Below are 230686 nucleotides of genomic sequence, written 5' to 3' on the forward strand. Positions count from 1 at the left end.
GGGACGCCACGGCCGGGCAGGTCTGGTTCGTCGACATCAAGGGCCGGCGCATCCACCGCTGTGACGCCGACGGCGGCGGGCAGCGCAGCTGGGACGCCCCCGGCCAGGTCAGCTTCATCGTGCGCGCCGAAGACGGCAGCATGGTGTGCTCGCTGGACGACGGCCTGTATCGCTTCATCGAAGCGACCGGCGCCTTCGAGCCCCTGCTGGACGTCGAGGCCGAGGTTCCGGGCAACCGCTTCAATGACGGCCACGTGGACGCGCAGGGCATCCTGTGGTTCGGCTCGATGGACGACGCGGAAGAGGCGCCGACCGGCGCCCTGTACCGCTTCGACGGCGCCGGGGCTGACCGGATGGATGCGGACTACATCATCACCAATGGCCCGGCCGTCAGCCCTGACGGACGCACGCTGTACCACACCGACACCCTGGCGAAGCGCGTCTACGCCTTCGACCTTGCGGCGGACGGCAGCCTGTCCAGCAAGCGCCCCTTCGTGGAGCTGAAGGACGGCGGCTACCCGGACGGGATGGCAGTCGATGCGGAAGGGCACCTGTGGGTGGCCACCTTCGGCGGGTGGCGCATCGACCGCTTCGACGCGCTTGGCGCCAAGGTCGGCGAAGTACGATTCCCCTGCGCCAACGTCACCAAGCTGGCCTTCGGCGGGGAAGACCTGCGCACGGTCTACGCCACCACGGCCCGCAAGGGCTTGTCGAGCGAGGAGCTGAAAGCGCAGCCGCTGGCCGGCGGCCTGTTCACCTTCCGGGCCGAGGCGCCCGGACTGCCGCAGCGCCTGCTGCGCCTTAGGAAATGACACCATGAATCACGACGACCAACAACAGAAGCCACGCCGTTTCCGGTCCCAGGACTGGTTCGACAACCCGGAGCGGATCGACATGACCGCGCTCTACCTGGAGCGCTTCATGAACTACGGGATCACCCCGGACGAACTGCGCTCGGGCAAGCCGATCATCGGCATCGCCCAGAGCGGCAGCGACATCGCACCCTGCAACCGCATCCACCTGGACCTGGCCAAGCGTGTGCGCGACGGCATCCGCGATGCCGGCGGCATCCCGATGGAATTCCCGCTGCACCCGATCTTCGAGAACTGCCGCCGCCCGACCGCGGCACTGGACCGCAACCTGGCCTATCTGGGCCTGGTCGAGATCCTGCACGGCTACCCGATCGACGCGGTGGTGCTCACCACCGGCTGCGACAAGACCACCCCGGCCCAGCTGATGGCGGCCGCCACGGTCGACATCCCGGCCATCGTGCTGTCGGGCGGCCCGATGCTCGACGGCTGGTTCGAGGGCGAGCTGGTCGGCTCGGGCGCCGCGATCTGGAAGGGCCGGCGCCGTCTGGCTGCCGGGGAAATCGATGAAGACAAGTTCATCCAGATCGCCACCGCCTCGGCGCCGTCCGCGGGACACTGCAACACCATGGGCACCGCTTCGACCATGAACGCCGTGGCCGAGGCGCTCGGCATGTCGCTCACTGGCTGCTCGGCGATTCCGGCGCCCTACCGCGAGCGCGGCCAGATGGCCTACGACACCGGCCGGCGCATCGTCGAGATGGCGCATGAAGACCTGCGTCCGTCGAGCATCCTGACGCGCGAGGCCTTCCTCGACGCGATCGTGGTCAACGCGGCGATCGGCGGCTCCAGCAATGCCCAGCCCCACATCGTGGCGATGGCGCGCCATGCCGGCGTCGAAATCACGCCCGAGGACTGGATGGAATACGGCTACGACGTGCCGCTGCTGCTCAACATGCAGCCGGCCGGCAAATACCTGGGCGAGCGCTTCCATCGCGCCGGCGGCGTGCCGGCCATCATGTGGGAACTGGAGCAGCAGGGCCTGCTGCGCTCGAAGCGCTTGAGCGTCACCGGCAAGACCATGGCCGAGAACCTCGTAGGCAAGGAAAGCAGTGATCGCGAGATGATCCGCCCGTTCGCGGATCCGCTCAAGCACAGCGCCGGCTTCCTGGTCCTGAAGGGGAACCTGTTCGACTTCGCCATCATGAAGACCAGTGTGATTTCGCCGGCTTTCCGCGAGCGCTACCTGTCGGAACCGGGCGCGGAAAACCGCTTCGACTGCCGCGTGGTCGTCTTCGACGGCTCGGACGACTACCACCACCGCATCAACGACCCGTCCCTGGAGATCGACGAGCGCACCATGCTGGTGATCCGCGGTTCCGGCCCGCTTGGCTGGCCCGGCTCGGCCGAGGTGGTGAACATGCAGCCGCCCGATGCCTTGATCAAGCGCGGCATCACGGCCCTGCCGACCCTGGGCGACGGCCGCCAGTCCGGCACCTCGGACAGCCCGTCGATCCTGAACGCGTCGCCCGAGAGCGCGGCCGGCGGCAACCTGGCGCTGCTGCGTACCGGCGACGTCGTCCGCGTGGACCTGAACGCGGGGCGCTGCGACGTCCTCGTCTCGGACGAGGAGCTGGAAGCGCGCCGCAAGGACGACCCGCCCGCGATCCCGCCGAACCAGACCCCGTGGCAGCAGATCTACCGCGCCACCGTCGGCCAGCTGCATACCGGGGCCTGCATGGAGCTGGCGCTGCCTTACCGCGGCGTGGGACACGACATGCCGCGGCATAACCACTGATAGACGGAGCGGACTGGCGCGGCGGCGGGATCTTGATCGGAATGGCAGAGCCGCTGCAGCGTTGGACCGCTAGACAACATAAGAAATCAACAGGAGACGCAAGAATGAAAAAGATGATCAAGGCAGTCAGCCTGGCCTGCGCCATGCTGTTCACCGGCGGTGTCGGGGTGGCGCACGCGGATGCCACCAACCCCAAGATCGGCTTCTCGATCGACGACCTGCGCCTGGAGCGCTGGGCGCGCGACCGCGACTACTTCACCGCGGCGGCCCAGAAGCTGGGCGCCAAGGTGTACGTACAATCGGCCGACGCCAGCGAGCAGCGCCAGATCGCCCAGATCGAAAACCTGATCTCGCGCGGCGTGGACGTGCTGGTGATCGTGCCCTACAACGCCACGGTGCTGAACAACGCCATCCGCGAGGCCAAGAAGGCCAAGATCAAGGTGGTCTCGTACGACCGCCTGATCCTGAATGCCGACGTCGACGCCTATGTCTCGTTCGACAACAAGGCGGTCGGCGAGCTGCAGGCGCAGTCGCTGGTGAACCTGAAGCCGAAGGGCAACTACTACCTGCTGGGCGGCGCCCCGACCGACAACAACGCCAAGATCCTGCGCGAAGGCCAGATGAAGGTGCTGCAGCCCCTGGTCGACAAGGGCGACATCAAGATCGTCGGCAAGCAGTGGGTCAAGGACTGGAGCGCTTCCGAGGCGATGGCCATCGTCGAGAACGTGCTGACTGCGAGCGGCAACAAGATCGACGCCGTGGTCGCCTCCAACGACGGCACCGCAGGCGGTGCAATCCAGGCACTGTCGGCCCAGAAGCTGGCTGGCAAGGTGGTGGTATCTGGCCAGGATGCCGACCTGGCGGCGGTGCGCCGCGTGATCGCCGGCACCCAGACCATGACGGTCTACAAGCCGCTGCGCGCACTGGCCTCGAATGCGGCCAACGTCGCGGTGCAACTGGTGCGCAACCAGAAGCCGGGCTACAACGCCCAGATGCACAACGGCTTCAAGAATGTCGACAGCCTGCTGCTCAAGCCGGTCCTGCTGAACAAGTCGAACGTCGACCTGCTGGTCAAGGACGGCTTCTACACCCAGTCCCAGCTGGCCGGCAAGTAAAACATCCGAGACCCCGGCAGGCGCCCGCACCCGGGTCCGTCCTCGAGGTCGGCCGGGGCGGGGGGCGCCTGCGCGCTCCAACACGTGAAACAGAGTACCGAATGTCCGGCTATCTCCTCCAAATGAAGGGCATCGCGAAGCGATTCGACGGTGTTCCGGCCCTCGACGGGATCGATCTGGCGATCCGTCCCGGCGAGTGCATCGGCCTGTGCGGCGAGAACGGCGCCGGCAAGTCCACCCTGATGAAAGTCCTGTCGGCGGTCTACCCGCACGGCAGCTGGGACGGCGAGATCCTGCTCGACGGCCAGCCGCTGCGCGCCCGCTCGGTGCGCGAGACCGAAGAGGCGGGCATCATCATCATCCACCAGGAACTGATGCTCGTGCCCGAGCTGTCGGTCGCCGAGAACATCTTCCTGGGTAACGAGCCGACCCTGCCGGGCGGCCGCCTCGATTACCCGGCCATGAACCGTCGTGCCGAGGAAATCCTGCGCGAGCTGAAGCTCCCCGACGTGAACGTGGTGCTGCCGGTGAAGAACTACGGCGGTGGCCACCAGCAGCTGATCGAGATCGGCAAGGCGCTCAACAAGCAGGCGCGCCTCCTGATCCTGGACGAACCCTCGGCCTCGCTGACGGCAAGCGAGATCGAGGTCCTGCTCGAGATCATCCGCGACCTCAAGGCCAAGGGCGTGGCCTGCGTCTACATCTCCCACAAGCTGGAAGAGGTCGCGGCCATCTGCGACACCATCGTGGTGATCCGCGACGGCAAGCACATCGCCACCACCCCGATGGGCCAGATGAACGTCGAACGCATCATCGCCCAGATGTGCGGGCGCGAGATGAACCAGCTGTATCCGTCGCTTCCGCACGAGGTGGGCGAGGTGGTGATGGAAGCGCGCCACGTCACCTGCTGGGACCCGGACCAGCCGCAGCGGAAAAAAGTCGACGACGTCTCCTTCCAGCTGCGCCGCGGCGAGATCCTCGGCGTCGCCGGCCTGGTGGGCGCGGGCCGCACGGAACTGGTGACCGCCATCTACGGTTCCTACGAGGGGACCTACGAGGGCGAGGTCTGGCTGGAAGGCCGGCGCGTCGACACTTCCACGCCGCTGAAGTCGATCGAGGCCGGCTTCGCGCTGGTGCCGGAAGACCGCAAGCAGCACGGCATCGTGCGCGACCTCTCGGTGGGCGAGAACATCACGCTGTCGGTGCTGCACCGCTTTTCGAAGCTGACCCGCATCGACGACGGCCTGGAGGCGCGCGAAGTGGGCGAGCAGATCCGCCGCCTGGCGCTGAAGACGGCCAGCCCGGCGCTGCCGATCACGGCGCTCTCGGGCGGCAACCAGCAGAAGGCCGTGCTGGCCAAGATGCTGCTGACGAATCCGAAAGTCCTCATCCTGGATGAGCCTACGCGAGGCGTGGACGTCGGCGCCAAGTTCGAGATCTACAAGCTGATGCTCGAACTGGCTGCGCAAGGGATCTCGATCATCATGGTCTCGTCCGAGCTGGCCGAGGTGCTCGGGGTTTCCGACCGCGTGCTGGTGATGGGCGAGGGCAAGCTGCGGGGCGATTTTGTTAATCAAGGCCTGACCCAGGAAATGGTGCTGGCCGCTGCAATTGGACAGGTGAAATGATGCTAGACAAGGTACATGCTCCGGTGGCGGCCCAAGGGGGGCCGGCACGATTGAGCACCAACACGGGAATCAGCTTCAAGCAGATTTTCACGCAGTATAAAATCCTGGCCCTGCTGGTCGCGATCGCCATCATCTGGGCCTTCTTCAGCTGGAAGACCGACGGCGGCTTCACTTCCGCCCGCAACCTGTCCAACCTGATGCGCCAGATGTCGGTCACCGGCATCCTCGCCTGCGGCATGGTGTTCGTCATCATCGCCGGCGAGATCGACCTGTCGATCGGCTCGCTCCTCGGCCTATTGGGCGGGCTGGCGGCCGTGCTCGACGTCGTCCACCACCTGCCCTTGCCGATCTCGATGGCGATCGTGCTCGCGGGCGGCATGCTGCTCGGCTTCCTGAACGGCTACCTGACAGCCTACGCGGGGATACCTTCATTCATTGTCGGGCTAGGGGGGATGCTGGCCTACCGCGGCATCGTGCTGGGGCTGACCGACGGCACCACCATCGCACCGATTTCGCCGGAATTCGAGCAGCTCGGCCAGGCCTACCTGCCGCCCGCGTTCGGCGTGGCGCTCGGCGTCGGTTTGTTCGTATTGGCCTGCGTGCTGGCCTGGCGCCAGCGGGCCGCCCAGGCCCGCCACAAGCTGCCCGTGCTGCCGCTGTGGCGCAGCGTGGCGCGTGTGGCGATCGTCGGCGTGGTGCTGGCCGGCCTGATCAGCACCTTCAACAGCTATGAAGGGATTCCACTGCCGGTACTGGTCCTGCTGGTGCTGCTGGGCGTGTTCAGCTACATCGCACGCCAGACCGTGTTCGGGCGCCGCATCTACGCGGTCGGCAGCAACATGGAAGCGACGCGCCTGTCGGGCATCAACGTGCGCGCCGTGAAGCTGTGGATCTTCGGCCTGATGGGCCTGATGTGCGCGCTGGCCGGCCTGATCAATACCGCGCGCCTGGCGGCCGGCTCGCCCTCGGCCGGCATGTCGGCCGAGCTGGACGTCATCGCCGCCTGCTTCATCGGCGGTACCTCGATGCGCGGCGGCGCCGGCACCGTGCACGGCGCCCTGGTCGGCGCACTGGTGATGGCGAGCCTGGACAACGGCATGTCGATGCTGGACGTCGACACCTACTGGCAGATGATCGTCAAGGGCCTGATCCTGACCCTGGCGGTGTGGCTGGACGTGGCGACCCGTACGGGCCGCCGATAAGAAACGGACGGCGCCCCTACGTCGTCTTCGAACAAAAAGAAGCCAGGCGCGCAAGCGCCTGGCTTCTTTTCATTTACCGCCGGGCGCTCAGCCGGCTAATGCCGGTCACCTAAGAGCCACCGCTCATCCGTAGGGTGGGCGGGTTTCCCGCCCACGCGGTCAGATCACAGTGCTGCAGCCCGTGCGACTGTTCGTATCCCAACTACGACCGCGTGGGCGTACGTCAATGAGGCCGCTGACCTCATTGACCCCGCCCACCCTACAATTCCGACTAACTGACTTGCATTACTCAGCCGACGGTCTTCAGCACGCCGTCGACCACGCGGGCCAGGCCCAGGGGATTGTCGTCGCGCAGCGCTTCCGGCAGGAGCTCTGCCGGCACGGCCTGGTAGCACACCGGGCGCAGGAAGCGGTCGATCGCGGTGGCGCCGACCGAGGTGGTGCGGCTGTCCGAGGTGGCCGGGAAGGGGCCGCCGTGCACCATCGCGTGCGATACCTCGACGCCGGTCGGGAAGCCGTTGAACAGGATGCGGCCGGCCTTGCGCTCGAGCAGGGGCAGCAGGGCTCCCGCCAGCCGGTTGTCCGCCGCCGTCGCATGCACGGTCGCCGTCAGCTGGCCTTCCACGTGTTCCGCCATCGCCAGCAGTTCGGCTTCGTCGCGGCAGCGCACCATCACCGCCGCCGGGCCGAAGATTTCTTCTTCCAGCGCCGGGGTGGCGAGGAAGGTGGCCGCATCGCAGCCATACAGGGCCGGCTGCGCGGCGCACGCGGGGCCTTCCGAATCAGCCGCAGCGCCGCGCGCCAGCAATTGCAGGCCGGAGATTGCGGAGCGGCGTTCGATCGCCTCGACATAGGCCTGATGGATGCCGGGGGTCAGCATGGTGCCGGACGCCTTCTGTTGCAGGGCCTCGGCGGCCGCCACCGAGAAGGCATTGAGCGCCTCTCCTTCCAGCCCGATCACCAGGCCCGGGTTGGTGCAGAACTGGCCGACGCCGAGCGTGAGCGAGTCGACGAAGCCCTGGCCGAGCTTGGCCGCGCCGCCTTCGAGCGCGCCCGGCAGCAGGAAGAAGGGATTGATGCTGCTCATCTCCGCATAGACAGGGATCGGTTCCGGACGTCCTGCCGCGATGCGCATCAGGGACAGGCCGCCCTGGCGCGAGCCGGTAAAGCCCACCGCCTTGATCGCCGGATGCGCCACCAGCTCGGCGCCGATGGTCCTGCCTTCGCCGATCAGCATCGAGAACACGCCTTCCGGCATGTCGCAGTCGATCGCGGCCTGCTGCACCGCGCGCGCCACCAGCTCGGAGGTGCCGAGGTGGGCATTGTGGGCCTTGACCACGACCGGGCAGCCGGCCGCCAGGGCGGAGGCGGTATCGCCGCCGGCCACCGAGAAGGCGAGCGGGAAGTTGCTGGCACCGAAGACCGCGACCGGCCCCAGCGGGATCTTGCGCAGGCGCAGGTCCGGGCGCGGCGGGGTCCGCTCGGGCAGGGCGGAATCGAGGGCCGCTCCGAGGAAGTGGCCGTCGCGAACCACCTTGGCGAACAGGCGCAGCTGGTTGACCGTCCGCATGCGCTCGCCTTCGAGGCGTAGCTGCGGCAGGCCCGATTCGAGGCCGGCGCGCTCGATCAGGGCCGGGCCGATGTCAAGGATGCGGGCCGCGATGGCTTCGAGGAAGGCGGCGCGCCGCTCGAGCGGGAGGGCGCGGTAGCTGTCGAAGGCTTGCTCGGCCAGCGCGCAGGCCGCCGCCAGCTCGGCGCCGGACGCCAGGCCGAAGGCGGGTTCGAGGGTGGCATGGCGCGCCGGGTCGACGGCGTGTACGACGCCTGCGGCGCCGCGCACGCTCTGCCTACCGATGATCATGTCGCCGTGGATGTACATGGAATGCTCCTTGTCTGGTGAAAAAACGGATGAAGGGAGAAAAAAAAGCCGCGGTCCGCATGACGGAGCCGCGACTTCAAGAGAGACGATCTTGCCTGCTGCTTACATCAGAAGTCGTACGACGCGCGGACGCCGAAGCTGCGGCCGGTCTTGAACCAGGCGCGACCCAGCATGCCGATGTGCTGCTGCATCAGCTGCTTGACCGTGGTGTCGGTCAGGTTGGTCGCTTCCACGCCGATGCGCAGCTTCGGGGTGACGTTGTAGAAGAACGAACCATCCAGCTGGCCGTAGTCGTCCATCCAGAGCGGCAGGCCGTAGGCCTGGTTGTTGTCGCCGTTGTAGGTGCCGTAGGCCGGGCTGGCAGGGTTCATGTCGCGCGCGTCGGTGCCGCGGGTGCCCCACTGGTTGACGCCCAGCAGGTAGCGCGAACGCCAGTTGTAGGCGAGGCGCGCCTGGACCGGGCCGCGTTCGTACATCAGCGCCACGTTGATGGTCCGCTTCGACAGGCCCTGCAGAGGCAGGTTGCCGAACGAGCGCATGTCGACGTCGCAACCGTTGATCGAGAGGTTCAGGTTGTCCGCGCCTTCGCCGCCGCTGCACCATTCCGAGTACACCGGATTGTTCAGCTTGCGTTCGCTGTCGACGAAGGTGAAGCTCAGCTGAGTGCCCAGGCCCTTGAGCCAGTCCGGCACGAAGTCGAAGTACTGCTGGTAGGCGACCTCGACGCCGCGGGCGTAGCCGTGCGCGCCGTTGGTCGGGCCGGTGACCAGGAACTGGCGATCCGTTCCGGCGGCATCCTTCACCGCATACTGGTAGTTCTGGTTGACGATGATGTTCTTGATGTCCTTGTTGAACATCGCGAAGGTCAGCGAGCCGGCCTTGGCGAAGTACCACTCGGCGGTCAGGTCGACCGAGGTGGCGGTGGCCGGACGCAGGTTCGGATTGCCCTGGCCGGTGCCGGTCAGGCTCACGCCGTTGAAGGTCACCGTGGTCGGCAGGCCGGTATCGCCGCCGCCGGTCGTGGTCGAACGCACCGACTGCGACAGCGAGGTGTAGGCGGCCAGCTGGCCGAAGTCCGGGCGCGACATCGACTTGGCGACGGCGAAGCGGAACTGCAGGTTGTCCGCGGCCTTGTAGCGCAGGTTCAGGCTCGGCAGCCAATTGTGGTAGGTGTTCTCGTAATCCTGGCGCTTCGAGAAGGCCGGGATGTTCGGGATCAGGTTCGCGCCCACCACGCTGGCGCCTTCCGGGATGGTCGGCAGGTTCGGGGCGAACACGGTGTAGCCGAAGGCGTTCGACGTGGTTTTCACGTAGCGCACGCCGATGTTGCCGTCGATCGGATAGCCCCAGTCGTCAAAGCTGAAGCGTGCCTGGGTGTAGAAGGCGCGGGTCTTCTCGCTCTGCTGGTTGATGCTGGCCGGGTCGTCGGCGAAGCCGGCGGGCTTCCAGGCGACGCAATCGCCCCAGCCCTGGGCCGCTTTCTGCTGCTCGCACAGGGCCAGGCTATAGCCGTGCAGCTTGGCATAGCTGTTGGGGTAGCCGCGCGCCACGGCGTCGTCCGGGAACCACACGCCCGGAATGGTCACGTCGCCGCCGAAGAAGTTCGGCTGGCCGACCAGCGAGGCGCCGCCGGCGAAGCGCGGGTCGCTCAGGAAGGCTTCGTGCGGGATGCGCCAGCCCACCATCCACGGCTGGGTCACACCCTGCCAGTTGTAGCTCGGATTGGTGTTCTGGTTGAGGGTGTCGCGGTTCTGCAGGCGCACGCCGAAACGGATGTCGCGCAGCACCGGATGGTCGAAGTCGTACTTGACGTCGGTCTTCCAGGCCTTGCTGTCCGCCGTGGAGTTGTCGAGGTGCTCCATCGTGTACGCCCAGTAGTAATTCTTGGGGTCGGCAAAGTAGGCCAGGTCGGCCGGGGTGAAGCTGAATACCGGGCGGTCGCCGCGGAAGTCGACGGCTTGGCTGGGCACGCGGATGCCGGTCGCCACGTCCGAATCGAAGCCCTGGGTGCGGGCCTTGATGCGCTGGAAATCGGAGACCACGGTCCAGGCAGGGGACACGCGCCAGTTGATGTTCAGGGCGATGTCCTGGGTGCTCGAGTGGCGGTCGGAGACGCGGCGGTCGGAGTTGTAGTTGACGCCGCCGTTTTCCGGATTCGACCAGGTGCCGGCCAGCAAGGCGCCGGTATTGGACCATACGCCGTTCTGGACCTGCATCTCGTACGGGTTCGTCTCCTGGGTCAGCAAGGCCTGTTCGGACCAGTCTTCGCGGTAGCGCGAGCGGAAGTAGGTCAGGCCGGCGGTCAGGTCGCGCACCGGGCGCCACTGGAAGGCCGCGTAATCGCCCTTGCGGTTGCGGTTGAAGGTCTGCGAGCGCCATTCCGCGCCTTTCGGTACCCACATGGTCTTGCCCGGCACGATGTCGTTCACGTGCGGATAGTAGGGCGAGATGTTCATCGCGTCGTTGCGGGTATTGGTCTTGGAGGACGCCAGGTCGATCAGGGCGCCGACTTCGCCGAGCGGGGTGGTCCAGCGGTTCGAGAACAGCACCGAGCCACTCGGGTCGGAGCGCTTCTTCAGCAGCTCGGAGTAGCTGGTGTTGACCGTGGCGGCGCCCTTGAAGCCCTTGAAGTCGAAAGGCATGGCAGTGCGCAGGTTGACGATGCCGGAGATGCCGCCTTCGATGTGCTCGGCCGACGGGTTCTTGTACACGTCGACGCCGGCCATCAACTCGGGCGGAACGTCGCTGAAGCTGAGCGAGCGGCCGCCGTTGGCCGAGAAGGCTTCGCGGCCGTTCAGCTCCGAGAGGACGTAGGTCAGGCCGCGGATCGCGATGCCCGAACCTTCCACGGCGTAGTGCTGCGGATCGTTCGGCGCGCTGCGGTCCATGGTCACGCCGACCACGCGGCTCAGGACTTCGGTAATCGAACGGTCCGGCAGCTTGCCGATGTCCTCGGCGACGATCGAGTCGACGACTTCATCGGCCTCCTGCTTGAGCTTCTGGGCCGATTGGATCGCGGCGCGCTGGCCGGTCACGGTGACGACGGCCGCCTTGGATGCGGCGGGATCGGCGGAGGTGGTGTCGGTGGTCTGGGCCCAAGCTGCGCCGCCATAGATGACGGCAATCTGCGCGACCGCTGCAGCGATCGCTGTTTTCTGGAACTTCCTCACGTTGTCTCCTGATATAGGTAATTTTTTTATGTGTTACACCATCATGCGTCAGCGCTGCTTCGGGCCGCCGCTAACACTGATTGTCATGCGCTACCATACACTGTCGCAACAAACTTTACAAACTTGCGGGTTTTGTTTATGCACAACAGTCAATGGGCCCGGAGACCGTTGCGGTGACAGTCGGATTCAGCCTTCGTCCCTGCATTCAAGGGAGCTTGGCGTCGAAAACAGAGGGAATTGCTGCCACCGACCTCACTGATTCTCTACAGTACGCAATAGATTGTGCAAGGTCAAGAAATCGATTTCATAGCGTTGTAGTTTTTTGTTTTGGAAGTGTTGGTGCAGTCACGTCATTGTAATTCGACGCGTATCGGGTCCCCTAGCAGATTGGACATGCGCGGGCAGCCCGGGACGATGGTGGACCGGCGAATCGGACGGTGCAAGCCTTTCGCTACCGGCGGGTGACTTCCCGCGGCGGACGGGGCCGGGCGCCGGTACAGCCGCATGTTAGCGCGAACATTTCCCTTGCAATGACGCGTCCTGCTGGCTTACGATGCAGGCGAGAAGTGCCGAGACCACCGACACCAACAACAAGCAGCAGGAGACCATGCGCCTTCCTTCCCGCCGCCGCGGCATGCGGCGTCTTGCCCTCGTCGTCCCTATGCTGCTGGTGCAGCCTGCACAGGCGGTGCCGGCCGGCGCCGGCGAACCGGCACTGCCGCGCGTCGTCGAGCGCGAGGGCCGCCACGCCTTGCTGGTCGACGGCGCACCCTTCCTGGTGCTGGGCGGCCAGGCCCACAACTCCAGCAACTACCCGGCGGCCCTGCCCAAGGTGTGGGCCGCGCTCGAGGACGCGCACGCGAACACCCTGGCAATCCCGGTGGCGTGGGAACAGCTCGAGCCGAGCGAGGGCAGGTTCGATTTCAGCTACGTGGACACCCTCGTGGCGCAGGCGCGCGAGCATGGCAAGCGCCTGGTCCTGCTGTGGTTCGGCACCTGGAAGAACACCGGCCCGGCCTACACGCCGGAATGGGTGAAGTTCGATAACGGGCGCTTTCCGCGCATGCGCGACAAGGACGGCCAGGCCAGCTACTGCCTGTCGCCCTTCGGAGAAGCCACGCTGGCGGCCGACAAGGCGGCCTTCGTGGCCCTGATGCGGCACATCCGCAAGATCGACGCCGGCAAGCGCACCGTGATCATGGTGCAGGTGGAGAACGAGGTCGGCACCTACGGCCTGGTGCGCGACTACGGCGCGCGGGCCGAGGCCGCCTTCCGCCAGCGGGTGCCGGCGGCCGTGCTGGCACGCCAGCCCGCGCCTGCGGGGCACCCGGCGCAGGGGAGTTGGGGCGAGGTATACGGCGGCTATGCCGAGCAGTATTTCCATAGCTGGGCAATCGCCAGCTATATCGAGGAAATCGCAAAGGCCGGACGCGCAGAGTACGACCTGCCGATGTTCGTCAATAACGCGCTGCGCGAACCCGGCCAGCCCGGCCAAGCCGCCACGGCCTGGCGCGGAGACTTTGCCAGCGGCGGCCCGACCTGGGACGTGATCGGTATCTACAAGGCAGCCGCGCCCCATATCGATTTCGCGGCGCCCGACATCTACATGCCGGAATCCGGCAAGGTCAGCGCCGTGCTGGCGGGTTTCCAGCGCCCGGACAACGCCTTGATGGTGGCGGAGATGGGCAATGCGGCCGGCTATGCGCGCTATGTGTACCAGATCGTCGGCAAGGGCGCGCTCGGCGTCGTCCCCTTCGGCATCGACTATGCCAGCTACAGCAACTATCCGCTCGGCTCCCGATACACCGACCGGCGCATGGTCGAGCCCTTCGCCCAGGTGTACGCCACGTTTGCGCCGATGTCGCGGCTGTGGGCACGCTGGGCCTTCGAAGGCCGTACCCACGGTGTGGCCGAGGGCGACGACCGGATGCCGCAAACGGTCGCGATGGATGGCTGGAAGGCGACGGTTTCCTTTCGCGAGTTCCAGTTCGGCGAGCGTCGGTACCTACGCGACAAGAGCGAGTACGCCGAGGGCACCGAACTGCCCGGCGGCGGGGTAGCGATCGCGCAGATCGGCCCCGGCGAATTCGTGCTGGTCGGCCAGCGGGCGCGCGTCAAGCTGGCGCCAAGCGCCGACGCGCCCGCCATGTACGCGCGGGTGGAGGAGGGACGCTTCGACGCTGCCGGCAAATGGGTCATGGAACGCAACTGGAACGGCGACCAGACCGACTACGGCCTGAACCTGCCCGCCGCGCCGACCGTGCTCAAGGTCAGGATGCGCACCTACGAACATTAAGCAGACACACAACAAGACCGGGAGACCCAGCAATGCAAATCACACGAATGGCGAGCGCCGTCCTGCTGCTGTGCGCAGCCACCCAGGCCCTTGCCGGCAGCTACCAGAAGACCGCCACCGGCATCGAAGTCCGGCCCGACGGCGGGGCCGCGAAGCTGGTGCGCCTCAACCTGATGAGCGACAACATCATCCAGGTCCTGAAGTTCGATACGCCCGGCAAGGCGCTCACGCCCTCCTTGATGACCGTTGCCACGCCTTGCGCCTGCAGCTTCAGCGTGGATGACACCCGGGCCGGCAAGGACCAGGCGGTGCTGCTCAAGGCGGGGAAAATTTCGGCCACGGTGTCGCTGAAGGATGGGCGGATTGCCTTCTTCGACGCGTCCGGCAAGCCGATCCTGCGCCAGGACGCGGAGAGCATGAAGCCGGTTACGGTCGGCGGCAAGCCCTTCTTCGCGATCACCCAAGGTTTCAACCATGGCACCCGCGACGCCTATTACGGCCTGGGCCAGCACCAGAACTCGCAGATGAACTACAACGGCGAAGACGTGCTGCTGGCCCAGCACAACATGATCGCCTCGGTACCTTTCGTTGTCTCCGACAAGAACTATGGCCTGCTGTGGGATAACAACAGCATCTCGCGCTTCGGCGATCCGACGCCCTACGCCTGGATGTCGCGCGACCTGACCCTGCTCGATGCACAGGGCAAGCCCGGCGGCCTGACCGCCCGCTACTACATCGACGGCCAGCTGGCGTTGACCCGGCGGGAAAAGGACATCGCCTACCAGTACCTGAAGGACGTGGCGGAAAACTGGCCGAAGGAGCTGCCGCCGCTGAAGGAGATCAAGGACGCCCGGGTGGTCTGGGAAGGCAGCATGGTGAGCGACAAGCCGGGCGTGCACAAGATGCAGCTGTATTCGTCCGACTACGCGCGCCTCTCCATCGACGGCAGGCAGGTGATGGATGTCTGGCGCATGGGCTGGAACCCCTGGTACCACAACTTCGAAGTGAAGTTCGAGAAGAACAAGCCCGTCAAGCTGCACCTCGACTGGAAGGTTTCCAGCGGGATGATCGCCATCACCCACAACAATCCGCTGCCGACGCCGCAGCGCCACTCGCTGACCATGTCGTCGGAAATCGCGGAGGCGATCAACTACTACGTCATCAGCGCCGACAGCATGGACCGGGTCATCGCCGGCTACCGCCACCTGACCGGGCAGCAGCCGATGATGCCCAAGTGGGCCTATGGTTACTGGCAGTCGCGCCAGCGCTACGAGACCCAGCAGCAGCTGCTCGACACCGTGGCGGAATACCGCAAGCGCGGCTGGCCGCTGGATAACATCGTGCAGGACTGGTTCTACTGGCCGGAAGACGGCTGGGGCTCGCACGACTGGGACAAGGCCCGCTTCCCGGACCCGAAAGGCATGGTGGACGCGGTGCACAAGCAGAACGCGCGCATCATGCTGTCCATCTGGGGCAAATTCTACGCCAATACCGACAACTACAAGGAACTGGCCGCCAAGGGCCATATGTGGACCAGGAACGTCGAGAACGGCGACCTCGACTGGGTCGGCCCCGGCTACAAGAACAGCCACTACGACCCGTACACGAAGGAAGCGCGCGACATCTACTACCGCCAGATGAAGCACAAGCTGGTCGACCTGGGCTTCGACGCGTGGTGGATGGACAATACCGAGCCGGACATCCTGTCGAATGCGCGGCTGGAGGACTTCAAGCAGCTGATCGGCCCGACCGTCTACGGCGCCGGCGAGATTACCTTCAATCCCTATAGCCTGGTGCACTCGCAAGGCTTTGCCGAGAACCTGCGCCGCGACCAGCCGGACAAGCGCCAGTTCATCCTGTCGCGCTCGGGCTTTGCCGGCATCCAGCGCAATTCGGTGGCGGTGTGGAGCGGCGACACCGTGGGCCGCTGGAACAACCTGGCCGACCAGATCGCCTCGGGCGTGAACTTCTCGATGTCGGGCATTCCGCACTGGACGCATGACATCGGCGGCTATGCCCAGGAGACCCGGTACCAGGCAGGCGACGTCGGCTCGGCCCAGGAAAACCGCGCGACCGGCACGAATCGCGCCAATCCGGAAGACATGAAGGAATGGCGCGAGCTGAACCTGCGCTGGTTCCAGTTCGGGGCTTTTTCTCCGCTGTTCCGCTCGCACGGCGAGGTGGTCAAGCGCGAGATCTACAACCTGTCGCTCGGGGACGACGCAATGCGCGACGCCATGGTCGGCTACCTGAAGCTGCGCTACCGCCTGATGCCGTATATTTACACGATGGCGGCTGACACCCACTACCATTCCGGGACGATGATGCGCGGCCTGGCGATGGACTTCCCGCAGGACGAGCGCGTGAAGAACATCAAGGACCAGTACATGTTCGGCCCCAGCCTGTTGGTCGCCCCGGTCACCGTCTACGGCGCCCGTTCGCGCCAGGTCTACCTGCCGGCGGGCAGCGACTGGGTCGACTTCGATACCGGAGAACGCTACAAGGGCGGCAAGACCATCACCGTGCAGGCGCCGCGCGAGCGCATGCCGCTGTTCCTGCGCGCCGGCGCGCTGATCACGACCGGACCGGTCACCCAGTACGTGGACGAAAGGCCGGACGCGCCGCTGGTGCTGCAGGTGGTCGCCGGGGCCGACGGCCAGGCCAGCCTCTACGAGGACGACGGCGTGAGCAATGCCTATGCGCGCGGCGAGTACAGCCGCATCCCGTTCAGCTACGACGACCGCAAGGGCACGGTGACGATCGGCGCGCGCCAGGGCAAGTACCAGGGCATGCCGGTGCAGCGCGAGTTCCGCGTGCGCGTGCTGCGCCCTGGCACCGCCGCTGCGCAGGACCTGGATGCCTACGACAAGTCGGTCAGCTACGATGGCCGTCCGGTGACGATCAAGCTGTGATCTCGGGCAGCAAGCCGCCAAAGGGGATGGCCGCCTTGTCGGGGGCGGCGGCCAGCCTGCCGCTGTTCGCGGCGCCCCGGCGCAACGCCGGCTCCGGCGCGGCCGACAAGAGCAAGTTCTGGACCGGCGACGATTACAATACGGCCGAGCACAAGAACAGGGTCTATCACCATCCGAAGGTCATCACGCTGGACGCGCCGCCGGTATTCCTGAAAGCTCCGCAATGAGACCACTTTCCTTTTCCCTGGGCCTGGCCCTGGTAGGCCTGCTGCACGCCGGCCCGGCCATCGCCGCCACGCCAGTCTCGCCCGACGATGCGAAGCTGCAGTACACGGGCCGCGTCGACTTTTCGCAGCCGGCCGCGCCCGTGATCTCCTGGCCCAACACCTCGATCGCCGGGCGCTTCACTGGCACCTCCTTGGCCATCAAGCTGGACGACCAGCGCGGACGGAACTACTTCAACGTCTTCCTGGACGGCGACCTGTCCGCGCCCCTGGTCGTGGAAGCGAAGCAGGGCGAGGCGACGTACGTGGTGGCGCAAAAGCTCGCGCCCGGCACGCACAGCTTCCTGATCACCAAGCGCACCGAGGGCGAGGAGGGCGCGACGGTGTTCCGCGGCCTGGAACTGGACCACGGTGCCCAATTGCTGCCGCCACCGCCGCGGCCGAAGCGCAGGATCGAGTTCTTCGGCGACTCGATCACCAGCGGCATGGGCAACGAGGGCGCAGTGAACGGCCGCGACGACGCGGGCAAGGACAAGAACAGCTTCCTGTCCTATGCCGCCATCGCCGCCCGGCAGCTGAACGCGGAGGTGCACATGACTTCGCAGAGCGGCATCGGCGTGATGATCAGCTGGTTCCCCTTCACCATGCCGGACTTCTACGACCAGCTGAGCGCGGTCGGCGACAACGACAGCCAGTGGGATTTCAAGCGCTGGACGCCGGACGTGGTGGTCGTCAACCTGCTGCAGAACGACAGCTGGCTGATCGGCCGCGACCACAAGCTGCAGCCGGAACCGGATGATGCCCAGCGCGTCGAGGCCTACAAGAACTTCGTGCAGCGGATCCGCCGCCTCTACCCGCAGGCCTATATCGTCTGCGCGCTCGGCAGCATGGACGCGACCCGGCCCGGCTCGCCCTGGCCGGGCTACGTCATGGCTGCGGTGGAGCGCATGCGCAAGGAAGACGGCGACAAGCGGATCGACACGCTGTTCTTCGACTATACAGGCTACGGCCAGCATCCGCGGGTGCATCACCATCGGGCGAATGCGGCGAAGCTGACCGCCCTGGTCCGGGCGCGGATGGGCTGGTAAGCCCAGGCACCGCTCAGGCGGCGCGTGGACTCGCCCCCTTGACCTGGCCCGCGATATAGGCGTCGTGCGCGGGCATGCGGTTCACGCCCTGCGCGATCATGTCGCGCACGCCGGCGAAGTGCCCGTGCACCTGGCGGATGTCCACGCCGTCCACGAACGGATCGTAGCGCTTGGGTACCACGCCCAGCCCCATCAGCATGGCAACGAAAGAAGGCTCGGCAAAGCCGTCGCGGTCCAGGATGGCGACCCGTCCGGTCTCGCGGAACAGCTCGATCTGGTGGCGCAGTGAATCCGGAATCGGCATGTTGGCGCAATAGCGCCAGAATTCCGAGTCGTCGCGTTCGGTCAGCTTGTAGTGCAGGATGATGAAGTCGCGCACCGATTCATAGCGTACGCCCATGGCCCGGTTGAATTCATCCGCCAGTTCGGGACGGCATTCCCGGTCCGGGAACAGCTCGACCAGCTTGCCCACGGCGGTCTCGATCAGGTGGATGCTGGTCGATTCCAGGGGCTCGACGAAGCCGGCGGACAAGCCCACTGCAACGCAGTTCTTGACCCAGGACTTCTTCCTCCGGCCCGTGACGAAACGCAGCTGGCGCGGCTCATCGAGCGCGTCGCCGTCGAGGGAGTCGAGCAATACCTCGCGTGCCCGCTCGTCACTGGTGAAGGCATTGCTGTACACGTGGCCGTTGCCGGTGCGGTGCTGCAGCGGGATGCGCCAGGTCCAGCCGGCCTCCTTTGCGCTGGAGCGGGTGTAGGGTGTCAGCGCCGCCGCGCTGGCGCAGGGCACGGCGAGCGCGCTGTTGCAGGGCAGCTGCTCGCTCCAGTCCTCGTAGCCCGCCTTCAAGGCGCCTTCGATCAAGAGGCCGCGGAACCCCGAGCAGTCGACGAACAGGTCGCCCTCGATCCGGCGTCCGTCGCGCAGCTTGAGCGCCGTGATGTAACCGCTTTCCGGGTGCTGTTCGACTTCCACCACCATGCCCTCGATGCGCTGGGCGCCGCGTGCGATCGCGTAGTCGCGCAGGTGGTTGGCGTACAGGCCGGCATCGAAATGGTAGCCGTAGGAGTAGGTGTCGAGGACGGGGGAGGGCGTGCGCTCGTCCGGCGGCACGAACTTGTTCGTTCGCGCCATCATCGACGACACCGACCAGTTCTCCAGTGCCGGCATGTTGTTGAACTGCGCGGCCATGCGCAGCCAGTACATGTAGGTAGGATGCTTGCCGAGCGAAGGGCCGAAGTCGCCGAAACCATGGAAGAAGCGGTTGCCGACGCGCCCCCAGTCCGTGAACTCGATGCCGAGCTTGTAGCTGGCTTTGGTCTGGCGCACGAAGTTGTCGGGATCGAGCCCGAGCGCGGCATTGTAGAAGCGGATGGTCGGCAGGGTCGCCTCGCCGACCCCGATGGTGCCGATCTCGGGCGACTCCACCAGGATCACCTCGCAGGGGGCGTCGGCGCGGCGCGCCAGGCGCTGGGCCAGCGGGGCCGCCGTCATCCAGCCGGCGGTGCCGCCCCCCACGATCACGATCCGGCGGATCGGCTTGTCATTCATAGTGTCTCCCGTTCCTGTTCCTGTCGTATGCCCGCCCGAGACGCGTCAATACGACAGGAAGTGTAGAGCAGGTCCCGATTGCCGGGCAATGAAAATGTTTGCGTACAACAACTGGTGTTGCTTTGCTGTTTCAGCGCTGCAGCGACTCCACCGCGGCGGCCACGTACACCAGCGGGGCGTTCCAGTTGATCGCGATCTCGTTGCTGGCGTAGCTGCACACGTGGTCGAGGTAGGACAGCGCCGGCAACTTCGATGGATAGGGAGCCGGGCAGTCCTTGGCGTCCTGCTGGCCGGGGTTGGGGCCGCCCACCAGCATGCCGGGCACCGGCGCCTCGATGCCGTCCGCTTCGGACGGGCGGTGGTGCGGGTGCATCGGAGAGCGCTGGCCGAAGCCGGTGACGAAGGACATGCCGGGTCCGTTGCGGCCGAGGACGTAGTCGAGCGCCGACTGCGCCGCGTCCAGGTAGTCGGGCTTCGGCTCGACGCGGTAGGCCGCCACCAGCATCATGGCCTGGTTCAGGATCACCGAGCTGCTGCCCCAGACGAAGTCCTTGCTACCCATGGTGACGCGGTAGGGCGAGGCGCGCCAGCGCTCGACCAGGCGGTCGCCGTTTGCGAGCAGCTGCTTGCGCACGGGAGCGGCATCGACGCCCGCAGGCAGGCGCTTGCCGTGCTGAGCGAGCGAGATCCAGCCCAGCATGCCGACATCGGCCCAACCCGGCTCGGTGCCCTTGGCGGCGGCGCCCGCATGCGCGAAGGCGTGGGTGCGGTAGGCCGCCTTGCCGGTGCTGATCAGGAGCTCGGCGGCCGCCCAGGCGAATTCGTCGTCCACGCTCCCGTCGCCGTAGGCGCCGGTCTGGATGTCGGCCGGCTGCGCGTACAGGACCTTCGGGTTGGCCTCGGCCCAGCGCCAGGCGCTTTCGGCCGCGGCCAGGTAGCGTGCAGAACGGCCCGGCTGCTGGCTGTCGAAGGGCGCCAGCACGCGACTGGCGGCGGCCATCACGGCCGCGAAGTCGAGCGTCGCCGCGGTGGTCTTCTGCACCACGTAGCGCGGCGCCGTCGCCTTTTCCGGCATGACCATGCCGTCGAAGGACTTGTTGGTCAGCTTGTGGTAGACCCCGCCGTCGTTCGGATCCTGCATGGTGAGCATCCAGTCGAGGTTCCACAGCGTCTCGTTGAGGAGGTCGGGCAGGCCGTTGCCGGATTCCGGCAGGTTCAGGGGGAGCTTAGCGAACCACTCCGGAAAATGTTCGTAGGCGGCCAGCAGGGTGTAGGTGCTGATGCCGGAATTGACGATGTATTTGTTGTAGTCGCCGGCGTCGTACCAGCCTTTCGGACTCGAGAGCACGGTGCCGGCGGGACGCGCTTTCGACGCGGCCGAGGCGTGCACCAGGACCCCCGTGTCCGGGTGGGCCAGCGGGCGCGCATAGGGGCCGGCCACGGCCGGGGTGAGGGCGATGCCGCTGCGGTTCAGCGTATAGTTGCGAAGGGCGGCGATGTCCAGCTCGCGGTAGACGCCGGGCTTGATGGCAAAGGGCGCCGACTCGGGCAGGCCGGCGACGCGCAGGCGGTAGTTGCCGGGGGCGCGCAGTGCCGAGAAGTCGGCCAGGCGCACGCGCTCGCCCGAGGCGTCCCAGGTGCCGGCGCCGGCCAGGCTACCCTCGAACACCTGCTTGCCGCTGGCCGCATCGACCACCTCGAAGCGCGCCTGAGCATCGCCGGCCACGACCGCCAGCTTTTGGGCCGCAGGCAAGAAGCCGACCTGGTTGAGCTTGATGGTCCCCTGCGCGGCGCCGGCGCTACCGGCAAGCAGGAGCGCAGCCCAGGCGGCGGCGAGGCGGAGCCGATGCGGTGGCACGTAAGTTGCCGACGGGTACGCGGGGTGGTGCATGCTGTCTCCTGTTTGTCGTGAAATCGATTTCATCATACCGTTCGGCGTCAGGCGGCGTCAACGTCGATTGCGCGCGCCCTGATCGTCGCGGATAATGGCATCGTCGACGTCACCGCGGCAGGTGGCAGCAGCAGTTCGACAGTAGGCGGTTTAGTGAGAGGCCCTGTTCTTACAGGGCTTTGTTATTTGGATGGTCGGGCGGGCGCCCAGTCGCAGAAAACATCAGCGTTGGCCATGTCACCCAGCAGGTATTGAGGATTTATTATGGAAATCAAGGTCAACTTTCTCGACAAGCTTCGTCTCGAAGCCAAGTTCGACGACTTCACGGTGATCGCCGACCAGCCGATCCGCTACAAGGGCGACGGCTCCGCGCCCGGTCCCTTCGACTACTTCCTGGCCTCGTCGGCCCTGTGCGCGGCCTACTTCGTCAAGCTGTACTGCAACACCCGCGACATCCCGACCGAGAACATCCGCCTGTCGCAGAACAACATCGTCGACCCGGAGAACCGCTACAAGCAGATCTTCAAGATCCAGGTCGAGCTGCCGCCGGACATTTCCGAGAAGGACCGCCAGGGCATCCTGCGCTCGATCGAGCGCTGCACGGTCAAGAAGGTCGTCCAGCAGGGCCCCGAATTCGTGATCGAAGAAGTAGAGAGCCTCGATGCCGACGCGCAGGCCCTGCTGGCGCTGCAGCCGGATGCGCAGGCGCGCACCTACATCCCGGGCAAGGACCTGCCCCTGGAGCAGACCATCGCCAACATGTCCGCCATGCTGGCCTCCTGGGGCATCAAGATCGAGATCGCCTCGTGGCGCAACATCGTGCCGAACGTGTGGTCGCTGCATATCCGCGATGCGCACTCGCCGATGTGCTTCACCAATGGAAAAGGCGCGACCAAGGAAAGCGCGCTGGCCTCGGCCCTGGGCGAATATATCGAGCGCCTGAACAACAATCACTTCTACGCCGGCGCGTTCTGGGGCGAGGATATCGCCAACGCGCCTTTTGTCCACTATCCGAACGAGCGCTGGTTCAAGCCCGGCCCGGACGATGCGCTCCCCGAGGAAATCCTCGACGAATACTGCCTGGATATCTACGATCCCGACGGCGAGCTGCGCGGTTCGCACCTGGTCGATACCAATTCCGGCAAGGTGGAGCGCGGCATCGTCTCGCTGCCATTCGTGCGGCAGTCGGATGGCGAAACCGTGTATTTCCCGTCCAACCTGGTAGAAAACCTGTACGCCAGTAATGGCATGAGCGCCGGTAATACCCTGGCCGAAGCCCAGGTGCAGTGCCTGTCCGAGATTTTCGAGCGCGCCGTCAAGCGCGAGATCCTGGAAGGCGAGATCGCACTGCCCGACGTTCCGCAGGAAGTGCTGGCGAAATACCCCGGCATCCTGGCCGGCATCCAGGGCCTGGAAGAGCAGGGCTTCCCGGTACTGGTCAAGGACGCCTCGCTGGGCGGCGCCTACCCGGTCATGTGCGTCACCCTGATGAACCCGCGCACCGGCGGCGTGTTCGCTTCCTTCGGCGCGCATCCGAGCTTCGAGGTCGCGCTCGAGCGCAGCCTGACCGAGCTGCTGCAGGGACGCAGCTTCGAGGGCCTGAACGACCTGCCGCAGCCGACCTTTGCCAGCGAGGCCGTGACGGAGCCCTATAACTTCGTCGAGCACTTCATCGATTCCAGCGGCCTGGTGTCGTGGCGCTTCTTCAGCGCCAGGTCGGACTACGATTTCGTCGAATGGGACTTCTCGGCCCAGGGCGCGGATTCGAATGCCGAAGAAGCCGCGACCCTGCTCGGCATCCTGGCAAGCATGGGCAAGGAGGTCTATACCGCGGTGTATGACCAGCTGGGCAGCAATGCCTGCCGCATCCTGGTGCCCGGCTATTCGGAAATCTACCCGGTGGAAGACCTGGTCTGGGATAACACGAACAAGTCGCTGCTGTTCCGCGAAGACATCCTGAATATCCACCGCCTCGACGACGACGCCCTCGCCGCGCTGCTCGACCGCCTGGAAAACAACGAGCTGGACGAATACTCGGACATCGCCACCCTGATCGGTATCGAGTTCGACGAGAACACGGACTGGGGCCAGCTGACCGTCCTCGAACTGCGGCTCTTGATCAACCTGGCGCTGAAACGCTTCGACGAAGCGCATGAACTGGTCGGCGCCTTCCTGCAGTACAACGACAATACCGTCGAGCGCAAGCTGTTCTACCAGGCGATGGATGCGGTGCTGTCGGTGGTGCTGGACGAGGAGCTGGCGCTGGACGACTACGTGGCGAACTTCCGCCGCATGTTCGGCAATCCGCGCATGGATGCGGTGATCGGCTCGGTGGAGGGCAGCGTGCGCTTCTTCGGGCTGACCCCGACCAGCATGCAGCTGGAAGGGCTGGAGCGGCACCAGCGCCTGATCGACAGCTACCGGAAACTGCACAAGGCGCGGGCCAATGCCGCGCGCGCGGCCGCCTAAGCCGCTAGCTCCGCAAGCGCTTCCTGCGGCGAGTCACTCCAGCAGGAAGCCGCGCACGCGCATGATGCCGCCGATTTGCAGGCAGGGTGGCCGAGGAGTATGCTGGATCTACAACAAAGCATACTAGCGGAGACAATCATGAAACTTCGACTGGCATCCCCGCACCTGGCGGCACGGTTCCATGGTCCCTTGCGTTTCGGGCGGGCCTGGCGGGGGCACGAACTGGCACTGCGGATCGTCCAGCTGGCCGCGATCATCGTGCTGGCTGCGGTCGGCGCGAAACTGATCGCCTCGGGCGTGGCGCTGCTGACCCGTACGATTGCCGGGTTCGTCGCCTGATCCTGTCCGGCGCTCGCGAATGCGGCGCGCGCACGACCGGCCACATCAGAGTGGCCGCACCCAGATGTTCCGGAAGCTCACCGGGTCGCCGTGGTCTTGCAGCTTGATCGGCGCGGGTCCGTGCTTGCGGTACGACGGCTTGCCCGCGTACACGGTTTCGCCCGGCAGGGCGACGTGGTTCTGTACCACGAGGCCATTGTGCAAGGCGGTGACGTAGGCGGGCGAGACCAGTGCGCCGTCGGCGGCGAAGCGCGGCGCCGTCCAGATGACGTCATAAGTCTGCCATTCTCCGGGGGCAGCGCAGGCGTTCACGAGGGGGACGTGCTGCTTGTAGATGCTGCCCGCCTGCCCGTTGACGTAGGTCTTGTTGTCGGCGCAGTCGAGGATCTGGATTTCGTAGCCGCTGCCGCTGCCCGTCGAAGCAAGGAACAGGCCGCTGTTCCCTCTGGCCTGGCCGGTACCGGGGAGCGATGCGGGCACGCGCCATTCGAGGTGGATCTGGAAGTCCGTGAACAGGCGCCTGGTCTGGATGTCGCCGCTTCCGCCACGTACGGTGAACGTGCCGCCGTCCACGGACCAGCCGGCGGGCTTGTGGGCATCCGCCGCCGAGACCCATTCGCGCAGGTCCTTCCTGTCGAACAGCACGATCGCGTCCGAAGGTGCGGAAGCCGACGAGCCCGGAACGACGCGCCTGGGCTCCGGTGCCCATACTTCCGTTGCCTTGGGATCCGGCTGTGGCCGGTCCTGCGCCATCGATGGAAATAGCATCGACAATCCAGCCACCGCCACGCCCAGTCTTGCAATCATGCTCCGCTCCATGGATAAACAGGCATGGAGCTTAGCATGCCGATCCGGCAACCGAAACGCCTTCGACCCTCGGCAAATCCTTGCATTCCTGTCAGGTGCACTCACCGGATCCTTGGGACATAATGCTCGTGTTATCCGAGGAGACACCAGATGCGCGACGCGATCATCATCGGGGGCGGCCACAATGGCCTGGTATGTGCCTTCTACCTGGCCCGTGCCGGCCTGAAGGTGACCGTGCTGGAGCGGCGCGCGGTCGTCGGCGGCGCCGCGGTCACCGAAGAATTCCACCCCGGTTTCCGCAACTCGGTGGCCGCGTACACGGTGTCGCTGCTCAACCCCAAGGTCGTCAAGGACATGAACCTGGCCGCGCATGGCCTGCGTGTCGTCGAGCGGCCCCTCTCGAACTTCCTTCCCCTCGACGACACGCGCTACCTGAAACTGGGCGCCGGCAAGACTGCGCTGGAAGTGGCCAGGTTCTCGCAGCGCGATGCGGACCGCCTCGAGGACTACCACCGCCACCTCGACAGCGCGGCCGACCTGCTGCGCGACCTGGTGCTCCAGACCCCGCCGAACCGGGTGCAGGGCAGCTGGCTCACGGTACTGCCCGAGCTCATCAAGGCCGGCAGGCTCGGCAACCGGATGCGCGGACTATCCCTGGCCAGCCAGCGCGAGCTGCTCGACCTCTTCACCAAATCGGCCGGCGACTACCTGGACGGCTGGTTCGAAAGCGCGCCGATCAAGGCGGCCTATGGTTTCGACAGCGTGGTGGGCAACTACGCCAGCCCTTACACCCCGGGCTCCGCCTATGTGCTGCTGCACCATGTGTTCGGCGAGGTGAACGGCAAGAAGGGCGCCTGGGGCCACGCCATTGGCGGCATGGGCGCCATCACCCAGGCAATGGCGAAGGCGGCGCAGGCGCTGGGCGTGGAGATCCGCACCGGTTGCGCCGTGGAGGAGGTGTTGCTGGACAAGGGGCGCGCCCGCGGCGTGGTCACCGCCGGCGGCGAGCGTCTTGACGCCCGCGTGCTCGTGTCGAACCTGAATCCGCGCCTGCTGTACACCCGGCTGGTCGACCCGGCGGCGCTGCCGGACGACTTCCTGCGGCGCATGCAGGCCTGGCGCTGCGGTTCCGGCACCTTCCGCATGAACGTGGCGCTGTCGGAACTGCCGAGCTTCAGCTGCCTGCCCGGCACGGCAGCAGCCGAGCACCACGGCAGCGGCATCATCATCGCGCCGAGCCTGCAGTACATGGAGCGCGCCTATCTCGACGCCCGCACCCACGGCTGGTCGCGCGAACCCATCATCGAAATCCTGATCCCATCCACGCTCGATCCGACCCTCGCGCCCGAGGGTCAGCATGTGGCCAGCCTGTTCTGCCAGCATGTGGCGCCCCAGCTGCCCGACGGCGCGAGCTGGGACGCGCACCGCGAGGAGGTGGCCGACCTGATGGTCGATACCGTCGACCGCTACGCGCCCAACTTCAAGCGCGCGGTGCTCGGCCGGCAGATCATGAGTCCGCTGGACCTGGAGCGCACCTTCGGCCTGGTGGGAGGCGATATCTTCCACGGCGCGCTGGGCCTCGACCAGCTGTTCGCGGCGCGTCCGATGCTGGGGTATGCCGATTACCGCGGCCCGGTTGCCGGCCTGTACACCTGCGGGTCGGGTACCCATCCCGGCGGCGGGGTGACCGGCGCCCCGGGCCACAACGCGGCGCGCGAGGTGCTGCGTGATTTCGCGCGGGGCCGCCGGATGCACCACGTGGCCTAGGCCCGATCAGCTCACTCATATAAGCCCGGCGAATACCTTGCATTCGGGAGAACAAGGGCTGTGATGTTGAGATATTATGAATATTTATCGTTGAGATGTAAAAACTAAATTGGATATATATCTCATGCTGGCCTAAGCTGTCACCATCGCTAAACGCACGATGAATAAGGAACCAGCATGAACACCATCGCCATCAACGCCACCCGTCCGGACGCATCCGACGCCTTCGGCTACCTGGTCCGCCGCCTCGGCGCTTTCCTGCGCCGCGCCATGGAACTGTCGGGCGCCCCGTACAGCGACATCGGCTACCGCTACCTGTAAAAAAAGTGCGCCCCGCGGGGCGCACCAAAGGAGACTGCGTTCGCACGCAGTGATGAAAGCTTCAGAACTTGTAGTTCGCCCCCAGCACATAGGTCCGCCCGGACTTCCCGTACAGGAGCGTATCGTCGCGCTCCGTGTCCTTGCCGTAGCGTAGCGGCTCGTCGGTCAGGTTCTGCGCCTCGAACGACACCCGCAGATGCGGCGTCACGTTGTACGACATCGACAGACCCACGCGCGTCATCGGCACGGCGAAGGAATGGTCGCTGCCGTTCGCATTGCGCAGTACGTCGCGGATGAAACTCGAGCGGTGCGTCGCGGAGACGCGTGCGCTGAACTTCTTGTCCTCGTAATACACCGTCAGGTTGTAGGCATCCGGCGACAGGCCGATGAAGTTGGCTTCCTGGGTCAGCTGCTCGTTGGCCGGTGTACGCGGGTTGTCCACCCGCGTGATGTAGGTGATGCGCGACTTCACGTGGGTGTAATTAGCCAGCGCGCCGAAATTGCTCCAGAAGCCCGGCAGGAAGGTAAACGGCAGCTGCCAGTTTACTTCCACGCCGTCCAGCGGTCCCCCCTTCGTGTTCACCATGCGGCTGACGCTCACCTGGGTGTCGGGCTGGATGGCGCATGCCGGGGTGCCGCCGGTGATCGAGCAGCCGGTGGCGGTCAGGTAGGCGTTCGACAGGCCCGTCTCCGTGTAGGGCATCAACTCGTTGGTACGCTGGATGAAGGTCTTGATGTCCTTGTGGAAGTACCCCACCGAGATCATCGCGTTCTTCGCGTAGTACCACTCGGCCTGCAGGTCGAAGGTATTGGCGCGGATCGGGTCGAGGGTCGGGTTGCCGACCGAGACCGACTGCGCGGTCATGTTGATCGAGGCCGAGGGTGACAGGTCGACGTACTCTGCGCGCGACAGGTTCTTGCTGGCCGAGAAGCGCACCAAGAGATCTTTCGGCAGCGTGGCCGTGATGTTAAAGGCCGGCAGCCAGTCGCGGTAGGAATGATCGACCACGCGCGGCACCAGCTGTCCGGCCGGGTCACGAATCAGCTGCATGGCGCGCGTCGAGGTATCGGCGCCGCGCACGCCCACATTGCCGCGCAGCGGAATGCCCCAGGCATCGAACTTGAAGTCGCCCGACAGGTAGAGCGCATCGATGCTCTCGTCGACCTGGCGCTTCACCTGGCTCGCCAGCACGTATTCCGACAGCGGCACCTCGCCGCAGTGGCATTCGATGTTGTAGACGCTCAGGAACTTGTCGAGGTCGATGGCGGTCCAGGAGGCGGGCGCGCCGTCGAAGCCGGGGAGCTGGCGCGTGAGGCTGGCCAGGCTCACGCCAGCTGGCAGTCCCTTGGTCGGGATGCCGCCCGAGGGAACCTCGTAGTTGAACCAGCTGTTGCGGCGCGCCGACAGGCCGGTACGCACGGTGAAATTGTCGCTCAGCTGGTAGCTCAGGTTCACCGCGCTGGTCTTCAGTCGGTTCGAGGTACGCAGGTAGCGGCCGACGAAGTTGCCGTGCACGGTGCCGTCGGCATCCTGCGGGCCGAAGGAGAAGCGGTTCGGGTCGGAGACATCCATGCCGAAGTCCAGCACCGGCAGTCCCCCTTTCGAGAAGTCCCAGGCAAAGCCGTTGACGTTGGGTGCGTCGATCTGCACCGTGGTGCGCTGCGGGTTGTTCAGGCGCGAGTCGGATACGCCGACCATGGCATCCACCGTGAGGCGCTCGCCGATCTCGCGCCGCGCCGACAGCACGCCCTGGCGGAACAGGGTGGTGTAGACGTCGAGCAGGCCCTCGCTGCGGATGTCGACCCCGTTGAACTTGCCGTAGGTCCAGCTGCCCTTGTCGTCGAAGCGCGCGTCCACGATCGAGGTCTGGCCCTTGCCGTTTTCGACCATGTCGCGCCCGAAGGAGATCGCCTGGATGTAGTTGTCGTAGCGCTTGTTACTGTAGCGGCCGCCCATCAGGTCGAGATTAAGCTCGGTGTCGCGGTCCGGGCGCCATTGCAGGGTGCCGGTGAGGCCGGCGCGTTCGTAGTCGGTCTGCGAGCGGCGGTAGCGCGGAATGCGCGGATGGAAGGCGCCGGAGCCGGCCAGCGGGTTGGCCACCGTGCCGCCGAAGTCGTCGCGCCGCCCGAGGATGCCGTTGTAGACGCCCAGGTCGCCCGAGCGCGGCACCCCGAAGCCGCAGTTGCGCGCGTCAATGCCCTTGGCGGGATTGTTGGCCGGGTACTGGGTGGCGGCGCCGACCGGCGAGCAGAAGCCGCCGTTGACGGTCGAAGCGACGATGTCCACGGCCTCGTAGCCTTCCTCGATCGCGGCGCGCTTGGCGTAGGCCACCGAGACCAGGGCGCCGACTTTGCCGATGCCGGTATCCCAGCGGTTCGAGTACAGGGCGGTCAGGCGCGGCTGGGCTTTTTCCGAGACCGTGTTGTACAGCCCCTCGGCGCCGAAGCTCACCGTCCGGTCCTTGAAGTCGAAGGGGCGGGCGGTGCGCAGGTCGACGGTGGCGCCGAGCGAACCTTCTTCCACGCTCGCTTCGGACGTCTTGCGCACGGCCAGGCTGTTGAACAGTTCGGCCGAGAAGACGCTGAAGTCGAAGGCGCGGCCGCGGTTGGTGCTGCCGTTGATGTCGGAGGCGCCCGTGGCGGTGGTGCCTTCGATGCCGTTGATGCGCACCCGGGTGAAGCCGGCGTTCAGCCCTCGCACGGTGATCTGCTTGCCTTCGCCGCCATCGCCCTGGGCCACCGACACGCCGGGCACGCGCTGCATCGACTCGGCCAGGTTCGCGTCCGGGAACTTGCCGATGTCCTCGGCCTTGATGATGTCGATGATGCCGTCGGAATTCTTCTTGATGTTCAGCGCGCTGTTCAGGCTTTCGCGAAAACCGGTGACGACGACGGTGTTCTCGGCCGCAGGCTCCGTGTTGGCAGTCTGGGTCTGGGCCTGTGCGTGGGCCGCGGCGGCGAGGGTGGCCGCGGCCAGGGCGATACGGCGCACCCGGCCGGGTGTTACGGTTGCATCCATGTCTCCTCCTGGTTCTTATGAATTGGCCAGTGTCGCGTCGACCGCGTACACGTGCTGGGCGCCGTGCATGTTGGACGCGAAGACCAGCCATTTGCCGTCCGGCGTGAAGCGCAGGTTCGGCTCCAACCGGTAATCATGGTTTGAGAGGTCGACCAGCCGTGTCGACTTGAATTTCTCGACCGTGATCAGCTTGTCGTCGTAAGAGGGGCGGTCGGCGTCGACGATGTCTTCCGCCTGCAGCAGCGAAATCCACTTGCCGTCAGCGGCGTGCGCCACCATGTCCACATCGCCTCCGTCGCTGGCGAAGGTCTTGTTGTCCGGCGCGATGTTGAAGTGTACACCCCAGTCGTTCGCCTCCATGCGCTTCCAGATGCGCCGGCCGGTGGCGAGCTCCAGGCCCGCGATCCAGAACACCTGGCCGCGCGGGGTCTGCAGGTCGTACCACAGCCACTTGCCGTCATGGCTGAAGAACTCGTGGCCCCAGATCTCGAAGTTCATGGTGCGGGTATGGGCGCTGCGCAGGCCGCTGCCGTCCGCCTGGACCAGCTTGATGCGGTCGACGCGGTGCCACGGCCCCTCCATGCAGAAGCGGATCAGATTCGGATCGGTCGGCGAGAACTGGGCGTGGCCGATCCATTCCTCGGTCTTGTACAGCACTTTCCGCTCGCCACTGCGCAGGTCGATGGTGAACAGTTCCGCCGGCACCCGCGCCGACCAGCGCTCCAGCATGCGCACACCCTTGGCCTTGGCGAAATTCAGCGGCTTGCCGTCCGGGCCGAGGGCGGCATATTCGGTATTGCCGAACTTCGCGACGCTGGCCGGGTCTTTCGGCTGCAGCGGTTTGGCTCCATAGGCGACCTGGCCGAGCAGCAGGCTGTCGTCGGCATTCGAGGCGGTGACGCCGCCGGCAGCGATGCGTGCCAGCCGGCGTACCTTTTTTGTGTCGACATGGACGGCGTAGATGGTTTTCGGACGGTCGGCCGCTTCGCCCGGGCCCGGATCAGTCACCGAATACACGGCCTCGCGTGTGGTGCGCAGCATGAACAGCAGGTCGTTCTCGCGGCCCGGCACCAGCAGCGTCCTGTTCCAGTCCTTCAGGCGCACGCCGGTGATGCCGGACGGCGACTTGATCACCATGACGTCGCCCTCAGGGGTAAAGGCATGGCGATAGAAGTACAGCACGCCCGAACCGGCTTCTTCCGAAATGCGCACGATGCGGCGCCCGGTCCTGGGATCGGTCCATTCCTTCGGGACGGGCCCGGTGAAGGGTTTGGGGGCGGCAGGCGCAGGCCCCTGGGCCTGGGCGGAGGAGATCCCCAAGGGGAGCAGGGCGGAAGCGCCCCACAGGCCTTTGAGGACGGCGCGGCGGCTGGTCGGGGCGCTCATTTGCCGCTCCCTGCGGGTGCTTCCAGCGTGGCCGGGTCGTAGGCCAGCACCCGCGAGGCGCGCACCTCCTGCTCGCGGCGGGCCTTTTCGGCTTCGCCGACGATGGTCTTCGGCGGTGGCGGCGTCGGCGTGGTGGCGGCGATGGTGGTCTCGTCGTCCCTGGGCTGGGCAGGCTCGGGCAGCGCTTGCACCGGGCCGTGCAGGTCCATCACTTCCAGGCCGGCCAGCAGGTAGGCACCGGTGGCATAAGGGCCGACGTCGTCCGGTTTGGTCGGCACCGGACGGTCGCCCGTCTTCTGGGCCGCGCCGACCAGGCCATTCGGCAGGATATGGCGGTTCAGCGCCGCCCAGCCGCGGGTCACGGCAGGCAGGTAGGTGCCGCGGTCCAGCAGCCCATGGTTGATGCCCCAGGCCAGCGCATATACGAAGAAGCCGGAGCCCGAGGTCTCCGGTTCCGGGAAACTCTTCGGGTCGTTCAGGTCGCTGCGCCACAGGCCGTCCGGCTGCTGCAGTTCGATGACGCGGCTGGCCATCTTGCGGAAGATGTCGACGTAGAAGGCGCGCCCTTCGAAATTGGCCGGCATGTACTCGAGCGTGCGCGCGAGGCCCCCCATCACCCAGCCGTTCCCGCGCGCCCAGTAGACCGATTTCCCGCCGGCGCCCAGGTGGCTCCCGTCCTTGAAGCGCTCGTCGCGCAGGAACAGGCGGTCCTGTTCAACCCAGAGGCGGGCCGCGACGCGGCGCCATTCCTTGTCCATCGCCGCCAGGTAAGCCGGATTGCCGCTCAGGCTGGCCTGGCGGGCCAGCACCGGCGGCGCCATGAACAGGGCGTCGCACCACCACCAGACCAGGGCCTTGGTCTCCTGCGGGCGGTTCAGGTGCGGGAGGCTGAAGTCGAGGCGCTGCTGCAGCGGCATGAGCACGCCGCGCTGGCCGCGCCGGGTGTAGAGCTCCTGGTACAGGTCGCCGATGGCCACCTCGTCGGCATTGAGCAGGGTGCGTTCCGAGCGTGCGCCACGCAGCGAGTAATTGTAGTGCTCGCCGACGGCGGTCAGGAAGCGCAGGATCTCCCGGTTCTGCGAGACCCGCGCCAGCCGGGCCGCACCCACATAGAAGGTAGCCGCCACCCAGTTGGACGAGATTTCGGACAGGTTCGAACCGGTGGCCAGCTGGATCGGCCGGCGGCTCATGTCGGCGATCTGCGACATGGCGACATAGTCGAGCACCGGGAGCACTGAGGCGCGCGCGGGCAGCCGGTCGGGCGCGAAGTTCAGGTCGGGGCGGGGCGGCGGCGTGAGCCAGCTGGCTTCGATGCCGGCCACCTGGGACGGCTCGGCCGCCGTCGAGGGCAGGGCCAGCAGGCTGCAGAAGGCGCCCAGCAGGGCGGTCTTGCGTAATGGGGGGTAGCACATGAATGAATATCCTGGAAGTTGTGGCATGGCGGTTCAGGGCTTGCCGGTAACGTTTTGTGCGCTTTCAAGTGCGGCGGCGCCGCGCGCGCCTGCGCTGAGCTTCCCTGTGCGCGACCATTCGGCATAAGCGTCGAGCGCCTTCTGCGGCGCGTTGGTGTACCAGGAATAGCCGTTGCGGCGCCCCTTCGAGATGAAATTGACGTCGTCGTGGATCGACTTGTCGCGGTCGCCGAAGATCGGCTTGCCGGTCTGGATGTCGTAATTGCGGGACCAGATCGGTCCGGCGCCCGGACGGTCGACCAGCTTGCGGCCCTCTTCCTCGCTCAGCTTGGTGAAGGCCTTGCCGTAGATGGCGCTCGCCTTCAGCCAGGCGATGCCGGCTTCGATCGCGGCCCGGATCTCGGGCGTCTGCCCGGGCTGGCGCATCAGGAACATCAGCACTTCCGCGCTCTCGGCGCTGGCCAGCGAGCGCATCTCGTAGTTGCGCGCGGAGATCGGCTTGAGGGTGATGGCATCGGCCTGCTGCGGCCAGACCGTCTTCCTGCCGTTCACGACCACCTGGGCGTCGAGGATGGGCCGCACCGCGCGAGCGCTGGCGGCGCCGGCCTGCTGGCGCAGCGCCTGGGGCACGAAGGCGAAGTCCGAGTGCCCCTCGGCGATGTCTTCCAGGATCATGGCGGCTTCGGCAACGGCGTTGTCGTTGAAGGTGATCCCGTCGTGGAAGCCGCCTTCGAGCGGGTAGTTCTGCGGCCAGCCGCCGTTCGGGTATTGCGCCATCAGGAGGTACTGGATGGCCTTGGCGATGCTGGCGCGGTAGGCGTCGCCTTCCTTGCCGGGGATTTGCGCCTGCACCCGGCCCAGGAAACGCATCTCGGTGGTGGTGGCGCCGTTGTCGAGGGTGCCGACGAAGGTCCAGAAGCGGTCCTGCGGCACGTCGAAGTTGGTCGGGTCGGCGACCATGGTCTCGGCGTCGTTGGCATAGCGCTGCCCGCGCAGGCGCGGCGGCTTGGTGCGGTCCTGGTTCTTGCTCCAGCCTCCGGAGGGGGTCTGGAAGCTGACGATGGTGTCGGCGATGGCGCGCGCCTCGGGCGTACCGTACCAGGCGGCGTCTTTGTCGAGCGGCATCTTGCCGCTGCCGGCGGTCGGCGCCGGCGGGGCGGTTTCGCCCGGCTTCAGCTCGGCGGCCAGGGTGTCGCGGTCGTACTGGCGCTGCTTCTGCGAGCGGGCGATGTACTCGACCCAGGCAGCACGCTGCGCCGCCGGCAGCTCATTGAGCCGTTCCAGGCTGACGTCAAGCGCGGGCGTGTTGGTGCCGATGACCGCGGCGTAAGCGGGCGTGGCGGATGCGGCGAGCGCGAGACAGACGGCGCCGAGCAGGGCCGTCCTCTTGGTAGTGTTCATGCTGTCTCCATCATCGTTGGTGTTATCGGGACTGCGCTGTCCCGTAAAGACTATGACTGTTGACGAGGCGGTTTCCTCAGGCCGGATCGGTAAAAACCAAAAACGCGCAAGCGGATGATTGAATGGGAGCGCCGGGCATGGAATGCGTCGCTTTTTGGCGCTGCGTATGGTTGAATTTCCCGCCACGCCATTCAACGAAGGGGAGTTCACCGCCATGGGTCCGATTCTGTTTTCCCGCCGCCGCATGATGCTCGCCACGGCCGCCACCGGCGCGGCGCTCGCGGTCCCTGGTTTCACGCTCGCGGCAGACCGGATCGATCGCAAGGCGCTCGTGCGGCGGCACAATCCGGTCCTGACGCAGGTCGACCCGCACGCGCCGCTCATGCTGGGCAACGGGAACATCGGCTTCACCGCCGACATCACCGGGCTGCAGACTTTCACTGAGCCGTACAGCAAGATCGCCCCGCTGCTGACCGAGGCGCAATGGGCCTGGCACAGCTTCCCGAACCCGGACGGGCATACGGTCCGCGACACCCAGGTGGAGATCGCGGTAGCCGGCTATCCCCGCCGCTACGGCTACATCAAGGACTGGGCCGACGCGGCAAAGAACCCGGCGGTCGCCTGGATCCGCGAGAACCCGCACCGCTTCTCGCTGGGCCGCCTGGCGCTCGACCTGCGCGCCCGCGACGGTTCGCCTGCCCGCTTCGAAGACATCCGCGACACGCGGCAAACGCTCGACTTGTGGACCGGCACCCTCACCAGCCGCTTCGTGTACGACGGCGTGCCGGTCACCGTGGTCACTCGTGTGCTGCCGGACCAGGATACGGTCATGGCCGAGCTGAGTTCCGCGCTGCTGGCGCAGGGGCGCCTGGGCGTGGCGGTGCGCTTCCCCGGGGTCTCGAAGACCCTCAATCCCGACCCCTCGGACTGGAGCAATCCCGGTGCGCACGCGACCACCGAGCTGTCGCGCAAGGCGGGGGAACTGCGCCTGCGGCGGCAGATCGATACGACGACTTATCAGGCGGCCATCGGGGCGCCGGGCGCGACGATCGAGCTGGCCGGCCCGCATGCCTACCGCGTCGCGACGAAAGCTGCCTCCCTGAGCGTCATGCTGCAGTTCTCGGAACGAGCCGGCGCCACGCTGCCGACACCGGCGGCCGGCGCCGCAGCTGTGGCGCGTCACTGGACCGGCTATTGGACCCAGGGAGGCATGGTCGATTTCTCGGGTTCCCTCGATACGCGTGCGGCGGAACTCGAGCGCCGCGTAATCCTGTCACAGTACCTGATGGCGGTGAACGCTGCCGGCAGCTTCGCGCCGCAGGAAGAGGGCTTGTTCTCGAACAGCTGGAACGGCAAGTCGCACCTCGAGATGCACCCCTGGCACGCGGCGCATTTTGCCCTGTGGGGCCGGCCCCAGCTGCTGGAACGCAGCCTTGGCTGGTATGTCGGCTTCCTCCCGAAAGCCAAGGCAAGGGCGGCGGAGCAGGGCGTCAAGGGCGCATGGTGGCCCAAGATGATAGGCCCGGATGGCGTCGACAGCCCCTCCAAGGTCTCGCCCTTCATCATGTGGCAGCAGCCGCACCCGATCTACATGAGCGAGCTCTTGTGGCGCGCGGGCGGAGGCGCGCGCGTACTGAAGACCTACGGCGAACTGGTCGAGGAGACCGCCGACCTGCTGGCCTCGTTTCCGCAGCTTGATGCGGCAAGCGGCAAGGTCCGCCTAGGCCCGCCCATCATCCCGGTGCAGGAGAACTTCGCGCCCCTCAGCACCTTCGACCCGGCCTTCGAGCTCGCCTATTACCGCTGGGGCATCGAGACGGCCCAGTCCTGGCGCGAGCGCGCCGGCAAGGGACGCCGTGCCGACTGGGACGCGCTGCTGGCGAAGTGGCCGGCGCTGCCGCAGAAGGATGGCCTGTACCTGCCGGTGCGCTCCGTGCCGGCCTTCTGGGACAATGCCGCCGGCAGCTGCCGCGCGAACGCGCTGGACGACGGCTGCCAGAACCGCGACCACATGTCCTTCCTGATGCCGCTCGGCTGGCTGCCGGGCCGGGATGTCGACCGGGCGACCATGCGCCGGACGCTGGACCGGATGAAGCGCGACTGGGACCTGCGCCAGACCTGGGGCTGGGACTATCCGATGATGGCCATGACCGCCGCCCGGCTGGGCGCGCCGGAGGAAGCCGTCGGCTGGCTGTTCTTCGATGCCAGGAACAACCAGTTCGGCAAGACCGGCATGACCCCGCGCGTGCACCTGGACGCCCACGCTGCCCACTTCGTGCCGACCGCGACCGGGGCAGGCGCAAGGGTCGAGAACGGCGCCGGCCCGGACGGTCCGGGCTACCAGCGCGCGGCCGAAACCTACTTCCCGTCGAACGGCGGCCTGCTGCTGGCGGTGGCGCTGATGGCGGCCGGCTGGGACGGGCAGGCCGGCGGCGCGCCGGGCTTCCCGAAAACCGGGTGGAAGGTAAAGGTCGAAGGTGTCCTGCCTTCGCTGTGACGCGTAGGGTGGGCGGCTTCGAGGCTGGGTGTGAATCGTCTTCCAGAGTGGAGCCGCCCACCCTACGAAAAAGCAGCCATTCCGGCTCGCGCGGGAATGGCTGTTCTTGCATGGCGAGGCTTACATCGTGCGGAAGTTCACCCCGAACATGATGCGGCGGCCCGAATACGAGTAGTCCAGGATGTTCGGCGTGCCGTCGGCGAACGGCGCGTACGGACCCTGGCTGTGCGAGACGATCGCATTGCCGAGGTTGCGCCCTTCGACGAACACCTCGATCTGCGGCGAATACCTGTACGAGATCTTGGCGTCGATGAAGCGCGTGGCGTCCGTGAAGTTCGGCGACCCGGGGTTGTAGGTCGCGCCGGTGCGGCCGCCGCCCACGTTCGGGTAGTTGAACATGCTGGTGGTCCTGCCGCAGGCCGCGATGCAGTTGAAGTACGAGCCCACGGCTTGCAGGGCGACCCTCGCCGACAGCTTGCCATCGTCGTACCACAAGGCTGCGTTGTAGGTGTACTTCGGCTCGTTCTGCGGCGGCAGCGGCGTGCCGGTCAGCAGGTCGACGATGTTCGCCGTCGACGTGGTCGAGTGCATCTTCGAGTAGTTCGCGTCGAAGCCCGTGTAGCGCAGCAGCCAGGGCAGGAAGGTGAACGCCGTCTTGCCGCTGAACTCGACGCCGCGGCGCCCCGTCGTGGCGCCGTTCATCCAGGTCGAGTAGTTGAACAGCTGGTCGGCCAGCGAGGCGCCGGTCGCCGGATTGGTCATGTCCGAGTTGGCGAACAGCGGCGACTGCGACACGCCCTGCGCGATCGCGCCGCCGATCTTGCCGTCCTGGCGAAAGCCCGTCGCCGTCAGCATCGTGTCGCGGTTCGGATACCATTCGATCGACAGGTTCTGGTTGAAGTTCTTCTGCGCGGCCAGTTCCGGATTGCCGACCGTGCCCGAGCACGACTGCGCGTCCTCGCCCAGGTCGTCCTGCACCTGGTTGTAGGTGCACGAACCCGAGGCCAGCAGGCGCGAGACCGGCGGCCGGGCCACCGTCTTGGCGCCGCTGTAGCGCAGCACCAGCTTGTCCGGGACCAGCCAGGTGGCCAGGTTCAGGCTCGGCAGGATATCGGTGGTCTTCGCACTGGTGGCCGTGGCCTGCTGCACCCGCATCGTGGTCGTGCCACCCACGGCATCGGGGAAGTTCGGGTCGAAGCTGGGCGTCTTGGTGATGGCCGTGAAGCTCATCATGCCGGTGCCGTGCACCTTGGTGCGCACGTAGCGGACGCCTACGTTGCCTTCCAGTTCCAGGCCGAAGGGCAGGGAACGGTCCGTGAACGGCAGGTGGTCGAGGCCGAAGTCGCCCATCAGGTAAAAGGCGTCGGTGCGCTCCTTCAGGTGCTGGGCCGGCTGCTTGTAGACCTTGCCGTCATTGGCAGTGCACTCCTTCACGCAATTGAAGTTGGTGTTGCCGACCTGGGAAATTGCGAACAGCTTTTCGACGTCGACCTGGGTCCAGTTCTCGATCAGCCCGGAGGGTCGGTCCTTGGCGCCATGGAAGAACTGGGTCGGCGTGGCTTTCAGCGTCATGACCTGGTTCAGCATGTCGACGAACTGGGGCACGGTGTAGACCATCGAGCCGTCCAGCGACTGGCGGATGTCGCCCTTCGGGATCCAGCCGTACACGCACTTGTTGCCGCCCGGCGCCAGCGAGCCCGGCGTGTCGGCGCAGGCATACATGGTGCTGCGCAAGGTCGGCGAGGGCATCACGATCGGCGCAACGAAACCCGGCGTGCCGAAGCTGCCTTGCGGGTCGCGCAGGTTGTAGCCGCCGTTGTTGATGTTCCAGTTGTCGTTGCGATTGTCTCGCATGTTGTAGCCGGCCTTGAAGCGCTTGAAGAAGGGGACGGCGTCCGGCGTGATCCAGGTCGCGTCCACCTTCGCGGTGCGCTCGGAGGTATGGTACTCGGTCGGCACCCAGGTCAGGTTCGGCGACGAGGTGCCGGCATTCTGCTGGGCCGCCGTGTAGGCGGGCGCGGAGTTCGTCGTGTACACGGTCGGCACGATGGCGGCGCTGGCGCCGCGCGGGAACAGTGCGGCGAAGCGCGAGGCGTCGGCTGCGGTGATCGGATTGACCCCCGGGAAGCTGTAGGTCCACAGGCCGTTCGGCATGACGCTCAGCGTGCCGCTGCCGTAGTAGTCGTTCAGCGAGAGCTCCTTGATGCCCTTCCTGAAGTCGGACTGGGCGTCGCCCGCGAAGAAGTCGACGTTGAAGCCGCCGCGCTTGAAGTTGCCGCCCAGTTGCAGGTAGCGCGCGGTGGTCTCGCCGATACCATGGCTCTGGTTGGTCCTTGCGACGCCATTGCTGTTGGTATTGTCGAAGGTGTACGACAAGACGTGGTGGTTGGCGTCGACCACGGCGGAACCGGGGCGCACGTTCGCACTGCCGTTCTGCACCGAGAAATTACCCAGCGAGTAGGCCAGCGTATTGATGTCGTTGTGGCGCTTGTTGTAGCTGCCTTTCGAGTAGACGGTCAGTTCGTTGGTGAGCTTGTAGTCGGCGCGCAGGTCGAGGTTCTTGCGGCGGTCGATTTCGCGCCGGATCACGTAGCGCGGACCGGACGGGGTGTAGTCGTTCCACTGGTTCAGGCAGGTGTTCAGCTCGTTGGTACGCTGGTTCTGCGCGGCGGTTCGTGCCGACGCCGAAATCTGATTCAGCTGGGTCGACGAAATCGGTGCGAAGATCGCGCGGCATTCGTCCTTGCTCCGCGCACCGCCCGAGCGGGTGACCAGTTCCAGCGGCGTGGATGCATTGAAGAAGCCGCCGTTCGTCAGGGGCGAGCGCAGCAGCGGAGTCGTGCTGGTCGCGTCGGCCGTGTTGACGGTGCCCGGCTGGAAGCTGAAGGTCTTCTCCGGCGAGTTGTCGAAGTCGAACAGGCGGTAGTAACCCTGCCAGCCGTTGTTGCCGCCGCCCGAGACCTCGGTCTTGTGGCCTTCGTTGTCCAGCGTGGTGGTCGATGCGTTCAGCAGCAGGCCCAGGCGCCCGTTCATGTACTTGTTCGCCAGGATCAGGTTGGCGTCCGGCTGCCACTTCTTGTTCAGGCTGTTCTGGCTGCCGGCCAGGCGCAGCGAGGCGAACGGCTTCTTGAAGTCGAGGCCGGTACGGGTCTTGATCTGGATGCCGCCGCCGAGCGATCCCTCGGTCATGTCGGCGGTCGAGCCCTTCACGACGTCGACGCTCTTGATCAGGTCCGCGGACAGCTGGCGGAATTCGACGGCGCGGCCGTCGCCGCCGCCGGCCATGTCGCTGCCGCCGGCAGATTGCACGGCCTGGCCGTCCAGTTCGACGCGCGTCAGGTCCGGGCCGTTGCCGCGCACGGACACGGTGACGCCTTCGCCGAAGTCGCCGCGGTCCAGCGCGATGCCGGCGATGCGCGAGATCGCCTCGCCCACATTGCGGTCCGGCAGGCTGCCGACGTCCTCGGCGACGATCGAATCGATCGCGGTGGCGGCATTCTTCTTGCGGTCGATGCTCGATTGCTGCGATGCGCGGGTGGCGACCACCTTCACCTGCTGCACGCTGTCGCCGGCTTTCCCGTTTGCTGCGGGCGCCGTCTGCCCGGCTGCCTGGGCCTTCGCCTCCGGTATCTGCACCTGCGTGCCGGCCGTCTGTTCCTGTGCATTCGACAGCGGCGCGCCCATCATGAGTACGGCTGCCGACACCGCGACGCATGTCGCCTTGCGCCGGCCAGGGAGGGTATTTTTGGTCATTGTCTCTTCCGATATTTTCGAGTCATTGGGTTTCCCAGGTAACCCGGGCGCTTGCGCCAGGATCACCACGGTGCCGCCGGAGCTGACCCGTCCGACCAGATTAGTGCAGGCGAGAAGTCGATCGACCGCCTCGGAGATGACGAATGTGCCGTTCAATGCCTCGGTATTCACGCCATCCAGGATGTCCGCCGAGGTCAATATGTTGATGCCGGCCTGGCGCGCGAATTCCGGAATGGATTCCGTCGCAGGGCCTGCAGGAATATTGAAGGGCCGCGGCAATTCCTGGGCGCTGGAGGCGCCCGCGTGCGCAGCCATGCTCACGGCCAGGATGATTCCGGCCGCGCTGGCGTATGGGTGCATGGGGTTCATGCACGTCTCCTCTAATCTGTTTTCGTCGGAACTATGCTGCTCCGTGTATGTAAAGACTGCCGGCGACGGCGTCTTCCTCAGGCTGCTTTATGCAAATACCCAATCGCTCAAAAATATGACCGAAGCTGAATGTTCCTCCAAATATCAAGCCGTGCCGCCCTTAGCCTTAATTACTCAAGAAACTGACTGAACGGGGGCACCCCTACGAATGAACAGGTGCGCCATGCCGGCTTCCGTGCTATGTGTGGTCGGTGATGCGGGATGAATGAAAAAAAACCGGACGCGCTCTCGGAAGCGCATCCGGTTCGATGGGACAGGGTCGGGGCGGCGTGATGTCGGCCGGCCGGCATCAGCTTCCGTCCGGGACCGCGCCTTCCTTGCGGCCGATGAAGATCGTGTCGGCCGTGATGGCCACCGGCACGTCCAGCACCGTGCTGACATCGCGGGCAAACAGCTCGGGGGCGTCCAGCTTGTACTGGCCGAACAAGCGCTTTTCCCTGAGCGCCGCGTCGACGATCACGATCGTCTTCGGGCTGTAGCGGTTGAAGTCGGCCACCGCGTCGTCCAGGGTTTGGTTCTTGAGGATCACTTTGCCTTCTCTCCATGCCAGTTTGCGATGTACTTCGACAGGCTGGCGGCTCACGGTGATCGCGCCGGCGTCCTGCGCCAGGAAAGCGCGATCGCCTTCGACCAGCAGGCGCCGCTGGGCCGTGCGCTCCTTGCCCCAGACCTCGACCTTGCCTTCGGTGACCAGCACCTCGGTGCCGTTCGCGAAGCGCCGCACGGAGAATGCCGTGCCGACCGCGCGGATGCGCGCTTCGCCGGCTTCGACGACAAAAGGCTTGGACTTGTCCTTGGCGACCTCGAACCAGGCTTCGCCTTTGCGCAGGTTGACCGTGCGCTGCTTCTCGGTGAAGGCGACTTCGATCTGGCTGCCGCTGTTGATCGTGGCGATCGACTTGTCCTGCAGCGGCACCTTGCGGAACTCGCCCTTGGCCGTGGTCAGGACCCGGTCTTCGCGCAGGGCCGTGAGGCTCACGGCGCCGACCGCCGCTACCACACAGGCGGCCATGGCGCCAAATTTGAACCATCCGCGCCGGCTCGAGGGCTGTTCGCCCGCGATGGAGGCTTGGGGCGCCAGCGATTGCGGGGCGGTCGCGAGGTTGATCGCATTGTAGATTGCCATGGCGCGCGCATAGGCGCCCTGGTGCCGCACGTCGGCGGCATACCATGCGTCAAACTCCACGCTCTCGGGGGCGCCCAGGCCGCGCGCGTATTTTCGCGCCACCCACTCGAAGGCTTCGTTATCGATCGTTGACATTGTTCTTTTTGATAAGGCGTTTCGTACCAGGGCGTTTTCTTGCGGTGGATGGGATGTCGGCGGTTTCCTGGTTCATGCCATGACTGGCAATCATCTCCGACATCAATCGCATCCCTTTCATCATCTCGTGTTCGACGACGCCGTCGGTCAGGCCCAGGCTTTCCGCCGTTTCCTGCTGCGACAGGCCGTGTATCCTGCGCGCCCGGAACACGGCCTTGCAGCGGTCGGGCAGTTGCGAGACGAGTCCGATCACCCATTTCAGTTCCGAGCGGGCGAAGACCACGCGTTCCGGCGAGGGCGCCGAGTCGGCGATGTCCAGGTCTTCAAGATTGGCCATGGCTTCGATCCTGACTACCGCGTCGCGCTTGATGCGGTCGAGGACCAGGTTCTTGGCCGTGCGGAAGACAAAGGGCTTCGGGTCGCGTATCCCGTCCAGGCTGGGCATCGACAGGATCCGGTAACAGGTCTCCTGCACGACGTCGTCGATCTCGGCGGGGCCGCTGCAGACGCGGCGCAGCATCCTGCGCAACTCCGCCTCGTGCGGCAGAAAATTTATTGTCAGCCAATCAACTACTTCAGTGTCCATAAGCTCGCCCATTCGTGCTTCCCCTTGTTAAGACGAGCACGAAATTTTTTTCCTCAAGATTCAGCGATTTATTTCTCGGTTATTTCTCACTCACTCACGCCATTGAGAATTTGCCGCCGCCCCGCGATGGAAGTGATTGCCTTCTCTATATTATCTGCCGAAGTAATGCTTGAGGGACGACCACATGAGGAAGATTCGTATGCCCATCCTGCCCGCCGCCGTGCTGCTGACGCTCGGTTCTTTGTCGGCCGGCGGCCATGCTTCCGAGGCCGCAGCGTATAAACCAGGCGTGGAGGTGGCGCGCCCGAACCTGGCCGGGCAGGTGGCGCGCCCGCTGCGCTATCGTCCCGAGGGCGAGGACTTCGTCATCGAGAATGGCGGCGAATTCTTCAACCGGCCCCTGTATGGCGGGAACACCGCCTTCCGTGTCGACGGCGGTGACCGCCCCGAATTTTTGCTCTACCTGCCCGGACGCGGCGGCAATGTCCGCCTCGGGCTCAAGACGCCGGCGGGGGTCCTGTGGCTGCACGCGGCCCGCAGCATCGTCACCCGTTACCGGCCCGGCGAGCTGCATTACGAGATCGCCGATCCGCTGCTGGGAACGGCCGGCCGCATCCACCTGGCCGCAGTCGCCTACGCGAGCGTGGAAGGCCTCGGCCTGCAAGTGCGCGGGCAGGACCTGCCGGAGGCGGCCGAGCTGGTGTTCGCTTTTGCCCCCGGCAACGGGGCGCAGGGCCGCCGCGGCGGCGACATTGGTACCGAGACCGTGCCGATCAGCCAGTATTTTCAGTTCGCGCCGGAGTACGCACGCGGCAGCACGGTCGACTTGCACGCCTATGGTTTCACCGTCAGCAACGACAGGGCGGCGATCACGGCGACGGCGGCGCAGCCCGTTACCGTGCGCAGCGCCGACGCAGCCGCGTGGAATGACCTGCCCGCATTGCTGGGCGCCGGCATGGATGGCCAGGTCGCGGTCGGCCGCTTGCCGCTGGGCGGGGAGCCCATCCACCTGGCCTTCCAGGTCACCCGGAGCAGGAAGGCGCCCGAACTGGCGGTGTACCGCGAGGCCGGCAGCACCCTCGACGCCCGGCCTGCACCCGAATGCAGCGGTGCTGCCGCCTTCCGGCCCGATGAACTGGCCGAGCGCTTCGCCGCGGCCGGGCGGCATTTCGCGCAGCTGCGCGGCCAGGTCAGGATCGACACGCCCGATCCATACCTGAATGCTGCCATGGGCGCGCTGAACGTCGCAGCCGACGCAGTCTGGGACGAGGAGCAGGGCGCCATCATGCACGGCGCGATCGCCTGGCGGACCAAGCTGCTGGGCTGGCGCGGCCCGTACGCGCTCGATGCGCTGGGCTGGCACGATCGCGCGCGCCGCAACCTGATGGAATGGACCGCGCGCCAAAACACGTCCCCGGTGCCGGCACGGCTGCCTCCCGCCGACCAGGCCACCAACCTGGCGCGCAACGAAGCCGGCCTGCACAGCAACGGCGACATGAGCAAGTCGCACTACGACATGAACATCGGCTTCATCGACGCGATGTTGCGCCACCTGCTCTGGACCGGCGACCTCGATTACGCGAAAGCCGTGTGGCCGGTGCTGGAGCGCCACCTGGCCTGGGAGCGGCGCCTGTTCCGGCGCGAGTACGGGCCAAGCAAGCTGCCCCTGTACGAAGGCTATGCCGCGATCTGGGCCAGCGACGACCTGTACTACAACGGCGGCGGCGCCACCCATACCTCGGCCTACAACGCCTGGCACAACGACATGGCCGCGCGCATCGCCGGCCTGATCGGCAAGGACGCGGCGCCTTACCGGCTCGAGGCCGGGCGTATCCGGGCCGCCATGCGCCGCTACCTGTGGATGCCGGAGCGCGGCGCCTTCGGCGAATACCGCGACCTGCTCGGCGGCCAGCTGCTGCACCCCAGCTACGGCTTGTGGAGCTTCTACCATGCGGTGGATTCGCGCGTGCCGGATCGCCTGGAGGCGGCGCGCATGGTGCTCGACCTCGAGCGCCAGCGGCGGCCGATCCCGATTGCGGGACCCGGCGTGCCCGCAGACCGGCCCTACCGCGTGCTGCCGACCACGGACTGGATGCCGTATTCCTGGTCCATCAACAACGTGGTGATGGGCGAGGTGCTGCACACGGCGCTCGCGGCATGGCAGGCGGGGCGCAGCGACAGTGCCTTCGAGCTGGCCAAGGGGGCGTTGCTGGCCAGCCTGTACATGGGAATCTCGCCAGGGAACATCGGCAGCATGAACTACCTCGACGTCTACCGGCGCGAGGCCCAGCGCGACTTTGCCGACGGCTCCGGCGTGATGGCGCGCACGCTGGTGGAAGGTTTATTTGGTGTGCGGCCGGACGCCCTCGCCGGGACGCTGCTGGTTCGTCCTGGCTTTCCGCGCGACTGGCGGCACGCGCGCCTGCAGCATCCGGGCGTGACGCTGGCCTTCCGCCGCGATGGCGCGATCGAAAGCTGGACGGTCGAACAGCCGGCGGCGCGCTTCGGTCGCCTGGTGCTCGAGCTGCCCGCGGCGAGCGACGCCGTCGCATCCGTCCTCGCCGACGGCAAGCCGGCGCGCTGGAGCGCGAGCAGCGACGAAGCGTTTGCGCCGCGCCTGCGGGTCGAACTGCCGTTCGGCAGGCAGACCAAGGTCACCGTCCGGTGGCGCGGCCGGCCGATCGGCGCGCAGGCGCAGGCCGTTGCGACGTCGCCGGCCCAAGAAGGCTTGCGGCGCGTCCGCCAGGGCGCGTTCACGTGGTGGGAGGCGTCGAGCGTGCCACAGGCTGCCCCGCAGCCGGCGTGCAGTCTGCAGCCCGCGTCGTGGACCACGGGTGCACCGGTGAAGCCGCGCCACGTGGACCTGGGGCCCTGGTTCAACGACCGCGTCACCGAGCTGTTCAAGCCGGGCAAGTATTTGTCACCGCGCTCGCCCTATGTTTCGCTGTCCCTGCCGTCTCAGGGCATCGGCGCCTGGGCCGGGCACGTGAACGCCATGGCCACGGTCGACGACGGCGGCTTGCGTGCGCAGGGCGGCGTCCTGCGCCTGCCGAACGGCTTGAGCTTTGCCACGCCATCGGGTCCGCAAGCGGCCAATGTGCTGTTCACCTCGCAGTGGGACAATTATCCGAAGCAGGCCAGCGTGCCGCTGCAGGGCAGGGCCGGGCGGGCGTTCCTGTTGCTGGTCGGTTCCAGCAACGCCATGCAGAGCCGGATCGACAACGGCGAGGTGCTCGTCACTTACGCGGACGGCACCCGCACCCGCCTGGCGCTGCACAATCCCGACAGCTGGTGGCCGGTCGAGCAGGATTACTTCATCGACGACTACCAGTTCCCGTATTGCGGACGCCTGCCGGTGCGCGTCGACCTGAAGACTGCCCGGGCGCGGGTGCCGGACCCGGCGACGCTTGCGCAGGACTTGCGTGGGAAGATCGACGGCGGCTCCGCCACCGTGCTCGAGATGCCGCTTGAGCGCGGCAAGACCTTGAAGAGCCTGGAATTGCGGACCCTGGCTAATGATGTCGTGATGGGTCTGATGGGGGTGACGCTCGACTGAGCCGTCGGCGCTGGGTGGTTGCATCGTTCACGGTCCATTGCGGACACCGCTTCGGCGCTACAATGCGCCGATGACTACATTGATGACTCCCGAATGCATCTGGGCCGCAGGCGCCCACCTGGGCGAGGGCGCGCTCTGGCATGCCGCCACCCGCTCGGTGTACTTTGTCGACATCAAGGGCCGGCGCATCCACCGCTGCGCTGCCGACGGCAGCGAGCGACACAGCTGGGATGCGCCCGGCCAGGTCGGTTTCGTCGTCCCCGCGTCCTGCGGCGCCATGGTCTGCGCGCTGGAAGACGGCTTGTACCGGTTCGACGAGACGAGCGGCGAGTTCGCGCCGCTGCGCAAGGTCAAGGAAGATTTGCCGGGTAACCGCTTCAATGACGGCCATGTCGACGCAGGCGGCAACCTGTGGTTCGGATCGATGGACGATGCGCAGGTACAGGCGACTGGCTCGCTGTACCGCCTCGGGCGGGACGGCAGCCTGGCGCGCGCCGACAGTGGCTACTTCATCACCAACGGACCGGCGACCAGCCCGGATGGCAGGACCCTGTATCACACGGATACGCCGTTGCGCCGCGTGTACTCATTCGACCTGCGCGACGACGGCGTGCTCGCCAACAAGCGCGTCTTCCTGCAGCTGCCGGAAGGCAGCCGCCCGGACGGCATGGCGGTCGACAGTGACGGCCACCTGTGGATCGCCCTGTTCGGCGCCGGCCGGATCGAACGCTACACGGCCGCGGGACGCCTGGTGGGCACTGTCCAATTCCCATGCACGAACATCACCAAGCTGGCTTTCGGCGGCGAGGACCTGTGCACGGCGTATGTGACCACGGCCTGGAAGGGACTGACGCCCGCACAGCGTCACGAACAGCCCCTGGCCGGCGGCCTGTTCGCCTTCCGTGTCGATACGCCAGGACTGCCCCATACGGTGCTGGCGCTGCCATAGCCGTCCCGGTTCGCTTTCCGCTTTGCGTTACAGGCGGATCGTTATCTCAATCTTCTCGGAAGCTATGCCCAGGGATTCGGCCAGCTTGCTCTTGGCCTCGGCGATCGTGTTGGAAAAGCTCGGCGCTTTTCCCCGGTCGGGAGCCGGTGCCGCCGCGTAGGAAACGGCCGGCTCTGCGACCTGCAGGGAGACCGGATCGCCCGTCAGCTGCTGCCAGACCAGTTCGTCCTGCTTCAGTTGCAGCCTGCGGAAGAGTTCGTCGGTTTCGAGGTAAGCCACGGGAAAGCGCTGACCCTTGGCGAGGAGTTGCCAGGCATCGGCAATATCGAGCATGGCATAGCTGCTGAATTCAATCGTAATCCTGGCGGCATGCGTCGAGGGCTTGGTACGGGTGATCTGCGCGATGAGGAAAGCGACGCCATGGGGGTAGTCCATCGCGGCCCATTGCTCGCGACGGTTCCTGACACAGACGAGGTATTCGGCCGCTTCGACGCGGATCGGGCTGGCGGTCCAATGGCCGCAGCCGCCTTCCTCCCGCATGCGGCGCAAATCCTTCCCCGTATAGACGATGACGCTTTTCATTGGCTTTTCGACATTCTTTGGCTCGACATTACCGCTCCAAGGATTGTATGGAATCAAACGCACCGAGTTTCGCTGTCTTTGCGTCCACTTGAGCTCCATCACCTGTCGTCTGTCTCTTTCCTCATTTCTAACGCTAGGTACCTAGGACCTATACCTAGTACCGTTGATAAGCCTCAGCAAGCAAGCAAACCTCCCAAACTGCTGAGCCCGGTGCGTGTCGAATGACTGCCTCCCAAGAAAAGGCTGGCCTGATCCCTGCGGGGGAGGGACAGCGACAGGCGCACATGCATATTCGACAGGAGACATTCATGCAAACCATCGAAGTTCTTACCCAGTTTCTGACGGTTCTGAACAGCAATCATTTCGCAGCTGTCGTGTTACTGATGCTTGTTCTAATCAACAATGGACATCCACCCAAGCGATAGGAACAGGGGCTGGTCGTTCGATTCCTTACCGGAATCACCAGCAGCTATCCGATGGATGTGCCGATTCATGGCCCGACCGTGTGCGAGCAGGAAGCCCGCTCCGGCGGGCTTTCTTGTTGGCCGATGCGCACGGAGGACCTGGCGCCCCGGCAAGGCCCGCGCCTGTGCCAGCCTGCAGTGTACGCAAACAACGGTTATGATCATGATTTACGATCCATTCAACACAGGACTTGAGGCTCCATGACGACTTCCAGCTACCCCGATACCCGACTCCTCATCGCCAACGAATGGCAAGACGCCACGGGCGGCAAGACGATCCCGGTGGTGAATCCCGCCACCGGCCAGACGATCGGCACCGTGGCCCACGCCAGCACCGAAGACCTGGACCGCGCCCTGGCGGCCGCCCAAAAGGGCTTCGAGACCTGGCGCAAGGTCACGGCCGCCGAGCGCGCCGCCACCATGCGGCGCGCCGCCAACCTGCTGCGCGAGCGCGCCGGCGACATCGCCCGCCTGCTGACCCAGGAACAGGGCAAGCCGCTGGCCGAAGCCAAGATGGAAGCCATGGCCGGCGCCGAGATCATCGACTGGTTCGCCGCGGAAGGCATGCGCGTCTACGGCCGTATCGTGCCGTCGCGCAATCCGGCTGCCCAGCAGCTGGTGCTGAAGGAGCCGGTCGGCCCGGTTGCCGCCTTCACCCCGTGGAACTTCCCGATCAACCAGGTCGTCCGCAAGCTGGCTGCGGCCCTGGCCACCGGCTGCTCGTTCCTGTGCAAGGCGCCGGAAGAAACCCCGGCCTCGCCGGCGGCCCTGTTCCAGTGCTTCGTCGATGCCGGCGTGCCACCGGGCGTCGTCGGCCTGGTGTTCGGCGACCCGGCCGAGATTTCGGGCTACCTGATCCCGCACCCGATCATCCGCAAGGTGACTTTCACCGGTTCGACCCCGGTCGGCAAGCAGCTGGCCGCCCTGGCCGGCGCCCACATGAAGCGCGTCACGATGGAGCTGGGCGGCCATGCGCCGGTGATCATCGCCGAGGACGCCGACGTGGCCCTGGCCGTCAAGGCGGCAGGCGCGGCCAAGTTCCGCAATGCCGGCCAGGTGTGCATCTCGCCGACCCGCTTCCTGGTGCACAACGCGATCAAGGACGAATTCACCCGCGCGCTGGTGGCGCACGCCGAAGGCCTGAAGCTGGGCGACGGCCTGGCGGAAGGGACGACCCTCGGCCCGCTGGCCAATCCGCGCCGCCTGAGCGCCATGGCCCAGTTCGTTGAAGATGCCCGTGCCAAGGGTGCGGTCGTCGCCACCGGCGGCGAGCGTGTCGGTGACGCCGGCAACTTCTTCGCGCCGACGGTCCTGGCCGACGTGCCTTTGGGGGCGAGCGTGTTCAACGACGAGCCGTTCGGCCCGGTGGCGGCGGTGCGCGGCTTCGCCAGCCTGGAGGAGGCGATCGCGGAAGCCAACCGCCTGCCGTACGGCCTGGCCGGCTATGCCTTCACCCGTTCGATCAAGAATGCCCAGCTCCTGATGAACAGCGTGGAAGTCGGCATGCTGTGGATCAACCAGCCGGCCACCCCGAGCGCCGAGCTGCCTTTCGGCGGCATCAAGGATTCCGGCTACGGTTCGGAAGGTGGTCCGGAAGCCCTGGAGTCCTACCTCAACACCAAGGCCATTTCCATGGTCGGCGTGTAAGGGCAGGATTGCCGCATACGGATGCCCGCTCCGGCGGGCATTTTTTATGCGCATCTGTTTTCCATTGCACTGTCCGGTATTGATCGTTGGGGCAAACTGCGTCGACGCGAGCTCGCGGGCTCATTGAGGGGAAACGACGATGTCCACCATGACGGCGACGGTAGAGCAGGGCCTTCAGGCGGCCGGCGTCGGCCGGTTCCAGTACCGGCTGTTCGCCATCTTCGGGCTGGTCTGGATGGCCGACGCCATGCAGGTGCTGTCGATCGGCTTCAGCGCCCCATCCATTGCCAGTACCTTCGGCGTGCCCTTGCCGGAAGCGCTCCAGACCGGCACCTGGTTTTTCGTGGGGATGCTGGTCGGCGCCTTCGGCTTCGGCCGTCTGGCGGACCGGATCGGGCGGCGCCCGGTGCTGATGGCGGCGGTGCTGGTCGATGCCTGCTTCGGTGTCGCATCCGCGTTCGCGCCGGACCTGGCCTGGCTGCTGGTCCTGCGCTTCCTGACCGGTGTCGGCGTGGGCGGCACCTTGCCCGTCGATTACACGATGATGGCAGAATTCCTGCCCAGCGACCGGCGCGGCCGCTGGCTGGTGCTGCTCGAATCCTTCTGGGCCGTCGGCACCATCCTGCTGGCGGTGCTGGCCCTGGTGGCGCTGCGCTGGGGAGACGATGCCTGGCGCGTCATCTTCCTGGTGACCGGCCTGCCGGCGCTCATCGGCGTCGTGCTGCGCCTGTTCGTGCCCGAGTCGCCGATGTACCTGAACCGGAGCGGCATGGGGCAGCAGGCCCGGGCGGTGCTGGCGCGCGTGGCCGCGGTCAACGGCCGCCAGGTCGAGATTCCGCAACTGGAGCCGGACACCGGCGGCAAGCAGCCGATGTCCGCGCTGTTCGCCGGCAAGCTGCGCCGCCGCAGCATCGCCCTGTTCGTGGCCTGGATGCTGATCTCGGTCGCCTACTACGGCGTCTTCGTCTACCTGCCGGTGAAGTTGAGTGCCGAGGGGTTCGGCTTCATGCGCGGGCAGGAATTCCTGATCCTGCTGGCGCTGGTGCAGCTGCCCGGCTTCGCGCTGTCGGCCTACGGCGTGGAGCGCTGGGGACGCAAGCCGACCCTGGTCGGCTTCCTGCTGCTGAGCGCCGCCGGCTGCATGGCCTATAGCCTGGGCAACGCCACCTGGCTGGTGGTCGGGTCGACGCTGTTGATGAGCTTTGCGCTGCTGGGCACCTGGGGCGCGCTGTATGCGTTCACGCCCGAGGTCTACCCGACCGATTTGCGCGCGAGCGGGATGGGCACGGCCGGCGCCGTGGCCCGGTTCGGCGGCCTGTTCGCCCCGAGCATCGTGGCGCCGGTGATGGCGACGCACTTCACGCTGGCGCTGGCGATGCTGGCAGGCTTCCTGGTGATCGGCGCGATCGCGATCGCGTGCGTCGACCTGGAGTCGCGCCGGCGTGCACTCGAGTAACTGCAGGACACGGAGGGTTCTCGCGTGCCGGGGCCGTGCTTGCGCGAAGGCCCCGTCAACACGCCTTGCGCAGGCCCTAGCGGTATTCGCCGCGTTTCTGGTCTTTCGCCTCCTCTTCCGCCTGCTCAGGATGGCGGGCGGTGGGCAGGTGCCAGCCGAAGCGGATCGCCGCCAGGCGCAGGCCGAAGCACAGGGCGGCACCGGCGCAGGCGGTGGCCGTGGTGGGCAGTCGCAGGGCGTCGCCGAGGACGACGACGCTGGCGCCGGCCAGTGCGGCGAGCGCATAGATGTCGGAACGAAACACCGCGGGTACGTCGTTCAGCAGCACGTCGCGCGCGACACCGCCGCCGATGCCGGTGAGCATGCCGAGCAGGGCGGCGGCCCATGGATCGGCGCCGAACACCAGCGCCTTCTGCGCGCCGGCGACGCAAAACAAGGCCAGGCCGGCGCCGTCGAAGATGAGGACCGCATTGCGCAGCCGGTTGATGACGGGATACCAGAAGAAGATCACCAGGCCCGCCAGGATCGACACGGCCAGGTAGCGCCAGTCGCTGATGGCCGCCGGCGGGGTGGCGCCGATCAGGAGGTCGCGCACGATGCCGCCCGAATTGGCGGCGACAAAAGACAGCACCAGCACGCCGAAGATGTCGAGGCGGCGCCGGGCGCCGGCGGTGGCGCCGCTGAGGGCGAACACGAAGGTGCCGACCAGGTCGAGGGTCAGCACCAGGGTTTTCATGGCAGCTCCCATGTCGAGAGCGAGTACGGCGAACACGTGGATCCTTGATTCCAGATGGGAGAGAAACCCGGCATGGTACCGCAGATCGCGGCATGCCGCCGCCGTGGACCAGCCTGCCGCCCGGCGGATATACTGTGAGGCAAACTCTATCGATCCCAGTCACCATGTCGCTTGCCGCCCTTCACATCCGTCCCGCCGAGCCGTCCGACCAGCCCTTCTTCGCCGACCTGTATCGCTCCACGCGTGACGACTTGCTGGGCCTGCTTGCCGATCCGCGCTACGTCGATGGGCTCATCGCCATGCAGCAACAGATGCAGGTGGCCGGCTACCGCAGCAGCTATCCCGAGGCGCTGTACGAGGTGCTGGAACTGGACCGCAGGCCGGTGGGCCGGCTGGTGACGGCTGCCGTGGCCGGCGCAGTCCGGGTGGTCGATATCGCCGTATTGCCGCAGGCGCGCAAGCAGGGTGTCGCAGGCGAGGCCCTGCGCCGCCTGCAGCGCCAGGCCGCGCTCGACGGGCGCGATGTGACATTGGCGGTGCGCAGGGACAATGCCGGCGCGCGCCGGCTGTACGCGGCACTGGGTTTTGCCGTCGAGGCGGAGGACGCCGTGGTCCTGCAGCTGCGCTGGCGTGCGGGCCCACACCGGTCTGCTGCACCCGCCGTCTCAGGCACTGCGATCCGGGCTGTCGGTCATCCGTGCCAGTAGCGTGTCGAGCTTGCGCTCGAGCGCGTCGAGGCGCCCGGCGGACGGCTCCGGGCTGGCGTCCATGGGAATGATCGAGATCGCGCCCGAGGTTTCCATGACTGCGTACTTGACCTGCTCCAGGCTTTCCAGGCCCTGGGTCTCGCGCGCGGTCTGCAGGATGTCGCTGAGGGTGATGCGCGACTTCGTCGCATTCTCTTCGAGCACCTTGCCGCGCTCCACCAGCAGCAGCGGCGTGCCTTCGGTCAGGCGCTCGAAGCCGCTGTAGCGGCGCTTCAGTGCCGACAGGCCGCGGTCCAGCAGCAGGAAGGTGAGGATCACCGTCAGGCCCATGACGACCGATTTGTCTTCGTCCACCAGTGCATTCTGGATGGCTTCGCTGACGATCAGGAACAGGACCAGGTCGAACGCCGACAACTGGGCCAGCGAGCGCTTGCCCAGCACGCGGAACAGTACCAGCAGCACGATGTAGATGGCGGCGGCGCGCAGGATGAGTTCCATGGCGGGCTCCTCAGGGATAGCTCAGGGATAGCTCAGGGATAGCTCAGGGATAGGTAAGCTGGCGGATCGGCACGCGTGGTCCGCGGCCGGCGGCAGCCCAGCCTTCGAGGGGCCCGTAGTGCTGGGAAGCAAAGTGGAAGGTGGCGCGCAGCCGGGCGCCCGGCGTCGTGTGAAAGACGAAACGCAGTGCGCCGCCTTCGCTGACGACCTGTGCCGGCTCGGGCGTCACCCGCTCGATCTGGATCTGGCCGGCGTACTGCGCATCCAGCCATATGCTCGTCTCCTGGCCCTGTGCGAGAACGCTCACGGTCAATTCGTCGGGCGAGTGGTAGCGGATGAAGCGCTGGTAGCCGAGCGCCAGCGATCCGTCGGGAGCGGCAAGCTCCACATCGCTCAGCGGCCCGCCGCGGCCGAACAGGCCCAGCGCGACCGCGGCAAGCAGGACGCTCAGCAGGATCCATGCTGCGCGCTGCAGCGTCGCGTCGGCGCCGAGCTCGCGCGACACTTCTTCGATTCCGGGCGCGCGCCCGGGCGGTCCTGCGGCGTCTTCCCTGTTCAATGCTCTTCCCTCGCGCTGGTCCCGGTCGGAGGACTGGTGTGCGATGATCGCAGGCCGGTGTGCGGCCGGCGACGGCGTCACCGCAAAACTCTGTCGCCAATATTGTTTCCCGTCGGCGGCCCCACCGGGATCACGACGCACCGAGCTTAGTGCCGGGCGCCTGCAAGCCAGTCGAAGATCGCGGGCCAAATGCGGGCATGGGCGCTGGCGCCGACCAGCACGCCCACGTGCTGCAGGTTGACCCCGACATCGCCCGCATAGTGCAGCAGGCATTTGCGTTCGCTCGCCGCGGCCTCGTGGAAGGGGCGCAGCGCCGCCTCCGGAATGACCTTGCTGCGCGGGTCGACCACGCTCACCAGCGGCGCGCGCAGGTCTTGCGGGCCGATGCGGCGGCCCCCGATGGCCAGCTTTCCCTGCATGAATTCATCGTTGCGGTAGAGCTGCTCGACCAGCTCGGTGAACAGCCGGCCCGGCAGGGGGAACTCGTCGTGGGTCCAGCGCTCGACCCGCATGTGGGTGGTCAGCAGCTGCGGGTTGCCCAGCGACAGGTAGCGGTCCATCATGCGCTCCCACTGGAAGGCATGGGGCTCGGCGATGGCGCTCATCATGTTGAGGAACACGCCGGGCACCTGGTGGAACGCATCCGCGATCGGCCGTGCATGGGGCGTGGAGTCGATCAGCGGCGTGAAGCAGCAGGACTTCCTCTCGAAATGCAGGGGCGATTCGAGCAGGATGGTCGCCTCGACCTTGTCCGGGTGCAGGCAGCTGTAGATCGCGGCCAGGATGCCGCCGAGCGAATGGCCGGCGATCGTGAGCGTCGTCTTGCCGCTGTCGGCCTCGATCGCACGCTGGCTGGCGGCCAGCAGGCGGTCGCCGTAGTCGTCCAGGCCGAAGTCGTCGTCTTCGCCATCGTCCGGGAGGGGCGTCCACTCGGCCTGGTAGACCTGGTAGCCACGCTCCATCCAGCGCTGCACGACGCTGATTTCGGGCGACAGGTCCCAGATGTAGGAGCGCTTGATGGGTGCGGGAACGAGCAGCACGGCGGGACCGTCGGCGTTGGAACCGCCGAAGCGGCGCAGGTTCAGGCCCGGTTCGCTATGGAGGACGGTGAAAGGGGTTTCCTGCGGACCGTAACCGGCCCGCTCCAGCATCTTGCCGCGCGCCTGGCGGCTGCGGTCCATGTTCTTGAGTGCAATTGCTCCAAGCGAAGCAAACGAAGGCAGGGCAAAGGCGTGCGGAGTCGGTGCGTCCATGGCGTTCTCATCGGGTTCGAAGACAGCTACTGTACGCCCCCCGGCCCCGGGCTTCAATCGTGCGTGGGGCGTATGGCGCGGGATTTTGCGACGTATTAAACTGGTGCTTCCAGTCGTTTCCTGCAAGACCGTTCAGGCATGGTCTATCGTTTCCTAGCGGATGCCGTGCTGCTCCTGCACCTCGGCTTCATCCTGTTCGTCGTGTTCGGCGCCTTGCTCGTGCTGCGCCGGCCGCGCCTGCTGCCCCTGCACCTCCTTGCCGCGGCCTGGGGCTTCGGCATCGAGGTGCTCGGCGCCATCTGCCCGCTCACCTACGTGGAAAACCACATGCGCCTGCTCGCAGGCGGGTCCGGCTACAGCGGCGGCTTCATCGACCATTACCTGTTGCCCCTGATTTATCCGGGAGAGATGACGCGCGGCCTGCAGCTGGGGCTGGCGGCCGGCGTGCTCATCATCAACGGTGTGCTGTACGCCTGGATCCTGCGCACGCGGCGCAGGACCTTGGCTTCGTAACAGGATTACTCGACCCAGGCGAAGCCGTCGCGCGCCAGCAGCGCGAACGATTCCGCCGGACCCCAGGAACCGGCCGCGTACGGGTGTGGCTTCTCGTCCAGCAGCCCCCAGCCTTCGATGATCGGATCGGCCCAGGCCCAGGCCGCCTCGAGCTCGTCGCGGCGCATGAAGTGGGTCAGGCGGCCGCGCACCACGTCGATCAGGAGGCGCTCGTAAGCTTCGGCGCGGCGCTGCTGGAAGGCCGACTGCAGGTCGAGGTTCAGGGCCACCTGCTGCATCTGCATGCCGCTGCCGGGCTGCTTGGCCATGATCTGCAGCTTGATCGCTTCTTCCGGCTGCAACTCGATCACGAGGCGGTTGGCGACGCCGCCCGGCATATCCGGAAATAACGGGAACGGCGGATTGGCGAATTCCACCACGATCTTGGACGAGCGGCGCGCCATGCGCTTGCCGGTGCGCAGGTAGAACGGCACCTTCGACCAGCGCCAGGTGTCGATGTGGGCGCGCAGGGCCACGAAGGTCTCGGTCTTGCTGTCCGGCGGAACGTTCTTTTCTTCGAGGTAGCCGTTCACCTCCTGGTTGCCGCTGACGCCATGGACGTACTGGCCGCGGACGGTATCGCGCGCGATGTCGGCCAGCTTGAGGCGGCGCAGCGAGCGCAGCACCTTGAGCTTCTCGTCGCGCACCGCGTCCGGGGACAGCGAGGTGGGCGGCTCCATGGCGACGATGCACAGCAGCTGCAGCAGGTGGTTCTGGACCATGTCGCGCATGGCGCCGGTGCTGTCGTAGAAGCCGGCGCGGCTGCCGACGCCGACTTCCTCGGCCACCGTGATCTGCACGCTCGAGATGTTCGGCGCGCGCCACAGCGGTTCCAGGATCGAGTTCCCAAAGCGCAGCACCATCAGGTTCTGCACGGTCTCCTTGCCGAGGTAATGGTCGATGCGGTAGATCTGCGATTCGGCGAAGTGCTTGCCGACCGCTTCGTTGATCTCGATGGCGGAGGCGAGGTCGTGGCCCAGCGGCTTTTCCAGCACCACGCGCGCGTTGGCATCGACCAGGCCGGCGCCGGCCAGTTTCTCGCAGATGGTGGTGAACAGGCTAGGGGAGGTGGAGAGGTAGAACACGCGCTGCGCGCCCGGCTCCGACGCCTTGGCCAGGGCACTGAAGTCGGGTGCGGCCTGGACGTCGAGGCGCACGAATTCGAGCAGCTGCAGGAAGCCGTCCCAGGTCTTCTCGTTGAAGTTGGCGCCCGCGATGAAGGAACGCGAGTTGTCTTCGACGAAGCGGAGGTAGGCTTCACGGTCGAACTCCTGGCGCCCGGTCGAGATGATGCGGGTGTGGGACGGCAGGTTGCCGTGCAGGAAGGCCATGTAAAGCGCGGGAAGCAGCTTGCGCATCGCCAGGTCGCCCATGCCGCCGAAGATGATCATGTCGAGGGGGAGACCGGTATCAGTATCTGTCGAAGGGGTCATTTTGCCAGCCAAAGTAAAAAGCCAAATAAGTTAAAGAGGTCGCTGCTGCACCGGCACGGGATGCTCCGCCGTGGCCGCCCTCGATACGGTAGCAGAATGACAGCGGATGCGCACGGGACGTCCTGCTCGTGGCCAGACGGGAGCGCCCGCGGCAGGGATGGGCCGCGGGCGTCGCCAGCGCTCGCGCTGGGCCCTGTAGCTTACATCCTTAGCAATAATAAGGAAATGGCAAAATGCGCGATGGCCCTCCGGGCCAGGCTGTACCGGGTACGCGGCGTGGCACAGGAAATTTGCTCTTATTGCCGTTTGTGCAAATAGAATTTGCAAGTTGCGCCTCCGGGTCATATTTTCTTTGCACGCTTCCGGGCCGCTCTGATACTGCGCCGGATGCGCCGCACCCGATGCCTTATACTCGGCGTTTTCAATCTTCCCGCGTCTTTCATGCGATATCTCGCCCGCGTTGCCGTACCGAGCATCGTCATTGCCGCCTCCCTGCTCCAAGGCTGCGCGCATGTCAATCCCTACTATGACCCGGGCCAACCGCACCACCGGCCGGAAGGCTTTGCCAACAACTACCCGCCGAATCCGGCCTACCAGCGGCCGAAAACCGGCTTCTTCGAGGGCTGGGCCGCTCGGATCAGGAACTGGACCTCGGACGGCGCCGAGCGCGCGCCGCTGGCGCCGGTGCCGACCGTGCGGCCCGACCTGAGCTATATCCATGCGAACAGGACCGAGCCGGCCCTCACCTGGATCGGCCACGCGACCTTCCTCCTGCAGACCGGCGACGGCGTCAACATCCTCACCGATCCGGTCTTCGACGAGCGGGCCTCGCCGCTGTCCTTCGCCGGCCCGAAACGCCTGCAGGCGCCCGGCGTGGCCATGGAGGATCTGCCGCACATCGACGCCATCCTGATCAGCCATTCGCACTACGACCACCTGTCGCGCGATTCGCTGCGCGCCCTGTACCGCCAGAAGGGCGGGGCGCCGATGCTGTATGCGCCGCTGGGCATCGACCTGTGGCTGGCGGAGAACGTGACGGATGGCGAGCGCTCGCGCATTACCAGGCTCGACTGGTGGGACAAGACCAGCTTGCGCGGGCTGCAGCTGCAGCTGCTGCCGGTCCACCACTGGTCCGCACGCGGACTCTACGACCGCAACCGGACCCTGTGGGGCGCGTGGGCGGTGACGCGTCCCGGCTTCTCCTTCTTCTTCTCGGGCGACCTGGGCTACTCGAAGGACATCCAGGACATCGCTGCGCGTTATGAAGGCGGCTTCGACCTGGCCGCGATCGGCATCGGCGCCTACCAGCCGGTGTGGTACCGCAATTCCCACGTCAGCCCGGACGAGGCCGTGCGCATCCACCGCGAGCTGCGCGTGCGGCACAGTGTCGGTATGCATTGGGGTACGTTCCCGATGGGTCGGGAACGCATCGACCAGGCGCCACGCGACCTGGCCGTGGCGCGCCGGGCCCAAGGCGTGGCGGAGGAGGCCTTCCGCGTGCTGCGCATCGGCGAGACCTACCGTGTGCCGCCGCAGGCTGTGGCAAGTCCGGCGCAGGCGGGTGCGCCGGTTGCGGCAGGCGCAACTGCGGGCGCCGCAGCTTCGCGCCCCTGACCGAGGGGTGCGCGGCCGCTCAGGCCTGCACGGCTTTCTTGTTGGCCTGGGTGATGGTCCAGTAGTAGATGGTGCGGCCGTCGACGTCTTCCTTCTTCTCGGGCGGCCATTCCGGACCCATGTCGAAGGCGTGCGACACCACGCGGGTGCCGACCTTGAGCTGCTGCCACAGGCGCGGGCGCAGCTTGACGTTCACCGAGGGCAGCAGGTAGAGCGTGACCACCGTGGCCGGCGACACGTCGGCCTGGAACAGGTCGCCGACCTTGAAGTTGACCCGGTCGGCCACCCCGGCCGTCTTGGCGTTCTCCTTCGCCTCGGCGATGCGCACCGGGTTCAGGTCGATGCCGGTGCCGCGCGCACCGCGCACCTTGGCGGCAGTCACCACGATGCGGCCGTCGCCGCAGCCGAGGTCGTACAGCACGTCGTTCTTGCCGACCTTGCCCATCTCGAGCATGCGGTCGACGACTTCCTGGGGCGTGGGCACGTAGGGCACGTCCAGGCGGGAAGGCTCGGCCAGGTCCTGCGCCAGCGCGCGGGTCGGGAGCAGGATGGAGCCCGCCGCGGCGGCGGCGGACAGCAGCAGGGTACGGCGGCGTTCGTCGGTATGCATGTGCACTCCTTCAGGTGGCTCGGGTTGGTTAGAGAACGGACCTTGTTGCTGCAGGATCGGCGCCGTCCTTCCGGTCGAGGAAGAACAGCAGCAGCAATCCGCTGGCGAGGACGGCAACTCCGATCCAGGCCGCGTTCAGCCCGCCGAGCGACTGGCTGTACACGTAGGACAGGCTGGACCAGAGCATATAGGCGCAGGTGGCGCAGAACAGCAGGGGCAGCAGGGGGTACAGCGGCACGCGGAACGGGCGCGGGAGGTCGGGCTCGCGCCGCCGCAGCACGAACAGCGATACCCCGCTGAGCAGGAAGAACAGCCAGAACACCGGCGCCGTGAATTCCACCATGGCCTTGAAGCCGCCGCCAAAGGCCGCCCCGACGCCGACCAGCAGCAGGGCGGCGGCGCACTGGATCGACATCGCCACCGTCGGGGTGCCGTTTTCGTCGTTCCATTGGCCGAGCTTGCGCAGCGAGCGCCAGTCGCGGCCCATCGCGAAGCCGGTACGGGCGCCGACGATCATGGTGGCGTTGATCGAGGTCAGGGCCGAGATGGCGACCAGCACCGAGATCACTTTCTGGCCGGAGGCGCCGAAGGCGACGCCCATGACGTCGGCCGCCAGCGCCTCGGACTTGGCCATGCCCTGCATGCCGAGTACATGCAGGCAGGCCCAGGTGACCATCAGGTAGAGGGTCGTGATGATCAGGATCGAGAAAGTGAGGGCGCGCACCATGCTGGCGGCGCCGCCGCGGATCTCGGCGCTGATGTAGGCCGCTTCGTTCCAGCCGCCATAGGTGAGCAGCACGAAGACCATGGCCATGCCGAAGGAGGTCGGTGCGAGGGTGCCGGCCTGCGCCGCGGCGCTCTGGACGGGCGCCGCGGCCGGCGCGGCCTCGGTGAAGAAGGCGGCGGCCACGACCAGCAGCAGCAGGCCGCCGATCTCGGCCAGCGTCAGCCACATCTGGGTGCCGGCCCCGGTGCGCAGGCCCTGCAGGTTGACCAGCGACAGGATGACGATCACCCCACAGGCGTAGGCGGTGCTGCCCCAGCCGTCGGGCAGCATGCTGAGCGGCACGGCCTGCTGCATGTAGTCGCCGAACACGAAGGCCAGCAGGGCGATCGAGCCGGTGGTGATCACCGCGAAGCGCGCCCAGCCGAACAGGAAGGCGGTGGAGCGGCCGTAGGCACGGTGCAGGAAATGGTAGTCGCCGCCGGGATGGGGATAGGCGGTGGTGAGTTCGGAATAGCACAGCGCGCCGACCAGCGAGACCAGGCCCCCGAGGATCCACATGGCAAACATCCACTCGGCACTACCACTGAGGCCGGCGACGATGGAGGGAGACTTGAAAATCCCGGCGCCAATGACGACGCCAACGATCAGGGCCACGGCCTGGCGCAGGCCGAGGAGCCGGCGCGGCTCGCTGTCCTTGCCGCCGCCCTTGCCGTTTAATGCAAACACTTCCTCATCGGTACGGTCCATATGGTGCCGATCAACGTGATAGAGGGAACTTTGCCGGCGAAGCGCGTACCGGCCCGTGGAGCATCGTGTACAGGGCCGCGTCGCTGGGCGAGTGGTCCTGCGGCGTGGATTATATGGAAGCGGTATCGAGCGTGGCGCGCGCCTGAAACGGCGGGTCTGCCTGGTTATCCGGCCGCGCCGCCGGCCATCTTTCGCGACATTACTTGGAGGCGAGGCCGGCCATGCGGTCGTCCTGGAACGTGTCCTCCAGCAGGAATGGCAGCGCGCGCGCCAGCAGTGCCTCGGGCGCTTCTTCCGGGATGTAGTGGCCGCAGTCCAGGGCCTCGCCTTCGGCCTGCGTGGCAACCTTGCGCCATTCATGCAGCGGATCGAAGCAGCGCCGCACCACGCCCTGTTCGCCCCACAAGGCCAGCAAGGGCATGTCGACGCGGTGCCCCGCGTCGCGGTCGGCGCGGTCGTGTTCCAGGTCGATGCCTGCGGCGGCCCGGTAGTCCTCGCAGATGCCGTGGGCGGTGCCGGGCAGGGCCAGGCATCGCGCGTACTCGGCGAGTGCACGCGCATCGAACGGCGCCAGGCCTGCGCTGCGCCGGCCCATGACGTCGCGGACATAGGCGGCCGGGTCGGCCTCGATCAGCCGTTCGGGCAAGGGCGCCGGCTGGATCAGGAAGAACCAGTGCCAGTAGGCGCGCGCAAACGCCTCGCCGGTCCCTTCGTACATGGCCAGGGTCGGCGCGATGTCCAGCAGTACCGCGCGCTCAACCGCCTGCGGGTGGTCGGCCATCAGGCGGTGCGCCACGCGCGCGCCGCGGTCATGGGCCATCACCCGAAAGCGGTCGAAGCCGAGCCCGCACATCGTTGCGAGCATGTCGGCGGCCATGGTCCGCTTGCTGTAGTTCGCGTGGTCGGGTGCGCCGGCGGGCTTGGACGAGTCGCCGTAGCCGCGCAGGTCGCAGGCCACCACCGCGAAGTGCTGCGCCAGGGTCGGCGCGACCTTGTGCCAGATCGCATGGGTCTGCGGGTGGCCGTGCAGCAGCAGGAGCGGCGGGCCGGCGCCGCCGATCACGCCTGCGATCGTGACGCCGTCGGCGGGCTCGGTGCTGAAGGCGCGGAAGCCGGGAAACAGGGAGTCATCCATACGAGGATACGGGCTGGTGAAGCGGAAAGTGTAGCAGCCTGCGCCATCCGTGGCTTACACGAGCCTGACGGCGGACCCTGGCGTGCGCCGTTTGTTGTAAATATGCCCAAGTGCAAGTTTTACGAATTGACATCGAATTGTGCGCCCAGCAGTATCGAACGGTAACAAGCGTGGCGCCCTTTCACCCAGGCGCGGAACAACAACAAGAGGAAACCCAAGATGCAGAAACACCTAACGCAAAAGACGGTCCTGGCACTTGCCATCGCGTCGCTGTTCTCCAGCGCGCATGCACAGGACACCGCGGCGAACGCGACTCCCGCCACCGACCCGGCGGCCTCCGCCACGGTGGTGGTGACCGGCACCCGCGTCGCCAACCGCACCGCCCTGGATACTGCGGCGCCGGTCGACATCATCTCGTCGGAAACGCTGAAGAACGTCGGCACGACCGAGATGAACCAGGCCCTGTCGATCGCGCTGCCCTCGCTGAACTTCCCGCGCCCGGCAATCACCGACGGCACCGACACCATCCGTCCCGCCACCCTGCGCGGCATGGCGCCGGACCAGACCCTGGTGCTGGTGAACTCGAAGCGCCGCCACGCATCCTCGCTGGTCAACGTCAACGGCTCGATCGGGCGCGGCTCGGCGGCGGTGGACATGAACACCATCCCGACCGCCATCGTGAAGAGCGTCGAGGTGCTGCGCGACGGCGCCGCCGCCCAGTACGGCTCCGACGCCATCTCGGGCGTGGTCAACCTGCGCCTGCGCACCGACCGCGAGGGCGGCGAGGCCAGCGTCACCTACGGCGCGCGCAAGACCGAATACGACCTGTGGAACGACGTGGGCCCGGCCGGCTCGACCTGGACCGCCCCCGCCAAGCGCGAACGCACCGACGGCCAGACCGGCACCCTCGGCATCTGGAAAGGCCTGGCCCTGGGCGAGACCGGCTACCTGACCGTCGCCGGCGAATACAAGAAGCAGGAGCGCACCGAGCGCAGCGGCTACGACATGCGCCAGCAGTACCCGCGCCTGGCCAATGGCGCCTTCGATCCGCGCGAGCTCACCATCAACCGTTTCAATGCCTGGTACGGCGAGCCGGAGATGGAGCAGGTGACCTTCTTCGCCAACGCCGGCAATGACCTTGGCGGCGGCGTCAAGCTGTACGGCTGGGCCAGCTACCAGAACCGCTTCGCGCGTTCGGGTGGCTTCTTCCGCCCGGCCCAGGATGCCCGCAACATCATCTCGATCTACCCGAACGGCTTCCTGCCGATCATCGCGCCGACCGTGAACGACTTTTCCGCCACCGGGGGCGTGACCTGGCTGGCTGGCAGCTGGGACATGGATGCTTCGCTCGGCTACGGCAGGAACAAGATGGAGTACGACATCGAGAACACGCTGAACCGCTCGATCGGCCCGAGCAGCAAGCGCAAGTTCTATGCCGGCGGCTACGCCTACGACCAGCTGGTGTTCAACCTGACCGGGGTGCGTACGCTCGACGTGGCGGGCTTCTCCTCGCCGCTGAACATCGCCATCGGAACCGAGGCGCGCCGCGAAGGCTACGAGCTGTTCGCGGGCGAGTCGGACTCCTGGCGCGCCGGCCCGGAGATCTTGCCGAACGGCACCCCGGCGGCGCCGGGCGCCCAGGTGTTCCCGGGCTTCCGTCCCACCAATGAAGTCGACGCGCACCGCAGCGCGATCGGCGCCTTCGTCGACCTGGAAGCGAACATCACGCCCCAGTTCCTGGCCTCGGTGGCCGTGCGCGGCGAGCACTATACGGACTTCGGCAACAGCCTGGCCGGCAAGCTGTCGGGCCGCTACGACTTCAGCAAGGCCTTCGCCCTGCGCGGCGCGATCCAGAACGGTTTCCGCGCCCCGTCGCCGCAGCAGCAGAACTTCACCGCGACCTCGACCAACTTCATCAACGGCATCCCCTTCGAGATCACCACCTTCCGCCCGACCGACCGGGTGGCGGTGGCGCTCGGCGCCAAGCCGCTGGAAGCGGAGAAATCGGTGAACGCCTCGCTGGGCGCGGTGATGCGCTTCGATCCCTTCAGCATCACGATCGACGCCTACCGTATCGACATCGAGGACCGGATCATCCTGTCCGAGAACCTGACCCAGGCTAACGTCCGCAACTACATCATCTCGCAAGGCATCACCGGCGTGGGCGGCGGGCGCTTCTTCATCAACGGCGTCGATACCCGCACCCAGGGCGTGGACGTGGTGGTGAGCTGGCCGATGAAGACCGCCGGCGCGGGCAACTTCGACTTCACGGTGGCCGGCAACTTCACCGACACGAAGGTAACGAAGGTGCCGGTGACGGCGCAGCTCAGCGCGCTGAATCCGGCGCCGGTGCTGTTCGACCGCCTCAACGTGCTGTCGCTCGAGAAGGGCCAGCCGGAGAGCAAGATCAGCGCGAACGTGAACTGGAAACTCGGACAGTGGGGCGCGACCTTCCGTGCGACCCGCTATGGAAAGACCCTGTCGCCGGGCACCACGGCGGCGCTGGACTTCTGGATGAGCCCCAAGACGCTGGTCGATATCGAAGCCCGCTATGCCTTTACGCCGAAGCTGAGCCTGGCGCTGGGGGCGGACAACCTGTTCGACCAGTATCCGGAGACCCAGCCGCCGGTGCTGAACACGACCGGCAATACGCCGTTCGCGAACTATGCGCCGTTCGGTCGTGCCGGCCGCTTTATCTATGCCCGGATGAACTACGGGTTCTGATGGGGGTAGGCGGAACTGCCGCCTGGATCATGTCGGGTGGTCGGCTGAGCCGACCACCCGACAGTTTATTTGACGACGGCGCCGGCGCCGGCGCTCAGCATCCACCCGTTCAGCAGCAGGAACAGCATCCACAGCGCGAACAGCTTCGACAGCCGCGCGATGTCGGCCGGATTCTCGAACAGCGTCGCGCGCCTGTAGGCCACGCCCGCGTAGTAGGCGCCGAACACGGTCGCCATGTAGTGCACGGCGCCGAACAGCTCGCCCAGCTCGCCCTTGCGCGGGTGGTCGATCAGGATATGCGACAGCGCGACCAGCACCAGGTAAGGCACCGAGGCCGATAGCGGCGGCAGGTACAGGCCCAGTTTCTCGACCCAGTCCTGCACGCCCGGCTTGAAGCGGGCCACCAGCGGCAGGATCAGGTTGTGGGTGATGCCGGTGATGAAGATCAGCTTCAGCAGCACGTTCTTGTGCAGGCTGCCGTCGCCCATGGCGAGGTTATGGATGTTGGTCTCGCCCTGCCGGTTATTCTGCAGGAAGAATTCCGAGGACTGGATGTTCAGGACGCGCTGGAACCAGCTGATCTCCTCGAGTGCGGCGAGCGCACACAGCAGGCTCAGGCCGGCCAGGGCCAGCAGTTCCAGCACGCCGCGGTCGCTTCGCTTGAGCCGCTCGAAGAACGCAAAGCCGAGCAGGCCGGCAATCGCGCTGAAGCAGAGGAACTGCATCCATTCGACGATGCCGTCTTCGACCAGCAGGCGGTCCAGCCCGGCCGGGTTGCCCGACCAGGCCACCGCGAGCAGCAGGATGAACGCATTGATGACGATCCCGGTGGCGATTGCGGGATGGAGATACCACTTCTTGTTTGCCAAAGACTACTCCTTGTTTGATGAAATCTGTTCGGCGCCGGCCGGCTGCAGCGCCGGCAGCTCCGCTTCGCCGGCCGCTGCAGCCCGGTCCGCAGGACGCAACAGCCGGATGCGCAGGACGCGCAGGGCGGCGCCGGCGAGCGCGACGAGGGCCCAGCCCCACAGCAGCGGGTCGATCAGCGCATCCCACAGGTTCCCGCTCGGCAGGCGGGCGAACGAGAACAGGGCCAGCGCGCCGAGGATGGCGCCGGCCTGCAAGCTGAAGCGGCCGCGTGCGGCGGCAACCGCGCAGGCGCCGGCCAGCAGTACCGCAGCCAGCGCCGCGCGTCCGCCGAAGCCGCCGTAATAATACCCGCCCGCGATCAGGCCGAAGGCGTCGAGGTAGAGCAGCACGCCGGCGACGGCAAGCAGCGCGGCCAGCGGGACCGGCAGCGCGGCCGGCACGGGACCCGGGGCACGGCGCCAGCGGGCATGCAGCATGACCACGCAGAGACCGGCCAGCAGCCCGCTCGGATACTGGAAGGCCAGGCCCAGGTGCCACGCCGGCGAGGCCGCGCCCGGCAGTGCCATCAACAGCAGGCAGGCGGCAACGATGGCGCCCAACGCACGCCGGGGCAGGCGCCAGGACGCCGGCCACAGGCCGATGACGAGGGCGGCCAGCACCAGCGCCCAGGCCAGGCGGGCATACACGAACTGCAGCGAAAGCTCAGGCAGGGCCATCAGATCTTCTCTCCAAACTTGACGAGGTACCGGTGATGCGCGATCGCCTGGCGCTGGAAGGTATAGGTGACGTGCAGCTCCTCGCCGACCTGCTGCATGGTGGGGTACGAGAATTCGTCGCTTTTCCCCCCGCTGGCCACGTCGGCCACGGTGCGCCAGGTGTGGCCGTCCCTGGACAGCGACAGGCGCAGGAGGCTGCGCGAGCCGCCGCCCTCGACGATGTGGTTGTGCAGCATCAGGAACTCGCCATTGGCCAGGCGCAGCACGGCCATCGAGGTGTTCTCGTTGTTCAGTTCCAGCGCCGGCAGGTCTTCCCAGCTGGTGCCGCCGTCGCGGCTCAGGGCGTGCTGCACGCGACGCTCCCCGCTGGCATCGCGCATCCAGGCGCGCACTTCCCGGCTGGAGACCGGGACGATCGCCGGCTGCAGGGTGGTGGTGCGGCTGCCGATCCGTCCCAGGCCGGTAGGCTCGCCGTCCGGGCCGAAGGCCATCATCATCGGGTACTTGATGCCGATCTCGAAATAGACCGGCAACCACCAGCCGCCGTCGACCAGGCCGACTGCATTGGTGCGCACCAGCACGCTCGTATTGAACAACGGCGACATCGGCAGCACGCGCTTCATGGCGAAGCTGGCGCCCTCGTCGGAAGAGACCATGTGGGCGACGCGCGACGCCGCCCATCCGCCGAGGCCGGTGGCGACCACGTACAGGTGGATCTTGCCGTCCGGGCCGGTCCAGGCGACCGGGTTGCCGATGCGGCGCACGCCGAAGCCCAATGCCTTGCCGAGCGTTTCGCGGCTGGCCACCATCCAGGGAGCGCCCCATTTGCCGTTGCGCCATTGGGAGGCGTAGACCTTGACATCCGGCCCGCTCTCGCGGCTGCCGGCCCACCAGAAGGTGAGCATGCGGTCGCCCGGCAGCGTCGCCATCGCGCTGGCATGGGCCGAGGGCGTATTGCGGGGCATGGGAATCAGCGAGCGGGACAGTTCGGACAGGGCCACGCTTCCCGGCAGGACGGCCTGCACCGTGGTCGGGGCTGCGGCGGCGCGGGCCCGCGTCCAGCGCACGGTCTCGGCGGCGGCGATGCCAAGCACCACGGCGGCACAGGCAATCGCGCTACGGCTGCGCGCAAGATGACGCGCTTGCGGGGAACGTTCCATAAACTCCGGGCGAGCCGGACAAGGCCGGTCCGCGACTCTGATTGTTATCGTGACGAGCTGCAGGGCAGGGCCGCCGGCGGGGAATCGCGATTCCGCCATCTCTTTCAAGAGGGAACCAGCTGGGCTGTTACCGAGCAAAGGCGTTATCCTACAGCAAAGGGACGCCGCTGACACATCCTTGGGCGGTCCAGCGACGCCTGCGCCACAATCCGGTCGACCTGCACGCCGGTTCACGGCCACGAAATGCGGGTTCATCGCTACCGGCTTGCCGAGGCGACATCGGCTGGGCAGAATGCTGGCCATCCTAGCAACAAACATCAGCGAGACCGCATGAGCAGCCTGACCCATCCCGCGATTTCTCCGCCGCAGGTATCTGCTGCGTCTTTCCTGGCCACCTGGCTGCGCGACCTGCGCCTCGCGGCGCTGGCCAGCGTGCTCGCCGCCGTCACGATCGTGCTGACGATCGCCCGTCCCGAGACCTTGCTCGAGCAGCTGGTGTATTCGCTGTGCATCGGCGTGCCCGGCTTCGCCGTGGTGGATGCGGCGCGGCTGCGCCTCTGCCCTGTGCTCGACGGGCATCCACGGCACTGGCTGGCCCTGGTCGCCCTGATGCTGCTGGTCGCGGGCCCGGCCCACTTCATCGGCATCCACATCGGCGCGGCGGTGCTGGGCCAGACGGCGCCATCCCTGGCCGCCTATCCGACGGTGGGCCGGGTCAGCTACATCCTGTTCACCTTCCTCGGCATGGTTGCCATGACGCTCATGGTGCTGCAGCGCGAACGGGTGCAGCGCATGGAGCAGGTGCACAACGAAGCACGTCTGCGCGCCGAGACCGTCGAGCGCCAGGCCCTGCAGGCACAGTTGCGCCTGTTGCAGGCCCAGATCGAGCCGCACATGCTGTTCAATACGCTGGCCAACCTGCAGGGGCTGATCGCCATCGACCCTGAACGTGCCAATGCGATGCTTGACCAGCTGATCCAGTACCTGCGCGCCACGCTGGGCGCTTCGCGCTCGGAGAGCACCACGCTGGCCGAGGAATTCGCCGCCATGGAAGCCTACCTCGGCCTGATGGGCGTGCGCATGGGCGAGCGCCTGGCCTATCGCCTGGAGCTGCCGGCGGCCCTGCGCCAGGTGAAGCTGCCGCCGATGCTGCTGCAGCCCCTGGTCGAGAACGCGATCGTGCATGGGCTCGAGCCGAAGATCGAGGGCGGCGAAGTCCATATCGCGGCCGAAGCACGCGACGGCCTGCTCGACATCCGCATCTGCGACACCGGCCTGGGGCTCGGGCAGGCCAGCCGCAGCACCGGCGGCGGCGTCGGCGTCGCCACCACCCGCGAGCGCCTGCGCGTGCTGTACGGCGAGCGCGCCAGTGTCCTGCTCGCGCCCGCGCAGCCGCAAGGCACGCTCGTCCGCCTCACTTTACCTTTGGAGACCGCATGAACATCCGCGCCCTGATTGCAGAAGACGAACCGATCCTGGCGGCGACCCTGGCGCGCCTGCTCACCAAGCTGTGGCCCGGCCTGGAGATCGTCGCGACCGCCCCGAACGGCATGGCCGCCGTCGAGCAGGCACTGTCGGCCCGGCCTGACGTGCTGTTCATGGACATCAAGATGCCCGGCCAGACCGGCATCGAGGCGGCGGAGGAACTGGCCGAGCGCTGGGAAGGTCCGGCGCCGTTCCCGCATGTGGTGTTCGTGACCGCCTACGACGACTATGCCGTGCAGGCCTTCGAGCAAGCGGCGGCCGACTACGTGCTCAAGCCAGTGAACGAGACACGCCTGGCCCGCACGGTCGAGCGCTTGCAGGGGTTGCTGGAGCACCGACAAAGTGCGGAGCAGGGGGGCAGCGACCCCCTGGCCGACCTGGTCGGCCGCCTGCAAGCCCTGTTGCCGGCAGCGCCCAACCCGGAACGCCTGAGCATTGTGCGCGCGGCGGTGGGGAACATGGTGCGCATGATTCCGGTGACCGATGTCGTGTTCTTCCAGGCGGCCGACAAGTACGTCAACGTCGTCACGGCCGAGAGCGAAGCGCTGATCCGGGTGCCGCTCAAGGAATTGCTGCCCCAGCTCGACCCAGTCCAGTTCCGCCAGGTCAACCGCAGCACCGTCGTGAACATGGGCTGCGTGGCCAGCGCTGGCCGCGACACGACGGGCAAGGTGATGCTCAACCTGCGCAACCGGTCCGAGAAACCGCGCGTCAGTCCGGTCTACGCCCACCTGTTCCGGCAGATGTAAGCCGGTTGCCCGTGTTGAGACAGCTTTACAAGTGCCCTAGCTAGTCCTAAAAGCGACAAGGCGTCAAACTGAGCCAATCGGACCGTCTGTTCTCAGCGATGCGGGGCACTTTTTTACTGCACAAGCCAAGATTTCACGCGCATGCCGCGTCCATTTCCGAAACGGTCGTGCACGGTTGCGTAATCTAGTTGTGTTCCACAGAATTAGCCATGCTCAGACCGTCTCGGCGTACGCGCTCATGTCGGCCGTGATGTAGGCGCACACTCGGTCGCGGCCGCCCTGCTTGGCGCGGTACAGCTCCGCGTCGGCTTGCTTGATGACGACGCCGACCTCGTCGCGTTCATGATGCTGCGCCACGCCGAATGAGGCGGTGACATGCAGGCCGACTGGCCACGTCTCCCGGTGCAACGCATGGCGCAGATTCTCCGCGAGAATCCGTCCTTGGTACACGTTGGTCATTGGGCAGACGATAAGGAATTCCTCACCACCCCAGCGCACGAGGCGGTCCGACGAGCGGATGCCGGACGCGATGACTTTGGCGAATTGTCGCAGGACTTCGTCGCCCGCGTCATGGCCATGCGTGTCGTTGATCGACTTGAAATGGTCGATGTCGATAAAGATCACGGTCATCGGATCGGCCAACAGGCTCGACGTGCTCATCAGCGCCGCACGCAGGCCCTGCCGGTTCAGGACACCCGTGAGCGGATCGATGTGCGCCTGCCCGGCTAGATCACGCGCTTCCAGTTCGAGCGCCTTGTTGACCGTCCTGAGCAGCGCGACGGCCGTGCGGCTGTACCGGAGCTGCGAACGCAGCGACAGCGTGAGGATCGCCAGCCAACCGACGGCGCACAGTACCCACGTGGTGACCAGCCCCGACAGCAACGCATCCAGGGTAACCAGCTTGCCGTGCAAGCGCATGCGGTGCAGAGTAAAAACATGGTTGCCTTCCTTGGCTCCACCGCTGATCACCACCTCGGTACGGGCCACGTTGTCGACATTGACGGCAGAATGCTCCAGCGCTGGCTTGGCCATATCCTTCCACCACTGCGCCACCCCGAACCATTTAAGGGGAACCATGAGCTCGCCGCCGTCGGGTGGGAGGTCGAGCGCGTCGATCTGGTTGATCTTGTAGGTCTGCCATTGGTCGAGCCGCGTCAGGCCTTCCTCTGCCTGGGCAAGTACCAGCGCGAAGCGCGACGTTCCTGGGCCGGCATAGCGCCCTTCGATGGTCATGTAGTCGAAGCGGGACATGTCGAGCCCCGTCGCCCCCTTGAGAAGACTGAAGCCGAGCTTGCAGTAAGGCCACTCGATCTTCCGCGAAATGTGACAGTGCACGATCAGGTCTTCCCCGCGCCGCTCGATCGACCCAACGGAAGCGCCACCACTGTTGCGGTCGTCTTCAATAAATACGGGGAACTGATCGCCAGTCAGATCGATTACCCTTTCCATGCCGTAATGCTGCCAGCCGAGCAAGGCCGCGGTGATGATCAGCAGCCCGCCGAAGAAATAGTGAGCATAGCCAAGCAGCCGGACAAGAGGCTGGAATGAAGTTTCCGAAGAGGACGCTGACATAATTAACAAAAAACAACATTTATTACAATCCAGAAATTTACCTTGCCATCTTGGTGACTGCAAGAAATGTTGAGTCTGTTATTGCAACATGTTGTTTTTCAGTAAGTGGCCAAACGATGCGATCGGCATGTCGGATGGCCGTTCGCTCTGGGTCGAGCGCTGCCGGCAGCCAGGCCAATCGTCGGCCACAGGCCGGCGGCCGCCGTGTCGGACGAGTTGATTCGGGCCTACGGTAGGCCGGCCCCGCGCGCCCGGCCGCCGCGCGTCAGGCGCATGGCCGCGCCGAACAGCAGGTGGACGGCGAACGCGCATGCAGCGATGGTCGAGGCCACCAGCACCGGCAGTACGGCGCCGAAGGTGAGGGTCATGCCGAGCGCGAAGCCGAGAACGTATTCGGCACGCCAGGCGCCTGCAATCAGGGCCGCGGCGAAGGCGCCGAAGAAGATCCAGGTAACGGCCGGATGCCCGAAGGTGAAGGCCAGCGCAAGTGCCGCCGCCCACAGGAAGGCTACGGCGAAGCGGGTCTGGGCGAGGGTGCGGAATCGTTCCCGGCTGCCGGTCTGCACCAGGGTGGCGGCGCGGCGCTGGATGCGTCCCACCAGGAACCAGACCAGCAGCGGCACGACCAGCAGCCCCCACCAGTTGGAGACGGCGGGCAGGTCGGGATTGTTCAGCAGGTGGTGCGCAGGCACGCCGCCCTGGGTATATTCCCACCCGAGGTGGAGGACTTCGGCGGCGAAGGCGGAGGTGGCGAGGATGAGGCGGGACTGCAGGTCAGGACGGGCGAACATGGCACGGTTCCTTTGCGGTGGGCCTGGCGATGGAGGAAAAGTCCGGCCGACCAGTGTAGCAAGCCTGCCCATGTTGCCACAATGTTAAACGGGTAGAGTGTGGTACGGACGACTCAACCCAGCAGACGGAGGGCACCGGCTGTCGTGACGACCTCCGCGTACTCGCCAGCGAGGTTCGCCAGCGACATCGCATGCACCTCGTCGGCGCTGCGCGGCGCGCCCGCATGGTCGCGGCGTGCGAAGGCGAAGCAGGCGTCCCCGGCCACGCTCACCTGGAAGCCGAGGTTGCCGGCGCTGCGCACGCTGCATTCGACCGAGATGTTGGTGCTGACGCCGACCACGACCAGGCGCTCGATGCTGCGCACCCGTAGCCAGCGTTCCAGCCCCGACAGGATGAAGGCATCCGGAACGTTCTTTTCCACCACGTGCTCCCCCGGGCGCGGCGTGAACACCGGCTGGAAACCGGCGCCCGGCTGCCCGGGAGCGAAGCCGGAATCCGGCGACCGCGAGATGTGGCGCACGTGGACCACCGGCGCGCCGCGTGCACGCCATGCGTCGAGCAGCGTATCGATGTTGGCTTCCGCCTGCGGGTTGTTGCGTGCGCCCGCGTCCGGGCGGGCCATGCACTGCTGCATGTCGATGATCAGGAGGGCAGGGTGGTCGGGTCGCATCGGTGCTTGAGTGGATGGCAATGCCATCATGGTAACCCAGCCCATGCGAGCGTGCCGGCTTTGGTACACTAGCGCTTTTCGAATCACCGAAGGCTTGATGATGGCGCAACCGCTGGAGCTTCGCGCATGCGCTCTGCAATCCCTGCTTGAAACCGATCCTGCCGCCAAGAGCGCGGGGGTGGCGGCAATGAGCGCTGCGCATCGCGCCGGCGCGTGGCGCGTCGACCTCGACGCGGCGCCCGATGCGCCTGCCGGCATTCCCGGCCGTCCCGCTCGGCCGGAGTTGGTGCCGCCGCGGCTGGTCGGCCGCCGCTCGATGGCGACCGTCGAGGGCCGCGCCATGCTGGTCCACGCGCTCGCCCACATCGAATTCAACGCGGTCAACCTGGCGCTCGACGCGCTGTGGCGCTTCCCCGGCATGCCGCAGGACTATTACACGGACTGGCTGCGCGTAGCAAGCGAGGAAGCGCTGCATTTCAACATGCTGTGCGCCCACCTGGGCACGCTCGGCTTTGCCTACGGCGACTTCCCGGGCCACGACAGCCTGTGGGAGATGGTCGAGAAGACCCGCGGCGACGTGCTGGCGCGCATGGCGCTGGTGCCCCGCACGCTGGAGGCGCGCGGGCTCGACGCGATCCCGCCGCTGCGCGCCAAGCTGGCCCAGGCCGGCGACACGGAGGCAGCCGCCATCCTCGACGTGCTGCTGCGCGACGAAGTGGGGCACGTCGAGATCGGCAACCGCTGGTACCTCCACCTGTGCGGCCTGCGCGGGCTGGAGCCGGTGTCCACCTACGGCGAGCTGACGGTGCAGTACAAGGCGCCGGTACTGAAAGGGCCCTTCAACATCGAGGCGCGGCGCCAGGCCGGTTTCAGCGAAGCGGAGCTGGCGCGCTTTTCCTGACCCCCGCATGGATACCGCACCGATACAGGGCTTCCTGCTGACGCGCCATTGGCGTGACACGGACACTGGCACCGAAGTCGAATTCTGGATCGCCACGGCCGCAGGACCGCGCCGGGTGCGCCTGCCGGCGCAGACGCCGGTCGCCTTCCTTCCCCTCGAACAGCGCGACGCGGCCGAGCTGGCCCTGCATGGCGAGAAGAGCGGCTGGGAACTGCGCGAACTGGGGCTTTGCGATTTCCATCACCGGCCCGTGCTGGGCCTGTACTGCCGCCAGTACCGCCAGCTGCTGCGCCTGGAAAAGCGCCTGCGCGAGTTCGGCGTCGACGTCTACGAAGCCGACGTCCGCCCGCCGGAGCGCTACCTGATGGAGCGCTTCATCACCGCGCCGGTGCTGGTGCATGGCACGCCGGACCCGCAGGACCCGGTACTGATCCGCGACGCGCAACTCAAGCCGGACGGCGCCTACCGTCCGCAGCTGAGGATGGTCTCGCTCGACATCGAGACCAACCAGCACGGGGAGTTGTACTGCATCGGCCTGGAAGGCTGCGGCCAGCGCCAGGTCTACATGCTGGGCGAGCCGAACGGCGCCGTGCGCGAGATGGACTTCGCGCTGGAGTACTGCGCGAGCCGCGCCCAACTGCTGGACCGGCTGGAAGAATGGGTCCGCGTACACGACCCGGACGCCATCATCGGCTGGAACGTGGTCCAGTTCGACCTGCGCATGCTGGTGCAGGCCGCCGAACGCCTGGGACGTTCCTTGCGGCTGGGGCGCGACGGCAGCGCCATCGAGACCCGCGAGCACGGACGCTCGGAGCACTTCTTCGTGTCCATCGCGGGCCGGCTGGTCATCGACGGCATCGAGGCGCTGCGCTCGGCCACCTACAGCTTTCCATCCTTCAGCCTGGAATCGGTGTCGCAGACCTTGCTGGGCGAAGGCAAGGCGATCGACAACCCCTACAGCCGGATGGACGAGATCAACCGCATGTTCGCGGAGGACAAGCCGGCGCTGGCCTTCTACAACCTGAAGGATTGCGAGCTCGTCACCCGCATCTTCGAGAAGACCGAACTGATGCGCTTCCTGCTGGAGCGTGCCAGCGTCACCGGGCTGGCCGTGGACCGCAGCGGCGGCTCGGTGGCGGCGTTCGAGCATCGCTACATGCCGCTGATGCACCGGCAGGGTTTTGTCGCGCCCAACATCGGCGACGTGGCAGCGGCCGACAGCCCGGGCGGCTTCGTGATGGACTCTCGCTCCGGCCTGTACGACTCGGTCGTGGTGCTGGACTACAAAAGCCTGTACCCCTCGATCATCCGTACCTTCCTGATCGACCCGGTCGGCCTGGTGGCGGGCCTGGCCGAACCGGAGGAATCGACCGTGCCGGGCTTTCGCGGCGCGCGCTTCTCGCGTACCCGCCACTGCCTGCCGGGCATCGTGCGCCAGGTGTGGGAAGGGCGCGAGGCCGCCAAGCGCGAACGCAATGCACCGCTGTCGCAGTCGCTCAAGATCATCATGAACGCCTTCTACGGCGTACTGGGGACCACCGCCTGCCGCTTCTTCGACCCGCGCCTGGCGTCCTCGATCACGATGCGCGGGCACGAGATCATGCACCGCACCCGGGCGCTGATCGAGGAGCAGGGCTACCAGGTGATCTATGGCGACACGGATTCTACTTTTGTGTGGCTCGGGCGCGCGCATCCGCAGGCGGAAGCGGAGCGCATCGGGCACGCCCTGGTCGATCGCGTCAACCGCTGGTGGCGCGATTGCCTGCAGTCCGAGTACGGCCTCGATTCGGCGCTGGAACTGGAGTTCGACACGCACTACAGCCGCTTCCTGATGCCGACCGTGCGCGGCTCCGACGAAGGCAGCAAGAAGCGCTACGCCGGCATGGTGCTGAATGTGGACGGTAGCGAGGAGGTCGTGTACAAGGGCCTGGAGACGGTGCGCACCGACTGGTCGCCGCTGGCGCAGCAGTTCCAGCAGGCGCTCTACCTGCGCGTGTTCAAGGGGCAGCCGTATGAAGCCTGGGTGGCCGACTACGTGGCGCGCACCCTGCGCGGGGAACTGGACGAACTGCTGGTCTATCGCAAGCGCCTGCGCCGCCCGCTCGACGACTACGAGCGCAATGTGCCGCCGCACGTGCGCGCCGCGCGCATGGCCGATGCCTTCCACACCGGGCAGGGGCGGCCACCCCAGTACCGCCATGGCGGCTGGATCCGCTACGTGATGACGACCGCCGGGCCCGAACCCCTCGAACTGCGCCGCGCGCCCATCGACTACGAGCACTACCTGACGAAGCAGCTGGAACCGATTGCCGATGCGATCCTGCCCTTCCTGGGTGACAGCTTTGCCCGCTTGACGAGCCCCCAGGGCGCGCTGTTCTGATACAAGCCCCACGCGCCGGGCTGTCGCGTCGTGACAGTGCGTGATTTTTGAAAGTGTGTAAGCTGTTATGCTGGCCTCAACGGTCAGGTTCTGCCGGCGGCAAGCGTTGGCCCGCTAGTCCTGCAGGCCGGTGCCGAGAACGGTTGCGCCAGAACCGCTCAGGCGCTATCGAGTTTTTCCAAGGCATCATCGGTTCCGTATCTTCATGAAAGGACGATGTTGAAAACACTTCTCAGTTATTTCAAGCAATCTTTTGGGCGGCGTCCGCCTGCAGTGTTGCTCGATCCTGTGGCGGGACAGCATGCGGACAGCACCGAGCAAATCGGCGGCCTCGGCGGGTCTCGACACATCGTCACAGATATTGGGGGAAAGAAATACAACATCGCGTCGGATGACGACTATCTCGAACATATCCGTGGCGTGTTCGAGCCACATATGGTGGAGCTGTTCGACTCCTTGATCAAGCCGGCGGATACCGTGCTCGACATCGGTGCGAATATCGGTTGCACGGCTATCCTCTTCGGTAGTCGTGCCAACAAGGTTGTATCCTTCGAGCCCTCGCCAAGCACCTATCGCTTTCTCGAGAAAAACGTCCAGGCATCGGGGCTGAACAATGTCGAACTCAAGAACGTCGGACTAGGCAAGAGCGCGGGTCGGTTTGAACTGACGTTCGCCGCGAACAACCGCGCAGGCGGCTTCGTATCGAACAAGATGCAGGCATCGGCCGGCCATCAGGTGGAGTCCATCGAGATTGTACAAGGTGACGCTTTCCTTGAGGAACTGGGCATCACCAGGGTTGATTTTATCAAGATCGATGTCGAAGGCTTCGAACGCGATGTCATCGAAGGACTTGGCAAGACCATTTCAACATCGAGACCGATCGTGACGCTCGAACTGAACCACTGGTGCCTTAACGTATTCCAGCGAACCTCGGTGCCTGATTTCTTCGATTTCCTTCGCAGTGTTTTTCCCTACCTGTATGCTGTCGGAGCAGACGACGTCTGTAATCTGCACGACCCGAGCGATTCCTACCATGTCATGTTCCGTCACGTCGCCAGCGGACACGAATATCAAAATATTGTCGGCGCTTTCGAGTCGGATCAACTGCAAGCATTCAACGCCAAATTCAGACAGCGCGGAGCATGACAGTAGTATCTCGGGAGCACTGTTGAGTTGACCGGCCGGGATCGGCCTGTTCTGTCGAACAACTCGCGCTTCCACTACGTTCAGCGGCGATGTCCACGGCATTCCTCCCGCCGCGCGGAAGAGATGATCGATCCTCCCTGGCCAGCAGCGCGGGGGGCGGCGTCCAGCGCTGCGCCGGTATGCTCAAGCCGCCAGGCGGGGCGCAGTTCCGTAGGCGCGCATTCACTATCTGGAGGCGATCATGCAAGCGAGAGCAAGGCTGATTGCTGCGGCCCTGGCGACTATCCTGTCGTGTGGTGCAGGCCCCGGTGCAAATGCAGGCCATGCCGGCCCGCTGCCCCGGTTGGACGATGCCGAAACCTTCAGGGTCTGGCGCATCGACGCGCTGGCCGGCGATGCGGCCAAACAGGAAGGGCTTGCGGCGCTTCTTCTTGACCCGCATGCGCGTGCGAACAAAGCCGGCCGGTCCGAAGGCAGCCATTTCCTGGTCCGCGCAGCCATCAGCGGACGAAGCAAGTCCATGCTGCAGTTGGCGGACCTGTTGGGCCGGGGCGCCTTCGGGTTCAAGAGGAGTCCCGCTGCTGCCCGCTGCTGGTCGGCTACGCCCGATGATTTCGACAGCCGTCTTGCATGCCTGAGCCTGACCGATTTCAGGGATCCCCGGGCCCGGGTTCCCTGCAGCGATTTGACGGTCATGAGAGAAGGGGTTCCCGCCGACAGGAAGACGGGTGCCGCCATGGCCAGGCTCTGCCTGGCGAACAAGACGCCGGCCTTGTTGGTCCCGGGGCCGCCGCCAGGCAAGGAGGCCATCGAGCGCGTACGTTTGTACGCACGGCACGGCATCGAGTGGGTGATTACCGGGGACGTCTACGAACACGCGTTCGAACGATACCGCGCCGAGTTCAACGAGACCGTCGTCACGCGCATCGAGTCCAAGCGTGGCAAGGGCTACATGGAGAGTCTGTCCAGGGATATCGCATTGCGTATTTCAAAACGATACCGAGGCAAGAGTAAAGGGTGAGCGTATGTGGTACCGCCCAGCAGCCGAAGCGCGCCAGCCGCACCGCGGTGTCGACAGGGCGCCACTGCCGTGTCGGACACGGTGCGACCAAGGAGACGGTCACGGCGTGTCGCCGGCATGACCGGCATGCCGTCCCACATTCCAGGACGGGACACGTACGAAAAAAAAGCCGCCCGTCGAAGGGCGGCTTTCGGCATGCAAGCCTCGAGATCATGTGAGCCGGCAGCTGACCTGGTCGTGCCTGCCGGGCACGTTTACTCCTCCTCGTGGAAGGCCTCTTCCCGCTTCTTGCGCAGGGACGGCAAGAGCACCACGATCAGGCACAGGGCCGCCATGCCCAGCAGGGTGGCGCTGATCGGACGGGTGACGAACACCGTCGGGTCGCTGTGCGACAGCAGCAGCGCGCGGCGCAGGTGTTCTTCCATCATCGGGCCGATGATGTAGCCGAGCAGCATCGGCGCCGGTTCCGCGCCCAGCTTGGCGCAGATGTAGCCGAACAGCCCGAACAGCGCCATCAGGTAGACGTCGAACTGGTTGTTGTTCAGGCTGAACACACCGATCGCGCAGAACATCAGGATGGCCGGGAACAGGCGGTGGTAGGGCACCATGATCATCTTGATCCACAGGCCGATCATCGGCAGGTTCAGGACCACCAGGAACAGGTTGCCGAACCACATCGAGACGATCAGGCCCCAGAACAGGGCCGGCTGTTCGGTCATGACGGCCGGGCCAGGCTGGATGCCCTGGATGATCATGGCGCCGATCATCAGTGCCATCACCGGGTTCGATGGAATACCCAATGTCAACATCGGGATGAACGAAGTCTGGGCGCCGGCATTGTTGGCGGCCTCGGGGGCCGCCACGCCTTCGATCGCGCCCTTGCCGAATTGCGCGGCATTGGGCGAGACCTTCTTCTCGATCGAATAGGATGCGAACGAGGCCAGCATGGCACCGCCGCCCGGCAGGATGCCGAGGGCGGAGCCGAGCGCGGTGCCGCGCAGCGTCGGCGCCGCGATGCGCTTGAGGTCGGCCATGCTCGGCATCAGTCCCGTGACCTTCTTCATCATGAGGCTGCGGTCTTCGTCGTGCTCCAGGTTGCGGATGATCTCGCCGATACCGAACATGCCCATCGCCACGATCACGAAGTTGATGCCGTCCGCCAGTTCCGGCAGGTCGAAGGTGTAGCGCTGGGCGCCCGAATTGACGTCGGTGCCGACCAGGCCGAGCAGAAGGCCGAGCAGCACCATGCCGATCGCGTTGAGCAGCGAGCCGCTGGCCAGCACCACGGCGGCCACCAGGCCGAGCACCATGAGCGAGAAGTATTCCGCGGAGCCGAACTTGAGCGCGAGTTCGGCCAGAGGAGGCGCGAACAAGGCGAGCAGGACCGTGGCGACGCTGCCGGCAAAGAAGGACGCCAGCGCGGCGGTGGCGAGCGCCTTTCCGGCGTTGCCGCTGCGTGCCATCTGGTGGCCGTCGAGGGCGGTGACCACCGAGGATGATTCTCCCGGAAGGTTGACCAGGATGGCCGTGGTCGAGCCGCCGTATTGGGCGCCGTAGTAGATACCGGCCAGCATGATCAGCGACGAGGTCGGCGGCAGGCCGAAGGTGGCCGGCAGCAGCATCGCGATGGTCGCGATCGGGCCCAGGCCCGGCAGCACGCCGACGGCGGTGCCGACGAAGACGCCGACCAGGCAGTAGAACAGGTTGTTGAGGGTAAAGGCCGTTTCGAGGCCCAGGGCGAGGTTGGCAAAGATCTCCATGTGCTCACTCTCCGGTCAGCCAGGGGCCGATGATCGGCATCGGCAAGCCGAGCAGCTTGACGAAGAGGAGCACGGCGAACAGTGTCAGGCCGACCGCGAGCAGCAGCGTGCTGCCGAGCCGGAACTTGGGGCTGGCATACGCGCTCAGCATGATCAGCACGAAGGCGGCGATGGCGAGCCCGGCGCCGCGCATCAGCACGCCGAACAGCAGTACCGACCCCAGGATGATGGCGATGTCCTTGATATGGAAGGTGCCGATCTCGTCACGGGCGCCGGTTGTGCGGCCGATGAAGGCACGCACGATGGCGACCAGGCCGATCAGGGCCAGCAGGTAACCGAGCACGGTCGGAAAATAGCCTGCCCCCATGCGGCCGGTAGTACCCATGCCGAGCTCGCGGCCGAAATACACGGCGGCCAGCCCGAAGGTAACGAAGATGATGCCGATCCAGAAATTCTTCGGATGGCGAACGATGGAAGTCACGGCGAACCCCTTGTTGCTTGTTGTTGTCAGGTATTGAAACAGGCTGCGCGTCGCTTGGAGCGCGCAGCCGGCAGCATCGGTGCTGCGGAATCAGTCGGCGTACTGACCGGCCTTGGTGATGATCGGCCCCCAGCGATCGATTTCCGCCTTCACGTGGGCGCGCAGCGCTTCCGGACGGGCGCGGTTTTCAGCCACCGGTTCGGTGCCGAGGTCGGCGAAGCGCTGCTTGACGGTCGGGTCCTTCAAGGCCACGCGCAGGGCGTTCGACAGGGTCTCCACGACCGGCTTCGGGGTGCCCTTCGGTGCGTACATGCCGTGCCACACGGCGATCTCGAAGCCAGGCAGGCCGGCTTCGGCCATGGTCGGCACGTTCGGCATCGAGGCCAGGCGCTGCTTGGTGGTCACGCCGTAGACCTTGACCTTGTTGCTCTTGATCTGGCTGGTGGTGTTGGTGGTCTGGTCGCACATCAGGTCCACCTGGCCGCCGAGCATGTCGTTCATGGCCGGTCCGGTGCCCTTGTAGGGCACGGTGGTCAGGTCCACGCCGATGGCGGTCTGGAACAGCATGCCGCACAGGTGCGAGGCCGAGCCGAGGCCGGCATTGGCGTACGTGACCTTGGTCTTGTTGGCCTTCACGTAGGCCAGCAGTTCCTGGAAGTTCTTGGCCGGAAAGTCCGCCTTGGCGATCAGGGTCATGGGCACGTCGGTGACCAGGCCGATCGGCTCGAAGTCGGTCATCGCGTTGTAGCTCAGCTTGCGGTACAGGGCCGGCGCGGTCGAGTGGCCGATATGGTGCAGGAAGATCGTGTAGCCGTCCGGCGCCGCCTTGGCCACGCGCGCGGCGCCGATGGTGCCGCCGGCGCCGCCGACGTTCTCGACGATGATCTGCTGTTTCAGGGTCTTGCCCATCGACTGGGCCACCAAACGCGCCACGGTGTCGGTCGGCCCGCCGGCGGCGAAGGGCACGATCATCGTGACGGTCTTGGTGGGGTAATTCTGGGCTGAAGCGCTGAAGGCGGTGCCGGCAAGGGCGATGGCCGCGACGGAGCGCAGGAATGTGGTTTTCATCGGTGTCTTCCTCTAACCTCGTTGGTTTCGATTTATCAGTATGGGCGACGCAAGGACAACCACGATGCAGGCCACGACGAATCCAGCCAGCTCCCATGGAGCGCGTGCATACGCAGGACCCGTTGTACCAGTAAATATACAGGTTTGCAACTACGTGGAAACCCGTATGGCGTAGCGAAAAAGATGCTGAACAATGCGGAGATTTCCCAGCCATGCGTCTCCGGCCGCAATGCGTGTCGCATGGCTTTGCCGGTGGGCGAGAACAGTGTCGACAAAAACGTACGGTGGCCGCTGGCGCTGCCGGCGCCCGTGGGGAGGCGGGCGCCAGGCAGTCTTACCGCGTTTGCCCCGGCTCCGGCACCGGGATCTCGTGTTCGCCCAGCAGGATCTTGTCCGGCGTGATGGGCGTGCTGCGCAGCCGCCTGCCGGTGGCATGGAAGATCGCATTGCTGATCGCGGCCGCCACCGACACGATGCCGATCTCGCCCACGCCCTTGGCGCCCAGCTGCGCGCTGACGACGCGGTCGTCCTCGTCGGCGAAGATCACCTCGATGTCGTGGACGTCGGCATTGGTCGCCACGTGGTACTCGGCGTAGTTGTGGTTCATGAAGCGCCCGAAGCGGTGGTCGGTGTAGCTCTCCTCGTGCAGCGCCTGGCTGATGCCCCAGACCACGCCGCCGATCACCTGGCTGGCCGCGGTCTTGGCGCTGATGATGCGGCCCGCCGCCACGGCATTCACGACACGGGTCACGCGCACGATGCCCAGCTTCTCGTTGACCCGCACCTCGCAGAACACCGCCGAGTGCACGGCGCGGGTGTACTTGCGCTGCCTGAGCAGCGAAGGCTTCATGAAGAACTTTTCCTCGACCCGGTCGAGGCCGGCGGCGGCCAGCACCTCGCGCAACTGCATCGCGGTCTCCGGGCGGTTGCGCAGGCGCACCGTACCATCGGCGAATTCCAGGTCCTGGGTGCGTGCCTTGGCGAGAAGCGAGCCCGGCATCTTGCTCGCCATCTCGATGAGGGTTTTCTTCAGCTTGTCGCAGGCGCCGTGCACGCCGCTGCCCACCGTCGACACGTGCGAGGAGCCGCCTTCGACCGGCGCGAAAGGCAGGGTCGAGTCGCCCAGCTGGAAGGTGACACGCTCCATCGGCAGGCCCAGGCTTTCGGCGGCGATCATCGACATGACGGTATAGGTGCCGGTGCCGATGTCCGAGGCGGCGCTGCTCACCACCAGGCGCCCGTCCGCGTGGAACACGGCGCTCACGCGCGCCAGCATGACCAGCGAATCCCACATGCCGGTGGCCATGCCCCAGCCGACCAGCTCCTCGCCGTCGCGCATCGAACGCGGCTCGATGGGACGGTCCTTCCAGCCGAAGCGCGCGGCGCCCTTGTCGTAGCACTGGCTCAGCTCCTTGGAGGAGTAGGGCTTGTCTTCGAGCGGATTGCGGTCGGCGTAGTTCAGGCGCCGGAACTCCAGCGGGTCCATCCGCAACTTGTAGGCCAGCTCGTCCATCGCCACTTCCAGCGCATGCAGGCCATGGGCGGCGCCGGGGGCGCGCATGTCGATCGGCGAATGGCGGTCGTGCGCAACCAGCTTGTAGCCCAGCTTGATGTTGTCGCAGGCGTACAGCTGGCCGGACCAGTTGACCACCACCTCGACATAGTCTTCCAGGCGCGAGGTCTCCTGGATCGCCTCGTGGACGATGGCGGCAAGCTTGCCGTCCCGGTTGGCGGCAAGTTTCACCTTTTGCCAGGTTTCCGGGCGGTGGCCGAAGGTGAACATCTGCTGGCGCGTCAGCATGACCCGCACCGAACATTTCAACTTGAGCGCCGCCATTACCGCCAGCGGCAACTGGTACTGCGGGCGCAGGCCGGAACCGAAGGCGCCGCCGACATAGGGGTTGCGCACCGTGACCTTTTCCTTCTTAATGCCGAAGGCGCGCGAGACGTACCAGCGGTTGTTCTGCGAACTCTGGGTCTTTTCGTAGATCGTCAGGTGGCCATCCTCGCCATAAACCACGGTGGTGGCGTGCATCTCCATCGGGTTGTGGTGCTCGACGCCGTGGTAGAACTGCGATTCGATCTTGACCTCGGCCTGTTCATACGCCTTGTCGGCGTCGCCGGTGGAGCTCGGCGGCGTGAAGCCGGCCTTCAGCGGACGCGGCTTGTAGGCCTGGTCGAGCGAGGCCAGCAGGTTGGTCTCGTGCGCTTCTTCCTCATAGCTGACTTCCACCAGCTGGGCCGCATGGCGCGCGGCCTCGAAGGTCTCGGCCACGACCAGCGCGACCGGTTGTCCGCTGTAGAAGATGCGGTCGCTGAACAGGGGCCGGAAGGGCGAGCCGGCGGGAGCCGTCATGTCCTTGTAGGCCAGGTCCCAGCCGCGCACCTTGGGCCGGTTGAGGTGGGTGAGGACGTCGACCACGCCCGGCGTGGCCAGCGCCGCGCGGGTGTCGATGGCCTTGATGCGCCCCCTGGGCGCGGTGCCGCTGACGACCACGCCGTAGCGCAGCCCCTCGGCCGGGTGTTCGGCTGCGTATCTCGCTTCGCCGGTCACCTTGGCGCGGCCGTCGACGCGCGAGACCGGCATGCCGATGCGTACCCGGCCGGTGCCGTCGGGTGCGGTCGGGGTGCGCAGCTCCGGGATCAGGTCGGTCATGGTCGTTCTCCCTTCGCGTATTCAAGGCCGCGCGCGGCGGTGGTCAAGGCCTGCGCGATCGCATTGCGCGCCAGCGTGAGCTTGAAGTCGTTCTGGCCGTAGCCTTTGGCGCCGTGCAGCATGATGTCGGCGGCGGCGCCGAAGGCGTCCGGGCCGGGCGCCTTGCCCTCCAGCGAAGCCTCGGCTTCCTCGACCCGCCAAGGCTTGTGGGCGACGCCGCCCAGCGCGATGCGGGCGGCACGGATGGTGCCGCCCTCCATGTCGAGCGCCGCGGCCACCGACACCAGCGCGAACGCGTACGACAGTCGCTCGCGCACCTTCAGGTAGGTGGAGTGGGCGGCGAAGCGGCTGGCATCGGGCAGCGTGATGTGGGTGACCAGTTCGCCCGGTTCGAGGGTGCTGTCCAGCTCGGGGCGGTCGCCCGGCAGGCGGTGGAAGTCGGCAAAGGGAATCTCGCGCGTGCCGCGCGCCGAGCGCACGTGCACCACGGCGTCGAGGGCGCGCAGGGCCACGCACATGTCCGAAGGGTGGGTGGCGATGCAATGCTCGCTGGTGCCGAGGATCGCATGCAGTCGGTTCAGACCGTCCTTTGCGGGGCAGCCGCTGCCCGGTTCGCGCTTGTTGCAGGGCGTGCCGACGTCGTAGAAGTAATAGCAGCGGGTGCGCTGCAGCAGGTTGCCGCCGTTGGTGGCCATGTTGCGCAGCTGCGGCGAGGCGCCGGCCAGGATGGCGGCGCTCAGCAGCGGGTAGCGCTCGGCTACCTTCGGGTGGTAGGCGGTATCGGCGTTGCGGGCCAGCGCTCCCAGGCGCAGGCCGCCGCCCGGCCCATCCTCGATCTGGTCGAGCCCGAGCCCGTTGATGTCCACCAGCTCGCCCGGTTGCATCACGCCTTCCTTCATCAGGTCGAGCAGGTTGGTGCCGCCCGCGATCGGGCGCGCGCCCGGCGCGGCCAGGCGGGCCAGCGCGGCGTCCACGTCGCTGGCCTGGATAAAGGTGAACGGGTTCATGCGAGCACCGGACCGGTCGTAAAGGGTTTCTGCCCCTCTCCTGGCTTGCCTTCGATGCCCATCACCTGCATCACCGCCCGGGTGATCTGCGGATAGGCGCCGCAGCGGCACAGGTTGCCGCTCATGAGCTCGCGCACGTCGTCGACGCTCTTCGCCTGGCCTTCGGCAATCAGCCCGGCCGCGGAGCACAGCTGGCCCGGCGTACAGTAGCCGCACTGGAAGGCATCGCATTCGATGAAGGCCTGCTGCAGCGGATGCAGCTCGTCGCCCTTGGCCAGGCCCTCGACCGTGGTCACCGCACGGCCGTTGTGCATCACCGCGAGCGTCAGACAGGAATTGATGCGCTTACCGTCCAGCAAGACGGTACAGGCGCCGCACTGGCCGTGGTCGCAGCCCTTCTTGGTGCCGGTGAGGCCCGCGCGCTCGCGCAGCAGGTCGAGCAGCGTCACCCAGGCGCCGACCGCGAATTCGCGGTCTTGCCCGTTGATGCGCATCCGGATCGGGTATTCCTGGTAGTGGTCCATGGCCGTCCTTTTCGTCAGAATGCGTGAGCGAAGCCACTACCTTAACCGCCAGTCCCAAGCTGTTCGGTTAGTTTACACACGTACGATCGAGCTCGACGAGGTCAATCGACGGTCAGCGTCCTGGCCTGCGGGTCCACCATGCGGACCAGACGCAGCACGGCGTCGGTACTGACGGTATCGATCTGCCCGGCCATGCGGCGGTCGAAGGGGTGATCGTCGAAGGCCACGTTGGCGCGGAACATGCGGGCGCCCAGGCGCACTGCCGCCGGGACTTCCACGGTCGGCGGCTGGAAGCCGATCGAGCGCAGCCATTTCTGGGCCTCCTGCCGGGTCTCGACCTGGCCTGCCGGAGCGGCCGCGGCGGCGAGCGTCTCCAGCACCCACTGGTTCGAGTTCTGGTACCTGGTCGAATACACGTAGGACAGCATGCTGTAGTTCGGCTCGTGCAGGCGGATCGGTGTGCGGCTGGACGCCACCCTGGCCAGCCTGGCCTGCAGTTCGGAACCGGGGATCACCAGCTGCGCTTCGTGCCGGTAGAGGTCGGTCAGGAAGAAGTTGCCCATGCCTTCGTCGTACAGGTTCGATACGGCAGTGCCGCAGTCGTTCAGGGCATGCACGACGGTCCAGCGCCCTTTGGGGTGGTCGCGCACCACGATGCCCATGTGCGAGTAGCGCAGGCGGTAGCGGCTCAGGTCCTGGCCGGCGCGCGAGAGCAGGGCGACCTGGGCGCCGCTGGCGTCGAGCGCCTGTACCGTGCGCTGGGCCAGGTCCATCGACAGCACGACTTCGTGCGGGGCGAGGGGGCGTTCCTCGCAGGGCCGGCCTGCCATGGCCGGCGTGCTGCCGGCACAGGCCAGAGCCAAGGCGGCCGCACCCAGGAAGCAGCGATCCATCAGCCCGCCCTCGAATGGTGCAGCAGGGCCTTGCCCGCTTCGTTCGGCAGGAAGGCCAGGGCCTTGCCCGACATGACCAGCACGTAGCCGGTCGATGCGGTCACGACTGCGAGCGTGGTGCCGGCGGCGATCGAGACGCCGCCTGCAGCCTGGCCGGACAGGCGTACCGTGGCGCGGCTGGCGTCGGCTGCGCCCACCAGCACGATCTCGATGCCATCGGCCACCGTCCTGACGCTGGCGACCACCACGCTGCCGGCAGCCGCCAGGGTGAGGATCGAACCGCCCACGACGACGCCGGACAGGTTGGCGCTGGCATTGGACAGTTCCGACTGGCCGGCGTGGCCGTTCGCCTGGCTGGTGGTGCAGGCCAGGCCGAGCAGCGCGGAAAGGATCATCCGTTTCATGGTGAGCTCCGTTGTGAATGTGCAGGCATCATCCGCAGCCCGCGCCAAGGGTGCAAGAATGGCCGACGGAGTAGCATCGGATTGACGCCGCGGTATCGGTTCCCGATACCTAAGCGGCGGCGGCCATGCCATGCGCATGAAGCGCCAGGGCCTCGACGCGGTCGCGCCCGTTGCGCTTGGCGGCGTACATGAGCTTGTCGGCGGCGTCGATCAGGATGGCGAGGGACGCGTCCGCGCCGCTCGCCACGCCGAAGCTGGCCGTGGCAAAGACCGATGTGCCTTCGGCGCCGGTATCGATGGGTGTCGCGCCGAAGCGCGCGCGCAGCCATTCCGCCAGGTGGACCGCGGCATCGAGCCCCGTAGCGGGAAGCACCAGCAGGAATTCCTCGCCGCCGTAGCGCACCACGCTGTCGTGGCCCTCTCGCGCCACGGCCTGCAGCAGCTTCGAGAGCTGGAGCAGCACGGCATCGCCGGCCGCGTGGCCATGCGTGTCGTTGACCTGCTTGAAGTTGTCGATGTCGCACAGGATCACGGCAACGGGCCCGGCCTGGTGCGAGCCGGCTCCCATCAGGCGCTCGTGCAGGTAGCGCCGGTTGTAGCAGCCGCTGAGGTAGTCGCGCTCGGCCGCGTGCTGCAGGACCCGCTGGGCGCGGTATTCCTCGCGCGCCACGATGTGGTAGCGGCGCGCCGCCAGTGCCCCGAAGGTATTCACAAGCGCGAGCAGCATGCCCATGGTCAGCAGGTCGGCGAACCCCATGTCCGCATGGGCCAGGGTCAGCGCCAGGAAGCCCGCGGTCGCCGCCGCGGCGATGCCCAGGGCGTGGGCGAAGCGGTTGGGGATATACAGGTAGATTACCAGCAGCATGACGCCCAGCGACATCGCGTGCCAATGGAACTCGCCGGGACGGTGGAAGGCGATGAACATGAAGCAGGCCAGGGCCACGGCTTCCGCCACGGTGGCCGCCCGCCAGGCCGCTCCGGTAGAGAGGGGACTGCGCCAGGCCAGCCAGGCGCAGCTACCCGCGGTCACGGCTACCAAGAGGCGCGCACCCAGCAGCAGCGCCGCGTCCGCAACCATGCCGAGCGCCGCCAGGTCGGTCGCGAAGAATCCGAGGAAGTACAGGCTACAGAACAGCAAGGTAGAGGCCAGCTGTACGCGGGTGCGTTCGCGGTGGTAGGCGTGATAGGCGGTTTCGGTGCTGCGGTCGGTGAACTCGGCGCTGAGCGGGGCGATGGACAGGGAGTTGGGAGCGGAGGGATGAAGCACGGTGATCTCTTGCGGGTTGCAAACTGCACAATTCGATTGTCGCATTTGCAAGGCTCCAACATAGTCACGCAATGTAACTCAAGGAAATTTTTTTTGTTGGTCGGAACGATGCGGGTCGATGTCGGCGCGGCGGAAATTGAACGTTGCTCGCCTGTGCCGGGTCCAATCGCCAAGGTGTTCAGGAGACGCAGCGATGGCAGGCAGTAGCGAAGAAGCGGGGCATGGCGGCCGCATCAGCGCCGAGCTGTGGCAGGTGCTGGAGCGCCACCGCTGGCGCATCGCGGGGGCGGTGGTCCTGCTGCTGGTTGCCAAGCTCGCCACGGTCGCGGTGCCGCTGCTGCTCAAGCGGATCATCGACGCCTTTTCCCAGGCAAGCCTGCCCGCCGCGTTGCCGCTCTACCTGCTGGTGGGCTATGCGCTGCTGCGCTTCTCGTCCACCCTGTTCAACGAGTGGCGCGACCTGCTGTTCGTGCGGGTTACCCTTGCCGCGGTATCGGCCTATGCTCAAAAGACATTCTCGCACCTCCACGCGCTGGGCCCGCGCTTCCATGCGCAGCGCAAGCTCGGCAGCCTGCTGCCGGACATCGACCGGGGAACCGGCGGCATCGCCTTCCTGCTTGGCGTGGGCCTGTTCACGATCGTGCCGACCCTGGTCGAAATCGGGCTGGTGCTGGCCATCATGCTCAACCGTTATGCCGCAGGCTTTGCAGGAATTATCCTGGCGACCTTCCTGGTCTACGCCGGCTTCACGCTGGTGTTCACGGCGCGCCGCGTGGTTTACCAGCGGCGCGTGAACAAGCTCGATTCCACCGCCAAGGGTCGGTTGGCGGACAGCCTGATCAACTACGACACGGTCAAGTATTTCAACGGCGAGGCGCGCGAGACGCAGCGCTTCGGCGCCATCATGGCCGACTGGGCCGATGCCGGCCGGGCCAACCAGCGCGCCCTGTTCACCCTGCATGTCGGGCAGAGCGCGATCATCGCGTTGGGCGTGGCCGCCATCATGGTGCTGGCGGGCCAGGCGGTGCTGGCGCGCAGCATGAGTGTGGGCGACCTGGTCCTGATCAATGCCTATGCGCTGCAGGTCTGCCTGCCGCTCAACGCGCTGGGTTTCGTCTACCGGGAGGCGCGCGACGCCTGGGTGAATGCGGAGCGCCTGTTCGAACTGCTGCGCGAGCGTCCCGAGATCGCCGACGCGCCGGGCGCGCCGCCATTGCGGGCCACCGCGGGCGAAGTGGTATTCGAGCATGTCAGCTTCCATTACGAGGCGGCCCGTCCGGTGCTGGTCGACGTCAGCCTGCGCATCGCGCCGGGGACGACGCTGGCCGTGGTCGGGCGCAGCGGCTCGGGCAAGTCGACGCTGGCGCGCCTGCTGCTGCGCTACTACGACCCCGCCAACGGGCGCATCCTGGTGGACGGCCAGGACATCCGACAGTGCCTTGTGGCCAGCGTGCGCATGGCCATCGGCGTGGTGCCGCAGGAAACGGCGCTGTTCAACGACACGATCGGCAGCAACATCGCCTACGGGCGCAGCGGTAGCACGCGCGAGGACGTGGAGGCGGCCTGCCGCGCCGCCCACCTGCACCAGGTGATCGACTCGCTGCCGGACAAGTACGAGACGCCGGTGGGCGAGCGCGGGGTAAACCTGTCGGGCGGCGAAAAGCAGCGCATCGCCATCGCGCGCGCGGTGCTCAAGAATCCGCCGATTTTGATCTTCGATGAAGCCACCTCGGCGCTCGACGCCGACTCGGAGCATGCGATCACGCGCGAGCTCGACCGGCTTTCGCGGAACCGCACCACGCTCGTGATCGCGCACCGTCTGTCGACCATCGTCAACGCGCACACGATCGTGGTGATGGACCGTGGCCGCATCGTCGAGCAGGGCAACCACGCCGAGCTGCTGCGCCGCAAGGGGGCGTATGCACGACTGTGGCTGCTGCAGCAGCGCATGGACAAGGATGCTGGGCGGTAGACTTACGGACCTCTGAAAACGATGGTCTTGTTCCCATGCAGGAAGACCCTGCGCTCGATGTGGAACTTCACCGCCGCGGCCAGGGCCATGCATTCGTTGTCGCGTCCCACGCGCACCAGCTGCTCCGGCCGGAAATTGTGGTCGACCCGGGTGACCATCTGTTCGATGATCGGGCCTTCGTCGAGGTCCGGCGTCACGTAGTGGGCGGTGGCGCCGATCAGCTTAACGCCCCGGTCGAAGGCCTGGTGGTAGGGCTTGGCGCCCTTGAAGCCGGGCAGGAAGGAGTGGTGGATGTTGATGCAGCGTCCCGCCAGGCGGCGCGCCAGTTCGTCGGACAGGATTTGCATGTAGCGTGCCAGGATCACCAGTTCGGCGCCGGTTTCCTCGACCACTTCCAGCAGCCGGGCTTCCTGCTGCGCCTTGTTCTCCTTCGTGACCGGCAGGAAGATGAAGCGGATGCCTTCGCGCTCGACCATCGGGCGCAGGTCGAGGTGGTTCGACACCACCGCCGTGATCGACATGTTGAGCTCGCCGTTGCGGCGGCGGTAGAGCAGGTCGTCGAGGCAGTGGTCGTCCTTCGACACCATGATCACGGTCTTCACCGCGTCGGCCGGGTCGTGGATCTTCCACTGCATCTCGAGGCGGGCGGCGCAGCCCTCGCCGAACTGCTCGCGGATGTTTGCAATACTGGGGGAGCCCGCCTGCAGGCGGAACACGGCGCGCATGTAGAAGCGCTCGGTGGAATCGTCGTCGAACTGTTCCAGCGCGCAGATGTAGCAGTCGCGCTCGGCCAGGAAGGTGGCGACGGCGGCCACGATGCCGATGCCGGCGCGGCAGCTGGCGTTGAGGATGTACTCGGTCGGCGCGTGCGGCGCCCTGGCGCTTTCGTTCGGAGTCGAGTTCGGGGTCAAGTGCGGGGTCATGCGTCGTCCTGTCTTTGCGTGCAATGAAGCGATCGGTAGGTGTGACGCCTGCGCTGTAGCCGGTGGCGGGGAACGGCAGTGCGATGGGTGGCCGCATGCCGGTGGCGCCGCCGTGCAAGCCTTGTGGACGATGCAGACGTTGCTATTCTATCAGCATGGCAAATACGGTCGTCCCCGTCAAGGAGCGCACGACTGATGAGCGAGGGGGAAACGAGCGCCGTTCGCGCAGGGCATTCCGGACTTCTTCCAGAGTGTGCGGATCGGCCTGCTCGCCCTGCAGGAAGCGGCAGTTGCGGCCCAGCACCTGTTCTTCCTCGTAGCCGGGGCGCGAGGTCTGACTGGCCTGCCAGTGGCGGACGCCGGACTCGCCGAGCGGATGGTAGCTGTTGCCCTCGACCGAACCGGCGCTGGGCACGCCCTGGACTTGACCGTGGCTGTCCGCGTCGTCGCGCGGGAGGCGATCCCGCACCTCCTTGTTGCTGCCAGTTGTCATATGGCTTTCTGTCCGAAAATAGGCGGACGCCCAAGGACGGATCCCTTTTGTGTGAATTATATAACAGAGGCAATTTCACAAGCTCCGGAATGACGGAATCGCGTGTTGGCTTACCAGCGCCGGAAAATCCGGATCGCATCGTCAGCTTGCATGCGCCATCCCGGGCGAACGTTCAGGCAGGCAGCCAAGGCCTGCCAGTGTCGTTTCGATTGCCTTCTCCAACGGTGTATGCGGCTCGTAGCCGAGCGTCGCCAGCAGGCGGGAATTGTCCAGACGTAGCGGCTGTTGCCACAGGTAGCGCATCTCCAGCAGTTCGCGCATGGTCTCATTGAACGGCGCAAGAAGGCGCACCAGGTACCAGGGAAAGGCGCGGACCGGCGCCTCCAGCCCGTGGCGCGCGGCGACGCGCTGGAGCGCGGCTACCATCGCCGTGCCGTCCGGATCCCAGTGCCCGCCGAAGTGAAAGCGCGCGAACGGAGCGAGCGCGTCGCGCCGGCTGACGAGGGCAATCATGGCGGCGGCGACATCAGGCAGGTAGGCCCACTGGTGGCCGATACCGGCCGTACCCGGATTGGCGATGCGTGCGAGCGGGCGGCCGGGCTTGACCAGACCCTGGGCAAGCCAGCTGTTGCCGGAACGCGGCCCGAAGTAATCGCCGGCGCGCAGCACCACCGCGTGGCCGCCGCGCCGGCACCAGGCTTCCAGTTCGGCCTCCATCTGCATCCGCAGGGTTCCTTTGCGGGTCTGCGGTTGCTGCGGTGCGTCCTCGGCCACGCTGGGGAAGGCATCCGGGCCGTAGTTGTAGACGGTACCCGGCAGGAGCACCGTGGCGCCGGCCGCGTCCGCCGCGGCGATCGTATTGCGCAGCATTGGCAGGACCTGGCCAGCCCAGTTGCGGTAGCCGGGCGGGTTGACCGCGTGGACGATCAGGGCGCAACCGCGCGCGGCGGCCAGCACGTCGGCGGCCGATAGCGCGTCGCCGCGCAGCCAGTCGAGGCCCCCGGGCGCGGTGTGCGACGCCGGACGGCGCGTCAGTGCCCGCACTTTCCAGCCTGCATCCCTCAACTGCCGCGCGACCTCGCCGCCAATCCCCCCGTTTGCGCCGAGAACCAGCGCCGTTTCCGTTTTTTCCATGTTTGCCTCCTGTGTTGACCATGTCAACATCCTCGTTCAAGCTAGGGCAAAATGGAATTGCATAACGTGACGTAGCGGCTATGCATTTATGTATAGGGGGCGGATGATCGAATGGGAGCTGTACAGGTCTTTTCTGGCGGTGCTGCGCGAGGGCTCGCTGTCAGGCGCGGCGCGCGTGCTCGGCATGGCCCAGCCGACCGTCGGGCGGCACATTGCCACGCTCGAGGCGGCGCTCGGGCTCGTCCTGTTCACGCGCTCGCAGAGCGGCCTGCTGCCGACCGAAGCGGCACTGGCGCTGCAGCCGCACGCCCGGGCTCTGGAGAGCACGGTGGCCGCGCTGGAACGTACCGCGGCGAGCTATGGCGATGGCGTGCGCGGGGTGGTTCGCGTCACCGCGAGCGAAGTGATCGGCCTGGAAGTGATGCCGGCGGTGCTGGCGGACTTGCGGCGCCGCTATCCGGAGTTGAAGGTCGAGCTCCTGCTGTCGAACGAGATCCAGGACCTGCTGCAGCGCGAAGCGGACGTCGCGGTACGGATGGCGCGCCCGAGCCAGGGGCAGCTGGTGGCGCGCCGCGTCGGCGCGGTCGATCTTGGCCTGTACGCCAGCGCGGGCTACGTCGCGCGCCACGGCATGCCTGCCAGCGTCGAGGAGCTGTCCGGGCATGCGCTGATCGGCTACGACCGCCCGTCACCCTTCGTACGCGCCGGACTGAAGCGCTGGCCGCAATTCGCACACGCGCGCCTGGCGCTGCGTACCGACAGTGATGCGGCCCAGCTGGCGCTGATCCGCGTCGGCGCCGGCATCGGCATCTGCCAGGTGCCGCTGGCGCGCCGTGCGCCCGGGCTGGTACGGGTGCTGGCAGACGATTTCACGTTGCCGCTCGAGACCTGGGTGACGATGCATGAGGATCTACGCCACAGCCCGCGCTGCCGCGTCACCTTCGACGCGCTGGTGCAGGCCTTGAGCGCCCATGCAGGGAACGCACCGGAATGACGCCGGCTTTCAGTCCCCGAACAGGTGCGTGAAGGTCCGGCTCACCGGCAGCTTTTCGGCGCATCCGCGCAGCAGCACCTGCATGCGCTCGGCGTCCAGGCGCTCGACGGCGGCGATGGTGCCGACGTTGACCAGTGTCGTCCGGTGGATCTGCCCGAAACGGTCGCGGTCGAGCCCTCCCAGCAGGTCCTTCAGCGGGATGCGCACCAGCGCTTCCGGACCGGGCAGCACCACCCGCGTGTACTTGCTGTCCGACGGGAAGTACAGTACCTCGTCGACGTCGATCAGGCGGATCTGCTTGCCGACCGTCGCCTTGATCCACTTCATCTTCCCGGCACGGACGCCCGGCAGGGCGTTCTTCAGGTGACGCAGCAGGTCGCCCAGGTCGGCCGGCGCCTCTCGGAATTTGGCGCGGATGCGCGCAACGGCCCGCTCCATGCGGTCCAGCTGCTCCGGCTTGAGGAGATAGTCGACCGCACCGGCGTCGAGCGCGTCGAGCGCGTCGACGGCGTACTGGTCGTAGGCCGTGACGAAGACCACATGGGCGCAATGGCCGATGCGTTCGGCCACTTCCAGGCCCGACGGGCCCGGCATGCGGATGTCGAGGAATACACGTCCGGCTCGTGTTCCAGGAAGCCATCCCAGGCATCGTTGCCGTTCTCGGCTTGCAGCACGACCTGCGCTTCGGGCCAGCACCTGGCCAGCATGCCGCGCAGCATGCGCAACTTCGATTCGCTCAGCTCGCGCGCCAGGCGCTCGCGCTCGGCATCCCGCTTCAGCAGCTCCATGAGTGCCGCATGCCGGCGGCGCCGGTAGAGCCCGAGGATCAGTAGCGGCACGGCAACCAGCAGGCCGACGATTGCCACTAGCGGGACGATGCGCATGAGTATGGGCATCTGTTCTGCCGAGGGCCGCGCGTCGCCTGGCGCGATGCCGGCAAATGCGCCCAGCACACCGAATAGCGCTCCGAGCAAGAAGCGGCGCATGTTCTTGAAGGACCGACCCGAATCGAACCAGACACCTACACCGCCTACTAGCAGGCCGAATCTGAAACGCCGGGCATCAACGACGAAGGCGGCCGCCGGCGTGCTACCATCCCGTCCTTTGTCCGTCCGAATCATGCAGCGTGCGTACGCCCACCACATCCGCGCCATGCGCCCCGACGACCTCGATGCCATCCTCGCCGTGCAGGCGGCCTGCTACCCGCCGGCGATGCAGGAAGCGGCCGAGGTGCTACTGGCGCGCATGCGAGCCGCCGGAGAAACCTGTGTCATCGTGGAGGATGGGGAGGGCCTATGCGGCTACCTGTTCGCCTGCCCCAGCAGGCGGGGCCATGTGACACCGCTCGGCGCGGAATTCGACGCTGCGCCCGATGCGGACACGCTCTACCTGCACGACCTGGCGCTTGCGCCGCGTGCGCATGGACGCGGGCTGGCGCGCTGGCTGGTCGGCCACCTGCTGGCGCAGGCGCGCGAACAGGGCCTGAACGCGTCGGCGCTGGTCTCGGTGCAGGATACCGCCGGCTTCTGGACGGCGCTCGGCTACGAAGCCGCCGGGACCAGCTGCCCGGAGGCGCGCGCCGCCCTGGCGAGTTATGCGGGCGGGGCGCGTTATATGGTGAGCGTGCTCACTGCACCCGGCGCACCTTCGCAGAGCTGTTAGTCCCTTCGACCTTCAGGAACAGGGTGCCGAACATGTTGCGCTCGATGGTGACCTTCGGGTTGCGCATGGGCGGGAGCACCGCTTCGCTGCCGTCCACGATGCGCCATACCTGGCCGTTGGCGAGGCGGATCTGCGAGGACGGCCCCCAGCCCTGGAAGTCGCCCGCGACGGTCGAGGTAATCGACTTCGGCTCGTCCTCGCGCTGCTTCTTCAGTTCGATGCCGAAGTTCTCTTCCCTGGTGCGCAGCGGCGCGGCCGGCGGCGCCGCCGCGGTGGCCGCCAGCTGCGGACTGGCTCGGAGCTGGATCGCGTCGTAGCAGGCCAGGCGTGCGCCGGTATCGGCAAGTGCGCGGCATTTCAGGATAGCGTGGTCCGGCGTGCCGGAATCGTCGGCCACGGCGGCATGCGACAGCAGGAACAGCGGCAGGAACAGCGGCAAAAACAGGGGCAAGGCTTTCATCGTCATCCTTCGGGTTGGTTACGCAACCGCAGGATTATATCGGCAAGCCTGGCGCGTTCATGCCTCGGCCCGGCAGGCAGGCAATCCGAAGCCCGGGCCGGCCGCGTACTGTCGGATGAAGCCAGCGCAATCGGCCGCCGCCAACGGCCGGGAATAGTAATAGCCCTGGATCTGGTCGCAATCGGCCTTGCGCAGGGCGGCCACCTGGTCGGCCGTCTCGACGCCTTCGGCAATCACGGCCAGTTGCAGGCGGTGCGCCATCGCGACGATCGCCTGCACGATCGCGGACGACTCCGCGCTGTGCGCCATGTCCTGCACGAAGGACTTGTCGATCTTGAGCTTGTCGAGCGGCAGGCGGCGCAGGTAGCCGAAGCTCGAATAGCCCGTGCCGAAGTCGTCGATGCTCAGCATCACGCCAAGGCTGCCCAGCCCGCGCATCACGACCACGCTGCGTTCCGGGTCGGCCATCGACACGCTTTCGGTCAGCTCGAGTTCCAGCAGCCCCGGCGCCAACGCCGACTGTTCGAGCAGCGCGCCGACCGTCGCGATCACGTCGCTTTGCAGGAACTGGCGGGCCGACAGGTTGACCGCGACCGGGGCCAGCGTCAGGCCCTCGGCGCGCCAGGCGGCCAGCTGGGTCACCGCGCTGCGCAGCACCCACTCGCCGATCGGCACAATCATGCCGCTTTCCTCGGCAATGGGAATGAACTCGTCGGGCGGGATGACGCCGAATTCCGGATGGCGCCAGCGCACCAGGGCCTCGAAGCCGGCCAGCAACCCGCTGCGCAGGTCGACCTTGGGCTGGTATTGCACGAACAGCTCGTCCTGGGCGATGGCGCGCCGCAAGTGGCTTTCCAGAGTAAGGCGGCGTCCGTGCTCGGTACGCAGGTCGGGCGTGAAGCGCTGGATGGCGCCGCGGCCCTGGGCCTTGGCGTGGCGCATCGCGGTGACGGCATTGTTGAGCAGGGCGTCGGCATCGTCCCCGTCCAGCGGAAGCTGGGTGGTGCCGATGCTGCAAGTCAAGGCGATCTCGCCGTCGGGCGTCGGCACCGCACGGTTGGCCGCCGCCATGATGCGATCCAGTGCGCGTGGGAGGGTAGTTTCGGGCTCGGGATGTTCGCCGCGCGCATGCAGCAGCAGCAGGAATTCGTCGCTGCCGGCGCGTGCCAGCATGTCGCCTTCGCGCAGCAGCGACTGCAGGCTGGTCGCAAGGCCCACCAGGATGTCGTCGCCGGCACGATGGCCGAGCGTTTCGTTGAAGCGCTTGAAGCGGTCGACGTTGATGCAGGCGACCAGCGCCGGCGTGCCATCGGTACGCCATCCGGCAATGCTGCCCTGAATAGCGCGCAGCATGGCCTGCCGGTTCGGCAGCCCGGTCAGGAGGTCGTGGGCGACCAGCCAGGCCAGTTCACCGTTGGCAGGGGCGCTGCCGCCCGGCGTCCGGGGCGCGTCGTGCAGTCGCTCGCTGAGCGACTGCGCCGCCATGGCGAGCTGGCGGTGGTAGACCAGCTGCTCGACCATACGGGCCAGGTCGCGCAGGGCGTCGAGGTCGCCGGAGCCGAGCTGGCGCGGCTTGCTGTCGATGACGCACAGGGTACCGATCTTCTTGCGGTCCACCGAATACAGCTGCACGCCCGCGTAGAAGCGCAGGTGCATGGAGCCGGTCACGAGCGGATTGTCGTGGAAGCGCACGTCCTGGGCCGCGTCCGGCACGACGAAGGGCTCATCGGTGAGGATCGCATGGCCGCAGAAGGAAATCTCGCGCGTGGTCTCGCACGCGTCCAAGCCGGTACGCGACTTGAACCACTGGCGGTCCTTGTCGATCAGGGACACCAGGGCGATCGGCACACCGAGCAGGCGCGCCGCCGTGCGGGTGATGCGGTCGAAAGTCTCTTCGGGTGCGCTGCCGAGCAGCCGGGTGGCGTGCAGGGCGGCGAGACGCTGTGCTTCGTCGAGCGGAATGCGGGGTCGTTCCATGTGTGTTTGCCTTGCCGAACCGATGGGTTCCTAGAAGGTATTACGCCAGAACCACGACTAGTTTGCAACGTTGCTGCGAGCAAACGAACGGCGCAAGCCTCAGGCCAGGCCGGCCAGTAAGGCCACCGTATCCTGTGCACCCATGCGCCGGGCCGCCGCCAGGGCGCTGACGCCGTCCGCATCGAGCGCATGCGGATCGGCGCCGCGTTCCAGCAATAGCCGGGCGATCTCGGTGCGGTTGAACATGGCGGCGAACATCAGGGCATTCTTGCCGTTCGGGCCGGCCGTGGCGACACCGGCGCCATGGTCCAGCAGCATGGTTGCGATCGCCAGGTCGCCCTTGAAGGCGGCACCGGCCAGCGGTGTCTGGCCGGCATCGTTCATCAGTTCCGGGTCGGCGCCGTGCTCGAGGAGCACGCGTGCAGTGTCGGCGTGGCCATGGTAGCAGGCCAGCATCAGCAAGCTGTCGCCCCGTTCGTTGCGCAGGTTCGGTGGCAGGCCCTGCGCCAGCAGCGAGGCCAGCGCCGCAGTCTCGCCGGCGCGCGCATGCTGGAAGACCGTGCGCACGAAGGCAAGCGTTGCTTCGTCCAGCGTGCTCGGGTCGGGCGGGACAGGCTGCATTGTCGGCTCCATCACTTGTGCTCCCCGCGATTAGACCATAGGGCGCGAACATGGGGAGCACGCGCCGGCGATTGATGTTCGAAAATTTCGATGAATAAGCGGTAAATTACTCGTTTTTTGATGCTGCAGCCGGCGCGCATAATGGCTCCATCGCATCGAACGACGGCGACGCAACAGTGAGCAAGAAGGCATGCGCGAAGTTCGAAACGTTCGATGTTAATTCATTACAAGGAGAACACGATGTTGGACGTACGTAAAAGCAATGAACGCGGCGCCGCCAGCTTCGGCTGGCTGAAATCCCAGCACAGCTTCTCGTTTGGCCATTACTACGATCTGAAGCACATGGGTTTCGGTCCGCTGCGCGTCATCAACGAGGACCGGGTCGCGCCGGGCCGCGGCTTCGACTCGCACGGCCACCGCAACATGGAGATCATCTCGTATGTCCTGGAAGGCGCGCTGGAGCACAAGGACAGCATGGGCAACGGTTCGGTGCTGCGCTACGGCGACGTGCAGCGCATGAGCGCCGGCAGCGGCGTGGTCCACAGCGAGTACAACCACTCGAAGGAGGAGGGCGTACACTTCCTGCAGATCTGGATCGAGCCGTACACCACCAACGAGCCGCCGGGCTATGAAGAGAAGCATTTCGACACCGCCTCGAAGCAGGGCCGCCTGCGCCTGATCGCCTCGAACGACGGACGCGAGGGTTCGGTGTCGATGCGCCAGGACGCGTCGATCTACGCCACGATCATGAACGGCGACGACGCGCTGACCCATCCGCTGGCAACGGGCCGCCAGGCCTACGTCCACGTGGTCCGCGGCGGCGCCACGGTCAACGGCGTCGATCTGCGGGGCGGCGACGCGCTGAAGATCACCGAGGAGGAAGCGGTACGCCTGGAGCGGGCGGATGCGGCCGAAATCCTGCTTTTCGATCTGCCGCAGTAAATCCGGGCAGCCAGGAACAAGGCGCGGGGAACCCGCGCCACCAGAGACAAGGGGAATGCGATGGAGGTGACCGCACAAAAAGGCAGCGGCAAACTGCAGCAGGTGATCACGATCGGCCGGCACCGGCTGCTGAGCGACGCGCCGGAGGCCTTCGGCGGCGAGGACACGGGTGCGGAGCCGCACGACCTGCTGGCCGCTGCGCTGGCAGCATGCACCACGCTGACGGTGACGATGTATGCAAGGCGCAAGGGCATGCCGCTGGATGACGTGCGGGTGCGCATCACCCATGGTCCGGAAGGGGGCGGCTACGCTTTCCGGCGCTACATCGACTACGTTGGGGCACTCGGGCCTGACGACCGCCAGCGCCTTACCGACATTGCCAGCAAGTGTCCTGTCCACAAGACCCTGTCGGGCAGCATCGCGATCGTGACCGAGGCGGTCTGAACTACCCGGGCACGACCTTGTATCCGGGGAGCACCTTCGATGACGTTGCGCGCCCCGCCTGAACCAGCTGTGCCTCGTGGCAGTGGCGGGTGATCATGCGTTCGAAGGGCGCGCTTTCGCGCATGCGTTTCAGCCACCAGGCCAGGCCGGCGCCTTCCTCGCCGCTGCGCCAGGCCAGGTAGAAGGTCTCGTCCGGCTTCGGCTCGACGACTTCCTTCTCCACCAACAGCCCGGCTTCGATGGCGGGCCGCGCCCAGGCTTCGGGCAGGAAGCCGAACCCGATGCCGCGCAGCTGGAAAGCGTACTTGGTTTCCATGTCCGGCACCGCCAGCGTGTCCTGGCCGGACAGCAGACCCACCGTGCGGGCACCGAGCTGACGCGCCGAGTCCGATACCGCGACGGCACGATAGTCGAGCAGGTCGGCCTTCTCCAGCGGACGGTCGATGGCGGCCAGCGGGTGCCCGGGCGCCACTGCGAACACGAAGCGGCTGCTACCGAGGGGCTCGGCGGTATAGCCGCCCCCCGACGGGCCTTCGCCGGCAGCGCCCACCAGCAGGTCGACCCGGCGGTCGAGCAGCGCGTCCCAGGTGCCGGACAGCACTTCGCTCACCAGGCGCAGCCGGGTGTGGTCTGCCGCTTCGTAGAAGGCTTCGATATCGGACTGCAGACCGCTTGGTGCCAGCATCGAATCCATGCCGATCGCCAACTCGGTCTCCCAGCCGGAGGCGACACGGCGCACGCGCGATTCCAGGTCGCCCGCGGCGCGCAGCAGGTAGCGGCCCTCCTTGAGCAGTTCCTTGCCGGCCGCCGTCAGGGCCACCTTCGGGCCGAATCGGTCGAACAGGCGCACGCCGAGGTCGTCTTCGAGCTTGGAGACCGTGTACGAAATGGTGGACGGCACGCGGAACAGCTCCTTCGCAGCGCCCGCGAAGGAACCCTTGCGGGCGATGGTGTCGACGATTTCGAGTGCGTCCAGGCTGAGCTTCAGCATTGCGTTCCTTTTCCCTGTTGTCGGAATTTCAATGACGGGTTTCCGCATGGTACCGGAGCGGCGCGCCCGCCGCCACGTCGGACCCAGGTATCGCAGGCGAGCGCTAGCGTTCTTGACAACATGGTAAGGTGGAATCGCTACCGTCAATCGTGATCGCCATGTTCGAGTTCATCACCAGCTTCCTGGAAAAGAGCGGCTATATCGGCGTTTTCCTGCTGATGGCGCTTGAGAACATCTTTCCGCCGATCCCGTCCGAGCTGATCATGCCTTTTGCCGGCTTCGTCGTCGCACGTGGCGACCTGAATCTGGTCGGCGTGCTGGCCGCGGGCACGGCTGGCTCGATCTCGGGCGCCTTGCCCTGGTACTGGGGCGCACGCAAGTACGGCAAGGAACGCCTGAAGGCATTCGCCGACCGTCACGCGCGCTGGATGACGGTCGGCAGCGCGGACATCGACCAGGCGATCGCCGCCTTCGACCGGCATGGCCGCTCGGTGGTGCTGTTCGGGCGCCTGATCCCGGCCATCCGTACCCTGATCTCGGTGCCGGCCGGGCTGGCGTGCATGTCATGGGGCCAGTTCCTGTTGTACTCGACGATCGGCTCGCTGGCCTGGACCGGGGTCCTCACGGGCGCCGGTTTCCTTCTTGAAAGCAATTATGAACAGGTGGGCAGGTACGTCGATCCGGTGTCGAAGGGGATCTTCGGGATCCTGCTGGCCTGGTATATCTACCGGGTCGTCACCCACCGTCCTGCCAAGGCCTGAGTCAAGTCGCAGGTGCCGCTGTGGTGCGCGTGGCGCACCGCAGCACGCAGGTTTTCGGCGATTCGGCTAAACTCGTTCTGTCCGTCAGCAGGTCCCACCCATGAAGAACCGATTGTTGGAAGACATCGGCGACAGCCAGTCCGGTCTGCCCGTGCCTCCGGTACGCCGCGTCCAGGCTGCTCCGCCGCAGCCGCAGGCCGGCCTTGCGCCACCCCATTCGACAACGCCGGCCGATGTGCAGGAGGCGCCCGTGCGCCAGCGTGCCGGCGTCTGGCGCAGCCGGCCGCCGGTTGTGACACCTGCGCCCCCGCGCACCGCCCAACAGCCTTGGCCGTCCGTCCCGCCCCATGTCGCGCCTCGCATGGCACCATCGCCTGCGCCCGAGACGCCGCGCGCGGAACCACGTATCGCTCCCGGGATCGGCTCCTTTTCCAGCCCTGAGCCGGACTGGTCGATTCCCTTGCAGTCCGAAGCGCCGCCCTGGACCGAACGCTGGGGCCGCAAGGCGCTGGGCTGGACGATGGGCCTGGCGGCTGTCGTGGCGGTGGCGGGAACGGCGGCGTGGGTGGTGCAGGAAACCAGGGTGGAATCGACGCTGGCGGTGGTGGCCGACCATACGCCGGCGCAGACCAGTCAGCCTGCTCCGCCGCTGCCGGCGTCCGCACCCGTTTTCGAACCGGAGATGGAAACTCCCCCGCCGCTGAAATTGCTGCCGCCCGAACCGGCGGCCGCGGCGCCGGCCGAAGCAGCGCCTGCGAGTGCGGAAAACGTCGACGCTCCGCTGGCGAGTGCTGGGCAGGAAAGCGCAGGCCAGGATGCTGCAGGGCCGGCCGACGTGGCGCCGGCGGCGACCGGTGCGGCAGCCGCAGCCGCGACGGCGGCGAGTACCAAAGCCGTCACGCCGCCAGCACCGAAGCAGACTGCGGCGAAGCGCGTGCCGGAGCGCCGCGTCGCCGCTGCGGCGCCCGCCAAACGGACCCGAGCGGAGACGAAGAAGCAGGCGCCGAAACCGGCGCGCGAACAGGTAGCCGCCCGTGCGCCGGCCTCGCCGGCACGCACTGTGCCCGCGGAACAGCCCGATCCGGAAAGCCCGCTGGCCGAAACGCTGCGCCTGTGCCGCGCGGCGGGCTATCATGCGACCGCCTGCCTCAAGCGCGGATGCGAGGCGACCCGCTTCGGCCTGGTCTGCCGGGGTTGAGGGGCCCCCGCAACGGCCCTCTGTCCACCGCATTGCACGCGGCGGCAACATCGCAAAGGATGCGTACGCGGGGAGGGTGCCGTGTGTACCTCGGAATCGTGCTAGTGAACCCGGTTTCGAGCCGCGCTCATCAACGAACGGGCGCCGGCGAACACTTCCGGATGCGCGGCGGCGCACTGGGCGCGTTCGGCAGCGATGCGCTCCTCGTTCTGCCGTAGGCTGGCCGCCGTCAGCGGAACGCCGAACGAGGCTGCTCCCCCCAGGATGCGCTGCTGGATCAGCTCGCCGACGCTGGTCTTGAAATGACCGGCCTCCCAGTAGAACCGGGTCGCGGTGCGGGTGTCTCCCGGTGCCGGAATCGGCTCGCATTGGACCGAACCGTATCCGCTGAAGTCCCAGACCCGGATACGCGCACCCGGGTGACGGGTTCGCACTGCCTGTACCTCACGGACGAGCAGGGCCTTCCACTCTTCCAGTGCGGTTTGCAGTCCAGCTTCCTCGAACATCGCCATCAATTGAGCGTGATATGGATAGATCACCAGATGGACCTCGGTGCCGTCCCGTGCCATCGTCGCCAGCATCTGGCGCAGGCGGTCGATGCTTGGGGAAGTTCCGTCCGGGCCGTAGAGGTGATGCGGCTTGCGCACCAGGTTCTTGGCGTTTTCCTGCGCACGCTGCTGGAAGAGCAGGTGATAACCTTCACGGGCTGCATGGTTCTTGTACTCATGCAAAGGAGTCTGGCCGCGCGGTGTCATGGTCTCGGGATTGGTTGTCGTCTGCAGGCGCAGCGTGCGCCAGGCATCGGACAAGGATTTCATCGAAAACAGCGTGTCGAAACGCCACTGCCACGCATGCAGCCAGCCCTCCGGTTTGACTGGCTCCGGCTTCACGGCAGACGGACTGACGAGGAAGTCCAGGAACTCCAGGCCGACCAGCGCCAATGCGGGCGGCGCGGTCTGGCTACGCATCTGATCGGACATGCGCTGTGCCACGGTCAAGGTGGTGCCGGCCAATGCGAGGTTATAGGCTGAATAGCCGTGCGCGCTCAGGTATGGGCTTGCCGGGTCGAGGCCGACTTCGATGCGGGAATTCCCGAGTAACAAGGCATTCGGTCGCAAGGCCTTGGCCTGGGCCAGCTTGATCTGCTCCCGATATTGTTCAGGCAGGGGCTTGGTGCGGTTGAAGCCTTCCGCGTCGACCAGGCCGAACAGCCGATAAGGATCGACGATGGCGACGAACAGCATGACCAGCAGGGAAGCGGCGGCGACGATGGCGCCAGCCCATGCGGTGTACTTCGCGAACGTCAGCTCGTCAGTTGTCGCGGTAGCGTCGCCGAGGTAGACGGCATCCTCGTCGAGGTACTGGATCTGGTTCATCGGCGTCTCTCAAAACTGGAAATAAAGGAACTCGGCAGGCCTGCTCAGCGATAGCAGGCTTCCGAACAGGATGGCGCCGATGTACAGGCTCCACCGCCGGGAAGGCCGCCAGATATGCCAGGTGCCGGGATAAGGGCGTGCTGCGCCCTGGAGCGCAGCTTCGTATCTCGCCATGATTTGTTGCGTGTTTGGAAAAAGGAAGGCGATCACGGAGGCGACGACAATCCATTGCCAGGTTTCCAGGAAGCGCGAGCCGCCTCCCAGATAGAAGGTGATCCCCCATTGTTCGAGGAGCGGTCTCAGCGATCCGAGCTGCATGCCGATCGCCTCCGGCAGACCGATTCCAAAGCCACCGGCCATGCCCCGCAGGATGGTGGATGCCTTGCCGACATCCGAAGCGCGGAAGAATACCCAGGCGACGCATACGGATGCGAACGTCAGCCCGATGCTGAAGACGGTCCAGGCGGGTGAGGTGCGGGGGAAACGCAATGCTGTTGCCAATGCATGCCAGGTGTGATTGATGACGAGGTAGAGACCGTGCAGCGCACCCCAGATGACGAAGTTCAGCCCTGCGCCATGCCACAGGCCTCCCAGCAGCATGGTCAGCAACAAGTTGACGTAGCGGCGTACCGGTCCCTTGCGATTGCCTCCCAGCGGCACGTACAGGTAGTCCCGAAGGAAGCGGGACAGGGTCATATGCCAGCGCCGCCAGAACTCGATGATATTGGCGGACTTATAAGGCGAGTCGAAGTTCAGCGGAAGCCGGATGCCGAAAATCAAGGAAATACCGATCGCCATGTCGGAATATCCGGAGAAATCGAAGTAGAGCTGGAAGGCATAAGCCAGCACGCCTCCCCAGGCGACAATGAGCGAAAACATGTCGCTTTGATCAAAAAGAAAGGTCGCGTGCGGAGCGAGGTTATCTGCAATCAGTACTTTCTTCGCCAAACCGATGGTGAAGATGCTCAGCCCGACCGCCAGGTTCCTGCTCGAGAAACGGGCGCTGCTGGCCGCCCCGAACTGGGGCATCATTTCTGCATGGTGGAGCACCGGGCCTGCTATCAAATGCGGGAAATAGGTAATGAACAGCAGATAATGGAGAAAATTGGTTTCGTTTACCTTTCCCTGGTAGGTATCGACGAGATACGCAATCTGGGTGAACGTAAAGAATGAAATGCCGACCGGCAGCACGATATGGAGTGCGGGGAACTCGGTGGCGGTTAACTGGTTGACACCCGAGATGAAGAAATCGGCATACTTGAAATAGCCGAGCAGGGCCAGGTCGGCCGCCAGGGCGAACACGAGCCATCGTTTGCGGGCGGGGCCGGTCGCGGCGCTGATCCGCTGCCCGACCGAGTAGTTGAACACGATCGAGGCAAGCAGCAGCGGGATATAAGAAAGGCTCCACCAGCCGTAGAATGCCAGCGACGCTAGTGCCAGCCATGCGGCGGCGCCTTCACGAGTCCTGCGTGCCAAGACAAAATAAACGATTGCGGTGATCGGCAAGAACAGCAGAAGAAATGTGAAGGAATTGAAAAGCATACCGATCCAGTCTACGGAAGCCCGTGCAGGAAGTCCGCGGGCTGCAGGAGGCGCTACATGACGTCAGCGTTATTAACAAAGGTGCAAGTCTCGTTTCCGGAGAATAAAGTAAAGAACCAAGTTTCGCAACGACTGGAAGAGCGGTAGTCGACGAATGTTGAAATAAAGATACATCTAGCCCGTGTGCCGGCGAGTGCAGGCGCTGGCTGTCGCGAGCCCCGAGCGATTCACGCAGGGCGATCGGGGCCGTCGCGTACTTGCGCGGGCAGCGCTGCAGGCGCGGACGGCATCGGGCGACCCTGCAGCCGGGACGGATCGATCCAGTTCAGCAGGGTACGGAACAGCAGGTCCGGGTCGATCGGCTTGGCGACGTGGTCGTGCATGCCGGCCAGGCGGCTCAGCGCGCGCAGGCGGGGTGGGGCGCGAATTTCACGCGCCGCGGTGAGGCAGCTCGGCCATGACCGGGACTCTGGCCTGGACCGGGCCGGCGCCGGCATGCGGGTGCAGCACCACGATGGCGCGGTATGCGGCTCGCGTAAGGACCGGCGTACGGGGGATAAGGAAGCGCAAACGATGCTTTTCGGTAGTGCGCGCTACAGTGCGCGTTGATGGTGGGCGTATCCGGCGCCGTCGGGGCCGCGCTCGCGCCAGGAAACGCGGTTGCGCCCGGACTGTTTTGCGCGGTACAGCTCGGCGTCTGCGGCGTCGAACAGCCCGGAGGCCGTCTCCGTCCCGCCGGGCTCCAGGGTGGCGCCGCCGGCGCTGGCGGTCAGCACCGGCGCCACGCTCGATGCTTCGTGTGCGATCGAGAGGCCGGCCACGGCTGCGAGCATTTGCGATACCACCTGGCACGCCTCGGCGGCGCCGGTTTCCGGCAGCAGCAGCACCAGTTCTTCGCCGCCGTAGCGGGCCGCCAGGTCGGCCGGCCGGCGCATCGTGCCGGCAGCCAGGCGCGCGACGGCGCGCAGCGCGCGGTCGCCGGCTGGGTGGCCGTAGCGGTCGTTGTACTGCTTGAAGGCGTCGACGTCGAGCAGGGCCAGGGACAGCGGGTGGCGGGACCTGCGCGCGCGCTGCCATTCGAGCGCATAGACTTCGTCGAAGCGGCGCCGGTTGGCGAGCTCGGTCAGGCCGTCGACGTTGGCCAGCCGTTCCAGCATCCTGCGCTGGCGCACTACCTGCAGGTGCAGGGCCACGCGCGCCATCACCACTGTCTGGTTGAAGGGCTTGGTAATGTAGTCCGAGGCGCCCATCTTCAGGCCGTTGGCTTCGTCTTCGGGCAGGTCCAGGCCCGAGATGAAGATCACGGCGATGTGTTCGGTCAGCGGGTCGGCGCGCAGCCGGCGCAGCACCTCGTAGCCGTCCATGTCCGGCATCATGACGTCGAGCAGGATCAGGTCGGGCAGGTGGCGCATCGCCCGTTCCAGGGTCTGGGCGCCGTTTTTCGCCAGCAGCACGGTGTACTCGGGCTTGAGCAGTTCGCTCAGCACGTCGCGGTTCAGCGCATCGTCGTCGGCCACCAGCACCTTTTGCATCTCGACCCCGTTCATGCCACATCCTCCTTGTTCAGTTCAAGACCGGCAGCCAACCGTGCCAGGGGAGCCAGCGCGGCCTCGTATTCCAGTTCCTGCACGGCGCGCCGCATGATGGCCAACTGTTCGCCGTGGGCGTCGCCTGCCAGCAGCGCTTCGAGTTCGCCCAGCGCGTCCTCGGCGCGTGCGTCGTCGGCTTCCAGCAGCCCGCGCAGGCGGATCACCAGTTCGGCCAGCGCGCCCGGGTCGGCCCGGCGCGGTTGCGCCGCATCGGCCAGCTGGGCCAGGGCCGCCAGCGCGGTTTCCGCCGCCGAGACCAGCTCGGGAACCTGGGCCGCGAGGCCCTCGGCCTGGCCGTTGCGCAGGTCCTGCTCGAGGCGGTGCGCGGCAGCCGCCAGCGCGAAGGCGCCCACGTAAGCGGCGCTCGACTTCAGGTTGTGCGCCAGCGCCTGCAGGCTCTGGTGGTCGCCGCCGCCCAGCGCTTCGCGCAGGATCCGCGGGACCTCGGCATACTCGCGCACGAAGCTGCGGGCGCGTTTCTCAAGGCGGCTGCGCTGGCCGTCGACCCTCTCGAGCGCCTGGCGCCAATCCAGGCCCGGCACTGCCGGCAGCGCTGTCAGCGCGGATGGGCCCATGGCCGCCCCGGGCTCGGGCTGCGCCGCTTGGGCGGGGGCCGGGAGCGGGCGGCATGCCAGGCGCGCCGGGTCGATCCACTTGAGCAGGGTACAGAACAGCAGGTCGGGATCGATCGGCTTGGTGACGTGGTCGTTCATGCCGGCATCCAGGCTCTTGACGCGGTCGCTCGGCAGGGCGTGCGCGGTCATGGCCACGATCGGCAGCCCCCGCATGCGCGGATCCTTGCGGATCTCGCGGGTGGCATCCAGGCCATCGAGTCCCGGCATCTGGATGTCCATCAGTACCAGGTCATAGTCGCCCGCCAGTGCCATGCGCACCGCATCCACGCCATTGAAGGCGACGTCCACCTGCATGCGCGCGGCGGCCATGAAGTCCAGGGCGACTTCGCGGTTGTTGGCATTGTCCTCGGCTAGCAGGATGCGCGCGCCGTCCAGGCGCGGGATGTCGGCCAGCGAGGGAATGCCTGGCGCGGGGACGGCGCCGGGGTGGAGCAGCCCGTGCTGCGGGTGCAGCACCTGCAGCATGCTGTGGTACAGAAGGGCGGGACCGACCGGCTTGTGCAGGAAGGCGTCGACCGGGAGCTCGCCTTCCTGTTCCAGCACGGCGTCGCGGGTGCACACCGACACCATGAGGATGGCCGGCGGCGCGTTGTCGCGCACCGTCCTGCGAATGCGGCGGATCGTCTCGACCCCGTCCAGGCCCGGCATCAGGTAGTCCATCAGCACGATGCCGTAGGGCCGCCCGGCATCCCGGGCCCGCGCCAGCGCGGCCAGGCATTCCTCGCCGGAGGCAACGGTGTCGGCCGGGACGCCGAGGCTGTCGAGCATCTCGGCCAGTGCGGCGCGGGCGGTGGCGCTGTCGTCCACCACCAGCGCGCGCACGTCGAGCAGGGTGCCGCGGCGCAAGGCGACGGCAGCCTGGCCATCGGCGATGCCGAGGGGCACCGTGAAGGCAAAGCGGCTGCCGGTGCCTGGTGCACTGGTGGCGGCGATGCGGCCACCCATCAGTTCGACGAGCTGGCGTGAGATCGACAGGCCCAGGCCGGTGCCGCCGTACTTGCGGGTGGTCGAGCTGTCGGCCTGGGTGAAGGATTGGAACAGGCGGCCGACCTCGTCCGGCGTCATGCCGATACCGGTGTCGGTGACCGAGAATTCCAGGGTAACGCCACTGTCATCCTGCTCCCGCAGCTCGACCGCCACGACGATCTCGCCGCGCTCGGTGAACTTGACGGCATTGCCGGTGAGGTTGACCAGCACCTGGCCCAGGCGCAGCGGGTCGCCCACCAGGCGTTGCGGCACCCCGGCGCCGATGCGGAAGATCAGTTCCACGCCCTTGGCGTCGCTCTTCACGCCGGTTACGCTCGACAGGTGGTCGAGCATCTCGTTCAGGTCGAAGGGGACCTTTTCGATGGTCAGCTTGCCGGCCTCCATCTTGGCGTGGTCGAGGATGTCGTTGACGAGGCCCAGCAGGTGCTCGCCGGCGCCCAGGATCTTGCTCAGGTAGTTGCGCAGCTTGGGCGGCGCCTCGGCCATCAGGGCCAGGCGGCTCATGCCGATGATGGCGTTCAACGGGGTGCGGATCTCATGGCTCATGTTCGCCAGGAATTGCGACTTCATGCGCGCTTCCGCTTCGGCGCGCAGCATCGCTTGCCGGGTGACCTTGCTGCGCAGGCTGATCATGCGGATGAACATCAGCATGTCGATGGTGACGCCCAGCTGCAGCGAATGCAGGGTCCAGAAGTTTGCTGGCAACAAACCCAGCGCCAGCTGGCCCTGCACCGCGGCGCCGCCGAAGCTGAAGAACCAGCTGAACAGGAAGTAGAAGCCGATCTCGTCGCCGGCGCGCATGCGGCGCCAGGCCCCGGGGAGGCCCAGGAACATCGGGGCCGCGCCGACCGTCATGGTGAACAGCATCAGGGTACGCTGGTTGATCAAGTCCACGGCCCACAGCAGCCCGGCCAGCAGGCACAATGCCGCGCCGGCCTTCATGATGCGGCTGAAGTGGCGGCCCCTGCCGGGGCGCGCCAGGATCTGTTCGACGAACAGATAGGCGCCGGCGGAGGCGACCTGCGACGCGATGCCGAGCAGGTGCTTGCTCAACCATTCGTGGCCGCGCCACAGGAACTGTTCGCCAAGGCCGAACCAGACCAGCGAATAGACGGTCAGGCCGCCTACGTACATGGCGTATTTGCCGTACAGCGACTCGCGCAGGGCAAACCATTGGCCCAGGCTGTAGGCGACCAGGCACAGGGCGATGCCGAGCAGCAGGCCTTGCAGCATCTGTTCGCCCAGCGCAGTGCGGTTGTAGGTGTCAGGCTGCATGATGCTGATCGGCGCAATGCGCGAACTCGTGGTGTCGACCCGCACAAGCAGCGTGTACTCGGCGCCCGGCTGCAGCTTCAGGGGCACGGCCGGCACCCGGCCCTTGAGCGCCCCGTCCTCTGGCAGGAGGCGCCCGCTGCTGGCGATCTTGCGCAGGTGGCCGCCGCCTTCCAGGTAGAACTCCACCCGGTCGAGCATCCCGAAGTCGATCTGCACCACCCAGTCGTGCGGCGCATCCGGAGCCGTCCGCAGGGGGATGCGCACCCAGTGAGGATCCTTGACCAGCTTGAGGACGCCGCGGGCGGTGTCCGGCGGCGCGTAGCGGTGGCCGGCAGCCAGCGCGGCGGCGGCGTCGAGCTTGCCGCCCTCGTCGACCAGCAGCGTCGTGGCGGGCCAGGTATCGATGCTGGTCGTATGCTGGCCGAGCTCGAGCGGCGCGGTAGCGGCCGCGCGTGCGGCCTGGGAAGACAGGAGCAGCACGAGGGCCAGCAGCGCCGGCACGGCGAGCGGGACGTACCTGCGAACGGCCGCGCGCAGCGCGTTGACCGGAGCGATCATGTGGACCTTCTTTCGGCGTTGGCGGAACGGCCGGCAAGGCCGGCCTCGACCCGGTTCAGCCAGCCCGGCGCGCATGGGTCGCGCCGCCAGTGGTCCAGGGTGTCGCCCACCTGGCCGAGCAGGGCGTCGGGCAGGCGCAGCGGGCGGGTCTGGTCCATCAGGAAGCGCGTCACCAGGCGGTAGCCGGCCACGCGCGTGAGCATGCGGGTGATCGAAAAGCCCGGCACGAACAGGCGCACCACGGCGTCGAATGCGCGCACGGCGCCGAAGCCGAGCTTGAACAGCATGCGGGATGGCAAAGACACGCGGCTGTTCAGGCCGAGGTCGACGCTGGCGTCCAGGCCGCACAGGCGGCGCGTCAGCAGGATCGGCATGCCTTTGAGTACGCGCAAGGGGATCTGGTCTTCCATTTCCTTCATGAGGGCCGCGGCCAGGGCGGGGCGCGGGTCGGGCTGGCGCAGCTGCCTGCGTCCACGCGTCTGGAGCTCGGCGAAGCGTGCCTCGGCCTCCTCCATGGTCCAGGCCATGAGCTCGCGCTCGATGCCGAGCAGGTGGCCGAGTACGTTCCAGGCATGCAGGTAGGCTTCTTCGTCGGCGCGCTTCAAGCCCAGGCCGAGGCGGCGCAGGCCGCGCAGGAACACGAAGCCAAAGGTCAGGAGCGTGTAGGCCAGCTGTTCCTGGTTGCAGGGCAGGCCATCGCGCGCGCTGTCCCAGCCGTGCGCATACAGCACGTGGTACACGCCGCCGCCGGCCGGGGCCAGCGGCGGCAGGGGCGGCATCGCCTCCGGTCCGACCTGCGGCTGGGTGCCGCGCAGGATCAGGTAGCGAATGGTGGCATGGATCAGGCGCACCTTGAGCGCCTGGGCCACCCCGAAGCCCTCGGGCGTGGTCAGGCCGCCGCGCATCATGACCGGGAAGATCATGGCCGCGGTGGAGCGGATCCGGTAGTCGGTGTGCCGTTCCAGCTGGCCGGCCGCGTGCAGCACGGCGGACAGGTCGGGCAGCACGTAGCACTCGGGCAGGCTGGCGCAGAACAGCAGGGTGCAGGACAGCATGCTCATGTCCATGAACAGGCGTTCGGCGCGTTCGATCTTCGCCGCATCGGCCCAGTCGGGCAGTGCGGGACAGCGCGCCAGGTAGTCCTTCAGCGCGGCGCCAAGCTGCGGATCGAGATCGGGCCCCGGTGCCCAGCGGGCCAGGCCGCCGTTGCTTTCCCAGCGCACGATCTCGCGGTTGATTGCCGCAACCCGCGCGGCCAGCGCATGCGGCCCATCGGCGCCGGCGAGCATGCGGGCGACGGCATCGTCGGCAGGCGGGTCGGCCCGCATCGAGGGGGACGTCAAGGGCACAGCGTCGCGCTTCATTCAGCCTCCAGCAGAAAGATTCACGGAAAACGGAAAGCCGGGCAAACGCCCGGCCATCTCTAGAAACGAAGATCGAGGCGCAGGTCGGCAGTGCGCGGTGCGCTCGGCGTGGTCATGCCGAAGCTGTCGACGAGTGACGGCCGCACCTTGTTCTCGAGATTGCGCACGCGCGCCAGCACGCTCCAGTTGCTGCCTCCCGGCGCCCACGACAACGTGAGGTCGGTGATGGTGTGCGATGGCACGCGATAGGTCAGCTGCTGGGTCGGGATCGACAGCTCGTAGGCGCCGCTGGCGCGCGCGAACACGCCGCCGCCGAGCTGGCCGCCCGCGAACGGCATGCGCTGCTGGTAGCCGAGGGAAAACACGTGGCTCGGTGCCCGGTCCAGCTTGCGCCCCCCCCAGGACACGGTCGGCGTGGGCATATAGGTGACGTAGCGGGCGTCGAGCAGGGTCAGGCCATAGTTGAGGCTGCCGCCGCTGCCGACGCGCAGGTCGCCATCGAGCTCGATGCCGCGGCTGCGCGCCACGCCGGCATTGCGGGTCAGCAGACGCGGGGCGCCGGCCACGATCGCATTCCCGGTCAGCTGCAGGTTGGTATAGTCGTAGTGGAAGGCGGCGGCGTTCACCGTCAGGCGGCCGCCGAGCAGGCGCGACTTCAGGCCGGCTTCCCATGCACGCAGCTCCTCGGGCTGGTAGTACAGGTATTCGGGCGCGACCGCCGCCGCTGCCGGGCAGGGAATGCCGAGAGCGCTGGTGCCGGCCACGCAGCCGTCGTTGAAGGCGCCGGCCTTGTAGCCCGTTGCCAGGTTGAGGTAGGCAAGGGTGGATGGGGCCAGGTCGAATTCCGCGCCCAGGCGCCAGGTGGTGCGCGAGGTGGACAGGTCGGCGGCGTTCAGCAGGCGGCGGTCGGTAGCCGGATTGAAGGCGGGGCCTTGCTGGAAGTCGGTCGAGCCGACCCGCCACTTGTGGTCGAGGGTACGGCGCGCGCCTGCGCTCAGGCGCAGGCCTTCATCAATGCGCCAGGTCAGCTGGCCGAACACAGCCTTGCTACGCGCTTCGGTTACCAGCGGGAAGGAATAATACGGCGGCAGTCCCACCGGACGCAGGCCCTGGAAGGCGTAGCTGGTGTCGGATTCCTCGGCGAAGTAATACAGGCCGCCCTGGGCGCTGAGCGGACCATTGCCCTTGCTGGCAAGGCGCAGCTCGTGCGAGTCCTGGGTGTTGGCACCGATGTAGGTATTGATCACGCCGAGGGCGAGGGCCGGCGAGATCCGGTAGTAGTAGTTGTTCACCATCTGCTGGTCGAGTTCGCGGTGCGAACCGAGGTAGTAGAGGGTGGCCGGGCCCAGGTTCCAGCTCAGGTCGGCCAGCAAGCCGTGCGAGCGGCGGTCCTGCATGCCCTGCACCGGGGCGATGTTGACGGGGCGGAAGCCCATGGTCAGGCGCTCGTCGGTAGTGGTGTCGCGCCAGGCCGGCGCCCCGGCAGCGGCGCCGGTGTAGAAATTGGTGTCGGGGACGAAGCGGTCGTTGTTGTTGGCGGCTTTGCTATGGTCGTAGCGTACCAGCAGCGAGGCGTCGCGGCCGATGGCGAGTCTGGCGCTCAGGCGCGCATCGCGGTCGTCACGGTCCATGCCGGGCTTGAGGCCCGTGCCCTGGCCATTGCGCAGGAATGGGTCCTGCTTGCGGGTGCTGACTGCGGCGCGCAGGGCCAGGGCATCGTTCACGGGGACGTTGATCACGCCCTCGAGCTTGCGGTTGCCGTAGGTACCCGCTTCGACGGCGACGCGGCCTTCCAGCCGGCCACTGGGTGCGTTCGAGATCACGTTCACCAGGCCGGCCGTGGTATTGCGGCCGTACAGGGTGCCCTGCGGTCCGCGCAGCACCTCGATGCGGTCGACGTCGAGGAAGTTGGCGGCCTGGCCGGCGGGGCGCGCGATGTACACGCCGTCCTGCATGAAGGCGGCCGAGGGGTCGCCCTTGTCGGTGGTGTCGTTGTTGCTGATGCCGCGAATGGTCACGCGCAAGCCCGAGAAGGCCTGGTCGACGTGCACGTTGGGCAGGCGCGCGCCAAGCGATGCCGGATTGTCGGCGCCGAGTTCGAGCAGCTGCTCTCCCTTGAGCACGCTCATGGCGATCGGCGTGCGCGACACGGTGGAAAGGGTGCGCTGGGCCGTGACCACGACTTCCGGCACGGCGTTGTTCTGCTCCTGGGCGGCTGGCGCTTCCTGCGCCTGAGCGGCGTTCATGGAGGCCGCGCTCCAGGCAATACCCGATACGGCGACGACCAGCAGCTTTCGTGCCGGGCGACGGGCCTGCGTTTCTTTCATGTAGGACTTCCCCTGGTTTTTCTTGTTACTGCATCATGCTGAACCGCTCCCACATTATTCTTTTTTGTCAACGACTGTGTCTCGTGGGATGTGGCCTCGGCAGTCTAGCAGGTAGTGATCATAGGCAATAGTCCTACAAAAGATAATTGAACAAAAATAGCGCGCTGTTACAACATCTCCCGGAGTTGATGGAAAATGTGACTACTTTGCAGGTCGATGTGACAAAGCGGCGCGAAATCCATGCGTGCGCCACGCCCAGTCCGGTTGAATTATTTTTTGGACAATAACATTGGTGCAACTGCCCCCGCGCAGGAGCAACCGAATGAAGGAGACCGAATGAGAGCACGCGCGCTTTCCGCCGGCGCAGGCTTGCTGCTGGCTGTTACGGCCGCTGTCGATGCCCAGCCTGCGGCCACCCCGTCTGCCACCTACACCAACCCCTTGCCGCTGCGGCTTGCCGACGGCAGCCTGGCCGAAAGCTGCGCCGACCCCTCGCTGCTGCGTGACCGCAGCTCTTCCCCGACGGTCTGGTACATGTACTGTACGATGGATCCTGTCAGCCGCAAGGAACGCGAGGGCAGGGGCTGGAAGTTCCGGATGATGCCGGTCTACCGCTCGGTGGACCTGGTCAACTGGTATTTCGTGCGCGATTCCTTCGACCGGCGTCCGGCCGGACTGGCCGGTCCCAAGTCCGGACTATGGGCGCCGGAGCCGGTCTACCAGAACGGCAGCTACTACTTGTACTTCACCGTCACCGACGTCGCCGACCGTCACAGTCCCGAGGCGGGTTGCGAGTCCGACAGCGGGATCGCGGTCGCCACCAGCGCGTCGCCCGCCGGCCCATGGAAGCCGGCCGAACGCCTGGTGGTGCCGCCGCGCCGCGCCGGCGCCGGATGCAACTTCCACTGGACCTTCGACCCCGACGTGGTCGAGGACGACCAGGGCGATCGCTTCCTGTACTACGGCAGCTACGGCGGCGGCATTTTCGTGCAGCGCCTGTCGAAGGACGGCCTGCGGGTGGAAGGCGACCCGGTGCGGGTCGGCGCGGCCAAGCGCTACGAGGGTGCCGAGGTGGTCAAGGTGGGCAAGTACTGGTACCTGTTCGCCTCGAGCACCGATTGCTGCCGCGGCCCGCTGACCGGCTATGCGCTTTTTGTGGGCCGCGCCGCCAGTCCACAAGGTCCCTTCCTCGACCGCGAGGGCAAGGACATGGCCGCCGCCCGGGTCGGCGGCACGCCGGTGCTGGTCCAGAACGGCAACCGCTGGGTGGGCGCCGGCCATAACACCGTGTTCCAGGATGCCGCCGGCCAATGGTGGACTTTTTATCACGCGGTCGACCGCAACCAGGGCTATTTCAGCGCCGAGGACAAGCTGACCCGGCGCCCGCTGCTGCTCGACCGGATCGACTGGATCGACGGCTGGCCGGTGATCAACGGCGGCGAGGGGCCGTCGGATACGCCCCAGTGGCGCCCGGCGGTGCTGGCTGGGCAGCCGACGACTGCGCCGCCGGCCCCCACGCCGGCCGCGCCGGCCGCCGCGAGGCCGCTCTGGACCGAGCGCTTCGAGCGCAAGCAGCCCGATCCGCGCTGGAGCTGGATCCGTCCGCTGGCTGCCGGCAGCTGGTCAAGCGGCCACCCGGGCTTGCGCATGGCCACCCAGCAGACCGACCTGCACGTGGACACCAACAGCGCCGCAGTGCTGGCCACGCCGCTGCCCGAGGGCGACCTGCGCATCGTGGCCCGCATCCGGCTCGATGCGCCGCTCGACTGCTGCGCGAAGCCGGTGCAGGCCGGCGTGGTGGTGATGCGCGACGACGATAACTACGTCAAGCTGGTGGAGCTTGCCCACGACGGCCTGCGCCAGGTCGAATTCGGCAAGGAGCTCGCCCCTGTGGAGCGCGGCTATCCGCGCTACGGCAACACGGTCGTCGGCACGCCGGGCGAGTGGACCTGGCTGCGCATCGACATCCGGCGCGACGGTCCCGAAGAGCGCTATACCGCGTGGTCGATGCAGGAAGGCGGCGGCTGGGTTGGCGGCACGACCTGGACCCATCGGCTGGGCGCCAAGGCGCGCCTAGGACTGGTGGCGATGGGCGGCGCCGGCCATGCCGTCACTTTCGACGAGGTCAGGATCGAGCGGCTGCAGCGCTGATTCGTCGCCTTGGCCGGCATGGGCGCGCACCGACCAGGTCACGCCCGACACCAAGAGCACGATCGCCGCCAGTTCCAGGGGGCGCGGCCCCAGGCCGCGGTACACGAAGCCGTACAGCAGGGCGAACAGGGTCTCGAACAGGATCAGCTGCCCGGACAGGGTGACCGGCACGCGCCGGCTTGCCACGTTCCACAGCTGGTTGCCGATCACCGAGGCGCCAAGGGCGAGCAGGGCATTGCAGGTCCAGAACAGCGTCCAGTCTCGCACCGGCGCGGCCGGTGCGGCGTCGGAGAACAGCCAGGCGCCGAGGCCGACGAGCAGGGCGATCGCGCCCGTGGACAGTCCATACAGGGCGGACCACTGGGCGCTGGAAAACTGCGGATTGCGCTTCAGGTAGCGCGCATTGTCCAGGGCGTACCAGCTCCAGCACAGCAGGGCGCCGGCGGCGCAGGCCACGCCCAGCGCGATGTCGTGGAGGGACGCCTTTGGGCCTGCGTGCATGAAGGTGTCGACATTGATGCAGGCGATGCCCGCGGCCACCAGCAGCAGCGGCAGCGCCAGGCGCGCCAGCGGCAGGGCGCCATGGTCTTTGCGGCCCATGAGCGTCACCACCACCGGCAGCATGCCGATGATCAGGGAGGTCGGGGCCACGCCGGCGTATTTCACGCCGGTTGCGAGCAGCATGTAGTAGACGATGTTCCCAGCCAGCGCATGGCGTAGCAGCGCCGCATAATCGGCGGGGACGAGGGTGGCGAGCAGGGGTTTCAGGCGCGGAAGCAGCAGCGCGAAAGCCATCGCGCCGTAGGCCAGGTAGCGGCCGACCGCCAGTTCCAGCGGCGAAAAGGCGCCCAGCATCTCAGGCACGATGAACACCAGGCCCCACATCGCCCCGGCCAGCAGGCCGCACAACACTCCGATCCACATACCGATGCACCAGCCAAAGGGGCGATTTTACCGCGCAAGGCGGCTGTCCTGCTTCATGCCTACAGGACAGCCCCGGCTAATAAATATTTGCTAGTATTAATGATAAAAGCGTGGCACGCGATAGACGAGGTGCCATCACACCCCAGGAGACAGGATTGCCCCCATTCACCGTGCGCCTCGCCGGCGCGGCTCGTGCAGCGGCGCTTGGAGCCGCGCTTGCAGCCGTACTATGCGCGCCCACATCCGCCCATGCGCAGATCGAGGTGCGCATGTGGACGCTGCTGAGCGGCGGCGACGGTGCCCGGATGGCGGCCCTGGTCGAGCGCTTCAATGCCAGCCAGCGCGAGGTGCGCGTCACCAGCACCACGCTGAAATGGGGTGAGCCCTTCTATACCAAGGTGATCACCTCCTCGGTGGTCGGGGCCGGCCCCGACATCGCAACCGTGCACCTGTCGCGCATGACCAACCTGGCAGGCGGCGGGGTGCTGCGCCCGATCGCCCCCGGCGAGCTGGCCGAGGCGGGCCTGAACCCGGCCGATTTCTATCCGCGCCAGTGGGAGAAGTCCCAGCATGCCGGCAAGACCTATGCGATTCCGCTCGACCTGCATCCGCTGGTCCTGTACTACAACAAGACGCTGGTCGGGAAAGCCGGTCTGCTCGGCCAGGACGGCCAGCTGAAACCCATCGAAGGAATCGACGCGCTCACCGACGCTTTCCGTGCCGTACGCCAGGCCACCGGCCGCCCGGGCATGACGATGGAGAGCAATCAAAGCTCGTACGCCGTATGGCGCTTGTGGCTGACCATGCTGGCGCAGCGCAATGCGCCCTTGATCCAGAACGGACGCTTCGCCTATGGCGCGGCGGGTGTCGATTCGCTGGCACGGATCAGCAGCTGGTTCGCCAGGGGCTACGCCCAGTCGGGCCTCAACTATGCGGCATCGACCAGCCAGTTCATCGGCGGGAACGCCGGCTTCATGATCAACGGCGTGTGGGAAGTCCCTGAAATGCTGCGCGCCACCGCGAACGGCACCTTGGGTTTCGAATACGGCATCGTGTCCATGCCGCGCATGTACGGCAACCAGAGTGTGTGGGCCGACTCGCATGCCTTCGCCATTCCCGCCAGCGAGGGCAAGCCGATGCCGCCGCAGAAGCTGCGCGCGGCGATGCGCTTCATCGCTTTCGTTTCCAGGAATTCGCTCGGCTGGGCCCAGGGCGGCCACGTGCTGGCCTACCGCCCGGCGGCCGAATCGCCAGCCGCGCTCGCGCTGATGCCGAACCGCTTGTACGCGGACGTCCCGCGCCACGTGGTCTATGCGCCGGACGCCTGGTACATGGGGGCGGCCGGCCCGCTGGAGGCGATGGCCTCGAAATACCTGCCGGCGGCGCTGTCGTCCCAGCTGACACCGGCGCAGGCCCTGCGCATGTTCGAGACGGAAGCGGCGCTGCTCCTGCGCAAGCGCGCGCCGCGCTACTAGGAGACGGCGAATGGCGGACTTCCATTCCACGCAGGCCGCGCGCGCCATCCGTGCGCGGCGCGGCGACGCGCTGCCGGCGCTGATGCTGCTGGCCCCGTTCGGCATCACCTTCCTGCTGTTCTTCCTGCTGCCCACGCTGCAGACCTTCTACATGAGCCTGACCGAGAGCAGCCTCACGCGGACCAATGCCTTCATCGGCATCGCCAACTACGTCACGCTGGTGCAGGATCCCTCGTTCTGGTCGGCGGTCGGGAACACCTTCTACTTCGCGCTGCTGACGGTCGTTCCGCTGACCGCGCTCGGTCTCGTCATGGCCCTGCTGGTCGACCATTTCACCCGCGCCAGCAGCTGGTTGCAGGGCGCCTTCTTCCTGCCCTACGTGCTGCCGATCTCGGTGATGACCCTGATCGCCGACTGGATGCTGCAGCCTTCCACGGGCGTGGTCAACCAGGCGCTGGGCCTGGAGCGCGCCTGGCTGGCCGACGTCACCTGGGCCTTGCCGGTCGTGGCGATTGCCACCATCTGGTGGACCGTCGGCTTCAACATGCTGATGTTCCTGGCGGGACTGCGCAACATCCCGGCAGACCTGTACGAGGCGGCAGCCCTGGACGGGGCACGCGGATTCACCCTGTTCAGGAACATCACCTGGCCTGCGCTGCGCCCGGTGGTCGGGCTGGCGCTGGTCCTGCAGCTGATCGCCTCGATGAAGGTGTTCGGCCAGACCTACATCCTGACCGTTGGCGGGCCTTTCAACACGACCAGGATGACCCTGCACTACATGTACGAAACCGCCTTCATCCAGAGCGACGCCGGCTACGCCGCCGCGATCGCGATGGCCTTTGTCGCCATCGTCATCGCACTGTCGCTGGCGCAGGCAGGCTTGTCGCGCTGGCTCTCGCGGGGCAAGGCATGAGAGCGCGCGCCAACCTGGCCTGGAGCGCCATCGGCGCGCTGGCGGCCTTGTTGCTGGCCGCGCTGTGGGTGGCGCCGTTGCTGTGGGCGGCCAGCACCGCACTCAGGCCCGAGCACGAGACCGTGTCCGCCGTATTCCATTGGTTGCCCCAGACCTGGACCGTGGAAGCCTTCGCCAAGGTGCTGGGCGCCGGCCGCGTCGGCCGCTGGCTGTTCAACAGCGCACTGGTCGCCCTGCTGGTCACCGTCGTCACCATGGCCTTGTCCCTGGGCGCCGCCTATGCGTTTTCCCAGTTGCGGTTCCGCGGCCGCAGCCTGCTGTTCCTGCTTACCATGCTGGCCTTCCTGGTGCCCTTCGAAGCGCTGCTGGTACCGCTGTTCCGGATCATGAACCAGCTCGGCCTGATCAACAGCTACGCCGGCATCGTGCTCCCGCAAGTGGTGGCGCCGGTGGTCATCTACGTCTTCAAGGAGTTTTTCGACAAGGTGCCGGCAGACTTTCGTGAAGCCGCGGTGATGGATGGCGCGGGGCCGCTGCGCATCCTGTGGAATGTCTACCTGCCGGTATCCGGGAACATTGTGTGGGCCATGGCGATCGTGACGTTCATCGCGGCATGGAACAACTTCCTGTGGCCTTTCATCATCGTCACCGAGAACGAGATGATGACGATCCCCCTCGGCCTGACCCAGACCTACGATGCCTATGGCGTCATCTATGCCCAACTGATGGCTGCAGCCTTGATCGGCGCACTGCCGGTGGCGCTGGCCTACGTGCTGTTCCAGCGCCGCGTGACCCACGGCTTCCTGGCCGCCACCGGCCTAAAAGGATGAACCCCGGATGAACCCCGGATGAAACCCGGCTGATACCGGACAAAAAAAGAGAGCGGATACCCCATGTCATCTGTGCGCCTGCATGGCATCACCAAACAGTACGAGGACAACCCCGTCATCAAGGGCATCGACCTGGAAATCGCGGACGGCGAGTTCGTGGTGCTGGTCGGCCCCTCGGGCTGCGGCAAGTCGACCCTGCTGCGCATCGTCGCCGGACTCGAAGACGTCAGCTCCGGCACGGTGGAGATCGGCGGCCGCGTCTGCAACGACGTCGAGCCTGCCAAGCGCGGCATCGCCATGGTGTTCCAGAGCTATGCGCTGTATCCGCACATGACGGTGGCCGAGAACATGGGGTTCGCGCTGAAGCTGGCCGGGGTGCCGCGCGCCGAGATCGCCGAGCGGGTGACGCGCGCCGCCGAGATCCTGCAGATCGGGCACCTGCTGGAGCGCCGTCCGAAGGCGCTGTCGGGCGGCCAGCGCCAGCGCGTGGCGATCGGCCGCGCCATCGTGCGCAAGCCGGAAGTCTTCCTGTTCGACGAACCGCTGTCGAACCTGGATGCCGCGCTGCGCGGCCAGACCCGGGTCGAGCTGGCGCGCCTGCACCGGGAACTCGGGGCCACCATGATCTACGTGACCCACGACCAGGTCGAGGCCATGACCCTGGGCCAGAAGATCGTCGTCTTCAATGCCGGACGCATCGAGCAGGCCGGCACGCCGCTCGAGCTGTACGAGCGTCCCGCCAACCGTTTCGTGGCCGGCTTCCTCGGCTCGCCGCGCATGAACTTCCTGCCGGGGATGCTGGCGGGCGAGGAGGGACCGGCGGTACACGTGCGCCTGGCCGGCGGGTCGATCGTCGACGTGGCCGCGGACGCCTCGCGTGCGGCGCCGGGCGCGGGCGTGACGCTGGGCGTCCGCCCCGAACACCTGCGTGTCGCGGAAGCGAACGAGGCCGGACTCCCGGCCACGGTGGCCCTCGTCGAGTACCTGGGCGACTCCACCATCGTCTACGCCCAGGTGGAGGGCGTGCCGGAGATGGTGTCGCTGAAGTGCCGTCCCGATGCCCCCTGCCCGGAGCGGGGTGCCCGCGTCACGCTCGCCTTCGACGCGGGCCATGGCCACCTGTTCGATGCCGACGGCGCGGCATTGCCGCGCGCGCGGCTCGGCTGAGGAGCGCTGCCATGAGCGAGCCGGGCCGCACGCGCCGGCCTACCATGACCGACATCGCCAAGCTGGCCGGGGTGTCGCAGTCCACGGTGTCGCTGGTGATCAACCACATGAGCGGCGCCAAGGTATCCAGCGCGACGCGCAACAAGGTGCTGCGCATCGCGCGCGAACTGGGCTACCCGGTCGAGCGCATGGGCCATGCGGTGCCCGCCCTGGCACGCAACCTGGTGGTCTACCTGACCGACGAGCTGTCCACCAGCCCGCATGCGATGACCACCATCGACGGCGCCCGCGACGGCGCCTGGGAGCACGACTGCCTGCTCTCGGTGTACGCCACCCGCAACGACCCGGAGTACGAGGGGGCGATCCTGGCGCGGGTCCTGGCGGATCCGGCGTTGCTGGGGGTGGTCTACGCCACCATCTTCACGCGCACGGTCACCGTGCCGGCCCAGTTGGCAGACGTGCCGACCGTGCTCCTGAACTGCCATGTCAAGGAGCGGCGCGACAGGCTGTACTCCTCGGTGGTGCCGAGCGAGGTGCTGGGCGGCTATGCGGCCACCATGCACCTGATCGAGGCCGGCCACCGCCGCATCGGCTTCATCAACGGCGAGGGCTGGATCGAGGCCGCGGCCGAGCGCCTGAAGGGCTACCGCCAGGCCCTGTCGAGCCGCGACATCCCTTTCGAAGCGCAACTGGTGCGCGAGGGCGACTGGCAGGTCAGCAGCGGCCATGCGCACGCCCAGGCCTTGCTGGCCTTGCGGGATCCGCCGACGGCACTGTTCTGCGCCAACGACCTGATGGCGGTCGGCGCCATCGAAGCGGTGCGCGAACTTGGCATGGACGTGCCGGGGCAAGTCTCGGTGGTGGGCTACGACGACCAGGATATCGCCCGCTACACCCAGCCACCGCTCACCACAGTGTTGTTACCAAACTACGAAATGGGCCGCTGGGCAGCAGAAAGTTTAATCGCGCAAGTGAACAGTGGCATCACCCGGCGCACCGCCATGAAGATGGATTGCCCTCTGGTGGCGCGCGATTCGGTGGCTTCGCGTGGCCTGTTTTGAGCCATCCTTGAGTGCGCCATACCGGTGCGAAATCGGATAATTTTTTCGTATTAGTCATAAATTATGACCAATAACGATTCCAATATCGGCCGGCTCGTCCGCAAGCCCGACAAGGCAGCTTGCCGACGCAGGCACGGCCATCGACCCAGGAGACCTCGATGAGCAACTTGAAAGTCCGGCCAGTCTGCGCGGCCGTCATGCTGCTGTGCGCCCACATCGGCCTTGCCGCCGCCCAGGATGCGACCCAGAGCGGTGCACGCGCGTCGGTGGAGCAGGGCGCGCCCGGCGCCACGGCGGCGCCCGAATCCGGTCCCACCTCGGCAGGCGGCGGCCTTGCCACGGTCACGGTGAGCGGCATCCGCAGCAGCATCCGCTCCGCCGAGCAGATCAAGCGCGACGCCGAGCAGGTGGTGGACTCGATCAATGCCGACGACATCGGCAAGTTCCCCGACCGCGCCGCCGGCGACGCCCTGCAGCGCATCGCCGGCGTGCAGGTGGGCCGCGACCGCGGCGAGACCAGCACCGTCATCATCCGCGGGCTGCCGGACGTGGCGACCACCATCGAGGGCAACGAGATCTTCACGGGCACCGGCCGGCGCCTGTCCTACCAGGACCTGCCGGTCCAGTCGATCGGCGGCCTGGACGTGTACAAGTCGGCCACCGCCAACCAGTTCGAGGGCGGCATCGCCGGCGCGGTCAACATCCGCCTGCGCGCCCCCTTCGACTTCAAGGGCTATACCGTCACCGGCTTCGTCGAGGGCCGCCGCAACTATGTCGAGGGCAGCGAAGCGCGCAAGGAGAAAACCAAGCCGGGCGGCGGGCTCCTGCTGAGCAACCGCTGGCAGACCGGCATCGGCGAGATCGGCGTGCTGGTCGACGTGGCCTACAACAAGGAGCACTGGGCGATGCCGGTGCAATGGGTCGACCGGCCGGAAGGGATCTACTCGGTCAGCCCGGACGGCACCGCGCAGCGCCTGTACGACGGGCCGATCGCGCCGCTGCGTCCGGGCGACCGCCTCGGCGAACTGCCCAACATCGGCGGCATCTACAATGCCGGCGATCGCGAGCGCGGCAGCATCCACGCCGCCGTCCAGTGGAAGCCAAATGCATGGACCGAGCTTTCGGCCCAGTACCTGGGCACCGGCTACAGCGGCAGGAGCGAGGTCGACTACATCCTGAACATCGCCACCTGGGGCCCGCGCCTGACCAACGTGGTGATGGCGCCGCAGGGCGCGTATTGCAACACCCCGGTCGGGTCGGTCTGCCCGATCCAGGCGGCCAGCGTCCCGGGCGTGCGCTTCCGCGGCCCCTATGACTGGGATCCGTACACCGCGACCAGTACCTGGGGCGTCAAGGAGCGTACCGATACCCACTTCCTGAACTTCGGCGGCAAGTACCGCAACGGCCCGCTGTCGGTCGACAGCAACCTGGCGTTCACCCGCTCGGACTTCATCAACGACACCGTGATCGTCGACCAGCAGATTCCGGGGGCCAGCGCTTCGGTCTACACTTACGGGCGCGACGGCCACGGCGGCTACAACGCCATCACCACGCCCACTTCGACGGCGGCGCTGCGCGACCCCAACCAGTTCGTCTTGCGCGGCATGGTGCAGAACTGGGGCGAGTCGCGCGGCGAGCAGACCCAGTTCCGCACCGATGCCGTCTATCGCCTGGGCGGCGACGCCTTCATCACGGCGCTGACCGGCGGCATCCGGCTGTCGAACCGCGAGGTCAGTTACCACAGCGGCGAACGGGCCAGCGACCTGCCGAACGCCACCGTGCGTCCTTCCCCGATCGCTGCCTTCGGCCCGTCGTTCCAGAGCCTGGTGCCGGGCCTGGACCGCCTGGGCGGCCCCTGGATGACGCCGTCGCGCGACTTCCTGATCTACCAGGCCGACCGCGTGCGCGCCTTCTACGGCCAGCCGGCAGGCCGGGTGCCGGACGACCCGATGCGCCTGTTCGAGCAGCGCGAGCGCACCGCCACGCTGCACCTTGGCGCGCGCTGGAAGGCCCAGCTGGGCACGGTCGGGATGACCGGCAGCGTCGGCGGGCGCCTGGTGAAAGTCGATCGCAAGCTGGAGGGCAACCGCCGCATCGGCGACGTCGTCACCCCGATCAGCGAGGACAGCGACGAGACCAACTTCCTGCCGAACGTGTCCGCGGTGGTGAACTGGACCGACCGCATCCAGTCGCACCTGAGCGTGGGCAAGACCATCACCCGGCCCGAGTTCTCGCAGCTCAATCCGGCCCTTTCCTTGATACCGCCGACCGTGAATGCGCCGGGCACGGGCTCCGCGGGCAATCCGGAGCTGTCGCCGACCGAGTCGATCAACAGCGACGCCACGCTCGAGTACTACTTCCGCGACAACGGCTACGCCCAGATCGCGCTGTTCCACCGCGACATCGAAGGCTACCTGCAGAACTTCGAGCAGCAGGAAAGCATCAACGGCGTGAACTACCGCGTCACGCGCCCGCAGAACTCGGGCAAGGGCAAGCTGCGGGGCGCCGAGTTCGGTATCCAGAAGTTCTTCGACTTCCTGCCGGGCGCCTGGAGCGGCCTGGGCGCGCAGTTCAACTACACCTGGATCGACGGCGAGAACCAGACCCGAACCGGCCTGAACACCGGCGCCTACGCCACCACCGACCTGATCGGCGTGGCGCGCCAGAGCTACAACCTCGCGCTGCTCTACGAGCGCGGCGGCTGGACCGGCCGCCTGGCGGCGACCCGGCGCGGCAAGTACGTCGAGCAGATCGCCGAGCCGCGCTTCGGCCAGGACCGCATCGTCAAGGCCTCGACCTATGTCGACCTGAGCGTCGGCTACGCCCTCACGCCGAACCTGACGCTGAACTTCGACGCGATCAACCTGACTAAAGAGCGCTACGAGAGCTACCTGGGCGATCCGATCCGCCCGCGCGACATCCGCTACAACCCGACCACGTACGGCCTGAGCTTGCGCTATCAAATGTAGGAGGGCAGATGCTGAAGACTTACTGTAATCCGGTCTATCCGGAAATCATGGCGGACCCCTTCGTGCTCAAGCACGAGGGCCGCTACTACGCCTACGGCACCGCCCCCGCAGGCCCCGGGGGCGGGCGCTTCCCGGTGCTGGTGTCGAACGACCTGGTCGATTGGCACCGGGCCGGCTACGCCATCTCCGCGCCGGGCGTGGACCCGGGGGAAGCCCATTTTTGGGCGCCGGAAGTCGCCTACAGCGATGGCAGGTTCTGGATGTACTACTCGCGTGGCGACGAAGAGGGCAAGCACCAGAAGCTGCGGGTCGCGGTGGCCGACAATCCGGTCGGGCCGTTCGTCGACCAAGGCGTGCTGCTGGTGCCGCAGCTGCAGTTCTCGATCGACGCCCACCCCTTCCGCGACAAGGACGGCCAGTGGTACCTGTACTACTGCGTCGACTTCCTCGAGCTTGGGGACGACCACCGCATCGGCACCGGCATCGTGGTCGACCGGCTGGTGACGATGGACCGCCTGGCGGGCGAGCCGCGCACGGTGGCGCGCCCGCATGCCGACTGGCACCTGTTCAAGAAGCAGCGCGCGATGTACGACGCGGTCTACGACTGGCACACGGTGGAAGGCGCCTCCGTGCTGGTCCATGGCGGCAAGTACTACTGCTTCTACAGCGGCGGCGCTTGGGAAAAGGAGAACTATGGGGTCAGCTACGTCGTGGCCGACCATCCGCTCGGACCGTTCACCCGGCCCGAGGGAAGCCACGAGGCTCTCCTCATGCGCTCGCGGCAGGGTAACGTGATCGGCCCGGGCCATAACTCCTTCACCACCTCGCCGGACGGCAGCCAGGACTGGATCGTCTACCACGCCTGGGACACGGCCATGACGGGACGCCGCATGTGCATCGACCGGCTGGTGTGGGAGAACGGCCGGCCAACTACCATCGGGCCGACCTTCACCCGCCAGCCGGCGCCGGCGGGGCTGGTGATGTAAGGCGGCTCAGACCGCGACAGGGCTCAAGACCGGCTTGCCCGCAAAATGGGCGAGCAGGTTGCCGATTGCCAGGTCGCGCATGGCCTGGCGCGCTTCCACGGTGAAGCTGCCGACGTGCGGCGTGAGGACCACATTGTCCAGTGCGCGCAGGGCGGGCGGCACATTCGGCTCGTCCTCGAATACGTCGAGCGCTGCCGCGCCCAGCCTTCCCGTGGATAGTGCGTCGGCCAGCGCCGCTTCGTCCACCACCGAGCCGCGCGCGATGTTCACCAGTGTGCCCTCCGGGCCCAGGGCGTCCAGCACCTCCGCGTCGATGACATGGCGGGTGGCGACGCCTCCGGGCGTACATACCACCAGGTAGTCGCTCTCGGCGGCCAGCGCGGCCAGCGATGCGCAGCGTAGGCTCGGCTCCGGCCCTGCGCTGCGCTGGAAGTAGCGGATCGCCATGCCGAAGGCGCGCAGGCGCATGGCGACCGCCTGGCCGATGCGGCCATAGCCGTAGATACCGGCTACCTTCCCGCGCAGGCTGCGCGCAAGCTGCAGGGGGCGTGCCTCCTGCCAGTGGCCGGAGCGTACATAGCGGTCCAGCAGCGGCAGGCGGCGCGCGCTTGCCAGCAGCAGGGCGACCGTGAGGTCGGCCACGTCCTCGGTCAGCACGTCCGGGGTGTTGGTGACGATGACGCCGCGCCGGGCCAGAGGCTGGAGCGCCACGGCGTCGACGCCGACACCGTGCACCGAAACGATTTCGAGCGCCGGGAAGGATGCCGCCGTCTTGGCGTCGAGGCCGATCGTCCCGGTGGTCAGCACGCCGCGCACCTGCACGGCCGGCCCCTTGAGGAAGGTCCTCCGCTCGTCGGCGGACATGCGCGCCAGGTGGTGGCAGGCGAAAGGCGCCTCGAGCGTGCGCAGCGCATCGTCGGGCCAGATGTTGCCAAAGACAGCGATTTGCGGTTTCATCGTGTAAAGTGAGCCAGAAATTGGAATGGTTCGACGCAGACGACAGCTCAGTGTCGAAGGCTGGCGTCGCCGGTGCAGGCTGCCGCGCGGGCCGTTTGCCTGCCTATTCTGCCGAAAAGAGCTGGCCGAACTGCGTGGCCCGGAATTCGATCGCGCAAATGAACAGCAAGGCCGCGAGCAGCATGTGACGCGACTGCCGGCTGCCGATGTCGACAAGGCGGCCGTGGGCGATGCCGTTGCGCATGTCGGTCAAGGTCGTCCTGAAGTCAGCCACGACCCGTTCGAAGATCTCGTGGCTGCCCAGGTCCGTATCGGGAAAGCTCAGGAGTATTAGCTCGTCTGCCTTTTTTTGGAGCGAGGCCCTCCTGGTGCCGGCGTCAAGTTTGCGGTTGATAAAGCTTTCGAGGGCAGCATAGGCCAAAAAGAAGCTCACCCGGTGATCGCCCCTCGCCCGGAGCTGGAAGCTTTCAATCAGCAGTTGCCGATAGAACTCTGCTTCGCCGCAAACGGTCCTGAATCCGATGAAGTGGACCAGCGCGTGGTGACGAAGGTGCCATTGATAGGTCTCACTGAACACCTCGTCGAACACCTCGGCTGGGGAAATTCCGGAAAACCTCTGCAAGCCCACGCGCGCCTCCGCAGTTGAAATTGCCTGATTATAAACGGCGGGCTGCGCTAGCCGGCAGTCCGCCGGGCCGGGAGTCGCTATCCAGCCTACGGCGCCGCTGCGTCCTCGGTGGAGCAGACCAGCGCGCGCAGCCGGGCCAGCGGCATCGGCCGCGCCAGGTAGTAGCCCTGGGCCTGGTCGCAGCGCGCCGAGCGCAGGAAGGCCAGCACCTCGGCGGTCTCGACGCCTTCGGCCACCACGGCCATCCCGAGCGCATGCGCCATGTCGACGAAGGCCTTCACGAAATCGACGGTGGTCACGTTCTCGTCCTGCTGCATCACGAAGGAGCGGTCGAGCTTGAGCACGTCGATCGGGAAACGGCGCAGATAGGCCAGGCTCGAATACCCGGTGCCGAAATCGTCCACCGCGACCTGGATGCCGAGGCTCTTGAGCTCGCGCAGCATCGTGGCAGTGTGGTCGATGTCCTCGATGAGCGCGCTTTCGGTCAGTTCCAGCTCCAGGCAATCGGGCGGCAAGCCCGACCTCGAGAGCGTTGCGCATACCTCGGCCGCGAAACCGGCCTGCGCCAGTTGGCGCGCCGACACGTTGACCGACACCACGACCTTGCGGCCGCATGCGTCCATCAGCTCGCGCGTGCGGGTGCAGGCTTCTTCCATGACCCAGCGCCCGATCGCATTGATCAAGCCGGTCTCCTCCGCGATGCCGATGAACTGCTGCGGCGGGACCTGGCCGCGCTCCGGGTGGTTCCAGCGGATCAATGCTTCCATGCCGTAGAGGGCCGTGCCGCCCGGGGCGGCGGGGCACAGCGAATAGCGCGGCTGGTAGTGCAGCTCGAATTCTTCGCGCGCCAGGGCCGGGCGCAGCGATACCTCGAGCGCCATGCGCGCCTGGGTGGCAAGCGTCATTTCCGGTTCGAACAAGCGGTAGCGGTTGCGGCCCGCGTTCTTGGCGCGGTACATGGCGGTGTCGGCGGTCTGGAACAGGGCTTCGCGGGTCTGCGCATCCCCGGGGTACATGCTGATGCCGATCGAGGCGCCGACGATCACGTCGATGCCGCCTACCTTTACCGGCGCGGTCAGCACGTCGAGCAGCTTGTCGGCGATGACTGCCGCGGCCGGCTGGCCGCTGGCGCAATGGGCGGCCACCACGAATTCGTCGCCGCCGAGGCGCGCGATGATGTCGGTGGGCCGCACGACGCGGCGCAGGCGTGCGGCGACCTCGCACAGCAGGACGTCGCCCATCTCGTGGCCGAAGGAGTCGTTGACTTCCTTGAAGCGGTCGAGGTCGAGGAACATCACCGCCACCGATGAGCCGTAGGGGCAGTCGTCCAGCATCTGCTGCACGCGCTCGCCCAGCAAGGCGCGGTTGGGCAGGCCGGTGAGGGTGTCGTGGGTCGCCAGTTCCTGCAGCCGGCTCTCGGCCGCCTTGCGCCCCGTGATGTCGGTCATCAGGCCGGTGAGCGAGATTGCGCGCCCCGCGGCGTCGCGCTTGATGCTGCCGTTGAACAGCACATGGATGGGCTGGCCGTGGCGGTGCCGCAGGACCGCCTCCACGCCCTGCACGGTGGCCGGTCCGTCCTCGCCGGTGTCGAGGGAGGCCAGCGGGAAGCAGATGAACAGCTCGGGCAGGCGCAGGGCCAGCAACATCTCGCGCGGGTAGCCCGACAGGGTGCACAGGGCCGGGTTCACGTCCAGCAGCGCGCCGTCGCAGCCAGCCAGCAGGTAGCCGGCCGGCGTCATTTCGATCACTTCGCGGAAACGCTGCTCGCTTTCGCGCAGCTGGCGCTCGGCCTCGGCACGGTCACTCAGGTCGCGGATGACGGCCAGGAAGAATTCCTCGCCCTCGTCGTCGAAGCGCGAGATCTGCACCTCGGCGGGGAACACGGTGCCATCCTTGCAGCGCTTGTCGGTGCGCAGCAGTTGGGCGTGCCCGGCGCGCAAGGCTTCCAGCAGCGCAGGGCCCTCCTTGAATCCGTTGTTCACGCCGGTGGCCACCATGCCGATGAATTCCTCGCGGCTGTAGCCGAAGCGCGCGCAGGCCTGGTCGTTCACCGCCACGATGTGCAGTGCGCCGTCGACGATCATGATGCTGTCGCCGGCCTGGTTGAACAGCTTGCGGAAGCGTTTCTCGCTCTTGCGCAGCGCCTGTTCGGCCTCGCGCCGTGCGGTGATTTCGTGGAAGTACACCGAGATGCCGTCCGCGTGCGGATAGACGCGCGCCTCGAGCCAGACCTGGCGGGGTTCCCAGAAGGTTTCGAAGGTAGCGGGCTGGCGCGTCTCCATCGCGTTGCGGTAGCGCTGCAGCGATGGCGAATGCTGCAGGTCGGGGGCGATGTCCAGCAGCGGGTGGCCGATGGCGTCCGCAACCCGCACGCCGACGAAATCGCCCGCTTTCTGGTTGGCATAGGTGAGGCGCCAACCGCTGTCGATGGCGAAGAAGGCATCGCCGATGCTATCGAGCATGCTGTTGAGGGCCGCTTCGGACCGCAGCAGGGCTTCGCGCGCTTGGTGATGCGCCGTGACGTCGCGCGCGGTCAGGAATATGCGCCGGTGCGAACCCGACCAGTGCGCGGACACCGACATCAGGATGAACTGGCCGTCCTTGCGGCGCACGCGGATCGGGATGTCCGGATGTTGCGGGTGCCCGTTCTGGAGGCTGTCCCGGATCCCGGACGCCTCGTCGTGCTGCTCGGGATGAACGACGTCGTTGTAATGTTTCCCGATCAGTTCGTCGTGCTGGTAGCCGAGCAGGGTGCGCGAGGCGGCATTCGCGCGCAGGATGAAACCCTCGGCGTCGAGCACGACCATCAGGTCGAGGGCGTTCTCGATCAGGGCCGCATTCTCTTCGGCGAGCAGCGCAAGCCCGCCAGGGGAGGCAGTGGGGATGTCCAGCATAGTCACAGGTGTCGCGGTCTCGCCGCAGCGGATGGGAAGGGCCGGTTCCAACGCGCCCGGCGGCCAAGTATAGCCATTTCCGTGTGGCAACAGCAGCTGCAAAGCCTAATTTACGACACTTGTATAGGCAACTTTCCGCAACTGTCGAGACATCCCGGCTGCTATTCGATGCCAGCCTGGCCACGCTTGCCGCTCGGCTTGGTGTTTCCGTCTAGATCGTCGTCCTGCTTGCGCATGGCCACGAAGTCGCGTTCGAACATCGCGTGCAGTTCCTCGCGCGCCCGGCGCGCCATCGAAGCGTACTGCTCGCGGTTCTTGTCATAGGGGTAGACACGTGCAGTTGCCCGGCATCTGGGGCGATGCGCTGGCGGCCCGGGCGCGCAGCCGTGCGCCCGGAGTGCGCATCGTATTTGCCACCGGCAACGGAGAAGTGGCGAACTGGCCGGATGCCGTGGTGCTGCGCAAGCCGTATGACCTGCAGAGCCTGGTGCAGGTGCTGGGACGGCAGGCGCTCGGCGCCTGAACCGCCAGCGCGTTCCTACAGCCGGCTCCGCCCGGGGACTATTCGTGCGGGGCCGCGGCCGGACTATCATGGGAACACACACCATGACAAGGAGGCCAGCATGTCGATGCAGAGCGAAGGCAAGGACGCCAAGGGGCGCAACTATGACCAGGTGACCCGCGACGGCACCAGCAGCGCAGGCAGCATGGGCGCCGGCGGCACCGGTGACATCGGGGCGATGGGGAGCGACAACCCGGGCAGCCAGCAATCGGCCAGCCGGACCGACGACCTGCTCGCCGGCGATACCACCCACCAGGAAGCCGACCAGGCATTCAGCGGCGGTAGCCAGGGTGGGCAGATCCAGACCGGGATGGAAGGAATCGGCAAGCGTAGCGGTGGCGCAGGGGCCAGCCAGCAGTCGGGCCAGCAGTCCAGCCAGCAGTCGAGCCAGCAGGCTGGACAACAGGGGAGCATGCCCAGCGGCCAGACCGACGCCGACCAGTACGACCAGGGTACCGCGCCGCGCGAATAGTCGGCCGTCTTCAGGCGACGGCGGCCGCGTCCTCGCGCCGCAGGCGGTACAGCACGTGGCGCGACAGCGGATGGCCGGGAGCCAGGGCCGGGTGCGCGAAAGCGCTTCCGGCGTCCTCGCGCATGCCCAGCTTTTCCATGACGGCGCGTGAACGCAGGTTGGCCGGAACGGTGAACGAGACGATCTCTTCCAGCCCCAGTTCCGTGAAGCCGAAGCGCAGGCAGGCGCGCGCGCCCTCGCTCGCATAGCCCAGGCCCCAATGCCGGGCTGCCAGGCGCCAGCCGATGTCGGTGCAGGGTGCGAAAGGCAGGGCGCCGGCCTGTCCGGCTTCGTGCCGTTTCAAGCCGACGAAGCCGGCCAGCTCGCCGGTCGCGGCGACCGTCGCCGCGAAGTAGCAGGCGCCGCTGTGCGCGTACAGATCCTGCTGAAAAGCAATGAAGGCCTCTGCCTGCGCCACCGTGAGCGGCCCGGGCAGGAATTCGGTCACGCGTGGATCCTGGTTCAGTTCCCAGAAGGACGCGGCGTCGGCCGCTTCCCAGGTGCGCAATACCAGCCGTGGAGTCTTGATCACCTCCATGTCCGTCCCCTCAGCTGGCCAGTGCGAGCCGCGCCGCGACGACGCTTTCGATGAAGCGCGCCGTGCGCTCCGGCTGCGTCACCGGCAGCATGTGCCCGCCGTCGACCAGCTCCAGTTGCGCGCCGGGCACCTTGTCGACCAGCGCCTGGCCGTTGGCGCGCCAGTCGAGGAGGCGGTCTTCGCGGCCGAACAGCACCCGCACCGGCACGCGCAGTTCTCCGTAGCGTGCTTCGACCTGCGGCATGTGCCCGGGCAGCGCTTGCAGGTCGGCCGAGGCGGCAAGGAAAGCCCCGGGGCGCAGGCCGAGCAGGCCGCCGCCCCGGGTCGCGAAGTCGTCCGGCACGGTTTCCGGTCCGAAAACCTGGCGCAGGATGCCCTTGCTCCCGATGATGCCGAGCGGGACCGCCAGCGTGGCGGCGAACAACCGGCGCAGCCAGCCGCTTTCGATGGTCATGCCGCGAAAGGCCGGCGGCACCGTTTGCGGCGTATGGCTCAGCGGGGCCACGAGTGCCAGCGCGCCGACCTGCTGCGGGTGCTCGAGCGCGAGGGTAAGGGCGATCGCGCCGCCCAGCGAATGGCCGACCACGGTCGGACGTTCCAGGCCGAGACGCTCGACCAGGGCGGCAATGGCGCGCGCCTGGGTCGCGAGGTCGGCCGGCATGCCATCCGGCCGGGTCGAATGGCCGGAACCGGGCCGGTCCAGCGTCACCACGCGGTAGCGCTTCGACAGCTCGCGCACGGCGCCGTAGTTGAAGTGGGCCATCTGGCCGCCGAGGCCGTGGATCATCAGGATGGCCGGGCCGTGCCCCTCGTCGCGCACGTGCAGGCGCACGCCTTCGGTTTCCACGAAACTGCCGGCCGGCGGCAGGAAGGCTTCGATGCGGCGCGCTGTGCGGCGGCTGAACACGGCCAGCAGCAACAAGAGCAAGGCCAGGCCGCCCAGGACGAATAGGAGGAGGTGCAGGTTCATCTTCCGGTCGCTTTCTTCAGGAGTTTCCAGTAATGGACGGGGATCAGGCGCTCAAGCAGGGCGACGAACCTGGCGTCGCCGCCCACCAGGATACGCGCTTGGCGGCGCTCGATGCCCTGCGCGATGATCTCGCCGGCCCGGTCGGGCGGCATGCGAAGCAGGCGCTGCGCGACCGCACGGCCACGGTCGATCTCGTCCTGCGGCGCGCCATCCGGAACGCGCGCGTTCTTCGCGATCGAGGTCGCCACGCCGCCGGGATGCACGACGCTGACCGCGACCGGGCTGCCCTCGAGCTCATGGCGCAGCGCATTGCTGAATCCGCGCACCGCGAACTTGCTGGCCGAGTAGGCGCTCTGGCCCGGCGGAGAGACGATGCCGTAGATGCTCGATACGTTGACGATGCGGGCGTCGTCGCTCAGCCGCAGGTGCGGCAGGAAGGCGCGCGTCATGCGCACCACGCCGTGGAAGTTGATCTCCATGAGCCAGTCGAAGTCGTCCTCGATCACCTGTTCGAAACTGCCGCCAAGCGCGACCCCGGCGTTGTTGACCACCAGGTCGACCCGGCCGTGCACCTCCAGCACCTCGGCCGGCAACAGGCGCACCCCGAGGCGGTCGGCCACGTCCAGGCGGTGGCTGGAAACGCGCACGCCGAGCGCCCGCGCTTCGCGCGCGGCGTCGGCGGCGGCCGTCCCGTCGATGTCGGCCAGGGCCAGGTGGCAACCGCGCCTGGCCAGTGCCAGCGCGGTGGCGCGGCCGATCCCGCCGCCGGCGCCGGTGACGACCGCCACGCGGTTGGCGAGCTTCATGGCATGCCTCCCTTGCTCCCCAAGCGCAGGACGCCGTCGTCGATGCGTCCGACACGGATGGTGAGCAGGTCGCGCAGGTAGTTCTGGTAGACCTGCCAGGGCTTGCGCGCGCCCTGCTTGGGCAGCAGGTGGCGGGCCCGCTCGACGTAGCCGGAATTGAAATCGAGGAAGGGCGCTTCCGGGACCGACGGGTCGCGGTGCGCCACCGCGATGGCCTGGCCGCGCGCGTCCATGTGGCGCAGGAGGCGGCACACCCAGGCGGCGGTCAGGTCGGCCTTCAGGGTCCAGGACGCATTGGTGTAGCCGAAAGCCAGGGCGCAGTTGGGCACCCCGCTGAGCATCATGCCCTTGTAGGACATGGCGCGGCTGGGGTCGATCACGCGGCCGTCGACCACCAGGGTGGCGCCGCCGAACAGCTTCAGCGTGAGGCCGGTGGCCATCACCACCAGGTCCGCCGCCAGCTCGCGCCCGGACTGCAGCAGGATGCCGTTGCGGGTAAAGCGCGCGATATGGTCGGTGACCACCGATGCGCGGCCGGAGCGGATCGCCTCGAACAGGTCGCCGTCCGGCACCACGCAGACGCGCTGATCCCAGGGCTTGTAACCCGGGGTGAAGTGGGCGGCGGCCGCCTCCGGGGAGCCGAGCTGCTGGCCTGCCATCTCGATGATCTTCTGCTTGACCAGTTGCGGCTTGCTGCGCGCCAGCCAGTACAGGAACATGCTCTCGCCGATCACGCGCCAGCGGGTGAGGGCATAGGCCAGCCTTTCCGGGAACAGGCGCCGCATGCGGTGCGCGAAGCGGTAGCGCGAAGGACGGGCGACGACGTAGGTCGGGGAGCGCTGCAGCATGGTCACATGAGAGGCACGGTCGGTCATCGCCGGCACCACCGTCACCGCCGTGGCGCCGCTGCCGACCACCACCACCTGGCGGCCAGCGTAGTCGAGGTCCTCGGGCCAGAACTGCGGCTGCACGATGCGGCCCGCGAAACCGTCCTCGCCCTCGAAGCGCGGACGATAGGCTTCGTCGTAGCTGTAGTAGCCGCTGCACAGGTAGAGGAAGCGGGCCCGCAGCATGCGCGTCTCACCGCTGTTCAAGCGCGCCTGCACGGTCCACAATGCCTGCTTCGAGCACCAGCTCGCGCCGATCACCTTGTGTCCGTAGCGGATGTGCGGCTCGATCCCGTGCTCGCGCGCGGTGCTGCGCACGTAGTCCAGGATGGCCGGACCATCGGCGATCGCCTTGGCATCCAGCCAGGGCCGGAAGGCGTAGCCCAGGGTGTACATGTCGGAGTCGGAACGGATACCGGGATAGCGGAACAGGTCCCAGGTGCCGCCGATGGCGTCGCGCGCCTCGAGGATGGCGTAGCGCTTGCCGGGGCAGCCGCGCTGCAGGGCGCTGGCAGCGCCGATGCCGGACAGGCCGGCGCCGACGATCAGGACGTCCAGCGGCTCTTCCTGCGGCACGTCGTCCGTCCCGGAAGATGATGCGGATGGATGCATGGTGTCTCGGGGTTCCTGAACATGTCTTATGTTGACACTCTACATTGTCAGAAGTGGGGTGACAAGTTCGATGACAAATTCGATGAAGAGTTTGGAAACAAGTTTCTGTGTAGAATGTGGTCATGAAAGCAGAGCTCACCACTACCCGGTCCTACCGCGGGCTGTCGCAGGAAGAGCGGCGCGCCGACCGCCGGGCGCGCCTCATTGCGGCGGCAATTGCCGTCTATGGCGAACGCGGCTACCACCAGGCCACCGTGAAGGCGGTCTGCGAGGCTGCCGGCCTGACCGAGCGCTACTTCTATGAATCCTTCCCTAACAGCGAAGCGCTGCTGATCGACTCCTTCAATGCCGTCACCTATTCGGTGCTGGGGGAAATCACCCGCGCAGCCACGGAAGCCGGACGCGGGCGCATCGCGCGTTCGCGCGCCATGCTGCACGCCTACTTCGCGGCGCTGCAGCGCCAGCCGCAGTCGGCGCGGGTCTTCCTGGTGGAGATCCGCGGCGTCAGCCGGGCCGTGGACCTGACCTTCGACGGAGCGCTGCGCGCCATCGGCCGCGAGGTGGCCCGCATCGTGGCCCCGCCGGACGCCCCCGACGACGAACTGCTGCAGGCCGGCGTGGTCGGCGGCGTGATCCACATCGCACTGCGCTGGATCGACAACGGCTATGCGCCGGACATCGATGCGGTGGTCGATACGGCGCTGCGGCTCGGCGCGGTGCTCTCTTCGGCTCAGGGAGCCGCGGCCGCGCCGCGCCATGAAAATGGCCCGGCGGGGGCCGGGCCTGGGGAGCGCGGAAGCGCTCAGAACTGGTAGGAGATACCCGCGCTCAGGTTGCTTGCGGCCTGGGAGATCTTTTGCACTTCGACGCGCGCCGAGACGGCGGGCGTGATTGCATAGTTCAGGCCGATGCCGTACAGCGCCTTGGTGGTCGAATCCTTGGCGGTGTGGCCTTCACTGCTGAAGCGGCTCTGGATGCGGGCGGCGCCGAGACGTCCGTAGACGCTCAGGCGCTCGCCGACCGGCAGGCTGCCGATCAGCGACAGCGAGGTCTGGACTGCGCGCTCGTTGGCGCTGAAGCCGGCAAAGCGGTAGTCGCGGTCGGCCAGGCGGCGGTGGCCCAGTTCGACGGCGAAGTTTGGATGGAAGTTGTAGCCGACGAAGCCGCCGAAGCTGGTGTCGCGGCCGCTCGCATCGGTGATCTTGGTGCGACCGACGTCGGCGCCGGCATAGAAGGTGTCCGGTGGTGCCGCGAAGGCTGCCGACGAAGCGATCGACAGGGCAGTTGCGGCTGCAATTTTCTTCAACATATGATTGCCTTTTCAGTAGTCCAGGGCCGCCGCAGCAGGCGGCGACCCTGGCGAGAGGTGAACGCCGATCAGAACTGGAAAGCCACGCCTGCGCTCAGGTTGGTCGCGTCGCTGGCAGGTTTCTGCACTTCGAGGCGTGCCGACACGGCCGGGCTGAAGGCGTAGCTGACGCCGACGCCGTACAAGGCCTTGTTCTCCGAACCGGAATACTTGTAGTTTCCGGCCTTGGCCTTGACGCGCAGGTGGTTCACGCCGAGGCGGCTGTACACGCTGAAGCCTTCGCCGACCGGCAGGCTGCCGATTACCGAGAGGTGCGCCTGATTGACGCTTTCGCTGCCGCCGATGATGCTGGAACCCGCGCCTGCGACCAGGAAGTCGTAGTCGGCCAGTCGGCGATAGCCGGCCTCCACGGCGAAGTTCTGGTGGAAGTTGTAGCCGACGAAAGCGCCATAGCTGGTGTCACGGCCCGACATGTCATTGATCTTGGTACGGCCGACATCCGCGCCGGCGTAGAAGGTGTCCGGTTGCGCGGCAAAGGCTGCCGACGAAGCGATGATCAGGGCGGTAACGGTTGCGAATTTCTTGAACATGGTGGTGCCTCTTTCTTGTAGTCATGCGCTGGGGTTGATTCCCGAGCGCGGAGCGATTATTGCAGTTGGGATACACAAACTGCAATTTTTCATTACGCACAATTTTGCAAATATTGTTTGCAAATGTAACCATGTATGCACATCGCGTTTGCTCGTTAGCCCGATTCGGCAAAGCTTTTACGGTACAGGAGAATGAAAAAAGCCGCCCGGATGGGCGGCTTCGACAGGAGGGCGGCGCTCGGCTCGGCTCAAATATGCAGCGCGTGCCCCAGTGCCCGCAGGGCGGCCTCCTGGACGGCTTCGCCCAGGGTTGGATGGGCATGGATGGTGCCGGCGATATCCTCGAGCTGGGCGCCCAGCTCGATCGACTGGGTGAAGCCCGCCGCCAGCTCGGACACCGCGCCACCGACGGCTTGCCAGCCGATGATGCGATGGTCGCTCTTGCGCGCCACCACGCGCACGAAGCCGTCCGTGCTCTCGATGGTCATGGCGCGTCCGTTCGCGCTGAACGGGAAATTCGCGGTGACGATCTCGATGCCGGCCTTGTCCGCGTCCGCCGGCGACATGCCGGCCACGACGATCTCGGGATCGGTATAGCACACGGCCGGAATCGCGGCCGGGGCGAAGTGGCGGCGCTTGCCTGACACGATCTCGGCCACCATTTCGCCCTGCGCCATGGCGCGGTGGGCCAGCATCGGCTCGCCGGTGAGGTCGCCGATGGCCCAGACATTGCGCATCGAGGTGCGGCACTGGTCGTCGACCTTGACCGCGCGCCCCTCCATGTCGAGCATCAGGTTTTCCAGGCCCCAGCCCGTGGTACGCGGCTTGCGGCCGACGGCCACCAGCACCCGGTCGGCTTCGAGCAGGGACTCCACGCCGGAGGCGTCGCGCACGCGCACCCGCTGGCCTTCTTCATCCATGCCCAGCACCGAGGTGGCCAGGCGCAGCTCCACGCCCAGGCGAGCCAGCGAGGCGGCGACCGGCTTGACCAGGTCGGCGTCGTAGGCAGGCAGGATGCGGTCCGCCGCTTCGACTACCGTCACCAGGCTGCCCAGCTTGCGATAGGCGGTGCCCAGCTCCAGGCCGATGTAGCCGGCGCCCACGACCACGAGGCGCTGCGGGATCTCGCCCGGCGACAGCGCTTCGGTCGAGGAAACCACGCGGCCGCCGAAAGGCATGAAGGGCAGTTCCACCGCTTCCGAACCGCTCGCCAGCAGCATGTGCTCGCAGCGGATGCGCACCGTTGCCTCGCTGCTGCCTTCCGGCCTGACCTCGACCGTCTTGCCGTCGAGGACGGTGGCCCAGCCATTCACCAGTTTGACCCCGTTCTTCTTGAGCAGGGCGCCGACGCCGCCGGTGAGCTTCTTGACGATGCCGTCCTTCCAGGCCACGGTGCGGTCGAGCTCGATACGCGGCGCGCTGCTGGTGATGCCCAGCGGCGATGTCTCGGCCGCATAGCTGCGCGCCTTGCAGAATTCGTCGGCGGCGTGGATCAGGGCTTTCGACGGGATGCAGCCGATGTTCAGACAGGTACCGCCAGGCGAAGCGCCTTCGACCAGCACGGTCGGGACGCCCAGCTGGCCGGCGCGGATGCCGGCCACGTAGCCGCCGGGGCCGCCGCCGATGATCAGCAGGGTTGTGTTGATGGTCTCCATGCCTTTACTCCACGAAGATGGTGGCCGGGGTTTCGAGATAGCCCCGGATGGTCTGGATGAACTTCGCCGCTACCTGGCCGTCAATGACGCGATGGTCGAAGGAGGATGACAAGTTCATCATCTTGCGCGCCACCATCGCGCCATCCTTGATCACCGGACGGTCGACGATGCGGTTGGTGCCGATGATCGCCACTTCGGGCCGGTTGATGACCGGGGTGGTGACGATACCGCCCAGGGGGCCAAGGCTGGTGATCGTGATGGTCGAGCCAGTCAGTTCGTCGCGCGTGGCCTTGCCTGTACGTGCGGCTTCGGCGAGGCGCAGCACCTCGGCAGCGCTGTTCCATGGGTCGCGCGCTTCGGCGTGGCGCACCACCGGCACCATCAGTCCGGCGTCGGTCTGGGCCGCGATGCCGAGGTGGACCGGGTCGTACTGCGTGAGCAGGTTGTTGGCGTCGTCGTAGCGCGCGTTCATCATCGGGTACTGGCGGATCGCCAGCACCACGGCGCGCATCAGGAGCGGCAGGAGAGTCAGCTTGCCGCGCTCGGCGCCATACCTGGCGTTGAGCTGGGCGCGCAGCAATTCCAGTTCGGTGACGTCGATCTCTTCCACGTAGGTGAAGTGCGGAATGTTGCGCTTGGCTTCCTGCATCTTCTCGGCGATCTTGCGGCGCAGGCCGATCACCGGCGCCGCGTGCTCGCCTTCCAGCTTGGCATAGCGGTTGTCGCTGCCGCCCCCCTGGCCGGCGCCGCGGCGGCCGGCCACGTGGGCGTCGAGGTCGGCGTGGGTGATGCGTCCCGCCGGTCCGGTGCCGTGCACGAACTGCAGTTCGATGCCGAGGTCCCAGGCGCGCTGGCGCACGGCCGGCGCCGCCAGCGGCTTTTCGCCTTCGGCGCGCATCGGCGCCGGGCCATTCTGGTAGCTGCGGGGCTGCGGAGCCGGGGCCTTCGGCGGCGGGGGGGCGACCGGAGCAGCTGCTTTCGCAGTCGCGCCGGACGCGGCTTCGGCATGGGCCACCGCTTCCAGCTGCGGATCGCCTATTTCCTCGGCCGGCGCGGTCGGGGCCGCTGATTTGGCCGGCTCCTGCCTGGCCTTCTCGCCGGAATAGTTACCGGCACCCTCGACTTCCAGGCGGATCAGCTCCGCGCCGACGGCCAGCGCCTGGCCGACCGCGCCGCCCAGGCTGGTGATGGTGCCCGCCACCGGCGACGGGATCTCGACCGTGGCCTTGTCCGTCATGACGTCGGCCAGCACCTGGTCTTCCTTGACCGTGTCGCCCGGCTGCACGTGCCAGGCCACCACTTCGACCTCGGCGATGCCTTCGCCCAGGTCCGGCATCTTGATGACATGAATGCCCATGTTCAGCGTCCCTCCATCGTGCGTTTCAAGGCCGCCGCAACGCGGTCCGGCCCGGGGAAATATGCCCATTCCTGCGCATGCGGGTAGGGGGTGTCCCAGCCGGTGACGCGCTCGATCGGCGCTTCCAGCTGGTAGAAGCAGTGTTCCTGCACCAGGGCCGCCAGTTCGGCGCCGAAGCCGCTGGTGCGGGTCGCTTCGTGCACGATCACGCAACGTCCGGTCTTCTTGACCGAATCGACGATGGTGTCGAGGTCGAGCGGCCAGATGCTGCGCAGGTCGATCACCTCCGCGTCGACGCCGCTCTCGCGCGCCGCCGCTTCCGAGACCCAGACCATGGTGCCGTAGGCCAGCACCGTCACGTCGTTGCCCGGACGGACGATATTCGCCTTGTCCAGCGGCACCGTATAGTGGCCGGTAGGCACGTTGCCGAGGGCATGGCCCGACCACGGCACTACCGGACGGTCGTGGTGGCCGTCGAACGGGCCGTTATATAAACGCTTCGGCTCCAGGAAGATCACCGGATCGTCGTTCTCGATCGACGAGATCAGGAGGCCTTTCGCATCATACGGGTTGGACGGCATCACGGTGCGCAGGCCGCACACGTGGGTGAAGAAGGCTTCCGGGCTCTGGCTGTGGGTCTGGCCGCCGTAGATGCCGCCGCCGCAGGGCATGCGGATCACCATCGAGGCGGTGAACTCGCCGGCCGAACGGTAGCGCAGGCGCGCCGCTTCCGACACGATCTGGTCGGTCGCCGGATAAAAATAGTCGGCAAACTGGATTTCGACCACCGGGCGCAGACCGTAGGCCGCCATGCCCACCGCCGTGCCGACGATGCCGCCTTCCGAGATCGGCGCGTCGAACACGCGCGACTTGCCGTACTTCGCCTGCAGGCCGTCGGTGACGCGGAACACGCCGCCGAAGTAGCCGACGTCCTGGCCATACACCACGACATTGTCGTCGCGTTCCATCATCACGTCCATGGCCGAGCGCAGCGCCTGGATCATGGTCATCGGCATCGTGGCCGTGTCTTTTGGTTGATCGTCACGTGCCATCATCAGACTCCCAGCTCCTGGCGCTGCCGGCGCAGGTGCTCCGGCATTTCCTTGTATACGTCCTCGAACATGGTCGCGGCGCTCGGGGCGCGCTCGTCGCCCAGGATGCCGTAGGACTCGGCTTCTTTCTGGGCCGCGAGGACTTCCGCCTCCAGTTCGGCCTGTACGCGGTCGTTCTCTTCGTCCGACCACCAGCCCTGCTTGGTCAGGTACTGGCGCAGGCGCGCGACCGGGTCGCCGAGCGGAAAGTGCTGGAAGTCGTCCGCCGGGCGGTAGCGCGAAGGGTCGTCCGAGGTCGAGTGCGGGCCGGCGCGGTAGGTGACCCATTCGATCAGGGTCGGGCCCAGGTTGGAACGGGCCCGTTCGGCCGCCCAGCGCGAAGCGCTCAGCACGGCCAGGAAGTCGTTGCCGTCCACGCGCAGCGAGGCGATGCCGCTGCCGATGCCGCGGGTGGCGAAGGTGACGCTCTCGCCGCCGGCGATGGCCTGGAAGGTCGAGATCGCCCACTGGTTGTTGACCACGTTGAGGATGACCGGCGCGCGGTACACGTGGGCAAAGGTCAGGGCCGTGGAAAAATCGGATTCGGCGGTGGCGCCGTCGCCGATCCAGGCCGAGGCGATCTTGGTATCGCCCTTGATGGCGGAGGCCATGGCCCAGCCCACCGCTTGCGGGTACTGGGTGGCGAGGTTGCCCGAGATGGTGAAGAAACCGGCACGGCGCACCGAGTACATCACCGGCAGCTGGCGGCCCTTGAGCGGATCTTTTTCGTTGGACAGCAGCTGGCAGATCATCTCGACCAGCGGCACCTGCTTGGCGATCAGGAGACTCTGCTGGCGGTAGGTCGGGAAGTGCATGTCGCCGTCTTCGAGGGCCAGCGCCTGGGCCGTGCCGAGGGCTTCCTCGCCGAGCGAGAGCATATAGAAGGACATCTTCTTCTGGCGCTGGGCGATGACCATGCGGGCGTCGAAGATGCGGGTTTTCATCATGGTGCGCAGCCCGAAGCGCAGCAGCTCGGGCTCGACCTCGGGCGCCCAGGGACCGACGGCGTCGCCGTTCTCGTCCAGGACGCGGATCAGGCCGGTGGCGATGTCGCTCGTATCGAGCGGCGCCACATCGATGGGCGGACGCCGGATGGCGCCGGCGGGACTCAATTGCAGGTACGAAAAATCGGTCTTGCAGCCCGGGCGGCCGGTAGGCTCCGGTACATGCAGCGACAGAGGCTTACTCTGACTCATAAACGCTTCCCCTTTGTAAGGTGACTTGCGGCAAGCATGATAAGACGAACGGCCGCGCACACGAAGGCTTTGGCGAACTATTTTCATATTGCTATGCAGCATAGGGGGCCGCGCGTGGCGCCGAACCCTGCCTGCGGGCCCCGCATGTGGCGCGAGGCGGGACAAATCCGCGGCAAGCGCCCGGTGCCGATTGCGGGGCACGGACGGCGTCTGTAGTATGGGACTGGGGCCGGATCGGTTCATGCCCGTCCGCAGAAAACCATGAAAAAAACTGTCGTCGTCCTGTTGACGCTGCTGGTGGCGATTGCCTGCATCGGGCTGCCGCTCTGGCTTGCGCTTGCCGAATCGAAGCGGCAGGCCTTCCAGGGCGAGGGCGACCGTGCACTCGGTTACGCCCGCGACGTCGTCATTCGCGCGGACGAAACCGCCAGGCAGGTCCGGTCGGGGCTCGAGCGGCTGGTTGCGCGCCATGCGGGCGCACCATGCTCGCCCGCAAGCCTGGACCTGATGCGCCAGATCGACCTGGCGTCGAGCTACCTGCAGGCGGTCGGCCACGTGCGCGGGAACCGGATGGTCTGCTCGTCGATCGCCGGCCGCTCCCAGGCACTCGAGCTCGGACCGCCGGCCTTGCTCGGCACGGCCGGCGCCCTGCTGCGGCCGGACGTGCGTTTTCCGTCCGTTCCGGACGTCAGCTTCGGCGTGATCCAGGTCGGCGAGTTCGCCGCCATCATCCACCAGGCGACCGTGATCGACACCGCCAAGGGCGAGCCGGACGTGTCGCTGTCCCTGCTGTCGCTGCGCTCGCCGGTGCCGCTGGCGGCACGTGGACACATCGACGGGCGCTGGCTGGCGCGCCTGGGCAATGCCCCGGAGGCGGTGTTCCTCGAAGACGGCCATGTCATCGCGCTGGTGCGCTCGCCGCAGAACCTGACCGTCGGCGTCGCGGCGGTGCCGCTGTCCTACCTGGAAGCCCGCTCCGACGCGCTGGCCACGGAGCTCGTGCCGGCCGGCGTGCTCGCCGGCGTCGTGCTGACGCTGGCCATCCTGGTGCTGGCGCGCCAGCAGCTGGCCCTGCCGGCGGCCGTCAAGACCGCTCTTCGGCGCAGGGAACTCTTCCTCGAATACCAGCCCGTGGTCGAGCTGCACAGCGGACGCTGGATCGGCGTGGAGGCGCTGGTGCGCTGGCGCCGGCCCACCGGCGAGATCGTCATGCCCGAGCTGTTCATCCCGATCGCCGAGCAGAATGGCCTGATCGACAAGTTGACGCGACAGGTATTGGAACTCGTCTGCCGCGACACCGGCTTTTACCTCGAGATCCATCCTGACTTCCATATCGGCATCAATGTGGCGCCAAGCGATTTCCATTCGCCCGGTTTTCTCGACAGCCTGCAGCACACGCTCCAGCGCATGGGGGCGCGGCCATCGAGCATCATCCTCGAAGTCACCGAGCGCGGCCTGCTCGACCCGGTCGTTGCGCGCGAGACCTCGGGAGCACTGCGGCGCCATGGTTTCGCCATCGCGATCGACGACTTCGGCACCGGCTACTCGAGCCTGTCCTACCTCGAAACCCTGGAGCTCGATTACCTGAAGATCGACCGCAGCTTCATCGAGGCGATCGGCACCGGCGCGCCGACCAGCCAGGTGGTCGGGCACATCATTCGCATGGCCAAGGACCTGGGACTGAAGATGATCGCGGAAGGGGTGGAAAGCCAGGCGCAGGCCGAGTTCCTGCTGGAACGCGGGGTGCAGTATGCCCAGGGCTGGCTGTACGGGCGGTCCATGCCTTTCGCGGAGATCGTGCGGCGGATGGAAGACATGGTGCAGCAGGAATCAGACGCGCTGCAGGTATCGGGCTAGGATACACCCGGCCGGCGCGGCGAACGGCGCCAGGTCCCAGCTTGCTGCCATCTTGCTCCGAGTCGGTGCGATGAGATGCTTGGCCGGTCGGGCACCGAGTGCAGATGAAGATGCCCGATTCTTGCCATACCGCTTCAGTGGACTACCGGCAGTTCAATATAGCTCGGGTTGGCCGCGTCATGGTGCAGCGCATTGTCGGCCACCACGCCGGTCTTCTCGCTTTCGTTCGGCCCGCCGGTGTTCAGGTTGCGCACGAACTTCGGAAAGTTCGACGAAGTCACTTCGACCCGGATGCGGTGGCCGGCGCCGAACTGGATCGCGGTGGCGATCGGCGTTGGACGGATCGTCACGACCTGTCCAGGGCTCAGGAGCTCGGGCTTGTCGAAACCGTTGCGGTAGCGCGCGCGGAAGATGGTATCGCCGATGATCCAGGCGGTGCCGTCCGGGGCCACGTCGACCAGCTTGACGGCGAAGTCGGTATCCTTCGCGTTCGACGAGACCTTCAGGACCGCGTCCACGAAGCCGGCCACGCTCACCGGTTTCGGCAGCGGGTCGCTGGTGTAGACCAGCACGTCGTTGCGCGCTTCCACCGGCCGCTGGTCGAAGGCGCCGGGAACGACGATGCCGCCGTTGCAGCAGTCGCCGCCGCCGATGGTCTGCACCGGATTCATCGGGTCGTAGCGGTAACGGTCCGCCGCTTCGTTGGCCGGCGGCGCTTCGGCCGTCAGGCGGCCGTCACCGTAGAGCGAATTCGCGCGGCCGGCAGAGCGCAGGTAGAGGCGCATCGGCTTGGCCTTTTCCGGCGGCCAGGTGCCCGCGCTTTGCCAGCGGTTGGCGCCCATCTCGAAATAGCGCACGTGCGGGGTGTCGGCAGGGAAGGCCTTGGCGTCGCCTTTCAGCCAACGGTCGAACCAGCCGTAGATGGCGCCGTCGACGTCGAAACTGGTGTCACCCATGTTGCGCTCGCCCACGGTCATGTTCGGGCCCAGCTTGGCAAACGCGCAGTGCGGGTTCGGCGCCACCACGGCGTACTGGTTGGCGCTGGCTTCCTTGTCGGTGCCGGCGCTGCGCGCATGGTTGAACAGCTCCAGGTTCGGGCCGATCGAGACGTCATACCAGCTGTTGAACCAGAGCGCGGGCACGCCCCAGCCCATGCCTTCGTGGTACAGGCCGCCCCGGCGCCAGGCAGGGTCGCCTGGTGTGCGCTTGATCAGGGCCTCGAAGGTGCCCGGCGGTTCGCCGAGCGAGGACAGCAGCTGGTCGACCGGCAGGTGCTTGATCTGCTTGTTCCAGTCGACCTGGGGCTTGGCGGGATGCAGATCGTTGTAGGCTTCGATGCGCGCGCGCAGCTTGTCGTCAAGGATGGCGGGCAGTTGGGCGCGCAGCGGATTGTCGACGCCGTACAGCCACACGAAGAACAGATTGCGCGGTACGCCGCCGGTGTACCAGTTGCCCTGTTCCTGGAAGCGTCCCACCTTGCCGATGCCGGCGCCGGCCGCCATCGGGACCATCGCCGCGTGCGCCGGGTGGTTCAGGCCGGCGAGGGCCAGCTGCCATTCGGCCGAGGACGAGCAGCCGAGGGTGCCGACCTTGCCGTTCGACCAGTCTTGCCGTGCGATCCAGTTCAGCGTGTCGTAGCCGTCGGTCTGCGGATTGCCGAGGATTTCCCATGTCCCGCCGGAGAAATAGCGGCCGCGTTCGTTCTGCACGATGAAGGTGTAGCCGCGCTTGACCGATTCGAGTACGTAGCGCTGGGTCGAGCCTTTCAGCTTGCCCTCGTTGTAGGGCGTCTTCCACAGGATGGCGGGAAGGCGGCCGGAGGCATTCTTCGGCATGTAGATGTCGGTCGACAGCCCGACGCCGTCGCGCATGGGCACCATCACGCTGAGACGGGACGTGGCGAGCAGCGCCAGTTCCTTTTCCAGGGCTTCCTGGCTGTACTTGCTATAGTCCTGCGCCGCAACGAGGGTGGACGCGTCGGCCGCGAACAGGGCGACCGCGACGATACTGGCGACAATCTTTTTCAAGCTGACTCCTTCGGCTCATGGGGATCTGGAAGCTGGAGTACTACTTCATCAACAGTGCGGCTAGTGGGCCAGGATCAGGCGGAGACGGGGGCGGCCGCGGCCGAGTTGCGCTGGCGCAGCCGGTAGCCGAACGCCAGCAGGGCCAGCCAGGCCGGGATCATCCACACCGACAGCCGCAGCCCCGGCGTCAGGTACATCACCACCACGATCCCTAGCAGGAAAGCCAGGCACAGATAGTTCGTGAGCGGGAAGAACGGGCTGCGGAAGGCGGTCGCCTGGCCGGCGGCCTCCTTGGCGCGACGGAAGCGCAGGTGGCTCCAGCACACCATGCCCCAGTTGATGACGAGCGCCGCCACGGCCAGGCCCATCAGCATGCCGAAGGCTTCCTTCGGCAGGAAGTAGTTGATGCAGATGCAGATGCCGGTGGCCACCGCCGAGACGCCCAGGGCCGCCAGCGGCACGCCGCGCTTGCTCAGCGTGAGCAGGACACGCGGCGCGTTGCCCTGCTCGGCCAGGCCGAACAGCATGCGGCTGTTGGCGTAGACGCAGCCGTTGTAGACCGACAGGGCGGCGGTGAGCACCACCAGGTTGAGGACGTTGGCCACGGCATTGCTGTCCAGGGCCGCGAAGATCAGCACGAAGGGGCTGCCGCCCGTGACCACCTTCTGCCACGGGTAGAGCATCAGGAGCACGGCCAGCGCGCCCACGTAGAAGATGGCGATGCGCCAGATCGCCTGGTTGATGGCGCGCGGGATGGTGCGGCCGGGATTGTCGGCCTCGGCCGCGGTGAGGCCGATCATCTCGAGACCGCCGAAGGAGAACATGATCACCGCCATCGACAGCGCCAGGCCGGCAAAGCCGTTCGGGAAGAAACCGCCGTGCTGCCACAGGTTGGCCACGCCGGCCTGGGGGCCCGCGGTGTCGCTGATCAGGAGGTAGAGCCCGAACACGATCATGCCGACCACGGCCGCCACCTTGATGATCGAGAACCAGAATTCCAGTTCGCCGAAGGCCTTGACGTTGAGCAGGCTGAGGCAATTGACGAGCACGAAGAAGGCGAGCGCCGAGACCCAGGTCGGGATCTCGGGGAACCAGTACTGCACGTAGATGCCGAGCGCGGACAGCTCGGCCATGCTGACGAGGATGTACATCACCCAGTAGTTCCACCCGGAGACGAAGCCGGCCATCGGACTGCCGTACTTGCTGGCGAAATAGCCGAAGGAACCGGCGACCGGCTCGTCGACGATCATCTCGCCGAGCTGTCGCATGATGAGGAAGGCGACCAGGCCGGCGATCGCGTAGCCGAGCAGGGCGGAGGGGCCGGCCTGCTGGATGGTCTGGGCGACGCCCAGGAACAGGCCGGTGCCGATGGCGCCGCCAAGGGCGATCAGCTGGATGTGGCGGTTCTTTAAGCCACGTTTGAGTTCATGCTTGGCGTTGTCCATCGTCGGCCTTAAGGTTTTGGCAAATGCGTTGCCTTAAAGCCAGCGATTCTACTGCATGGAGCGCAGCCGTGGACGGCTCACCGGCGAAACTTCTCCGGTAGCCGCCGGCGGGATCAGAAGCGGCGGTAGGTGCGGCGGCCGAGCGGATAGCGCTGTGCCATCCTGCCGCCGAATTTTTTCCAGAGCAGGCCTGCAATGGCCATCATGATCATCTTGCGCATGCTGTCCTCCATTCGTGTAGGGGCCGGCCGCGCGGCGCGCGGCATCGGTTCTACCTTAGCAAAAATGGAAGGCGGGCGGCGCAGGGCTGCGGCAGGCTGCCGTGAGCCGACAGTTGTACCACCGTTCTGTCCAAGTGCAGTAAAAGAAAGAGCACTAAGCATTATCCGCCATGAAGAAGAACAGTTTCGCTGTCTGCTTGCCATATTTCTTACGCGTCTCCTCATTGTTGAGAAACTGCGTATATTGGTTCGCGCATTTGCATGCACTTGCACAGACCCGTTTAGTGATCACCAAGTCTTTGATTCCACCCTGCCAGGCGGAGGCGTTCAGCGCACCGACTGTCTGACTATAGATATCGATATCCTTGTATTCCCACCCGGGGTCATCGACCACGACATCCAGCAAATGTGGCTGGAGGCGTAGTACGCCTCCAGCGTGACGAAGCATGAACATCGATCCAAAGTTGCCCTTGCGATAGTTCCTGTCGAACTCTTCCACTGACTGGAAGTAGCGCTCAGCGTGGCTCTCGCCCTCTACCCAGTCTGTTGGATTCTTCTTGGTAATCCACACGGACGGCAGCCAGTCTTCAAGCAAAAGATCCATGCGGAAGCGGAAAAGGACCGGGCCGTAGAAATTCCTACCCTTCGCTCGTTCATGGATATCAACACTGTCCAGGAACAGGTCGTACCAGATTCCGTATTTCCGGTCGATCTCATCCGATTTCTGGGCGGTCTGCTCAATGCCGCGCTCGTCCGCGGTGCCACGTGAAAGAAGCCGACCGTGCTGCAGGAATACGCAAGCGGTTTGCACTGTATTTGCGTGATGGAACGTGTCGATTCCCTTCCCTTTGAGTACCTCATAAACTGCCCGCGAATTCAGTTCCATAGTCCTTCCTTAACACGCGATTAGCATGTCTGCACCAGCGCCTGGGTGTCGTTGAGGCAGAGGTTCAGCCACGATTACTTAGCATTCCAGTTTCTTGTAGCGCTTGCGTAAGATAAACAGGTTCTGCCGAACCGATTCGGCCATGCCGGCCTGAGGACGCCGCTCCGCCTGTTCCAGTTCCAGGATAGCTGGTTCGAGCTGGCTGCATTCGCGCTGAGTCCTTGCGTCCAGGCGGTGACGCCGGGTAGTGGTCGCGAACGCTGAGGCACTCATTCCAGTGAGAGGCCGGGTGGCTTGCGCGAACTGTTCGGAACGGATTTCGTTTGCGACGTCCTTGCCTGTCTTAGCAGATCCGGATAAGCGGTCCACGCCGCGAGTCGGAACAGCATCAAGGCGCTGCGCCCCCACGCATGGCTCATCCGAATAACTGACAGAGCCTCCAACCACGCACTTGTAGATCGTCCGACTCGGTGCTGGCAGCTGCGATTGGGCCGACGCCCCAGCATGCGACAGAAAAAAGCCGAGAATGACCCAGCCGAATGCCAGTCCCGTCCGATGGATATCGATAGCGTGCTTCACGATAGCAGGGCGCTTGCTCCAGGAGCAATGCCGATAGTATGGAAGCAGGCAGCTTACAATAATTCTCGTCCGAAATTCTCGTCAATAATCACTGGAAGCAACGGCAGTACACACGACGATGCCATCGACGCTGAGTGCACTCGCATCCTGATTAGCCTGGCATGACGAAAAACGCCATCACGCCGGCTACGCCGGCGCCCAGCATCATCACCAGGAAGCCCGACATGCGCGCCAGCGAACCCAGGCGTCCGCCTTGCGGACGGCTGCGCAGCAGGTAAAGTGGAATGCCGATCGGCGCGATCGCCACCACGGCCATGCTCATCCAGCGCGAACGCCGGTACAGCCGCGCCTCGCTGTCGAGGCGATACCAGTAGTAGGGCAGAAAGCTCATCAGGAAGGCGGAGAGGAACATCCACCACACGGGCATGCGGACGTGGGCAGCGGCGTACAGGGCGTCGGCCATGCCGCAGGCGAACATGAGGGCCAGCAGCGCCCACAGGGTATTCTTGGGTGTCATTGCGTCGAACCAGAGGCGAGGCCGCGAGAATAGCACCCGGGACCGGGCATGAAATTCAACAAAAATCACGAGCGTGCGGAAATATGCACTGTTCACGATCTATGTTGCCGGCTTTGCTCCCGGTTTTGCTTCTTTCATGCGCTGGCGCTGCGGCAGCGTGTAAACGTCCGCCACCAGGGTACTGTCGCCGATCTGCCGGCTCGGCGAGGCCGAATCGTGCACCACCAGCAGCGATTCGACCCCATCCTTGTCGACGGCAAACAGCGCGATCCCTTCCGGATGGTCGACGCCGTGGCCGAAGGGCAGTTCCAGCACCCGTTCGAGTTCCTCCGCAGCCACCACGCACTCCTTGCCCGGCTCGGCCGCGCCGCGCCAGCGGAACAGGGTCACCGGGCCGTCCAGGTCCATGGTCGGCCCGGCCAGCACCAGGATGTCCTTGCCGTGCACGCACAGGTCGCGGATGCCCAGCCCGCGCAGGTCGAGGAAGTGCTTGCGGTACAGGCGGCCCTCGTCGTCCACCGGGGCCAGGCGCAGCCGGCCGGGCTGCTCGTCGTCGACGAGGGCCACTTCGACCACCAGTGCCCAGCCGCGCAGCACCGGCCCGCGCAGGCCGAGCAGCAGGTGCTTGCCGGCCACCGCCAGGCCCTCGATGTCGAAGCCGTTGTCCTTGCCCGGAATGGCGAGGAAGGGGCCGAGGTGCTCGTCCTGGCGCAGGAGGGCCGTCAATTCGTTGCCGTGCTCGTCGCCGCGCAGCACAGCTGCGCGCCTTTGCTTACCCTGAGTCTTGTCCTTGTGGGTCGTTTCCTTTTCCAGCGTATAGCCGTCGCCATCCTTGCACACGGGGATGCGCCCCAGCAGGTAGCGGTTGCCGTCGGCGCTGACGGTGGCGAGGCGCTTGTGGGCCTTCCTGACACCATCGCCTTGCTTCGGCTGCTTGCGCCGCAGGCTGTGCGAGCCAGCCAGCCAGAGGTACTTGCCGTCGCAGGCCAGGCCCTCGATGTCGGCTTCGTTGATGTCGTCCTTCGATTCGCCGTGCGGCGGCAGCGGCAGGTCGAGGTAGTCGTGCAGCGCGTACTGGCGGTGCTCGCGCGTGAAGCTGCTCCGGCCGGTACTGTCCTCCGCGCACACGGTCAGGCGCTCGAGGCTGACCGATTCGTCGTTGGCGAGCCAGAGCGAGCTGCCCATGCGCAGGGCCACGGACAGGCCGTCGCGCAGTTCCTTGCCGTAGCAAAGTTCGTCGCGCTCGGGGTGGAATTCGAGGAGGACGATGTTGGTCGGATGCATGAGCTTACCCTGTGCCGGCGTGCGATATTGCCGGGTAAAGATAGCATGCACCCGCGCGCGCCGGCGCCCAGCAGCGGCGCGGCCCCGGCGACGCCTATTCCAGCTGATTTCAGCCTATTTTAGATAAGGGGCCACGTTTCCCGCGATGCGCCTGCGTTCGGCCTCGGTCAGCGGCAGCGCGCGGAAGGCCGCCCAGGCCTCGCGCGGCTTCATGTTGGTGGGCGTGGCCGCATCCGATCCGTACAGGATCTTGTCGAGGCCCACCTTGCGGATGCGCTCGACCATCTCGCGGGCGTGCTCCGGGCTGATGTCGGGCGTGGCGATCGAGGCGACGTCGAAGTACAGGTTGCGTGTGTTCGGCTCCTTGCGCGCGGCAGCGTCGGCGAAGACGCGCATCACTTCGTTGGCCGGCGGGTCTTCGTAGCCGGGACCGGTGCCGGCGAAGTGCGCCACCTGCACCATGGTGTCGGTTGCCTCGGGCATCAGCCCGTCCAGGAAGGCGCGCGCCTGCGCTTCGCCGTACGGGCGCCCGAGCGAGATCGATGCGCGCAGGTGGACCGCGATCGCCATGCGGTGCCGGTTCGCGGCGCGGAATACGTCCTTCAGGCGGGCCAGGTGCTCGGGCTTTTCCAGCTGGACGTCGGAATTCCCGAAATGCATCTTGATCCCGGTGCGCAGCTGCGGATGGGCCGCGCAGCGCTCCAGTTCGGCCAGGGCATAGTCCTTCAGCGGATTGAAGCCGCAAAAGGCCCGCAGGCGGCCCGGATATTTCGCGACCTGGGCCGCGGTCCAGTCGTTCTCCGCCTTCACCCTGGCGTACTCGTCCTCGACAACGCGCGATGGACGGCCATACATGTAGGCCGCCGACATGACGGCGGCACGACGGATGCCGGCTTCGTCCAGCAGTGCGATCAGTCCGGTGACGGGGATTTCGCGCAGCGCATCGGGTCCCGGCTTGGGCGCGATGAAGGCGATGATCCCCGGGCTGAACAGGTGCTGGTGGTGGTCGGCGGCGGCGATCGCGGCGGGTGCTGCCGGTCGTGCGCCCTGTTGCGCGAGCGCGGCGACGGGCAGGGCAAGCAGCAGTGCGGCGCTGAAACGCAGTTTGACCAGTACGCGGGACATGGCGACACCTCGGGTGAAAGAACGAGGCTTCAGACTAGCGGGTGCCGCCCGCGCTGTCCACGACAAATGGATGCATATGCGGTGGATCCCCCGCCATGGCGGAGCGGCGTGCTCAGGCTGCCGGACGCATGGCCTGGCTGGTCAGACGCGCCGCGTGCCAGCAGTCGAACATGCGCTTGAAGGTATCGAAGACCTGGTTGACAAGGAAGCCGGCGGTGGTGCGTTCATCTTCGCTCGGGGTGTACGCGGGATGCCGGGCGCTGCCCTGGTCCTTGGCGTGGCTTGTTTCCGCGTGCCGGTGGACCTGGCCGAAATAGTGCAGGCGCTCGGCCATGCCGAGCTCGCGCACCAGCTTGTACATCGGCTCGTTGAAGCAGGCGAAGGTCGCTTCCAGGGCTTCGATCAGGACCATGCGGTAGAACGGGGTGCCCCAGGTCTTGGCCAGGTGGATGGTGTGGTAGACCGCTTCGCGGGTGGCGTGGTTGGCGGGCGACCAGACGTCGGTCAGGGCTTGCGCCGCGGGTAGGCGCAGCAGGCGCCGGCCGTGCTCGATCGTTTCCAGGTCTTCGAGGTACCACTGCCAGTGGAAGGCGTCTTCGTCGCAGTGCTGGTGCACGCAGGCCTGCAGTGCGGATTTGTCGTTGTTGTCGCGCAGCGCGGCAAGGATGTCCTTGAAGCCCATCGTGAAGAAGATCATGGCGGGAACGAAGGACAGGCGCTGGCAGGGGTCGACCTTCCGGTCGGCCATGTCGGCGCAGAGTAGAGACTGGCTGAGGCGCGCCTTGCGCGCCTCCAGGATGTCGTCGAGGAAGTCCATGGGCGAGTCGTTTCCTTGGTGGAGCTGCTGGCAACGCAATACTGGAATCTTGCGGCCGTTCTCCCTGCGCCTCGCGGGTGCAGCGTCACGGCCTGGATGCAGTGTAGGTAATCGGCCTGCGCCGGTCTGCCCCCACGGCAGGGGGAATCGAGCGGACGCCGCCGGCGCCACCCTACGAGACGGTGACCACCACGCGCCTGCGGTGCGGTGCGCTGCGATGCTCGTACAGGTAGATGCCTTGCCAGGTGCCGAGCAGCAGGCGGCCGCCGCCGACGGGCACGCTCAGGCCGGACCCCGTCAGCATGTTGCGCACGTGGGCCGCCATGTCGTCCGGGCCCTCGGCATCATGGCGGTAGGCCGGGTCGCCGTCGGGCGCGAGCCGTCTCAATACGGTTTCGAGGTCGAGCCGCACGTCGGGGTCGGCGTTCTCGGTGATGAGGAGCGAGCAGCTGGTGTGCTGGACGAAGACGTGGGCCAATCCGCACTGCACCTTGGCAGCGCGCACCACCTCTGCCACCGCGTCGGTGATCTCGCGCGTGCCGCGGCCTGTCGTCTGGATGTCGAGGATGGACTGGTGCGCCATATGATGCTCCCGCTCTTGATGCGCGAAGCTTAGCAGAATCAGGCCGCGGCGCGTGCCGGTTGCAGGTCGTCCAGGGTCGCAAGCAGGTCGTCGAGCGGCGCCGGGCGCGAGAACAGGTAGCCCTGCATCAGCGGGCTGCCGTTGCCGGACAGGTAGTCAGCCTGCTGTGCGGTCTCGATGCCCTCGGCCACCACGCGCAGCCCGAGGTGGTCGGCCATCGACAGGATCGACTGCACGATCGCCGTGCCGTTGACGTCGTTCGGGGTGTCGCGGATGAAGCTCTTGTCGATCTTGAGCTCGTACAGGGGCATGCGCTTCAGGTAAGCCAGGTTCGAGTAGCCGGTGCCGAAGTCGTCCACCGAGAAGCGGATGCCCAGGGCCGCCAGCTCGTGCATGCGGGCGATGGTCTGGTCCAGGTCCGACACCAGGAGACCCTCGGTCACCTCGAAGATCAACTGCGTGGCGGGGGCGCCGGTCTCCTGCAGGACCCTGGCGACCGTCTCGACGAAGTCGGGCTGGCGGAACTGGGCCGGGCTGACATTGATCGAGAGCGGCAGCGGGTGGCCGGCCGCATCCAGGCGCAGCCAGGCTTCGCAGGCCTGGCGCAGCACCCAGGTCCCGAGCGGGACGATCAGGCCCGTGGCTTCCGCGATCGGGATGAACACGTCGGGCGGGACCAGGATCCCGTCGGCGCGGCGCCAGCGCATCAGGAGCTCGGCGCCGACCGGCTGCTGGGCGCGGTCGACCTGCAGCTGCAGGTGCATGGCCAGTTCGCCGTTTTCGAGAGCCACGGCGAGGTCGCGTTCGAGCGTGAGTTTCCGCTCGGCCTCGGCCAGCATGGTCGTCTCGAACAGGGCGACGCCATTACGCCCGCTCGCCTTGGCCTGGTACATCGCGGTGTCGGCTTCGCGCAGCAGGTCGTGGGCGGTCTGGCCGGCGCGCAGCGGCAGGGCCACGCCGATGCTGCCCGTCGAGCGGTACACGTGATCGTCGATCGTGACTTCCTCGCCCAGCACGGCCTGCACCTTGTGCGCCACCTTCAGGGCGGCTGCGGCGGCGGTGTCGGGGTCATCGCCGAGGTCGTTGAGCAGGATCACGAATTCGTCGCCGCCGAGTCGGGCCACGGTGTCGCGGGCACGCACGGTCGCGACCAGGCGCTCGGCCGCGCTGCGCAGCAGGGCGTCGCCGGTGGCGTGGCCACGCGCGTCGTTGACGTACTTGAAATTGTCGAGGTCGATGAACAGCACGGCGCCGAGCGCGCCGCCGGCATTGCGCGCGTCCACCAGAGCGTCGAGGCGCTCGGTGAACAGGCGGCGGTTCGGCAGGCCGGTAAGCACGTCGTAGAAGGCGAGGTGATGGATGGCCTTGGCGGAGTTGCGGCGTTCGGTGATGTCGCGGCCGACCACCACCCAATGGGTGCTGCGCCCGCCGTCGCTGGCGAAGGGCACCATTTCCATCTCGGCCCAGAAAGCCTCGCCGGCCTTGGTATACAGCAGCAGCTCGGCCTTGACCGGTTCGTTGCGCGCGACGGCGGACAGGATGCGCGCCACCTCGTCCGGATCGGTGTCCGGACCGTGCAGCAGGCGCATGCTCCGGCCGATGATCTCGTCGCGGCGGTAACCGGTGCGGTACTCGAAGGCCTCGTTGGCCGAGATGATCGGCTGCTGCGCGCCGGGCGCGTCGATGGCGTGGGCGATCAGCACCATGTCGTTCAGGCGCGCCACGGCGGCCGAGGTGAGGCGCAACTCCGCATTCAGCTCGTGCAGTTTTTCCTGCTTGATCTCGAGGGTTTCGGCAAAGCCATGCACTTCGCCGAGCGTGGCTGCCAGGCCCTTGACCAGGGCGCCGCAGGTGATAGTGATGAGCGCGCCGACGCACAGGTAGTTGAGCGTGACGATCAGCGAAGCCAGCAGTTCATCCTGGGCGAGGCCGGCAACATAGAGCTGGGCGTGGCCGCCCAGGCCGAGGCCGAGGATGGTGAAGGCACTCAGGAACAGGGCGGCCAGGGCCTGGCGGGTGCCGAGCAGGACGACGGCCAGCACCGGGGGTGCCAGCAGGAAGATCTGGCTCACTGCGCCGACGCCGAGCATCAGGCCGACGCCGACCAGGAACAGCATCGCCAGGAAGTTCAGGACGCGCAGCGTATAAGGGAGGCGGTCGAACCGCCAGATCGCGAACACCCAGCCAAGGGCAACGATGTCCATCACGGCGATCTGCCAGAGGCCGTCGGCCATGGCCAGGACGGCACTGGGAAGGGCGGCCACGACGCCGAGCAGGAGCACCGCCGACATCAGTGTCGAGAAAATGCGCGCGCGCCAGTGCGCCAGATCGTCAAACTGTTTCATGCTTCAGCCCGGTACGCCGGCTCACAAAAGTTTCCTGTGCGCACTAAAATTTCTATTAAGGCAAGATTATACCGGGAAATGACGAATTTGCGTCGGCGGCCCTGGAGAATGTCGCTTTTCAGACAACGCTACTTGTCGGTTATGCGCCGTGTGCCAGGCCGAGCTTGCGGTTGGCAGGCACCGCCACGTCCATCAGTGTCGGGGGCGGCAGGTTGAGGGAGGCCATCAGGGCCACGAAGTCCTCGCGCGAGCGGCCGGCGAGGCGGGCATTGTGCCGTTTTTCCCAGCCGATGGTGGACACCGACTGCCCACGATAGTCGTGGCCCGGCCAGACCCGGGTGGCGTCATCCAGCGCGAACAGCTTGCGGGTGACGCTGTCGTACAGGGCGGAGGCAGAGCCGCCCTGGAAATCGGTGCGGCCGCAGCCGTCCACCAGCAGGGTATCGCCGGTGAACAGGTTGCCGCGCCACAGGTAGCACATGCTGCCGGCGGTGTGGCCGGGGGTGTGGATGACGGCGATGTGCTCGCGCTGTCCGAAGACGATGAGGTCGCCGTCCTGCAGTTGGACTTCGGCCGGCCCGATGCCGCAGCCGCTGGGCACGCAGGCCTTGGCGCCGGTGAGGGCGCGCAGCTTGCCGGCCGAGGTGACGTGGTCGGCGTGGGCGTGGGTTTCCAGCACGTGGGTCAGCCTGAGGCCGAGGCGTTCGATGTGGGCGAGGTCGCGCTGCCAGTGGCGGTCGACCGGATCGATGATCACGGCATCGCGGCTGTCCGGAGCCGACAGGATGTAGGTGTAGGTCGAGGATTCGGCGTCGAACAGCTGGATCGGGTTGACTTGCATGGGCTCTCCTGTGTGCGGCCCGTGTTGTACCACAGGATGCAAGGCGGGGGAAGCGCAGTGACGGGCCTAGCGACCCAGCGCCCCGAGCTTCTCCGCGAGCGTCGCCTCCGACAGCTCTCCCACATGCCGGAAGCGCAGCACGCCCCGCGGGTCGTAGAACAGGGTGGTCGGGAAGCCCACCGATCCGGTCCGCGCGCCCAGCTGCCCGGCGGGGTCGATCACCACGTTCTCCATGCGCAGCCCCTGCGCCGCCAGGAAAGCCTGTACCGTCGCCGCCGACTCGCGCTGGTTGACGAAGACGAAGCCGACGTCCGGCCGTTTGCGCTGCATCGCCGCCAGGGCCGGCATCTCGCGTCGGCACGGCGGGCACCAGGTCGCCCACAGGTTGACCACGAGAGGCTTGCCCTGGAAGCTGCGCAATGGGACTTCGGCGCCGTCCAGCCGGCGCACGCTGAGCTCGGGCATGGGCGCATGGGGCGGGGCGAAGGCTTGCAAGGCGAGGGTGCCGCCCAGCCAGATCGCGATTCCGGACAGGCTCGATACCAACAAGGGGCGGCGCAGCGCGGGTTCGCGGCGGGTCAGCTCGGCGCCCACCACGCAGGCGACCAGCAGGCCGGCGGTCGCGTCGAAACCGCCGTCGCGGAAGTCCAGCATGGTCCACGGGCGGTCGGCGAACAGGTCGTGGTGGCGCAGGATGAATACCGCGCGTGCGGCGACGAAGCCGGCCAGGAGCATTTTCCAGATGACCGGCCCGGGATCGGTATCGCGGCGGCGCCGGAACCAGTCGGCCAGCAGGTTGGCGGCAAGGATGCCGCCCAGGACCAGCAGGACGGCGGTGGGCAGGACGAAGGGTCCTAGTGTGACGACATCCAAAGCGCGCCTTTCCTTGTTGAGTTGGCGCGACCTTACCGCATCAGCCTTAGCAGAAGATTAATCCCGGTCCGGTTCCTGCTCGATCTTCACGTAGCGCGAGACCATGATGCGGTCGATGCGGTTGCCGTCCATGTCCATCACCTCGAAGCGGAAGCCTTCCCAGTCGACGATCTCAGCGGGCTTCGGGATGTAGCCGAGCTGGTAGAGCATGAAGCCGGCCAGCGTGTGGTAGGCGCCTTCGTCCTCGCCGGGGAAGACTTCGCCGGTTTCGAGCAGGTCGCGGAAGCGGTCGAGCGAGACGCCGCCGTCCACCAGCCAGCTGCCGTCCGGACGCTGCACGGCGTCGGCCTCGTGCTCCTCGCCGGCCACGGTGACGTCTCCCACCAGGGCGCTCATCACGTCGCTGAGCGTGACCATGCCCTGGATGTCGCCGTACTCGTCGACGATCAGGGCCAGTTCGGCACGGTTCTTCTTGAACATCTCGAGCAGGGCCATCGCGCTCACGGTCTCGGGCACGTAGAGCAGGTCCTGCACGGCGCCGTCGAGGTCGACGGCGCCGAGCGAGCCGGTACGCACGGCCTGGGCGAACAGGTCGCGCGCCATCACGTAGCCGAGGATGTGCGAGCGGTCGCCGCGGCACACCGGGAAGCGGCTGTAGGGATTGGACGCGATGATTTCCAGGTTCTGCTGGCGGTCTTCCTCGAGGTCGAGGATCACCAGGTCGACGCGCGGCGTCATCAGGGACTTCAGGTGCTGGTCGTCCAGGCGCAGGGCGCGCTGCACGATGTCGTATTCGGTCTTCTCGAAGACGCCGGTATTGGCGCCTTCCTTGATCATGCCGGCGATGTCTTCCTCGGTCGGCGCTTCTTCCTTGGCTTCGCGGATGCCCAGCACGCGCACGATCGCGTTCGTCGTCAGCGCCAGGAACCTCACGAATGGGGCCATGAGCATGGACAGGAAGCGCAGCGGCTGGGAGAACAGGGTGGCGATCGCTTCCGGATAGCGCATCGCGATGCGCTTGGGGACCAGTTCACCGAAAATGATCGAGGCGATCGTGATGAACACCACCACCAGGCCGGTAGCGGCTTCGCGCGCATAGGGGGCGATGGCCGGGACGGTCTGCAGGTGGGTAGTCAGGCTGCTGGCGAGCGAGGCCTCGCCGAATGCGCCGTTGAAGATGCTGATCAAGGTGATCCCCACCTGCACGGTCGAGAGGAAGTGGCTAGGATCGTCGGCCAGGCCGAGCGCGGTGCGCGCCCCACGGCTGCCTTCTTCGGCGCGCCGTTCCAGGCGCATGCGCTTGGCCGAGACCAGTGCCAACTCGCTCATGGCGAACACTCCGTTCATCAGGATGAGGAAGGAGATGATCAATATGTCGGTCAACACTGGCGCGGGGCCTCCGTCGGACTATCCGGGCCGGGTCCGGGCACGCGCGAAAGTGGCGTACCCCCGCATCATCGCATGGCGGGGCCCTTTCGCGCCACACGGATTGTCAGGCTGACATCGTTACGCTACCGGCCGGAAATGCTTGGCGATGCCCGCCCAGCACTGCTGGTAGTCGGCTTGCAGCTGGGGCGAAGACAGCGCATACGGCGTCGGCACGATGACGTGGCGGGTCTCGAACATGAAGGCCATCGTATCAGGCACCTTGTGCGGGCGGCTGGTGTCCGCTTCGCTGGCCTTCTCGAAGGTGGCGGCATCCGGGCCGTGGCCGCTCATGCAGTTGTGCAGGCTGGCGCCGCCCGGCACGAAGCCTTCCGCCTTGGCGTCGTAGGCGCCGTGGATCAGGCCCATGAATTCGCTCGCCACGTTGCGGTGGAACCAGGGCGGGCGGAAGGTGTCCTCCCCGACCAGCCAACGGGGCGGGAAAATGACGAAATCGAGCGTGTCCACGCCCGGGGTGTCGCTGGGCGACTGCAGCACCAGGAAGATCGACGGATCCGGATGGTCGTAGCTGATCGAGCCGATCGTGCTGAAGTGGCGCAGGTCGTATTTGTACGGGGCGTAATTGCCGTGCCAGGCCACCACGTCGAGCGGCGAATGCCCGATTCGAGCGCGCCACAGGCCGCCGCAGAACTTCGCCACCAGCTCGAAGTCGCCTTCCAGGTCTTCGTAGCGCGCGGCAGGGGTGAGGAAGTCGCGCGGATTGGCCAGGCCGTTCGAGCCGATCGGCCCCATGTCCGGCAATTGCAGGAGGGCGCCGAAGTTCTCGCAGATATAGCCGCGCGCCTGGCCGTCGGGGAGCTTGACCTGGAAGCGCACCCCGCGCGGGATCACGGCGATCTCCTGCGGCTCGACTTCCAGCAAGCCGAGCTCCGTGGCAACAGCCAAGCGGCCCAGTTGCGGCACCAGCAGCAGCTCCCCGTCGGCGCTGTAGAAGTAGCGCCCTTCCATGTCCTTGTTGGCGGCGTAGAGGTGGATGGCGCAGCCAGTCATGGCTTCCGGCGAGCCGTTGCCGGCCATGGTGACCCAGCCGTCGATGAAGTCGGTCGGGACGTCGGGCATGGGCAGGGGGCTCCAGCGCAGCTGGTTGGGCGGCGCCGGGGTATCGAAGCGCGACACGATGCGGCCTGCGTCGATCGGCGTGAAGGTCCCGTGCACCGCGGCCGGGCGGATCCGGTACAGCCAGGAGCGGCGGTTGTGGCTGCGCGGCGCGGTGAAGGCGGTGCCGGAGATCTGCTCGGCATACAGGCCATAGGCCACCCGCTGCGGCGAATTGCGGTGCTGGGGCAGGGCGCCGGGCAGGGCCTCGGTGGCGAACTCGTTGCCGAAGCCGCTCATGTAGGCGCCCGTGGAAGCAGGCTGGCGGTCGACGGTTGGGCTCATGGCGGTCTCTCCTGGCGTAAGGACGTGGGTTGCATTGGGCGCTACTCTAGAAGAAATCACCATGTTTTACGAGGTGAATAGAAAAATGTAGACTATTCACCATCTAAATATTGCTGTTCGTGCGCGGGTGCCGCGCCCACAATGCAGCCCATGCAAAACGCGCCATGATCGAACCGCACACCATCGACCTGAACCTGCTCTCGGTTTTCCAGGAAGTCTACCGGGAACGCCAGATTTCCTCGGCCGCGCGCAAGCTGGGACTGAGCCAGTCGGCGGTGAGCAACGCGCTGGCGCGCCTGCGCCGCTCTTTCGGCGACGAGCTGTTCGTGCGCACGGCCGCCGGCATGCAGCCGACGCCGTTGGCGACGCAGATGGCCGAGCCGATCGGCGTGGCGATGGCCCAGGTCGCGCTGGCGCTGAACCAGCGCAGCCGCTTCGACCCGGCCACCAGCCACCGGCGCTTCGTGCTGGCGATGACGGACGTGGGCGAGATCTACTTCATGCCGGCGCTGATCGAACGCTGCAAGGCACTCGCTCCGCTGCTCGAGATCAGTTCGGTGCGCGCGGGCGCCCTGGCGCTGAAAGAGGAAATGGAAGGCGGGCGGGTGGACCTGGCGGTCGGGCCCTTCGAGGACATCTCGGAAGCGCTGTACCAGCGCCAGCTGTTCCGCCAGCCCTACGTAACGATGTTCCGCAAGGGCCATCCGCTCGGGAAGGGGGAGGTGACGCTGGAGCGTTTCGTGAAGGCCGAGCACATGCTGGTCGATGCGAGCGAGAGTCCATACGACCGCATCAACGCGCTGCTGGCGCGCGCGGGCATCGGCCCATCGGTGCGCTTCCGGGTGCCGCACTTCACGGCGGTGCCCTACATGGTGAGCACGAGCGACCTGGTGGTCACCGTGCCGCAGAAACTGGCCGAGCGGGCCTGCCTGCCCTTCGGCCTGGAATGGATTACGCCGCCGTTGGCCTTGCCGTCCTTGCAGACCAATGTGTTCTGGCACCGGCGCTACAACCAGGACCCGGGCAACCAGTGGTTGCGTGGATTGCTGGCGGAAGTATTTGCGGAGTAGAAGAGACTTACCGGCCATGCCGAGACACATGGCCGCTTGACCAACGACTGACAAGGAATAGAAAAATGGCAGACCTGTTTGAGAACCCCATGGGCCTGATGGGCTTCGAGTTCGTCGAGTTCGCGTCCCCGACGCCGGGCGTGCTGGAAGAAGTGTTCGAGAAGCTGGGCTTCACCAAGGTGGCCGTGCACCGCTCCAAGCAGGTGAGCCTGTACCGCCAGGGCGGCATCAACTTCATCATCAACAACGAGCCGAAAAGCTACGCCGCCTATTTCGCCGCCGAGCACGGCCCGTCGGCCTGCGGCATGGCCTTCCGCGTCAAGGATTCGCATCAAGCCTACGCGCGTGCGCTGGAACTGGGCGCCCAGGCGGTCGAGATCCCGACCGGCCCGATGGAACTGCGCCTGCCGGCCATCAAGGGCATCGGCGGTGCGCCGCTGTACCTGATCGACCGCTTTGAAGACGGCAAGTCGATCTATGACATCGACTTCGAATTCATCGACGGCGTCGACCGCAACCCGGTGGGTCACGGCCTGAAGATCATCGACCACCTGACCCATAACGTGTATCGCGGCCGCATGGCCTTCTGGGCCGGCTTCTACGAGAAACTCTTCAACTTCCGCGAGATCCGCTATTTCGATATCAAGGGCGAGTACACCGGCCTGACTTCCAAGGCCATGACCGCGCCGGACGGCATGATCCGGATCCCGCTGAACGAAGAGGGCAAGGCAGGCGGCGGCCAGATCGAGGAGTTCCTCATGCAGTTCAATGGCGAGGGCATCCAGCACATCGCGCTGCTCACCGATGATCTGATCAAGACCGTGGATAGCCTGCGCGAGGCCGGCGTGCCACTGATGAAGGCCCCGCCCGACACCTATTATGAGATGCTGGACGGGCGCGTTCCAGGCCATGGCGAAAACGCCGACGCATTGAAGGCGCGCGGCCTGCTGCTGGACGGCGCCGTCAAGGACGGCAATGCGCGCCTGCTGCTGCAGATCTTCTCGGAGACCCAGCTGGGACCGGTGTTCTTCGAGTTCATCCAGCGCAAGGGCGACGACGGCTTCGGCGAGGGCAACTTCAAGGCGCTGTTCGAGTCGATCGAGCGGGACCAGCTGCGCCGGGGCGCCATCGCCGGCGCGAGCGTGGAGGCCTGAGTTTCGGATCAGGGGCGGTGCGGAGCACGCCGCCCGCCCCATTTTGCTATTCTGAGCGCTTTGCAAACAACAAAGCCTCATGCTCGCCGCCTTCACCATTCTCCTGCTGTTCCAGTGCCTCGGCGAAGGCATCGTCTTCCTGCTCAAGCTTCCCATTCCCGGCCCGGTCGCCGGCATGCTGCTCCTGATGGCAGCCTTGCTGGCCTGGCCGCCGCTGGAGAAGCGGATCGAGGAGGCCGCCAACACCCTGCTGTCCCACCTGTCGCTGCTGTTCGTCCCGGCCGGTGTCGGCATCTATGCCACTGCAGCCAGCGGCAGCGGACACTGGCTCGCGATCCTTGCCTCGCTGGTCGCCAGCACGGCCCTGACGCTGGCCGTCACCGGCCTGCTGCTGCGCGGACTACCCGGGAAGGACGGCGATGCCTGACATTGGCAATCTCAGCGGACTCTCCCAGTTCTGGGTCTACCTCTCGGCTTCGCCGCTGCTGGGGCTGACAATGACCCTGTGCGCCTACCTGGCGGCCCACCGCATCACCACCTTTTTCAAGGGGGCGCCGCTGGCGAACCCGGTGGCGATCTCGATCGCCCTGGTCGCAGGGGGGCTCTGGCTGTCCGGCATGTCCTACCAGCGCTATTTCGCCGGCGCCCAGTTCGTCCATTTCCTGCTTGGCCCGGCCACGGTGGCCCTGGCGCTGCCGCTGGTGCGCCAGCTGCCGCGTCTGCGCAAGGCAGGCCGAGCGCTGGCCTTGGCCCTGGTGCTCGGATCGGTGACGGCGATCGTCTCCAGCGTCGCCATCGCCCTGCTGCTGGGCGCGAGTCCGCAGCTGGCCGCGACCCTGGGTCCGAAGTCGGCCACGTCGCCGATCGCGATGGCGGTGTCGGAACGGCTCGGCGGCATCCCGGCGTTCACCGCTGCGACAGTGATCGCCACCGGCATCTTCGGCGCGATCACGGGGCCGTGGCTGTTCGACCGCCTGCGCATCGCGTCTCCGTTGGCGCGTGGTTTTGCGCTCGGCCTGGCTTCCCATGGCATCGGCACCGCCCGCGCCTTCCAGGTGAATGCCGAGATGGGCGCTTTTGCCGGCCTCGCGATGGGCCTGAACGGTGCGCTGACCGCGCTGGTGGCGCCATGGCTGGTGCCGGTCGCGATCGGATGGCTGGGCTGAGGCGGCGCGAGGAGGGTCCAACGGAACCGGTGTACGTCCGGCACCACGGCGGACCAGCTGCCCTACAGGCACTTGCCTGTAGGGCAGTCCATGGACATCGCTCAGCGTCGCGCCGTCAATTCACTCAAATTGCTAGACTCGAAGGCATTCATGCGGCCATTCCGGCCGCTGTCTTTTTCCATGGAGTCTGGCTTTGTCAATGCCTAAGAAAAAAATCAGCCTGGGCCTGCAGGGCGCCGGGTCCTACGGCGCCTTCACCTGGGGCGTGCTCGACCGCCTGTTGCAGGAGGAAAGCCTCGAGATCGAGGCGCTCAGCGGCGTCAGCGCGGGCGCCATCAACGCCGCCGTCATGGCCGACGGCTATGCGCGCGGCGGCGGACGCGAAGGGGCGCGCGCCGCGCTGGCCCGCTTCTGGCGGGCGCTCGGCCTGACCGCCGTCTTCAGCCCCTTGCAGCGCACCCCCATGGATCACCTGGCCGGCGGCTTCACGATGAGCCATTCGCCGTTCTACCAGCTGATGGAAATGGCCGGGGCGCTGGTCGGCCCGGTGCGCGAAATGCCGCTGACCGTGAACCCCTTACGCAACTTCTTGACTGCACACATCGACTTCGAGCGGGTCCGCGCCTGCGAGGAACTGCAGGTATTCATCAATGCCACCAACCTGAACACGGGTGGCGGCAAGGTATGGACGCGGGCCGAACTCGACGTGCAGCGCGTGATGGCATCGGCCTGCCTGCCGACCGTGTTCGCGTCGGTCGAAGTCGACGGCGCCCTGTACTGGGACGGCGGCTACACTGCCAATCCGCCGCTGGCGCCATTGGTGGATGCGAACCTTGGGCAGGACCTGCTGGTGGTGCAGATCAACCCGATCGCGCGCACCGAGGTTCCGCGCAGCATGGCCGATATCAGCAACCGCGCCAACGAGGTGGCATTCAACATCAGCTTTGTGCGCGAGGTAAATGCCCTGCTGCACAACCGCGCGGTCCCGAACGAAGAGCGCGGCGAGGCGGTCACCTTCGCACCGGTCCGGCTGCACATGATCAGTGCGCTGGAGGGGCTCAAGGAGCTGAGCATCTCCAGCAAGTTCAATTCCGAACCGGGTTTCCTCGAGATGCTGCACGAGCGCGGCGTGGCCGCGGCCGAGGCCTGGCTGGCCGAGAACCTCGAGGACGTCGGGCTGTGCGCGACGATCGACCCGGCGCTGGTCTTCCGTCCCTGAAAAGCGCTGCCGCAAACGGAACCGGCCGCTGGCAGAGCCAGGCGGCCGGCATGGGAAGGCAGGAAGGAAAATCAGGCCGGGGTCGACTTCCAGGTCTTCTTCGGACCGAAGGCCTTGACGGCGAACAGCGCGCTGGCCAGACCGACCACCAGGGCGGCACCGCTGCCGCCGAAGCCGACCGCATGTTCCTTGGCCAGCTTGCCGGCCTTCGGCCCCACCAGTTCCATGCGGCGACGGGTCATCTTGGCCCCCATGTCCGACAGCATTTCGCGGCTCAGCTTGGCCTCGGCGTGCGGCAGCAGGGTGGTTTCCTCGTCGGCCACGTGATGCATCACGTCGCGCATCAGTTCCATCACCAGCTTGTCGTGGCGCGGGTCGGAACCGCTGGTACGGCGCAGCTCGGCGATCAGGCGGCGCATCTCCATGTGCTCCGGCTCGGCCTTGTGCATGAAGGGCTCGCCCGCGTCGCGCTGGCGCATCACTGGATAAAAAATCTCTTCCTCGAGCGTGGCGTGGATTTCCAGCGCGTCGCAAATGGTATCGGCCAGCGCCTTCTTCACGCGCGGCGGCTTGTCCTTCTCGTACTGGTGGAAGGTGACCATGACGTGCGAATGGTCGAAACGGATCATGTTGGTGATCGTCGGGCTCAGCTTATTCAGGTTGAACATGTGTTACCCCCTTTGTGGTCATATAGCTAACATGGTAGTGCCGTGCCGCTCGTCTTTACTGTAGGAGTACGCGCCGCGCCCTTGTCGGCGTCGAACGCAGGGCGGCGCACGTCCAGGCCCTCAGTCTCCGCATCGCGCGCATCAGCACCTCGTACATACTCTTATTTATCAATTCCAACATTTCCATCAAGTTCATTAATTGTCGCTCTAGTCCTACAAAGTTATGCGCGAACACCTGATCCACACTGTCGGGTCATCCTGCCAACATGTGATTCACGGTAACCGGCCGCGTCCGGTGCCACTGGACGGCGACGCCCTGGCGCGCCCAATGACTCATGATCGGAGGAATTGTCCATGTTTGCACATAACAAACGCCTGCAGTACACGGTTCGCGTCAGCGAACCGAACCCAGCGCTGGCGAACCTGATGCTGGAGCAGTTCGGCGGTCCGCAGGGCGAACTCGCCGCGGCCATGCGCTACTTTACCCAGGCCGTCGCCGAAGACGATCCGGGCCGCAAGGACATGCTGTTCGACATTGCGACCGAGGAGCTCAGCCACCTCGAGGTGATCGGCCACATCGTCGCCATGCTGAACAAGGGTGCCAAGGGCCGCCTGGCAGAAGCCATCGACAGCGAAGCCGACATGTACCGGGCCATCACCGGCCCGGGCAATGACAGCCACATCACCCAGGTGCTGTATGGCGCCGGTACCCCGCTGATCAATTCGGCCGGCGTGCCCTGGACCGCAGCCTATATCGACTCGATCACCGAGCCGACCGCCGACCTGCGCTCGAACATCGCCGCCGAGGCGCGCGCCAAGATCGTGTACGAGCGCCTGATCGCGCTGACCGACGATCCGGGTGTGAAGGAAGCGCTGGGTTTCCTGATGACCCGCGAAGTGGCGCACCAGAAGTCCTTCGAAAAAGCGCTTTACGCCATCGAGCCGAACTTCCCAGCCGGTAAAATGCCGGCCGATCCGCGCTTCGCCAGCGTGTACTACAACATGTCGCAAGGCCCGGGCGAGATGCGCGGCCCCTGGAACCAGGGCGCCGACTGGGACTTCGTCACCGACCGTGAAAAGCAGATGGCGGTGGACGGCGGCACCGGCGAGGCCGAAGTGGCCCTGCCGGGCAGCGATATCGACATCCTCAAGCAGATGGCGATGCGCACCATGTCCGACCCGATGTCCTCGCCGCGCACCGGTGCGGAGCTCGGCATGAGCATGCAATCGGATAGTGGTGCTACGATGGGCGGGTCCTCGGGCAATGCGATGGGCCAGCCGACCACCATGAACAAGGGCGGACAGCTGGACGACACCGGCCTGTCCCACCCGGTCGACAAGGGTGTGGCCAAGTCGATGAAGGCAATGAAACCAACCAAGAAGTAAGGCAGTGCCGCGCCGCCGGATCCGGCGGCGCGGCGACCATCGTGGATACTGCATGGACTCACACACGGACAAATCGCATGACAACAGGTTGCTCGCGGCCCGCGGGTTCCTGCGCGCCCTGACGTTCCGCCACGTCGTCGGCTTCCTTATCTGCAGCGTCGGCTGCATCCTCCTGCTTGGCAGCCTTGCGGAGCAGATCATGAATGCCAATCCCAAGATGCACCGGGCCCTGATCGGCGGCGCCACCGCCGCTGCCGCCACGGCGCTGGGCACCTTGCCGGTCCTGTTCGCACAGAATTTCTCGAAGCGCACCTACGACTGCTTCCTCGGCTTCGGCGCCGGCGTGATGCTGGGCGCGACCGCGTTTTCGCTGGTCATCCCGGCCATCGCCGCGGCCAAGTCCGCCGGGGCCGGCAGCTGGGAGGCGAGCCTGATGGCCGGCGCCGGCATCATGGCGGGAGCAGGGGCCATCCTGTTGCTGGGACGTGCCGTCCGCGCCGAAGGCATCCTTGAAGGTGACGAAAACGTCGTATCGGTGCGCCGCGCCTGGCTCTTCGTCTGGGCCGTCGCCCTGCACAACCTGCCGGAAGGACTGGCAATCGGGGTCGCGCATGCCGGCATCGACCTGGAAAAGGCCAATGCGCTCACCACGGGCGTGTCGATCCAGGACGTGCCCGAAGGGCTGGTCGTGGCGCTCGCGCTGCGGACGGTCGGCTGCAGTCGCCTGGTGGCAGTCGGGATGGGCGTGGTTTCCGGCCTGATCGAACCGGTGGCCGCCGCCTTCGGCGTGGCGCTCATCGGCATCGCGGCGGGGCTGCTGCCATTCGCGCTGGCCGCTGCGGGTGGTGCGATGCTGTTCGTGATCGTCAACGACGTCATTCCGGAGTACCGCCAGAACGGCAACGGCACCTTTGCCAGTATCGCACTCGTGTTCGGTTTCATCCTGATGACGGTGCTCGACACGGCATTGGCCTAGCCCGGCCTGATCGTCAACGGCAGGCCCGCGATGTCGAAACGCGTGCCCAGTTCGCGGCTCGGGGCGCCCATCTGGCGTTTGAGCGTGGGGCCGGCGTCGCCGGCACCTCGAGCACGCCCTCCATGGTGACCTGGCCGGCAGCAATGCGGACCAGATTCCTTTGGGTAGTCGTGCCTCCAATTCCTGCCATTGCCTTGATCGCGCGCCTTCGAAGATTCGCAGCGGTCTGTAGTAGCACCCGCTTGACGGAGAAATATGACGCGCGTAATATGATAAGCGTCATATAAGGGGGTGTCATGACTACATCGGCCAAGGCCAGCAAGCGCGAGCAGTCCCATCACCGGATCGTCGAGGCTGCCGGCAGGGCAGTGCGTCGCCATGGTTACGCCGGCGTCGGCGTGGCCGAGGTCATGAAGGAAGCCGGCTTGACCCATGGGGGCTTCTACGCCCATTTCGAATCCCGCGATGCCTTGCTGGTCGCGGCGATCGAACATGCGGGCGCCATCAGCAGTGCTGTGCTGGACGAGGGGATCGCGGCACGCACGCTTGAGACCGGTAACGCCTTGCAGGCACTGATCGAGCTCTATCTTTCCGACGAGCACCTGGCGCATCCCGAGGACGGTTGCGTGGTTGGCGCGCTGGCGAGCGAGATGCCGCGCCAGGAGGAAGTCGTGCGCATTGCATCGGCACGGCGCGTCGACCGGCTGGTGCGCCGTGTCGCGTCGACCCTGCCCGAGGATGCCGACCCGGCACTGGCCGGCGTGATTGCCGGCGCCCTCGTGGGCAACCTGCAGCTGGCGCGAATCCATGGCGACAATGCCGAGGGCAGGGCGGCACTGGGCGCCGCTCGCCAGGCTTTGGTGTCGCAATTTGCCTCCCGGTCCGTTTGAATAGCCGGCCGCCTATAGAGGCGGCCCGCACCGACCGCAAATATGACATTCGTCATATTACGCGCATCATCATCCGCAATATGACAGGCGTCATATTATCTGGATCATATTTTCCTGCCGGCTTTCCTTTTGTCCCTCACTCCTGAAAGAGCTGCATGAGCGCCCATTCAGAATCGTGCTGCCCACGCTGTCGGCGCCAGCACGGCCTCCGCTGCGCTCGCCCGGCAGGCGCTCGTCCGCGGCGCGAAGCAGGTCTATGGCTGGAAGCTGTGGCTGCCGCCGCCACGGCAAGTGTTGCGGAAAACAGAAACGCCCCGGGCGCCATGCGCCGCGGGGCGTTGTCCTGTGCGACAGGAAAAGCTTAGTCGCGGATCTCCAGGGCGCGGTTGAGGCTCAGCGCCGCCAGCGAACCGACTGCGCCGGACAGCAGATACAGCGACACATAGCCGAGGCCGAAGTGCGCCGACAGGCCCAGTGCGACCAGCGGTGCGAAGGCCGCGCCGACCAGCCAGGCCAGGTCCGAGGTCAGTGCTGCGCCGGTGTAGCGGTATTGCTGCTTGAAGTTCGCGGTCACCGCGCCGGCCGCCTGGCCGTACGACAGGCCCAGCAGCGCGAAGCCGACCAGGATGAAGGTGTTCTGGCCGGTCACGCCGCCGTCGATCAGCGAAGGCACCGCGAGCGAGAACAGGCCGATCAACACGGCCAGGGTGCCGAGGGTGGTGCGGCGGCCGACCCTGTCGGCGATGAAGCCCGAGGCCAGGATTGCCAGCACCGCCAGGCCCGCGCCCCACATCTGGACGTGCAGGAACTCGTCCATCGGGCGGGTATCGTAGAGCTGGATCCAGGACAGCGGGAACACGGTCACCAGGTGGAACAGGGCGTAGCTCGCCAGGGCGGCGAGGGCGCCGATGGCGATGTTGCTACCTTGGGACTTGACGAGTTCGCCAACCGGGGCCGGGTCGAGCTCGTGCGAATCCAGCAGGCGCGAATACTCGCTCGTCGAAACCAGGCGCAGGCGGGCGAACAGGGCCACGATATTAATCGCGAACGCGCAGAAGAACGGATAACGCCAGCCCCAGACCAGGAAGTCGTCCTGCGTCAGGTTCGTGAGCAGGAAGGCGAACAGGCCGGCCGCGATCAGAAAGCCGACCGGTGCCGCGAGCTGGCCCAGCATCGCATAAAAGCCGCGCTTGTTTTCGGGGGCGCTCAAGGCCAGCAGCGAGGGCAGGCCATCCCAGGAGCCGCCCTGGGCGATGCCCTGGCCGATGCGCATCAGGGCCAGGATCACCACGGCAGTCATGCCGATGCGGTCATACGTGGGCAGGAAGGAAATCACGATCGTGCTGGTACCCATCATGACGAGCGCAATGGTGAGCTTGATCTCGCGGCTGAACCGGGTCTGCAGCCACATGAAGATCACCGTGCCGAAGGGGCGCGCGATGAATGCGAACGAAAAAACGATAAACGAGTAGAGTGTCGCTTCGAGCCGGTCAGCCCACGGGAAAAAAACCGCAGGGAATACTAGTACCGAAGCAATTGCATAGACGAAGAATTCGAAATATTCCGAGGCGCGGCCAATGACCACGCCGACGGCTATTTCTCCCGGGTGGATTTCGCCGTCCCGGGCATTGATGTTGCGAGCCCCGCTGGTTGGATGGGTGATGGGAGCGGCACCTGCGCCGCCGTACGTCGTCGTGCTTTGCATATCTTCGTCTCCTTGGGGTCAGCCCGGCCTGCAGCAGCCTGAAGTTGCACCCTGTTTTCTATAGTGTTTTACGACAAGGCGATAATAAAAAAGCAGCAATGTCGCAATTGCAATATAGCAAGGGTGGGACAAAGTGTCCAATGGTTGCCGAAGGCCGTTGGCGTTACAGTAGCATGTTCTTATTCCCATGTAACGTTAGATACCTAGCATGATTCCTAAAATTGTCCGCCGCGGACTCCCGTTACTCCCGCTTGCAGCGCTGGCTGGCTGCAACACGGTCGTGATGAATCCCACCGGCGATATTGCAAGACAGCAGGCAGACTTGATCACCATCTCGGTCCTGCTCATGTTGATCATCATCGTCCCGGTGATGATCCTGACGGTCCTGTTCGCATGGCGTTATCGCAAGAGCGCGAATGCGAAATACGAACCGGACTGGGACCACTCGACCAAGCTCGAACTCGTGATCTGGGGTGCACCGCTCCTCATCATCATCGTCCTCGGCCTGATCACCTGGGTCTCGACCCACAAGCTGGACCCGTACCGTCCGCTCGACCGCATCGACGAGAACCGTCCGATCCCGGCGTCGACCAAGCCGCTGGAAGTGCAGGTCGTGGCGCTCGACTGGAAATGGCTGTTCATCTATCCGGAGCAGGGCATCGCTTCGGTGAACGAACTGGTCACCCCGATCGACACCCCGATCCGCTTCAAGATCACCTCGTCGACCGTGATGAACACCTTCTACATCCCGACGCTGGCCGGCATGATCTACGCGATGCCGGGCATGGAGACGACCCTGAACGCGGTGCTGAACAAGCCGGGCGACTACAAGGGCCTGTCCGCCAACTTCAGCGGCGAGGGCTTCTCGCACATGCACTTCGCCTACAAGGGCGTGACCGCGGGCGAGTTCGATGCTTGGGTGCAAAAGATGAAGGCCAATCCGGAACAGCTGAACCGCGCCGGCTACCTGACCCTGGAAAAGCCGTCCGTGCGTGAGCCGGTGCGCTACTACGGCCAGGTCGAAACCGCACTGTTCAACCGCATCCTGAACCGCTGCGTGGCCGAAGGCAATGTCTGCATGAACGAGCAGATGGCCCAGGACCACAAGCGCAACGCGATCGCCGCGGCGGCCAAGCGCCTGCCGAAGCAGGGCAGCGTTGCCCAGCTGGCGGAAGCGGAAATGTGCGTCACGCCGGAAGCCGGTGGCCCAGCATTGGTCACCTCGGTCGGCACCCCTAACAATTCTGTGAAGAAGTAATCATGCAAGACTCTCTCGACCTGACGAAGCTTATCTTCGGTCGGCTCAGCTGGGACGCAATTCCCTTCCATGAGCCGATCCTGATCGCGACCTTCGCCGGCGTGATCGCAGGTGGCCTGGGCCTGGTGGCCCTGATCACCTACTTCCGCCAGTGGGGCAACTTGTGGAACAACTGGTTCACCAGTATCGACCACAAGAAAATCGGTATCATGTACATGATCCTCGGCATCATCATGTTCCTGCGCGGCTTTGCCGACGCGCTGATGATGCGCGCCCAGCAGGCTTTCGCCTTCGGCGCCAACAAGGGCTTCCTGCCACCGGACCACTACGACCAGATCTTCACCGCCCACGGCGTGATCATGATCTTCTTCGTGGCGATGCCGTTCGTGACGGGCCTGATGAACTACGTCGTGCCGCTGCAGATCGGCGCACGCGACGTGGCCTTCCCGTTCCTGAACAACTTCTCGTTCTGGATGACCACCATGGGCGCCGTGCTGGTCATGGCCTCGCTGTTCGTGGGTGAATTCGCACGTACCGGCTGGCTGGCCTATCCGCCGCTGTCGGGCATCCTGGCAAGTCCCGGGGTCGGCGTCGACTACTACATCTGGTCATTGCAGATCGCGGGTGTCGGTACCTTGCTGTCCGGCGTGAACCTGATCGTCACCATCGTCAAGATGCGCGCACCGGGCATGGGCCTGATGAAGATGCCTGTCTTCGTCTGGACTTCGCTGTGCACCAACATCCTGATCGTGATCACCTTCCCGATCCTGACCGCCGTGCTGGCCATGCTGGGCATGGACCGCCTGTTCGACACCGCGTTCTTCACGAACGACCGTGGCGGCAACGCGATGATGTACGTGAACCTGATCTGGATCTGGGGCCACCCCGAGGTGTACATCCTGATCCTGCCGGCCTTCGGCATCTTCTCGGAAGTCGTCTCGACCTTCTGCAGCAAGCGCCTGTTCGGCTACACCTCGATGGTGTACGCGACCTGCGTCATCATGGTCCTGTCCTACCTGGTCTGGCTGCACCACTTCTTCACGATGGGCAGCGGCGCGAGCGTGAACTCGTTCTTCGGCATCACCACGATGATCATCTCGATCCCGACCGGGGCGAAGATCTTCAACTGGCTGTTCACCATGTACCGCGGCCGTATCCGCTTCGAACTGCCGATGATGTGGACCGTGTCCTTCATGCTGACCTTCGTCATCGGCGGCATGACCGGCGTGATGCTGGCTATTCCCGCGGCCGACTTCGTGCTGCACAACTCGCTGTTCCTGGTCGCGCACTTCCACAACGTGATCATCGGCGGCGTGGTGTTCGGCCTGTTCGCCGGCTTCAACTACTGGGCACCGAAGATGTTCGGCGTCAAGCTGAACCAGTTCTGGGGCAAGGTGTCGTTCTGGATGTGGTCGATCGGTTTCTGGTTCGCCTTCATTCCGCCGTATATCCTGGGCTTCATGGGCGTGACCCGTCGTACCAGCCACTTCGAAGACCCGGAACTGCAGCCGCTGTTCCAGATCTCGCTGTTCGGTACCCTGATGATCGCCGCCGGTATCGGTGCGCTGGTGCTGCAGCTCTTCTTCACCTGGAAAGACCGCGCCAAGCTGCGCGACGTCACCGGCGACCCGTGGGATGGCCGTACGCTGGAGTGGGCGACCTCGTCGCCGCCGCCGGACTACAACTTCGCCTTCACCCCGGTGGTGCACGACAACGACACCTTCGCCGACATGAAGAAGAACGGCTACCAGCGTCCGCTGAAGGACTTCGTGGCGATCCACATGCCCAAGAACACCTGGGCCGGCTTCGTCATCTCGGCACTGTCGGCCGTGGTCGGCTTCGCGATCATCTGGCACATGTGGCTGCTGCTCGCCGTATCCTTCGTCGCCATGATGGCCGCGATCATCGTCCACACGTTTAACTACAAGCGCGATTTCTACATCCCGGCGGAGGAAGTGGCCCGCACCGAGGAAGCGCATACCCGTCTGCTGAAGAGCTACGTCTGAAACAATATGGCAAATAATGCAACTATTCCCGGCGGCCTGTCCGCCGACGAGGTGACCGCGCGCTACATGGTGCGCGAGCACCATCCGGAGCAGGGCACGCTGCTGGGCTTCTGGATCTATCTGATGAGCGACTGCCTCATCTTCGCGTCCCTGTTCGCCACCTATGCGGTGCTGGGCCGTAACTACGCCGGCGGTCCGACCGGCGCCGAGCTGTTCGACCTGACGCTGATCGCCATCAACACCGGCTTCCTGCTGCTGTCGTCGATCACCTTCGGTGTCGCGATGATCTCGGCCCAGGCCAAGAAGCTGGGCGCGACCCTGCTCTGGATGGGCGTGACCGGCCTGCTGGGCGTGGCCTTCCTGTCGCTGGAGATCTACGAGTTCCTGCACCTGATCCACCAGGGTGCCGGTCCGCAGCGCAGCGGCTTCCTGACCGCGTTCTTCGCGCTGGTCGGTACCCACGGCCTGCACGTTCTGTTCGGCGCAATCTGGCTGGTGACCCTGATGGTCCAGCTTGCCAAGCACGGCATCAACACCGAGAACTTCCGCCGCCTGCAGTGCCTGTCGCTGTTCTGGCACTTCCTGGACGTCGTCTGGATCGGCGTGTTCACCTTTGTCTACCTGATGGGAGTGCTGCCATGAGCGACCACATCCACCACCACGAGCACGACCACGACGGTCACACCAGCTTCGTCACGCACTATGCGATGAAGGACTACGCGATCGGCTTCGTGCTGTCGCTGATCCTGACCGCGATCCCGTTCTGGCTCGTCATGGGCAACGTGCTGCCGCCGGAAACGACGAAGTTCGTGATCATGGGCTTCGCCGGCGTCCAGTTCGTCGTGCAGATGATCTACTTCCTGCACATGAACTCGAAGTCGGAAGGCGGCTGGAACATGATGGCGCTGATCCTGACCGTCGTCCTGCTTGTCATCGTGCTGGCCGGTTCGATCTGGGTCATGACCCACATGAACGCCAACATGATGCCGTCCATGGGTGGGGCCAGCGACACCACCCACGGCATGCACGACATGCAGTAATCGATAGTACCCGCTCGTCAATGCAGCAAGCACGCGACCAGCAGGCAGGACCTGCCGCCCATCCTCCACGCAGCGCTTTTGCGCGGCGGATGCTGGCGGTGGCAGCCCTCCTGCTGGTCGCGCTTTTTCTGGGTCTCGGCACCTGGCAGGTGGTTCGCCTGCAGTGGAAGCTGGACCTCATCGAACGCGTGGAATCGCGCGTGCATGCGGCTCCGGTCGCGGCGCCCGCGCCTGCCCGCTGGGCGCAGGTATCCAAAGAATCCGACGAATACCGGCGTGTACGCCTGGCCGGGCATTACCTCTACGAATACACCGCACCCGTGCAGGCCGTCTCCGAGCTTGGCGCGGGCTTCTGGCTGCTCACGCCGCTTTGTACGGCTGAGGGCCATATCGTCTTCATCAACCGCGGCTTCATTCCCGCTGCGGACAACAAACCCGGGACCTATCCTGCCCGCCGTGCCGCCGCCGATCCCTGCGCGAACGGGGGAGAACAGGTCGAAGTCACCGGCCTGCTGCGCATCAGCGAGCCGGGCGGCGGCTTCCTGCGCGAAAACGATCCGGCCAATAACCGCTGGTTCTCGCGCGACGTGCAGGCGCTCGGCGCCGCACGCGGGCTGTCGAATGTCGCACCGTTCTTTGTGGACGCCGGCAAGGGCCAGGATCCTGCCGGCGCGCCCGAGCGTGCGGTCGGCGGGCTGACCGTCATCTCCTTCGTCAACAATCACCTTGTCTATGCCTTGACCTGGTACGCGCTGGCCCTGATGGTCGGCGCTGCGTGGTGGTGGGTCAGCCGGCACGGCGCTGCAGTGTCCGACGACTGATCCGTGGCGATGACTGACAACACCGCACGGGCATGATCCAGAACCCCCTCGATTTCTTCGCCAAGGCGGGCCGCAGCTCGCCCCAGGCGGCCGCCGCGAACGTGGAATTCGCCGCCGGGCACAAGAACATGCTGCAGCTGATCGAGCTGCGCTGGATCGCCGTCATCGGCCAGGTCACGACCATCGCCTCGGCCATCCTCGTCTTCGGCATCGAGCTGCCGCTCCTGCCGATGCTGCAGGTACTGGCCTGCCTGATCGCCTTCAACGTGGCCAGCCACCTGCGCTGGCACGAGCGCCGGCCGGTCTCGAACACCGAAATGTTCATGGCCCTGCTGGTGGACGTCGCCAGCCTGACCGTGCTGCTCTACCTGTCGGGCGGCATCACCAATCCCTTCGCCTTCCTCTACCTGCTGCAGGTGATCCTGTCGGCGGTGCTGCTGGAAGTAATGTGGACCTGGACCATCGTCCTGATCACCATCGCCTGCATGGCGGGCCTGGCCATGTACGCCCAACCGCTCGCGCTGCCCTTCGACCATGCGCGCGGCATTTCGAGCCTGTACATCCATGGCCTGCTGGTGTGCTTCGGCCTCAACGCCGCGCTGCTGGTGATGTTCATCTCGCGCATTTCCGACACCCTGCGCGACAAGGCCGCCCAACTCGCGGCGCTGCGCCAGCAGGCTGTTGAAGAAGAACATATTGTGCGCATGGGCCTGCTGGCTTCGGGCGCGGCCCACGAGCTGGGTACGCCGCTCGCCACCGTATCGGTCATCCTGGGCGACTGGAAGCGCATGCCGCAGTTCCGCGACGATCCGGCCCTGCTGGAAGAGATCGCCGAGATGCAGACCCAGCTGCAGCGCTGCAAGACGATCGTCAGCGGCATCCTGCTGTCTGCCGGCGAAGCCCGCGGCGAATCGGCGGTGCGCACGACCGTGCGCAGCTTCCTCGACGGCGTCGTCAGCGGCTGGCGTGCGAGCCGGCAGGTCGGCGCCTTCCAGTACAATAACCGCATCCTGGAGGACCGGCCCGTCGCCTCCGATTCCGCGCTCAAGCAGACCATCGACAACCTGCTCGACAACGCGCTCGAGGCCTCGCCCGACTGGGTCGGCCTGGACACCTGGATCGAGGACGGCACCCTCCATGTGATGGTCACCGATCGCGGCCCGGGCTTCGCGCCGAGCATGCTCGGCCAGATCGGCAAGCCCTACCAGTCCACCAAGTCCAAGCCGGGCCGCGGCCTGGGCCTGTTCCTGGCCGTGAACGTGGCACGCAAGCTGGGTGGTTCGGTAGTCGCGGCCAACCGGCCGGAGGGCGGGGCGCAGGTGAGCCTGACGCTGCCACTGGGCAGCATCGAACTGGAAAAGGAAGGCACTTGACAGAAACTACTTCGCGCCTGCTGCTGCTCATCGAAGACGACGAGGCGTTTGCGCGCACCCTGAGCCGCTCGTTCGAACGGCGCGGCTACCGCGTGCTGGTCGCGCCGGGCCACGACGAGGCGGCTGCGCTGCTGGCGCAGCTTCCTCCCGCGCAGTCCCCCGGGTATGCCGTGGTCGACCTGAAACTCAAGGGCAACAGCTCGGGCCTGGCCTGCGTCCAGCTGCTGCACGAACACGACCCGGACATGCTGATCGTGGTTTTGACCGGATTTGCCAGCATCGCCACCGCCGTGGAGGCGATCAAGCTCGGTGCGGTCCAGTACCTGGCCAAGCCGTCCAACACCGACGACATCGAAGCCGCTTTCGGGCACGTGGCCGGCAGTACGGATGTCGAGGTCACTAACCGCTCCACCTCCATCAAGACCCTGGAATGGGAGCGCATCCACGCGGTGCTGGCCGAGACCGACTTCAACATCTCGGAAGCGGCGCGCCGCCTCGGGCTGCACCGGCGCACGCTGGCGCGCAAGCTCGAGAAGCAGCGGGTAAAGTAGGGGAGCGGCGATGAGGCTGCGCGCACTGCTGGCCTGTTTGCCCTTGCTTCTCTCCGCACCGGCCTTGCACGCCGATTCGCTGGCCGCCGGCCGTGCGGCCTTCAAGCGCTGCGTCAACTGCCACCAGGTGGGGCCAGGCGCGCGCAGCAACTTCGGCCCGCAACTCAACGGCATCATCGGCCGCCGCGCCGGCTCCGCACCCGATTTCGACTATTCGCCCGCCCTCAAGAAAGCCGGCTTTACCTGGAACGAACAGAACCTGGCGGCCTTCCTGCGCGCGCATCCGGCGCCGCCCTCGACTGCTACCGGCGGCCGGCGCTGAGCAGCGCTGGCTTCCTCGCATGGCACGTCAAGTCGGAACAGTCCTCGGGATCGCGGTGCGCAGCGCCGTCACCGCCGCGCCCACGCAGTGCGACCGGGCCCAGGCAATGGCCGGGTGCGGCCTGGCCGGGGACATCCATGCCGATCCACGCTCGCCGCGCCAGGTACTGGTGGCAGGCGCATCCGCCTACGAAGCGCTGGGCTTGCCGCCGAACGCCCTGCGCGAGAACCTGCTCCTCGATATCGACACCGCCGGCATGGCCTCCGGCACCGTGCTGCGCATCGGCAGGGAAGCGAGCCTGCGCCTGAGCTTCCAGTGCGAGGCATGCGGCAGCCTGGACAAGCATGCGGCCGGGCTGGCACGCGCCATCGGTGGACGGCGCGGCGTGCTGGCGCGGGTGCTGGCGGGGGGCGAGATCCGTGTCGGCGATCCGGTGACCCTGCTCGACGGGCGGCTGCCGGCACTGCCGGAAGACTGGCGCGAGCGGGTGGCGCAGGTGCTCCACGCGGTGCCGCCGGGACAGGTGATCGGCTATGCCGACCTGGCCTTTGTTGCGGGCGTACAGTCGAGCTATTGCCGTGCTTTTCCGCGCCTGCTCGCGCGGCTCGGGCCTGCCCATGCGGCGAAAGCGGCGCCGGCGCGCGCCGGCGCTGCGCTGCCGCGCTGGGACGGCAGCGGTTTCCACGCGCTCAGCGAATCCTAGGACACGGACCGGCAGCGCCAACCATTACCCGTCCTGTGCCTTGACCCGGTCCCGCACACCGAAAGCGTGCTTTAAGGCACAATTGTGGTGTCAACACGAAGAAGACACCATGCATCCGATCCGCCTATCGACCGTTTCCGACGCCGCCCCCTTGGCGGACATCTGGCGCGCCAGCGTCCGCGCCACCCATGACTTCCTTTCCGAAGCCGACTTCCGCGAGATCGAAGTCCTCGTCGCCGAGCACTACCTGCCTGCTACCCGGGTATGGGTCGCGCTCGACGACGCAGGGAAGGCGCGCGGCTTCCTGGGGCTGAGCGGTGCCCACGTCGACGCACTCTTCGTCGACCCTGCCAGCCGCGGCCATGGCGTGGGCCGCCGGTTGCTGTCGCATGCCGAAAGCCTTGCCGGACGCCTGACGGTCGACGTCAACGAGCAAAACCTGCAGGCGGTCGGGTTCTATCGCCATATGGGTTTCGAGCCGACCGGACGCTCGCCAACCGACGATGCGGGACGTCCATATCCTCTGCTGCACATGCGCCAGCCATAGTAGAAGCGGTCCTTCTTCAGGCTTCAAGTAAATACATTTGGACAAATTGGGTTGCCTTCGCACTATTTTTAGTCCATCATAGCTGCGTGGTGCCGGCCAGCAACGGCCTGGCACCCGATCAGCGATGATGCGGTTGAGTCCGTTTCTTTTCGTCCCCCGCACTGTGTCGGGGGACTTTTTTCGGTGCCGCGGCCCAGCTTGCCGCAGCTGGCGCGATCGCGGCGCCGGCCGGCCCACCGCCAGGCCGAAGCCCAGGCTTCCCCTGTGCGTCCCACCGGAGGAAACTTGAACGCAATGTTTTTTCCGACGACCCGCGTGTCCCGGATCGTCATGACGATATCACCCCAACGCAGCCTGGCGCCGATCTTCGCCGGCATCCTCGTGCTGGGTGCGCTTCACGCGCCGCCAGTCGCGGCGGCCGGCCGCACGCCGGCCGCTCCCGCAGTCGCGGACTTCACCGAGCTGAGCGGTACGCGTGCCGGCACCTGCGCGGCGCCGGTCGAGCCCGCCCTGGCCCCCATGGGAACGCCCGCCTTGCGCCATTGCGCCTGGAGCCAGCGCCTGGAAATGCTGTACTGGCAGGATGTACCGGCCAACCCGAACACCTGCCTGCCTGCGGCTGCCATCGCCTGGCACCGCCTTGGCGCGGGTGTCGGCGCCGTATTGCGCCCGTGGAGCGCGGCCTGGAGCGGGCAGTCCCTGCTGGTCCAGACCGGGGGGATGGTACAAGCCGGAATGGTCTGGCGCCAGGAAGGCGGGCAGTGGTCGGTGGTGCTGTGGCGCTGGCGTCCATCGGATCGCATTCCGACCCGTCACTGGCAGGCCGGCCACTGGAAGAACATCGCAGGGGCGGTGCGCGCCATCGACGCCGCCAATCCGGAACCAAGCCGTACGCCGCTGATGACTGCGTGGCTGGACGCCACCAACGGCAAGCCGCGCCTGCTGGCTGCCGATAGCTGGCGCTGGGTCAGCGACGGCGCCTGCCTGGACCTACGCAGCGCCAGCCTCGGGCAGGCCCAGATGCACCTGCCGCATTCGCGCGACGACGCCCGACTGGAGCAGCGCAGCGCGATGCAACTGCTGCTGGCGCGCCGCTTCCCGGGCGCCGAATGGCTGCGCAACTTCAGCCTGATCGAACCGGCCATCTCCGGTGACCGCACCGGCGCCAAGTTCCTGGCCGTCTGGCGGGAAGGCGCCACGGTCTCCGGGCAATTGTGGATTCCGCTGCGCGACGAGGGCGGGATCGTGCGCGCGCGTATCTCCAGCGAGCTGCCCGCCGCCACCGGCGCAGCCCTGCAGGAAGCCGCCAGGGCGCGCGCGGTCCTGCTCGAGCGCGAACTGGGCAAGCTTGCCCATGCCTGGGAGGCCCGCCATGAATGAAGATCTCTCGACGCCCCTGTGGCTGCTGTCGCCCCTTGCCGTGCTGGGCGCCGGCCTGATGCTGGCACTGGTGCTCGGCATGCTGCTGCAACGCTTCAGGGTGCCCAAGCTTTATGGGGCCGTCCTGGCCGGCCTGCTGCTGGGCGCGACCGGCGGCAACCTGATCGACCGCCCGCTGCTGGCGCAGTTCCAGGAGTTGCTCAACGCCGCCTCGGCCCTGGTGCTGTTCGAGGTCGGCCGCAAGATGGACCTGGCCTGGCTGCTGCGCAGCGGACGCCAGGGCGGGAGCCTGCTGCTGGCCACGCTGGCACGCTGCGTGGCGGTGGCGGTGACGCTGCGCCTGGTCGGCTTACCCTGGGGCGCGTCCATCTTCATCGCTTCGATCCTGATCGCGGTGAACCCGGTCATCGTCAACTCCATGGTGGCCGACGAAAATGCCAGCGGGACCAGCACCTTCGCCACCGCCAACATGGTCGGCCTGAGCAGCCTGGTCGCGTTATTGATGCTGGCGCTGACGCTGGCGTGGACACGTAGTCAGGGCGTGAATGCCACGACTGGCCTGGGCGAGGAACTGATGCGCCAGGGCGGCAAGCTGGTGCTGGGCGCGGCCATCGCCTTGCTGTCCTACGGCCTGTATGCCGCGGCGACGCGGCTGTGCAAGGTACCCGCGACCATGCGTCCCGGCATGCTGCTGGCCGCGCTGCTGATCGACCTCGGCCTGTGCTCGGTGTCGGCGGCGAGCTCGCTGCTGTCGCTGCTGCTGATGGGGCTACTGCTGCGCAATGCGGAGCGGCGCGACAACGTGTTCCAGGCCCAGCTCAAGACCGCGCAGGACATCGGCTACGTGCTGCTGTTCCTGATGTCGGCGGCGCTGGTGGACCTGCAGCAGCTGGCCCAGGGCTGGACCCTGCTGGCGGCGCTCGCCGTGTTCGCGGTGCGCATCGCCGCCACCCGCGCGGCCCTGGTGCCGGCCACGGCCTGGGATCGCACCAAGAAGCATGCGATGGCCCTGTCGATGTGCTCGCTGGTCAGCTATGGCGGGCTGGTGGTCGACACGACGCTGAATGCCTACACGGGCCTGGATGCCGCATCGAGCGAGATGATGGGTGCGCTGCTGGCCCTGAACGTGCTGCTGGCGCCCGGCCTGACCTGGCTCGGCCTGCGCATGGCCGGGGAGACCTACCGGCACGCAGCACCCCACGAAGAACGCGGCATCGGCAAGAAGGAGGAGGTGGAAGCATGAGCGCACCCTTGAACATGGACGAAGCAGCGCGCCTGGCCCGGGCACAGGCACAGGCGGTGGCCGGGAAGGGGCCGGCCTTCCTGCCCGATTTCAAGACCTCGACCGTGGGCACGATGGGCATCGAGCTGGAACTGATGGTGCTCGACCGCCTGACCTATGACCTGTTCCCGGCCGCACCCGACATCCTGCGGGTGCTCGACAAACATGACAAGCCCTGGGTGCACACGCCCGAGATCACGACCTCGATGCTGGAAGTGGCCACCTCGATCCTCCAGTCCTACGGCGAAGCCAGCGAGCAGCTGGAGCATATCCGCAGTACGGTCCAGCGCGCCGCCTTCGAAGTCGGCGCCTCGGTCTCGGGCGGCGGAGCCCATCCGTTCCAGCGCTGGAACGAGCAGCGCATCTTCCCGAAGGCGCGCTATTTCGAGTCCGAACGCAAGTACGGCTACCTGGCCAAGCTGTTCACCGTGTTCGGCATGCACGTGCACATCGGCGCCGGCACGGCCGACGAAGCGGTGCGCCTGTGCGCCTGGCTGACCCAGCGCGCGCCGCTGTTCATTGCCTTGTCCGCCAATTCGGTGTGCTGGCAGGGAGAGGTGTCGGGCTTCTGCAGCTCACGCAGCAACGTGGTCGGCGCCTTCCCGATGAGCGGCATCCAGCCGTCCGGCCTGCGCAGTTGGCAGGATTTCCGCGATTATTTCGATCGCCTTGCGGGCTTCGGCATCGTCAACAGCATCAAGGATTTCTATTGGGACGTGCGGCCCAAGCCCGAGTACGGCACCATCGAGCTGCGCGTGCTGGACACGCCGCTGCGGCCGGAATACGCCGCCGCGCTGGCCTGCTACGCGCGCGAGCTCTGCCTCGACTTCGCGGACCGGGCAGGGGCCTGGCCCACCAACGGCAGCCGCGAGCTGTACACCTGGAACCGCTTCAATGCCGCCCGCGACGGCGTCGATGCCAGCTGGATCGACCCCGAGACCGGCGTGTCGGCGCCGGTGGCCGAAGTCATCCGCGCCGACCTGGAGCGCCTGGCACGGCGCTCGACCGATCCGGGATTCGGCCAGGCGTGCGCCGTGATCGAAGGCTTGATGAAGGACGGCGGCCAGGCCGGGCTGTTGCGCCGCCACCTCGCCGGCGGTGGCGGGATGAACGACCTGGCGCGGATCGCCAGCGAGATCTTCGAGGCGCCGCCGCGCCCAGGCAACTGAGCCGAAGACGGGACTACAGCTGGGACAGCGGCGTACGGCCCGCCGTCTCGTCGACGTCGAGCCGTGCGATCAGCCGGGCGAGGTTCTCCTCCAGCTGCTGCAGGGTCTGCTCGTCCAGACTGGCCAGGGCGTCGGGCAGCACGCCGGCAAAAGGCATCGGGGCGCGCCGCAGCACCTCGCGCCCGGCCGGCTGGAGATGGAGCGCGACGTTGCGCCGGTCCGCTCCCTCGCGGCTGCCGGTGACGAAACCGCGCTCGGCCAGCCCGCGCACCAGGTTGCTGGCGGTCGACTGGTGGATGTCGAGCTCGCGCGCCAGGCCGGTGGCGCCGATACCGGGATGGCGGTCGATGACCGACAAGGCCCACAGCTGGGCGCCGCCCAGGCCGGCTTCGCGCTCGACCTGGCGGAAATGGCTCTTGACTGCGTTGAAAACGATACGGAACTGCCTCAGTACACGTTGCGGCTGCTCGTTCTCTGGAAGGATGGCGGGATTCTCTGGCATGGCGCGATCATAACGGAAATCCGCACGGGTCGTACGTTGCGGTGCAGGCGTTCCCGGCCTGTCCGCAGCCGAAACGTGGCGCGGGGCAGGTCCGCATTTGCTAGGATAGGCGGCATGAATCGGCTGCTCGCCCATCCACTGTTCCAGCAGCGGCGCTTCGTCTCGCGCGCTGCCGTGGCAACCCTTCTGGCCGGGTTCGCGCTGACGGCGCTGCTGTTCGGCGTGGCGCGCGAGCTGGAGGCGGAGCGAGCGCGCGCCGAACTGGCGCAACGCTCAGCCGTTCGCACCGCTGCGGTCACCCGCGCTTTTGCCGACGCAGTACACGACCTGCGTGCACTGAACCTGCTTTTCACGGCCGGCGGCGGCGAGGTCTCGCGCGAGGCCTTCAACGCCTTCGCCCAGCCGTTGGCGGCCAGGAACGGCTACCTGAAGGCGCTCGTGTACCAGCGCTTCGTGAGCGCGGCCGAGCGGCCAGCCTTCGAGGCCGAGCGCCGCCAATTCTGGCCGGGCTTCGCCATCACCGAGCGCGGTCCCGGCGGCGTACTAGCCCCTGCGGGACAGCGCGCGCGCTACCTGGTCAACGACTACGTCGTTCCGGTCGCCGGCAACGCCAGCGTGTTCGGCTACGACGCCTGGTCCCGACCCGAGCAGCGCGCATTCACGCAGCGCGCGATCGATACCGGAGAAGCGACCGCCAGCCCCCTCATGCGCCTGGTGCAGGGTGACGGTTCACTGCGCGGCATGCTGGTGGTGATGCCGGTCTACCGCGCCGGGACCGACGCAGCAGGCGCGCCGGCGCGGCGGGCGGCCGTGCTCGGCACCATGGCGGTAGCGATCGATGCCGGGGTGCTGGTCGGCGGCAGCCTGGACGCCGCGCGGCTGCTGGCCAACAGCGACTATGCGCTTACGCTGTATGGACGAACGGATAGCGGCGAACGGGTCGCCGTGTTCAGCCACCCGGGTGCGGCGGTAACGCGGGCGGCCTGGGAGCGCTGGCTCGGCGGCGTCCCGAGCCCGATCACGCGCAGTTTCGTGGTGGCCGGGTCGCAGTGGGACCTGACCACCGTGCCCGTTGCGCGCGGCCTCGACAAGCAGGTGGGGTCGCTGTCGATCCTGGGCTACGGCTTCGTGCTGACCCTGGCCGCCGCCGCGCTGGTCCAACAGCGCAGCGCCCGCACCCGGCGCATCGAGTCGCTGGTCGAACGCCGCACCGCCGACCTGGCGCTGACCGCCGGCGCGCTGCGCCTGCACCAGCGCGCCATCGAGTCCGCCGCCAACCCCATCCTCCTGATCAGCGCGCCCCGCCACGGCTATCCGATCGAATACGCCAACCCGGCCTGCGAACGCACGCTCGGCTACGAACCGGGTGAACTGGTGGGCAAGCCGCTGGCGAGCCTGGCGCTCACCGGCAGCGACGAACCGGGCCTGGAAGAGCTGCGCCAGGCGCTCCACGAATGCCGCGAGGGCCATGCCCTGGTGCGCCAGGCCACCCGTGACGGCCGCGAGCTGCTCAGCGAGGTCTACATCGCCCCGGTCAACAACGCGCAGGGAGTAACCGAACATTTCGTGGTCACCACCTACGACGTCACGGTCGCCAAGCGTTACGAGGCAGAACTGGCGCACCGGGCCCGCTACGACACGCTGACCGGGCTGGCCAACCGTGCCCTGCTGGCCGACCGCATCGAACGCGCGATCGCCACCGCGGGTGGCACGCCGGTGTGGGCGGTGGCCCTCGACATCGACCACTTCAAGCTGATCAACGACACGCTCGGACGCCGCCTCGGTGACGAAGTCTTGCGCGCCCTTGCCACACGGATTGCCGGTGCGATCCCCCAGGCCGACACTGCCGCGCGCGCGGGCGGCGACGATTTCATGCTGGTACTGACCGGCTGCAGCGACGAACGCCAGGCGGCGGCGCAGCTGCAGGCAGTGCGCGAGGCCATTGCCGAGCCCTTGGAGCTGGACGGCCGCACCCTGGTGTTCGGCTCCAGTGCCGGCGTGGCCGGCTATCCGGCCGACGGCCAGGACTCGGAAACCCTGGTCAAGCACGCCGAGGTTGCCATGTACCGCGCCAAGCAGACCGGCCGCAACGCCGTGCACTTCTACGCGCCGCACATGAACGCGCATGCCGCCGACAGGCTCGCGCTGGAAGCGGCGCTGCGCTCTGCCTTGCGTGAAGACCAGTTCGAACTGTATTTCCAGCCTCAGGTGGACCTCGGCAGCGGACGCGTGGTCGGCACCGAGGCCCTGATCCGCTGGCGGCACCCGCATTTCGGCACCGTGCGGCCGGAGCGCTTCATTGCACTGGCCGAGGAAACCGGGCTGATCGTGCCGATCGGCGCCTGGGTCCTGCGTGCGGCCTGCCGCCAGAACCGTGACTGGCAGCGCGCCGGCCTCGGGCACCTGCGCGTCGGGGTCAACCTGTCGGCGCGCCAGTTTTCCGAGCCCGACCTGGTCCAGACCGTGCGCACGGTGCTGGCCGAGACCGGCCTGGGCGCCGATTCGCTCGAGATCGAGCTCACCGAGAGCATGATGATGGCCGATGTCGAAGCGGCGATCGACACCATGCGCTGCCTGAAGTCGATGGGAGTGAAGCTCTCCATCGACGATTTCGGCACCGGCTATTCCAGCCTGGCCTACCTGAAGCGCTTTCCGGTGGACGTGCTCAAGATCGACCGCTCCTTCGTACACGACATGGTCAGCCCGGATGGCGCGGCCATGGTGGATGCCATCATCTCGATGGCGCACGGGCTGCGCATGCAGGTGATTGCCGAAGGAGTCGAAACCCTCGACCAGCTCGACTACCTGCGCGGCTGCGGCTGCGACGAGGTGCAGGGCCATATCTACGCCCGTCCCGAGCCGGTGCACGCGGTCGAAGCGCTGCTGCGCAAGGGCAGGGTGGAGCCCAGTCCGGAGCATGCCTGAAGGCATTTCCGGCGACGAAGCCGCGCAGGCAAACCGGACCGGGGTTGCCGCGCCGGTCGGCTATACTTGCCACATTCACATGGCGTACGGCAGAGTGCGCTTCACCGGCATTTGCAGCAAGGATTTCTATAGTGGACCAGGAAGAGAAAAGCGGCACCCGCGACGGCTTGGACCATCGTGCCGATGGCGGCCCCGGCTCGCGCCGCGCCGCGCTGGGCCAGCACGGCAAGCGCTTGTTCAAAGGCGCGCGCGGGCGCGCCCAGGCGGGGTATTCGATGGCCCAGGCGCGGCTGCGCGACCGTTCGCGTCCCGAACAGGTGCTGCTGGTCGGGCTATGGGCGCTGGCCGCCGGCCTGATGGCCTTCTTCCTCTACCTGGTGATTTTGATCCCGCTCACGCCCGGCATCGACGACCTGCGCCAGGCCAGCACCGCGCGCCCGAGCGTGATCCTGTCCGCCGACGGCAAGGAACTCGGCTCCTTCGAGAAAGGACTGCAGGAGCGCGTCAAGCTGTCGCAGATCTCGCCGCACGTGCTCAAGGCCCTGATCTCGACCGAGGACCACCGCTTCTACGACCACCATGGCGTGGACTTCCGCCGCGTGGCCGGCGCGCTGGTCGCGACCCTCAGGGGCGACCCGCAGGGCGGTTCGACGATTACCCAGCAGCTGGCGCGCAACATGTTCCCCGAGGAGATCGGGCGGGCGCGCAGCATCAACCGCAAGATGAAGGAGCTGATCACCGCGATCAAGATCGAGAATACCTACAGCAAGACCGAGATCCTCGAGGCCTACCTGAACACGGTGCCCTTCCTGTACAACGCCTACGGCATCGAGATGGCGGCGCGCACCTACTTCGGCAAGACGGCCGCGAAGCTGGACGTGCTGGAGGCGGCCACATTGGTCGGCATGCTCAAGGGCACCCATTACTACAACCCGGTCGCCAACCCGGAGCGCTCGAAGGCGCGCCGCAACGTGGTGTTGAAGCAGATGGCCAAGCACGGCGCCTTCAACGAGGAGCGCTACCGCGCCCTTGCCAAGCGCCCGCTGCGGGTGCGCTTCGCGCGCCTGAACGACCGCAGCGGCAAGGACGACCATTTCACGGCCTACGTGCGCAAGTGGCTGCTCGACTGGGCCGAGCAGAACGACTACGACCTCCAGCTCGACGGCCTGGTGGTCCATACCACCCTCGACCTGGCGCTGCAGGAAGCCGCGGTGCGCGCGGTCGAGCGCCAGACCAATACGCTGCAGGCGATCGCCGACGTGGAGTGGGCCTACCAGGGCATGCCACGTTCGACCTCGACCGGCATGTACATGGCGATGCGAAATGAGGTCGATCCCTTTGCCTACTACTGGAAATCCCACCCGCGCGCGCTCGAAGCCTTCGTCCGCGAAAGCGCCGAGTACCGCCGCGCCGTCGAGGACGGCGAAGCGCCTGCCGCCGCGCTCAAGCGCCTGAAGGCCGACCGGGAATTCATGCGTGACCTGAAGACCGGCAAGTCGCGCCTGGAGGCCGGCTTCGTGGCGATGGACCCGCACACCGGCGAGGTGCGCGCCTGGGTCGGCAGCCGCAGCTTCGAGCGCGACCAGTTCGACCACGTAGCGCAGGCCGCGCGCCAGCCTGGCTCGACCTTCAAGCCGATCGTGTACGCAGCGGCACTGGAAAACGGCATACCGCCCGACCAGACCTACCGCGACGTGGTGCAGGATATCCGCATGGGCGGCACGGTCTGGCGTCCGACCGACATGTCCGGCAACAGTGGCCGCATGATGAGCATGCGCGACGGCCTGGTCTATTCGAAAAACACCATTACCGCCCAGGTGATGCAGCAGGTGGGGGTGAACCCGATCGTCAGGCTGGCCCAGAACATGGGCATCCGACAGAGCAAGTTGTCGGCGGTGCCTTCGCTGGCGCTCGGCACCAGTCCGGTGACCCTGCTCGAGATGGTCAGCACCTACAGCACCATCGCTGCCCAGGGCGAGTACCGCAAGCCGGTATTCGTGCGCCGCATCACGGACCGGGAAGGCAAGACCATTGCCGATTTCGCGCCGGGTGCCCCGGAGCGCGCCCTGTCGCAGGACGCTGCACTGAACCTGATCGACATGCTGCGCGGCGTGGTCAACCGCGGCACCGGCGGGGGCGTGCGCTACCGATTCGGCGTGCACGGCGACCTGGCCGGCAAGACCGGCACCACCCAGAACAACACCGACGGCTGGTTCATCCTGATGCACCCGAACCTGGTTGCCGGCGCCTGGGTCGGCTTCAACGACAACCGGGTTGCGATACGCAGCAGCTACTGGGGGCAGGGCGGCCACAACGCCCTGCTGCTGGTGGGCGACTTCATGCGCAGCGCCTTCGACAGCGGCAAGCTCGATCCGAATGCGCTGTTGCCGGGCGGGCGCCCGCCAGCCCCGCGCCGGTACGAGGAGCCGGAATACGTCGAGGAAGGTCCGGACGAATTGGAAACCGAGGAGGGCATGTCCGAGGGAGAGGTGCCCGACCCGGCTCCGATCGGAGAAGACGACGAGCCGGCCGAGGCGCCGCTCGCCCCGGTACGGCCAGCGCCCGTGCAGACGGCGCCGCCGCCAGCCCAGTTGCCGGATGTCCCGCCCCCGCCGCCGAGCTCCGGCGAGGAAGAGATCATCTAGCCGCCGTCCGCCCGGGCGCCTCCTCGTCCGGCCGGGCCGGCGGGCCTTCACGCAGGAGCGGATAGGGATTGACCGGCCCGGCTTTCCCGTACACGCCATAGTGCAGGTGCGGCGGCGTGGTCCGGGCATTGCCGGTATTGCCGACGTAGCCCAGTACCCGTCCTTCCTCGACGCGCATGCCGGGAACGACGTCCGAAAACCGGTCGAGATGGGCATAATAATGCCGCTGGCCGCCCGGCCCCAGTACCCACACCACCTGGCCGCCAAGGCGGTTGCTTCCTACGCGCAAGACGATCCCTTCGGTGGCGGCAAGCACCGCCGTTCCGCGTTTGGCAAAGATGTCGATGCCTTCGTGCTTGCGGCCTTCGCTGCGGCTCGCGTGCCAGGTATCGCGCAGCGCTGTCGGGCGCACGCCGCTTACCGGCATGGCCAGTGCGCTCGGGGCCGGCATCGAGGCCAGGCGCATGGCATAGACGACGTGCCGCACCCAGGGCTCGAGCAAGCCCCAGGCGGCGACGAGGAGTACGGCCAGTATCAGGCTGCGCAGGAAGATTCGCATGGCAGGTGGTCCATGAGTGTCCGATACGGGACACGTATGGGCGAACCCCTGGATTTACAGCCTCAGGCTGGGTCGAGCGTGGGACGGGGTGTCACTGCCTCGCCCGCGTTCTGGACGGTGGGCGTGTCGGTCGTCGGGTCTTGGCGCAGCGGCAACACCAGCGTGAAGGTGCATCCCTGGCCGGCACCGGCGCTGTGCACGGAAACCTTGCCACCGTGCAGGACGGTCAGCTCCTTCACCAGTGCCAGCCCCAGTCCGAGGCCGCCCTGGGCGCGGTCGATGCTGGTCGGGCCCTGCACCAGCACGTCGAAGATGACGGGCAGGAGTTCCGGTGCGAGGCCGACGCCCGTATCGCAGACCTCCACCACGGCCTCCTTGCCGCTGCTCCTGCAGCGCACCGTGATGCCCCCACCGGCGGGCGTGTACTTGATGGCGTTGTGCAGGAGGTTGTCGACGATCTGCTTGAGGCGGGTGCGGTCGCCGTCGACCCAGCTGGTCGCGAGCTCGGCTTCCCAGTGGTGGTTGCCGGCATCGACCAGGCGCTTCGCCTCGACGCAGGCGTGGAGCACCTCGCCCAGGTTCACCGGCGCGCGCTGCAGCACAATCTTCCCCGACAGGATACGCTGCACGTCGAGCAGGTCGTCCACAATGCGGGTCAGGTGGCGCATCTGGCGCCGGCTGATCTCGCGCGCATTGGCAGCCAGCTCCGGCTTGACATTCGGCATGTCGAGGACGCTCATGGCGCCCGAAATCGCGGCCAGCGGGTTGCGCAGCTCGTGTCCGAGCATGGCCAGGAAGGTATCCTTGGACTGGCTCTGCGCCTCGGCGGCGCGGCGCGCGCGCTGTTCGCTCACCAGGAGCTGCTCGCGTTCGTGCTGCAGCGCCTGGCGGGCAGCGCTCTCGCGCGTCAGGGCCTCGCTGGTGTAGTGCAGGCCGTCGAGCAGGGCATCGACCTCGTCCACCTTGGTGGGCCGCGGCCGGGCGATGGCGCCGCGCGCCAGCGCGTTGGCCACGCTGCCGGCCTGATGCAGCGCATTCGACAGCTTGTTTCCGAAGAAGACGGCGGTCAGCACCGCCACGCCCATCAGCAGGAGCAGGGCGAGCGTCGCGTAGGCGGCGGCGGTGCGGGCCGCCGATTCGATTTCCGCGACAGGCACGCCGATCACGACCGTCCAGCCGCTGAGCTTCGAACGCGTGTAGATCCCGTAGACCTCGGTGCCTTCGCGGGTGACGTGGCGCAGCACGCCGCTGCCGGCGTGCAGGGCCGCGGTGCGCATTTCCGGGTGCATCGGCTTCCCGGCGGAGGCTGCTCCATGCCGGTTGCGCGCGATGGTCACGCCATTGGCATCGAAGACCCCGACCAGCCAGGTGGCTTCCAGCGCGTTGTTCGCAAACACCCGCTCGAAGTAGCGGGCGTCGAAGATCTGGCTCACGACATAGCGCGGCGACTGTCCAGCCGGCGAGGGAACGTCGACGGAGACCACGGCCCGCTGCGAGGTCGGGCCGAGGAAGTAGCCGGATACACGGGTTTTTTCCGTGCTCAGCACTTCATCGACATAGTGTTTGGCCGAACCCTTCAGTTCGGTGCCGTAGGGCTTGAGCGTATTGAAGAGGGGCTGGTGGCGGTCGTTGACCAGGGTCGTCCAGGACATGGGATCGTCCCCGTTCAGGCGGCTGGCAAGCCGGTACACCCGGCCGTAATTGCCTTCTTCGAGGGATTCGGAGTTGGCGATGACCCGCAGCAGCGCTTCCTTGACGGCGATCTCGCGGTCGACCAGCAGCGCAGTGGAGCGCGCGGTTTCCTGGACCCGTTGGATGCGCGACTCGCGTTCCCAGTCGAGCAGCATGAAGACCCCGAACCAGAAGGCCAGGGCGACAGGGATCAGGATGGCGGCCGCCATGAGGTACAGGTAGGTGCGCGTCTTCATGCGGGCGTCGGAGGCGGCTTCGAGTGCGAGGGCGCCATGTGTGTCATGGCAAATATTGCTAGCTTAACAGGTTTGATTGCCGTGCTGCGCGCTTTTTCAGCCTCCCTTGACGGCGCCCGCTTCCCAGCCCCGTTCGCGCGCCGCCCGTTCGGCCGCGGCGTCGAGCGTGCTGCCGGCGATGCGGGCGTCCATGGCATCGAGTACGGCCGGCGGCAATGGTGCCGCCGCCTGGCGGTACTCCCCCGCCGGCGCCGGGCTGTCGGCCAGCACCGGGATGCGCCAGTGGCCGCCTTCGCGGCAGGCCAGCCCGCCGGAGCGCCCCAACTGGAAGGTGCGGCAATAGGCGCCGGACTGCGACAGGAAGCTCAGCCCCACGCGCACCTCGCCCGACGCGGCGTCCTGGGCCAGTTGCCGGTCGAGTGCCTGCGCCAGGGTGCCGCCGGCGGTCAACTCGCCGGAGGCACCCCGGGCCAGCGCAAGTTCGCTGCTCCCGCCGAGCCAACCGGTCCCGAGGCTGCCGGCAAGCACGCCAACGGCCAGCGAGGCGGCCAGGGCGCCCCATTGCGGCCATGCCACGCGTTTCTGCCGGCGTTCGTCCTCCTGGCGTCCGGCTGCGTCGCGCGCGGCCCGAACCGCTGCCAGATCGTGCACCCGGGCCGCGGCCGGCGGCTGCAGCCGCTCCGGGACCGGCTCGTCGAGTGTGCCGGCAAAGGCGGCGAAGATATCCTGCCGCAGCGCTTGGTGGCGTGCGACGGCCGCCGCCACCGCGGGGTCGTCCCGCATTGCCTGGGCGATGGCGGCGCGCTGCGCCTGATCGAGTTCCCCGTCGGCATAGGCCATCAGGGTGTCGTCGTCGTAGTTCATGGTCGTGCTTTCGTCTGGTCGGAGAGGATTTGCTGCAAGGCTTCGCGGGCGCGGGCCAGGCGGCTGGTGAGGGTGCCCATGGGAATCTCGAGCACCTCGGCGGCTTCCTTGTAGCCCAACCCGTCCACCAGCACGAGGCCGACCACCAGGCGGTGTTCTTCGGACAGCAGGCTTACCGCTTTCTGGATCGCCAAGCGTTGCTGGTGCGCCTGGGCGAAGTCGTCGCCGACCTGCTCGCCGGCCTCTTCCGGGACGAACAGCTCGTCGCGCCGGGCGCGGCTGCGCACCTCGTCGATCCATGCATTCTTGATGATGCGAAAGATCCAGCTGTCGAGGCGCGTCCCCGCCGTGTACTGTTCGCTGCGGCCGAGCGCACGTTCCATGGCGATCTGCACCAGGTCGTCGGCGTCTTCGCGATGGTAGGTGAGCGAACGCGCAAAACGGCGCATTCGCGGCAGCAGGGAAGCAATCTCGCTGGCAAGCATTTTCGTCGGTCTCTTCACATATAACGTTTGGCGCAGGGATTTTCTTCCCTGCTTAGAACGTTCATACATATTCCTGGGTGCAATCGTCGTGCCATGATATATGATCCACGCATGAAGTCAGTTCGTCTTATTTGCCGTATCGCCCTCATGGGGATGCTGCTTGCCGCCGCGCCTGCGCGTGCCCAGCTCGGCTTGCCCTCCCTGCCGTCCCTGCCCTTGCCCGACCGTGTCGGTCCAGCCGGACTGGGAGAACTGCGGGGACCGCTCGACCGCCTGCTCGACCGGACGCCGCTTCCGGACCTCGGCCGCCTGCGCGCCGACCAGCTTGGCGGCCTGCTGGCGCGCCATCCGGACCGCCTGGAACGGGATCCCGTCGGAAACGTGGTGTTGCGCGGCGAGCTGCTGGCCTGGTCGCCCAGCCCGGCGGGCTTGCAGGCGGCCGCTGCCGCCGGCCTCGCTGTCGCACGGGAGCAGGACTATCCGGAACTCGGCCAGCGACTGGTGGTATTTCGCGTGCAGGAGGAGAAGGGCCAAGCCATCGCCGGCATGCTGGAGATGCTGCGCACGGCCGACCCCGACGGTGTGTACGACTTCAACCATCTGTTCACCCGAAGCGGGACACAGGCGGGCGCGAGTGGCGGGCCCGCTTCGCGTCTAGCTGCTGGCCCGGTGCGGGTCGGGCTCGTGGACAGCGGTGTCGACCGGTCCCACGCCGTGTTCGAGGACGTCGAGATTCGCCATTGGGGGTGCGGCGGCGCGCAGCGGCCTGCGCCGCATGGAACGGCCGTGGCCGCGCTGATGGTCGGCCGCTCCGCCCACTTCAGCGGGGCCGCACCCGGCGGCAGCCTGTATGCAGCGGACGTCTACTGCGACGAACCGACGGGCGGTTCGGTCGACAGGATCGTCGGCGCACTGGCCTGGCTGGCGCGGGAACAGGTCGGCGTGGTCAACATCAGTCTGGTCGGCCCCGGCAACGGCGCACTTGCCGGGGCAGTAAAGGCGATGGTGGGGCGCGGGCACCTGCTGGTGGCAGCAGTCGGCAACGACGGCCCGGCAGCGCCCCCCTTGTACCCGGCCAGCTATCCGGGCGTTGTCGGCGTGAGCGGGGTCGACCGCCGCGGCGAGCCCTTGCCGGAGGCAGGGCGTGGGTCACAGGTGATGTTCGCGGCGCCGGGCAGCCACATGGTCAGCGCCGTGCCCGGCAGTCCGCCATATCGGCAGGTGCGCGGAACCTCGTATGCAGCGCCGATCGTGGCGGGCTTGCTCGCACGCCAACTGCCGCGTCCGGACCGGGACGCCGCCCCCCGCGCGGTGGAAGCACTGGTGCGCGATGCAACTGGGGGCAAGGCCGGGAACATCAGCAATGCGACCGGTCACGGCGTGGTCGGCTCTGCGGTCCGCGTCGACCCTGCGCGCCTGCGCTGAAAAATTTTTTAGCATCGATGGAATAAATCACCACAACGCATCGTTTTCCTTGTATCGGCAGCGAAATCACTCGTGCCACTGACAAGGAGAACAGTATGAATGCCAAGAAGATCGTCCAGCAACTCGCCATCGCCCTGTCCCTGGGTGTCGCCGCGTCTGCCCATGCCCAGTTGTTGGGCGGCGGCCTCGGCGGTTCGGTAGGCGGCATGATCGGTGGTGGCGGCCTTGGCCGCATGGGCGGCATCGATGCCGGCGGCATGATGCGTGGGGCCGGCCGCCTGGACGCCGAGATGGCGCGTCCGGCAGGCGGCGTAGCCGGCCGCAGCATCGAACGCGTGCGAGAAGTGCGACCACAACCTGAGGCAGCTGGCGCAAGCCTGGCGGCTGGAAGCGTGAGCGGGGCACTGTCGGGCGCGGTATCGTCGGACGCTAGGGCCAACGGCGAACTCGCCGCTCGCCGTGCAGCCCAGGCGGGCGGCCAGGCGAGTGCTGCCGGCGTCCTCGAACTCGGGACCAGCGGCGCCACAGGTCTTGCGGGGCAGGCGGCTTCCGGCCTGCGCGGCGCGGCCGATGCCGCCAGCGAGCGCGACGGGCAACTGCGCGCGGCCAGCCAGGATGCCGCAGGCAGGGCCAGCGCAGCGATCCGCGGCGGCGCACAGGCAGCCGGTGAGCTCCGGCCGGTGCTGGCGAACTCCTCGGGATCGGTATCCGGCGCAGCAACGGCCACGGGCTCCTTGTCCCAGCGTGCAGGCGCCGGGGAGACGGGTGGCGCACGCTCGTCCGCATCCGGCGAAGCCGCCGGGCGCCTGGGCCTGGACGCGGCTGGCGCGGGCAGCCTGGCCGCTAGCGCCGCATCGGGTGCGCACCAGGCCGCAAGCGGGACCGGCGATGCGCTGCGTGGGCAGGCCGGCCGGATGCAGGCCGCCGGCCAGCGGGCCGCCGCACGAACCTCGGAAGGGGCGCACGCCGGCCTCAAGAAGGGCGAGCAAGCCGCCGCCAGCGGCATGGCTTCGCTGAAGCAGGGGGGCTCGGGAAGCGCCGGTGCTTCCGGGGCCGCCTCCGGCTTCGGCAACGTATCCGGCGCCGGCAGCACCGATCGGTCGGCGTCGGCGCAGGGTGGTGCCTCGGCCTCCGCCTCGCTTTCGCTTGGCGCGGGCGCCTCGGCACAAGGACACGCAGGCGGCGCCGACTGAAGGGCTCCCTACAGGATCGGGGTCCCGCCGGTCACCGCGATGCGCGCCCCCGAGATGTAGCTGGCCTGGCTTGATGCCAACAGCACGTAGACCGGCGCCACTTCGGCCGGCTGCCCGGGCCGCTTCATCGGCACCTGCTGGCCGAAGCTCTCGACCTGGTCGGGCGGCATGGTGGCCGGAATCAGGGGCGTCCAGATCGGGCCCGGGGCCACCGAGTTCACCCGGATGCCTTTCTCGGCCAGCAGTTGGGCCAGGCCGGCGCTGAAGTTGGCGATGGCGCCCTTGGTGGTGGCATAGGCGAGCAGGGTCGGCTTCGGGTTGTCCGAATTGATCGAGGTGGTGTTGATGATCGAGGCCCCGGGCTGCATGTGCCGCACCGCCGCCTTGCAAATGTGGAACATCGCGGTGATGTTGACCTTGAAGGTGTACTCCCATTCCTCGTCGGGGATTTCTTCCAGCGAGTCATGCGTCATCTGGAAGGCGGCGTTGTTCACCAACACGTCGATGCGCCCGAATTCCTGTACCGCACGGTCGACGATCGCCCGGCAGTGGGCCGGGTCGGCCAGGTCGCCCGGCACCAGCACCGCCTTGCGGCCGGCTTCCTCGACCAGGCGCGCGGTCTCCTGCGCATCCTCGTGTTCGTTCAGGTAGGAGATCAGGACATCGGCGCCTTCGCGCGCAAAGGCGATCGCCACCGCACGGCCGATGCCGCTGTCGCCGCCGGTGATGATGGTGGCCTTGTCCTTCAGCTTGCCGGAGCCCTGGTAGCTCGACTCGCCATGGTCTGCCTGCGGGGTCAGTTGCGCCTCGGTTCCCGGCGCTTCCTGCTGCTGTGGTGGCTGCTGCGTCTGGTTCATGTTCGTCCTTTCGATTCAGTGTTTGAGGAAGCGCGGGGTCGAGGGGCTGTTGCGCAGGGTGAACACGATCCGGCGTGTGCACATGCGACGGTACTTGTAGGCCGTATTCCGGAGCAGTTCGGGATGCGCAATGATGGCCTGTTCGCCGCCGAGGGCGCGCACGCGAGTCCTCTTCAGTCCAAGGTGCCCGACCGTACGGCTGAAATCCTTCACCATGATGAAGTCGCCGGTGCCGGCCTGCTTCGCTCGGCTGACCGAGGCGGCCGCGGAACAGGATCGGGGCGCCGGGCATCAGCGTGCAGCTGGCGACGGCGCAGCGGTGGCGAACTGGGCGTTCGGCCGGGTGATGCCGAGGGATGCGAAAACGCGAGGGAGATTGTTCGAACCGGGCCTTGTCGCGAGAGCCGGCGCCGGCCGCGCGCGCGAACTGCGTAGATGACGAATCAACCGGGACGCCGGCGGCGCACCGGATCGGGGCCCGGCCGGGCGGCGCGGGCAGGACACGTGATCCTGGCCCGCACCGCGGGATCAGTGGCGCTTCAGGTGCTCGCGCACGGCTTTGGCGCTCGGACCGACCTGCTGCACGGCACGCTCGAGCTCTTCCTTGCTCACGCCCAGCGCTTCGGTCCAGTGGCGCACTTCCCATTCCTCGTTGACGTTGATGCGGGCGCGGTCCTGGGCGCCACGGTCCTGCAGGTTGTCAGACATGATTGCCTCCTTGATCACTTTGCTTGCTGCCAGAGTGCCAGCCACGACAGAGGCGTTCCGTACGCTGTTTCACCTAGCGCCGCATTCTCGACCCGGAATCGACCCACCCGACCGTGCCGGCAGCAACTTTTTGAGGTACGCTTGCAACATCGACACCAATGGCACCAGAAGGAGGAGACCCGCATGTCCGCACCCTATGAAACCGCCCAGCCGGAACGCAGCGCCGTGGACGCGATGCCCGGCACCGTGATGCTCGATTTCGGCGCCAACTGGTGCGGCTACTGCCGCGCCGCCGAACCGCTGATCGACCAGGCCCTTGCGGGCAGCCAGGGTGTGCGCCACCTGAAGGTGGAGGACGGGCCGGGCCGCCCGCTGGGTCGCTCGTTCCGTATCAAGCTGTGGCCGACCGTGGTCGTGCTCAGGGACGGCCAGGAAGTGGCGCGCGTGGTGCGGCCGGTCTCTGCCGACGAAGTGCGCGTTGCACTGGCCCAGGCCGGTGCCGCATGAGCGGCGCCGCCACCGCTGCATCCGGCAAGCCCCCAGCCAACAAGCCGCGCACCGTCCTGTTCGCGAGCCTGATCGGCACCACCATCGAGTTCTACGATTTCTACATCTATGCCACTGCGGCCGTGCTGGTGTTCCCGCGCCTGTTCTTCCCGGCCGGCGACCCGGCCGCCGCCACACTGCAGTCGCTCGCCACGTTTGCCATTGCCTTCTTCGCCCGGCCGGTCGGCTCGGCCGTGTTCGGGCACTTCGGCGACCGCGTCGGGCGCAAGGCCACCCTGGTGGCGGCGCTGCTGACCATGGGCATCTCTACCGTGCTGATCGGCCTGCTGCCGACCTATGCGTCGATCGGCACCCTGGCGCCGCTGCTGCTGGCCCTGTGCCGCTTCGGACAGGGCCTGGGCCTGGGCGGCGAGTGGGGCGGGGCAGTGCTCCTGGCAACCGAGAACGCGCCGCCGGGCAAGCGCGCCTGGTACGGCATGTTCCCGCAACTGGGCGCGCCGATCGGCTTTTTCCTGTCGGGCGGCACCTTCCTGCTGCTTGGGACAGTGATGACGGACGAGGATTTCTTCAGCTGGGGCTGGCGGGTTCCCTTCCTGGCCAGTGCGCTGCTGGTGCTGGTCGGCCTCTACGTGCGCCTGAAGATCACGGAGACGCCGGACTTCCAGAAGGTGCTCGACCGCGACGAGCGGGTCAAGGTGCCGGCGCTGGCGGTGCTGAAGGACCATACGCGCGCACTGGTGCTGGGCACGGTCATCGCGCTGGCTACTTTTGTGGTGTTCTACCTGATGACGGTGTTTGCGCTGAGCTGGGGCACGACCCGTCTGGGCTACTCGCGCCAGGAATTCCTCACCATGCAGCTGGTGGCGGTGGTGTTCTTCGGGCTGACGATCCCGCCGTCGGCGCTGCTGGCCGACCGCCATGGCCGGCGCATGGCGATGATCCTGGTGAGCGGGGCGATCGCCCTGTTCGGATTGCTGTTCGGGCCGCTGTTCGGCGCCGGCACCCTGCCGGCGGTAGGCGGATTCATGGTGCTCGGCATGTGCCTGGTCGGCTTCACCTACGGGCCGCTCGGCACCCTGCTGGCCGAGCTGTTCCCGGCCGAGGTGCGCTATACGGGGGCCTCGCTGACCTTTAACTTCGCCGGCATCCTGGGCGCTTCGCTGGCGCCCTACATCGCCATGTGGCTGGCGACGACCTACGGGCTGGCCTGGGTCGGCTACTACCTGACGGCGGCAGCCCTGCTCAGCCTGCTGGCCCTGGTGGCCATCGGTAAACGGGGCGCTACCGGTCCCTTGCAGCCTGCCTCGCGCTGACAAGCAAAGGGCCCCGAAACGGGGCCCTTTCTGCGCCGGGGGCAAGGCTTCGTGCTGCGGCAGTCAGAACGAATAGACCATCGTCAGCGAGGTCTGGGTATCGGTGTTCTTCTTGCCGTCCGGGACGCTGGTGTCGTTGCGCGCGCTGAAGCCGGCCTTCATCTGCATGGTGGAGTTGATCTTGGTGCTGAGCGAGGTCTCGGCCACCGAGCGGGTGTTCGACGTGCCTTTCTCGACACTGACCGTCTGGGCGAAGAAGGCGGACGGGCTGACGCGCCAGCGGAACTGCGCGGCCCCGCGCACGGTCAGGCCGCTTTCGTCCTCGCCGGTGGCACGCTCGCCCGCGAAATAGCCGGGGCCGAGCTCGACGTCGAGCGACTTGTCGCTGCTGTTCAGCCAGCGCGAACCGTGGCCGACGGCGACCGAGGAATAGCGGGTATAGGCGCCGAAGCGGTCGATGACATGCGAGCCGATCACGAAGGCTCGCTTGTGCTCGCCCAGCAGCTTGAGCGAGGCTTTGGCCGAGGCGGCAAAGCGCTCCGCCGACTTGCTGCGCTCCGTGTTGCCGTCCTCGTTCTCGTATTCGTCTTCCTTGAAGAAGCCGCTGACGATGAATTCGTGGCTCCAGTTGGCCGTCTCGTGGCGGGCATCGATCTTGCCCGTGACCGAGGTACCGGTGGTGTTGCCCGAGGTCGTGATCGCGCCCAGCTCGGCCGAGGTGAACCAGCTGCCTTCGGGAATGATCTCGGGCTTGGCGACGCTGATCGGCGCGTGGACGTTGCCAACCGCAGGCAGGTCGAACTCTGCCTGCGCAGCGCCATGGAAGGCGAGCAGACCGAGGGGAAGCAGGTATGCAGGGAATTTGAAGTGTTTCATAAGCACTGTATTGCCAGCAAGATGCGCGACATTGTAACGCAAAGAAAGCGCAAAACGATGCTTTGGGACACAATTAGCGCATTTTACTTTTGCCCCTTGGATGTCTGGCATCAAGTGCCGACCACAACAATCTTGAACATGAACAGAGCGGCAATGATCCACACCACCGGCGCCACTTCGCGCGCCCGACCCGTCAGGAGCTTGAGTACCGCATAGCTGATGAAGCCGAAGGCGATGCCTTCCGCAATCGAAAAAGTGAAGGGCATCACCAGCGCAGTCACGGCGGCCGGAATGCTTTCGGTGGAATCGCCCCATTCGACTTCGCCCAGGTCGGACAGCATCAGGCAGGCGACGAACAGCAGGGCCGGTGCGGTGGCGTAGGCCGGTACTACGCCGGCCAGCGGCGCAATGAACAGGCAGGCCAGGAACAGTACCGCCACCGTGAGGGCGGTCAGGCCGGTCCGCCCGCCCGCCTGTACGCCCGAGGCGCTCTCGAGGTAGGCGGTGGTGCTCGAGGTGCCCAGCACACTGCCGGCCACGATTGCGCCGCTGTCGGCCAGCAGGGCCTTGTTGAGGCGGTCCATCTTGCCTTCGACCAGCAGGCCGGCGCGGCGCGCCACGCCCATCAGGGTGCCGGTGGCATCGAACAGTTCGACCAGGAAGAACACCAGCACCACGTTCATGATGCCGACCGAGAGGGCGCCGGCGATGTCGAGCTTGAACAGGGTCGGCTCGATCGAGGGCGGGGCCGAGAAGATGCCGTTATAGGTGTTCCCGCCGAAGAAGAAGGACAGCACCGTCACCAGCACGATGCCGATCAGGATCGCGCCCTTCACGCGCAACCGGTCGAGCGCGACGATGGCGAAGAAGCCGACGATGGCCATGATGGCTTCCGGCTTGTGCAGGTCGCCGGCCTTGACCAGGGTCGGCGGATTGGCCACGACGATGCCGGCATTCTTCAGTGCGATCAGGGCCAGGAACATGCCGAGGCCGACCGTGATCGCCACGCGCATCGATTTCGGGATGCCGTTGACGATCATGCCGCGCAGGCCCAGCACCGAAACCAGGATGAACAGGCAGCCCGAAATGAACACCGCACCCAGCGCCGCGGGCCACGGAATGCCCATGCCCAGCACCACGGCGTACGCGAAATAGGCGTTCAGTCCCATCCCGGGCGCCATCGCGATCGGATAGTTCGCGTACAGGCCCATCACTGCGGTGCCGAGGGCGGCCACCAGGCAGGTGGCGACGAACACCGATTCCTTCGGCATCCCGGCGTCGCCGAGGATCGAGGGATTGACGAAGATGATGTAGACCATCGTCAGGAAGGTGGTCAGGCCGGCCAGCAGTTCGGTGCGGACGTTGGTGCCGCTCTGGGTAAGTTTGAAGAATCGGTCTAGCATTATTGTTGGGCTCCATGCGCGTTTTGACTGAAGCATAACACCCCGGAGCCTGGTGAAGGGAGCAGCGGCGCCACCGAAACACAAAGCAGCACCGCGCATCCATGCCAATGCGCTAACATGGCACCTCCATCATCACCAACCAATGTCATGCCGAAGAACAAACGTCCGCTGCCCCGTACCTCCAATAATCCGCGCGAGCCGGACAATGCGTCCCTGGCGCAGGAGCTGGCCGACCTGGCCCTGGCGATCGCCGAACGCGAGGAAGCGCCCGGTTTCGGCTCTGCCTCCGAGCGCGAGGAGGAACTCCTGGCCGCGGTGCGCAAGCTGCTGCGCAAGAAGCGCGACGAGGCGCTGTACGAAGCGATCGAAGTGGCGCGCTATACCGATCCCGAAGCCTGCCGCCTGCTGCGCAGCCGCATCGAGGAGGAAGCCGCCAACCTGCGCCTGCGCCGCGCGGAGGGCGACGGCAAGGACGTTGAGTACGAGATCGATGCCTTCCTGATCCCGCTGTTCGTGCGCACGACGGGCGGACTGCAAGCCCTCCAGACCTTCCAGGACGAGGAGGCCTTCGAAGCCCTTGCCAACAGCTTCCACCCGGCCGGACTGGAAAGCGCGGGCGCCAAGCTGGTACTGGTCCAGCATGCCTACGACCTGGCCGAGATCGATCACGTTTCCTATTCGGCCCTGCAGGAAATGCTGCGCGAGGCGGCTGCATCGCTGCTGGAAAAGAAGCTGCAGCCGGCACCGACCATCGAAGCCAGCATCCGCGGCTGGACCGGCGAGCGGTTCGCTCCGGACGAGTCGGCCCTGGAACTGCGCTTCCTGCTCGGCTTTTCGCTCAAGCGCGCCGACGACCCGTTCTATGCGGTGCCAAGGGACGAGGCGGGTGCCGAGGCCTGGTACGCGGCGCGCGAGGAGCGCTACCGCGGCTGGACCTTCCAGGCCGCGCCCCTGGTGCGGCGTCTGCTGGCGCGCGAGCCCGACGGTATCCACGTCGACTTCCTGTACCAGGACCTGTTCTACGGCGCCAAGGAACAGGGCGTGAGCGAACTGACCACCCTCGGCATCCTGTCCGAAATCGCGCGCACGCTGTCCGCCAAGGACCTGGCGCCCGACCAGGTCCATGCCGCCGTGGCGCCGCTCGACGCAGGCGAGCACATCGTCCTGCGCATCAACCTGTATGCGCTCGACGGCGGCACCCCCTGGGGCAGCGTCGAGACTCCGGTCGACCTGGCTGCCGACCTCGGCGCCGAGATGGACACCCTGTGCGACGCCTTGCTGTCGCTTGGCCTCGAGGGCGTTTCCGTGGCCACCGGCTTCAGCGAGGACGGGCACGCCGAAGGAGCCGAACCCTACCAGCCGGGTTGACGATACTTGCCGTCACGCCGCTTTCCTGCCACCTCGGCGGCAGATCCGGCGGCTGTGGAAAGCCTTCCACGGTCGTCTCGCCCGAATGATAATCGCTTGCCGGCACGGCAGCCGGCGTGCGCGCGGCCGTGCACGGTAAAAAGTGCGATAACTTTTCGTAGTGGATTTTCTTGTATGGCTGTAGGAACAGCCCTACATGAGTGCGCTCAGCCGGAAGGGCTCTCCTATGAAAGGGCTTTGTAACATCTGCTTGCAACATTTCCATAAATAAATATTGCAATGCATAAATGAAAATAATGGCAATTTTGCATGTTACGATTGGCAGGTTCGGTGTGGGTTTGAACCGATATTGTCCACACCCTGGGAACTGGCACAGAGAGAAAACGCCAGGCTTTGCCAACAACTATAGCGCCACGACGGCGAAAGGAAATGAATATGCCGACCTTGATCGTGTTTTGCCACCTGCGTTGGGACTTTGTCTTTCAGCGTCCCCAGCACCTGATGACCCGCCTGGCGGAACACTACGACATCCTTTTTGTCGAGGAACCGGTGTATAGCGAAGGGCAGGCATACCTGAAGAAGACGGCCGTCGCGCCGAACATCACGGTGTGCCAACCGCATACCGCGATCCATGCACCAGGTTTCCACGATGACCAGATCCCGACCCTGCACACCCTGCTGGCCGACCTCGTGCCGGAAGGCGAGCAGCCGGTCGTCTGGTTCTACACGCCGATGGCGCTGCCGCTGCTGCAGGGCCTGAACCCGTCCAAGGTCATCTACGACTGCATGGACGAACTGGCGATGTTCAAGAACGCACCGAAACAGCTGCTGCAGCGCGAGAGCGCGCTGCTGAACATGGCCGACGTCGTCTTCACCGGCGGCCCCAGCCTGTACCAGTCCAAGCGCGACCGCCATGCGAACGCCCACTGCTTCTCGAGCAGCGTCGACGCCAAGCACTTCCGCCAGGCCCAGGACCGCTCGATCTCGCATCCCGACCAGGCCCATATCGCGCATCCGCGCCTGGGCTTCTACGGCGTGATCGACGAGCGCCTGGACGTGGAACTGGTGTCGAAGATGGCGGACGCCCATCCGGAATGGCAGATCGTGATGGTGGGACCGGTCGTGAAGATCGACCCGGCCACGCTGCCGAAGCAGCCGAACGTCCACTACATGGGCCAGCGCAGCTACGACCAGCTGCCGAAGTTCCTGGCCGGCTGGGACGTGTGCCTGCTGCCGTTCGCGATGAACGACTCGACCAAGTTCATCAGTCCAACCAAGGTGCTCGAATACATGGCGGCCGAGCTGCCGGCGGTCTCGACCCCGATCACCGACGTCAAGGTGCCGTATGGCGACGTGGTGGCGGTAGCCGCTACCGCGGACGAGTTCATCGCCGCCTGCGAACGCCAGCTGGCCCTGACCGAAAGCGAACGCCAGGCCATGGCCAAGCGCATGCGCGAAGTGGTCGCGAACACCTCGTGGGACCTGACTGCGCAGCGCATGCACGCGCTGATCGAAAGCGCCGTGCCGGGCCGCCACGCGCGCCTGCCGGCCAATCCGGAGACCGCCAAGGCGGACGTACTGCCGGTCAAGGCCACCAAGGTAGCGGTGGCAAAGACCGCCTGACAGGGTAAGCGGCCAGCGCGTCGGGTACCGGCAGCGCTGGCTGGCGACGGCACGGCGGCGGACCCTTGCGGGTGCCGCCGCCGTGTTTTTTGGGGGGCAGGCCGTGCCGGTTCGTAGGGTGGGCGGCTTCACCCGGGTGCATGCCCATCGATACCGTATGGGCCGCTCACGCGGCAATAGTTACCAGCCAGATCATCGAGGCCGAGATCGGAGCCGCGAGCTGTCACCGCGTGGGCGGCTTTGGCATTCGGGATCGACACAGAAAAACGGCGGCGCGTCTTGCGACGGCGCCGCCGTTTTCCGGCCATGTTGCGAGGATCAGGCCTTCCGCTTAGCGCTTGCCACCACGTCCGCCGCCGTTGCCGCCGCTTTGCGAATTACCACGGTTGCCGCTCTGCTGGTTGCCGTCGTTCTTGTGGCTCATGCGGCCGGCTTCGCGTGCTTCCTCGGAAGTGAACTCGTGGGCATTGCCGGATGCGTGGGCCGCACGGCCGCCCTGCGAGGCGATCTCGCGCTGGCGTTGCGGGTCCATCGAGGCGAAGCCGCGGTTGCTGGTGCCGTTACCGCCACCGCCGCTCTGCGAGTTGCCGCCGCTGCCGCCTTGCGAGCTGCCGCGGTTGCCGCCGCCCGAAGCACGGCCGCCGTGGGAGGCGATCTCACGCTGCTGTTGCTGGTCCACGGAGGCGAAGCCGCGCTTGCCGTTTCCCTGGTTGTTCGATGCCATGATGGTCTCCTTTATCGATGACAGGGTTGCTTGAAGTCTCGTCCGGCCTGCGCTGCCGCGTCCTGCGGGGGCGTCCTGCCGGAAGAGGCGAGTCCATCTTAGGCCGCCGGCCTCGGCCGCGGAATAGGACTGTCCGGCCCTCGACTGTAGGACCGCTCCGGCGCATACCGCGGGGCGTCCGGCGGGCTAGTGCTTCACCAGATGGCTCGCCACGCCATCGGCAGGAGGCCAGCCGCCCACCGGATCGTGGGCGCCGGCGACGCGCACGACCGACAGCGGGTGGGCGAACTGGATGCCTTCGCGCTGGAAGGCGCGGTAGACCTGCAGCAGGATCTGCTCCTGCGCATCCATGTGCAGGATGTAGTCGGGGCTCTTGAAGTGGTACACCACCTCATAGTCGAGCGACCAGTCGCCGTAGCGGAAGAAGTGGGCGCGCTCGAAGTCGACATCCGGGCGCGCGTCGATGATCTCGCGGATCATCGATGGGATCGCGGTCACCTTGGCTTCGCTGGTGCCATAGGCCACGCGCAGGACGAAGGCCACCCGGCGCGACTCCATGCGCTTGTGGTTGTGGATCCGGCTCTTGAGCAGCTCGCCGTTCGAGAACACGATCTGCTCGCCGCCGAGGCCGCGCAGGCGCGTGGTCTTCAAGCCGATATATTCGACCGCACCGAGCGCATCGCCCACGATGATGAAGTCGCCGACCTCGAACGGTTTGTCGAGCATGATCGAGAGCGAGGCGAACAGGTCGCCGAGGATGTTCTGGGTAGCCAGGGCCACGGCGATGCCGCCGATTCCGAGGCTGGCGACCAGGGTGGTGATGTTGAAGCCGAAGTTGTCCAGCATCATCAGGAAGGCCACTGTCCACACCACGAGGCGCATCATGAAGAACAGGATCGTGCTGGAGGCCTTGCGGGCGCCATCTCCCGGGATGGCAAGCAGCTGGCTGCGCCAGCCGCGCAGCGCGGTGTCGCCCCAGATGGCCAGTTGCAGGATCAGGGACCCGACTGCCACCCGCGACACCACCATGCGCCAGCTTTCGGGCAGGACAAGGAAGATGCTGCCCAGGTAGAAGGCGATGGCCAGCTTGAAGACCAGGTAGCTCCGGTTCAGCATCCGCAGCAGCAGATCGTCGAGCCGGGTCGCGGTGCGCCCTGCCACGCCCCTCGCGCGGTGGAGGAAGAACATGCGCAATGCCAGCATCACGGCGGTCGCGCCGACGAAGACGCCGATCGCCAGCATCCAGTTTTCCAGGTCATTGTTATGCAACAAATATTCCATCCGCCACTCCATTCGATCACTCACTGCAAACAAGCAGTGTGCGGTCCGGGCAGCCTGCGGCGCGCACAATTGACAATGGCTCGGCTTCGCCGATACATTGGCTCGACAAGGCTTGGTGGGACCCGAGCCGGATGGTGGAGGGCATGGCAAAACACGGCGTTTCGTGCGGTACCCTGGTCGTCAACCCGCGGCGCGAGCTGCTGCTGTGCCACGTCACGAACACCCGGAAGTGCGATATCCCGAAGGGCATGCGCGAGGCCGGCGAGAGCGAACTGCAAGCCGCGATGCGCGAGCTGCGCGAAGAAACCGGGCTGGTGTCCGATGCGACGCTGTTCCGCGACCTTGGGCCTTTCGCCTACCGGCGCGACAAGGGGCTGCACCTGTTCATGCTGGAGCCGGGCCGGGGCCTCGACAGCCTTGCCCACCTGCGTTGCAGCACGCGCTTCCCGCACCACGTGACCGGCGTCCTGTTGCCCGAGATGGACGGCTACCGCTGGGCCACCCGGGACGAGGTGGCCGGGCTGTGCTGGCCGCGGATGGGAGAGGTGCTGCTGTCGATCGCCTGGTAGGGCGGCACGGCCGCGGTCCCGCGGCCGTTCAGGCCAGCGCCTCCTCGATGGCGGCGGTGGTGGCCGGCTTGGTGAGGTGCTGGTCGAAGCCCGCCCGTGTGCTGCGCTCGCGGTCGCCCTCGGCGCCCCAGCCCGTCAGGGCCACCAGCCGGACGCCGGCATGGCACGGCTCGCGCCGGATGGCTTGCGCCACCTCGTAACCCGACATGCCGGGCATGCCAAGGTCGAGGAACACCACTTCTGGCTGGAAGCCGGCCATCATGCGCAGCGCCTGGTGGCCGTCGTTTGCGACCAGGGCCTGGTGGCCGAGCTGGCCGAGAACCGCAGACAGCGTCTCGGCGGCGTCGCGGTTGTCGTCCACGACCAGCACGCGCCGGGCGGGGCGCGGCGCCGTGGCGGAGTGTCCCGGTCCGGCGGCCGGTACCGGGACCTCCGCCGGGGCCAGCGGCAGCCGCACGGTGAACACGCTGCCGGCATTGGTGCCGGCGCTGTTCGCCTGTACGGTGCCGCCATGCAGCTCCACCAGGCTGCGTACCAGCGACAGTCCGATGCCGAGGCCGCCCGCCGCGTGGCGGCGGCCTTCCCCAATCTGGGTGAACATCTCGAAGACGTCTTCCAGCCGCTCCGGATCGATGCCGATGCCGTTGTCCGACACGGCAATGACCGCATCATTGCCGTCGCGCTCGGCCGCCAGCACGATGCTGCCGCCGCGCGGCGTGTAGCGCGCCGCATTGTTGAGAAGGTTCGACACCACCTGGGTCAGGCGTGTGGCGTCGCCCTCCATCATCAGGGTTTCCTGCGGCAGGCGCAGGTCGAGGTGGTGGCGCGCCGCCTCGATCAGCGGCATGCTGGTCTCCGCCGCCGCCGTGAGCACGCCGGCCAGGTCGATGCGCTCGCGCTTCAGGGCGATCTGGCCGCGCGTGATGCGGGCGACATCCAGCAGGTCGTCGACCAGGTGCACCAGCTGCCCGAGCTGGCGCTCCATGATGTCGTGGATGCGTGCCACGGCCGCAGGATCGTCGGGCGCGCGCCGGATGAACTGCAGGCCGCTGCGCAGCGGCGCCAGCGGATTGCGCAGCTCGTGGGCGAGCGTCGCCAGGAACTCGGTCTTGATGCGGTTCGCCTCTCCCAGGTCGGCCGCCATCGAGCGCAGCGCGTCCTCGCCCTTGCGGCGCGCCGTGATGTCGTTGAACACGACGGCAAGCCGGTGCTGTTCCGGCGGCCCGATGCGGGCCGCATACACGTCGTACCAGCGCCCCAGTTCGCGCGCCTCGTTGACGAAGCGGACCGGCTCGCCCGTCGCGGCTACGCGGCCATAGATCTCGAACCAGTGGCGCTCGTGGCCTGGCGCAACCTGGCGCATGGTGCGGCCGATCGCATCGGCCAGGCCGGTCTGCTTGACGAAGGCCGGGTTGGTCTCGAGGATGCGGTAGTCACAGGGCTGTCCGCTATTGTCGTACAGCATTTCGATGACGCAGACACCCTCGTCGATCGAGTCGAACAGGGTGCGGTAACGTTCCTCGCTCAGGCGCAGCTGCTGCTCGGCCTCGAACTGGCGCGAGGCGTCGATGACCACGCCGCGCATGCGCGGCGTGCCGTCGGCGGCCCCTACCACGCTGCCGCGCCCGATGACCCAGCGCCAGCCGCCGCCGGCGCGCCGGACACGGAAGGTCGCGTCATAAGGGGCGCCGCGCGCGACGGCATCGGACAACAGCGTCTGCACGGCGGCCGCATCGTCGGGATGGACGGCATCGAAATAGCGCGCCACCGGCGCACAGTCGCGCATGGCCTCGGGAATATGGAACAGGGCGCGCATGCGGGCGTCGCCGGTCACCCGATCCCGCGCAATGTCCCAGGTCCACACCCCCAACTCGGCCGCGGCGATGATGGCCTCGAGGCGTGCGCTGGCGTCGGTGAGGGCCGCTTCCGCGCTGCGCCGTTCGGCAGCGGCGCGGAAGGCGTCGATGTAGAAGCGCAGCTTGGCGCGCAGGATGACCGGAGACAGCGGCTCGGTCAGTACCGCCACGGCGCCGGCTTCATACAGCGGTTCGACCGGGAACGGCGCCTGGCCGGGAACGCCCACCGCGACCACCGGCGTATGCACGGAGCGCCGCGTGGCCCTGACCTGGCGGATGGTGGCGGCCAGCGTCTCGGGGTCGCCTGCATAGCCGACCAGCATCAGCGCGAAGTCGTGGTGGCGCGCATGCGCGATTCCCGCCGACGCGGAACGCGCATGCACGATCGTCTCGCCCAGCTCGTCCGCGACCCGCCCCAGCACCGGATCCGGCACCGGGCGCTCGCAGATGAACAGCACGCTGGCGTCGCCAGGCGTCAAGGCCTACCCCCGTTGGCCGCTACGCGTCTCATGGTCGGATCCTGTTGTGGTTGTGGCGTCAATCTACGGTCCGGATGCTTCCCTGTCAACGTCTACCGGCACGCGACGCCGGTCTTGCGCCGCACTCTGGAAATTGCCAGTAGTATTTCCCTCAGGTTGACCACATGTTGACCACATGTTGGCCACACGGCCGTAGGCACGGACAAGGGAGGAACGGAGCATGGACAGCGGAGCAAGCACCGCACGATACGAAGTGGCCGACATCATGCGCGGCATTTACGGGGACGGCATCATAGCGTGCCGCGGGGCCTTCAGCCGCGAGCTGATCGGGGAACTGCGCGCCGACATCGACATGTTGTTCGAAGAAGCACTGGCACGCGAGGGGGGAGCACTGAACCGGGGCCCGAACCGCTATTACGTCGAGGTGCATCCGGAGCGCCTGCGCTCCTTCGTGACGATCGCCAGCCATCCGTGGGTGAGGGCGGTCTGCAGCGCCGTGCTGGGACCGGAGTGGCGCTTCGTCGAAGTCGGCTTCGACGTTCCCGGTCCGGGCGCCATGCACCAGCCCTGGCACCGCGATTTCGCGTCGCCGCCGGAGACGGTGCAGGGCCGGCGCCTCAGTTCGCTGGCCTTCAACATCACCACCGTCGACGTCACCGAGGAGATGGGCCCGTTCGAGATCGCCCCGGGCACCCAGTGGGACCTGTACGACGGCGACCCGATGTTCCCCGACAAGGCGCTGTATCCGCGCTACGAGGCGCTGGCGCAGCGCAAGTTGCCGAAAGTGGGCGACATTTCGGCGCGTTCGGCCCTGACCATCCACCGCGGCACGGCCAACCACGCGAACGTCTCGCGCCCGGTGCTGGTGATAGGGGCCGACGCACCGGATGCGACCAACGCCATCAAGCACGACCTGCAACTGTCGCGCGCCTATTTCGACGGCCTGCCGGAGGAGGTGCGCCGGCACCTGAACTGCCGCGTGGTCGAGCAACTCGTGCCGATCCAGCAGGCGCATACGATCGAGGGCCTGAAGATGGGCGTGACGATGGGTGGGTGAGGGAGCGGGAAGGGAGGGGCCGCCGCCGGCGGCCCTGGGAGCTTACTGCTTGTCCGGCACGCCCTGCGAGGGCACCGGGGTCTTGAGCGCGTCCGGAACGGCGTCGGCGATGCCGTTCTCGGGCATCTGGCCAACCCGGCGTGCCTCGTCGGAATGCTGGTCGAGGCTCACTTCTTCGGCCACGTCGAAGCGGCCGTCTTCGGCGCCTTCTTCGCCGGGGAGCAGGTTTTCCGAACGCTGGTCCTGGCCGCCGCCGGCGATGGGGTTCTGCTGCGCGGCGGACTGGTCGTTATCGGGTTGGGTAGCTGGGGCCATGCTGTCCTCCTGTCGACGGTTTTTCATGGCCCATTATCGCGCCGCGCCCAAGGGCCCGGCGCACGCTAAGGATTCAACTCAGTCGCGCCTTTCCTTGCGCGGCAAGTTCTTCTCCACGATCGCCCACACGATCATCCCGTACGCCACCACGCGGATCAGGTAGTGCAGGGGCGAATCCTCGCCGGCTTCGTTCAGCACCGCGGAATACACCCGGTGCAGGCCTTCGATGAAGAAGGACAGGGCGAACCACAGGAAGAACCGGTCGCCGGTATTGCGCCAGAAGCGCAGGAAGAACAGGGCGATCGTGAGCGAAGCCATCGAGATCGCACCGTACATCATCTGGATCATTGCCTCACTCCTTCTCGTAGATCAGGCCGTACAGCAGCAGCACACAGGCCGTCAGCGCGCTGATGACCCGCAGCGGCATGAAATCGACATTCGGGAACACAATCTTGTCGAAGATCAGGAAAAGGTTGTTGAAGGTCATCACCGCAAAGCACAAACTGCTCCAGAACAGGAGACGGTAACGCGTACGCCGGTAGCTGGCAAACAGAAGCCAGGTACAGGCCAGCGAGGTCAGCATGCACAACGTGTAGATGAGTTCGCCCATTAGGAATCCTTTCGCAGGCGGAAGGCGTCGGCGAACTGCTGCGCCTTGCGATCGAGTGTGGAATGGATGAGATTGGTAACGTCCACCAGGTGGCGCGCGTAAAGATCGGCCAGGCCATCGATGCGTTCGCGCAGCGCATCGGAACCTGGCGCATAGCAGTAACAGTGTTCCTGCGGCGCGGGGCAGGTCTTGGCCATGCCGGCGCGGCACAGTTCGTCGAGCAGGCCCTGGGCCGTACGCTCGCTGGTGTAGAGCCGCCCAGCCAGCATCGCCCCGCTCCATTGCTGGGCCGGGGCGGCGCGCATGAGCAGCAGCGCTTCGAGGAAAGGCACGGAGGGGATGCTCGTCAAGATAAAACGGCGCAAGTCCTCTGGGATGGGCGGACGGTTCATTCGCTTCGGGTATACTTTCCCAAAAGGAATCTTTTGTTGAGAAAGCCGGAAGTTTATACCATTCTTAAAGGAAAGGACATTTCAATCGTGCGCGTCTTGAGCAACGCATTGTTTGACTTTGCTCAACGGTGCTCGGCTACAATGCGCGCTATCGATTCTCTTGTTTTAGCCCGCCTACCATCATGTACCGTACCATCCTGGCCCGGCTCGGCCGCGTTTCCTTCCTTGCCGTGCTGCTGGCCGCCGGCGCCGCCCGGGCCGCGGGCTGCCCCGACCATTATCTCGACGGCCGCGCGCCCGAGATCCGCAACCCCAAGCTGGCTGCCGCCACCCGCGAGCTGTGCTACAGCGAATTCGGAATCATGCATTCGGGCGTGACCCGCACCGCGCTGTGGTCGGCCGAGCACCTCGCGCCTGCCCAACTCGAGGCCGCCCAGGACCTTGACCGCGATAATTCCTTCCACCCCGAGCCGCGCCTGCCGCGCGGGCAACGCGCCGAGCTGTCCGACTATGCGCGCAGCGGCTTCGACCGCGGCCACCTGGCGCCGAACGGCAACATGCCCGACCGCCGCGCCCAGCGCGAAAGCTTTTCGCTGGCCAACATGGTGCCCCAGGACCGCGAGCACAACCGCCACATCTGGGCCCCGATCGAAGGCGCGGTGCGCAAGATGGCCAAGCGCGAAGGCTCGCTGTACGTGATCACCGGCCCGGCCTTTCTTGGCACCAGCCTGCGCAAGGTCGGCAACGTGATCGTGCCGAGCCACCTGTACAAGGTGGTGTACAGTCCCCGCCAGAAGGCGGCGGCCGCCTGGTTCGTCGAGAACCGCGGCGACGCACCGATCCACGTGATCCCGGTCGCCGAGCTGGAACGGATCGTCGGCATCGAGTTGCTGCCTTCCCTGAGCCGGCAGCAGAAGGAGCGCATGCTTGCGCTGCCGAAGATCCGCCAGAACAAGTCGCGCAACTGATCGCGACACCACGATCGCCGCCTGAAGACCGTAGCGCCAGAGAGGAGTATTCCATGCCAGCGAAGAAATCGTTCAAGCCCTTTGCCAACGAGGCCGACGTCCTCGAGATCGGCAACCTGATGCTGGAGAACCGGATCGACCGCATTACCATTTCCGGCGATGTCGACCTGACCGCCGACAAGGCCGGGCTCGAGCTGGCGCGCCGGCTGCACGCCCAGCTCGGGGCAGTGGTCGACGCGCTCGAGGCACGCGAGCTGCCCGAGCGACTGCCGCCGCCCGACGTCAAGACCGTCGACAACCCTTTCGCCTGATCCTCCATCCCGGCTCCATGCCGGATCAGCCCGGAAGCAGACACCTGCGACAGGGCCTTGACATTCCGCGCGTCAAGGGTGCGCATGCCCCGACAGGAAAGGAGTATTCTCGCTCGCTCTGAAACCAGCGATGCGAGGAGCGATCCCGATGTCGAGCAATATCCCCGAAAACACTCAGCAGGAAAGCCTGCGCATTCCCGTGATCGAGGAACAGCTGGCCGTCGATACCCGCGTCGTTGAAACCGGTCGCGGCGTACGCATCCACAAGACGGTCTCGGAACAGCCGGTCACCATCGACGAGCGCCTGATGCGCGAGGAAGTGGACGTCCGGCATGTTCCCGTTGACCGGATCGTCGCGCTGGAAGAGGCACCTGCAAGCCGCTATGAAGGCGACACGCTGGTGGTGCCGGTCCTCGAGGAAGTGCTGGTGGTAGAACGCCGCCTGCGCATCAAGGAGGAGCTGCATATCACCCGCGTCCGGCATGAGGAGCACTACCGCGACACCGTTTCGCTCAAGGCCGAGCGGGTCGAGGTCGAGCGCTTCGACGAAACCGGTTTGCCGCCAGCATCCGATACCCACCAATGATGGAGGAACGACCATGCAACATACTCTGGTAGCCGTATTCGATAACCACGCCGACGCACAAGGCGCCATGGACGAATTGCTCGCATCGGGCTTCTCGCGCCAGGACGTGCGCATGTCCGGCGCGAGCAGCGCCGGCATGTCGGGCAGCGCGACTTCCACGACCACGACCACGACCGGCGACACTGACACCGGCATCGGCAGCAGCATCAAGAACTTCTTCAGCGACCTGTTCGGCAGCGACGACGACGACGCCCGCCGCGTCAACCGTTACGAAGGCGCCGTTTCGGGCGGCAAGTGCGTGGTCACCCTGACCGCCGACTCCCTGCCTGAAGTCGAGCGCGCCGCCGATATCGTCGAGCGCTTCGGCCCGATCGACATCGACGAGCACTCGGACAACGTCGGCCAGATGGCGTCGAGCGGCGCCATGCTGCAGGGGAGCCAGAGCGGCATGCAGTCGTACTCGACTTCCGCGCAGTCGGCCACGACCCAGCAGGGCAACCTGTCCGGCGCTTCGCTGCAGCGCGACACCGCGATGGACACCGGCAGCATCGGCGCTACCCAGTCCATTCCGGTTGTCGAAGAGCAGCTGAAGGTCGGCAAGCGCGAAGTGCAGCGCGGCGGCGTGCGCATCTTCTCGCGCGTCGTCGAGACCCCGGTCAACGAAAGCGTCAACCTGCGCGAAGAGCACGTGGACGTGCAGCGCCGCGTCGTCGATCAGCCGATCAGCCCGGCCGACGCCACCGCTTTCAAGGAGCAGACCATCGAGATGCGCGAGACCGCCGAGGAAGCCGTGGTCCAGAAGTCTGCCCGCGTCGTCGAGGAAGTCACGGTCGGCAAGCAGGTGAACCAGCGCCAGGAACAGATCCAGGACACCGTGCGCCACACGGAAGTCGAGGTCGAGCGCCTGGGCGGCATGGACGACGACAGCTATTACCGCACCCACTACCAGACCAACTTCGCGTCGAGCGGCGCGGCGTATGACGACTACGCCCCGGCCTATACCTACGGCTCGCAGATGCGCAGCCAGTATGCGGGCCGCCAGTGGGACGACGTCGAAAGCGACCTGCGTACCGACTGGGAGTCGCGCGGCGGCAGCGCCAGCGGCTCGACCTGGGACAAGATGAAGTCCGCCGTGCGCCATGGCTGGGATCGCATGACCTCCTGATCGCCTGACACCGGCGCCGCCTTCCGGCGGCAATGAAAAACGGCGCTGCGGCGCCGTTTTTCATTGCCCTGATTTCCTTCCGAAAAGAGACCAATCCTGCCGGCGCGTTGGTCCGGCAGGCGCGCGCGCGTGCTGTCGGGATTGATGTAATCTCAACTCACTAGCCTGGCGGCCACGAGGCCTTTGAATTCACTCTTACGGAGGAACCACCATGCAACATACTCTTGTCGCGGTGTTCGATAACCGGACCGATGCCCAGAATGCGATGAATGAACTCCTGTCGTCGAACTTTTCCCGTCAGGACGTATATCTGTCGAACGCCGACCCCACCGGTATGACCGACAGTACGACCGGCGCCAGCGCCACCAACACCGACGCCGACGACGGCCAGGGTATCGGCGCCAGCATCAAGAATTTCTTCACCGACCTGTTCGGTGCAGATAACAGCGAACACGCCAGCCGCTACGAGGGCGCCGTCACCCGCGGTCACCATGTGCTGACCGTCACCGCAGACTCGCTGCCGGAAGTCGAGCGCGCCGCCGACATCGTCGAGCGCTACGGCCCGACCGACATCGACGAACAAGCATCGGGCAGCGGCGCGGCAGGGATGATGGGTACAGGTGCCGTCGATGGCATGTCCGAATCGATGCGCATGAGCGGCGCCGGCGGCATGCAGCAGTCGAGCGCGATGTCGGCCCAGTCCAGCGCTGCCCAGTCCAGCGGCGCCCCGAACCTCCAACTCGACAATGCGGGCGATCGCAAGCTGTTCGCCCAGCAATCGCTTAACCAGGCCGAGCCGATGGGCCAGACCTACCAGGAACCGATGGGCAAAAGTGGCCTGAGCGCGACCGGCGGCACCTCGCTGCAGGGCACGACCCTGCAGGAAAACTCCGTGCAGGCGTCCGCGCTCGAAGGTACCCAGAAGAGCGATACTTCCTTCCTGAGCTCGGGGCAGCAGGGCGGCACGCTACAGGGCTCGTCGCCGAGCGGCTCGATCCAGACGCCCGGCTCCGGTCTGGGCGGCGACCCGGTTGGCAGCCCTGTGCACTCGCACCTCGGTTCGCAGCAACTCGACAGCGGCAACCTGGCAGGCGCCGGCGGCTCGTCGCAGCAGCTCGACACCGGCTACCAGCAGGGAACGAGCCGTGCCGACACCCTGCGCACCGATGCGATGCACGCGGCGGGCACCCAGCCCGACGTGGCCCGATCGATTCCTGTGGTGGAAGAACAGCTGAGGGTCGGCAAGCGCGAAGTGCAGCGCGGCGGCGTGCGCATCTATTCGCGCATGGTCGAGACCCCGGTCAACGAAAGCCTCAGCCTGCGCGAAGAACACGTGGACGTGCAGCGCCGCCCGGTCGACCGCCCCCTGAGCGACGCCGACACCGCCTTCCGCGAGCAATCGATCGAAATGCGCGAGACCGCCGAGGAGGCCGTGGTCGAGAAATCGGCGCGGATCGTCGAGGAAGTCACGGTAGGCAAGCAGGTGACCGAACGTCAGGAACAGATCCACGACACCGTGCGCCATACCGAGGTCGACGTGCAGCGCCTGGACGGCACGACTGCCATGTCGGACCTGCGCGACGACGACAGCTATTTCCGCAACCACTTCAACAGCACTTTCGGGACCAGCGGCGCATCGTACGACGACTACGCGCCGGCCTACAGCTACGGCTCCGAGGTGGCGCGCAGCGGCAAGTACAGCGGCCGCCAGTGGGACCAGGTCGAACGCGACTTGCAGAGCGACTGGGACACCCGCAATGCCGGAGGGGCGTCGACCTGGGACAAGATGAAGTCCGCCGTTCGACACGGCTGGGACCGCATGACCGGTGACGACGACAGCGACCGCGAATACCGCAAGCACTGGAACGCCACCTACAGCACCTCGACCGACGCCGGCAGCTATGACGACTTCAAGCCTGCGTATGCCTACGGCTCGTCGATGGCCCAGGATCCGAAGTACCGCGGTCGCCAGTGGGGCGAGGTCGAGAACGACCTGCGCGCCGACTGGGACACCCGTTACGGCAGCGCCGACCAGTCGACCTGGGAAAAGATGAAGTCGGCGGTGCGCCATGGCTGGGACCGGATGACGTCCTGATCGGGCTGGCGTCGGCCAGCAACCGGTAGCGCTCGATGGAACCGCGCTGGGCGCCCCTCCATCGCCTGCGACACGGCTGCTCCCGCAAAGCCTCCCGGGGTCGAACCCGGGAGGCTTTGTTCGTTCCGGAGTCGTATGTCGGGTCGCGGTGCGCCCGGGCATAAATTGGAGTAGGCTGTTTCACGCACCGGGGCGATGCGCCGGCGCGGGACGGGCCGGGTCGGTTCGGGAGCCAGTTGGCGCGCCCCGGGATTCACCGATTGGGAGGAATGACCATGCACCATACTCTTCTAGCCGTGTTCGGGAACCGGACCGAGGCGCAGGATGCGATGAACGCGCTGATTTCCTCGGGTTTCCCGCGCGAGGAAATCCAGCTCTCCGACGCCGACCCGACTGGCATGACTGACAGCACGACCGGCGGCCGTCGTAGCGCGCCGTCCGGCGCTACCGGGGCCGGGAGCGTCGCTAGCCTCGGACGCGTTTTCACCGACCTGTTCGGCGCCGACAACAGCATCCGCGCCAGCAGGTACGCGGGCACGGTGACCCGGGGCCACCACGTCCTGATCGTGCGCGCCGATTCGCTGTCGGAAGCCGAGCGCGCCGCCGATATCGTCGAGCCCTTCGGTCCCTCCGACATCGATGCGCAGGCGTCGCAGGCCAGCGCCATGGGAACCGGCAGCATGCAGCAGGCGCAACGGGAGAATGCGGCCCATGCTTCCCCGCTCGAGGGCGTGTACACGGCGGCGTATTCCTATGGCGCCGAGATGCGCAGGAGCGCGCTGTATCGCAACCGTCCGTGGGACGACGTCGAGGGCGACCTGGCACGCGCCTGGGATGCGCGCAGCGGCGTCGTCATCGAAGGCGCCTGGGACCGGATGAAGGCTGCGGTCCGCCACGGTTGGGAGCGCATGACCGCCGACGACGACGACCGTGAATTCCGCAGCCACTGGAAAACCCGCTACGGCGGCTCGACCGACGCCACCTATGAGCAGTACCAGCCAGCCTATGCCTATGGCGCGGCGATGGCGCGCGACGAACGCTACCGTGGGCGCCGGTGGCCGGAGGTCGAGAACGACCTGCGCACGGACTGGGAAAGGCGCTACGGCAGCGGTGGCCAGTCGACCTGGGAGAATGTGATGCCGGCGGTGCGCCATGCTTGGAACCGGCTGGCGTCCTGACAAAGATCGGCGCCCCTGAGCGGGCGCCGATTTCATCGTTGCGGCCAGCCGAACGGAAACATCACTCCGCAAACGCCTGCACCGCCGGCGTGATCCTGACGGCCCCAGGCCTGATCCCCAGCTTCATCGACCCGATCTGCTGGTCTTCGTCCAGCAGCGCCTGCGGCTTCTTCGCATCGTAGGAAATCGGCGAGAACGCATCGGTCACCAGCTTCTCTTTCAGCCCGGCCGCGTCCTTGGTGATGATCACCACCGACAGATTCTTCGACGACAGGTGCTTCCTGATCGCTGCATTCACGTCCGCCACGGTCAGCTTCGCCAGGCCCTCGCGCATCATGCGCGTGAATTCCGGCGTGCGGTACCACTGGGCGTCGAGCGCGTAGCCCAGTTGCTGGTCCTGGGTAGCCGTCATCACGAACACGTTCTTCTCCAGATAACCGCGGGTGGTCTCGAAGTCCTGCTGCGACAGGCCGTCGTTGATCAGCTTGTCCAGTTCGAACAGCGCTGCGCGCAGGGCGAAGTGGCCGTTCTGCGGCGCGACAGGGCGGATCCAGACCTCGAACAGCTGCGCCTTGCGCCCCAGGTTCGGGTTCGGGAAGAACTGGAACATCCCACGCGGGAAGGCTTCGATGTAGGCATAGTCGCCATAGTTCATGCCGCGCTCTTCGCGGATGCGCTGGTACAGACGCGCGCTCGAGGCCCGGTGTTCGCCCAACCAGGTCTTGGCCAGCCACAGGGCCGGGAAGTCCGGGTGCGAACGGGTCACCTCGATCGGCAGGCCGAAGGAGATCGCGGTGGCACGGGTGTTCTTCTCGATGATCTCGATGTCCAGGCCGTTCGGCATGTGGCCGCGGATGCCGGCGGTCGGTGCCAGGCCGTCGGATGCCGGCAGGCGCGCCAGCGCGTTCTTGAGCGAGGCAACCATCGCATCGGAGACGTCGCCCGAGATGCCGACGCGCACCGCGCCCTGGGTGTACGCCTGGCGGTAGAAGGCCTTGACGTCGTCCAGCGTGATCGACTCGATCCCCTGCACGGTGCCGAGCACGGGATGGGCGTAGGGCGTGCCGGCGAAGACATTGGCCTGCAGGCGCTCCTTGCCGAACTCCTCCTCGTTGTTGTCCTTCAGGTCCAGCACGAGGGCATTCTTCTGCGCGTCCTTCAGGCGGCGGAAGTCTTCTTCGCGGAAGCCCGGCTCCACCAGCAGCGGCAGGGCGATGCCCAGGTACTGGTCCCAGTTGTTCTTGTGGGTCGAGCCGGTGAAGGTGGTCATTTCCTTGTCGGTCTGCTCGGTAAAGCTGCCGGCCAGCGGGAACAGGGCCTTGGCCACCTCATCGATCCTGCGCTCGCGCGAGCCGCTCGATGCGACCATGGCCGCGGTTAGCGCCGCCAGGCCTTCCTTGCCCTTGGGGTCGTGCGCCGAGCCGGCGGCGAACAGGAGCTTGAAGCGGATCTGCGGCAGGGCGGATTTCTGGACCAGCACGTCGATATTGGCCTCGCCGGCCTTCGGCGCAAGGTCTGCGAGCTTCGGGAGGTTCCTGATGTCCGCCGGCAGCGCTTCGTGCGACAGCGTGGTGACCACCATCGACTCGTCGACCAGGTACTTGCGGGCAGCCAGCTGCAGGTCGGCCGGGGTCAGGCTGTCGACGACACGGTAATAGCGGTTCAGGGTATCGTACGAGCGGTCGAAGTGCACATACGAGGCAAGGGTCGAGGCAATCGCCTCGGTGTTGTCGAGCGTGCGGATCAGGCCGTACTTGTTGGCCGACTTGGCGTCCGCCAGCGCCGCGGCGGCGACCGGCTCATTGCGCAGCCTGGCGACGGTCTCCAGGATGGCGTCGCGCACGTAGAGTGCGTCGGCCGGTTTCTTGACGCGCGCCCCGATCGTGGCCAGCGTCGGATCGACACGGTTCGGCACGAAGTCGAACAGCTGGTCCACCTTCTGCTCGTCCTGCACCAGGCGCTTGTACAGCGGCGAGGTACGGCCGAACGACAGCGACAGCAGCATCGACAGCGCGGCCTGGTCCTTTCGGGTGTCCGAGAAGGCCGGGGCGCGGAAGGCGACCGTCACCAGGGGCAGGGTCGGGGTCTGCCAGGCCACGTGGCGGTACTGCGCGCCTTTCGGGGCCGGCTCGACCGGTACGTTCGACTTGAAATTGCCGCGCTTCCATCCGCCCCAGTATTTCTCGACCATTGCCACCGCCTTGCCCGGATCGACGTCGCCGGCGATGATCACGGTGGTGCGCTCCGGACGGTACCAGCGGTCGAAGAAGACCTTCGAATACTCGTACTGGTTCGGCATGTCCTCGATGTCTTTCAGGAAGCCCATCGTGGTGTGGCGGTAGGTGTGGGTCGTGAAAGCGGCTTCGCGCTGGGTCTCGAACAGCTTCTGCATCGGGTTCGCGCTGTTCTTGTTGTACTCGCCCAGCACGGCGCGCGATTCGGTCTTGAAGGCTTCGACCGGATAGGACAGGTGCTGGAAGCGGTCGGCCTCGACCTTCAGCACCGTTTCCAGGTCTTCCTTGGCGAAGGTGGTGTAGTAATTGGTCAGGTCGTCGCTGGTGTAGGCGTTCTGGCGAGCACCTGCGCGCGTGATGGTCGCCTGGTACTTCTCGGGGGGATACGTTGGCGTCCCGCGGAACATCATGTGTTCGAAGAAGTGGGCGAAGCCCGACTTGCCCGGCTCGACCTCGTTGCGCGAGCCGGTCTGCACCGGGATGTGCACCGAGACCAGGTTCGGGAAGCCGGTCGGCACGACGATCACCTTCAGGCCGTTCGCCAAGGTCTTTTCGGTGGCCTTGAAGGGCAGAACGTCGCCGCCCGACGACTTGGCGCTGGCGGCTTTCGCTGCCGGAGCGGCAACGGCGGCAGGCGCGAGGGCTAGTAATGCGGCCGGAACCAGGGTCGCGAGTGCAGTCCGCGGCAGTGCGGCCCGCGCAAGGGCGGCCCGCGCAAGGGTAAGTTTCAACACGTTCTCTCCTTTTAGGAATATTACTATCCGCGAAGGATAGAATATTCAACAAGGAAAGAACAGCAGATTCAGGCATGCATACGCCCGGACAAAAGCTTGCTTACGCTGCCTCGCTCAGCGGAAGGCTGATCCGGTTACGTCCCAGGTGCTTGGCGCGGTAGAGGGCGGCGTCGGCGGTGGCAACCAGCTGGCTGGCGTTGTTCTCCGGCCCGGCAATGGCGGTCGCCGCCCCGATCGACACCGTGACATGGCGGGTCGGGGCCGTCGACGGCAGCTGCAGCTGCTCGACGCGGCAGCGGATGCGTTCGGCCACGATGGCTGCGCCCTTGAGCGACTGGTTCGGCAGGATCACTGCGAACTCCTCGCCGCCATACCGGGCGACCAGGTCGTTGACGCGCATTTCGCTGGCCACTGCGCGCGCAATGCGCTTCAGGCACTCGTCGCCGCCGAGATGGCCATTGGCGTCGTTGTACGCCTTGAAGTTGTCGACGTCGACCATCAGGAGCGAGAGCGGCTGCTGCTGGCGCAGGGCGCGCGCCCACTCGGCGTGCAGGGTATCGTCGAAGCAACGGCGGTTGGCCAGGCCGGTCAGCCCGTCGCGGGTCGCCAGCTGTTCGAGGGCTACCTGGGCCATCTTCTCGTCCGTCAGGTCGCGCAGGGTCTCCACGACCGCCGCCAGCTCGCCGTCGGTCCCGAAGATGGGGCTAGCGTCGGCAGCCAGGTAGCGGCGGCGCCCGGCGCGCGGCATGTCGAACCAGCTCTCCAGGCTCAGGCCCGTCGGCGAAGTGTCGGAGGCGGCGCGCGGCAGGATCCGGCGCACGTCCTCGCTGCGGTTCTGCAGCACGAGGTCGGCCAGGGTAGGGCGGCGCTGCTCGTAGAAGCTGCGCCAGTGGTCGCCCGTGCCCAGCACTTCGTGGGCCGGCACGCCGGTGAGCTGCTCGCAGGCGCGGTTCCAGATCATGACCCGGGCCTCGGTGTCGAGGACGAAGACGGGAATCGACAGTGACGCCACCAGCTGCCCGACGAATGCCCCATCCTTCACGAGACTGGTCGGGGCAGGTGCGCTGGCGGTGGAGCTGGGTAGGCTGATCATGATCGTCCTCTGCGGTTCCGGTCCGGCAGCTGAATTGACTGCCAACAGGAAACGATTCTGCTACCGCGCAGGGGTGATCTTATTGATTTTCAGCAAGATTCGTTGTTGGCGACGGTCCCGGCAACCGGCCCCGGCCGGGGTCACGCCTGGGCCGGTGTCCGGGCCAGCGGCAGTCTGGCGCAGACGACCGTTCCGCCGCGGCGCCCCTGCTGGACGGTCAGCGTGCCGCCAAATGCTTCGGTCCGCTCGCGCATCCCGTCGACGCCACAGCCGCGTACGTCGAGATGGTCGAGCGCGGCCGGCCCGACGCCGTCGTCCTCGATCGTCACCACCGCCTCGCCGGCCGATTCGACCAGCGTGATGCAGACCATGGTGGCCTGGGCGTGGCGCGCCACGTTCGACAGCGATTCCTGCAGCACGCGGAACAGCACCGCGTCCTGCTCCTGGTCACGCCGCTCATCGTCCTCGCCGGAGCGGCCGGCATCGAAGCGGTAGTCCAGGCCATGCAAGCGGGCAAAGTCGGCCAGGTGGCGTTCGACGGCCTGGCGCAGGCTCTGGCCCGTGGCGATGGGGCGCAGGCCGGTCACGATCGCGCGCACCGAGCGAATCGCAGTGTCGAGGCTGGCGACGGCGGCGGTGAGCTTGTCGTGCGCGCCAGGCGAGGTGCCGCGCAGCGCCGCCTGCTGGAGCGCCAGTTCCACCCGCAGCGACAGCAGGCGGTGCCCCAGCTCGTCGTGCAGGTCGCGCGCGATGCGGGCACGCTCGGCTTCGCGTACGGTTTCCTGCTGGCGTACCAGGCGGCACAGGACTTCATGGCTGCCGGCCAGGGCCTCCTCGACGTCGGCATGGGCACCGCGTTCGGCCTCCAGCTGCTGTTCCAGGGCGCGGCTGCGTTCCTGGGCAGCCTGGGAGCGACGCTCGAGCAGCACGGCGAGGGCGATCGCGGCCATCGTCACCATCGCCGCAGCCATCGTCTCGGGCGGCGCCCCGCGCAGCGGCAGCGGCATGGCGGCGCCGGCAGGGGCGCTGGCGGCCGTGGCGGCGAGCGCTGAGGCAAACGCTGAAATTCGGACTAGGAATGATGTGGGCTTGTTCATGGCATCCTTCTGACAACATTCGGAAGATTCCGTACGAAGGTACACCTGAGCCCGATAGGCAATATTGCTCATCCTCAACGCATGAGCGCTGCCGCCACTGGCCGCGACGCTGCCCACGGTCCGCCCCCGGCGGGTTATAATGGAAGGTTGACGAGAGGCTTACCGTGACCTACAGCATCAAAGAAATCTTCTACACCCTGCAGGGCGAAGGTGCCCATGCGGGGCGCCCGGCCGTTTTCTGCCGTTTTTCCGGCTGCAACCTGTGGACCGGCCGCGAGCTTGATCGTGCGAACGCCGTTTGCACCTTCTGCGACACCGATTTCGTCGGCACCGATGGCGAGCGCGGCGGCAAGTTCCGCGCGCCCGATGCACTGGCGGCGGAGATCGACAGCCTGTGGCCGTCTGCCCACGCCGCCAGCAAGTACGTCGTCTTCACCGGCGGCGAACCGCTGCTGCAGCTGGACGGACCGCTGATCGACGCCATGCACGCACGCGGCTTCATGATCGCGATCGAAACCAACGGCACGCTGCCGGTGCCGGAAGGGGTGGACTGGATCTGCGTCAGCCCCAAGATGGGGTCAAGGCTGGTGGTTGCGAAGGGCAACGAGATCAAGGTCGTGATTCCCCAGGCGGGCCAGGACCTGTCCACCTACGAGGATCTCGACTTCGAGAACTTCTACGTCCAGCCGATGGACGGCCCGCTCGCCGCACAGAATACCCGCCTGGCGATCGAGACCTGCCGCCGCAATCCGAAGTGGAAGCTGAGCCTGCAAACCCACAAACTCCTCCAGATTCCCTGAACCTGCACTTTCTGCACTGCCGACCCGATGTTAACTATCACCCGCAAGCTGGAATTCGATGCCGGCCATCGCATTCCCGACCACAAGAGCCAGTGCCGCAACCTGCACGGCCACCGTTATACCCTCGAGATCACGCTGACCGGCGACGTCATCGACGCCGAAGGGAATTCGGACAATGGCATGATCATGGACTTCTCCGACGTCAAGACCCTGGCGAAGCAGCATCTGGTCGATGTATGGGACCATGCCTTCCTCGTGTACGAAAAGGATGACAAGGTACGCGAGTTCCTTGCCTCGCTGCCCGGCCACAAGACCGTCGTGATCGACTGCATCCCGACGGTGGAAAACCTGGCGCGCGTCGCCTATGACATCCTGAAGACGGTGTTCACCGACCGCTTCGGTACCGGCCTGCGCCTGCACAAGCTGGTACTGCACGAAACCCCGAACTGCTGGGCAGAAGTAAGGGATGTTTGATCTTCCGAAGCCAGACTCCGGCATGCCTGACCCTGCCGGCGTGAAGTACATGCAGCTGGCCCTGGAGCAGGCCAGGCTGGCCTGGGCCGAGGGCGAGGTCCCGGTGGGGGCGGTGGTGGTCAGGGACGGCGAAGTCATCGCCACCGGGTACAACCAGCCGATCGGCCGCCACGATCCCACCGCCCACGCCGAGATCGTCGCCCTGCGCGCGGCCGCCGAAAAACTCGGCAACTACCGCCTGCCGGGGTGCGAACTCTACGTCACCCTCGAACCCTGCATCATGTGCTCGGGCGCGATGATGCACGCGCGCCTGTCGCGCGTGGTCTACGCCGCAGTCGACCCGAAGACCGGCGCCTGCGGGTCCGTCGTCAACCTTTTCGGCGAAGAGCGGCTGAACCACCATGCCGAGGTCCTGGGGGGCGTGATGGCCGAGGAAGCAAGCAGCCTGCTCAAGGCCTTCTTCGCCGAGCGACGGGCCGCTGCGCGCAAGCTCCCCGCACCGGATTGATGGCAGGGCTTGCTGTTGGGCGTCAGACAAATCGTACGCCCGCACGAGCGCCTTGTCCCCGTCGAAAGTGATATGCTGTTTGCAAGCCGTCAGGAGAGCTTCCCTGGCCGGTACGCAAACCCTGTCGCTAGAAGAGCCGATGCCGCGTCCTGCGCGGCGCCGACATGCCGCCATGCCTACGCTGAACGCCAACGGAATCCGCATCGCCTTCGACACCGCAGGCGACCCCAAGGCCCCACCGCTGCTGCTGGTGCACGGGGTCGGCATGCAGCTGACCGCCTGGCCCGACGAGTTCGTCGAAGGTCTCGTCGAGCTCGGCTTCTATGTGATCCGCTTCGACAACCGCGACTGCGGCCTGTCAAGCAAGTTCGAACAGGCCGGCGTCCCCAACCTGATGCTGGCCTCGATCAAGTCGAAACTGGGCTGGCCACTGCGCGCTCCCTACCGGCTGGACGACATGGCCGAGGACACGATCGGGGTAATGTCGGCGCTCGGGGTGGCGCGCGCCCACGTGGTGGGGATGGCGATGGGCGGCATGATCGCCCAGATCCTGGCGGCGCGCTATCCGCAGCGCATCCTGAGCCTGACCTCGATCATGTCGAGCAGCTGCCGCCGCGGCCTGCCCGGCCCCGAGAAGAAAGTGAGCAAGCTGCTGGCCCGCCGTCCCGCCAACCCGAGCGACATCGAAAGCGTCATTGACCATGGCGTCATGCTCATGCGTGCCATCGGCAGCCCGTCCTACCCGACGCCGGAGAAAACCTTGCGCAAGCGCGTCGCACGCTCCGTGCGCCGCGGCTACTGCCCGGGCGGCGTGGCGCGCCAGATGATGGCGATCGCCGCCTCCGGCGACCGCTGCGCACAGCTGGCCACGATCACCGCCCCCTCGCTCGTGATCCATGGCGCCGCCGACCCCCTGGTGCCGTTCGCATGCGGCGAGGACACGGCCAGCCGCATCCCCGGCGCCCGCCTCGAGATCATCGAGGGCATGGGCCATGACCTCCCGCCGCAGTTGGTCGAGCGGATCCTTGCCTTGATCGACGCCCATGCCAGGGGTAAGATGTTGCCAGACTCAACACCCAGGCTCTTTGTCAAACAGTGATCACCCAACAAATCGGCATCGCCATCGTGGCCCCGGCCGGCCAGGCGCTCGACCCGTGCGCGGTCGACCGCGGCATCGCCCGCCTCGAGCAGCAAGGCTGCCTCGTCCATAACTACTACGACCACGCCAGCATCCACGAACGCTTCGGCGGCACCGACGAAGGGAGGCTGGCCCAGCTGGAGGCCGCGGTTGCCGATCCGGCAGTGCAGATCATTATGGCGATCCGCGGCGGCTATGGCAGCACCCGCCTGCTGCCGCGTATCGATTTCGAGGCGATCGCCGCCAGTGGCAAACTGATCGTCGGCTTTTCCGACGTCACGGCCCTGCACATGGGCCTGATGGCGCGCACCGGCGCGCTCAGCTATGCAGGTCCGATGGCGGCGGTGGACTTCGGCATCCCGGAACCGGTCCAGTTCACGCTCGACAATTTCTGGCAATGCCTGGCGGGCCCGACGCATACCATCACCGAGTGCGTATCGGGGAACCCGTGCATCGACGAAGCCGGCACGGTCTGGGGCGGCAACCTGGCGATGGTCGTATCGCTGCTGGGCACGCCGTACTTCCCGCGCATCGATGGCGGCATCCTGTACCTGGAGGATATTGCCGAGCACCCGTACCGGGTGGAACGCATGCTCCTGCAACTGCACCAGGCCGGCGTGCTGGCGCGCCAGCGCGCGCTCGTGCTGGGCGATTTTTCCGGCTACAAGCTGGCGCCGAACGACAACGGCTACGACTTCGCCGCCATGCTGGCCCACCTGCGCGCCACGCTGCCGCTGCCGGTCATCGACGGACTCTCGTTCGGCCACATTCCGCGGCGGGTAACGATCCCCTTCGGGGCGCAGGGCAGGCTGGTGTCACACGCCGGCGGATTCACGCTCACGCTGTCCGATTACCCGACGCTGCGCCAAGCCGACGGCTGCAACTGATCCTGCACGCACTGCACCGCAACGGCGCACCGGAGTGCGCCGTTTTTCTTTTCCAACGCCGCGATGTCACCCTGCGCGCCCACAATGGTAAAATCGCGGGTTATCCAGCAACACCGTTGCTCATCACGCTTCTAAAGGTTTCCTAGTGCTATCTACTGCCAATATCACGATGCAATTCGGCGCCAAGCCGCTGTTCGAGAACATCTCCGTCAAGTTCGGCGAAGGCAACCGTTACGGCCTGATCGGCGCGAACGGCTGCGGCAAGTCGACGTTCATGAAGATCCTCGGCGGCGACCTGGAACCGTCGGCCGGCAACGTCAGCCTCGACCCGGGCGAGCGCCTGGGTAAGCTGCGCCAGGACCAGTTCGCGTACGAAGACGTGCGCGTGCTCGACGTCGTCATGATGGGCCACACCGAGCTGTGGAACGCCATCTCGGAGCGCGACGCCATCTACGCGAACCCGGAAGCGACCGACGAGGACTACATGCGCGCGGCCGAGCTGGAAGGCAAGGTCGCGGAATACGACGGCTACTCGGCCGAAGCGCGTGCCGGCGAGCTGCTGCTCGGCCTGGAGATCGCCAGCGACCTGCACCAGGGCCCGATGAGCGCCGTGGCCCCGGGCTGGAAGCTGCGCGTGCTGCTGGCCCAGGCCCTGTTCTCGAACCCGGACATCCTGCTGCTGGACGAACCGACCAACAACCTGGACATCAACACGATCCGCTGGCTCGAAGACATCCTGAACCAGCGCAACTCGACGATGATCATCATCTCGCACGACCGTCACTTCCTGAACCAGGTCTGCACCCACGTGGCCGACATGGACTACGGCACGCTCAAGATCTACCCGGGCAACTACGACGACTACATGCTGGCCTCGACCCAGGCCCGCAACCAGCAGCTGGCCAACAATGCCAAGGCCAAGGAAAAGGTTGCCGAACTGCAGGATTTCGTGCGCCGCTTCTCGGCCAACAAGTCCAAGGCCCGCCAGGCGACCTCGCGCGCCAAGATGATCGACAAGATCAAGATCGAGGAATTCAAGCCATCCTCGCGCGCCTATCCCTTCGTGCGCTTCGAAGGCGAGAAGAAGCTGCACCGCCTGGCGGTGGAGACCGAGGGCCTGTCGAAAGCCTACGACCGCCAGCTGTTCAAGAACTTCTCGATCATGGTCGAGGCCGGCGAGCGCATTGCGATCATCGGCGCCAACGGTGCGGGCAAGACCACGCTGCTGCGCTGCATCGGCGGCCAGGAAATCACTGGTCTGTCGGCCGACAACGGCCGCGTGAAGTGGGCCGAGAACGCCAACGTCGGCTACATGCCGCAGGATCCGACCGAAGAGTTCGCGAGCGACCTCAACCTGACCGACTGGATGGGCCAGTGGACCCAGGAAGGCGACGACGACCAGGCCGTGCGCTCGATCCTGGGCCGCCTGCTGTTCGGCGGCGACGAGGTCAAGAAGTCGGTCAAGGTACTGTCCGGTGGCGAGAAGGGCCGCATGATGTACGGCAAGCTGATGCTGGGCCGCCACAACGTCCTGCTGCTGGACGAACCGACCAACCACATGGACATGGAATCGATCGAGTCACTGAACATTGCACTTGATAAATACGCCGGCACCATGATCTTCGTGTCGCACGACCGCGAATTCGTGTCGTCGCTGGCCACCCGCATCCTCGAGATCCGCGAGAACGAGATCATCGACTTCCGCGGCAACTACGAAGAGTATCTGACGAGCCAGGGCATTGCCTGATTCCCGATTCTGATTCCATCCGGAGACGATTTCCGCATGATTACAGCACCGATCAAGACCTACGAATACGACCGCCCGCAGGTCGCCGACGCCTGCACCATCAACCCGGCGACGGCCGAAGCCTGGGCGCGCGTGCCCGCGGTCCCGACAGCAAGCGAGAAGGCGGAACTGAAGGAACGCATCAAGCGCCTTCTGAAAGAACGCAATGCGGTACTGGTCGCCCACTACTATGTGGATGCCGACCTGCAGGACCTGGCCGAGGAGACCGGCGGCTGCGTCTCGGATTCGCTGGAAATGGCGCGTTTCGGTCGTGACCACCCGGCCCAGACCCTGGTCGTGGCCGGCGTGCGCTTCATGGGCGAATCGGCCAAGATCCTGAGTCCGGAAAAGACCATCCTGATGCCGGACCTGGACGCGACCTGCTCGCTCGACCTGGGCTGCCCGGCCGACGAATTCGCCGCCTTCTGCGACCAGCATCCGGACCGCACCGTGGTGGTGTACGCCAACACCAGCGCGGCGGTGAAGGCGCGCGCCGACTGGATGGTGACGTCG

194 protein-coding genes and 1 pseudogene (2 of these 195 only partly in view) are annotated in these 230686 nt (G+C 66.6%); 93 read left to right on the forward strand and 102 right to left on the reverse strand.

Going from position 1 to position 230686, the window contains the following annotated elements; genetic code table 11:
* The 5 genes from MA09_RS07490 to MA09_RS07510 all read left to right on the forward strand — a co-directional run.
* Positions 1-812 carry the 3' portion of an SMP-30/gluconolactonase/LRE family protein gene (locus MA09_RS07490; protein ID WP_036246687.1) on the forward strand. It extends 79 nt beyond the left edge of the window, so the window shows 812 of its 891 coding nt (coding positions 80-891); its start codon lies off the left edge, out of view; the stop codon is at positions 810-812.
* Positions 813-816: 4 nt separating this feature from the next.
* The gene (locus tag MA09_RS07495; protein WP_036246690.1) at positions 817-2607 is read left to right on the forward strand and encodes an IlvD/Edd family dehydratase; all 1791 of its coding nucleotides are present in this window, start codon (positions 817-819) and stop codon (positions 2605-2607) included.
* A gap of 104 nt (positions 2608-2711) precedes the next feature.
* On the forward strand, positions 2712-3722 hold the full coding sequence (xylF, locus tag MA09_RS07500) for a D-xylose ABC transporter substrate-binding protein (RefSeq protein WP_036246692.1): 1011 nt from the start codon (positions 2712-2714) through the stop codon (positions 3720-3722).
* Between the two features lie 101 nt (positions 3723-3823).
* Complete coding sequence (gene xylG / locus MA09_RS07505; RefSeq protein ID WP_036246694.1) at positions 3824-5350, forward strand: D-xylose ABC transporter ATP-binding protein; 1527 nt, start codon at positions 3824-3826, stop codon at positions 5348-5350.
* A complete protein-coding gene (locus MA09_RS07510; RefSeq protein ID WP_200883049.1) occupies positions 5350-6552 on the forward strand; it encodes a sugar ABC transporter permease in 1203 nt (400 codons plus the stop codon). The genes xylG and MA09_RS07510 overlap by 1 nt, the downstream gene beginning before the upstream one ends.
* Before the next feature lie 289 nt (positions 6553-6841).
* On the opposite strand, the gene MA09_RS07515 is transcribed toward MA09_RS07510, so the two are convergent.
* Together MA09_RS07515 and MA09_RS07520 are read right to left on the reverse strand one after the other, a co-directional pair.
* Positions 6842-8431 (reverse strand): aldehyde dehydrogenase (NADP(+)), encoded by a 1590-nt coding sequence (locus tag MA09_RS07515; protein ID WP_036246695.1) that lies wholly within the window; start codon positions 8429-8431, stop codon positions 6842-6844.
* A 107-nt stretch (positions 8432-8538) separates the two neighbouring features.
* On the reverse strand, positions 8539-11601 hold the full coding sequence (locus MA09_RS07520) for a TonB-dependent receptor (RefSeq protein WP_036246696.1): 3063 nt from the start codon (positions 11599-11601) through the stop codon (positions 8539-8541).
* 553 nt (positions 11602-12154) lie between these two features.
* Between MA09_RS07520 and MA09_RS07525 the strand changes: the two genes are divergently transcribed.
* The 4 genes from MA09_RS07525 to MA09_RS07540 are packed head-to-tail and all read left to right on the forward strand — an operon-like array spanning position 12155 to position 18121.
* A complete protein-coding gene (locus MA09_RS07525) occupies positions 12155-13897 on the forward strand; it encodes a DUF5597 domain-containing protein (RefSeq protein ID WP_229440602.1) in 1743 nt (580 codons plus the stop codon).
* Positions 13898-13929: 32 nt separating this feature from the next.
* A complete protein-coding gene (locus MA09_RS07530; protein WP_152594585.1) occupies positions 13930-16809 on the forward strand; it encodes a TIM-barrel domain-containing protein in 2880 nt (959 codons plus the stop codon).
* 26 nt (positions 16810-16835) lie between these two features.
* Positions 16836-17036 carry a hypothetical protein gene (locus MA09_RS07535; RefSeq protein ID WP_036246698.1) on the forward strand — a complete coding sequence of 67 codons (201 nt, stop codon included), beginning with the start codon at positions 16836-16838 and terminating at the stop codon, positions 17034-17036.
* Positions 17033-18121, forward strand: coding sequence for an SGNH/GDSL hydrolase family protein (locus tag MA09_RS07540; protein ID WP_081897469.1), 1089 nt, complete (start codon positions 17033-17035; stop codon positions 18119-18121). The genes MA09_RS07535 and MA09_RS07540 overlap by 4 nt, the downstream gene beginning before the upstream one ends.
* A gap of 13 nt (positions 18122-18134) precedes the next feature.
* Here MA09_RS07540 and MA09_RS07545 read toward each other — a convergent pair whose 3' ends face one another.
* Both MA09_RS07545 and MA09_RS07550 read right to left on the reverse strand, forming a co-directional pair.
* Entirely contained in the window at positions 18135-19670 is a 1536-nt protein-coding gene (locus tag MA09_RS07545) for a tryptophan halogenase family protein (protein ID WP_036246699.1), read from the reverse strand.
* 130 nt (positions 19671-19800) lie between these two features.
* Complete coding sequence (locus tag MA09_RS07550) at positions 19801-21561, reverse strand: glycoside hydrolase family 9 protein (protein ID WP_051933260.1); 1761 nt, start codon at positions 21559-21561, stop codon at positions 19801-19803.
* A gap of 264 nt (positions 21562-21825) precedes the next feature.
* On the opposite strand from MA09_RS07550, the gene MA09_RS07555 reads away from it, so the two are divergent.
* Positions 21826-24030, forward strand: a complete 2205-nt coding sequence (locus tag MA09_RS07555) for an OsmC domain/YcaO domain-containing protein (RefSeq protein WP_036246701.1) — start codon at positions 21826-21828, stop codon at positions 24028-24030.
* 138 nt (positions 24031-24168) lie between these two features.
* Positions 24169-24369, forward strand: coding sequence for a hypothetical protein (locus MA09_RS24495; RefSeq protein ID WP_152594586.1), 201 nt, complete (start codon positions 24169-24171; stop codon positions 24367-24369).
* A 45-nt stretch (positions 24370-24414) separates the two neighbouring features.
* On the opposite strand, the gene MA09_RS07560 is transcribed toward MA09_RS24495, so the two are convergent.
* The gene (locus tag MA09_RS07560; protein WP_036246702.1) at positions 24415-25176 is read right to left on the reverse strand and encodes a DUF1080 domain-containing protein; all 762 of its coding nucleotides are present in this window, start codon (positions 25174-25176) and stop codon (positions 24415-24417) included.
* Between the two features lie 150 nt (positions 25177-25326).
* Between MA09_RS07560 and MA09_RS07565 the strand changes: the two genes are divergently transcribed.
* On the forward strand, positions 25327-26943 hold the full coding sequence (locus tag MA09_RS07565; protein ID WP_036246704.1) for an NAD(P)/FAD-dependent oxidoreductase: 1617 nt from the start codon (positions 25327-25329) through the stop codon (positions 26941-26943).
* 177 nt (positions 26944-27120) lie between these two features.
* Positions 27121-27264 carry a hypothetical protein gene (locus tag MA09_RS24820; RefSeq protein ID WP_161783205.1) on the forward strand — a complete coding sequence of 48 codons (144 nt, stop codon included), beginning with the start codon at positions 27121-27123 and terminating at the stop codon, positions 27262-27264.
* A gap of 61 nt (positions 27265-27325) precedes the next feature.
* Here the strand turns inward: MA09_RS24820 and MA09_RS07570 are convergent, their stop codons facing one another.
* From MA09_RS07570 to pelA, 4 genes are read right to left on the reverse strand one after another with little or no spacing between them, the layout of a single operon-like run.
* The gene (locus tag MA09_RS07570) at positions 27326-30283 is read right to left on the reverse strand and encodes a TonB-dependent receptor (protein ID WP_036246705.1); all 2958 of its coding nucleotides are present in this window, start codon (positions 30281-30283) and stop codon (positions 27326-27328) included.
* Positions 30284-30298: 15 nt separating this feature from the next.
* Positions 30299-31669: an oligogalacturonate lyase family protein gene (locus MA09_RS07575; protein ID WP_036246706.1), complete on the reverse strand. Its 1371-nt coding sequence runs from the start codon at positions 31667-31669 to the stop codon at positions 30299-30301.
* A complete protein-coding gene (locus MA09_RS07580) occupies positions 31666-33081 on the reverse strand; it encodes a glycoside hydrolase family 105 protein (RefSeq protein ID WP_081897470.1) in 1416 nt (471 codons plus the stop codon). Before MA09_RS07580 ends, MA09_RS07575 begins: the two co-directional genes overlap by 4 nt.
* A gap of 33 nt (positions 33082-33114) precedes the next feature.
* On the reverse strand, positions 33115-34482 hold the full coding sequence (gene pelA / locus MA09_RS07585; RefSeq protein WP_051933262.1) for a pectate lyase: 1368 nt from the start codon (positions 34480-34482) through the stop codon (positions 33115-33117).
* Between the two features lie 166 nt (positions 34483-34648).
* Between pelA and MA09_RS07590 the strand changes: the two genes are divergently transcribed.
* A complete protein-coding gene (locus MA09_RS07590; RefSeq protein WP_200883041.1) occupies positions 34649-36979 on the forward strand; it encodes a hypothetical protein in 2331 nt (776 codons plus the stop codon).
* A gap of 120 nt (positions 36980-37099) precedes the next feature.
* Here the strand turns inward: MA09_RS07590 and MA09_RS07595 are convergent, their stop codons facing one another.
* Positions 37100-40732 (reverse strand): TonB-dependent receptor, encoded by a 3633-nt coding sequence (locus MA09_RS07595; protein ID WP_229440603.1) that lies wholly within the window; start codon positions 40730-40732, stop codon positions 37100-37102.
* On the opposite strand from MA09_RS07595, the gene MA09_RS24500 reads away from it, so the two are divergent.
* Positions 40725-41291 carry a hypothetical protein gene (locus tag MA09_RS24500; protein WP_152594588.1) on the forward strand — a complete coding sequence of 189 codons (567 nt, stop codon included), beginning with the start codon at positions 40725-40727 and terminating at the stop codon, positions 41289-41291. The genes MA09_RS07595 and MA09_RS24500 overlap by 8 nt on opposite strands.
* A 159-nt stretch (positions 41292-41450) precedes the next feature.
* On the opposite strand, the gene MA09_RS07600 is transcribed toward MA09_RS24500, so the two are convergent.
* Positions 41451-42422 (reverse strand): FecR domain-containing protein, encoded by a 972-nt coding sequence (locus MA09_RS07600; protein WP_036246710.1) that lies wholly within the window; start codon positions 42420-42422, stop codon positions 41451-41453.
* On the reverse strand, positions 42406-43020 hold the full coding sequence (locus MA09_RS07605; RefSeq protein WP_229440604.1) for an RNA polymerase sigma factor: 615 nt from the start codon (positions 43018-43020) through the stop codon (positions 42406-42408). Before MA09_RS07605 ends, MA09_RS07600 begins: the two co-directional genes overlap by 17 nt.
* A 187-nt stretch (positions 43021-43207) precedes the next feature.
* Here MA09_RS07605 and MA09_RS07610 point away from each other — a divergent pair, with 187 nt between their 5' ends.
* Together MA09_RS07610 and MA09_RS07615 are read left to right on the forward strand one after the other, a co-directional pair.
* Entirely contained in the window at positions 43208-46564 is a 3357-nt protein-coding gene (locus tag MA09_RS07610; protein WP_200883042.1) for a DUF4450 domain-containing protein, read from the forward strand.
* Positions 46565-46634: 70 nt separating this feature from the next.
* Positions 46635-47513 (forward strand): SMP-30/gluconolactonase/LRE family protein, encoded by an 879-nt coding sequence (locus tag MA09_RS07615; protein WP_036246714.1) that lies wholly within the window; start codon positions 46635-46637, stop codon positions 47511-47513.
* Between the two features lie 27 nt (positions 47514-47540).
* Here the strand turns inward: MA09_RS07615 and MA09_RS07620 are convergent, their stop codons facing one another.
* On the reverse strand, positions 47541-48095 hold the full coding sequence (locus tag MA09_RS07620) for a hypothetical protein (RefSeq protein WP_036246716.1): 555 nt from the start codon (positions 48093-48095) through the stop codon (positions 47541-47543).
* A 665-nt stretch (positions 48096-48760) separates the two neighbouring features.
* On the opposite strand from MA09_RS07620, the gene MA09_RS07630 reads away from it, so the two are divergent.
* The gene (locus MA09_RS07630; protein WP_036246719.1) at positions 48761-50206 is read left to right on the forward strand and encodes an NAD-dependent succinate-semialdehyde dehydrogenase; all 1446 of its coding nucleotides are present in this window, start codon (positions 48761-48763) and stop codon (positions 50204-50206) included.
* A 139-nt stretch (positions 50207-50345) separates the two neighbouring features.
* Positions 50346-51662, forward strand: a complete 1317-nt coding sequence (locus tag MA09_RS07635; RefSeq protein ID WP_036246720.1) for an MFS transporter — start codon at positions 50346-50348, stop codon at positions 51660-51662.
* Between the two features lie 76 nt (positions 51663-51738).
* Here the strand turns inward: MA09_RS07635 and MA09_RS07640 are convergent, their stop codons facing one another.
* Positions 51739-52434 (reverse strand): trimeric intracellular cation channel family protein, encoded by a 696-nt coding sequence (locus MA09_RS07640; RefSeq protein WP_081897471.1) that lies wholly within the window; start codon positions 52432-52434, stop codon positions 51739-51741.
* 98 nt (positions 52435-52532) lie between these two features.
* Between MA09_RS07640 and MA09_RS07645 the strand changes: the two genes are divergently transcribed.
* Positions 52533-53105, forward strand: a complete 573-nt coding sequence (locus MA09_RS07645; RefSeq protein ID WP_161783206.1) for a GNAT family N-acetyltransferase — start codon at positions 52533-52535, stop codon at positions 53103-53105.
* On the opposite strand, the gene MA09_RS07650 is transcribed toward MA09_RS07645, so the two are convergent.
* From MA09_RS07650 to MA09_RS07660, 3 genes are all read right to left on the reverse strand, one after another.
* The gene (locus MA09_RS07650; RefSeq protein WP_036246722.1) at positions 53064-53603 is read right to left on the reverse strand and encodes a DUF421 domain-containing protein; all 540 of its coding nucleotides are present in this window, start codon (positions 53601-53603) and stop codon (positions 53064-53066) included. The two genes, MA09_RS07645 and MA09_RS07650, sit on opposite strands and share 42 nt — an antisense overlap.
* A gap of 43 nt (positions 53604-53646) precedes the next feature.
* Positions 53647-54162, reverse strand: coding sequence for a hypothetical protein (locus tag MA09_RS07655; protein WP_152594589.1), 516 nt, complete (start codon positions 54160-54162; stop codon positions 53647-53649).
* A gap of 146 nt (positions 54163-54308) precedes the next feature.
* Positions 54309-55415, reverse strand: coding sequence for an alpha/beta fold hydrolase (locus tag MA09_RS07660; protein WP_229440605.1), 1107 nt, complete (start codon positions 55413-55415; stop codon positions 54309-54311).
* Positions 55416-55553: 138 nt separating this feature from the next.
* Between MA09_RS07660 and MA09_RS07665 the strand changes: the two genes are divergently transcribed.
* Positions 55554-55928 carry a DUF2784 domain-containing protein gene (locus MA09_RS07665; RefSeq protein ID WP_036246726.1) on the forward strand — a complete coding sequence of 125 codons (375 nt, stop codon included), beginning with the start codon at positions 55554-55556 and terminating at the stop codon, positions 55926-55928.
* A 5-nt stretch (positions 55929-55933) separates the two neighbouring features.
* Here MA09_RS07665 and zwf read toward each other — a convergent pair whose 3' ends face one another.
* A complete protein-coding gene (zwf, locus tag MA09_RS07670) occupies positions 55934-57400 on the reverse strand; it encodes a glucose-6-phosphate dehydrogenase (protein WP_036246727.1) in 1467 nt (488 codons plus the stop codon).
* Between the two features lie 441 nt (positions 57401-57841).
* Here zwf and MA09_RS07675 point away from each other — a divergent pair, with 441 nt between their 5' ends.
* On the forward strand, positions 57842-59014 hold the full coding sequence (locus tag MA09_RS07675) for an MBL fold metallo-hydrolase (RefSeq protein WP_081897473.1): 1173 nt from the start codon (positions 57842-57844) through the stop codon (positions 59012-59014).
* Positions 59015-59033: 19 nt separating this feature from the next.
* On the opposite strand, the gene MA09_RS07680 is transcribed toward MA09_RS07675, so the two are convergent.
* The 3 genes from MA09_RS07680 to MA09_RS07690 form a co-directional block, all read right to left on the reverse strand.
* Complete coding sequence (locus tag MA09_RS07680) at positions 59034-59624, reverse strand: cyclopropane-fatty-acyl-phospholipid synthase family protein (protein ID WP_036246729.1); 591 nt, start codon at positions 59622-59624, stop codon at positions 59034-59036.
* Between the two features lie 28 nt (positions 59625-59652).
* Complete coding sequence (locus MA09_RS07685; protein WP_081897474.1) at positions 59653-61098, reverse strand: APC family permease; 1446 nt, start codon at positions 61096-61098, stop codon at positions 59653-59655.
* A gap of 199 nt (positions 61099-61297) precedes the next feature.
* Positions 61298-62233: an alpha/beta fold hydrolase gene (locus MA09_RS07690; protein ID WP_051933264.1), complete on the reverse strand. Its 936-nt coding sequence runs from the start codon at positions 62231-62233 to the stop codon at positions 61298-61300.
* 219 nt (positions 62234-62452) lie between these two features.
* On the opposite strand from MA09_RS07690, the gene MA09_RS07695 reads away from it, so the two are divergent.
* Positions 62453-64957 (forward strand): TonB-dependent siderophore receptor, encoded by a 2505-nt coding sequence (locus tag MA09_RS07695; protein WP_036246732.1) that lies wholly within the window; start codon positions 62453-62455, stop codon positions 64955-64957.
* A gap of 65 nt (positions 64958-65022) precedes the next feature.
* On the opposite strand, the gene MA09_RS07700 is transcribed toward MA09_RS07695, so the two are convergent.
* From MA09_RS07700 to MA09_RS07710, 3 genes are read right to left on the reverse strand one after another with little or no spacing between them, the layout of a single operon-like run.
* Entirely contained in the window at positions 65023-65826 is an 804-nt protein-coding gene (locus MA09_RS07700) for a hypothetical protein (RefSeq protein WP_036246733.1), read from the reverse strand.
* Positions 65827-65829: 3 nt separating this feature from the next.
* Positions 65830-66543 (reverse strand): hypothetical protein, encoded by a 714-nt coding sequence (locus MA09_RS07705; RefSeq protein ID WP_036246735.1) that lies wholly within the window; start codon positions 66541-66543, stop codon positions 65830-65832.
* Positions 66543-67703, reverse strand: coding sequence for a sialidase family protein (locus MA09_RS07710; protein ID WP_036246737.1), 1161 nt, complete (start codon positions 67701-67703; stop codon positions 66543-66545). Before MA09_RS07710 ends, MA09_RS07705 begins: the two co-directional genes overlap by 1 nt.
* A 330-nt stretch (positions 67704-68033) precedes the next feature.
* Between MA09_RS07710 and MA09_RS07715 the strand changes: the two genes are divergently transcribed.
* Together MA09_RS07715 and MA09_RS07720 are read left to right on the forward strand one after the other, a co-directional pair.
* On the forward strand, positions 68034-69143 hold the full coding sequence (locus MA09_RS07715; protein ID WP_051933265.1) for a sensor histidine kinase: 1110 nt from the start codon (positions 68034-68036) through the stop codon (positions 69141-69143).
* Entirely contained in the window at positions 69140-69937 is a 798-nt protein-coding gene (locus MA09_RS07720; RefSeq protein ID WP_036246740.1) for a LytTR family DNA-binding domain-containing protein, read from the forward strand. The genes MA09_RS07715 and MA09_RS07720 overlap by 4 nt, the downstream gene beginning before the upstream one ends.
* Before the next feature lie 213 nt (positions 69938-70150).
* Here MA09_RS07720 and MA09_RS07725 read toward each other — a convergent pair whose 3' ends face one another.
* The 3 genes from MA09_RS07725 to MA09_RS07735 form a co-directional block, all read right to left on the reverse strand.
* Entirely contained in the window at positions 70151-71509 is a 1359-nt protein-coding gene (locus tag MA09_RS07725) for a GGDEF domain-containing protein (protein ID WP_036246743.1), read from the reverse strand.
* Between the two features lie 227 nt (positions 71510-71736).
* Positions 71737-72300: a hypothetical protein gene (locus MA09_RS07730; protein WP_036246745.1), complete on the reverse strand. Its 564-nt coding sequence runs from the start codon at positions 72298-72300 to the stop codon at positions 71737-71739.
* 113 nt (positions 72301-72413) lie between these two features.
* The gene (locus MA09_RS07735; RefSeq protein WP_036246747.1) at positions 72414-72971 is read right to left on the reverse strand and encodes a cysteine hydrolase family protein; all 558 of its coding nucleotides are present in this window, start codon (positions 72969-72971) and stop codon (positions 72414-72416) included.
* Positions 72972-73071: 100 nt separating this feature from the next.
* Between MA09_RS07735 and MA09_RS07740 the strand changes: the two genes are divergently transcribed.
* The 4 genes from MA09_RS07740 (at position 73072) to MA09_RS07755 (ending at position 78419) form a co-directional block, all read left to right on the forward strand.
* Positions 73072-73872 carry a ferritin-like domain-containing protein gene (locus tag MA09_RS07740; protein ID WP_036247366.1) on the forward strand — a complete coding sequence of 267 codons (801 nt, stop codon included), beginning with the start codon at positions 73072-73074 and terminating at the stop codon, positions 73870-73872.
* Between the two features lie 7 nt (positions 73873-73879).
* Positions 73880-76252: a DNA polymerase II gene (locus MA09_RS07745; RefSeq protein ID WP_036246748.1), complete on the forward strand. Its 2373-nt coding sequence runs from the start codon at positions 73880-73882 to the stop codon at positions 76250-76252.
* A 216-nt stretch (positions 76253-76468) separates the two neighbouring features.
* Positions 76469-77398: an FkbM family methyltransferase gene (locus MA09_RS07750; RefSeq protein ID WP_036246749.1), complete on the forward strand. Its 930-nt coding sequence runs from the start codon at positions 76469-76471 to the stop codon at positions 77396-77398.
* A gap of 241 nt (positions 77399-77639) precedes the next feature.
* Positions 77640-78419 carry a hypothetical protein gene (locus tag MA09_RS07755; RefSeq protein ID WP_152594590.1) on the forward strand — a complete coding sequence of 260 codons (780 nt, stop codon included), beginning with the start codon at positions 77640-77642 and terminating at the stop codon, positions 78417-78419.
* A gap of 254 nt (positions 78420-78673) precedes the next feature.
* Here the strand turns inward: MA09_RS07755 and MA09_RS07760 are convergent, their stop codons facing one another.
* The 9 genes from MA09_RS07760 to MA09_RS07800 form a co-directional block, all read right to left on the reverse strand.
* Entirely contained in the window at positions 78674-80179 is a 1506-nt protein-coding gene (locus MA09_RS07760; protein ID WP_036246752.1) for a tripartite tricarboxylate transporter permease, read from the reverse strand.
* Positions 80180-80183: 4 nt separating this feature from the next.
* The gene (locus tag MA09_RS07765) at positions 80184-80660 is read right to left on the reverse strand and encodes a tripartite tricarboxylate transporter TctB family protein (protein ID WP_036246754.1); all 477 of its coding nucleotides are present in this window, start codon (positions 80658-80660) and stop codon (positions 80184-80186) included.
* 90 nt (positions 80661-80750) lie between these two features.
* Positions 80751-81728, reverse strand: a complete 978-nt coding sequence (locus MA09_RS07770) for a tripartite tricarboxylate transporter substrate binding protein BugD (RefSeq protein WP_036246756.1) — start codon at positions 81726-81728, stop codon at positions 80751-80753.
* Between the two features lie 334 nt (positions 81729-82062).
* Positions 82063-84384 (reverse strand): xanthine dehydrogenase family protein molybdopterin-binding subunit, encoded by a 2322-nt coding sequence (locus tag MA09_RS07775; protein ID WP_036246757.1) that lies wholly within the window; start codon positions 84382-84384, stop codon positions 82063-82065.
* A complete protein-coding gene (locus MA09_RS07780) occupies positions 84381-85391 on the reverse strand; it encodes a xanthine dehydrogenase family protein subunit M (protein WP_036246758.1) in 1011 nt (336 codons plus the stop codon). The genes MA09_RS07775 and MA09_RS07780 overlap by 4 nt, the downstream gene beginning before the upstream one ends.
* Complete coding sequence (locus tag MA09_RS07785) at positions 85388-85915, reverse strand: (2Fe-2S)-binding protein (RefSeq protein WP_036246759.1); 528 nt, start codon at positions 85913-85915, stop codon at positions 85388-85390. The genes MA09_RS07780 and MA09_RS07785 overlap by 4 nt, the downstream gene beginning before the upstream one ends.
* A 101-nt stretch (positions 85916-86016) precedes the next feature.
* The gene (locus MA09_RS07790) at positions 86017-86808 is read right to left on the reverse strand and encodes a DUF2145 domain-containing protein (protein ID WP_036246761.1); all 792 of its coding nucleotides are present in this window, start codon (positions 86806-86808) and stop codon (positions 86017-86019) included.
* Entirely contained in the window at positions 86808-87212 is a 405-nt protein-coding gene (locus tag MA09_RS07795) for a hypothetical protein (RefSeq protein WP_152594591.1), read from the reverse strand. The genes MA09_RS07790 and MA09_RS07795 overlap by 1 nt, the downstream gene beginning before the upstream one ends.
* A 109-nt stretch (positions 87213-87321) precedes the next feature.
* Positions 87322-88479 (reverse strand): GGDEF domain-containing protein, encoded by a 1158-nt coding sequence (locus MA09_RS07800; RefSeq protein ID WP_229440606.1) that lies wholly within the window; start codon positions 88477-88479, stop codon positions 87322-87324.
* A 193-nt stretch (positions 88480-88672) separates the two neighbouring features.
* Between MA09_RS07800 and MA09_RS07805 the strand changes: the two genes are divergently transcribed.
* Positions 88673-90451 carry an ABC transporter ATP-binding protein/permease gene (locus MA09_RS07805; RefSeq protein ID WP_036246763.1) on the forward strand — a complete coding sequence of 593 codons (1779 nt, stop codon included), beginning with the start codon at positions 88673-88675 and terminating at the stop codon, positions 90449-90451.
* Positions 90452-90453: 2 nt separating this feature from the next.
* Here the strand turns inward: MA09_RS07805 and purU are convergent, their stop codons facing one another.
* The 3 genes from purU to MA09_RS07820 form a co-directional block, all read right to left on the reverse strand.
* Complete coding sequence (gene purU / locus MA09_RS07810; protein ID WP_051933267.1) at positions 90454-91374, reverse strand: formyltetrahydrofolate deformylase; 921 nt, start codon at positions 91372-91374, stop codon at positions 90454-90456.
* Positions 91375-91516: 142 nt separating this feature from the next.
* Positions 91517-91867 (reverse strand): hypothetical protein, encoded by a 351-nt coding sequence (locus tag MA09_RS07815; protein ID WP_036246764.1) that lies wholly within the window; start codon positions 91865-91867, stop codon positions 91517-91519.
* A 141-nt stretch (positions 91868-92008) separates the two neighbouring features.
* Positions 92009-93001: an NAD-dependent epimerase/dehydratase family protein gene (locus tag MA09_RS07820; RefSeq protein WP_036246765.1), complete on the reverse strand. Its 993-nt coding sequence runs from the start codon at positions 92999-93001 to the stop codon at positions 92009-92011.
* 103 nt (positions 93002-93104) lie between these two features.
* Here MA09_RS07820 and MA09_RS07825 point away from each other — a divergent pair, with 103 nt between their 5' ends.
* Positions 93105-93995: a LysR family transcriptional regulator gene (locus MA09_RS07825; protein ID WP_229440607.1), complete on the forward strand. Its 891-nt coding sequence runs from the start codon at positions 93105-93107 to the stop codon at positions 93993-93995.
* Positions 93996-94004: 9 nt separating this feature from the next.
* On the opposite strand, the gene MA09_RS07830 is transcribed toward MA09_RS07825, so the two are convergent.
* On the reverse strand, positions 94005-94691 hold the full coding sequence (locus MA09_RS07830) for a LytTR family DNA-binding domain-containing protein (protein ID WP_229440608.1): 687 nt from the start codon (positions 94689-94691) through the stop codon (positions 94005-94007).
* Between MA09_RS07830 and MA09_RS25020 the strand changes: the two genes are divergently transcribed.
* Both MA09_RS25020 and MA09_RS07835 read left to right on the forward strand, forming a co-directional pair.
* Positions 94619-94828, forward strand: coding sequence for a hypothetical protein (locus MA09_RS25020; RefSeq protein ID WP_200883055.1), 210 nt, complete (start codon positions 94619-94621; stop codon positions 94826-94828). The genes MA09_RS07830 and MA09_RS25020 overlap by 73 nt on opposite strands.
* Positions 94829-95114: 286 nt before the next feature.
* Entirely contained in the window at positions 95115-95657 is a 543-nt protein-coding gene (locus MA09_RS07835) for a GNAT family N-acetyltransferase (RefSeq protein WP_051933268.1), read from the forward strand.
* Here the strand turns inward: MA09_RS07835 and MA09_RS07840 are convergent.
* From MA09_RS07840 to MA09_RS07850, 3 genes are all read right to left on the reverse strand, one after another.
* Entirely contained in the window at positions 95623-96117 is a 495-nt protein-coding gene (locus MA09_RS07840; protein ID WP_036246767.1) for a hypothetical protein, read from the reverse strand. The two genes, MA09_RS07835 and MA09_RS07840, sit on opposite strands and share 35 nt — an antisense overlap.
* 57 nt (positions 96118-96174) lie before the next feature.
* On the reverse strand, positions 96175-98094 hold the full coding sequence (locus tag MA09_RS07845; protein ID WP_051933269.1) for a bifunctional diguanylate cyclase/phosphodiesterase: 1920 nt from the start codon (positions 98092-98094) through the stop codon (positions 96175-96177).
* Between the two features lie 99 nt (positions 98095-98193).
* Positions 98194-98715, reverse strand: a complete 522-nt coding sequence (locus tag MA09_RS07850; RefSeq protein ID WP_036246768.1) for an ankyrin repeat domain-containing protein — start codon at positions 98713-98715, stop codon at positions 98194-98196.
* Between the two features lie 240 nt (positions 98716-98955).
* Between MA09_RS07850 and MA09_RS07855 the strand changes: the two genes are divergently transcribed.
* Positions 98956-99657, forward strand: coding sequence for a pirin family protein (locus tag MA09_RS07855; protein ID WP_036246769.1), 702 nt, complete (start codon positions 98956-98958; stop codon positions 99655-99657).
* A 60-nt stretch (positions 99658-99717) separates the two neighbouring features.
* Positions 99718-100101: an OsmC family protein gene (locus MA09_RS07860; RefSeq protein WP_036246770.1), complete on the forward strand. Its 384-nt coding sequence runs from the start codon at positions 99718-99720 to the stop codon at positions 100099-100101.
* A 1-nt stretch (position 100102) separates the two neighbouring features.
* On the opposite strand, the gene MA09_RS07865 is transcribed toward MA09_RS07860, so the two are convergent.
* Positions 100103-101092 (reverse strand): LysR substrate-binding domain-containing protein, encoded by a 990-nt coding sequence (locus MA09_RS07865; protein WP_051933270.1) that lies wholly within the window; start codon positions 101090-101092, stop codon positions 100103-100105.
* Positions 101093-101250: 158 nt separating this feature from the next.
* Here MA09_RS07865 and MA09_RS07870 point away from each other — a divergent pair, with 158 nt between their 5' ends.
* Both MA09_RS07870 and MA09_RS24505 read left to right on the forward strand, forming a co-directional pair.
* Positions 101251-101853 carry a DedA family protein gene (locus tag MA09_RS07870; RefSeq protein WP_036246771.1) on the forward strand — a complete coding sequence of 201 codons (603 nt, stop codon included), beginning with the start codon at positions 101251-101253 and terminating at the stop codon, positions 101851-101853.
* Between the two features lie 361 nt (positions 101854-102214).
* Entirely contained in the window at positions 102215-103051 is an 837-nt protein-coding gene (locus MA09_RS24505; protein WP_152594592.1) for a hypothetical protein, read from the forward strand.
* Between the two features lie 101 nt (positions 103052-103152).
* Here the strand turns inward: MA09_RS24505 and MA09_RS07880 are convergent, their stop codons facing one another.
* From MA09_RS07880 to MA09_RS07905, 7 genes are all read right to left on the reverse strand, one after another.
* Positions 103153-104427, reverse strand: a complete 1275-nt coding sequence (locus tag MA09_RS07880) for a hypothetical protein (RefSeq protein WP_036246773.1) — start codon at positions 104425-104427, stop codon at positions 103153-103155.
* Positions 104428-104436: 9 nt separating this feature from the next.
* On the reverse strand, positions 104437-105969 hold the full coding sequence (locus tag MA09_RS07885; protein WP_036246774.1) for an MBOAT family protein: 1533 nt from the start codon (positions 105967-105969) through the stop codon (positions 104437-104439).
* A 227-nt stretch (positions 105970-106196) separates the two neighbouring features.
* Complete coding sequence (locus tag MA09_RS24825; protein WP_161783207.1) at positions 106197-106352, reverse strand: hypothetical protein; 156 nt, start codon at positions 106350-106352, stop codon at positions 106197-106199.
* Positions 106353-106562: 210 nt separating this feature from the next.
* On the reverse strand, positions 106563-107516 hold the full coding sequence (locus MA09_RS07890; protein WP_051933271.1) for a diguanylate cyclase: 954 nt from the start codon (positions 107514-107516) through the stop codon (positions 106563-106565).
* Positions 107513-111013 carry a hybrid sensor histidine kinase/response regulator gene (locus MA09_RS07895; RefSeq protein ID WP_051933272.1) on the reverse strand — a complete coding sequence of 1167 codons (3501 nt, stop codon included), beginning with the start codon at positions 111011-111013 and terminating at the stop codon, positions 107513-107515. Before MA09_RS07895 ends, MA09_RS07890 begins: the two co-directional genes overlap by 4 nt.
* Entirely contained in the window at positions 111010-112377 is a 1368-nt protein-coding gene (locus MA09_RS07900; protein ID WP_036246776.1) for an oxygenase MpaB family protein, read from the reverse strand. The genes MA09_RS07895 and MA09_RS07900 overlap by 4 nt, the downstream gene beginning before the upstream one ends.
* Before the next feature lie 59 nt (positions 112378-112436).
* Positions 112437-114704, reverse strand: coding sequence for a TonB-dependent receptor (locus MA09_RS07905; protein ID WP_229440610.1), 2268 nt, complete (start codon positions 114702-114704; stop codon positions 112437-112439).
* A gap of 336 nt (positions 114705-115040) precedes the next feature.
* Here MA09_RS07905 and MA09_RS07910 point away from each other — a divergent pair, with 336 nt between their 5' ends.
* Positions 115041-116855, forward strand: coding sequence for a family 43 glycosylhydrolase (locus MA09_RS07910; protein WP_161783208.1), 1815 nt, complete (start codon positions 115041-115043; stop codon positions 116853-116855).
* On the opposite strand, the gene MA09_RS07915 is transcribed toward MA09_RS07910, so the two are convergent.
* A complete protein-coding gene (locus MA09_RS07915; protein ID WP_036246777.1) occupies positions 116778-117779 on the reverse strand; it encodes a DMT family transporter in 1002 nt (333 codons plus the stop codon). The genes MA09_RS07910 and MA09_RS07915 overlap by 78 nt on opposite strands.
* A 155-nt stretch (positions 117780-117934) precedes the next feature.
* Between MA09_RS07915 and MA09_RS07920 the strand changes: the two genes are divergently transcribed.
* From MA09_RS07920 to MA09_RS07950, 7 genes are all read left to right on the forward strand, one after another.
* Positions 117935-119254: an extracellular solute-binding protein gene (locus MA09_RS07920; RefSeq protein ID WP_229440612.1), complete on the forward strand. Its 1320-nt coding sequence runs from the start codon at positions 117935-117937 to the stop codon at positions 119252-119254.
* 10 nt (positions 119255-119264) lie between these two features.
* The gene (locus tag MA09_RS07925; RefSeq protein ID WP_051933274.1) at positions 119265-120167 is read left to right on the forward strand and encodes a carbohydrate ABC transporter permease; all 903 of its coding nucleotides are present in this window, start codon (positions 119265-119267) and stop codon (positions 120165-120167) included.
* Entirely contained in the window at positions 120164-120997 is an 834-nt protein-coding gene (locus MA09_RS07930; RefSeq protein ID WP_036246779.1) for a carbohydrate ABC transporter permease, read from the forward strand. The genes MA09_RS07925 and MA09_RS07930 overlap by 4 nt, the downstream gene beginning before the upstream one ends.
* 63 nt (positions 120998-121060) lie before the next feature.
* Entirely contained in the window at positions 121061-122164 is a 1104-nt protein-coding gene (locus tag MA09_RS07935) for an ABC transporter ATP-binding protein (RefSeq protein ID WP_036246780.1), read from the forward strand.
* 11 nt (positions 122165-122175) lie between these two features.
* Complete coding sequence (locus MA09_RS07940) at positions 122176-123225, forward strand: LacI family DNA-binding transcriptional regulator (RefSeq protein WP_229440614.1); 1050 nt, start codon at positions 122176-122178, stop codon at positions 123223-123225.
* Positions 123226-123383: 158 nt separating this feature from the next.
* The gene (locus tag MA09_RS07945) at positions 123384-126194 is read left to right on the forward strand and encodes a TonB-dependent receptor (protein ID WP_081897480.1); all 2811 of its coding nucleotides are present in this window, start codon (positions 123384-123386) and stop codon (positions 126192-126194) included.
* 8 nt (positions 126195-126202) lie between these two features.
* Positions 126203-127180 (forward strand): glycoside hydrolase family 43 protein, encoded by a 978-nt coding sequence (locus MA09_RS07950; protein WP_036246783.1) that lies wholly within the window; start codon positions 126203-126205, stop codon positions 127178-127180.
* Positions 127181-127186: 6 nt separating this feature from the next.
* On the opposite strand, the gene MA09_RS07955 is transcribed toward MA09_RS07950, so the two are convergent.
* The 4 genes from MA09_RS07955 to MA09_RS25460 form a co-directional block, all read right to left on the reverse strand.
* Positions 127187-128137 (reverse strand): 2-hydroxyacid dehydrogenase, encoded by a 951-nt coding sequence (locus MA09_RS07955; RefSeq protein ID WP_036246785.1) that lies wholly within the window; start codon positions 128135-128137, stop codon positions 127187-127189.
* Between the two features lie 103 nt (positions 128138-128240).
* The gene (locus MA09_RS07960; RefSeq protein ID WP_036246786.1) at positions 128241-128765 is read right to left on the reverse strand and encodes a hypothetical protein; all 525 of its coding nucleotides are present in this window, start codon (positions 128763-128765) and stop codon (positions 128241-128243) included.
* A gap of 86 nt (positions 128766-128851) precedes the next feature.
* Positions 128852-131659: an EAL domain-containing protein gene (locus MA09_RS07965; RefSeq protein ID WP_036246788.1), complete on the reverse strand. Its 2808-nt coding sequence runs from the start codon at positions 131657-131659 to the stop codon at positions 128852-128854.
* A gap of 161 nt (positions 131660-131820) precedes the next feature.
* Complete coding sequence (locus tag MA09_RS25460) at positions 131821-131952, reverse strand: hypothetical protein (protein ID WP_267872578.1); 132 nt, start codon at positions 131950-131952, stop codon at positions 131821-131823.
* A 41-nt stretch (positions 131953-131993) separates the two neighbouring features.
* On the opposite strand from MA09_RS25460, the gene MA09_RS07970 reads away from it, so the two are divergent.
* Both MA09_RS07970 and MA09_RS07975 read left to right on the forward strand, forming a co-directional pair.
* On the forward strand, positions 131994-132182 hold the full coding sequence (locus MA09_RS07970; RefSeq protein WP_200883043.1) for a hypothetical protein: 189 nt from the start codon (positions 131994-131996) through the stop codon (positions 132180-132182).
* A gap of 100 nt (positions 132183-132282) precedes the next feature.
* Positions 132283-132693 (forward strand): hypothetical protein, encoded by a 411-nt coding sequence (locus tag MA09_RS07975; RefSeq protein ID WP_036246792.1) that lies wholly within the window; start codon positions 132283-132285, stop codon positions 132691-132693.
* A 10-nt stretch (positions 132694-132703) separates the two neighbouring features.
* On the opposite strand, the gene MA09_RS07980 is transcribed toward MA09_RS07975, so the two are convergent.
* The 4 genes from MA09_RS07980 to MA09_RS07995 are packed head-to-tail and all read right to left on the reverse strand — an operon-like array spanning position 132704 to position 136545.
* Positions 132704-133270 (reverse strand): GNAT family N-acetyltransferase, encoded by a 567-nt coding sequence (locus tag MA09_RS07980; RefSeq protein WP_036246794.1) that lies wholly within the window; start codon positions 133268-133270, stop codon positions 132704-132706.
* A 10-nt stretch (positions 133271-133280) separates the two neighbouring features.
* Positions 133281-134240: an alpha/beta fold hydrolase gene (locus MA09_RS07985; protein WP_036246795.1), complete on the reverse strand. Its 960-nt coding sequence runs from the start codon at positions 134238-134240 to the stop codon at positions 133281-133283.
* On the reverse strand, positions 134237-135046 hold the full coding sequence (locus MA09_RS07990) for an SDR family oxidoreductase (RefSeq protein ID WP_036246796.1): 810 nt from the start codon (positions 135044-135046) through the stop codon (positions 134237-134239). The genes MA09_RS07985 and MA09_RS07990 overlap by 4 nt, the downstream gene beginning before the upstream one ends.
* Entirely contained in the window at positions 135043-136545 is a 1503-nt protein-coding gene (locus tag MA09_RS07995) for an NAD(P)/FAD-dependent oxidoreductase (protein ID WP_051933275.1), read from the reverse strand. The genes MA09_RS07990 and MA09_RS07995 overlap by 4 nt, the downstream gene beginning before the upstream one ends.
* A gap of 122 nt (positions 136546-136667) precedes the next feature.
* Between MA09_RS07995 and MA09_RS08000 the strand changes: the two genes are divergently transcribed.
* On the forward strand, positions 136668-137360 hold the full coding sequence (locus tag MA09_RS08000; RefSeq protein WP_081897481.1) for a TetR/AcrR family transcriptional regulator: 693 nt from the start codon (positions 136668-136670) through the stop codon (positions 137358-137360).
* Here the strand turns inward: MA09_RS08000 and MA09_RS08005 are convergent.
* The 6 genes from MA09_RS08005 to MA09_RS08030 all read right to left on the reverse strand — a co-directional run bounded on the left by MA09_RS08005 (position 137348) and on the right by MA09_RS08030 (position 143743).
* Positions 137348-137854 carry an outer membrane beta-barrel protein gene (locus MA09_RS08005; RefSeq protein WP_036246799.1) on the reverse strand — a complete coding sequence of 169 codons (507 nt, stop codon included), beginning with the start codon at positions 137852-137854 and terminating at the stop codon, positions 137348-137350. The two genes, MA09_RS08000 and MA09_RS08005, sit on opposite strands and share 13 nt — an antisense overlap.
* 68 nt (positions 137855-137922) lie before the next feature.
* Positions 137923-138444 carry an outer membrane beta-barrel protein gene (locus MA09_RS08010; protein ID WP_036246801.1) on the reverse strand — a complete coding sequence of 174 codons (522 nt, stop codon included), beginning with the start codon at positions 138442-138444 and terminating at the stop codon, positions 137923-137925.
* A 248-nt stretch (positions 138445-138692) separates the two neighbouring features.
* Positions 138693-140099, reverse strand: a complete 1407-nt coding sequence (lpdA, locus tag MA09_RS08015; protein ID WP_036246803.1) for a dihydrolipoyl dehydrogenase — start codon at positions 140097-140099, stop codon at positions 138693-138695.
* Between the two features lie 4 nt (positions 140100-140103).
* Positions 140104-141456 (reverse strand): dihydrolipoamide acetyltransferase family protein, encoded by a 1353-nt coding sequence (locus MA09_RS08020; RefSeq protein WP_036246804.1) that lies wholly within the window; start codon positions 141454-141456, stop codon positions 140104-140106.
* A 2-nt stretch (positions 141457-141458) separates the two neighbouring features.
* Entirely contained in the window at positions 141459-142511 is a 1053-nt protein-coding gene (locus tag MA09_RS08025; protein ID WP_036246805.1) for a transketolase C-terminal domain-containing protein, read from the reverse strand.
* Complete coding sequence (locus tag MA09_RS08030) at positions 142511-143743, reverse strand: 3-methyl-2-oxobutanoate dehydrogenase (2-methylpropanoyl-transferring) subunit alpha (RefSeq protein ID WP_036246807.1); 1233 nt, start codon at positions 143741-143743, stop codon at positions 142511-142513. Before MA09_RS08030 ends, MA09_RS08025 begins: the two co-directional genes overlap by 1 nt.
* A 261-nt stretch (positions 143744-144004) precedes the next feature.
* Here MA09_RS08030 and MA09_RS08035 point away from each other — a divergent pair, with 261 nt between their 5' ends.
* On the forward strand, positions 144005-145600 hold the full coding sequence (locus MA09_RS08035) for an EAL domain-containing protein (RefSeq protein WP_081897482.1): 1596 nt from the start codon (positions 144005-144007) through the stop codon (positions 145598-145600).
* 134 nt (positions 145601-145734) lie between these two features.
* On the opposite strand, the gene MA09_RS08040 is transcribed toward MA09_RS08035, so the two are convergent.
* The 14 genes from MA09_RS08040 to hmgA form a co-directional block, all read right to left on the reverse strand.
* Positions 145735-147627: a CocE/NonD family hydrolase gene (locus tag MA09_RS08040; protein WP_036246809.1), complete on the reverse strand. Its 1893-nt coding sequence runs from the start codon at positions 147625-147627 to the stop codon at positions 145735-145737.
* A 74-nt stretch (positions 147628-147701) separates the two neighbouring features.
* Entirely contained in the window at positions 147702-149072 is a 1371-nt protein-coding gene (locus MA09_RS08045) for an amino acid permease (protein WP_036246811.1), read from the reverse strand.
* A 375-nt stretch (positions 149073-149447) separates the two neighbouring features.
* Entirely contained in the window at positions 149448-150179 is a 732-nt protein-coding gene (locus tag MA09_RS08050) for a hypothetical protein (protein WP_036246813.1), read from the reverse strand.
* Positions 150180-150257: 78 nt separating this feature from the next.
* Positions 150258-150758 (reverse strand): hypothetical protein, encoded by a 501-nt coding sequence (locus tag MA09_RS25025; protein ID WP_200883044.1) that lies wholly within the window; start codon positions 150756-150758, stop codon positions 150258-150260.
* A 151-nt stretch (positions 150759-150909) separates the two neighbouring features.
* Positions 150910-151275, reverse strand: a complete 366-nt coding sequence (locus MA09_RS08060; RefSeq protein WP_036246817.1) for a hypothetical protein — start codon at positions 151273-151275, stop codon at positions 150910-150912.
* A 99-nt stretch (positions 151276-151374) separates the two neighbouring features.
* Positions 151375-152559 (reverse strand): DUF3616 domain-containing protein, encoded by a 1185-nt coding sequence (locus MA09_RS08065; RefSeq protein WP_036246819.1) that lies wholly within the window; start codon positions 152557-152559, stop codon positions 151375-151377.
* A gap of 114 nt (positions 152560-152673) precedes the next feature.
* A complete protein-coding gene (locus tag MA09_RS08070; protein ID WP_229440616.1) occupies positions 152674-153684 on the reverse strand; it encodes an amidohydrolase family protein in 1011 nt (336 codons plus the stop codon).
* 112 nt (positions 153685-153796) lie between these two features.
* Positions 153797-154501, reverse strand: a complete 705-nt coding sequence (locus tag MA09_RS23645; protein ID WP_051933277.1) for a hypothetical protein — start codon at positions 154499-154501, stop codon at positions 153797-153799.
* 172 nt (positions 154502-154673) lie between these two features.
* The gene (locus MA09_RS08080; protein ID WP_036246821.1) at positions 154674-155084 is read right to left on the reverse strand and encodes a secondary thiamine-phosphate synthase enzyme YjbQ; all 411 of its coding nucleotides are present in this window, start codon (positions 155082-155084) and stop codon (positions 154674-154676) included.
* 38 nt (positions 155085-155122) lie between these two features.
* A complete protein-coding gene (locus tag MA09_RS08085) occupies positions 155123-157429 on the reverse strand; it encodes a bifunctional diguanylate cyclase/phosphodiesterase (RefSeq protein ID WP_036246823.1) in 2307 nt (768 codons plus the stop codon).
* Between the two features lie 139 nt (positions 157430-157568).
* Entirely contained in the window at positions 157569-158270 is a 702-nt protein-coding gene (locus MA09_RS08090; protein WP_036246824.1) for an MBL fold metallo-hydrolase, read from the reverse strand.
* A gap of 66 nt (positions 158271-158336) precedes the next feature.
* On the reverse strand, positions 158337-159143 hold the full coding sequence (locus MA09_RS08095; protein WP_036246825.1) for a TlpA disulfide reductase family protein: 807 nt from the start codon (positions 159141-159143) through the stop codon (positions 158337-158339).
* A 57-nt stretch (positions 159144-159200) separates the two neighbouring features.
* A complete protein-coding gene (locus MA09_RS08100; RefSeq protein WP_036246826.1) occupies positions 159201-160526 on the reverse strand; it encodes a hemolysin family protein in 1326 nt (441 codons plus the stop codon).
* A gap of 123 nt (positions 160527-160649) precedes the next feature.
* Positions 160650-161969: a homogentisate 1,2-dioxygenase gene (hmgA, locus tag MA09_RS08105; RefSeq protein ID WP_036246827.1), complete on the reverse strand. Its 1320-nt coding sequence runs from the start codon at positions 161967-161969 to the stop codon at positions 160650-160652.
* A 164-nt stretch (positions 161970-162133) separates the two neighbouring features.
* Here hmgA and MA09_RS08110 point away from each other — a divergent pair, with 164 nt between their 5' ends.
* The 5 genes from MA09_RS08110 (at position 162134) to MA09_RS08130 (ending at position 166578) form a co-directional block, all read left to right on the forward strand.
* Entirely contained in the window at positions 162134-163039 is a 906-nt protein-coding gene (locus tag MA09_RS08110) for a LysR family transcriptional regulator (protein WP_036247418.1), read from the forward strand.
* Between the two features lie 65 nt (positions 163040-163104).
* Positions 163105-164193, forward strand: a complete 1089-nt coding sequence (hppD, locus tag MA09_RS08115) for a 4-hydroxyphenylpyruvate dioxygenase (protein ID WP_036246828.1) — start codon at positions 163105-163107, stop codon at positions 164191-164193.
* Between the two features lie 79 nt (positions 164194-164272).
* Positions 164273-164620, forward strand: coding sequence for a CidA/LrgA family protein (locus MA09_RS08120; RefSeq protein WP_036246829.1), 348 nt, complete (start codon positions 164273-164275; stop codon positions 164618-164620).
* Positions 164613-165359: an LrgB family protein gene (locus MA09_RS08125; RefSeq protein WP_036246830.1), complete on the forward strand. Its 747-nt coding sequence runs from the start codon at positions 164613-164615 to the stop codon at positions 165357-165359. Before MA09_RS08120 ends, MA09_RS08125 begins: the two co-directional genes overlap by 8 nt.
* Positions 165360-165558: 199 nt before the next feature.
* Entirely contained in the window at positions 165559-166578 is a 1020-nt protein-coding gene (locus tag MA09_RS08130; protein ID WP_036246831.1) for a patatin-like phospholipase family protein, read from the forward strand.
* Between the two features lie 71 nt (positions 166579-166649).
* On the opposite strand, the gene MA09_RS08135 is transcribed toward MA09_RS08130, so the two are convergent.
* Positions 166650-167246, reverse strand: coding sequence for a hemerythrin domain-containing protein (locus MA09_RS08135; protein ID WP_036246832.1), 597 nt, complete (start codon positions 167244-167246; stop codon positions 166650-166652).
* 354 nt (positions 167247-167600) lie between these two features.
* On the opposite strand from MA09_RS08135, the gene MA09_RS08140 reads away from it, so the two are divergent.
* The 3 genes from MA09_RS08140 to MA09_RS08150 all read left to right on the forward strand — a co-directional run bounded on the left by MA09_RS08140 (position 167601) and on the right by MA09_RS08150 (position 170498).
* On the forward strand, positions 167601-168632 hold the full coding sequence (locus MA09_RS08140; RefSeq protein WP_036246833.1) for a manganese catalase family protein: 1032 nt from the start codon (positions 167601-167603) through the stop codon (positions 168630-168632).
* A 52-nt stretch (positions 168633-168684) separates the two neighbouring features.
* Positions 168685-169608: a ZIP family metal transporter gene (locus MA09_RS08145; RefSeq protein ID WP_051933278.1), complete on the forward strand. Its 924-nt coding sequence runs from the start codon at positions 168685-168687 to the stop codon at positions 169606-169608.
* 296 nt (positions 169609-169904) lie between these two features.
* Positions 169905-170498, forward strand: a complete 594-nt coding sequence (locus MA09_RS08150) for a TetR/AcrR family transcriptional regulator (protein WP_036246835.1) — start codon at positions 169905-169907, stop codon at positions 170496-170498.
* A 361-nt stretch (positions 170499-170859) separates the two neighbouring features.
* On the opposite strand, the gene MA09_RS08155 is transcribed toward MA09_RS08150, so the two are convergent.
* Positions 170860-172203 (reverse strand): MFS transporter, encoded by a 1344-nt coding sequence (locus MA09_RS08155; RefSeq protein ID WP_036246836.1) that lies wholly within the window; start codon positions 172201-172203, stop codon positions 170860-170862.
* A gap of 208 nt (positions 172204-172411) precedes the next feature.
* On the opposite strand from MA09_RS08155, the gene cyoA reads away from it, so the two are divergent.
* From cyoA to MA09_RS08220, 13 genes are all read left to right on the forward strand, one after another.
* Positions 172412-173461 (forward strand): ubiquinol oxidase subunit II, encoded by a 1050-nt coding sequence (gene cyoA, locus MA09_RS08160; RefSeq protein ID WP_081897483.1) that lies wholly within the window; start codon positions 172412-172414, stop codon positions 173459-173461.
* Positions 173462-173463: 2 nt separating this feature from the next.
* Complete coding sequence (gene cyoB / locus MA09_RS08165; RefSeq protein WP_036246837.1) at positions 173464-175467, forward strand: cytochrome o ubiquinol oxidase subunit I; 2004 nt, start codon at positions 173464-173466, stop codon at positions 175465-175467.
* A 6-nt stretch (positions 175468-175473) separates the two neighbouring features.
* Entirely contained in the window at positions 175474-176109 is a 636-nt protein-coding gene (gene cyoC, locus MA09_RS08170) for a cytochrome o ubiquinol oxidase subunit III (protein ID WP_051933279.1), read from the forward strand.
* Entirely contained in the window at positions 176106-176507 is a 402-nt protein-coding gene (gene cyoD, locus MA09_RS08175; protein ID WP_036246838.1) for a cytochrome o ubiquinol oxidase subunit IV, read from the forward strand. The genes cyoC and cyoD overlap by 4 nt, the downstream gene beginning before the upstream one ends.
* A gap of 20 nt (positions 176508-176527) precedes the next feature.
* Positions 176528-177328: an SURF1 family protein gene (locus MA09_RS08180; protein WP_036246839.1), complete on the forward strand. Its 801-nt coding sequence runs from the start codon at positions 176528-176530 to the stop codon at positions 177326-177328.
* A 32-nt stretch (positions 177329-177360) separates the two neighbouring features.
* On the forward strand, positions 177361-178701 hold the full coding sequence (locus tag MA09_RS08185; protein ID WP_051933280.1) for an ATP-binding protein: 1341 nt from the start codon (positions 177361-177363) through the stop codon (positions 178699-178701).
* Positions 178698-179252, forward strand: coding sequence for a response regulator transcription factor (locus MA09_RS08190; protein WP_036246840.1), 555 nt, complete (start codon positions 178698-178700; stop codon positions 179250-179252). The genes MA09_RS08185 and MA09_RS08190 overlap by 4 nt, the downstream gene beginning before the upstream one ends.
* A 10-nt stretch (positions 179253-179262) precedes the next feature.
* Positions 179263-179574 carry a cytochrome c family protein gene (locus MA09_RS08195; protein WP_051933281.1) on the forward strand — a complete coding sequence of 104 codons (312 nt, stop codon included), beginning with the start codon at positions 179263-179265 and terminating at the stop codon, positions 179572-179574.
* A 19-nt stretch (positions 179575-179593) separates the two neighbouring features.
* Positions 179594-180277 (forward strand): MOSC domain-containing protein, encoded by a 684-nt coding sequence (locus tag MA09_RS23650; RefSeq protein ID WP_051933282.1) that lies wholly within the window; start codon positions 179594-179596, stop codon positions 180275-180277.
* A 109-nt stretch (positions 180278-180386) separates the two neighbouring features.
* Positions 180387-180824 carry an acetyltransferase gene (locus tag MA09_RS08205; RefSeq protein ID WP_036246841.1) on the forward strand — a complete coding sequence of 146 codons (438 nt, stop codon included), beginning with the start codon at positions 180387-180389 and terminating at the stop codon, positions 180822-180824.
* 330 nt (positions 180825-181154) lie between these two features.
* A complete protein-coding gene (locus MA09_RS08210; RefSeq protein WP_152594594.1) occupies positions 181155-182204 on the forward strand; it encodes a hypothetical protein in 1050 nt (349 codons plus the stop codon).
* Entirely contained in the window at positions 182197-183447 is a 1251-nt protein-coding gene (locus MA09_RS08215; RefSeq protein ID WP_036246843.1) for a cation:proton antiporter, read from the forward strand. Before MA09_RS08210 ends, MA09_RS08215 begins: the two co-directional genes overlap by 8 nt.
* A complete protein-coding gene (locus MA09_RS08220) occupies positions 183444-184655 on the forward strand; it encodes a YbdK family carboxylate-amine ligase (protein WP_229440618.1) in 1212 nt (403 codons plus the stop codon). Before MA09_RS08215 ends, MA09_RS08220 begins: the two co-directional genes overlap by 4 nt.
* Before the next feature lie 13 nt (positions 184656-184668).
* On the opposite strand, the gene MA09_RS08225 is transcribed toward MA09_RS08220, so the two are convergent.
* Complete coding sequence (locus tag MA09_RS08225) at positions 184669-185157, reverse strand: MarR family winged helix-turn-helix transcriptional regulator (protein ID WP_036246844.1); 489 nt, start codon at positions 185155-185157, stop codon at positions 184669-184671.
* Between the two features lie 114 nt (positions 185158-185271).
* Between MA09_RS08225 and MA09_RS08230 the strand changes: the two genes are divergently transcribed.
* Entirely contained in the window at positions 185272-188082 is a 2811-nt protein-coding gene (locus MA09_RS08230; RefSeq protein ID WP_036246845.1) for an EAL domain-containing protein, read from the forward strand.
* Between the two features lie 131 nt (positions 188083-188213).
* Positions 188214-190727, forward strand: coding sequence for a penicillin-binding protein 1A (locus MA09_RS08235; RefSeq protein ID WP_229440620.1), 2514 nt, complete (start codon positions 188214-188216; stop codon positions 190725-190727).
* Here MA09_RS08235 and MA09_RS08240 read toward each other — a convergent pair.
* From MA09_RS08240 to MA09_RS08255, 4 genes are all read right to left on the reverse strand, one after another.
* Positions 190720-191286 (reverse strand): M23 family metallopeptidase, encoded by a 567-nt coding sequence (locus MA09_RS08240; RefSeq protein ID WP_036246846.1) that lies wholly within the window; start codon positions 191284-191286, stop codon positions 190720-190722. The genes MA09_RS08235 and MA09_RS08240 overlap by 8 nt on opposite strands.
* A gap of 62 nt (positions 191287-191348) precedes the next feature.
* Positions 191349-193214, reverse strand: coding sequence for a sensor histidine kinase (locus MA09_RS23655; protein ID WP_051933284.1), 1866 nt, complete (start codon positions 193212-193214; stop codon positions 191349-191351).
* A 96-nt stretch (positions 193215-193310) separates the two neighbouring features.
* Entirely contained in the window at positions 193311-193997 is a 687-nt protein-coding gene (locus MA09_RS08250; RefSeq protein ID WP_152594595.1) for a hypothetical protein, read from the reverse strand.
* A gap of 77 nt (positions 193998-194074) precedes the next feature.
* Positions 194075-194563, reverse strand: coding sequence for an RNA polymerase sigma factor (locus MA09_RS08255; RefSeq protein ID WP_036246848.1), 489 nt, complete (start codon positions 194561-194563; stop codon positions 194075-194077).
* A 111-nt stretch (positions 194564-194674) separates the two neighbouring features.
* Between MA09_RS08255 and MA09_RS08260 the strand changes: the two genes are divergently transcribed.
* Positions 194675-195988: a S8 family serine peptidase gene (locus MA09_RS08260; protein ID WP_229440622.1), complete on the forward strand. Its 1314-nt coding sequence runs from the start codon at positions 194675-194677 to the stop codon at positions 195986-195988.
* 95 nt (positions 195989-196083) lie between these two features.
* Entirely contained in the window at positions 196084-197181 is a 1098-nt protein-coding gene (locus MA09_RS08265) for a hypothetical protein (protein ID WP_036246849.1), read from the forward strand.
* Positions 197182-197189: 8 nt separating this feature from the next.
* Here MA09_RS08265 and MA09_RS08270 read toward each other — a convergent pair whose 3' ends face one another.
* The 3 genes and pseudogenes from MA09_RS08270 to MA09_RS08285 form a co-directional block, all read right to left on the reverse strand.
* Positions 197190-198038, reverse strand: a complete 849-nt coding sequence (locus MA09_RS08270) for an SDR family oxidoreductase (protein WP_036246850.1) — start codon at positions 198036-198038, stop codon at positions 197190-197192.
* A 15-nt stretch (positions 198039-198053) separates the two neighbouring features.
* Positions 198054-198266 (reverse strand): annotated as a pseudogene (locus tag MA09_RS08275) (mechanosensitive ion channel domain-containing protein); the annotation flags it as partial.
* A gap of 300 nt (positions 198267-198566) precedes the next feature.
* Positions 198567-198746, reverse strand: a complete 180-nt coding sequence (locus MA09_RS08285) for a DUF3606 domain-containing protein (RefSeq protein ID WP_036247441.1) — start codon at positions 198744-198746, stop codon at positions 198567-198569.
* 183 nt (positions 198747-198929) lie between these two features.
* On the opposite strand from MA09_RS08285, the gene MA09_RS08290 reads away from it, so the two are divergent.
* Both MA09_RS08290 and MA09_RS08295 read left to right on the forward strand, forming a co-directional pair.
* Positions 198930-199253, forward strand: coding sequence for a thioredoxin family protein (locus MA09_RS08290; RefSeq protein ID WP_036246853.1), 324 nt, complete (start codon positions 198930-198932; stop codon positions 199251-199253).
* Positions 199250-200566 (forward strand): MFS transporter, encoded by a 1317-nt coding sequence (locus MA09_RS08295; protein WP_036246854.1) that lies wholly within the window; start codon positions 199250-199252, stop codon positions 200564-200566. Before MA09_RS08290 ends, MA09_RS08295 begins: the two co-directional genes overlap by 4 nt.
* 63 nt (positions 200567-200629) lie before the next feature.
* On the opposite strand, the gene MA09_RS08300 is transcribed toward MA09_RS08295, so the two are convergent.
* On the reverse strand, positions 200630-201442 hold the full coding sequence (locus MA09_RS08300) for a YdiY family protein (protein ID WP_081897484.1): 813 nt from the start codon (positions 201440-201442) through the stop codon (positions 200630-200632).
* A 110-nt stretch (positions 201443-201552) separates the two neighbouring features.
* Positions 201553-202845, reverse strand: a complete 1293-nt coding sequence (locus MA09_RS08305) for an NCS2 family permease (protein WP_036246856.1) — start codon at positions 202843-202845, stop codon at positions 201553-201555.
* A gap of 147 nt (positions 202846-202992) precedes the next feature.
* On the opposite strand from MA09_RS08305, the gene MA09_RS08310 reads away from it, so the two are divergent.
* Positions 202993-204213 (forward strand): hypothetical protein, encoded by a 1221-nt coding sequence (locus MA09_RS08310; RefSeq protein ID WP_036246857.1) that lies wholly within the window; start codon positions 202993-202995, stop codon positions 204211-204213.
* Positions 204214-204648: 435 nt separating this feature from the next.
* A complete protein-coding gene (locus MA09_RS08315; protein ID WP_051933286.1) occupies positions 204649-205836 on the forward strand; it encodes a glycosyltransferase in 1188 nt (395 codons plus the stop codon).
* A 331-nt stretch (positions 205837-206167) separates the two neighbouring features.
* On the opposite strand, the gene MA09_RS08320 is transcribed toward MA09_RS08315, so the two are convergent.
* The gene (locus MA09_RS08320) at positions 206168-206560 is read right to left on the reverse strand and encodes a KGG domain-containing protein (protein ID WP_081897485.1); all 393 of its coding nucleotides are present in this window, start codon (positions 206558-206560) and stop codon (positions 206168-206170) included.
* 186 nt (positions 206561-206746) lie between these two features.
* A complete protein-coding gene (locus MA09_RS08325) occupies positions 206747-207841 on the reverse strand; it encodes a mechanosensitive ion channel family protein (protein WP_051933287.1) in 1095 nt (364 codons plus the stop codon).
* Between the two features lie 143 nt (positions 207842-207984).
* On the opposite strand from MA09_RS08325, the gene MA09_RS24830 reads away from it, so the two are divergent.
* Positions 207985-208410: an NUDIX domain-containing protein gene (locus MA09_RS24830; protein WP_036247452.1), complete on the forward strand. Its 426-nt coding sequence runs from the start codon at positions 207985-207987 to the stop codon at positions 208408-208410.
* Between the two features lie 28 nt (positions 208411-208438).
* On the opposite strand, the gene MA09_RS08335 is transcribed toward MA09_RS24830, so the two are convergent.
* The gene (locus tag MA09_RS08335; protein ID WP_036246858.1) at positions 208439-210745 is read right to left on the reverse strand and encodes an ATP-binding protein; all 2307 of its coding nucleotides are present in this window, start codon (positions 210743-210745) and stop codon (positions 208439-208441) included.
* A gap of 220 nt (positions 210746-210965) precedes the next feature.
* On the opposite strand from MA09_RS08335, the gene MA09_RS08340 reads away from it, so the two are divergent.
* Positions 210966-211802, forward strand: coding sequence for a phytanoyl-CoA dioxygenase family protein (locus MA09_RS08340; protein WP_036246859.1), 837 nt, complete (start codon positions 210966-210968; stop codon positions 211800-211802).
* A gap of 42 nt (positions 211803-211844) precedes the next feature.
* Here MA09_RS08340 and MA09_RS08345 read toward each other — a convergent pair whose 3' ends face one another.
* The 4 genes from MA09_RS08345 to MA09_RS08360 all read right to left on the reverse strand — a co-directional run bounded on the left by MA09_RS08345 (position 211845) and on the right by MA09_RS08360 (position 213059).
* Entirely contained in the window at positions 211845-212117 is a 273-nt protein-coding gene (locus MA09_RS08345; protein ID WP_036246860.1) for a hypothetical protein, read from the reverse strand.
* 78 nt (positions 212118-212195) lie between these two features.
* Entirely contained in the window at positions 212196-212465 is a 270-nt protein-coding gene (locus MA09_RS08350; RefSeq protein ID WP_036246861.1) for a DUF5985 family protein, read from the reverse strand.
* Between the two features lie 4 nt (positions 212466-212469).
* Entirely contained in the window at positions 212470-212727 is a 258-nt protein-coding gene (locus MA09_RS08355; protein ID WP_036246862.1) for a DUF5985 family protein, read from the reverse strand.
* Positions 212727-213059, reverse strand: coding sequence for a hypothetical protein (locus MA09_RS08360; protein WP_229440623.1), 333 nt, complete (start codon positions 213057-213059; stop codon positions 212727-212729). Before MA09_RS08360 ends, MA09_RS08355 begins: the two co-directional genes overlap by 1 nt.
* A 242-nt stretch (positions 213060-213301) precedes the next feature.
* Between MA09_RS08360 and MA09_RS08365 the strand changes: the two genes are divergently transcribed.
* The 6 genes from MA09_RS08365 to MA09_RS08395 all read left to right on the forward strand — a co-directional run bounded on the left by MA09_RS08365 (position 213302) and on the right by MA09_RS08395 (position 219422).
* Positions 213302-214087, forward strand: a complete 786-nt coding sequence (locus MA09_RS08365; RefSeq protein ID WP_036246864.1) for a DNA/RNA non-specific endonuclease — start codon at positions 213302-213304, stop codon at positions 214085-214087.
* Between the two features lie 53 nt (positions 214088-214140).
* Positions 214141-214398 (forward strand): hypothetical protein, encoded by a 258-nt coding sequence (locus tag MA09_RS08370; RefSeq protein WP_036246865.1) that lies wholly within the window; start codon positions 214141-214143, stop codon positions 214396-214398.
* 148 nt (positions 214399-214546) lie between these two features.
* The gene (locus MA09_RS08375) at positions 214547-214984 is read left to right on the forward strand and encodes a DUF2382 domain-containing protein (RefSeq protein WP_036246866.1); all 438 of its coding nucleotides are present in this window, start codon (positions 214547-214549) and stop codon (positions 214982-214984) included.
* 13 nt (positions 214985-214997) lie between these two features.
* Positions 214998-216149: a YsnF/AvaK domain-containing protein gene (locus tag MA09_RS08380; protein ID WP_036246867.1), complete on the forward strand. Its 1152-nt coding sequence runs from the start codon at positions 214998-215000 to the stop codon at positions 216147-216149.
* A gap of 211 nt (positions 216150-216360) precedes the next feature.
* Positions 216361-218244 (forward strand): DUF2382 domain-containing protein, encoded by a 1884-nt coding sequence (locus tag MA09_RS23660; protein WP_229440624.1) that lies wholly within the window; start codon positions 216361-216363, stop codon positions 218242-218244.
* A 275-nt stretch (positions 218245-218519) separates the two neighbouring features.
* Complete coding sequence (locus MA09_RS08395; RefSeq protein WP_152594596.1) at positions 218520-219422, forward strand: hypothetical protein; 903 nt, start codon at positions 218520-218522, stop codon at positions 219420-219422.
* 61 nt (positions 219423-219483) lie between these two features.
* Here the strand turns inward: MA09_RS08395 and MA09_RS08400 are convergent, their stop codons facing one another.
* The 3 genes from MA09_RS08400 to MA09_RS08410 form a co-directional block, all read right to left on the reverse strand.
* Positions 219484-222390 carry a pitrilysin family protein gene (locus MA09_RS08400; RefSeq protein WP_229440625.1) on the reverse strand — a complete coding sequence of 969 codons (2907 nt, stop codon included), beginning with the start codon at positions 222388-222390 and terminating at the stop codon, positions 219484-219486.
* 100 nt (positions 222391-222490) lie between these two features.
* Complete coding sequence (locus MA09_RS08405) at positions 222491-223483, reverse strand: GGDEF domain-containing protein (protein WP_081897489.1); 993 nt, start codon at positions 223481-223483, stop codon at positions 222491-222493.
* Positions 223484-223623: 140 nt separating this feature from the next.
* Positions 223624-224580 carry a sensor histidine kinase gene (locus tag MA09_RS08410; RefSeq protein ID WP_161783209.1) on the reverse strand — a complete coding sequence of 319 codons (957 nt, stop codon included), beginning with the start codon at positions 224578-224580 and terminating at the stop codon, positions 223624-223626.
* A 164-nt stretch (positions 224581-224744) separates the two neighbouring features.
* On the opposite strand from MA09_RS08410, the gene queE reads away from it, so the two are divergent.
* The 7 genes from queE to nadA form a co-directional block, all read left to right on the forward strand.
* The gene (gene queE, locus MA09_RS08415; protein WP_036246869.1) at positions 224745-225380 is read left to right on the forward strand and encodes a 7-carboxy-7-deazaguanine synthase; all 636 of its coding nucleotides are present in this window, start codon (positions 224745-224747) and stop codon (positions 225378-225380) included.
* 27 nt (positions 225381-225407) lie between these two features.
* A complete protein-coding gene (queD, locus tag MA09_RS08420; RefSeq protein WP_036246870.1) occupies positions 225408-225854 on the forward strand; it encodes a 6-carboxytetrahydropterin synthase QueD in 447 nt (148 codons plus the stop codon).
* 22 nt (positions 225855-225876) lie between these two features.
* Complete coding sequence (gene tadA / locus MA09_RS08425; RefSeq protein WP_036246871.1) at positions 225877-226362, forward strand: tRNA adenosine(34) deaminase TadA; 486 nt, start codon at positions 225877-225879, stop codon at positions 226360-226362.
* A gap of 172 nt (positions 226363-226534) precedes the next feature.
* Positions 226535-227461, forward strand: a complete 927-nt coding sequence (locus tag MA09_RS08430) for an alpha/beta fold hydrolase (protein WP_036247469.1) — start codon at positions 226535-226537, stop codon at positions 227459-227461.
* Positions 227458-228387 carry a muramoyltetrapeptide carboxypeptidase gene (gene ldcA / locus MA09_RS08435; RefSeq protein ID WP_036246872.1) on the forward strand — a complete coding sequence of 310 codons (930 nt, stop codon included), beginning with the start codon at positions 227458-227460 and terminating at the stop codon, positions 228385-228387. Before MA09_RS08430 ends, ldcA begins: the two co-directional genes overlap by 4 nt.
* Positions 228388-228532: 145 nt before the next feature.
* Positions 228533-230134: an ABC-F family ATPase gene (locus tag MA09_RS08440; protein WP_081897490.1), complete on the forward strand. Its 1602-nt coding sequence runs from the start codon at positions 228533-228535 to the stop codon at positions 230132-230134.
* A 36-nt stretch (positions 230135-230170) separates the two neighbouring features.
* Positions 230171-230686, forward strand: partial view of a quinolinate synthase NadA gene (gene nadA, locus MA09_RS08445; RefSeq protein WP_036246874.1) — the 5' end (the start) only. Its footprint extends 645 nt past the window's final position; 516 of the gene's 1161 nt are visible here — the first part of the coding sequence; its start codon is at positions 230171-230173; its stop codon lies off the right edge, out of view.

Origin of the sequence: Massilia sp. BSC265 (assembly GCF_000740675.1) — a bacterium.
Lineage (GTDB): Bacteria > Pseudomonadota > Gammaproteobacteria > Burkholderiales > Burkholderiaceae_D > Telluria.

Excerpts from the sequence above, each read along its gene's own strand:
- MA09_RS08010 (WP_036246801.1), bottom strand. The coding sequence starts at position 138,444 with ATGTTCAAGAAATTCGCAACCGTTACCGCCCTGATCATCGCTTCGTCG.
- MA09_RS07905 (WP_229440610.1), bottom strand. The coding sequence starts at position 114,704 with ATGAAAGAAACGCAGGCCCGTCGCCCGGCACGAAAGCTGCTGGTCGTC.
- MA09_RS07805 (WP_036246763.1), top strand. The coding sequence starts at position 88,673 with ATGGCAGGCAGTAGCGAAGAAGCGGGGCATGGCGGCCGCATCAGCGCC.
- cyoD (WP_036246838.1), top strand. The coding sequence starts at position 176,106 with ATGAGCGACCACATCCACCACCACGAGCACGACCACGACGGTCACACC.
- MA09_RS08090 (WP_036246824.1), bottom strand. The coding sequence starts at position 158,270 with ATGCAAGTCAACCCGATCCAGCTGTTCGACGCCGAATCCTCGACCTAC.
- MA09_RS08140 (WP_036246833.1), top strand. The coding sequence starts at position 167,601 with ATGTTTGCACATAACAAACGCCTGCAGTACACGGTTCGCGTCAGCGAA.
- MA09_RS07675 (WP_081897473.1), top strand. The coding sequence starts at position 57,842 with ATGCGATATCTCGCCCGCGTTGCCGTACCGAGCATCGTCATTGCCGCC.
- MA09_RS07950 (WP_036246783.1), top strand. The coding sequence starts at position 126,203 with ATGCTGAAGACTTACTGTAATCCGGTCTATCCGGAAATCATGGCGGAC.
- MA09_RS07825 (WP_229440607.1), top strand. The coding sequence starts at position 93,105 with ATGATCGAATGGGAGCTGTACAGGTCTTTTCTGGCGGTGCTGCGCGAG.
- MA09_RS07885 (WP_036246774.1), bottom strand. The coding sequence starts at position 105,969 with ATGCTTTTCAATTCCTTCACATTTCTTCTGCTGTTCTTGCCGATCACC.
- MA09_RS08060 (WP_036246817.1), bottom strand. The coding sequence starts at position 151,275 with ATGACACCCAAGAATACCCTGTGGGCGCTGCTGGCCCTCATGTTCGCC.
- MA09_RS07540 (WP_081897469.1), top strand. The coding sequence starts at position 17,033 with ATGAGACCACTTTCCTTTTCCCTGGGCCTGGCCCTGGTAGGCCTGCTG.
- MA09_RS23645 (WP_051933277.1), bottom strand. The coding sequence starts at position 154,501 with ATGGACTTCCTCGACGACATCCTGGAGGCGCGCAAGGCGCGCCTCAGC.
- MA09_RS08250 (WP_152594595.1), bottom strand. The coding sequence starts at position 193,997 with ATGCGGGACGACCCCGCGGTGGCGGCGGCCGTCGCACGCCACCAAGCG.
- MA09_RS07570 (WP_036246705.1), bottom strand. The coding sequence starts at position 30,283 with ATGGATGCAACCGTAACACCCGGCCGGGTGCGCCGTATCGCCCTGGCC.
- MA09_RS08265 (WP_036246849.1), top strand. The coding sequence starts at position 196,084 with ATGAATGCCAAGAAGATCGTCCAGCAACTCGCCATCGCCCTGTCCCTG.
- MA09_RS08340 (WP_036246859.1), top strand. The coding sequence starts at position 210,966 with ATGGACAGCGGAGCAAGCACCGCACGATACGAAGTGGCCGACATCATG.
- MA09_RS08410 (WP_161783209.1), bottom strand. The coding sequence starts at position 224,580 with ATGAACAAGCCCACATCATTCCTAGTCCGAATTTCAGCGTTTGCCTCA.
- MA09_RS08290 (WP_036246853.1), top strand. The coding sequence starts at position 198,930 with ATGTCCGCACCCTATGAAACCGCCCAGCCGGAACGCAGCGCCGTGGAC.
- MA09_RS07710 (WP_036246737.1), bottom strand. The coding sequence starts at position 67,703 with ATGGAACGTTCCCCGCAAGCGCGTCATCTTGCGCGCAGCCGTAGCGCG.
- MA09_RS07840 (WP_036246767.1), bottom strand. The coding sequence starts at position 96,117 with ATGAAAGCCTTGCCCCTGTTTTTGCCGCTGTTCCTGCCGCTGTTCCTG.
- MA09_RS07775 (WP_036246757.1), bottom strand. The coding sequence starts at position 84,384 with ATGACCGACCTGATCCCGGAGCTGCGCACCCCGACCGCACCCGACGGC.
- MA09_RS07880 (WP_036246773.1), bottom strand. The coding sequence starts at position 104,427 with ATGAACCAGATCCAGTACCTCGACGAGGATGCCGTCTACCTCGGCGAC.
- MA09_RS07580 (WP_081897470.1), bottom strand. The coding sequence starts at position 33,081 with ATGTGCTACCCCCCATTACGCAAGACCGCCCTGCTGGGCGCCTTCTGC.
- MA09_RS08260 (WP_229440622.1), top strand. The coding sequence starts at position 194,675 with ATGAAGTCAGTTCGTCTTATTTGCCGTATCGCCCTCATGGGGATGCTG.
- MA09_RS08135 (WP_036246832.1), bottom strand. The coding sequence starts at position 167,246 with ATGTTCAACCTGAATAAGCTGAGCCCGACGATCACCAACATGATCCGT.
- MA09_RS07930 (WP_036246779.1), top strand. The coding sequence starts at position 120,164 with ATGAGAGCGCGCGCCAACCTGGCCTGGAGCGCCATCGGCGCGCTGGCG.
- MA09_RS07925 (WP_051933274.1), top strand. The coding sequence starts at position 119,265 with ATGGCGGACTTCCATTCCACGCAGGCCGCGCGCGCCATCCGTGCGCGG.
- MA09_RS07760 (WP_036246752.1), bottom strand. The coding sequence starts at position 80,179 with ATGGAGATCTTTGCCAACCTCGCCCTGGGCCTCGAAACGGCCTTTACC.
- cyoC (WP_051933279.1), top strand. The coding sequence starts at position 175,474 with ATGGCAAATAATGCAACTATTCCCGGCGGCCTGTCCGCCGACGAGGTG.
- MA09_RS08215 (WP_036246843.1), top strand. The coding sequence starts at position 182,197 with ATGAATGAAGATCTCTCGACGCCCCTGTGGCTGCTGTCGCCCCTTGCC.
- MA09_RS07985 (WP_036246795.1), bottom strand. The coding sequence starts at position 134,240 with ATGAACCTGCACCTCCTCCTATTCGTCCTGGGCGGCCTGGCCTTGCTC.
- MA09_RS08295 (WP_036246854.1), top strand. The coding sequence starts at position 199,250 with ATGAGCGGCGCCGCCACCGCTGCATCCGGCAAGCCCCCAGCCAACAAG.
- MA09_RS07910 (WP_161783208.1), top strand. The coding sequence starts at position 115,041 with ATGAGAGCACGCGCGCTTTCCGCCGGCGCAGGCTTGCTGCTGGCTGTT.
- MA09_RS07955 (WP_036246785.1), bottom strand. The coding sequence starts at position 128,137 with ATGAAACCGCAAATCGCTGTCTTTGGCAACATCTGGCCCGACGATGCG.
- MA09_RS08240 (WP_036246846.1), bottom strand. The coding sequence starts at position 191,286 with ATGCGAATCTTCCTGCGCAGCCTGATACTGGCCGTACTCCTCGTCGCC.
- MA09_RS08345 (WP_036246860.1), bottom strand. The coding sequence starts at position 212,117 with ATGGCCCCAGCTACCCAACCCGATAACGACCAGTCCGCCGCGCAGCAG.
- MA09_RS07695 (WP_036246732.1), top strand. The coding sequence starts at position 62,453 with ATGCAGAAACACCTAACGCAAAAGACGGTCCTGGCACTTGCCATCGCG.
- MA09_RS08185 (WP_051933280.1), top strand. The coding sequence starts at position 177,361 with ATGATCCAGAACCCCCTCGATTTCTTCGCCAAGGCGGGCCGCAGCTCG.
- MA09_RS07600 (WP_036246710.1), bottom strand. The coding sequence starts at position 42,422 with ATGTCAACGATCGATAACGAAGCCTTCGAGTGGGTGGCGCGAAAATAC.
- MA09_RS08080 (WP_036246821.1), bottom strand. The coding sequence starts at position 155,084 with ATGGCGCACCAGTCCATCCTCGACATCCAGACGACAGGCCGCGGCACG.
- queD (WP_036246870.1), top strand. The coding sequence starts at position 225,408 with ATGTTAACTATCACCCGCAAGCTGGAATTCGATGCCGGCCATCGCATT.
- MA09_RS08230 (WP_036246845.1), top strand. The coding sequence starts at position 185,272 with ATGAATCGGCTGCTCGCCCATCCACTGTTCCAGCAGCGGCGCTTCGTC.
- MA09_RS08365 (WP_036246864.1), top strand. The coding sequence starts at position 213,302 with ATGTACCGTACCATCCTGGCCCGGCTCGGCCGCGTTTCCTTCCTTGCC.
- MA09_RS07850 (WP_036246768.1), bottom strand. The coding sequence starts at position 98,715 with ATGCAGCCTGTCCCGCCCGACCCGAGCACGCTGGACGAAGCAACGCTT.
- MA09_RS23655 (WP_051933284.1), bottom strand. The coding sequence starts at position 193,214 with ATGAAGACGCGCACCTACCTGTACCTCATGGCGGCCGCCATCCTGATC.
- MA09_RS07605 (WP_229440604.1), bottom strand. The coding sequence starts at position 43,020 with ATGGGCGAGCTTATGGACACTGAAGTAGTTGATTGGCTGACAATAAAT.
- MA09_RS07630 (WP_036246719.1), top strand. The coding sequence starts at position 48,761 with ATGACGACTTCCAGCTACCCCGATACCCGACTCCTCATCGCCAACGAA.
- MA09_RS07785 (WP_036246759.1), bottom strand. The coding sequence starts at position 85,915 with ATGGACCACTACCAGGAATACCCGATCCGGATGCGCATCAACGGGCAA.
- MA09_RS07965 (WP_036246788.1), bottom strand. The coding sequence starts at position 131,659 with ATGCTGGACATCCCCACTGCCTCCCCTGGCGGGCTTGCGCTGCTCGCC.
- MA09_RS07575 (WP_036246706.1), bottom strand. The coding sequence starts at position 31,669 with ATGAGCGCCCCGACCAGCCGCCGCGCCGTCCTCAAAGGCCTGTGGGGC.
- MA09_RS07620 (WP_036246716.1), bottom strand. The coding sequence starts at position 48,095 with ATGAAAAGCGTCATCGTCTATACGGGGAAGGATTTGCGCCGCATGCGG.
- MA09_RS07715 (WP_051933265.1), top strand. The coding sequence starts at position 68,034 with ATGAGCAGCCTGACCCATCCCGCGATTTCTCCGCCGCAGGTATCTGCT.
- MA09_RS07745 (WP_036246748.1), top strand. The coding sequence starts at position 73,880 with ATGGATACCGCACCGATACAGGGCTTCCTGCTGACGCGCCATTGGCGT.
- MA09_RS07855 (WP_036246769.1), top strand. The coding sequence starts at position 98,956 with ATGTTGGACGTACGTAAAAGCAATGAACGCGGCGCCGCCAGCTTCGGC.
- MA09_RS08300 (WP_081897484.1), bottom strand. The coding sequence starts at position 201,442 with ATGAAACACTTCAAATTCCCTGCATACCTGCTTCCCCTCGGTCTGCTC.
- MA09_RS08305 (WP_036246856.1), bottom strand. The coding sequence starts at position 202,845 with ATGCTAGACCGATTCTTCAAACTTACCCAGAGCGGCACCAACGTCCGC.
- MA09_RS08375 (WP_036246866.1), top strand. The coding sequence starts at position 214,547 with ATGTCGAGCAATATCCCCGAAAACACTCAGCAGGAAAGCCTGCGCATT.
- MA09_RS07560 (WP_036246702.1), bottom strand. The coding sequence starts at position 25,176 with ATGATTGCAAGACTGGGCGTGGCGGTGGCTGGATTGTCGATGCTATTT.
- MA09_RS08270 (WP_036246850.1), bottom strand. The coding sequence starts at position 198,038 with ATGAACCAGACGCAGCAGCCACCACAGCAGCAGGAAGCGCCGGGAACC.
- MA09_RS07860 (WP_036246770.1), top strand. The coding sequence starts at position 99,718 with ATGGAGGTGACCGCACAAAAAGGCAGCGGCAAACTGCAGCAGGTGATC.
- MA09_RS08325 (WP_051933287.1), bottom strand. The coding sequence starts at position 207,841 with ATGGAATATTTGTTGCATAACAATGACCTGGAAAACTGGATGCTGGCG.
- MA09_RS08255 (WP_036246848.1), bottom strand. The coding sequence starts at position 194,563 with ATGCTTGCCAGCGAGATTGCTTCCCTGCTGCCGCGAATGCGCCGTTTT.
- MA09_RS08070 (WP_229440616.1), bottom strand. The coding sequence starts at position 153,684 with ATGTCCCGCGTACTGGTCAAACTGCGTTTCAGCGCCGCACTGCTGCTT.
- MA09_RS07740 (WP_036247366.1), top strand. The coding sequence starts at position 73,072 with ATGGCGCAACCGCTGGAGCTTCGCGCATGCGCTCTGCAATCCCTGCTT.
- MA09_RS07895 (WP_051933272.1), bottom strand. The coding sequence starts at position 111,013 with ATGATCGCTCCGGTCAACGCGCTGCGCGCGGCCGTTCGCAGGTACGTC.
- MA09_RS08180 (WP_036246839.1), top strand. The coding sequence starts at position 176,528 with ATGCAGCAAGCACGCGACCAGCAGGCAGGACCTGCCGCCCATCCTCCA.
- MA09_RS07690 (WP_051933264.1), bottom strand. The coding sequence starts at position 62,233 with ATGGATGACTCCCTGTTTCCCGGCTTCCGCGCCTTCAGCACCGAGCCC.
- MA09_RS07545 (WP_036246699.1), bottom strand. The coding sequence starts at position 19,670 with ATGAATGACAAGCCGATCCGCCGGATCGTGATCGTGGGGGGCGGCACC.
- MA09_RS08030 (WP_036246807.1), bottom strand. The coding sequence starts at position 143,743 with ATGAGTCAGAGTAAGCCTCTGTCGCTGCATGTACCGGAGCCTACCGGC.
- cyoA (WP_081897483.1), top strand. The coding sequence starts at position 172,412 with ATGATTCCTAAAATTGTCCGCCGCGGACTCCCGTTACTCCCGCTTGCA.
- MA09_RS07795 (WP_152594591.1), bottom strand. The coding sequence starts at position 87,212 with ATGAAACGGATGATCCTTTCCGCGCTGCTCGGCCTGGCCTGCACCACC.
- MA09_RS07680 (WP_036246729.1), bottom strand. The coding sequence starts at position 59,624 with ATGCATACCGACGAACGCCGCCGTACCCTGCTGCTGTCCGCCGCCGCC.
- MA09_RS07940 (WP_229440614.1), top strand. The coding sequence starts at position 122,176 with ATGAGCGAGCCGGGCCGCACGCGCCGGCCTACCATGACCGACATCGCC.
- MA09_RS07525 (WP_229440602.1), top strand. The coding sequence starts at position 12,155 with ATGCAGGCGAGAAGTGCCGAGACCACCGACACCAACAACAAGCAGCAG.
- MA09_RS07820 (WP_036246765.1), bottom strand. The coding sequence starts at position 93,001 with ATGGAAAAAACGGAAACGGCGCTGGTTCTCGGCGCAAACGGGGGGATT.
- MA09_RS08310 (WP_036246857.1), top strand. The coding sequence starts at position 202,993 with ATGCCGAAGAACAAACGTCCGCTGCCCCGTACCTCCAATAATCCGCGC.
- MA09_RS07685 (WP_081897474.1), bottom strand. The coding sequence starts at position 61,098 with ATGGACCGTACCGATGAGGAAGTGTTTGCATTAAACGGCAAGGGCGGC.
- MA09_RS08320 (WP_081897485.1), bottom strand. The coding sequence starts at position 206,560 with ATGGCATCGAACAACCAGGGAAACGGCAAGCGCGGCTTCGCCTCCGTG.
- MA09_RS07615 (WP_036246714.1), top strand. The coding sequence starts at position 46,635 with ATGACTACATTGATGACTCCCGAATGCATCTGGGCCGCAGGCGCCCAC.
- MA09_RS08000 (WP_081897481.1), top strand. The coding sequence starts at position 136,668 with ATGAAAGCAGAGCTCACCACTACCCGGTCCTACCGCGGGCTGTCGCAG.
- MA09_RS07635 (WP_036246720.1), top strand. The coding sequence starts at position 50,346 with ATGTCCACCATGACGGCGACGGTAGAGCAGGGCCTTCAGGCGGCCGGC.
- MA09_RS07990 (WP_036246796.1), bottom strand. The coding sequence starts at position 135,046 with ATGAAGCTCGCCAACCGCGTGGCGGTCGTCACCGGCGCCGGCGGCGGG.
- zwf (WP_036246727.1), bottom strand. The coding sequence starts at position 57,400 with ATGACCCCTTCGACAGATACTGATACCGGTCTCCCCCTCGACATGATC.
- MA09_RS08120 (WP_036246829.1), top strand. The coding sequence starts at position 164,273 with ATGCTCGCCGCCTTCACCATTCTCCTGCTGTTCCAGTGCCTCGGCGAA.
- MA09_RS07555 (WP_036246701.1), top strand. The coding sequence starts at position 21,826 with ATGGAAATCAAGGTCAACTTTCTCGACAAGCTTCGTCTCGAAGCCAAG.
- MA09_RS08145 (WP_051933278.1), top strand. The coding sequence starts at position 168,685 with ATGGACTCACACACGGACAAATCGCATGACAACAGGTTGCTCGCGGCC.
- MA09_RS08155 (WP_036246836.1), bottom strand. The coding sequence starts at position 172,203 with ATGCAAAGCACGACGACGTACGGCGGCGCAGGTGCCGCTCCCATCACC.
- MA09_RS08005 (WP_036246799.1), bottom strand. The coding sequence starts at position 137,854 with ATGTTGAAGAAAATTGCAGCCGCAACTGCCCTGTCGATCGCTTCGTCG.
- MA09_RS07935 (WP_036246780.1), top strand. The coding sequence starts at position 121,061 with ATGTCATCTGTGCGCCTGCATGGCATCACCAAACAGTACGAGGACAAC.
- MA09_RS08125 (WP_036246830.1), top strand. The coding sequence starts at position 164,613 with ATGCCTGACATTGGCAATCTCAGCGGACTCTCCCAGTTCTGGGTCTAC.
- MA09_RS07980 (WP_036246794.1), bottom strand. The coding sequence starts at position 133,270 with ATGGAGGTGATCAAGACTCCACGGCTGGTATTGCGCACCTGGGAAGCG.
- MA09_RS07835 (WP_051933268.1), top strand. The coding sequence starts at position 95,115 with ATGCAGCGTGCGTACGCCCACCACATCCGCGCCATGCGCCCCGACGAC.
- MA09_RS07720 (WP_036246740.1), top strand. The coding sequence starts at position 69,140 with ATGAACATCCGCGCCCTGATTGCAGAAGACGAACCGATCCTGGCGGCG.
- MA09_RS07770 (WP_036246756.1), bottom strand. The coding sequence starts at position 81,728 with ATGAAAACCACATTCCTGCGCTCCGTCGCGGCCATCGCCCTTGCCGGC.
- MA09_RS08045 (WP_036246811.1), bottom strand. The coding sequence starts at position 149,072 with ATGGACAACGCCAAGCATGAACTCAAACGTGGCTTAAAGAACCGCCAC.
- hppD (WP_036246828.1), top strand. The coding sequence starts at position 163,105 with ATGGCAGACCTGTTTGAGAACCCCATGGGCCTGATGGGCTTCGAGTTC.
- MA09_RS07975 (WP_036246792.1), top strand. The coding sequence starts at position 132,283 with ATGTCGATGCAGAGCGAAGGCAAGGACGCCAAGGGGCGCAACTATGAC.
- MA09_RS07735 (WP_036246747.1), bottom strand. The coding sequence starts at position 72,971 with ATGCGACCCGACCACCCTGCCCTCCTGATCATCGACATGCAGCAGTGC.
- tadA (WP_036246871.1), top strand. The coding sequence starts at position 225,877 with ATGCCTGACCCTGCCGGCGTGAAGTACATGCAGCTGGCCCTGGAGCAG.
- MA09_RS07780 (WP_036246758.1), bottom strand. The coding sequence starts at position 85,391 with ATGAACCCGTTCACCTTTATCCAGGCCAGCGACGTGGACGCCGCGCTG.
- MA09_RS07870 (WP_036246771.1), top strand. The coding sequence starts at position 101,251 with ATGTTCGAGTTCATCACCAGCTTCCTGGAAAAGAGCGGCTATATCGGC.
- MA09_RS07535 (WP_036246698.1), top strand. The coding sequence starts at position 16,836 with ATGGCCGCCTTGTCGGGGGCGGCGGCCAGCCTGCCGCTGTTCGCGGCG.
- MA09_RS07750 (WP_036246749.1), top strand. The coding sequence starts at position 76,469 with ATGTTGAAAACACTTCTCAGTTATTTCAAGCAATCTTTTGGGCGGCGT.
- MA09_RS24820 (WP_161783205.1), top strand. The coding sequence starts at position 27,121 with ATGAACACCATCGCCATCAACGCCACCCGTCCGGACGCATCCGACGCC.
- MA09_RS24825 (WP_161783207.1), bottom strand. The coding sequence starts at position 106,352 with ATGCACGACCACGTCGCCAAGCCGATCGACCCGGACCTGCTGTTCCGT.
- MA09_RS24830 (WP_036247452.1), top strand. The coding sequence starts at position 207,985 with ATGGCAAAACACGGCGTTTCGTGCGGTACCCTGGTCGTCAACCCGCGG.
- MA09_RS07565 (WP_036246704.1), top strand. The coding sequence starts at position 25,327 with ATGCGCGACGCGATCATCATCGGGGGCGGCCACAATGGCCTGGTATGT.
- MA09_RS07495 (WP_036246690.1), top strand. The coding sequence starts at position 817 with ATGAATCACGACGACCAACAACAGAAGCCACGCCGTTTCCGGTCCCAG.
- pelA (WP_051933262.1), bottom strand. The coding sequence starts at position 34,482 with ATGAACACTACCAAGAGGACGGCCCTGCTCGGCGCCGTCTGTCTCGCG.
- MA09_RS07755 (WP_152594590.1), top strand. The coding sequence starts at position 77,640 with ATGCAAGCGAGAGCAAGGCTGATTGCTGCGGCCCTGGCGACTATCCTG.
- purU (WP_051933267.1), bottom strand. The coding sequence starts at position 91,374 with ATGACCCCGCACTTGACCCCGAACTCGACTCCGAACGAAAGCGCCAGG.
- MA09_RS08315 (WP_051933286.1), top strand. The coding sequence starts at position 204,649 with ATGCCGACCTTGATCGTGTTTTGCCACCTGCGTTGGGACTTTGTCTTT.
- MA09_RS07730 (WP_036246745.1), bottom strand. The coding sequence starts at position 72,300 with ATGTTCGCCCGTCCTGACCTGCAGTCCCGCCTCATCCTCGCCACCTCC.
- MA09_RS08065 (WP_036246819.1), bottom strand. The coding sequence starts at position 152,559 with ATGCATCCGACCAACATCGTCCTCCTCGAATTCCACCCCGAGCGCGAC.
- MA09_RS07900 (WP_036246776.1), bottom strand. The coding sequence starts at position 112,377 with ATGAAGCGCGACGCTGTGCCCTTGACGTCCCCCTCGATGCGGGCCGAC.
- MA09_RS07665 (WP_036246726.1), top strand. The coding sequence starts at position 55,554 with ATGGTCTATCGTTTCCTAGCGGATGCCGTGCTGCTCCTGCACCTCGGC.
- MA09_RS08370 (WP_036246865.1), top strand. The coding sequence starts at position 214,141 with ATGCCAGCGAAGAAATCGTTCAAGCCCTTTGCCAACGAGGCCGACGTC.
- MA09_RS08350 (WP_036246861.1), bottom strand. The coding sequence starts at position 212,465 with ATGATCCAGATGATGTACGGTGCGATCTCGATGGCTTCGCTCACGATC.
- MA09_RS08395 (WP_152594596.1), top strand. The coding sequence starts at position 218,520 with ATGCACCATACTCTTCTAGCCGTGTTCGGGAACCGGACCGAGGCGCAG.
- MA09_RS08050 (WP_036246813.1), bottom strand. The coding sequence starts at position 150,179 with ATGGAACTGAATTCGCGGGCAGTTTATGAGGTACTCAAAGGGAAGGGA.
- xylG (WP_036246694.1), top strand. The coding sequence starts at position 3,824 with ATGTCCGGCTATCTCCTCCAAATGAAGGGCATCGCGAAGCGATTCGAC.
- hmgA (WP_036246827.1), bottom strand. The coding sequence starts at position 161,969 with ATGAGCCCAACCGTCGACCGCCAGCCTGCTTCCACGGGCGCCTACATG.
- MA09_RS07660 (WP_229440605.1), bottom strand. The coding sequence starts at position 55,415 with ATGGACGCACCGACTCCGCACGCCTTTGCCCTGCCTTCGTTTGCTTCG.
- MA09_RS24495 (WP_152594586.1), top strand. The coding sequence starts at position 24,169 with ATGAAACTTCGACTGGCATCCCCGCACCTGGCGGCACGGTTCCATGGT.
- MA09_RS07550 (WP_051933260.1), bottom strand. The coding sequence starts at position 21,561 with ATGCACCACCCCGCGTACCCGTCGGCAACTTACGTGCCACCGCATCGG.
- MA09_RS08380 (WP_036246867.1), top strand. The coding sequence starts at position 214,998 with ATGCAACATACTCTGGTAGCCGTATTCGATAACCACGCCGACGCACAA.
- MA09_RS08035 (WP_081897482.1), top strand. The coding sequence starts at position 144,005 with ATGAAAAAAACTGTCGTCGTCCTGTTGACGCTGCTGGTGGCGATTGCC.
- MA09_RS25460 (WP_267872578.1), bottom strand. The coding sequence starts at position 131,952 with ATGGCGCGCCGGGCGCGCGAGGAACTGCACGCGATGTTCGAACGCGAC.
- MA09_RS07845 (WP_051933269.1), bottom strand. The coding sequence starts at position 98,094 with ATGGAACGACCCCGCATTCCGCTCGACGAAGCACAGCGTCTCGCCGCC.
- MA09_RS07815 (WP_036246764.1), bottom strand. The coding sequence starts at position 91,867 with ATGACAACTGGCAGCAACAAGGAGGTGCGGGATCGCCTCCCGCGCGAC.
- cyoB (WP_036246837.1), top strand. The coding sequence starts at position 173,464 with ATGCAAGACTCTCTCGACCTGACGAAGCTTATCTTCGGTCGGCTCAGC.
- MA09_RS08405 (WP_081897489.1), bottom strand. The coding sequence starts at position 223,483 with ATGATCAGCCTACCCAGCTCCACCGCCAGCGCACCTGCCCCGACCAGT.
- MA09_RS08285 (WP_036247441.1), bottom strand. The coding sequence starts at position 198,746 with ATGTCTGACAACCTGCAGGACCGTGGCGCCCAGGACCGCGCCCGCATC.
- MA09_RS07995 (WP_051933275.1), bottom strand. The coding sequence starts at position 136,545 with ATGCATCCATCCGCATCATCTTCCGGGACGGACGACGTGCCGCAGGAA.
- MA09_RS07595 (WP_229440603.1), bottom strand. The coding sequence starts at position 40,732 with ATGACCAAAAATACCCTCCCTGGCCGGCGCAAGGCGACATGCGTCGCG.
- MA09_RS07590 (WP_200883041.1), top strand. The coding sequence starts at position 34,649 with ATGGTTGAATTTCCCGCCACGCCATTCAACGAAGGGGAGTTCACCGCC.
- MA09_RS24505 (WP_152594592.1), top strand. The coding sequence starts at position 102,215 with ATGGCACCATCGCCTGCGCCCGAGACGCCGCGCGCGGAACCACGTATC.
- MA09_RS07530 (WP_152594585.1), top strand. The coding sequence starts at position 13,930 with ATGCAAATCACACGAATGGCGAGCGCCGTCCTGCTGCTGTGCGCAGCC.
- MA09_RS07705 (WP_036246735.1), bottom strand. The coding sequence starts at position 66,543 with ATGGCCCTGCCTGAGCTTTCGCTGCAGTTCGTGTATGCCCGCCTGGCC.
- MA09_RS08150 (WP_036246835.1), top strand. The coding sequence starts at position 169,905 with ATGACTACATCGGCCAAGGCCAGCAAGCGCGAGCAGTCCCATCACCGG.
- MA09_RS08210 (WP_152594594.1), top strand. The coding sequence starts at position 181,155 with ATGACGATATCACCCCAACGCAGCCTGGCGCCGATCTTCGCCGGCATC.
- MA09_RS07865 (WP_051933270.1), bottom strand. The coding sequence starts at position 101,092 with ATGCTGAAGCTCAGCCTGGACGCACTCGAAATCGTCGACACCATCGCC.
- MA09_RS08355 (WP_036246862.1), bottom strand. The coding sequence starts at position 212,727 with ATGGGCGAACTCATCTACACGTTGTGCATGCTGACCTCGCTGGCCTGT.
- MA09_RS07915 (WP_036246777.1), bottom strand. The coding sequence starts at position 117,779 with ATGTGGATCGGAGTGTTGTGCGGCCTGCTGGCCGGGGCGATGTGGGGC.
- MA09_RS07945 (WP_081897480.1), top strand. The coding sequence starts at position 123,384 with ATGAGCAACTTGAAAGTCCGGCCAGTCTGCGCGGCCGTCATGCTGCTG.
- MA09_RS08025 (WP_036246805.1), bottom strand. The coding sequence starts at position 142,511 with ATGATGGCACGTGACGATCAACCAAAAGACACGGCCACGATGCCGATG.
- MA09_RS08130 (WP_036246831.1), top strand. The coding sequence starts at position 165,559 with ATGCCTAAGAAAAAAATCAGCCTGGGCCTGCAGGGCGCCGGGTCCTAC.
- MA09_RS08020 (WP_036246804.1), bottom strand. The coding sequence starts at position 141,456 with ATGGGCATTCATGTCATCAAGATGCCGGACCTGGGCGAAGGCATCGCC.
- MA09_RS08225 (WP_036246844.1), bottom strand. The coding sequence starts at position 185,157 with ATGCCAGAGAATCCCGCCATCCTTCCAGAGAACGAGCAGCCGCAACGT.
- MA09_RS08220 (WP_229440618.1), top strand. The coding sequence starts at position 183,444 with ATGAGCGCACCCTTGAACATGGACGAAGCAGCGCGCCTGGCCCGGGCA.
- MA09_RS23660 (WP_229440624.1), top strand. The coding sequence starts at position 216,361 with ATGCAACATACTCTTGTCGCGGTGTTCGATAACCGGACCGATGCCCAG.
- MA09_RS08195 (WP_051933281.1), top strand. The coding sequence starts at position 179,263 with ATGAGGCTGCGCGCACTGCTGGCCTGTTTGCCCTTGCTTCTCTCCGCA.
- MA09_RS07650 (WP_036246722.1), bottom strand. The coding sequence starts at position 53,603 with ATGGAACTCATCCTGCGCGCCGCCGCCATCTACATCGTGCTGCTGGTA.
- MA09_RS07725 (WP_036246743.1), bottom strand. The coding sequence starts at position 71,509 with ATGTCAGCGTCCTCTTCGGAAACTTCATTCCAGCCTCTTGTCCGGCTG.
- lpdA (WP_036246803.1), bottom strand. The coding sequence starts at position 140,099 with ATGGAGACCATCAACACAACCCTGCTGATCATCGGCGGCGGCCCCGGC.
- MA09_RS08430 (WP_036247469.1), top strand. The coding sequence starts at position 226,535 with ATGCCTACGCTGAACGCCAACGGAATCCGCATCGCCTTCGACACCGCA.
- MA09_RS07515 (WP_036246695.1), bottom strand. The coding sequence starts at position 8,431 with ATGTACATCCACGGCGACATGATCATCGGTAGGCAGAGCGTGCGCGGC.
- MA09_RS07890 (WP_051933271.1), bottom strand. The coding sequence starts at position 107,516 with ATGAACGGGGTCGAGATGCAAAAGGTGCTGGTGGCCGACGACGATGCG.
- MA09_RS07790 (WP_036246761.1), bottom strand. The coding sequence starts at position 86,808 with ATGGATCGCTGCTTCCTGGGTGCGGCCGCCTTGGCTCTGGCCTGTGCC.
- MA09_RS07610 (WP_200883042.1), top strand. The coding sequence starts at position 43,208 with ATGCCCATCCTGCCCGCCGCCGTGCTGCTGACGCTCGGTTCTTTGTCG.
- xylF (WP_036246692.1), top strand. The coding sequence starts at position 2,712 with ATGAAAAAGATGATCAAGGCAGTCAGCCTGGCCTGCGCCATGCTGTTC.
- MA09_RS08205 (WP_036246841.1), top strand. The coding sequence starts at position 180,387 with ATGCATCCGATCCGCCTATCGACCGTTTCCGACGCCGCCCCCTTGGCG.
- MA09_RS23650 (WP_051933282.1), top strand. The coding sequence starts at position 179,594 with ATGGCACGTCAAGTCGGAACAGTCCTCGGGATCGCGGTGCGCAGCGCC.
- MA09_RS08110 (WP_036247418.1), top strand. The coding sequence starts at position 162,134 with ATGATCGAACCGCACACCATCGACCTGAACCTGCTCTCGGTTTTCCAG.
- MA09_RS07510 (WP_200883049.1), top strand. The coding sequence starts at position 5,350 with ATGCTAGACAAGGTACATGCTCCGGTGGCGGCCCAAGGGGGGCCGGCA.
- MA09_RS08085 (WP_036246823.1), bottom strand. The coding sequence starts at position 157,429 with ATGAAACAGTTTGACGATCTGGCGCACTGGCGCGCGCGCATTTTCTCG.